Genomic DNA, 209,168 nt, shown 5'->3' on the forward strand with positions numbered 1-209,168 from the left:
TGACCGGCAAATACGACGCCGCGACAATGGAAGTCGTCACCGCCTTCCAGCGCCACTTCCGCCCGGCGCGGCTGGATGGCATCGCCGATCATTCGACGCTGTCGACATTGCAGGCGCTGCTGGCGAGCTTGCCCGTCGAGGGGCCGGCGGTCGCGTCGAAGTGACGGCGTAGCCGTCATTCCGGGGCGCACGAGGTGCGGACCCGAAATCTCGAGGTTCCGGGTTCGATGCTTCGCATCGCCCCGGAACAACGGTGCTAAATTTAGTTACCCATCTCCTTGATCCTTCGCGCGTACAGCCGCCGCAGCGGCTCCAGCTGCGTCGCCTCCGTCGCCGCGCGATAAGCTTCGTGCGCCTCGTCCTTGCGGCCGAGCCGCCGCAGCAGATCGGCGCGCACGGCGGGCAACAGCTCGTAGCCAGCGAGCCCGCCGCGGGCGGTGATCGCATCGACGAGAGCGAGCGCACGTGAAGGACCATCGACCATCGACACCGCCGCGGCATGGTTCAGCTCGATCACCGGTGACGGGTTGATGCGCAGCAGGACCTCATAGAGCCCCGCAATCTGCGGCCAATCGGTCTGCGCAAAGCTGGTCGCGCGAGCATGCAACGCCGCGATCGCGGCCTGCACGGCATAGGGTTGCGGCCGGCCCGGCACGCGCAGCGCGTCATCCACCAACCGCAGCCCTTCATCGATCTGCGCGCGGTCCCACAGCGCGCGATCCTGCTCTTCGAGCAGCACGATATCGCCGGCCGGTGTCTGGCGCCCGGCGCGGCGCGCGTCGTGCAGCAGCATCAAGGCCAGCAGGCCCTTGATGCCGGCGCGATCCGGCATCAACCGGTCCAGCAGGCGGCCGAGCCGGATGGCCTCGGCGGCGAAATCGGGCCGCATCAGGTCCGTACCCGACGTCGCGATGTAGCCTTCGGTGAAGACGAGATAGATCACGGCGAGCACGCCGTCGAGCCGCAGCGCCAGCGCGTCGCGCTCGGGCACTTCGTAAGGAATACCGGCGAGCCGAATCTTCTGCTTGGCGCGAACGAGGCGCTGCGCCATTGCCTCCTCGCTGACGAGAAAGGCGCGCGCGACCTGCGCGGTGGAGAGCCCGCAGACGGTGCGTAGCGTCAGCGCAACCTGGACCTCGGTTGCGAACGCGGGATGGCAGCAGGTGAAGATCAACCTGAGCATGTCGTCGTCGAGCATGGCCGGTGGCTCGTCAGGCGCTTGCGCGTTCAGCTCGAGCTCATGCACCAGCGCTTGCTGCTTGCCGCGAAACACGGCCTGGCGGCGAATGCGGTCGATTGCCTTGTTGCGCGCGACATTGACCAGCCAGGCGCGCGGATTCTCGGGGATCTCGCATGCCCGCCAGCGTTCCAGCGCGACGGCAAAGGCATCCTGGAGCGCATCCTCAGCGAGATCGAAATCGCCGACGAGGCGGATCAGCGTGGCCAGCGCCCGCCCCGCCTCGTCACGAAAGATGGCTTCGATCTCGGAAGGGGTCATGCGATCACCACCTCCAACGTCATTGCCGGGCGTCGCGCCAGCGACGAGCCCGCAATCCATATTCCCGATCGTGGTTATGGATTCCGGGCCTGCGCCTTGCGGCGCATCCCGGAACGACGGGGGTGAGATCATTCACTTGTCATAGACCCAGATCGGCCGCACCTCGATCGACCCGATGCGCGCGGAGGGAATCCGCGCCGCAATCTCGATCGCGGCATTCAAATCCTTGGCTTCGACCAGATAGTAACCGCCGAGCTGCTCGCGCGTCTCCGCGAACGGGCCATCAATCGTCAGCGTTTTGCCATCGCGCACGCGCACGGTCGTTGCCGTCGTCGTCGGCTGCAAGCGGTCGCCGGCCTTGAAGTTGCCGCTCTGGATGATGGACTGCGTGAAGGCCTGATATTCCGCCAGTATCTTCTGGCTGGTCGCCGCATCGTTCTTGGCGTACTCGACCTCGTTCTGGTAGATCATCAGCAGATACTGCATTGCTTCACTCCTGTGGTTCGGCTGTGTTGCCGACATCCAGTCGAACGGGGCACGCACCAAACGACACCTTCAGGATAAATTATTTGAAGCCCGCATGCGCGGCGATATCGGCTTGACGGAACCGTCACAAATGCTCCATGCCTAAACCGTCAGTCGGCCGGACGGCCGCTCCGGCAGGGGCCGAAAGGCCGCCGGGGAGGAAAGTCCGGGCTCCCTTGACATGCGGTGCCGGATAACGTCCGGCGGGGGTAACCCCAGGGAAAGTGCCACAGAGAACGAACCGCCCGCCTTCGCCCCTTCGGGGCTTCGGCGCGGTAAGGGTGAAAAGGTGCGGTAAGAGCGCACCGCGGCTCCGGCAACGGAGCCGGCATGGCAAACCCCACCGGGAGCAAAACCGAATAGGGACGGCGCAGCGGGCTGTTCGCGCAAGCGATAACGCCGCGGGGCGATGTCAGGCCCGCCGTCCGGGTAGGTTGCTCGAGGCCATGTGCAAACATGACCCCAGAGGAATGGCCGTCACGTACCGTTCGCGCAAGCGGGCGGTGCCTTACAGAACCCGGCTTACAGGCCGGCTGATATCTTGCAACGAGGGGTTCGGCGCCAACGCGCCGAGCCCCTCACCATTTTGGCCGTTGTCATTCCGGGGCGTGCGCAGCACGAGCCGAAATCCATGGAGCCGCGGAGTTGATGGATGAATGGATTCCGGGCTTCGCTTCGCGAGCCCCGGAATGACGGCGAGAATTACGCCACGATTTTCTCCAGCACGCCCATCAGCGCCTCCGGCGCACGAATGCGCGATGTAAACGCTGCGGCCGCTTTAGGCCCCGCGCGTGTCCGCCCTCACCAGCGCCGGTGCAAGCGCATTGCCTTCGCGCCGCAGCTTCTTCGGCTCGAAACCGTGCATGCCGAGCTGCCATTGCAGTCCGACGATGGCGCCCTTGGTCGGTTGCAGTAATGCGAGCGACGCGAACAGCGTCACCGGCAGCCACACCGCGAGTTGCAGCCACTCCGGCGGCGCATAGGCGGTCTCAACCGCAAGGATCGCCGGCACCACGAGATGGCCGACCACGACCATCACAAGATAGGCCGGAAAGTCGTCTGCGCGCTGGTGAAACAGCTCCTCGCCGCAATGGTCGCAAGCGTCAGTCACTTTCAGGAAGCGGCCGAACATGTGCCCCTCCCCGCAATTCGGACATTTGCCGGTGAAACCGCGCCACATCGCCTTCGCCAGAGAGACCGTCGCCATGACCACACCTCTTCCCTTTCAACGATCCATACAATAATATGTTGCATCCATACATTCAAAGGATCTGAACCTAAATTGCATGGATTGGACCCCTACAATCTCTGAGCTTTCCGGCCCGCGCTACCAGCGTATTGTCGATGCCATGGAAGCCGACATCGCCGCGGGCCGGCTGGTGCGCGGCCAGCAATTGCCGACACAGCGCGCGCTCGCAAAAGCGCTCGGCATCGACCTCACAACGGTGACGCGCGCCTACACCGAGGCGCGGCGCCGCGGCATCATGGAGGCGCGGGTCGGACAGGGCTCGTTCGTGTCGGAGACCAGCGCGCGCCGCGCGGTCGACCTGCCCCACCCAGTCGCGATCGACCTCTCGATGAACGTGCCGCCACATCCGCTGGAGGCACAGCTCGACGAGCGCATCATCGCCGGAATGGAAGCCATCCGCGCGCAATCGGGCTTGACGGCGCATCTCAACTACCAGCCGCCCGGCGGCAGCGCACATGAGCGCGAGATTGCGGCACGCTGGATGCGCGCCCGCGTTGCGCATGCGCATGCCGACAAGCTCGTGATCTTTCCCGGCGCGCAGACGATCCTGTTCAACCTGCTCAGCCATCTCGCGCGGCCCGGCGACATCGTGCTGACCGAAGCGCTCACCTTTCCGGGCATCAAGGCCGCCGCGGCGCGGCTTGGGATCAAGCTCGTCGGCGTCGCCATGGATGACGGCGGCATCCTGCCCGACGCGCTGGCAGACGCTTGCCGCACCCACAGGCCGAAAGCCGTCTATCTCATTCCGACGCTGCACAATCCGACCACGGCGACGCTCTCCCCCGAGCGGCGCAGCGCGATCGCAAAGATCATCCGCAATGCCGGTACGACACTGATCGAGGACGATGCCTACGGGCTGCTCGACCGTTCGGCATCGCCGATCGCAAGCCTCATTCCGGAGCGGACCTATCTCGCCACCACGCTGTCAAAATGCATCGCGCCGGCCCTCCGCGTCGCCTATCTGCTGACGCCCAACAATGATGCACAGCAGACGATGCGCAGCCATTTGCAGGCCACCGTGCAGATGCCGGCGCCGCTGATGGTGGCGCTGGTGACGCATTGGATCGAGACCGGCATTGCCGATCGCATCATCGCCGCCATCCGCAACGAAGCGGTTGGCCGCCAGCAGCTCGCGCAGCGCGCGCTGAAAGGATTTCAGTTCCTGGCCAGGCCCGCCGCCCATCATCTCTGGCTGAGGCTGCCGGAGGGCCGGTCCGATGTCGCGGGGCATCTCTTGCGGAATGGACTCGCACTGGTCGCCGCCGAAGCCTTCACCGTCGATGGGATGCCGCCGCATGCGGCGCGAGTCTCGCTGGGCGCAGCGCGCAACAGGGCGGAATTGACCGAGGCGCTGCGCATCCTGGTCAGCGCGCTGCACAAGCCGGCCGACACCAGGCAGATCGTCTAGCGAAAACCTATCGATGCTGACGGCGATGGCGCGAGCGAAGCGCAGGCACACCGGGTGACGGATAGGCCTGCGATGCATAGGCGTCGCGCGGGATGCCCTGCTGGCCGAGCGCAGCGCGCGCCGCCGGCGTGAGCTGGCCGCCATTCAGCACGTCGCGGTCGGGATGGGCGGCCTGATAGGCCGCAGGTTCGGAAAGCTGCGCCTGCGCTATTGTCGGCATCAAGGCCGCCGCCGACATCAGCGCGGCCGCAACGGCAATGTTCATGCCGGTCATCGCCATTCTCCATCATCTTGTGCGGGACTGACCGAACGGAGCGCACGATGGCGTCGGACGGGCCGCAGGATTGAAGTACTGAAGTACGACCGTCATGTAGGCGTGTCTTTCGCGAAAGCCCGAAGGCTGCAGATCACGCTTGCGTGCAGCACGGATTGACCGGCACGGCAGCAAGCGTGCTATGGGGCGCTGGTGATCAACAGTTCGGGATCGCCCATTGCGACAAGGATGATCCGTTGGAAACGCTCACCTACGTCCTGTTGTTGTTCGGCGCGCTGGCCGGCGGCTTCGTCTCGGGACTGGCCGGCTTCGGCACGGCGCTGATGGCGCTCGGCATCTGGCTCTACGTCCTGCCGCCATCGCTTGCGGTGCCGTTGGTGCTGATCTGCTCGGTAATCGCCCAGACCTCGACGCTGCCGTCGATGTGGAAGAGTTTTGACCTCTCGCTGGTCTGGCCGTTCCTGATCGGCGGGCTGGTCGGCGTGCCGCTGGGAACGATGATGGTGGCCTCGGCCGATCCAAAAGTTTTCAAGCTGAGCGTCGGTGTGCTGCTTCTGATCTTCTCGAGCGCGCTGTATCTGAACAAGAGGTCGCTCGCGATCGAATTCGGCGGCAGGATCGCAGACGGCGCGATCGGCTTTGCCGGCGGCATTCTTGGCGGCCTCGCGGGATTGTCGGGGCCGCTGCCGATCCTGTGGGCCAACATCCGCGGCTGGAACAAGCACGAGCGGCGCGGCATCTTCCAGCTCTTCAATTTTACGGTGCTCGCGACCGCGCTGGCGTTGCAGACCGCGTCGGGCCTCGTCGCCTTCAAAGTGGTCTGGCTCGCGCTGGTCGCCTTTCCGGGCACGCTGATCGGCGCATGGGCCGGCGCACGCGTCTATCACGCGTTGAGCGACAAGCATTTTGGCGATGTCGTGCTCGGCCTTCTGTTCCTGTCCGGCCTCGGCCTCGTCTGGAACAGTGTTGGCGCGTATTAGCCCCACGGCGCCGCAAATTATCCGGCGCCGCTGGGGAGGTGATTGTCGCTACGCAGGCGCACGCGCGGGAGGTGCGACAGGCTCAGCTTCGATCGGCCCGGGAGCCCCGACCTGCCGGAGCGGCGCCAGGCGCCTTTCGAACTCGCGGCGTAACAACCACAAGCTCAGCGCAGCCTGGAGCGTCGTCGCTGCGATCGACAAGTACCACACGTGCTCCATGCGGAAGCCCGGCCGCGTCGACAGCCAGATCGCCGGCAAGGAATAGGTGAACACGCGCGTCGCCGAGCTCAAGAGCACCGGCTTGGTATTGCCGAGGCCCTGGAACATGCTCGAGCAGGTGAAGATCAGGCCCTGCGCCACCATGTTGAACGAGATGATCCGCAGGAACAGGAAGGCGATCTCCATCGTCTCCCGGTCGTTGGAGAATCCGGCGAGCAGCAACTCCGGCTTCGCTTGCGCAAGGATCATGAAGCCGATCATCACGGCTGTGGTGATTAGCGCCGCCTTGACGAAGGTCTCCCGCACGCGCGCGCCGTTTGCGGCGCCGACGTTCTGGCCGGCGATCGGCCCGGCCGCGAGTGCGACCGCAAGCGCCGGCATCTGGATCAGGCCGAGCACCCGCTGCCCGATGCCGAATCCCGCCTGCGCCGCCGCACCGAAATCGCGCAGCACGTAATAGACCACGGCCATGAAGATGAACATCATCGCGAACTCGCCGCCGGCCGGCAGACCGAGATTGAGAATGCGCTTCAAATGGCGCGGCTGCGGGCGCCACTGCGCCGCGTTGAACGCGACGTAGCGCTCGACCTGGCGGAAGTACGCGAGCAGCATCAGAACGCCGATCGCTACCGCGATCGAGCTCGCCAGCCCGGCGCCGGCAACGCCGAGCGGATAGCCCGTGCCCCAGCCCGCGATCAGCACCGGCGCCAGCGCGATGTTGATGAGCACCGCGAGCGCCTGCACCAGCATGGCGGGACGGACAATGCCGGTCGCGCGCAGCGCAGACGCCATCACCTGAGTGGCAAACTGCAGCGCGAGCGCGGGCATGAACCACAATAGATAGATGGTCCCCGCCTCGATCGTGGCCTGATCCGCGGCGATCGAGCGCATGTAGAGACGCGACAAAGCTGCGCCCGCGGCCAGGGTCAGCAGGCCGAACAGCACCGACAGCGCGATCGCCTGGTTGAAGATCAGATTGGCATCCTGCCGATCCTTGCGTCCCACGGCGTGCGCGATCAGCGCCACCGTGCCGACGCCGAGCACCGCATCAGCGCGTTGACGAGAAATCCGGCATTGCCGGCCGCGGCGACACCCGCGACGGCAGCATCGCCCAATCCCGAGACGAAGTAGAGATCGACCAGCTGGCAGACCATAATCGTGATCATGCCCACCATGATCGGCGGTGCCATGGCCAGGATGTGTCTCACGATGGGGCCGTTCGTCAGGTCCTTCATGTCATTCACCTCCGGCGGCGTGGCGTCGGGACTTCGCCCCGCCGCCGCGCGCCTCATTCCGCTGCTGCGATATGTCCGAGCTCCACCACCTGCCGCTCGAACAGACCACGATAGATGCCCCCTCGGTTGCCCGCGAGCACGGCATGCGTGCCCTGCTCGACGATCTCGCCGCGATCGAACACCAGGATGCGATCGAGGCTCTTCACGGTGGACAGCCGGTGCGCAATCACGATCGAGGTGCGGCCCTTCATCAGCCGCTCCATCGCCTGTTGGATCAGCGCCTCCGACTCCGAATCCAGACTCGAGGTCGCCTCGTCCAGCATCAGCACCGGCGCATCCGCCAGGAAGGCGCGCGCCAGCGCCACGCGCTGCCGCTCGCCGCCCGACAACTTCACGCCGCGCTCGCCGACCAGCGTGCCGTAGCCCTTGGGCAGGCGAAGAATGAACTCGTGCGCGTTCGCAAGCCGCGCCGCCTGCTCGATCGCCTCTAGGCTGGCGCCCGGCCGGCCATAGGCGATGTTTTCGGCGAGCGAGCGGTGGAACAGGATCGGCTCCTGCTGCACGATCGCGATCTGGCTGCGCAGCGATTGCTGCGTGGCGCGCGCGATGTCCTGCCCGTCGATCAGCACGCAGCCACTGGTGACGTCGTAAAGCCGCTGCACCAGCTTGACGAAGGTCGTCTTGCCGGAGCCGGAGCGGCCGACGAGGCCGACACGCTCGCCGGCGCGGATCGTCACCGACAGCCCGTCATAGAGCGGCGCGCGGTGGCCGCCATAATGGAACGTGACGTCGTCGAACACGATCTCGCCGCCCTCGATCGCGATCGGACGCGCATCGGAAGCATCCGCAATGCCGATCGGCTCGTCGTGGATCGCCACCAGCTCGTCCATGTCGTTGACCGAGCGCTGGAGGTTGTTGATGTGCATGCCGACGTCGCGCAAATAGGCGTGGATGACGTAATAGCTCGTCAGCACATACGTGACGTCGCCGGGCGTGGCATGACCTGACATCCACAGCAGCACCGAGCCGCCGATCACGGAGGCGCGCAGGCACAGCAGCAAGGAAAGCTGCGACATCGCCGTGTAATTGTAACGAAACCAGGTCCGCCGCACGCGCACGCGCCAACGGTTGATGACGCGCGCGAGCCGCGCATCCTCGCGCGCTTCGGCACCGAACGACTTCACCACGGCGTTGCAGGTCAGCGCGTCCGCCAGCGTGCCTCCGACCTTGGTGTCCCAGGCATTGGAGACGCGGGCTGCCGGCGCGATGTAGCGGGTCGAGAACACCACCGTGATGGTGACGTAGACGACCGCCCCGAGCGCGATCACCAGGCCGAGCGAGGCCCAGTGCACGCCGAGCAGGACCATCGACCCGATCAGCACGACCAGCGAAGGCAGAAGCGCGAGCAGAATGGTGTCGTTGAGCAGGTCGAGCGCCCACATGCCACGGGTGATCTTGCGCACCGTGGAGCCGGCAAAGGAGTTCGCGTGCCAGTCGGTCGAGAAGCGCTGCACGCGCGTGAACGCGTCCTGCGCGACGTCGGACATGGTCGTCAGCGTGAACGGCACGATCGCCTGGAGGCCGACGAGCCGCAGCACCATCGAGGCTGCGCCCAGCGCCACGATGGCGCCGAACGCCGTGAGCGCCGCGTGGCGCGCGTCCGGGTCGGACGGGCCGCGCGTCAGCGCATCGACCAGATGCCCTGAGAACACCGGCATGAACAGGTCGGCGAGAGTCGCGCCCAAGACGCCGCCGGCCACAACGAGGCCGCGCCCCGGCTGCTTCAGCCAGTGGCGGAACACGAAGGGCAGCACCACGCGAATTGCGGCGGGCTTTTTAGACAGAGCGGTCATGACATCATCCGGCCGCACGCGCGGGCCGGCTCCATCGATGGACACAGACCGGCCGCGAGGGCCGAGACGGCGTCACTCAAAACTGATTTTGACTTGGGAAGCGGAGCGATCGGGGCGCTTGGTCGAAATCTTGGCCCAATCGAAGCTGGCGGAAAGGGCCTCTATGAGGCCGAGCACATACCGAGCCAGAACATCGAGCGCGGGCGTGCGATCTGCGAATGCGTCGAAATCATGCAAATCCCTCCCGGCTCGATTGAATGAGGTGCGCTTTATAGATGTGTCGCAAGCGCTTTGCAACGGGGCTCGCGCGAGATCACGCACGAGTGTTGCAATTTGGTTCGCGACGCCGTCCGCATCGCTGGTTGCGCGCTGCCCACCCCAATCTCCGCCGTCATGCCCGGCTTGACGGGGCATCCAATACGGCGCGGCGAGTGTGGTGCGAGAGCGAGCTCTCCAAGGCCTGCCTCTGGAATACTGGATCGTCCGGTCAGCCGGACGATGACACCGAACACGTGGAGTTGCGTCAATGCGCGTCGCCGCCGGCACCAAACGGCGAAGGCGGCTTCTTCAGCAGCGCGACCAGGACGCTGAGCGCGAGATAGAACAGCGTCAGCACGAAGAAGGCGTCGCCAAAGCTCATCACCACGGCCTGGCGATGAACCAGCTGGGAGAGCTGCTTCATGGCCATCAGCGTGGCATCGCCAAGCCCCTGAAACTTCTGCATGAACATGGTCAGGGTTTCGGTCGCGGTCGCATTACCCCACGTCACGCGCTCCTGGAGGCGGGTGATGTGGAGGTCGGTGCGATCGTTGAGCACGGTGTTGATGACGGCGAGGCCGAGCGCGCCGCCGAGATTGCGCATCAGGTTGAACACGCCGCTCGCGTTCTTCACCTTCTCGGGTGCCAGCGTACCGAGGGCGACGTTGTTGGTCGGCACCATCGCGAACATCATGCCTATGCCGCGCAGGATCTGCGGCACCAGCAGTTCATAGAAATCATAGTCTCGCGTCATCCAGGTCATCTGGTAGGAGCCGAGCGCGAACACGACAAGACCGAACGCGATCATGTAGCGCATGTCGACCTTCGCCATGAGCCGGCCGACCAGCGGCGCGACCAGGAACATGGTGATGCCGGAGACGAACATGGTGTCGCCGATCATCAACGCGCTGTAGCCGCGCACTTCGGCGAGATAGCGCGGATAGATATAGGTCAGGCCATAGAGCCCGATCCCGATGCAGAACTGCAGCGTGCAGCCGACGGCGAAATTGCGGTCCGAGAAGGTGCGCAAGTTCACGATCGGCTCGGCCGCGGTGAAGACGCGCCAGAAGAAGGCGATTCCCGAGATTGCACAGATCCAGGCGCAGATCGCGACCGAGGTGTCCTGCATCCATTCATATTGCGGCCCCTCCTCCAGCACATATTCGAGCGTGCCGAGAAAGCCGGCCATGAACAACAGGCCCCACCAGTCGAAGCGGTCGAGCAGTTCGAGATGAGGCTCGTCGAAATCGACCAGCGCCAGCACGCCGACGGTGATGCCGATGCCAGGCAGAACGTTGATGTAGAACAGCCAATGCCAGGACATCGCGTCGGTGATGTAGCCGCCGACCGTCGGTCCGATCGTGGGTGCGAGGGTCGCAACAAGCCCGATGATGGGGCCGACGATGTGGAATTTCGAGCGCGGAAACACGGTATAGGCCGAGGCGAACACCGTCGGGATCATGCCGGCGCCGAGGAATCCCTGGAGCGCGCGCCAAAGGATCATCTCCTCGATGGTGCTGGCAAAGCCGCAGAGCAGGCTCGAGGCGGTGAAGCCGGCGGCCGAGATCGCGAACAACAGCCGCGTGCCAAAGGCGCGCGACAGGAATCCCGAGAGCGGAATGGCGATGACCTCGGCTATCAGATAGGCGGTCTGGACCCAGGAGACTTCGCTGGAGCTTGCCGACAGTCCGGCCTGGATTTCGCTCAAGGAGGCCGAGACGATCTGGATGTCCAGGATCGACATGAACATCCCGAACACCATGATGATGAAGGCAAACAGCCGCTTCGGCGCGATCCGCTCGGAAGCCGGGGCCGCCATCATGGCAGGTGAAGCGGTGGAGGTGTCGGCCATTTGTCAGCTCTGATAGGAGCAAGCTGCGAGTTGGCGGCACCTCTCCCGCTTGCGGGAGAGGTCGCGCCGAAGGCGCGGGTGAGGGTTCTCTCCTCTAGGGGATTGTCCCATTCTGGAAACACCCTCTCCCCAGCCCTCTCCCGCAAGCGGGAGAGGGAGCGCACCTGCATTCGCGGCTGCAGCGTGATTCATATCACCGCGCCTACTGCGGGTGAACCGCAATGGGATCGTCGAGATCGACCTCGCTGTCGGCATCGGCAGCACCCTTGTTGGTGTCGACGGTCGCGTAGACCGACATGCCGGCGCGGAGCAGGTTCTGCTTCGCCACCGATTTCGGCACGCGGATGCGCACCGGCACGCGCTGCACGATCTTGGTGAAGTTGCCGGTGGCATTGTCAGGCGGCAGCAGCGTGAACACCGAGCCCGCGCCCGCCGCGATGCTGTCGACGACGCCGGAGAACTTGCGCATGCCATAGGCATCGACCTTGATCGTCACCGGCTGGCCGGGGCGGATGCGCTTGAGCTGCGTTTCCTTGAAATTGGCGTCGATATAGACTTCGTCGAGCGGCACGATGTTGCCGAGGCGCTGGCCGACCGCGACGAAGTCGCCCGTATTGACCAGGCGATTCGAGAACGTGCCGTTGACCGGCGCGCGCACCGCGGTGAATCCGAGATCGCGCTCAGCCTTGGCGAGCGTGGTCTTGAGCTCGGCGAGCTGCGCCTGCGCTTCGGCCTGCTGCGCCTTGGCGACGTCGACATTGCTGACCGCGACGTCGTAGGCGGCCTGCGCGGCCTTGACCGCGGCCGCGCCCTGGTCGCGTCCGGCTTCCGAGCTCTCGAAGGTGGCGCGCGAGGCAAAGCCCTTGCTGCTCAGCGCCTGCTGGCGCTCATAGTCGAGATCGGCACGCTTGAGGCCCGCTTCAGCCGAGACGAGCTGCGCCTTTGCTTGCGCGACCTGGCTATCGAGTGCTGCGACCTGGCGGCTGATGCGGTCAATCGTGGCCTGCTGGGTCGCGATCTTGGTCGCGGCGGCATCGACTGCGATCTTGTAGTCGCCGTCGTCGATGCGGAAGACGACGTCGCCCGCGCGCACCGGCGAGTTGTCGCCGGCGAGGACCGCGGAGATGTGGCCGGCGACGCGCGCACCGAGCATGGTGTTGTTGGCGCGGACATAAGCATCGTCGGTGGAGATGTAGAAGCGGCCGACCAAGGTGTAGTAACCGGCATAGCTCGCGACCGCGAGCGCCAGCAGCAAGCCAACGCCCATCAGGACGAATTTGCGCTTGCCGGATTTGGGCGCGGCGGCAGCAGCGCTATGGACAGGGGCAGCCGGGGCCGCCCTGTCAGTCGCGGGCTTCTCGGCCACCTCGACGCTGCGGTGCTCGGTTTCCTCGACCACATGAGAGCGCAATTTCTCAGCCAGGACGGCGGGTTTCTCGCTCGCCGCGTCACCGCTCGCCTGCTCCGGCGTCGTCTCCACCGCTTCCTGGCGAAGGACGCGCGCAGCCTGGTCTCTCGATACGGCCATAAAGGCCTCCCCAAAAGCGCGAGCAGGGGTGGCCGCCACGGCACGCCCCTTTTCGCTCGTCCTGAATACCTTGACCGAACGGTTCGGTCAATCTACATAATATTCCCGGTGTCATCTTAATAGCCGGAATCCTTTATTCGGGTTCATAGCCCCAGACGCGGATCCAAAAACCTTCCGAGACCCTAAACCAATGGTTGTAGCTGCCAGCGAACGTCTTCACATCGTCCCGGAGGAGGACAGCTCCAAGCGACGTCAAATCCTGGACGGTGCTCGCAAAGTGTTCATGGCTCTCGGTTTCGACGGCGCCAGCATGGGCGAGATCGCGCGCGCGGCACAGGTTTCCAAGGGCACGCTCTACGTCTATTTCGCCGACAAATCGGCGCTGTTCGAAGCCATTCTCGAAGAGGAGGCGCTCCAGCACGGCCAGGTCGTGTTCAATTTCGATCCCGCGCGCGATGCCGAGACCACGCTGAAGGATTTCGGCCAGGCCTATATCCATTTACTCTGCCGGCCCGGCGGCGGATCGGCAATCCGCACCGTGATGGCAATCGCCGAGCGCATGCCCGACGTCGGCCGCCGTTACTATGCGCGGGTGCTGGACAAGACCATCCACCGGTTGTCCGATTATCTCAAAGCCCATGTCGCTTCCGGCGATCTCGACATCGACGATTGCGATCTTGCCGCCTCGCAATTCATGGAACTGTGCAAGGCCTCGCTGTTCCTGCCGTTCGTCTTCCAGGCTGCTCCCGCACCGTCGCAAGAGCGCATGACCGAAGTCGTCGACAGCGCGACGCGGATGTTCCTCGCGACGTATCGGGCGAAGTAACCGCGAGCGTGCTACGCGTTGCGCAGGCGCGTCGCGGGCGGTTATATTTGCGTCCATGCCTCGTGATCTTCGCCCCCCTGTCGATATTCTCCACTATGAGATCGTCCAGGAGCAGGCCTCGGCGCTTGGACGAATGGGCCGCGCGCTGGAACAGAGCCTCGCGCGTTTGCGCGAGTTCGACGCCGCCCACGCGGCCTCGGGGATACCGGCCTCACTGCAACCGGCCAGACGTAGGCTGGTGCATGAAGCCGGCCATGCGCTGTGGATGTTCGTAGTGCAACGCGAGGCGTCCGGTCTTCGCGACAGCCGCCACATCATGCGAACCTACAACGTCCCTGGCGAGGTGCAGCGGTGCATGGGGCTCCCACCGTCGAAGCCGGCCTCGAAATGACTTGCTGGCGGGCTACGGCCCCATCGTAGCCACCGGTTTTGCGCAAGCCTCAATCGTCGGCGTACTCGTCTTCTTCGCGCTTGTGCGCGGCGCTCTTGCGGCCGAGCGAACCAGTCACGGAAGGATCGCGTGCATTCGCATAGGGGCTGCGTGACTGCGCACGCGCAGCGACCTCATCGCCGGAGACGGCGGCGGGCTGGCAGATCAGGCGACGGCTGGCGCGGCGCATCAGATCGACGTGGATGTGATCGTAATGATAGACGTTGGAGCCGGGCGCGAGCACCGTCGTGAAATGCGCGCAGGCACCGGACTGCACGTCGCGCAAAAATCCCTGCTCTTCCGGCATGCCGCGCCAGCCTTCCTTCACAGTGACACGGCGGCCGTCGGCGAGCACGAAGGCGGAAATATCGAGCGCATTGCCGAAGGCGTGCTCGGAAATGTGGGCGCGCGAGTTGCCGTTCATGCCGCGGCAGGAATAGGCGGAGATCTGCTTGATCTCGGCGACACGGACCCCGAACCAGCGCATGGCCGAGGGCTGCACGGTGTCGGCGAGCCAGCGGTCGAGCTCGGATACGATCGGACAGGCCAGCGTCGCGGTCGGCTTGATCGCAACGGGACCGACGGCGGTGACGGGATTGCCCTGCGCCGGGCCAAGACGCGGCAGCGGCTGCTGCGCGGGCGGTTGCCCGTAGGGTGCCGCACCGGCCGGCCGCGCCGGATAGCTCGGCGCATTCATGTAGCGCGCGGCCCCCGCGGCATCGGTGCCCTCGGGCGGCAGATCGATCTCGTCTTCCTGCGGCACCACGCCGGGCGCGTTCAGCGACATCGGTCCGGTTGAAGTGCCATAGCCGGAAGGCTGCTGCACCGCGCTCTCCGGATAGTTCGATCGCTGCGGGTGGGAGGGTGCCGGATAATTCTGGCTCTGCGGATAGTTCGACCGCGGCTGCGTGACCGGCCAGCGCGGCTGGTTGCCGATGCTCCCCGGCGGACGCAGCTCCTCGTCGGCAAAGCCATAGCTGTTGGAGGCTTCGCCGATGGCGGCGACCTTCAGCGGAAATTCGGCGCCACATTGGCCAGGGCCGGAGATCGGATCGATGCGGACGATGTCCGCACTCTCCTTGACCGCTCCAGATTTCAGGCACGCCGCTTCCGCCTCGGCCCGCCACGGTTCGCGTTCGGCCTGGAAGAAGCCGCGTCCACAACCCGCAAGCGAAACAAGGACGATGGAGCCGACGAGATACAAACGAACTCCGCGCGTCATGAACGCACGTTCGGTGAATTTACTTAAAGACTCTTCAACGTGTCGTTTCAGCCTTCTTTAACCATGCCGGCCCGCGTGCGCCGAAATGCTGCCAGACTGAGCGACAGGACGACTGACTTTTTCGGAAGGAGACTCTCTGTTAACCATAAAGCTCGCGCAACGCGGCGCGACAGCGGGAGCGATCTCATGACGTTCGCCGGCAGACTGAGCATTATCACCGCGTACCTCGCCATGGCCTTCGTCGGCGCCATCGTGTTCGGCATCATATAGGGCCGCGCTCCATCTCATGGATCGTTACCGACATCAGGCCAAGATGGCCGAATGTGCGCCGGCTCACGCAGGCGACGGCCAGAGGTAGTGATGTCGATCACGGAAGAAGGGACAGCCGGGGCGTAGGGTCGAACTACGCTCAGTCCACCAGCGACACCAGTCCATACGCGGACACGGAGGTTGTCATGAACAAGCTCACCATCGCCGCCACGGCGCTCTTCCTTGCTTCGACCGCCGCGGCGCATGCGGGCAATTCGATCTCGTTCCAGATCGAAGGCCAGCACATCCGCATTGAGACGCCGCGCAATTGTGCCTCACTCAATTGCGTGGCCATCGTGGCGCCGGGCCTGTCGGACAAGCCGATCAAGCTGAACAACATCAACCTCAAGGGCCTGGGCGGCTCCAAGGAGGATGACGTCGACACCACGCCGGCTCCGGCGACCACGAATGCGCAGCCGGCGCCGGCTCCGGTGCAGCAGCAGCCAGTGCCACAGGCGCCGGTCCAGGCGACTGCGCCCGCCGCAACGGACCCGACGGCTCCCGCCGCCGCGTCCGCCGGCCTCGACACCGCGCAGCCTGCACCTGTTGCGGCGCCTGCTCCCGTCGCTGCACCCGCTCCCATCGCTGCTGCTCCCGCGCCGGCCCCGGCTGCGGTTGCCGCGGCGCCCGTGGCGCCACCAAACTCGCCGATCGGCGTGTGGGCGACCGAAGAGAACAAAGGCAATGTCCGTGTCGAACAGTGCGGCGCCAATCTCTGCGGTTATGCCGTGAAGACCAATGAGCGCATCCTGATCAACATGAAGCCCGACGGCTCGAAGTGGAGCGGCCGCATCCACGATCCCAACTCTGGCCGCAATTACGACTCGACCATCGCGATGAAAGGTCCGAATGCAATGCGCGTGCAGGGCTGCGCCTTCGGCGGTATGTTCTGCGGCGGCCAGACCTGGAAGCGCGTGAGCTGACATCGAAGGTGTCGACCAGCGCGCGGCGCGCGCTCACGCCTCGCCGCGCAGCCACGCCTTCACCTTCTGCAACAAGCCGTGCGCAGTTCGTCGACCGAGGCGGCTTGGGCTGGTGTCAGCGTCTGCAAGGCCGCATCGATATGATCGGCCGGCGGCGTCGGCTCGGGCGAAGGCGCAACACCGGCAGCGGCGAGTGCAATCGGACCGATCTGCGCCAGGAACGCGCGCTCATATTCGCGCGACAGCCGCGCGATTGCGTCGTCCAACGTCAGCCAGTCCACCGCCTTGATGTCGTTCATAGGTTTGCGGACTGGTCCGCCATCGGCCTCCATGCGCCAGAAATGCACGACCTTGGTGCGCCCGCCCGATTGATAGCCCAGCGTGCCCAGAAATTCGTGCACCGCGACGTCGTGCCCGGTCTCTTCCAGCACCTCGCGATGCGCGGCCTCCTTTGGCGTCTCGCCGTCGTCGAGCTTACCCTTGGGCAAGACCCATTCGTTGCGCTTGCGCTGGCGCACCACGGCGATCAGCGGCATCGAACCTCGCCGCAGCACAATACCACCCGCCGCCATCACCGGCGCCCGCGCCATCACTCACATCCAGTTGTCCCCGCGGACGATATAGGCGGCGGGCGCGGCGGATTGAAGGCTACTTTCTCTTCAGCAGCGCTTGACCGGCGCGGATGCGCGTGCCCTCCGTGATGCCGTCGCAGAACGTGAAATCGCCGGGCGCCAGGATGATGATGGTCGAGCCGTGCTCGAACCAGCCGAGCTCCTCGCCTTTGATCACGTTGACGTCGCAGGGAAAATTGACGGGGCCATGGGTCTGCGCGTTCAGCACCATGTCGAGAAAGTGCAGGCGGATGCTCGCGACCAGGATGGCGGCGACCGGCACCAGCGTCACCGCCTCGCCGGTCGGCAAATGCGTGCGAATGACCGCGCGCTCGTTCTTGCAGAACAGCCGCTCGACGCGCTTCAGCGCGATGGGGTTGACGTTCCAGACGTCGCCATGGATCAGCGTGACGCGCTCGATATGCGCATCATAAGGCGCGTGGAAACGGTGATACATGCTGGAGGTCAGCCGCAGCGTGACGAAGCTTCCGTTGCGGTGCTGGTCGACCAGGGCGGAATCGCCGACGAGATCGAGCAGCGAATAGGGCGCACCTTTGACCTGAAACAGTTCGGTGTCGGCGATCCGGCCATGGGCGCCGACAATGCCGTCGGAGGGGCTCGCGACCACGGCCGGGTCCGGATCGAACGGCCGCAGATCCGGCTTGAGCTCCCGGGTGAAGCAGTCATGCAGACTCTTGAAACGATCTTTTCGCGCCTCCGACAGATCGAGGTCGGAGAACAGCTTCCACAGCGCGATCGAGAAGTCCCGCACAAACGGGTTCTCGATCTTGGAGAACCAGCCCATGAAGCGGGTCAGGGCCGCGCGCGGGATGCGGTTGGTCAACAGGAAGTTGAGGTCTTCCTGCTGGGTGAAAGAGGCGATGAGGGCTTTGACTGTCATGAATCTGTCAGCTCGCAGGGTTAGCGCTTGTTGTCATGGAAACGACACTCCCGATTCTCTCGATGTCCGTGGCCGCCGCAGCGTCCGCTGCCGCCGCCTTCCCGAAGCTCAAGGCGCGCATCGAGCTCTCCCGCGCCAAGCACCGCTCGCTCTCCGGGCACTCCAAGATGTCGCGCCGCGTGGCGCGGCTGATCCCGTTCTACGAGTTCGGAAACGACGACTACTTCTCCTGCGATGGCGCGCCGGCGAACATCGCGGCTCAGCGCAAGGAGGGCTTCTTCCGCCTCGCCGGCCTCTACGCCGAGCGCTATCCCAGGGGACGCGCGATGACGAAGGAGGCCGCGGAGAGGATCTCCGATCTGAACTTCACCGAGAGCTACCGCGTGCCGTTCCAGTTCTCGCGACTGGTCCGCGAGCATCTGGGCACCTCGACTTTCATGGAAGCCTCGCGCGGCGTCACCGTCACGGATATCGACGGCAACAGCTTCTACGATCTCACCGGCTCCTACGGCGTCAACATCTTCGGCAACGACTTCTACAAGGAGTGCATCGAGGGCGCCGAGAAGCGGGCGCACGCGCTCGGCCCCGTGCTCGGCCCCTACCATCCCGTCATCCTCGACAACGTGCAGCGGCTCTGCCGAATCTCGGGCCTCGACGAGGTCTCGTTCCACATGTCCGGCACCGAAGCCGTGATGCAGGCGGTGCGACTCGCGCGCTACCACACCAAGCGCACGCATCTCGTCCGCTTCGCCGGCGCCTATCACGGCTGGTGGGGCGACGTGCAGCCCGGCGTCGGCAATCCAATTCCCGCGCACGAGACCTACACCCTCGCCGAGATGTCGGAGAGGACCCTGCACGTGCTGCGTACCCGCAAGGACATCGCCTGCGTGCTGGTCAACCCGCTGCAGGGCCTGCATCCGAACGCCAATGCCCCCGGCGATTCCTCGCTGGTCGATTCCTCCCGTGGCGGCAATTTCGACCGCGCGGCGTACACCGAGTGGCTCAAGAAGCTGCGCGAGGTCTGCGACCAACGCGGCATCGTGCTGATCTTCGATGAAGTGTTCGTCGGCTTCCGTCTCGCCGTCGGCGGTGCCCAGGAATATTTCGGCGTGCGCGCCGACATGGTGACTTACGGCAAGAGCCTCGCCGGCGGCCTGCCGGTCGGCGTGGTCTGCGGCAGACGCGAATTGATGCGCCGCTTCCGCGACGACCGTCCCGCCGACGTCTGCTTCGCCCGCGGCACCTTCAACTCGCATCCCTACGTCATGACGGCGATGGACGAGTTCTTGAGCCGCCTCGCCAGCCCCAACTTCCGCGCCGTCTATGACGGGCTGGAGGAAACCTGGAACGGCCGGGTCCAGACGCTCAACCACATGATGAGCGATGCCGACCTGCCGGTGCGGTTCGCCAACTTCTCCTCGATCTGGACGGTGAAATACACCACCCCCTCCCGCTACAACTGGATGCTGCAATATTATCTGCGCGCCGAAGGCCTGGCGCTGAGCTGGGTCGGCACCGGCCGGCTGATCTTCAGTCTCAACTACACCGACGCCGATTTCACCGAGGTCGCCGAACGCTTCGTCCGCGCGGCCCAGAAGATGAAGGCTGACGGTTTCTGGTGGCACGACGGCGCGCTCACCAACAAGAGCATCAAGCGGCAGATCCTGAAAGAGATGCTGGCCAAGCGGTTCGGGCGTTGAGGCCGATTCTTTCCACATAACCACTGTCATTCCGGGGCGATGCGAAGCATCGAACTCCGGTGCGCAATTGCGCACCTGAGAATCTCGAGCTTCCGGGTTCGGTCCTACGGACCGCCCCGGAATGACGGCGCTTGAGGCGCCCCCACACACGTGGATGCCCGGGACGAGCCCGGGCATGACGCCAGCATCAGACATCAGAGTATCGGATATGTGCAGTGCGCTCAGGCGTGCTGCTCTTCGAGCGTCGGCTCACCGATGAGGCCCAGCGTGTGCTCGGGGTTGAGGTGCAGGCCGGGGTCCATCAGCTCGCCGCGCATCAGCGCGAGCGGAGCCTTGCGATAGAGCATCAAATCATGGAACGGATCGGTCAGGATCTTGGTCATCCAGACGAGACCGGTCTCGACGTCGCGGATGAAGAACAGGTGCACGGTACGGAACAACAGACCGCCGCCACCGACCAGGAGCCAGATCTTGGCGACCTGCCGCATGAAGTCGGTCGCGCTCGCCCAGGGCGTGAACAGGCCGAACAGCGTGGGATCGGCGAACAGCACCAGCGGCGAGAGCGCCCAGATCGCCATCAGCACCACCTTGCGCTGAAGGTTGTAGCCGACCTTGATCTCTTCCTTGTGTTCGTGCGTCGCCTGGTTGATGTGGTCGTAACCGCGCGGCTCGAAGAAGAAGTGACCGGCCTGGCGCGAGGTCATCGAGACCAGCCAGCCGACCAGCGCGGACACTACGGGGTCGATGAACAGCCAGACATAGGCAAAGAGAAAGCTCAGCGCGCTGACGAAGTGCAGGCTCTGATTGATGCGGCTGTGGTGATAGTAGCGATGGTCGTCCCAGCGCTGGATGCGCAGCTGCTCGAGATAATTCTTGATCATGCTCTTCCCCAAGATGCTTTCGGGTACGGGATTTAAACGGATTCGATGTAGGCCGTGTGACATCATCATTTTGTCATGTGACGATGTGCAGCGGCGCGATGACGCACGGTTACTCTCCCCCCTCACCCTGAGGCGCTTGCGCAGCAAGCGTCTCGAAGGGCGAGGCCCGTCTGCGGCAGGCGGGCCTTCATGGTTCGAGACGGCGCTTGCGCGCCTCCTCACGAAGAGGGGCAACAGCGATGCTACGCCGCCTTGGCGATGTCGACCTTCCGGAAGCGCACCAGCGAGAAATGGCCGAGCGGCGGAATCAGACGGCGCTCGGCAAGCTCGATGCCGCGGGCGCCGGCCAGCCACCTCGCATAGCGCGACCAGGCGAACTCGGCGGTGCGGAAGCCGAGCGGACGCACCACCGGCTGCAGCTTCTGCTCGATGAAGCGGCGCATGCCGGTATCGGCGCTGACGCGGGTGAGGATGATCAGCTCGCCGCCCGGGCGCAGCACGCGGACGAATTCGTCGAGCGCCTTCTCCGGATTGGGCACTGCGGTGACGACGTATTGCGCCATGACGACGTCGAAGGAATTGTCGGGGAATTCGAGCTTCTCGGCGTCCATCACCGCGAGGCCCTCGACGTTCTTCAGCTTCTGCTCGCTCACGCGGCGGCGCGCCTTGTCGAGCATCGCCTCCGAGATGTCGGTGCCGAAGATGCGCAAGTTCGGCGCGTAGAGCGGCAGCGAGATGCCAGTGCCGACGCCGACCTCGAGCACCCGGCCGCCGATCTTGTTGGTGGCCGCGATCGCCGCCTGCCGGCCCTTGGCGAAGACGCCGCCGAACACGAGGTCGTAGACCGGCGCCCAGCGGTCATAGGCCTGCTCGACCGTGCCGCGGGTGAGGTCGAGCTGCTGGGTGCCATCAAGGTTCATGATCTTAGCCATCGATGAGGTTCTCGCTGTGGTTCAAATGGACGATCAACCGCGCACCGGCCGCTGCGCCATGCGAGGCGAGGCGCGCAAGGTGCGGCTGGGCTGAAGTGAGGTGAGATTGCCGACGAACTGGCGCGCGCTGTTTTCCCAGGAACGCTCCAGCGCGAAGTTGCGGCAGGTCTGGCGCGACATCGTGAGCGCGCGCAGGCACGCGGTGCGCAGATCATGGTCGATCGCGCCGATCTGATGATCGGCGATGACGTCCTTGGGGCCCGTCACCGGGAACGCCGCAACCGGCGTGCCGCAGGCCAGCGCCTCGAGTTGCACCACGCCGAAGGTGTCGGTCAGGCTGGGAAACACGAAGACGTCGGCGGCGGCAAGATGCGCGGTGAGATCCGCCCCCTTCTTCTCGCCGAGAAAGACGGCGCCGGGATATTTCTTTTCCAGCGCAGGCTTCTGCGGGCCGTCGCCGATGACGACCTTGGTGCCGGGCAGGTCGAGCGCGAGGAACGCTTCGAGATTCTTCTCCACCGCGACCCGGCCCATCGTCATGAAGATGGGACGTGGCAGGTCCAGAGCTGCCGGGCTCTCGGGATGGAACAGCTCGGTGTTGACGCCGCGCGTCCAGAAGCCGAGCCGCCTGAAGCCACGTTCGGACAGCTCCTGCCGCAGCGAGGGCGTCGCCACCATGATCATCGCGGCGGCATCGTGGAAGTGGCGCAGCACGGCATAACCGATGCTCGCGGGGATGCCGGTCCGCACCGAAACATATTCGGGAAAGCGCGTCGTATAGGATGTGGTGAAGGCAAGTCGGTTGCGACGGCAATAGGCCCGCGCGGCCCAGCCGATTGGGCCTTCGGTCGCGATGTGCAGCGCCTCGGGAGCGGCCTTCTCGATCCGCCGTGCGATTTCCCTGAAGCTCGGCAACGCGATGCGTAGGCCCGGATAGGTCGGCAGCGGCCATGACGGAAAACCGTCCGGGGTCAGGAAGTCGATCTCGACATCGAGGGCCTTGGCCGCGCTCGCCAGCGAGGTCAGCGTCCGCACCACGCCGTTGACCTGCGGATGCCAGGCGTCGGTCGCGATTAATACCCGCATGGGAAAATCCCGAGAGTTTGATGATTCTCGGTTTCCGACCATCAACGAAGGATATTTCAGGCGTATGACGTCACAGAAGTGTCGGCGCTCTGTTTTGTTCGTTAACGGGCCCGCGCGGCCACGAAACTGTCATGAAACAATTCTTGCCGCCACGAAGCCGTTTTCGGTTTTCCACGCAAATGTCCCGAAATGTTTTGCCGTTAGTGATCACCCCAACGGAGCACCGAAACGGTGCCGCGGTGATCAACAACACCGAGCAAACAGGGGCGATCAATGATCAATCTTGACACGTTCAAGAACTATTCGCGCGCCATTGCGATCAGTGCAGTCGCGATCTCTGCAATCGCGTTCGCAGATACAGCCAACGCTGCGCCGGTGCAGCTCTTCCCCTTCGTCCAACCGCTGCCGCCGATGACGGCGCCGCAGCCGCTCCAGCCGTACCAGCCCTACCAGACGATGCCTTATCAGGCCGCGCCGTCCGAGGATCAGGACGCGGTCGAGATGCCGGCCCGCTTCCGCCGCCAGACCGTTTCCTATGCAACGCGGGAAGCGCCAGGCACCATCATCATCGATACGCCCAACACCTATCTCTACTACGTGCTCGGAGGCGGCCAGGCGCTGCGCTACGGCATCGGCGTCGGCCGTGACGGCTTCACTTGGTCCGGCATCCAATCGGTGAGCCGGAAGGCCGAATGGCCGGCCTGGACTCCGCCGCCGGAAATGATCGCCCGCCAGCCCTATCTGCCGCGCCACATGGCCGGCGGCCCCGGCAATCCATTAGGGGCCCGCGCCATGTATCTCGGCAGCACCATCTACCGCATTCACGGCACCAACGCGCCCGAGACCATTGGCAAGCACGTCTCGTCGGGCTGCATCCGCATGACCAATGACGACGTCACCGACCTCTACGCCCGCGTCAATGTCGGCACCAAGGTGATCGTGCTGCCGATGACGGAGCGGCGAGCCGAGCTTGGAGTTGCGATGCGCTGAGCGACAGGACATTGTGACGCAAACGGCCCCGGAACCCACCGGGGCCGTGTTCGTTTGCCCTCGACATCCCGAAGCGCGCTTGCTGCAGCGCGATTGCATGGAGGCGCAGATGCAAGCACGCACGCAACGTTCGTCAAGCGCATGGCTGCTCGCAATCGGCACGGGGGCATTGACGTTGCTCTTGTCACCGCCTCTCTCGCGCGCGCAGCAGCCGGCGAGCGACGATGCAGCCCAGCAGGCCTTCAACAATTCCTGCCGCACCTGCCACTCCATGAAAGAGGGCGACAATCGCCTGGGTCCCAATCTTAACAAGATCGTCGGACGCAAGGCCGGCGCGCTGCCGAACTACAATTACTCGTCATCGATGAAGGAAGCCGGCTTCATCTGGGACAAAGACAAGCTTACCCGCTTCATGGTCAAGCCGGACGAGGTGGTGCCGGGCAACAAGATGCAGCCCTATGGCGGCATCTCGGCCGAGGAAGCGGCCAAGGTGGTTGCCTATCTGCAGGCGGCTTCGCAGTAACGACCTAGGCTAAGCGGGTCGTTCTTGTTTGATGTCGGTCATCGTGGCCATCCTTCGAGACGCCCGCCTGCGGCGGGCCCTCAGGATGAGGGCGGAGTGTGGCGGCCCGCCGTTCCCTACGAAGCGCTTGCACCGAGGCGAAGATGCCGGTTAGCCTCATCCTGAGGAGCGCGCTTGCGCGCGTCCCCAAGGACGAGGCGTTCACACTGGGCGGTCCGTTACCGCTCACCGCCGCGCCTTCGCTCCGCAATCAATCTCAGCCACGCCGCGGAATGAAACGCGCTCATCAACAGATACATCGGAACCATGCCAACGAGCACGGATCCTTGTCCGGCGGAGCAGAGCATGTCCGCCGCACCGCCGCCAAGCGCGGCCGTCAGCAGGGCCATGATCGCGAAGGTCGGCGTGGCCGCCAGCCCCAACCATCGGGCGAGGTGACGCGCGGCCGCGACACTGTCGCGGTTGACGCTGGCGGCCGCGCTGGCGGAAGCAGTCATTTCCGTTCTCCCGCAGCCTCCTTGCGAAAAGCCTTCTCGCCGGCGGTCGAGATCTCGACCCACTTCTCGTCGGGCGCCGCACCTTCCGTGTAGCTGTCGTGCCAATTCCACCATTTGTAGGTCGGCGTCTGCGGATAGCCTTTCGGCGAATCCTCCCAGACCTCCTGGCGGCCGAGCGGCGTGATGTCGAGATAATTCCAGGTACCGCCCATCTGCTCATCGCCCCGGCTCTTGACGAAATAGGTGCGGAAGACGCGGTCGCCGTCACGGTAGAACACGTTCGTCCCGTGCCATTCGTCAACGCCGAAATCAGCATCGAAGCTGTCGGTGATGGTGACCCAGGGCATGATCCAGCCCATCCGCTGCTTCAGCCGCGCGATATCGGCCTGCGGCGCGCGCGAGGCGAAGACAAGGGTGGTGTCGCGGGCATTGAGGTGCGCGACATGGGCGACCTGGTCGGCGACCATGGAGCAGCCCCGGCACGCATGGTCGGGCCAGCCGAACACCCCCGGCTCGAAGAAGGCGCGGTAGACGATCAATTGCCGCCGGCCCTGGAATAGGTCGACCAGACTGAGCTTGCCGCCGGGGCCCTCGAACGCATAGGTTTTGTCCACCGCCATCCAGGGCATGCGTCGCCGCTCGGCGGCCAGGGCATCGCGGGCACGGGTATGCGCTTTTTCCTTCACGAGCAGTTGCAGACGGGCTGCCTCCCAGTCCTGCGGCGACACCACGGGTGGTGTTTGCATGGCGGAATGTCCGTTCGTCCCTGCGTTCTCAACTGATGTCATCATGGCTCTCCAAACCTCTTGCCTGGGCGATCATTCCGCATTTCGTTATGACAGACGCGGAACCCCTCGCCCTTCACCGCACATCGTCGGTCGTAAACTGTTTCTGGCATCTCGCGGTTGCGGGGTGGGAGTAACAAGTGTGGCGGGATTTGAATGGAATCGCTGATCACGGCCGCGGCGCGCGCGCTCGAGGCGGGCGATCCGCTCGGTGCGCTGAACCGCGTTGCGCTGCGCAACGACGCACCGTCGCTGGCACTGCGCGGCATCGCGATGGCGCAGCTCGGCGATTTCGCCAAGGCCAAGACGCTGCTGCGGAGCGCGGCACGTGCCTTCGGTCCGAGAGAGGCGGTGGCGCGCGCAAGATGCGTCGTTGCCGAGGCCGAGATCGCGCTGGTCTCGCGCGACCTGAGCTGGCCGGCGAAGACGCTCGCAGCGGCGCGCGCGACACTCGCAAGGCACGGCGATCTCGCCAATGCCGCCCATGCCGGTCACATCGAGGCTCGCCGCCTTCTTCTGCTCGGGCGCCTCGACGAGGCCGAACGCACACTGGCGGAGCTCGGCGCGGGCCCTCTTCCGCCGGCATCTCAGGTCGTCCGTGAACTCGTGATCGCCGGCATCGCAATCCGGCGGCTCAAAACCAAAGATGCGCGCGCGGCGCTCGACCGCGCCGCCGACGCGGCACGGTCGGCTGGGATTCCAGCGCTCACGGCCGAAGTCGAAAGCACGAACCTCGTGCTCGACACGCCCGCGGCGCGCCTGATCGCACGCGGCAAGGAGCATCCGTTGTTGCTCGGACAGGTCGAAGCGCTGGCCGCGTCTCAAGCGCTCGTCGTGGACACGTTCCATCACACCGTTCGCAGGGGAGGCATCGTCGTGTCACTGGGAACGCGGCCGGTGCTGTTCGCGCTCGCCCGCCCCCTGGCGCAGGCGTGGCCCGCGGACGTGTCCCGAGAGGCTCTGATGACCGCCGCGTTTCACGCCAGGCACGTCGATGAATCGCATCGCGCCCGGCTGCGGGTCGAGATCGGTCGGCTTCGCGCCAAGCTCAAGCCTCTTGCCGATGTGAGCGCGACCAAACACGGCTTTGCGCTGACACCGCGCAAGACGCGACAGGTTCTGGTGCTGGCGCGGCCGGTCGAGGAGAAGCACGCCGCGGTGCTCGCCTTCCTGTCCGACGGCGAACCCTGGTCGAGCTCGGCGCTCGCGCTGGCGCTCGGAACGAGCGCCCGCACCGTGCAGCGGGCCCTCGACGACCTGGCGCGATCACACAAGGTGCAGTCCTTCGGGCATGGCCGGGCGAAGCGTTGGATGACCCCGCCCATCCCGGGTTTCCCGACAGGCTTGTTACTCCCCACGCCGCTCCTGAAGACGTAGGGTGAGGTCACATCACAGGGATCGAGCACATGAAGCGTACAGCCGCCGAGATCATCGAGGAGTATGGGCCTTTCGCGGGCGTCGAAGCCGTTCATGGTGTCACCTATGACGGCAAACATGTCTGGTTCGCGTCCGGCGACAAGCTGAACGCGGTCGATCCGGCCGACGGCAAGATCGCGCGCTCCATCGATGTCGCCGCGCATGCGGGAACGGCGTTCGACGGCCGGCACCTGTTCCAGATCGCCGAAGATCGCATCCAGAAGATCGACGCCGCCACCGGCAGGGTGCTCAGCACCATTCCGGCGCCCGGCGGCGGTGGGGATTCCGGATTGGCCTGGGCCGAAGGCTCGCTCTGGGTCGGGCAATATCGCGAGCGCAAGATCCATCAGGTCGATCCCGAAACGGGAAAGGTCCTCCGCACCATCGAGAGCAAGCGCTTCGTGACCGGCGTGACCTGGGTCGATGGCGAGCTCTGGCATGGCACCTGGGAGAACGAAGAGAGTGACGTGCGGCGGATCGACCCTGATACGGGCAAGGTGCTCGAGCAGCTCGACCTGCCCGCCGGGACGATGGTCTCAGGTTTGGAGTCGGACGGCGGCGATCGCTTCTTCTGCGGCGGCGGCGGTCGCGGCAATGTGAGGGCGGTCCGCCGTCCCCGACGCAGCTAGCCTCGCGATGACGGTTTGAACGCGCGGCAACGGGGCGTTCGCAAGCCGTTAACCTGTTCGCCCCAATTCCACCCCACCTGTGCGCTCTAGCGCCCTCCTCGCCGGCCCTGTAAAAACCCGTCGGGGCGGCTTGGGGGATTGATGCGACTAACGTTGAATCTGAAGACGATCCTGATCGCCGTCGCAGTGCTCGTGGCGTCGTTCTTGATCAGCCTCAAGGCCATGGACTTGCTGTCGCCGCGCGTGACCAATTCGGCGCCGACGGTTGCGCAACTGCCGCCGCTGCCGCCGGCCTCGAAGAGTTCCATCGTGATCGCGCCGGTCGCGATCGCGCTGTCGGTGATCCGCGAGCAGGCCGAGAGGGCTTCGCCGCGCAATTTCGCAGGGAAGGCCGACAACCCGATCTCGCAGATCCTGGAGAACGCCGACATCGGATGGACGGCGGCGCGCGGACCGATGGCGGCAACAGGCGACAAGGACGTGCTGACGCTGTCGACGCCGCTCACCGGCAGGCTGAACGTGACGGGATCGCTGTCCTCGAAGGCCACCGGTGCGCTTGGCGACGCGCTCGGCAGTGTGCTCGGCGGCGACGCCGCGAAACGGATCGGCGCGGTCAACATCAAGAACCTGAACGCCAGCGCCGAAATCAAGGGTAACGTGGTCATCACCTCGCGCCCCAAGCTCGCGGCCAACTGGTATCTGGAGCCCAATCTCGGCGCCCAGGTCATTCTCGGCGACACCAACGTTGCCGTCGCGGGCGCCAAGGTCAACGTGCCGGCGCAGGTGAAGCCGCTGATCGACAAGAATGTCGGCGAGCAGATCAACGCCGTCTCCGAACGCATCCGCAACGATCCCTCGCTGCGGGAGAATGCCAGGGCGCAATGGGCCAAGGCGTGCCGCTCGATCTCGCTGCAAGGCTCGGGCTCATCGGCCGCACTGCCGCCGCTCTGGCTCGAGATGAAGCCGGTGCGCGCAATCGCGGCGCAGCCGCGCGTCGATGCGCAGGCCGTGACGCTGCTGCTCGGCCTCGAGGCCGAGACACGCGTGACCTCGACGCCGACCAAGCCGGAGTGTCCGTTTCCCGACAAGATCTCGATCGTGCCGCCGACCGGCACGGGCGTGAACATCGGCGTGCCGATCGACGTGCCCTTCACCGAGATCAACAAGCTGATCGCGGCGCAGATGGTCGGCCATACCTATCCCGAGGACGGCTCCGGCCCGGTCGACGTCACCGTCAAGACCGTCAACGTGACCCCCTCGGGCGACCGCCTGCTGATCTCGCTGCTGGTGCGCGCCAAGGAGAAGAAGAGCTGGTTTGGCCTCGGCGCCGAGGCGACCGTGCACATCTGGGGCCGGCCGATGCTCGACCAGGCGCAGCAAACGCTGCGGCTCGCCGACATCCAGCTCGCGGTGGAATCCGAGGCGGCGTTCGGCCTGTTAGGAGCCGCGGCGCGTGCCGTGGTGCCGCAGATGCAGCAGGCCCTGCTGCAGAAGGCGACGCTCGACCTGAAGCCGATCGCCGCCAACGCCCGCGAGAAGATCGCAGTCGCGATCGCCGACTACCAGAAGAGCGAGGATGGCCTCAAGGTCGAGGCCAAGATCGACAGCCTGACGCTTGCCGACATCGCCTTCGATTCCAAGACCCTGCGCGTCGTCGCCGAAGCCGGCGGCTCGCTGAAGGTGGTTGTGACGAAGCTGTCGGGGATGTAGCCCGCCTTTGCTCACCGGGTCCGTGCGCGTCTTCGCTTGCACCGCTGGCATTCTCATCGGAGGATGCTAAGCTGTTCCTCGCAACTCGAACGAGGTGCTGACAGCATCGTAGCTGATAACGCGAGGACGACATGGAAGCCGGCATGGTCACGCCTGCGCCGGCACTGGTACGCTTTTCCGGCATTCAGAAGACCTACGATGGCGAGCACCTCGTGGTGAAGAACCTCGACCTCGAGATCAAGAAGGGCGAGTTCATTACCCTGCTCGGCCCGTCGGGCTCGGGCAAGACGACCACGCTGATGATGCTCGCTGGCTTCGAGGTTCCGACCCATGGCGAGATCTACCTCGCTGACCGGCCGATCAAGAACGTGCCGCCGCATAGGCGCGACATCGGCATAGTATTCCAGAACTATGCCTTGTTTCCGCATCTGACGATTGCGGAGAATATCGCCTTCCCGCTATCCGTTCGCAAAACCAACAAGGCGGAAGCGCAGGAGCGCGTCCGCGCGGCTTTGCGCATGATCAAGATGGAAAGCCTGGCACACCGGCGGCCCGGGCAGTTGTCCGGCGGTCAGCAGCAACGCGTCGCACTGGCCCGTGCGCTGGTCTTCAATCCGCAGCTCGTGCTGATGGACGAGCCGTTGGGCGCGCTGGACAAGCGTCTGCGGGAGCAGATGCAGCTGGAGATCAAGCAACTCCACGAGACAATGGGCATCACGATCGTCTACGTGACCCACGATCAGAGTGAAGCGCTCACGATGTCGGATCGTATCGCCGTATTCAACGACGGCATTGTGCAGCAGATCGATACGCCCGACTCGCTTTACGAGCATCCGGTGAACAGCTTCGTCGCCCACTTCATCGGCGAGAACAATGTGCTGGCCGGCACCGTCGAAACGATCGAAAAGGAATATTGCCGCGTCGCGCTGGCCGGTGGCGGCGCCGTGACCGCGCGGGCGGTCAATGTATCACGCGCAGGCGCATCGACTTCCCTCTCGGTACGGCCGGAGCGGATCTCCATTGTCCCGGATGGCACCTCCAACGACGGACCGAACCGCCTGCCGGCCAAGGTGCAGAGCACCATCTATCTCGGCGATCACGCGCTGGCCGTGCTCGGCGTCGCCGGCAATGCGGAGTTCATGGTCAAGCTTCAGCCCGGAGCGCATCACAGTCTGAGACAAGGCGAAAGCGTGTCGATCACCTTTCGCCCGGAGGACTGCCTGGCCCTCGATCCCGTCTGATTCAACCCTGCAGCCTTCATCCAAAACAAGCGGTCGGGCATCTCAACGCAACTCACATGAAGAAGGAACAAGGACCATGCTGAAGCGCAAGATTGGCAAGATTGTCTTGGGTTTCGCCGCGGCGCTCACCGCCAGCGCCGGGCTGACGACAATGGCGCAGGCGCGTGACCTCACCGTCGTATCGTGGGGTGGCGCCTATCAGGATGCCCAAAAGAAGGTCTATTTCGAGCCTTTCAAGAAGGCGGCCGGGATTGCGATGAACGACGAGTCCTGGGACGGCGGCATCGGGGTGCTGCGCGCCAAGGTGCAGGGGGGCGCCGCCACATGGGATGTGGTCCAGGTCGAGAGCGACGAACTCGCGGTAGGCTGCGAGGAAGGTCTGTTCGAGAAGCTGGATTATTCCAGGATCGGCGGCGAGTCCGCCTATATCCCACCGGCGGTCAATCCCTGCGGCGTCGGCGCGATCCTTTATGATTTCGTTCTCGGCTACGACAAGGACAAGCTGAAGGAGGCGCCGAAGGGCTGGGCCGACTTCTTCGATATCAAGAAATATCCGGGCAAGCGCGCCTTGCGCCAGGGCCCAAAGACGACGCTGGAGATCGCTCTCATGGCCGACGGCGTCGCACCGAAGGACGTCTACAAGGTGCTGGCGACCGACGAGGGCATCGATCGCGCCTTCAAGAAGCTGGACACGATCAAGGGCGACCTCGTCTGGTGGAAAGCCGGCGCCCAGCCGCCGCAATTGCTCGCGTCCGGCGAGGTGGCGATGACCTCGGTCTACAATGGCCGCATCGACACCGCGAACAAGAATGAGAAGAAGAACTTTGGCATCGTATGGGATGGAGCGCTCTTCACTCTCGACAGCTGGGTCATTCTGAAGGCGAGTCCGAACAAGGACGCCGCCTACAAATTCCTGGACTTCGTCGGCAAGGCGGAGAACCAGTCAAAATTGTCGGAGAACATTGCTTACGGCACCTCGAACAAGGACGCAGCCGCGCGGCTACGGCCCGCCGTTCTGAAGGACCTGCCGACGGCGCCTGACAACATCAAGAACGCGGTCGAGATCAACGTTGGCTTCTGGCTCGAGAACATCGACCGCCTGACCGAACGCTTCAACAAATGGGCGGCGAGATAGCGCGCGGCGGCAACCGACTTACGCAACAGGTAGAGGGTGCGTGGCGGACAACTCGCCCGTGGCGCATCTTCGAGATGCCCGCCTACGGCGGGCCCTCAGGATGAGGTCTGAGTCTGTGGCAGCGACCTTTCAGGCACCTATGTCAATAAGCCTCATCCTGAGGAGACCGCGAAGCGGTCGTCTCGACGGACGAGGCGCTTGCACCGGCCGCTCCAAAAGGCCAGATGAGATTGACCTACCCGAATTAGCGAGGGATATCCGTTCAAAGGGGCTCGATCGATGACGGACGCGCTCTCGACCGACGCCAATGCGTCGACCGAGGTGCCGCTCAAGCGCCGGCTGAGGCGTGCCGAGCGGACACGGCAGGTCAAGGCATTTGCGCTGGTGGCACCGCTTCTCGTCTTCCTGCTCTTCACGTTCGCCGGGCCCATCGCCGGCATGTTGTGGCGCTCGGTCGAGGACAGGGAGGTGCGCCAGGTCTTCCCTCACACGGTAGCTGCTCTCGCCAGCTGGGATGGCAGGGACCTGCCGGATGAAAAGGCTTATGCGGCGCTGGCCAGCGACATCCTGGCGGCGCGCGCCTCCGGCACCATCGCCATTGCGGCCAAGCGGCTGAACTACGCATTGAATGGCTTCCGCACGATCCTGACCAGCACGGCACGCAATCTGAAGGCGGTGCCGGAGCCCGGCACGGCCAAGGAGACGCTGGGCAAGATCAATCCGGCCTGGCGCGAACGCGCCACCTGGACGACGATCAAGGACGCCAGCGGTCCGGTGACCGGCTTCTACCTTCTGGCGGCGCTCGACCTGACGCGAAACGCAGACGGCGCGATCGTCGCGGCCGCGCCGGATCAGGCCATCTACCGCGATGTTTTCGCCCGCACCTTCCTCATCAGCATCAGCGTCACGGCGCTCTGCCTGATCCTCGGCTTCCCGGTCGCCTACCTACTGGCGACGCTGCCGCCCGGCCGGTCGAACCTGCTGATGATCTTCGTCCTGCTCCCGTTCTGGACGTCGCTTCTGGTCCGCACCTGCGCCTGGATCGTGCTGTTGCAGAGCAAGGGCGTCGTGAATGACAGCCTGCACTGGCTTGGCATCATCGACGAGCCGTTGCGCTTGATCTACAACCGCTTCGGTGTCTGCGTGGCGATGACCCACGTTCTCCTGCCGTTCATGATTCTGCCGCTGTACAGCAGCATGAAGGCGATCTCGCCTGCTTACATGCGTGCCGCCGCTTCGCTCGGTGCGCCACCGCTGACCGCTTTCCTGCGCATCTACCTGCCGCAGACCCTGCCCGGCATCGGCGCGGGAAGCCTGCTCGTCTTCATCCTGGCGCTCGGCTATTACATCACGCCGGCGCTCGTCGGCGGCGCCGCCGATCAGATGATCAGCTACTTCATCGCGCTCTACACGACCGAGACGGCCAATTGGGGACTTGCCTCGGCGTTGGGCGCGGTGCTGCTGCTGGCCACTCTTCTGCTCGCTCTCGTCTACGGAAAGCTGGTGCATGGGCAGCAGGTTACGGGAGGAATGAAGAATTGAGCGACAATTCCCCCCTCCGCACGCCCAGCCAGCGCATCGCGTGGACCGCGACGATCATTGTCTCCGCGCTGGTGTTCATCTTCCTGATCGCGCCAATCCTGGCATCATGCCGCTGTCCTTCAGCTCAGGCTCCTACTTGACCTATCCGCTGCCCGGCCTCTCCTTGCGCTGGTACGACGATTTCATCAATTCGCCGCGCTGGATGAATTCGCTGAAGAACAGCATGATCATAGGCGTCGCTTCGACCGTGCTGTCCATGGTGCTCGGCACATTGGCCGCCCTGGGACTGGCGCAGTGGAGGAGCCGGTTCAAGCCGCTCGTGCTGGCCTTCGTGCTGTCGCCGGTCGTGGTACCTGGCGTCATCACCGCGGTCGGTCTGTATTTCTTCTTCGCGCCGATCGGACTGACCGGCAGCTATCTCGGCTTGATCCTGGCCCATACGGCGCTGGCGACGCCGTTTGTGGTGATCACTGTCGGCGCGACGCTGCAAAGCTTCGACACCAACCTGGCGCGCGCCGCCGCCTCACTCGGCGCCTCGCCGCTTCAAGCGTTTCGCCGCGTGATCCTGCCGCTGATCCTGCCCGGCCTGGCGTCGGGTGCGCTGTTCGCCTTCGCGACCAGCTTCGATGAGGTGGTGATCGTGCTGTTCATGGCAGGTCCCGAGCAGCGCACCCTGCCGCGCGAGATGTTCGCCGGCATCCGCGAGAACATCAGCCCGACGATCACGGCAGCGGCGGTGGTGCTGACGACGGTATCCGTCGTCCTCCTCGCTACCCTGGAAGGCTTGCGTCGGCGCAACGAACGGCTCAAGAGCAGCAGCGCCTGACCGGCGTCGCCAAGCGATCTCGAAGAACTCCCAATACCCCGCTCAGCCCCCGCCTTTTTGCATTCCGCTACGGCGCTCCTGGCTTAGCCGGCGGCGCCGATTGCGGCTAGAACAGGCGCGCAACAAAACCCAAACAACAACACGCAGGGAGAAAGAACGTGCAAAAACTCATCGCCGCGGTCGCAGCGGGCTTCACGCTTGCCGCAACATGCAGCACCGCACAGGCCCAGATTTCCGACGACACCGTCAAGATCGGCGTGCTCACGGACATGTCGAGCCTCTATGCGGACGCGACCGGCAAGGGCTCGCTCGCCGCGGTCGAGATGGCGGTCGCCGATTACGGCGGCAAGGTTGCGGGCAAGCCGGTTCAGGTCATCGCCGCCGATCACCAGAACAAGCCCGACGTCGGCGTCAACATCGCCCGCAACTGGTACGACAACGACAAGGTCGACGCGATCTTCGACGTGCCGACGTCCTCGGTGGCGCTGCCGGTCTCGGCGCTGACACGCGAGAAGAACAAGATCCACATCAATTCCGGCGGCGGCTCGTCCGACATCACCGGTACCGCCTGCTCGCCCAACACGGTGCACTGGACCTACGACACCTATGCGCTGTCGAACGTCGCCGGCAAGGCAATGGTCAAGCGCGGCGAGGACAGCTGGTTCTTCGTCACCGCCGACTACGCCTTCGGCATGGCGCTCCAGCGCGACGCCGCCAACGTGGTGAAGGAGAGCGGCGGCAAGGTGCTCGGCGAGGTCCGCCATCCGCTCAACTCGTCGGACTTCTCCTCCTTCCTGCTCCAGGCCCAGGCCTCCAAGGCCAAGGTGGTCGCGCTGGCGAATGCCGGCGGCGACACCACCAACGCCTTGAAGCAGGCTTCCGAGTTCGGCCTGACCCAGGGCGGCCAGAAAATGATCGCGCTGTTGCAGGAGATCACCGACACGCATTCGCTCGGCATCAAGGCGACCCAAGGCCTGATCGTCACCGACGCCTTCTACTGGGACATGAACGAGGAGACGCGCGCCTTCTCCAAGCGCTTCAACGAGAAGGTCGGCCACATGCCGACGATGATCCAGGCCGGCCTCTACTCGGCGACCATGCACTATCTGAAGGCGATCGACGCCATCAAGACCGACGAGGCGCCGAAGGTGATGGAGGAGATGCGCAAGACACCGATCAACGACTTCTTCGCCAAAGGTGGCAAGATCCGCATCGACGGCCGCATGGTCCACGACATGTATCTGTTCGAGGTCAAGAAGCCCGAGGAATCCAAGGGCGAGTGGGACCTTTACAAGCTGATCGCCACCGTACCCGGCGACGAGGCCTTCCGTCCGCTCGACAAGGGCGGCTGCCCTCTGGTGAAGGGGCATTGAACTGCGTCGTCATACGCAAGTTCGCCGCAATGACGAAAGACACGACAGCGCGCCCGGGGAAACCGGGCGCGCTTCGTTGAGGGGTTTAGAAGTCCATTACTCCGAGTACTTGAACTCCGGCATGTTCTTCAGCTCGTCCTTGCTGGCGTTGAACACCGCATGATCCGGATACCATTTCGACGCCGACGAGGTCGTGGTCGTCGCGGTCTTGTCGGTGCCGGTCGCCGCGCCAGTCGTCGTGGTCGCAGCCGGCCGGCCGGGCGGGTTGGTGGCTCCCGTGCCGGAGTAGGCGACGGCCTCGTTGACGAACTTCAGCTTCTCATAGGGCACCGCGACCAGATGCTCGCCCATGCCGAGGAAGCCGCCGACGCCGATCACGGCGATCTTGATGTTACCGCTCTTGTCCATCAAGAGGTCGTTGATCGAGCCGATGTTCTCGTTAGCCTCGTTATAGACCTTGACGCCCGACATTTTCGACACGCGCCACTGGTCGGACGCGCTCGTCGTCGTGGCGGTGGCCGCGGCCGGCGCCTTGTCGGTGGTGGCGGGCGGCGTTTGCGCGAACGCAGCGGTCGCGAGCAGTGCTGTGCCGGCAAGACCGGCGACGATCGACTTCATCATGTTGTCCTCTCCTTCGACAGAAACCTCGTGCGGAGAAAACAGCGCTGATCACGCCCAGTTCCGTGCGGGCGGCAATTTCGTCGCGCGATGCGCGAGCCGAAAAGCGCCCAGGGCATGTTCCTGCGTCACCCGGGAACATATTGCAGCGCACGATTCCGCCCACGCGCCCTGGAGAGAAGCACGATCGCGGCGAACAACGCGCCGACCGAACGTCGCTCAGCTCAGCTCTTGTAGTCGATCAGCAGCGCGGAGAAGCGCGCGACGCTCGGCGCGCTGCCCTTGGCACCGTAGGAGGACGACGATTGCGATTGCTGGACCGCCTGTAGCAATTGCTGGAGTTTCCGCGCTCATTCCGGCGGCGTAGCTCAAGCCGCGAGCGGCGGCTGCTTGATGGCGTGCTCATCGAAGATCGCCACCGCCTCGAAGCGGTAGCCGCAGGCGTGGCAATTCCAGAGATAGGAAACGCGGCCTTCGCCCGGCTCGATCCAGTCCGGGAACGGAATCGGCGTGCCGCACTGTGCACAGGGGTTCTGCGTGGGAATGTCGTCGATGCGTGGCGGGGTCATGGACGTCCTCCCGAATGCTGTTTTGAAAGCGATTTTTGGGCGGAGACACGGATGGACAGACCAGCCGTCGCGTAAGGCGCTCCGCCAGCCCCAAGCTTAACGTGAGTTTGAGTCGTAAAAGCGACGGCCCAACGAAAATCGCCGAAGGCGGCGTTTCGCCACATCATCGCCGTGTTCCCACGGCCTAACCCGCACGGGTGCAGGTCCGTTCTGCCAAGGAATATTTCGATGAAAATTTTACGCGTTGCCGCGCTGCTCGCAGCCGCACTGATTTTGCCGCAGGGCGCATTCGCCGGCCAAGCCGAAGACGCCGAGATGGTCGCAGCCCATGCCCGCGCCAACGGCGTGCCGGAGGCGCTGGTCCACCGCGTGATCATGCGCGAGAGCCGCTATCAGCCCGGCCTCGTCGGCCGTGGCGGCACCATCGGGCTGATGCAGATCAAGCTCGCGACCGCCCGCGGCGTCGGCTACACCGGCGATGCCGCAGGCCTGCGCGATCCCAACACCAACCTCACCTATGCGGTTAAATATCTCGCCGGCGCCTATCGCGCTGCCAATGGCGACCATGCCCGAGCCGTGCGTTATTTCGCGGGCGGCTATTACTATGCGGCAAAGCGGCAGCGGCAGGAGGCCGTGCAGGTCGCCACTATCGGCCCGACCAACTTGGGCACGACCAATATGGGCGAGACCAATTTAGGGGAGACTTGGCTCGAGCCGAACGGCAACCCGCAGCCGATGTTGGGCGCCACGTCGCCCAGGAAGCTCGTCCAGCGCGTCCGCAACGCCCGGGCGCAGGTTCCTCGCTAGAGATCGTCATTCCGGGGCGGTCCGCAGGACCGAACCCGGAATCTCGAGATTCTCAGGTGCGCAATTGCGCACCATAGTTCGATGCTTCGCATCACCCCGGAATGACGGCCGTGTGGCTTAACGCGTTGACACCGCCCGTCACTGGCATACATTAGAGCCGTTCCGAGGGGTGCTCCGAGGAGGAGCTGAGATACCGCTAAATGGGCAATACCGCCCAGGACCGCGGTGACCCTTTGAACCTGATCCGGGTCATGCCGGCGAAGGGACAGGGATGTTGCAGACCACCAAGCGACCGGATTCACCGGTATCTATCATCGGCGCAGGCATCGCAGGCGCCTGGCAGGCCTTGCTGTTCGCGCAGGCCGGCCATGCCGTGACGTTACACGAGCGTGGTGACGCCGCCATGACCGATGCCACCAGCCATTGGGCCGGCGGCATGCTCGCGCCCTATTGCGAGGCGGAGGTGGCCGAACCCATGGTCAGCCGCCTCGGCCTGCGCTCCCTCGACATCTGGCGCCGCGAATTGCCGGAAACGCCGTTCAACGGCTCGCTCGTCGTCGCCCATCCCCGCGAGCGCAATGATTTCGAGCGCTTTGCCCGCATGACGGAGGGTCACGAGCGGCTCGATGCGGCCGGCCTTGCCGCGCTGGAGCCGTCGCTGGAGGGCCGCTTCCGCGAAGCCCTGTTCTTCCCGCGCGAGGGCCATGTCGAGCCGCGCCGCGTGCTGCCGAAATTGCACGAGCGCATCCGCGCCGCCGGCGGCACCATCAAGTTCGAAAGCCGCGTCAGCGCCGCCGAGCTCGACGGCATCGTGATCGACTGCCGCGGCCTTTCCGCGCGCGACGAGCAGCCTGAGCTGCGCGGCGTCAAGGGCGAGATGATCCTGATCGAGACCGACGAGGTGCAGCTTGCGCGTCCGGTGCGATTGATCCATCCGCGCTGGCCGCTCTATGTCATCCCGCGCGAGGACAATCTGTTCATGCTGGGCGCGACCTCGATCGAGGCCGAGGACACCGGCGTCAGCGTGCGCTCGGCGCTCGAGCTGTTGGGCGCCGCCTACGCCGTGCACCCCGCCTTCGGCGAAGCCCGCATCGTCGAATTCGGCTCCGGGCTTCGTCCCGCCTATCCCGACAATCTGCCGCGCATCGGGATTCGCGGCGAGAAGATCGCCGTTAATGGCCTCTATCGCCACGGCTTCCTGCTCGCGCCGGCGCTCGCCGAGCTGACACTTGCCTATGTCCAGCGTGGCCAGATCGACAATGAGGTGATGCAGTGCGGGTGATCGTGAACGGTGAGCAACGCGAAGTGAGCTCGGCCAGCGTCGACGCGCTGCTCACCGAGCTCGACTACGAGGGCACCCATTTCGCCATCGCGCTCAATCACGACGTCGTGCCGAAAAGCCGCTGGGCGGAGACGCAGCTGAAAGCCGGCGACGAGATCGAGATCATCACGCCGCGGCAGGGAGGGTGAGGATGATGTACGCGCCACACGCTCCGCTGTCATCGCCCGGCTTGACCGGGCGATCCAGTACGCCGCGGCTTCACGGTCCTAGCCGCGCTGCCGCGGCGTACTGGATCCCCGCCTACGCGGGGATGACATCATCATTCAAGGAGACACCTTTCACATGGTGACCTTCTACGGCAAGACCTTCGCCTCGCGCCTCCTCATCGGCAGCGCGCTCTATCCCTCGCCCGCGATCATGCAGGCCGCGATCCGCGCCTCCGGCGCGAGCATCGTCACCGTCTCGCTGCGCCGCGAATCCGCCGGCGGCAAGACCGGAGACGCGTTCTGGAAGCTGATCCGCGAGCTTGACGTCACGGTGCTGCCGAACACCGCCGGTTGCCGCAGCGTGCGCGAGGCGGTGACGACCGCAAAACTCGCCCGCGAATTGTTCGGCACGTCCTGGATCAAGCTCGAAGTGATCGCCGACAACGACACGCTCCAGCCCGACGTCGTCGGCCTGGTCGAGGCCGCCAGCATCCTGATCAAGGACGGCTTTGAAGTGTTCCCCTATTGCACCGAGGATCTCTCGGTCGCCAACCGCCTGGTCGATGCCGGCTGCAAGGTGGTGATGCCATGGGCAGCCCCCATCGGCTCGGCCCGCGGCATCATCAACCGTGACGCGCTGAAACTGCTGCGCGAGCGCCTGCCCGACATCACGCTGGTCGTCGACGCCGGCTTGGGGGCGCCCTCCCACGCGGCCCACGCACTGGAGCTCGGCTACGATGCCGTGCTGCTCAACACCGCGATCGCAAAGGCCGCCGATCCCGTCGCGATGGCCAACGCCTTCCGTCTCGGCGTCGAGGCCGGCCGCACCGCTTACGAAGCCGGGCTGATGGACGCCCGCGACTTCGCCTCCCCGTCCACCCCTGTCGTTGGGACCCCGTTCTGGCATGCCGTATCCTGATCCTTTCTATCCCGTCGTCGACAGCCTCACATGGGTCGAGCGCCTGACGAAACTCGGCGTCGGCACCATCCAGCTGCGCGCGAAAGAGCTGAACGACGCCGACGCGCTGCAGATCGTCACCGATGCGCTGGCGATCACCAAGGACACGCAGACCAAGCTGGTCGTGAACGACTATTGGCGCGCCGCGGTCGTTGCCGGCGCCAAATATCTGCATCTCGGCCAGGAGGATCTGGCGGATGCCGATCTCAAGGCCATTCGCGAGGCCGGGCTGTCGCTCGGCATCTCCACCCATGACGACGACGAGCTTGCGACCGCGCTCAAAGCCAAACCCGACTACGTCGCGCTCGGCCCGATCTTCTTCACCACGCTGAAATCGATGCGCTTCGAGCCGCAGGGCATTCCAAAAATCACCGAATGGAAAAAGCGCATCGGCGATATCCCGCTGGTCGCGATCGGCGGCATCAAGCTCGAGCACGCTGCGGAGATTTTTGCCGCAGGCGCGGATTCCATCGCTGTGGTTTCCGACGTCACGCAAAATCCCGACCCGGATGCGCGCGTGCGGCAATGGCTCGACCTGACAGTGGAGGCTGCGTGATGATCGCTCCGCTCTCACCACCCGTCATTGCGAGCGAAGCGAAGCAATCCAGGAACTTTCCGCGAAGGCGGTCTGGATTTGCTTCGTCGCAAGGGCTCCTCGCAATGACGGAGCAAGAATTCACCGTAGTCGCGCCAACGCACGCAGAACAGAATTAACCGGAGAATCCCCATGAACATCCGCTCCAACCCCGACAAGACCGTCCCCGCCGTCACCACCGGTCCCCTTCCCTCCTCGCGAAAAATCTTCGCGACGCCCGACGCCGCGCCCGACCTGCGCGTGCCCTTGCGCGAGATCATCCTCTCCGAAGGCGCCGGCGAGCCGAACCTGCCGGTCTACGACACCTCGGGTCCCTACACCGACCCGTCCGTCACCATCGACGTCAACGCCGGCCTTGCGCGCAACCGCAAGCAATGGGTGCTGGAGCGCGGCGGCGTCGAGGAATATGAGGGGCGCCAAATCAAGCCGGAGGACAATGGCAGCGTCTCCACCGACAAGGCCGCGCGCGCTTTCTCGGCCTATCACAAGCCGCTGCGCGGCCTTCCCGGCCACAAGATCACGCAGCTCGAATTCGCCCGCGCCGGCATCATCACCAAGGAGATGATCTACGTCGCGGAGCGCGAAAATCTCGGTCGCAAGCAGCAGCTCGAGCGCGCGGAAGCCGCGCTCGCCGACGGCGAGAGCTTTGGCGCATCGGTGCCCGCCTTCATCACGCCGGAGTTCGTGCGCGACGAAATCGCGCGCGGCCGCGCCATCATCCCCTGCAACATCAACCATTCCGAGCTCGAGCCGATGATCATCGGCCGCAACTTCCTGACCAAGATCAACGCCAATATCGGCAACTCGGCGGTGACCTCTTCGGTCGAGGAAGAGGTCGAGAAGATGGTCTGGGCGATCCGCTGGGGCGCCGACACCGTGATGGACCTCTCCACCGGACGCAACATCCACACCACGCGCGAATGGATCTTGCGCAACTCGCCGGTGCCGATCGGCACCGTGCCGATCTACCAGGCGCTGGAGAAGTGCAACGGCGATCCCGTGAAGCTGACTTGGGAGCTCTACAAGGACACCTTGATCGAGCAGTGCGAGCAGGGCGTCGACTATTTCACCATCCACGCCGGCGTGCGCCTGCAATATATCCATCTCACCGCCAGCCGCGTCACCGGCATCGTCAGCCGCGGCGGTTCGATCATGGCCAAGTGGTGCCTTGCGCATCACAAGGAGAGCTTCCTCTACACGCATTTCGACGAGATCTGCGACCTCATGCGCAAGTATGACGTCTCGTTCTCGCTTGGCGACGGCCTGCGTCCGGGCTCGATCGCGGATGCCAACGATCGCGCGCAGTTTGCCGAGCTGGAGACGCTCGGCGAACTGACGAAGATCGCGTGGGACAAGGGCTGCCAGGTCATGATCGAAGGCCCCGGCCACGTGCCCATGCACAAGATCAAGATCAACATGGACAAGCAGCTCAAGGAGTGCGGCGAGGCGCCGTTCTACACGCTTGGACCGCTGACCACCGACATCGCGCCGGGCTACGACCACATCACCTCAGGCATCGGCGCGGCCATGATCGGCTGGTTCGGCTGCGCCATGCTCTGCTACGTCACGCCGAAGGAGCATCTCGGCCTGCCCGACCGCAACGACGTCAAGACCGGCGTCATCACCTACAAGATCGCCGCCCACGCCGCCGACCTCGCCAAGGGCCACCCCGCCGCGCAACTGCGCGACGACGCGCTCTCCCGCGCGCGATTCGAATTCCGCTGGACCGACCAGTTCAACCTCGGCCTCGATCCGGACACCGCAAAGAGCTTCCACGACGAGACCCTGCCCAAGGAAGCCCACAAGGTCGCCCATTTCTGCTCGATGTGCGGCCCAAAATTCTGCTCGATGAAGATCACCCAGGACGTGCGGGATTACGCGGCGACGCTGAACGATCCGAACTCGGTGGGCATGTCGATGGCCGGCACCGTCGAAGACGGCATGAAGCAGATGAGCGAGAAGTTCAAGGAGATGGGATCGAGCGTATATCTGGATGCGGAGAAGGTGAAGGAGAGTAATCGGGTGTTGTAATTCTCCGCTCGTTATGCGCGGGCTTGCTCGAGCATCCATCAGGAGCGAGAAGCCGGGCGAAAGCTCGGCTTCTTTTTAGAGCGCAGCGTAGCCAGGACGAGCGAAGCGACATCCGAGATTGACAGCGGCCCGGATGTCGCTGACGCTCTGTGCACGCTAAGGTTGGTCGATTTGCCCACCCCTACCCTCCACCGCCTCCCCGACCAGCTCCGCGCGGGCCTCCGCCTCGTCTTCGTCGGCACCGCCGCCTCTGCGCGCTCGGCTGAACTCGGGCACTACTACGCCCATCCCGGCAACCGCTTCTGGCGGGCGATCCATGAAGCGGGGATCACGCCGCGGCGCTATCAACCGAGCGAGTTTGCATCGCTGCTCGCGCTCGGGATCGGCTTCACCGATCTCTCCAAGACGGGCGCCGGGATGGATCACCAGATCGCGACGGAGACGATCGACGTGCCGGGCTTCAGGGCCAAGATGGAGACCTATCGGCCGCGGACGATTGCGTTTACGAGCAAGAAGGCGGCGAGCTTGTTTTATGGCAGGCCGTCAGCTGCGATTGCGCTGGGCCGGCAGGCGCGCGATGCGAGCCTGCCGGAGGTCTTCGTGCTTCCCTCGCCGTCCGGTGCGGCGTCCGGGCATTGGACGATCGAGCCGTGGCGCGAACTGGCGGCGTGGATCGGCTGCGGCTCGTAGCTCGTAGGGTGGGTTAGCCTCGCGGTGGCGCGAAGCGCTGTCCGCGTGGCGTAACCCACCGCTTCTGTTACCGCGGATGCGGACGTGGTGGGTTACGCCTTGCCCGGTCGCGTATCGAGCGACCGCGTTCGTGATCGGCTAACCCACCCTACGCAGCGGGAATGGCGAGACAGCCTGTCGGAATCCGCACCCATCATTCGTCCTCTGACCAATCGCACCCCGGAGCCCCACATGCCGCCCACCATCACCGCCTTCGAAAACTCCCCCGACCGCGGCCGGGGCCAGGCGCGCGACATGCGGGTGCGCTGGGCGCTGGAGGAGGTCGGCCAAACCTTTGACGTTCGCCTTGTGTCATTCGAGGCGATGAAGGCACCGGCGCATCGCGCGCTGCATCCCTTCGGGCAGATCCCGACCTATGAGGACGGCGATCTCGTCCTGTTCGAGTCCGGGGCAATCGTGCTGCAGATCGCCGAGCGCCACGATGGCTTGCTCCCGAAGGATGCGAACGCGAGGAGCCGTGCAATCGCGTGGATGTTTGCCGCACTCAGCACGGTGGAGCCGCCGATCGTCGAGCTCGCCATGGCGATGCTGTTCGAGCGCGACAAGAGCTGGTACGCGGAGCGCCTGCCCATGCTCCAGGACCGCGTCCGTGTCAGGCTCGGCGAATTGTCCCGCCACCTCGGCAGTGCCGACTGGCTCGACGGCGCGTTCAGCGCCGGCGATCTCATGATGGTGACGGTGCTGCGCAGGCTGAACACGTCGGGCCTGCTGGACGAGTATCCTGCCGTTGCCGCCTATGTCGCCCGCGGCGAGGCGCGGCCGGCTTTCAGGCGGGCTTTCGATGCGCAGCTTGCGGTGTTCACCACGACGAACTCGTAGGGTGGGTTAGCTGCGCGGCCAAAGCGAAGCGCAGGCCGCGCGGCGTAACCCACCGCTTCTGTCGCCGCGGAGACGGAGGAGGAGGTGGGTACGCCTTGCGCCGTTCCGTAGTGAAGGACCGCGTTCGTGAGCGGCTAACCCACCCTACACAGCCCTCCTACCGCATCGTGATCGCAAGCCCGCTGAGATCCGCATTCGCCATCAACCCGATCTGCTGGCCGGTCAATTCCAGCACCGCGCCCTTCTGGTTGGTCAGCACGATGGCACGGGCGCCGCGGCCGACGGCAAGGCCGGCACCGGCGGCGCCGTAGACGCCAGCCACATCCGAGGGACGGTTGATGTTGGAGACCCGGCCGCGCAGTACGGTTTTCGAGCCGCCGAACACGAGACCGTAGTCGAGGCCGCCGGTGGAGAGCCCATAGGTGCGGCCGCGGAAGCTGAGCACGCCGCTGCCGCCCGAGCCGCCGATGATCCAGCCCGCCTTGTAGATCGTCAGCGTCACGAAGCCGCTGTCGGCCCGTGCCGCAGTCGCGAGGCCAGCCAGGGCGATGATGGCGACCAGCGCGGCGCGGAAGGTGGATGCGAACTTCATGGGTGTCTCCGGGGGGCTATTTTTAGGGGGGATCGAATCAGACGCGACAAATCTATCCGATCGATCGCGGCGGCAACATGATGGGGGCGGACGTGACGTGCAAGATGCAGCAGCGCATCCAACTGTCATCGCCCGCGCCGGGCGATCCAGTATTCCAGAAGCAGTCATGGTTGAGCCGAGAGGCCCCGGCGTACTCGATACCCCGGTCCCGGCTCCGCCAAGGCTACGCCGGGGCCTCAAGGGTGCTCGGCCGCCGAAGCTTTAGCGAAGGCGGCAAGCCGGAGCATAACGGTGGAGTTTGAAGCTACAGCGCATTGTCGCCATGATGCCATTCTGCCAGTGTTTTGCCCGACGGGTCAACGATTATTTCGGACTTCCCGAACACGTTGACACGTCTCGGCTTTTCTACTGTGCATGGGGTTGTTTTCGCATATTTTGTTTTGAGCGGCCCCGGCCTGCCGCTACGCTCCTGAAACACGAGAACACCGACCGAGGTGATCCATGCCGATCCAGCATTTCGCGCCCCCGCCGCACGTCAAGGCGCCGCCGCTGTCCTTTGCCACGCGCGTCGGCGACCTCCTGTTCGTCTCCGGCATTCCCGGCTTCGATGCCAATGGCGCGCTGCCCGATGGGTTCGAGGCGCAGTTCGCCAACGTCGTCGTCAACATCAGACGCGTGCTCGACGAGGCCGGCGCGACCATCCGCGACCTCGCCAAGGTCAACGTGCTGCTGACCCGCGCTGCGGACGTCGCCGCCATGAACGCGCTCTATGCCGGCGCCTTCGGCCCGCCGCCCTACCCGGCGCGCACAACTTGCGTGGTGCAGGCGCTGCCCGATCCGAAGATGCTGATCGCGATCGAGGCGGTGGCATCGCTGTCGAAGTGAGCCGCACGAAGTGCGTGTGACTTGCCGGGCACGCGGCCAAACCAAATGCCCGGCGCTGTCTGACATGTCCGTGAACGGCCGCTCTCCGGCTTGCCAAGAACCTGCTTTTACCGCACGAATTTTCGCGTCACACACTTCCCCCACAAGGAGATACTTCATGCGTCGCGCACTCGCGCTCTGTGCCGTTGCCGGCATCGCTTCTTCCGTGTTCGCCGTGCCCGCTTCGGCGAAGGCCGGCTATTACGTGATCCGCTGGGACAACACCGGCATCTGCCAGGTCTGGAACGAGGACCTGCAATACAAGCCGTTCCAGTTCGGCGTGTCGACCTACAAGGTCGTCAGCAAGCCGCTGCCGACCTTCCAGGCTGCCTCCGACCTCCAGATCAAGCTGCGCTCGGAGCGCCGCTGCACGCTCTGAAGCTCACGCAACGGACCGGTTTGAAGGGCGGATCGCAGGAGCGATCCGCCCTTTTCTTTTCGGAAGAGGCTCGCGTTTTCCGGGCCAAATTCACGCATTGTCCCGCGTGTCCGCTTTGAACCTGATCGGCCGGCGGACCTACTCACATCTTGCCGGGGCGTATGCCAAAAACGTCCCGCACCGCCCCTCCCCGTCATTGTCGGGAGGCGCATCCATCTTTCATTTTGAGGAGCTGATCATGCATCGTATTTCCGTGCTCTGCGCTGCCGTCGGTCTTGCCGTCACTGCGTTCGTCGCTGCGAGCCCTGCCGAGGCCGGCTATCACCTGATCCGCTGGCAGGACACCGGCTTCTGCCAGATCTGGGACGAGAGCATCCCGACGACGCCCTGGCCTTCCGACTATGCCCGCGTCAGCGCGACCGTACCGACGTTCGGCGATGCGTTGATGGTGAAAGATCAGGCGCTCAGGAACGGCCATTGCACCTGGTAACGATTCGATCGGCCGACGAAGAGCCGGGCAAGGACGCCAGCGTTCTTGCCCGGCCTTTTTTTGCGTGAACGTGAGCTGACCCGCTCTCACGCGTCCTTGTGCGCACCGGGATGAATCAGGATGTCGCGCGCGGCGGCGAGGTCGATGAAGGCTTGCGCGCTGCCGCCATGGTCGGGATGCATGTCCTTGGCGGCGCGACGATAGGCCCGGTTGATGTCCTCGCAAGTGAGCTGCACGGCGAGCGGCAGGCCGAGCACCTTGCGGGCGCGATCCTCGCGCGACAGCTTCTTCGGCATGCCATTGCGGCGACCGAAGCGCGGTGCGGTCAGATCATGAATGACATCGAGGACCACACCGACGCGGCGCTGGGCCGCCAGCGTGACGCTGTGATCGTCATTGTCCACGGCCTGGCGCAGCACCGGCAGCGCCTGCTCCGCCGCCTGGCGCAGCGTGACGTCACTGCTCATCCGCGCGATCTCGGCCACCAAGCGGCCCGCCTCGGCCCAATCGGCAGACTGCGCCGACCGCAGGCGCTCGAGCGCCAGTTTCCAGGATTCAAGCCGTTCCATCATGCGCGCAACGTTTAGCAATCAAGATCAGTATGCCAAGGCCGCCGTTTCCGACCCCTTAATTTCGAGTTAGCTTTTCGTGAAACTTCACAAAGAAATCGGGAGGAAACTGTCATGGCGTTGCTCGCAAACCACATCGCCGTCATCACCGGCGCCGGTTCCGGCATCGGCCGGGCGATTGCGGCCGGCTACGCGCGGGAAGGCGCGCAAGTGGTGCTGCTCGACGTCAATGCCGACACGGTCGCGGAGGCCGCGCAGGAGATCCGCAAAGCCGGCGGCAAGGCCGAGAGCTTTGCGCTGGACGTGACCAGGCGCGAGGATTGCTTCGTGCTGGCACAGCAAGTCGCCGACAAGGTCGGGCAGGTCTCGATCCTCGTCAACAATGCCGGCATCACCCGCCGCAACGCCTTCACCGCGGAGACGGAGACGGTGGCGAAGGATTGGAACGACATTATCTCGCTCAATCTCAACGGCGTCTTCAACATGACGCAGGCGTTCCTCGCGCCCTTGCGCGCGAGCAAAGGCCGCATCGTCAATATCGGCTCGATCCAGTCCTTCGTGCATCTGCGCACGCCGAGCTCGGCGGCCTATACCACCTCGAAACACGGCGTGCTCGGCTTCACCAAGGCGCTCGCGGTCGAGCTCGGCAAGGAAGGCGTGCGCGTCAACGCGATCGGGCCCGGCTTCATCGAGACCAACATCAACGCCAATGTGCGCGCGACCAATCCGACGCTGGTGCAAGCCTTCGTCGATCACACCCCGCTGGCGCGCACCGGCAAGCCCGAGGACATCGTGGGACCGGCAATCTTCTTGGCCTCGGATCTGTCGGCCTTTGTCACGGGAACGATCGTGATGGTGGACGGCGGATATCGGACGGTGTGAACGAGGGACCAAGCTGCATCCATATACGCGCTGTCATCGCCCATCCGCTTTCGCGGATGATGACGCGGTGTGTGACGCGAGATCGACCCGGATCAGCTCCCATCCCGCGCCAATCGCGGCGGCTTCGCGGCATTGGTGAGGTCAATTGGTGCGATCGTCCACGGTTAACCTTTCATTAACCAAACCCGACCACCGTACATCTACGGCTTGGGGGTCGTTTGTTCTCGATCCGCTTCCAATGATGGAAGCGGGCGTTGATCGGGGAGTATGTTGATGACCACGGTTCATGTCGCCGCGTCCCAGCCGGACGCGCAATTCCTTGCACCCAACCAGATCGTTCCGTTGCTGATCGGCGCGACCGTCGACGAAGTCGAGCGCGAGCTCGTGCTCCAGACCCTGGCGCGCTGCGACGGCAACCGCACGCGTGCCTCGCGCGTGCTCGGCCTGTCGGTGCGCACGCTGCGCAACAAGATCCGGCTCTATGCCGCCTCCGGAATCGACGTGCCCGAGGTCGATAGGAAAAAGTAGAAAAAGAAGAAGCACGGCAACAAGGGTTAGCAGACACCCTATTCCTTGTTTTCGCGTCGCGGCAGCATGCCCATGCGCTCGAACTGCCAGCGCATGGCGCGATACCAGAGATAGCCTACTGCGGCGCCGCACAGGGCGAGGATGATCATGTTCACGCTCGAGAACGAGCCGCCCCACCACATCATCCAGGCAGTCCACAGCACCGTGAGGACGATGGCACCTGCTTTCAGAGGAAGAAGGGGGCGGCTCATGATCCTGCTCCGGGCTGTCAAAATCCCGGCGGTCATCATCGCGCAGTAGGATTCTTGCTTCCGTGAGCCAGATCACGGAATGGGCATCCGGAATCCCTATCCGAACCGCAGCCGCGAGCGCTCCTTTGCCTTTTCCGCCTCGACCTCGCGGTCGCGCGCCGGCGCATGGGTGTGCAGCGAGGCCAACAGCCGCCGCGCCGCCTCCGAGACTTCCGCCACCGCGCGCTCGAACACCTCCTCATTGGCCTGCGACGGCTTGTTGAAGCCGGACAGCTTTCGCACGAACTGGAGCGCGCTGGCGTGGATCTCGTCCTCCGTCGCCGGTGGTTCGAAGTTGAACAGCGTCTTGATGTTGCGGCACATGCAGTCTCTCCGGATATATCCCCCAGGACGGTCGGCAACGGCGAAATCCTACATCCTTCCCCGCACTTCTGTTAAGTTCCGCGGCAACGCCGCCGCCCAATACGTGCCGCATGGGGAGAGAAACATGAAGGCTTCTTGCGCGGCCTTGTCGGCCGTTCTGCTTTCCATCTCGACGTCAGCATGGGCAGCCGATTATCCGGCGCCCAACCAGGGCGACTGGATCGCCAGGGATTTCAAGTTCCACACCGGCGAGACCATGCCGGAGCTGAAGCTGCACTACACCACCGTGGGCGAACCGAGCGGCCAGCCCGTGCTGGTGCTGCACGGAACAGGCGGCTCGGGCGCGAGCATGCTGTCGCCCGCCTTTGCCGGCGAGCTGTTCGGCCCAGGGCAACCGCTCGACGCCTCCAAATACTACATCATCATTCCCGACAGCATCGGCCATGGCAAATCATCAAAGCCGTCCGACGGCATGAAGACGAGATTTCCGAAGTACAATTACGACGACATGGTCGAGGCGCAGCATCGCCTGGTGACGGAGGGCCTCGGCATCAAGCATCTGCGGCTCGTCATCGGCAATTCGATGGGCGGCATGCACACTTGGCTGTGGGGCGAAAAATACCCGAGCGCGATGGACGCGCTGATCCCGATGGCCTCGCAGCCGACCGAGATGGCCTCCCGCAACTGGATGCTGCGGCGGATCATGCTCGACACCATCCGCAACGATCCCGATTACAATGGCGGCAATTACACCAGCCAGCCGCGCATGATGAAATACGCCATCACCGCCTATGGCATCGCCAGCATCGGTGGCACGCTGGCCTATCAGCAGCAGGCGCCGACAGCAGCGAAAGCAGACAAGATCGTCGACGATCGGCTCGCGACGCCGATCACTGCGGATGCCAACGACTTCGTTTATCAGTGGGAGTCCTCGCATGACTACAATGCCGGGGAGAAGCTGGAGCAAATCGAAGCCCCGCTGCTTCTGATCAATTCCGCCGACGACGAGCGCAACCCGCCCGAGACTGGCATTACGGACGCTGCGATGAAGCGGGTCAAGAACGGCCGACTCTTCCTGATCCCAGCGAGCACTGAAACGCGCGGCCACGGCACTACCGGCAATGCGAAATTCTACAGCGAGCAGATCCGGCAATTTCTGCAGACGGCGCCGCAGCGGACGATGTAGGAGCGCCACACGCGCCCTCATCTCGCCAGGCATCATAGGCGGCGCCTCGACGCCGCATATGATTTGAACATGCATTGCGCTGACAGCTCGGACTTAATCGCGCCAACGATACGAACCGACGCGCAGGGCAATCGCGCGCCTTTCGCCGGCAGATGCGGTTTAGCGCGATGGATTTCGTTGGCTGGAGGCGCCTGATCGGGTAGCTTGAGGCAAACCAGAAGCGGAGGCATGCCGTTGACCGATCTTTGCGCCGAAGACCTCGCAACCATCTATGCCAAGCCATCGCCGCGCGTCATTGCGAAAGCGCGGCCCGCGATCGATGCGCATGCGAAAAAATTCATCGAGATGTCGCCGTTCTGCGTGCTCGCGACATCGGGAGCGGACGGCAGCGTCGACGCTTCGCCCCGCGGCGGCGGCATCGGCTTCGTCCGCGTTGCCGGTCCCAACCAGCTGTTGATGCCCGACCGCTCCGGCAACAACCGGATCGACAGTTTTCGCAACGTCGTCGAAGGCTCGGGCTTCGTGCACCTGTTGTTCTTCGTACCAGGGATCGACGAGACGCTGCGCGTCGGCGGACGTGGCACGTTGTCGGCCGATCCGGATCTGCTCGCCTCGATGGTGGAATTCGGCAAGCCGCCGCGCGCCGTGCTGAACGTCGCCGTCAGCGAGGTCTATTTCCATTGCGGCAAGGCGCTGATGCGCTCGAAGCTTTGGTCACCGGAGAAGGTGCAGCGCTCGGTGATGCCGAGCATCGTCGAAATCATCCACGAGCAGACCAGCCTCGGTGAGCCGCAGAGTCAGGAGACCGTGGAGGAGCTCTACAAGACGCAGCTGTAGCTGGCGCAACCGGTGTCGTCCCGGCGAAGGCCGGGACGACAGTGGGGAATGCAGCGCGAACGCGCCAGATTAATGCCCCTCGCCTTCGAGCCCGCCGACGTGCTTCTGCGTGTAGAGCTCGATACCAATACGGCCGATCAGGTCGAGCTGGGTTTCGAGGAAATCGATGTGGTGCTCCTCGTCGCTCATCAGCTTCTCGAACAGATCACGCGTGACGTAGTCCTTGACGCCATGGCAGTAGGTCGCTGCTTCCTGGTAGAGCGCCCGGGCGCTCATCTCGGCGGCGAGGTCGCATTCGATGATCTCCTTGACGTTCTGGCCGATGCGCAAGGGATCGAGCACCTGCATGTTCGGAAAGCCGTCGAAGAACAGAATGCGCGCGGTGAGCTTGTCGGCATGCTCCATCTCCTCGATCGACTCCTTGCGCCAGACCTTGGCCATGTCCAGCAGGCCCCAATTGTCGAGGAAACGGTAATGCAGCCAATACTGGTTGATCGCAGTCAGTTCGTGACGCAGTGCCTTATTGAGATATTCGATGACCTTTGCGTCGCCCTGCATGGTTCACTCCAGCTCTTGCAGTCCAAATCGGCCCTAAACCGAATTTAGAATGCTTCTAAATGAGTTTGCGGGCGAGGGCAACCGGCTCGTGGGCACGTAGCCGGAGAAAGGCTCAGCAGACCATATGGAAAGTTTCAGCAGGCTGCGAGCGCGAACTGAGCGGGTTCGACCGTCTCGTCGTTGGCGGCCACAGTGTGGCTGTGCGGACAGCCGGCACAGCAGGATTGGGCACAAGGGCCAAGCGCTTCGTCGATGATGGTTTTGATGGTCCGGGCACAGCGGCCGCATTCGGCGTTACAGCCGAGGCACCCATAAACCTGCTTGGCATGGCGCACGGCGTCGTCGGACTCGGCGACGGCGGCGCGGATGTCGTCATCGCTGAGCACGTTACAAGAACAAACGATCATGGAAGCGGCAGGCCCTTCGGTGATGCGTCATTATCGATATTTAACGGGCCGGCCGGATGCAAAAGGAAAAAGCGGAATTTGAAGCTATTCCAAACTGGCTCGCAAACGGCCTAGAACGGCTCTAAATTACGGCGTTGCGCTGGATCAAGATGCAGCGGACCTAGTCGCCGCCACCGCCTCCGCCGCCATCGCTGCCGCCCCCGCAATCCCCGCCGCTGCCGCCGCCACCGCTGCTGGAACAGTTGCCGCCGTCAGTCGGGCTCCCCGCACTGTCACTGGAAAACCAGCCTCCCAGCGAGAAGCCGTCGCTCGTTCCCGAATAGCCGTCGCCGCTGCTACGGCCTCCGTCGCTAGCGGCTGCTGCGCGGGACCGGCGTCCGCGGTTCTGCAGATATGTGATCCAGCCGTAGCCGATCGCGAAGACGATCCCGGCCGCAATCAATGCATTTGCCAACGCGTTGCTCATCATCGCCCCGGAGCTGCGGTCCATACGAATTGGTCGTACCCGGCAAGGGCGCCGTTCATTGATCATTCAAGCGAAGTATGGAACTCTGCCCCAAAGAGTTCCGCATGATTATGCGAAAGGTCAAGCCAATGAAGAAGTCGCTCCTGGCAGTCGCTGCCATCGTCACTCTGGTCCTGACGGCCGGAGCACCCGCCCATGCGCAACGCGGCGTCGCTGCGGGCGTGGCGGCCGGGATCATCGGCGGCGCCATTGTCGGTGGCGCGCTGGCGTCTCCGTATTATTACGGACCGGGCCCCGGTTATTACGAGCCCGGCTACTATCCGCCCCGCTACTACGCTCCGGGCCCGGGCTATGTCGCCGACGATTATTACGGCGGCGGCTGCGTCTGGCAGAAGCAGCGCTTCTGGGACGGCTACGCTTGGCGCGCCCGCCGCGTCAGGGTCTGCGGCTGAGTCGCCCTGAACCGGTTCACTACGGAGGCGCCGTTCATCTTGGAGCCTGAAAAAGACCGCTTTTTCTCGTCACAGCTCCGTGCGCGTTTACCGTGGATTGACCATTTGCGCGCTTCCTAGCCCAACGGTCAATTCCATAAGAGTGTGCGTGAACCTTTGAAACCCGGGCGCCTCTAACAAGGGGAGCCCATCTCCCAGGAGAGCCCTGAGCATGAAGAAGACTTTAGTTGCCGCCCTCACGGTTGCGACGGTCGCCGGTTCGCTGGTCACCGCCACCCCGCCGGCCAAAGCCGGTGACGGCGTCGGCGCCGGAATCGCGGCCGGCCTGATCGGTGGCGCGATCGTCGGCGGCGCCATCGCGTCGAGCCGTCCCGCCTATGGCGGCCCCGTTTACGTGGCTGAGCCCCCGCCGCCCGCGCCCTGCTACTGGCGTCGTGAGCGATATTGGGACGGCTACGGCTGGGTCGTCCGCCCGGTCCGCGTCTGCTACTGATCCCTTCGCGTGGCGCTCAGACGCGCCGCGATCGAAGCCCGGCCGAGCATCTCGGCCGGGCTTTTTCTTTTGCTGCGCTATCGCGCAGCCTGGATCGAGCGCAGCACCTCTTCGTTCGGCCAGCAATCGACCTTGAGGCCCGCCGACTTCTGATAGGCGCCGAGGGCGGCGCGGGTCTGCATGCCCGCCTTGCCATCGATCTTGTCCTTGTAGAGCCCGATGCGCGTGAGACCGCGCTGCATGGTCTCGACGTCCTTGGTGCGCAACTGCTTCGAAGCCGACCAGGGTGTTGCGAACGGCAGCGGGCTGGTCATGCGGTCACTGAGATGGCCGACGAACAACACGTAGAGATCGGAGAAATTGTACTCCTTGATGACGAAGTAGTTCTTCGTGGTCAGGAACGACGGGCCGTAGATCCCTTCGGGCTGGAGCAACGAGGCCGGCTGCGCCTGCTCGGCCGCGCTGAGTTTCTGCCCGCGCACCGGCACAAAGCCTTCGCGCAGCCACTGGCCGATCGGCTTCGTCACCTCGGGCACGCCGGTGGTGCAATCGACCTTGGCCGGCGCCTGCACCTCGTAGGCCCAGCGCACGCCACTTTGCCAGCCCTTGTTGACGAGCTGCTGCGCAGCGGACGCCAGCGCATCCGGCACCGAATGCCAGATGTCGATGCGGCCGTCGCCGTCGAAATCGACGCCGTGCTTGTAATATTCGGACGGCAGGAACTGAGTGAGGCCGGTCGCACCGGCCCAGGACGAGCGCATGTCGTTGCGCGTCACCACGCCCTCACCGAGGATCTTCAGCGCAAGGATGAACTCGTTGCGGTACTGATCCTTGCGGCGTCCGACATAGGCCTGCGTCGCCAGCACGCGGACGAGATCGTAAGGCAGCGTGTAGCGGCCGTAATCGGTCTCGCGGCCCCAGATCGCGAGCATGACGGTCGCAGGTACACCGGATTTCTTCTCGATCTCGTTCAGCGCGGTGCGATATTTTTGCAGCAGCCGCTGCCCCTCGCCTGCAAGCCGCGCGATCGAGGCTTCCTTGACGTAGTCGGCGGGCACTTGCACGAACTCGGCCTGCGACGGCGCACCGGTGGCGGGCCGACCCGGCAGGATCAGATCGGGCAGCTTGTAGTCGGGCTCGAGCCCGCGCGTCTGTTCCTCGAAGGTCGCGCGCGAGACGCCGGCGGCCTGCGCCTCAGGCCACAGCGAGGCGATGAACTGTGTGAAGGCTGCGTCGGCGGCGCGGGCGGGCGACAGGCCACAAGTGACAGTGATCACCGCAGCGATGAGCGCCCGCCACATCATGCCGGAATCACCGCGTCAGCTTCTTGTACTTCACGCGGTGCGGAATGATGCTGTCCTGGCCGAGCCGGCGCATCTTGTCCTTCTCGTAATCCTGGAAGTTGCCCTCGAACCATTCGACATGGCTGTCGCCCTCGAACGCGAGAATGTGCGTCGCGATGCGGTCGAGGAACCAGCGATCGTGGCTGATGATGACAGCGCAGCCGGCGAAATCCTCCAGCGCCTCTTCGAGCGCGCGTAGCGTATCGACGTCGAGGTCGTTGGTCGGTTCGTCGAGCAGCAGCACGTTGGCGCCGGACTTGAGCATCTTGGCGAGGTGCACGCGATTGCGCTCTCCGCCGGAGAGTGCGCCAACCTTCTTCTGCTGGTCAGCTCCCTTGAAATTGAACGCCGAGCAATAGCCGCGCGAGTTCACTTCCTTCTTGCCGAGCAGGATCAATTCGTTGCCGCCGGAGATCTCCTCCCACACGGTCTTCTTGCCGTCGAGCGCATCGCGCGACTGGTCGACATAGCCAAGATGCACGGTCTCGCCGACCGTGATCGTGCCGGAGTCCGGCTTCTCCTGGCCCGTGATCATCCTGAACAAAGTGGTTTTGCCGGCGCCGTTGGGACCGATGACGCCGACGATGCCACCTGGCGGCAGCTTGAACGTGAGGTCGTCGATCAGGAGACGATCGCCGAAGCCTTTGCTGAGCCCCTCGAAATCGACCACGTTGGCGCCGAGCCGCTCGGCGACCGGGATGATGATCTGTGCGGTCTGGGTCTGCTTCTCGCTCGCCTTCTTGAGCAGCTCCTCATAGCGCTGGTAGCGCGCCTTGGACTTGGCCTGGCGCGCCTTCGGCGAGGAGGCGACCCATTCCTGCTCGCGGGCGAGCGTCTTCTGATGCGCGGCGTCCTCGCGGCCTTCCTGCTCGAGGCGCTTCTGCTTCTGCACCAGCCAGGACGAGTAATTGCCCTCATAGGGAATGCCGCGGCCGCGGTCCAGCTCGAGGATCCAACCGGTCACGTTGTCGAGGAAATAGCGGTCGTGGGTGACGATCAGGATCGCGCCAGGATAATTGCGCAAATGCCCTTCGAGCCATGACACCGACTCGGCATCGAGATGGTTGGTCGGTTCGTCCAGCAGCAACAGCTCGGGCTGGTCGAGCAGCAGCTTGCATAGCGCGACGCGGCGGCGCTCACCGCCGGAGAGTTTCGTCACATCGGCATCGTCGGGCGGACAGCGCAGCGCGTCCATGGCCTGGTCGACTTTGCTGTCGAGATCCCAGAGGCCCTGAGCCTCGATCTCGTCCTGGAGCTTGGTCATCTCGTCCGCGGTCTCGTCCGAATAATTGACCGCGAGTTCGTTGTAGCGGTCGAGAATCGCCTTCTGCTTGGCGACGCCCCGCATGACGTTCTCGCGCACAGAAAGCTTGGGATCGAGCTGCGGCTCCTGCTCGAGATAGCCGACGCGGGCGCCTTCGGCGACCCAGGCCTCACCGGTGTATTCCTTGTCGAGGCCGGCCATGATCTTGAGCAGGGTCGACTTGCCCGAGCCGTTGACGCCGAGCACGCCGATCTTGGCGTCCGGGTAAAAGCTCAGATGAACGTTATCGAGCACCTTCCGGGTCGGGTAGCTCTTGGTCAGGCCCTGCATGAAATAGATGAACTGGCGCGCCATCGGTCCCGTGAAACCTTCGATTTGAGGAAATTTGCTGCCGCCGATGTAGCGATCCCGCCCCCAAAGGGCAATGTTTTCCGTCCGTTCACCACGGTTGAATACGGAACGGACACCATCCGGCCACCGATCCGGACAATTGAAACCATCTTTTAATAAATCAGGCCAAAGCTCGGTGTCGCGCGGAAACAGCGCCACCCGCTCAGAATGAACGGGGAGCACAGCGAGACAGCGTCATGGCCATGATCGAGACCAACTCTCTCCCTGGTCCGGCAGACGTCGGGCAGGTCTCCGGATTCGTTTCGGAGATCCAGAGCTTCTGGAAGCGCTTCTTCGCCACCGCCTTCAACCCGTACCGGCCCGAATTGCACTACATGCGCGGCCCCGGCCCGGCCTGGCGCGCCAAGCACGGCATGGACGCGCCGTTCCGCCTGAAGCCCCGCGACCTCTGAGCCCGTCCCTATCGGATTTTTGAAGACGTGAGCTGCTTGCGCGCAGGCGTGATTGCGCGCAACCATGGCCCGGCTCCGAGGAGGGCGCCCCCGCTCGCGCCGTCACCTCTCGCCATGGATGAATGCTGATGACGCGGCTGCGCTGTGCAATTCTCGACGATTATTTCAACCTCGCCCTCGACGTCGCCGACTGGCCAAAGCTTTCCGACCGCGTCGACGTCACCGTGTTCAGCCACCCATTTGCGTCCGAGCAGGCCGCGGCGAGCGCGCTGGCCGACTTCGAGATCATCTGCGCCATGCGCGAGCGCACGGCATTTCCGAAGAGCCTGCTCGACAAGCTGCCGAAGCTGAAGCTGCTCTTGACCTCTGGCATGCGCAACGCCGCCATCGATATGGAGGCCGCGAAAGCGCGCGGCGTCGCCGTCGGCGGCACGCAATATTCGCGCGATCCGACCGCCCCGCTCGCCATGGGCCTGATCCTGGAACTGACCCGCGGCATCGGCCGCGAGAATGCGCGCATGCATGCCGGCGAGCCCTGGCAGACCTTTGCCGGCATCGAGATCGAGGGACTGACGCTCGGCATCGTCGGGCTCGGCAAGCTCGGCAGCAAGATGGCGGGGATCGCCAAGGCGTTCGGCATGGACGTGATCGCCTGGAGCCCGAACCTGACGCCGGAGAAGTGCAAGGAGGCCGGCGTCGGCTACGCCAGCAAGGATGAGCTGTTCGCGAAAGCGGACATCGTCACGATCCATGTGGTGCTGAGCGAGCGCTCACGCGGGCTGGTTGGAGCTGCGGATCTCGCGCGGATGAAGCCGACCGCCTTCCTCGTCAACACCGCGCGCGGGCCGATCGTGGACGAGCAGGCGCTGCTCGAGGCCTTGCAGCAGAGGAAGATCGCAGGCGCCGGCTTGGACGTGTTCTCGGTCGAGCCGCTGCCGGTCGATCATCCCTTCCGCAAGCTCGACAACCTCGTGCTGACGCCGCATCTCGGCTACGCCACTGCGGACGGCCTGCGCATCCATTACGGCCAGATGGTCGAGGCGATCGACGCCTTCACCAGGGGCGGCGAGCTGCCGCGCAAGCTGGCCTGAAACGCCATGAAATCGGGATAATCATCGTCTCGCTGCCAGCGTTGTTGAGCATGATCTCAGGCCGCCGAGCGCTGGCCGGCGGAAGAGCTTGCGGCGTCGGCAAAGCCATCACGCCAGGACGGGTGTGCCGGCAGCCAAGCCAGTTCGCGCTTGGCCTTGGCGTTGGAGGCGCCGCGCACCTCGGTCATCATCGCCGTCATATGCTCGCCCGCAAGCAGCCGCCCGAGCCATGCGGGCACGTGAAGCGGCGGCTTGGCACCGAGCAATTCGGCGAGCGCCGGCAGCCAGTCCCTGACCAGGGCCGGACGGTCGTCGACGATGTTGTAGATCTCGCCTGCGCGTCCGCGCTCGATGGCGGCGACCGTCGCAGAGGCGGCATCTTCAGTGTGAATGAATGACCAATAGCCACCGCCATCGCCGATCACCGGCACGCGCCGGCGACGAAGCTGCTCTCTCATCTGCGGCGACAGCGTGCCGGTGTCCGGGCCATAGAAGAATCCATAACGCAGCACGATCCCTTCGGGCCTAGTCGATGCCAGCACCGCGCGCTCCAGATACTGGATCGCTTCCAGGGTGCGGCGAAGTTCCTGCGGCGGATGGGGGTCAAGCTGATCCGCTTCCGTCTTGATCGCTCCCCCGTCGCGGCTGAAGGTCCAACCGCAGAAGCTCTGGGCAATGAAGCGCTTGGCGCCGGCCTCGCGCGCGGCCGCGAGCAGAATGTCGGTTCCGCGGGTGCGCAATTCGTTGGTTCTCGCGAACACGCGATCGAAATGCCGCAGATCGGTCGCTGAGGCGAGATCGGTCATCTCATGGATGACCACGTCCGGCCGTGCCGCCTTTACGGCCGCGCGCATGCTCTCCGCATCGAGACCATCAGCAACGACGGATTCGGCACCAAGCTCCTTGAGACGGCCGGCCTTCGCGGCGCTCCGGGTTGAGGCGATGACCGAATAACCGGTGGCGACAAGGAGGGGGACGAGCTTGCGACCTACGGCACCGGTGGCGCCCGCAACAAAGATTCGCATCTTGTGTTTCTCGCATTTTTGCCAACCAGCCGGGACGTAGTTGATCCCGGCTCGGATTCAAGCGAGCGAACGTGCGGACGTGGCGGGAAGGATGCGTCAAATGATTACGGCGCGTGGCCGAAGCGCACGCGCCGTTTCTCGATCGATGTTTGAGCGATCGCCTTAGCGCACGGTGACCGGCGCAGGCAGCGGCGGCACCACCGTCGGCTGCGTGCCCGGGACGGGACCGGCCTGGGCGGACATCGGAGCCGGACCGGCAGCACCCGGAGTCGGCGCAGCGGATGCGGTCGCCGTTCCCGGCGACGGGCCGCCCGGCAGCACCACCACACGGGTGCCGACCTTGACGCGGTCGAACAGGTCGGAGACGTCCTCGTTCAGCATGCCAATGCAACCAGAAGAGACGAACTTGCCGATCGTCGAGGGCTGGTTGGTGCCGTGGATGCGGTAGACGGTCGAGCCGAGATACATCGCGCGGGCGCCGAGCGGATTGCCGGGGCCGCCGGCCATGAAGCGCGGCAGGTAGGGCTGGCGCTCGATCATTTCGGTCGGCGGATGCCAATCCGGCCACTCGGCCTTGCGGGTGATCTTCTGCACGCCGGTCCAGGTGAAGCCGTCGCGGCCGACGCGGACGCCGTAGCGGATCGCGCGGCCGTTGCCGAGCACGTAATAGAGGTAGGTGTGTGGCGTATCGACCACGAGCGTGCCGGCCGGCTCCTTGGTCTGGAACGCGACTTCCTGGCGGCGCAGGTTCTGAGGCAGCTGCGCGGGAGCAGCATCCGGCTGCTCCTCGGGCGGTAGCGACGCGATCGTCATCGGCCGGCCATCGGCGCCGACGGGCGGCTGGCCGGCCTGGACCGTACCGGTCGCGGCGGGACCACCAACGGCCTCCGGCGGACGCAGGCCGTCATTGGCCGGTGCCTGGCCCTGACCCGGACGATTGGCATAGATCACCGGCGGCGGACCGGCGGGCCGGCCGTAGCGGGGATCGTCGGGCGACATCACGGGGCCCTGGGGCGGCGCCGCCGAATAGACCGGCGGACCGCCGGCCGGGCGGCCGTAACGCGGATCATCCGGCGACATCACCGGGCCCTGCGGGGCGGCCGAATAGACCGGAGGCGCGCCGGCCGGACGGCCGTAGCGCGGATCGTCCGCCGGTCCGGGCGGCGGCAGCGAGGCCTGCGGCATCGCGTCGTCGTCTTCGTCCAGGGCGTCGAAGTTCGGCGTGCGATCGCCCGGGCGATATTCAGCCGGAGCGCCATAGCCCGGCGCCTGCTGGACCGGATAGCTCTGAGCTTGAGCGAGCGAGGTTCCCGCCGCAGCGACTGTCGCGGCAGCGCATATCGTCAGAAAGTGTTTGATCATCATCGCTCTTGTATAGTCCCCAAGCCCGATCGGACCGTTAACGGCCAAATGACGGAAGATAGCGGCACATTCAAGACGTATCAGGCTCATTTGCGCCGGATTTGCCGATTTGTGATCCGCAAGACTACCGTTGCCCCGTTGCATCACGGGGGCGGAAATCGTATCGCGCCGTCAATTGCCGCGGTGTTCGGCCTCGAATTTAACGAAGCGATGCCGAGCGTTGCGATATGGTCGAATCAGCCTGATTCGTCACCTTTTTGAGCTCCGATCCCCGCGTGGCGAATGCGGCACTCAGTACCGTCACCGCGTTCAGATGGCTCTTGGGCCCTGGCCATTTGGCCGCCGGGGCGGAAATTCGCAACCGCTCGATGCTTCCCGGCTTTCGCTTCCTGTTTGCCGCGATCCTGCTGTCAACCTCCATCCTGGTGTTCGGCCTAGGGGCCGCCGCGCTGCTGCGGGCGAGCCATGAGCAGTATGTCAGCAGCCCCTCCTGGCGAAACGGCCCGCAGGAGAAGGTGTTTGCGCAGGCGCCAGAGCCGGCTCAGCCCGTGCTCGCGGTCTTACAGGCGGAGCCTGAGATCACCGCCGATCCCGCACCGTCGCTGCGCGACCAGGTGCCGACGATCGCGCTGCCGCTGAGTGAGCCCGAGCCGCTGGCCGCAGCAACGAGCGAGACCGACGTTCAGCCGGAGGTCACTGAAGCCGCGCCTCAGGCCCAGGCTCCGACCGCCGAAGCCCTCAAGGCGGAGACCACACCGGACGCCGCAGCGCCGGTTACCGCCGACACGCTCACCCCTGCCGACACCATGGCATCGGTCCCCGAGACGCAGCCGGCCGCTGCCGTAACAGTCAGCGAGCCACCGGCTGATTCCAGTGTTGCCTTTGATTCCAGTGTTGCCCTGACCTCCTCGGCGCTCGATGTCGCCGCGACCAAGATGGCCGCGCTAGACGCCCCGGCGACGACGGCGGTGAAGGATGCCCCGCCGAAGCCCAAGGCCGAGAGCACAAAGACGGGCGGCAGCGCCTCCGACAGCAAGGCGACCAAGCGCAAGGCGAAGGCCAAGAAGCGGCACCGCGTGGTGCGGCGCCCGCCGCCTCCGCAGTTGCAGCAACAGCTCGATCCGTTCGGACAGCGGCAGACGCTAGGAACAACCGCCACACGCACCCGCCAGTAAGGTCACGCCGGCCCGGTCGCGATCGGCGGGCCGCCGGCCTGGCCCCATTCCGACCACGAGCCGTCATAGAGCGCTGTGTCGGTGATCCCCAAGCGATAGAGCGCGAGTGTCAGCACGCCGGCCGAGACGCCCGAGCCGCAGCTCGTCACGATCGGTGCGTCCAACTTGACGCCGGCGCCGGTGAAGGCGGCGCGGAGCTCGTCAAGCGGCTTCATGGTGCCGGTCTCCGCATCGAACAACAGATTGTAGGGCACGTTGCGGGCGCCGGGAATGTGGCCGGAGCGGATGCCCGGCCGCGGCTCCGGCGCGCGGCCCTCGAAGCGGTCGGCGGCGCGCGCGTCGATCACCTGCTCGGCCCGGCTTTCGACATTGGCGATGAGCTGCTGCATGCTGCGCACGCGCTTTGCATCATAATTCGCCTTGAACGTCGCCGGCTTCGGCTTCACCTCGCCGCTCTCGACCGGGCGGTCCTCAGCGCGCCACTTCTTCAGGCCGCCGTTGAGGATGCGCACATTGCTGTGGCCGTAAGACAGGAACATCCACCACGCGCGCGGCGCCGCGACCCAGCCGCCGGCATCGTAGATCACCACCGTATCGGCATTGGAGATGCCGAGATTGCCGACGTCGCGGCCGAACTGCTCGGCGCTCGGAAACATGTGCGGCAACGGGTTCGAATGATCCGACACCGCATCGACGTCGAAGAACACGGCGCCCGGCAGATGCGCGGCGAGATAGTCGTCCTTCGGCAGCGGCAGCACGCCGGGCAGCTTGAAGCTGGCGTCGAGGACCTTGACGTTGGCATCGTCGATGTGGGCGGCGAGCCATTCGGTGGAGACGAGGGGGTCAGTGGCGGTCATGCGAGGTCCTTCCTTGTGGTCATTCCGGGCGCGCGTCGCGCGAGCGAGGACGATGCAGCGTCTCCGCTGTCATCGCCTGGCTTGCCGCCTTCGCCAAGGCTTCGGCGGGCCGAGCACTCCTGGGCCTCGGCATAGCCTTGGCAGAGCCGGGACCGGGCGATCCAGTACTCCGAGACGGCCGTGATTCAACCGACAGGCCGCGGCGTACTGGATTTCCCGCCTGCGCGGGAATGACGAGTGGAGAAAGCGAGGCCCTCACCCCTTCTTCTTCGACACCCATTGCTCGGTCGGCCCACCGGCATCGCGCCAGGCGGCGTAACCGCCGGCGATGTGGGCGACGGGCTTGAGGCCCATGTCCTGCGCCGTCTTGGCGGCGAGCGCGGAGCGCAAGCCGCCGGCGCAATGGAAGACGAACTTCTTGTCCTCCTGGAAGATCGGTTTTGCGTAGGGGCTCTGCGGATCAATCCAGAATTCAAGCATGCCGCGGGTGCAGGCGTACGCGCCGGGAATGCGGCCGTCGCGCTCGATCTCGCGAGGATCGCGGATGTCGACGATGACGACATCGCCGTTCTTGGAGATCTCGATGGCCTCCTTGGCGGAGAGCGTTTCGATCTCGGCATTGGCCTCGTCGATCAGCGCCTTGATGCCGCGGGTGATGGTCTGGGGCATGTTTGTTCCCTTCTTCTCTTCCGTCATTCCGGGGCGATGCGCAGCATCGAACCCGCAATCTCGATCCTCACACGCCATCTCGAGATTCCGGATCGGCCGCGCTGCGGCCGTCCGGAATGACGGTGGATCGCATCAGTGCGTCAATTCCTTCATCGCACCTTCCAGCCCCTCGATCGTGATCGGATACATGCGATTGGCAAAGATGCGTTTGATGATGGTGGTCGATTCCGAATAGTCCCAATGCTTCTGCTGCACCGGGTTGAGCCACACCGCATGCGGATAGGTGCGGATGATGCGGTCGAGCCAGACCGAGCCGGGCTCCTCGTTGACGTGCTCGACCGAGCCGCCCGGCACCATGATCTCGTAAGGCGACATCGAGGCGTCGCCGACGAACACGACCTTGTAGTCGTGCGGATATTTGTGCAGCACGTCCCAGGTCGGGGTGCGGTCGGTGAAGCGGCGCTTGTTCTGCTTCCACACGCCTTCGTAGAGGCAGTTGTGGAAGTAGAAATATTCCATGTGCTTGAACTCGCTCTTCGCCGCCGAGAACAGCTCCTCGACCTGCTCGATATGCGCATCCATCGAGCCGCCGATGTCGAAGAACACTAAAAGCTTCACCGCATTGCGCCGCTCGGGCCGCATGTGGACGTCGAGATAGCCGTGATTGGCGGTCTCGCGGATCGTGGTGTCGAGATCGAGCTCGTCCGGCGCGCCGGTGCGCGCGAATTTGCGCAGGCGGCGCAGCGCCACCTTGATGTTGCGAATGCCGAGCTCGACGTTGCCGTCGAGATCCTTGAACTCGCGCCTGTCCCACACCTTCACGGCGCGGTTGTTGCGGTTCTTCTCCTGGCCGATGCGCACGCCTTCGGGATTGTAGCCGTGGGCGCCGAACGGCGAAGTGCCGGCGGTACCGATCCATTTGCTGCCGCCCTGGTGCCGGCCCTTCTGCTCCTCGAGGCGCTTCTTCAGCGTCTCCATGAGCTTGTCCCAGCCCATGGCCTCGATCTGCTTCTTCTCTTCCTCGGTGAGATACTTTTCGGCCAGCTTCTTCAGCCATTCCTCGGGGATCTCCGCCCTCTCCATGGCGTCGAGCAGGTTTTCCAGCCCCTTGAACACCGTGCCGAAAACGCGGTCGAACTTGTCGAGATTGCGCTCGTCCTTCACCAGCGAGGCGCGCGACAGATAGTAGAAGTTCTCGATCGTGTAGTCCGCGAGGTCAGCGTCGAGCGCCTCAATCAACGTGAGGTATTCGCGCAGCGTCACAGGGACCTGCGCGTCGCGCAGAGAGGTGAAGAATTGCAGGAACATGGGTGACAGATTGCCCGTCGGGTGCCGAACGTCAAGGGGCGGAGAACGCCGCGGCACGCTGGACCGGGTGGCTTTTTGCTCTAGAATTGCCGGCCATACGGGGCCGTCTTGGGGACGTTTGCAATGGGAATTGTCGCCGCGCTCATCATCGGCGCGATCGCAGGCTGGCTGGCGGGCAAGATTGTCCACGGGGCGGGATTGGGGTTGATCGGCAACATGGTCGTGGGCATCATCGGCGCGCTGGTCGCGAGCTGGGTGCTGCCGCAGCTGCATATTGCGCTCGCCACCGGCACGGTCGGCGCCATCGTGGACGCGACGATCGGGGCAGTGATTGTGCTCGTCATCCTTTCGCTGATAAAACGGGTCTGAAAGCCTGACCGAACCAGGAACGGCCGCTATGTGCGGCCGTTCCTTTGTCGCGGCCGGGGCCGGCGCCCCCCGCTGACAACTACCTAAGGACACCCAATGAAATTTACCGGCACTAAGGACTATGTTGCGACCGACGACCTCAAGGTCGCCGTCAATGCCTCGATCGTGCTGGAGCGCCCGCTGCTCATCAAGGGCGAGCCCGGCACGGGCAAGACGGTGCTGGCGGAGGAAGTTGCGAAGGCGCTGAATGCGCCGCTGCTGACCTGGCACATCAAATCCACCACCAAGGCGCAGCAGGGCCTCTATGAGTACGACGCGGTGTCGCGCCTGCGCGACAGCCAGCTCGGCGACGCGCGCGTCTCCGACATCAGGAACTACATCAAGCGCGGCAAGCTGTGGGAGGCCTTCACCAGCGAGCAGCGCCCGGTGCTGCTGATCGACGAGATCGACAAGGCCGATATCGAATTCCCCAACGACCTGCTGCTCGAGCTCGATCGCATGGAATTCCATGTCTACGAGACCGGCGAGACAATCAAGGCCAAGCAGCGCCCGATCATGATGATCACCTCCAACAACGAGAAGGAGCTGCCGGACGCCTTCCTGCGCCGCTGCTTCTTCCACTACATCAAATTCCCCGACGCCGACACGATGGGCCGCATCGTCGACGTCCATTTCCCCGGCATCAAGAAACGCCTGGTCGAAGAGGCGCTGCGCATCTTCTTCGAGGTGCGCGAGGTGCCCGGCTTGAAGAAGAAGCCATCGACGTCCGAACTGCTCGACTGGCTCAAGCTCTTGCTCAACGAGGACATGAGCGCCGAGCAGCTGCGCGAGCGCGACCCGCGCAAACTGATCCCGCCGCTGCACGGCGCGCTGCTCAAGAACGAGCAGGACGTGCACCTGTTCGAGCGGCTGGCGTTCCTGAGCCGGCGGGAAGTGTAGAGGTTCTCGTGTCCCGGACGCGCCGCAACGCTCCCGGCGATGCGAAGCATCGTTCGGTGCGTTGCTGCGCAGAGCCGGGACCCAGAGGGGACACGGTGCAATACGCAGACATGGGCCCTGGCTCAGCAGCGCATCGCTGAAGAAGCGCTGCGCTGCGTCCGGGGCACGCGCGTACAGTATGACGCACCACTGCCTCCCCATCGTCCTTGCGAGCGCAGCGAAGCAATCCAGAATCTTTCCGTTGAGGCAGTCTGGATTTGCTTCGCTGCGCTCGCAATGACGGAGCAAGCGGCATCGGCGTCGTTCTCCAATTCGCATTTGCGTTGCAGACACACGTCCGCCGCCTCGCGGCGCGTTCGCCCAAGCTTCGCTTCGTCGCTCCACCCTCAAAGCCGAGAGGGCGCAGGGAAGGCCGGATGCCGGCTGGCACCCACGGTCCGCTGTGCGAAGGCACACGCAGAAAAACTGCACAGCGGCATACAGGTGAAGCCGAACACACGGCCTTCCCTGCGCAGTGGTTGGACGGCTTATGCCGCGCTCTCCCGGGAGCCGAATTCCTTCTGGCCTCCCTCACCCCAGCGAAAGTCGCCGACACCGCGCCGGTTGACGCGCATGCCGCATTCGCCAGGGCTTGACCGTAGCAACGACGGCCAGGACCACACGGTTTTGCCGTACGCACGGCCCGCTTTTCGCCGCATGATCCTCCGGCGTTGTCGACGTTGCCGGAAGAATGCTGGCGAGACGAACCTGACAGCGCCGCTCGTCCGCACGCGGCCTCGGGCTCACGGAGAGCAATCCGCCCTGCCCTTGACCTCGCGTGCCGACGCTGCCGCGTCCACCGCAACCCGGCCCGCGTTTCGAACGACAGGCGAGACGCCCCTCATCATCGGGCCGGGCTGTCTCGACTTATGCCGCAATTCCGAATTTCGGTAAAGTGGAATATTTTTGCGGGGAGGGATTGACAGCGCCGCAGGGTGTTTTGCCCGACGTAGCGAGTTGCAACGAACACGTGTCCCGGACGCGCTGCAGCGTGCGACGCTGCTGCGCAGAGCGGGACCCCGGAGCCGCGTTGAGATCGGTGGTGAGATGGGCCCCCGGCTCTGCAACGCACCGCTCCCGGACGATGCTTCGCATCGCCTAGAGAGCGCCGCGCTGCGTCGGGGCACGGGACCTTCCTAGGCGACCGCCGCCTCCGGTATCCGCGCGGCTTCCATCGGCTGCTTGCCGCGGATCAGGTCCGAGGCACGGTCGGCGATCATCATGGTGGAGGCGTTGAGGTTCGCCGAGATCATGCGCGGCATGACCGAGGCATCGATGACGCGCAGGCCTTCGAGACCGTGGACGCGGAGCTGGTCATCGACCACCGCCCAGGTGGAATCCGCCGGACCCATGCGGCAAGTGCAGCCGGGGTGGAAAGTGGTGGTGCCGCGCTGGGTGGCGGCGTGCAAAAATTCCTCGTCGGTGTTGACGTTGGGGCCGGGGAAATCTTCGTAGGCGTAATAAGGCGACAGCGGCGCGGACTTGAGAAGTCTGCGCGCGAGCTTCATGCCGGCGACGATGACGCGGCGGTCGAGCTCGGCGTCAAGATAATTGGTCTGGATGATCGGCGGCGCGAACGGATCACTGGAGCGGATGCGCACATAGCCGCGGCTTTCCGGGCGCTGCTGCCAAGAGGCGACCGTCATGCCGGGCTCGTCCTCGAGCTGGCCCTGCACGCCTTCCTTGTAGGAGGCCGGCGTGAAGGTAAGCTGGAGATCGGAGCTCTCTGCGGTCTCTCCGGAATGCCAGAAGCAATAGACCATGGTCGGCGACAGCGAGAGCAGGCCGCGGCGTGCCGTCGCCCATTTCGCTGCTTCGACCCAGAGCCGCCAGCCGCGGCGAAGCTCGTTGATGGTCTTGATGTCCTTGACGCGCGCGACCGTGCGCGGGGCGTAATGGTCCTGGAGGCCCTCGCCGACGGGGAGCGCGTGGCGCACTTTGATGCCGTGGGCCTGCAACAGATCGGGCGAGCCGATGCCGGAGAGCTGCAGCAGCTGCGGCGAATTATAGGCGCCGCCCGAGAGGATCACTTCCTTGTTGGCGCGCACCTCGACCGGCGTGCCGCCGCGGCCACCCTTCATATACCGCACGCCGACGGCGCGCTTGCCTTCGAAGATAATTTCGGTGGCGTGCGCATGGGTGTGCACATGCACGTTGGGCCGCTTCATCGCGGGCTTGAGGAATGCGGTCGCGGCGGAAACGCGCAAACCCTTGTTGATGGTGCGCTGGCAGTAGGAGACGCCCTCCTGGGTCTTGCCGTTGTAATCGGGATTGCGGGGGATCCCGAGCGACACTGCGCCTTCCATGAAGGCTTCGCAGAGCGGATCGCGCCAATCCATGGTGGTGACGGTGAGACCGCCCTCGCGGCCGCGATAGGTGTCCTCACCCTCGCCGACGCGTTTCTCCAGGCGGCGGAAGTACGGCAGCACGTCGGCATAGCCCCAGCCGCGATTGCCCATTTGCGCCCAGGTGTCGAAATCCATGCGCTGGCCGCGATTGTAGATGTGGCCGTTGATCGAGGACGAGCCGCCGAGCGTCTTGCCGCGCGGCGCGTAGATGCTGCGCCCGCCGGTCCAGGGCCCCGGCTCCTGCTGGTAGGCCCAGTTGATGCTCTTCATGTGGAAGGTCTTGATGAAGCCCGCCGGCAAATGGATGTAGGGATGCCAGTCGGAAGGACCTGCCTCCAGCACGCAGACGCTGGTGTTGGGGTCTTCGCTGAGCCGGCTGGTGAGCACGCAACCGGCGGAACCCGCGCCGACGATTACATAATCAAATCTGTCCATGGTGCCTCAGCCGCCCTAGGGTGTCGTGAAATTGGGTAAAGTGCAGCGGCGCTCGCGATCACTTCTCCGGCGGGGAGAGGTGATCGAGCGCACCGCAAGACCAGTGTACATCATAACTAGCGCGGCTTGTCGTTGAGTTGAAATTCGAGATGCGCCTGTACGGTCGGCCATTCGGCCGCGGTGATGCTGTAGACCACGGTGTCGCGCAAGCTGCCGTTCGGCGCGACCTGATGGCTGCGCAGGATGCCGTCCTGCTTGGCCCCCAGGCGCTCGATGGCGCGGCGGCTCTGGTGGTTGAAGAAATGCGTGCGGAACTCGACCGCGATGCAGTTCAGGGTTTCGAAGGCGTGCCGCAGCAGCAGGAGCTTGCATTGCGTGTTGAGCGGGCCGCGCTGCGCGCTCTTGCCATACCAGGTCGAGCCGATCTCGACGCGGCGGTTGGCGGCGTCGATGTTCATGTAGGTCGTCATGCCGACGATCCTGCCGGCGGCGTCGAACACGGTGAACGGCAGCATCGAGCCCGCGGCCTGCAGCCCCAAGCGGCGGTCGATCTCCTTGCCCATGTTCTCGGGCAGCGGGATCGCGGTGTACCAGAGCTTCGACAGCTCGCCGTCCTTGACGGCCTCGACCAGCCCCTCGAGATGCTGATGCGACAGCGGCTCGAGACGGGCGTGCTGTCCATGCAGGGTGATGGGATCGGGCCAGGGCATTTCTCACTCCACAATGACCGCCGTCATTCCGGGGCGCGACGAAGTCGCGAGCCCGGAATCCATTCAACCACAAACTCTGAGGCCCGATGGATTCCGGGCCTGCGTGCTGGCGCACGCATCCCGGAATGACGACGGATGTATCGGCACAGATACATTCACTTGTTCAAAAAATTCAACGGCAAACCGCCGCGCGGCCAGTCCATGGCGATCAGTTCGCCCTTGCCCGATAGCGTGATGTAGGCGGTCTTCAGCTCGGGGCCGCCGAAGGCGATGTTGGTGGTGACGCGGTCGCCGGTCGGCACCTGCTCCACCAGGGTGCCGTCGGGCGCGATCACCGAGATGCAGCCGGAGACGAGGGTGGCGACGCAGACATTGCCATTGGCTTCCACCGCGAGCGAGTCGAACATCTGGTAGCCGCCCAGGCCGCAGATCGGCTTGCCCCGTTCGCCGCGATAGATCACCTCGCGCGGCTTGAGCGTGCCCGGCGCCGAGAGCTCATAGGCCCAGAGCCGAGCCGTCGGCGTCTCCGCGATGTAGACGGTGTTCTCGTCCGGCGATAGGCCGATGCCGTTGGCCGGCAACACGCCGTGCACGGCTTCCACGATCTCCTTCATGCCGGGCTTGAGGTAATACATGCCGCCGACATCCATTTCGCGCGCGCGGCGCTTGCCGAGATCGGAGAACCACAGGCCGCCCTGCTTGTCGAACACCAGATCATTGGGCCCGCGCAGATCGTGCTCGCCGCATTTGGTCATGACGGTCTCGACCTTGCCGGATTGCAGATCGACGCGCTGGATCGAGCCGCCGAGATAGTCGTCGGGCTGCGGGCCCGGCATGATCATGTTGCGGGTCGGGATCCAGGAGAAGCCGCCATTGTTGCAGATGTAGATCTTGCCGTCGGGACCCAGCGCAGCACCATTTGGGCCGCCCGGCACCTTCGCGACGATCTCCTTGCGGCCATCGGCATGAACGCGGGTCAGGCGCTGGCCGCGGATCTCTACCAGGACGACCGAACCATCCGGCATCACGACCGGCCCTTCTGGAAATTCGAGGTCGGTGGCGAGAACGCGGACGTTGGACATGTTGGGACCCTCCCGGCTGCTTGTTATGACTTGCACGGGATGTCCGGCACGGGCCCCACACGCAAGATTTGCCGGCGGTTATGACAAAGTCACCGGCGCTTGCCAAGCAAGCGGGATGGTATGCCAGCGTTGCGGAAGCCCTACGCCTTCACCGGCACCCAGATCTCGAAGCCGCCATTTCCGGTTGCAGGATCGAACGCCTCATCGTAGCGCTCGAAGGACGGCGCGTCTGCGGCTTTGAGGCCGGATGCCGGCAGCCACTGATTCCAGATCGTGTTGACCGTGCGCCGGATCGAGGCGACGTGGTCGGTGTGGGTGAAGACCGCGTAGCGCTGCTCGGGGATGCGGATGCGGCCGAAGCGACGCGGCAGGTCCGAGAAATCGGCGACCTCGACGCCGGCGATGTAGTCGAAATTGCCGGCATCATCGCCATTGCAGCAAACGCCGTAGGCGACATTACCAACGCGGGCGGGAATGTCGGCGACCTCCTGGTGAAAACGGTGCCACAGGCCGGGGATGATGGCGCCATTGTCGCAGGAGATGCGTTCGGCAGGACCCGCGACCAGGAAGGCCTTTGCGGTCTCGAAACGCGGGGCTTTGAGATGGTCGAGCATGGTGGAGTCCATGAGGATCGGCTCCTGGAGCTTGAGGTGGCTGACGCATGTTGCCGCCCTCACCGCTTCGGGCGTGGTGCCGAACTGGTCGCGGAACGCGCGGGTGAATGCTTCATGCGAGCCGTAATCCGCCTCCAGCGCCAGTGAGAGGATGTCCGGCGCACCGTTGGCAAGACTGCGCGCAGCTTCCGTCAGCCGTCGCGCGCGCACGTAACGCATCACCGGAAGCCCGGTGGCTGCAGCAAACGCACGCACGACGTGGAACCGCGACACGCCGGATATCTCCGCGATCTCGTCGAGCGTCATCGGCTCGGCCAGATGGCTCTCGACATACCAGAGCGCGCGCTGGGCTGGATTCATGGCGATTCAGGCCCTCGTTCGAAACGCGGCGATGATGCGCCGGTCATGCCCGCTTCGCTTGATCGGCGTTGCTGTCCTCGCATGAGGATAGTCCGGGAATGGCCACTGGCAACGCCCTCGCGTTCGTGGCTACACTGCCTGAAACCGCTCACGAGAAAGCACGGAGGAACCGCGTCATGGAAATCACCGATGTGCGGGCGCACCATATCCGCATCCCCTATGACGCCGGTGTCGCCAGCTTCCGCCAGGGCGCTTCCGCAATCACAGCCCTCGACATGGTGCTGGTCGAGGTCACGACCGATGCCGGGCTGACCGGCTGGGGCGATGCCTTCGCCTATGTCTGCCCCCGCACCACGCGCAGCGCCGTCGAGGAGATGATTTCACAGCAGGCGCGCGGGCTGAAGGTGCCTGATGCGGCCGGCATCCCTGGGGTCATGGAGCATATCCAGCGCAATCTGCATCTGTTCGGCCGCTACGGCATCACCATGTTCGCGATCTCCGGGCTCGATATCGCGCTGTGGGACCTTGCCGCGAAGATCGAGGGCGTGCCGGTCCACCGCCTGCTCGGCGAAACCAGACGCACGGCCATCCCGGCCTATGCGAGCCTCTTACGGATCGGATCGCCCGAGGCCATCGCTAGCGAATGCAGGAAGGCGCTGGCGCTCGGCTATGGCGCCATCAAGCTGCACGAGACCACGCTACCCGCCGTGTTCGCCGCACGCGAGGCGATCGGGCCCAGCATTCCGCTGATGGTCGACATGAACTGCCCGCTGACGAGCGAGCAGGCGATTGCGTTCGCGAAATCATGTGCAGACGCAAGACCCATGTTTCTGGAGGAGCCGGTATGGCCGCCGGAGGATTTTGCTGCGCTCGCCGACGTTCGCAGCAAGGGCGGGCTGAATATCGCCGCCGGCGAGAATGCCTGCACGGAATATCAATTCCGCCAGATGATGAATGCGGGCGCGGTGAGCCACGCCCAGCCCTCGGTGATCAAGGTCGGCGGCATCACGGAATTTGTGAAGGTGGCGGCGCTGGCCGATCAGCTCGGCGTCAAGATCGTCCCGCACTCCCCCTATTTCGGTCCGGGCCTGCTCGCGACGCTGCATCTGCTGGCGACGCGCGAGGACGGGCTCGTCGAGATGTTCTATCTGAAACGCGAGGCCTGCCTCTGGGGCGGCCGCGCCGTTGTCGATGCGACCGGTCATGTCGCAGTGCCGAGCGGCCCTGGACTTGGCTACGAGCCGGATCGCGGCGTGATGGAGCGTTATCGCGTCATCTGATCGCCGCGCCTATTTCGCGGCGTCCTTCGCCGCCGGCGCATCCTGCTTCTTCTTCAGATCGTCGGCGGTCTTGGCTTGCGCAGCCTGGAGATCGGCGAGCGTCTTCTGCAAGCCGGCGAGGTTCGTCTTCAACGCGTCGATCTGGCGATTGGCCGCATCCAGCCTCTGCTGATGATCGAGGCTGAGCTTGGTGATGGTCTTCTGGAGGAAGTCGACATTGCTCTGGAGGCAGCTCGTGCGCCGTTCCATGGTCTTCTCGACCGTGCAGATCTCGATGCCGGGCACGTCCTGCGCGTGCAGCGGCAGCGGCGCCAGTGTGGCGAGCAGCAACATTGCGAAACAAACGCCGGCGCTTCGAAGCAGCATGAAGGTTCCTCGTCAAATCGATCACGGCAATGTGCGCCGTTTGCGCGCAGTCGCGTGAGGCTACCACACTCGTACCGCATTCTCGCGTTGAGCTTGCGCCCGTTCCCTCGTACGGGGAACGATGATCGGCACGCGGAAAGAAGTGGGCGTTCTTTCCGCGGCTTTGTTTAGGGGAGATTTTTGGAATGGCAACGCGCGATAGACGTCTGGCGGAATTCGACGGCGCCGGAGAACCACCAGCTGGCCTGCCACTCGAAGTGCTGTGCGAGGATCACAGCGGAACGTATCAGCTGCCGTTCGCCTGCCGCTATGTGGAGGGACGCTGGCAGAACCACGAGGCCGGCATCGCGGTCGAAGCAACCGTCATCGGCTGGCGCCTGCCCCGCATGAAGCAGCGCGGGGCCGCCTGACGGCGATCCGTGTTTCAAAATGCGACGGGGCCGCGCTTCGCCTTAACCTTCGGAACGCGGCCCGAACGAATCACGTCCGAATCGGCCGTAGCGCCCCGTACGCACCTGTTCACGGCTAGATGTCGCGAGCCGGCCGGTTCGCGCGCACAAGATCTGCGCAGGGCAAGATTGGATTTGGGCCGGCTATCGGCGGCAAAAGTTAACCGCGTCAGGGACATGGTGGGGCAAGCCGCGTGCCTGCCGGGCGACGGTCCCCAGCCGCCGGAACAGGCAAGACAGCGCGAGACCTGCCTAATATTCGACCTCGAGCTCCTCGATCTCGGCCGGCTCTGCCCGCGCCGCCGCGATCCATTCCTGCATCTCCGGCATGGCCATGATGGTGTCGGCATAGGCCTTCAGCGGCGTCGCGAGCTTGACGTCATACGTCATGAAGCGCGTCACCACGGGGGCGTACATCGCATCCGCCATGGTGCGCCGCTCGCCGAACAGGAAGGGGCCGCCCGATGTCTCCAGGCAGTCGCGCCAGATGAAGCAGACGCGGTCGACGTCGGCCTGCGCGCGCGACCAGATCTTGAAGCCGGGAAAGTGTCCTTTCAAATTGACCGGCAGCGAGGCCCGCAGCGTGGCGAAGCCGGAATGGATTTCGCCTGAGATCGAGCGGCAATGTGCGCGCTGAATGCGGTCGGCCGGCAACAGCCCGGCGTCCGGCATCACCTCGTTGAGATATTCGGCGATCGCCAGCGTATCCCAGACCACGGCGCCCTCGTGCCGCAAGCACGGCACCAGGATCGATGACGACAGCAGCAGGATTTCCGCGCGCGCGGATGGATCATCCGGCGCGGTGACGATCTCCTCGAAATCGAGCCCGGAAAATTTCGCCAGCAGCCAGCCACGCAGCGACCAGGACGAGTAGTTCTTGCTGCTGATGGTCAGTGTCGCCTTCGCCATTTGGCCCTTCCCTACGCCTGATCTCGACACCCGCCCGGCCCGCGGGCGTGCCCATGAGCCGTGCTTCCTTGAAAATGAAGAGCAAGCGATGTGCCAGTTTTTCGGGCGGTCCAGCTCCCGCTTGGCTTCGATATTGCATAATGGCAAGGGGTCAGGTGGGCGTTTCAGTATGATGTCGATGTATTATCAGGCCTTCCAGAACCATATGGACCTGACCGCGCCATGGCGGGCGGGAGCCTCGTCCGCGCTCAAATTCCTCAACCTGGTGCCGCAGGGCGCGTCGGATCAGGTGATCGGCCGGCTCTCGGCGGCGCTCGAGCTGATCTCGCGCTCCACCCTCACCTATGATCGGCCGGCCTACGGCATCGACAGCGTGATGGTTGGCAATCGGGAAATTCCCGTCACCGAGGAGATCGCCTGCGCGACGCCGTTCGGCTCGCTGCTGCACTTTCGCAAGGACGGCGTGGGCGAGCAGCCGCGCATGCTGCTGGTGGCGCCGATGTCGGGCCACTTCGCGACATTGCTGCGCGGCACTGTGAAGACGCTGCTCCAGGACCACGACGTCTACATCACGGACTGGCACAATCCGCGCAACATTCCGCGCAGCAAAGGCCGCTTCGGGCTCGACGACTATACCGAGCATCTCATCGAATTCCTCGGCCAGCTTGGCCCGCGCCCCCACATGGTGGCGATCTGTCAGCCATCGGTCTCGGCGCTCGCAGCCGCCGCGATCATGTGCGAGGACAACCACCCCTCGCGGCCGGCGACGCTGACGCTGATGGCCGGACCGATCGACACCCGCATCCAGCCGACCAGGGTCAACGAATTCGCCAAGAGCAAGCCGATCGAGTGGTTCGAGCGCAACCTGATCAATTACGTGCCGGTGCAGTGCCGCGGCGCCTTGCGCAAAGTCTATCCCGGATTCGTACAGCTCACCGCCTTCGTCGCGATGAATCTGGAGCGCCACATCAAGCAGCATCTGGACCTCGCCAATCACATCGCCAAGGGCGAGAAGCAGAAGGCCGCCAGCATCAAGACCTTCTATGATGAATACTTCGCCGTGATGGACCTTCCTGCGGAATTCTACATCGAGACCGTGCGCGACGTGTTCCAGGAGCACCTCTTGCCGCAGGGCAAACTGATGCATCGGGGACGCCCGGTGAATACCAAGGCCATCAGCCGCATGGGGCTGATGACGGTCGAGGGCGAGAAGGACGACATCTGCTCGATCGGCCAGACGCTCGCCGCGCAGGAGCTCTGCACCGGCGTACGCGCCTACCGCCGTGTCCACCACATGCAGGCCGGCGTCGGCCATTACGGCGTGTTCTCGGGCAAGCGCTGGAACAATGAGATCTATCCGCTGCTGCGGGATTTCGTGCACGTGAATTCGTGAAGACTCAGACGGACCATTCCTCGCCCCAGACCTGAACGAAATGGCCGGGCGACACTTCGCGATATCGCCGGCGAGACGGCTGGTAATCCGCGCTTCGCGTCACGGATTGCTTTAAGCCTATAATAGTTACGCAGAGGCGAAAAGGGCATTCCGAAAAACCGTCGTGCTGCACGGCAATAGGCGCGTGCAGTTTCGTTTGGCGCATAGACAGGCCGCTACGAGTGGCCGAAGCTCCATCCCGGCCGGAATCCATCAGGAGGCGAGCATGACTGCACTCGAAAAGGGCATTACCGCAAACGGCACGGGCTATGGCGGCAAGAGCTGGAACATCCTTGGTCAGGTCTATTTCCCCAAAGCCGTCACCGACTCCACCTTCGCATTCGAAACCAACAGCGATCCCGGCCAGTTCGTGCCGGTGCACATCCATCCAACCCAGGACGAATTCATCCTGGTGCAGGAAGGCACGCTCGACCTCAAGCTCGACGGCCAATGGGTCAAGGCCCACGCCGGCGATCTCGTGCGCATGCCCCGCGGCATCCCGCACGGCTATTTCAACAAGTCCGACAAGCCCTGCCGCGCGTTGTTCTGGGTCTCGCCGATGCAGAAGCTGGAGGCGCTCTTCAACCAGTTGCACAATCTGACCGACCCTGCCGAAGTGGTGCGTATCTCGGCGCTGCACGAGGTGGATTTCCTGCCGCCCGAGGCCAACGACTAGGCGTCCGCGTCCCATCCACTTTCATCAGCTTGCAGCTCCGGCGGCCGCGCCTTGCGGCCAATCGTTGCCGCTTGCGCGCGAAACACATTGGTTGCGAGTAATCCCATGGTCAGCCCCAAGCATGTCTCCGTGATCGGCGCCGGTGTCTCCGGCCCTGGCCGCCGCAAAGGCGACGGCGTCAACTGCTCGGTGCCGATCGCAACGCCGGGCTTCTATCCGATGGTCACCGACGGCCGCATCAAGGCGGTGTTCGGCACGTTCGATCATTTTGACGGCGACAGCATCGTGATGAGCGGCGGCGAGCGCGTTGCAGCCGATATCACCGTGCTCGCGATCGGCTACAAGCTCGGCGTGCCGTTCCTGCCCGCGGCCTATCAGCAGAAACTGGTCGATGCCGACGGGCAGTACCGGCTCTATCGTTTGATCGCAAACCCCGACCTGCCCGAGCTCGGCTTCGTTGGCTTCAACTCGTCGTTCTGCACCGTACTCTGCGCCGATCTCGCCGCCAACTGGCTGGTGCGCTATGCGGACGGGCAGCTCGCCAAACAACCGACGGCAGCGCAGATGCGCGACAACATCGAGATGATGCTGCACTTCAAGCGTGTCGAACGGCCGGCCGCGGGCGTCTATGGCGGCCTGTGCGTCGCGCCCTATCACTACCGTCATTTCGACGAGCTGATGGCCGACATCGGCGCGAAGAACCAGAAGCGCGGCGGGCTCAAGGGGCGCCTCTCGCCGCCGGATGCGGATGCCTATACCAAGTTCCTGGCGACGGCGCCGGACTATCGCGCGGCGTGAGAGGAAGAATCGGGGCCGAGCGAGATTTGCAGCTCGCCAGCTCGCGCGTCCGATGCTTACGATCTTCCTGGCCAACGAATCGACAGGAACCGGCCATGGAGTTCAGACGTCTTGCCGCCGGAGCGCTTGCGGCGCTCGCCTTCCTTGTCACGGCACCCGCCAGCGGACAGCAGGGCGTGCTCACGTCCCGGCAATCCGAGGCGCTCGCCGCCTACGAGCGGGCGTTGGCCGATTTCAAATCCATCCTGGCCGAGCGGCGGCGCCAGATCGAGGCGAAGCAGCCGCTGCCGAACCTGCCGGGCCAGGCGCTGTACCTGGCGCGCATCGCCGTCATCAGCACCTACAAGGATCTCACCGACGCCATTCCGTCCAGAATCGGAAAGCCCAACAAGCTCGAAATTCCTCCGGCCTATTTCGATGCAGATCTCGAGCCGCTGATCGACGAATATTCGAGGCTGTTCGACATCATGGAGGCACCGCCCGCCGGAGCGCAAAACTCGCCGACGCCGTTCAAGGACGTCGCCGATCTCGCCTTCGCGATCGCGCGCGCCAAGGGGCTTGCACCTGAACACGCGCAAGTCGCGGGGCGCATCAGCCTCGGCCTGTTCTTCGCCGAGACCAACGGCAAGCAGAATGTCCGCAATGCGCGCTCGAACACCTACATGGGCAGCTTCCAGACCGGCCCCTCCGAGGACCGCAACGGCCGCAGGAAATGGGAAGCCCTCAAGGGCGCGATCGCAGCGATCGATCCCGAACTGAGCGCGCGGGACGACAAGGAGGAGGCGCGCGCCCGCGGCACCGATCACCGCTTCAATCACTGGACCAATGTGCGCAACGGCCTGATGAACGCGCATGCCGATCTGTTCCAGGAGATTCCGGGAATCGTGAAGACGCTGCCCGACCCGATCGACCAGATGAAGCTGTTCGAGCTGATCCAGATCGTGCCCACCCCGACCAGATCCGCGCTCAAGTCGGGGGATCTCCTGAATTACCGGGTGTCCAGTCCAACGGTCATGAAGCACCTGCGCAACAACAGCATCTTCGCGTTCGGGCAGGCCGATCGATCGCGAAGCTCGGCCAGCTTCCGCGAGATTCTCGCTGCGATGTGGCTGTTCAATCGGAAGTTCGAGCGGGCCATGGCGAAATATGCCGAGATCAGGGCGCGCTGAGGGTTCGGTTGCAACCGCTACCCAACGTTGTAGTATCTCGATCTCATCGGCGTTCGGACCGATCCATGCGCATTCTCATTCTCGGCGGCAGCCAGTTTCTGGGCCGGGCGATTGCGAACCATGCTTGCGCTGCCGGCCATGACGTGAGCTGCGCGGCCCGCGGTCTTGCCGGCCCAATCGCTCCCGGCGCGCGCCTCATCCGGATCGATCGCGACGTCGCGGAGGGTCTTGCGCCACTGACCGGCGAGACGTTCGATGCAATCGTCGAGGTCTCGCGTCATCCCGGCCAGGTCCGCCGCGGCGTCGCAGCGCTGAAGCGGCCGGGCGTGCATTGGACCTTCGTTTCGACGATCAGCGTCTATGCGGACAATCGCGTACCGGGACAACGCGCCGACAAGGCGCCGCTGCGCGAGCCCATTGCGGCGGAGATCGAGCACACCACCGACGCCATCTATGGCGCGGCCAAGGTCGCCTGCGAACAAGCGGTCGGCAACGATGCCTTCATCTGCCGGGCCGGCCTCATCGCCGGGCCGGAGGACCCGACCGGACGGTTCGCCTATTGGCCGGCACGGCTCGCGCGCGGCGGCGAGGTGCTGGCGCCTGGATCGCCGGAGGACGCTATTCAGTTCATCGACGTGCGCGACCTCGCGCAATGGATCGTACACGCGGCAGAGGTTCGTCTCATCGGCATCTATGACGGGATCGGACCGGTGCGCACGCGCGGCGAATTCCTGGCCGAATGCGCCTCAGCGCTGGACGCGTCCTGCACCTTCACCTGGGTCGATCGCGCCTTTCTGGAAGCGCATGACGTGCGGCGCTGGGCCGGTCCGCGCTCGCTGCCGCTGTGGTTGCCCCTGCCCGACTTCGCCGGCTTCATGACGCGCGACACCTCGCCGGCGCGCGCGGCCGGGTTGACCGCACGGCCGCTCGCCGTCACGGCGCGCGATACGCTTCATTGGCTGCGCGCCAGCAACGGGCCGGTGGTCGGTCTCAGCTCCGATGAGGAAAGTGCGGTGCTTTCAGCGTGGCATGCGCGCGGGACGGCTGCGGCTGCGACCGCGATCTAGCCGGATCGTCTGCAAACCAAAGCTGAGACTATTCCGTCCGGATCGGCGCATCCTTCAAGCCATTGTTGTCATAGGCCTTGCGCACTGTGCCGTTCGTCGTGGCCTCCGTCATGAATTGGTGACGAACGCCAAGGCCTGGCTCTGGCCAAACGGCACGGCGACGGCCGTCACCGTTTGTCATGACAAACCTGTCAAAGGGCATGCCACCGTTTGCAGCGCAAGGCCTTTGACTGCCATGGCTATGGTGTTCCACGGCAGGGCATTTGTTGGTAGCCTGCCGCACCGACAGGCAGCAATCGGGGGCCACCGAATGACGCGCGCGAATCCCGCATCTCCCGCACGACGTAACGAAGGGTGGAGACACGTCGCGCGGGCCTTGGCAACGGCAAGCGCCGTTGTGCTGCTCGCCGGCTGCGAGGACAAGAACACGTTCGTGGCCCCACCGCCGCCCAAGGTGGACGTGGCAACGCCCGTGCAGCGCGCCATAACGCGCTATATCGAGGCGACCGGCAACACCGCGCCGATCAAGAGCGTCGATCTCGTCGCGCGCGTGCAAGGTTTTCTGCAATCGATCGACTATCAAGACGGCACCTTCGTCAAGCAGGGCACCCAGCTCTTCACCATCGAGCCGGAGACCTACAAGCTCAAGCTCGAGCAGGCGCAGGCGGCCGAAGCCGGCGCGCAGGCCTCGCTCCGGCAGGCGGAAGCCGACTACAGGCGGCAGGCCGAGCTGGTGCAGCGCCAAGCGGTCTCGCAGGCGACACTCGACACCTCAACGTCCAACCGCGACAACGCGCAGGCCAGTCTCCAGCAGGCGCAGGCCAACACCCGAATTGCCGAGGTCAATTACGGCTACACCAAGGTGACCGCGCCGTTCGACGGCGTCGTCAGCGCCCACATGGTCTCGATCGGCGAGCTCGTCGGCGTGTCCTCCCCGACCCAGCTCGCGACCATCGTCGCGATGGACCCGATCTACGTGAACTTCACCGTCAACGAGCAGGACGTACTGCGCATCCGCGCCGAGGCGGCTCGCCGGGGACTGACGCCGGCCGACCTCAAGCAGTTTCCGATCCAGCTCGGCCTCCAGACCGAGACCGGCTATCCGCATGAAGGCCATCTCGACTACGTCTCGCCGACCCTCAACCAATCGACGGGCACGCTGGCGGTGCGCGGCCTCGTCCCCAATGACAAGCGGGTGCTGTTGCCCGGCTATTTCGTCCGCGTTCGCGTGCCCTTCGATCAGGAGAAGACCGCGCTGCTCGTTCCCGACACCGCGCTCGGGAGCGACCAGGGTGGCCGCTATCTGCTGGTGGTCAACAGCGACAACGTCGTCGAGCAGCGCAAGGTGCAGATCGGTCCCGTCGACAATGGCCTGCGCGTGATCGAGAGCGGCCTGAAGCCGGAGGACCGCGTGGTCATCGCAGGGCTGCTGCGGGTGATTCCGGGTCAGAAGATCGACCCGCAAACAACGAAGATCGAGCAGCCGCAGGCGTCTGCCAAGTAATATCTGCCAAGTAAGTTCTGCAAGTGAGGGGCCGCCAGCCATGATCTCAAAGTTCTTCATCGAGCGGCCGGTCCTCTCGAACGTCATCGCGCTTCTGATGATCCTGATCGGCGGCGTCGCGCTGTTCAACCTCGCGATCGCGCAATATCCCGACGTGGTGCCGCCGACGGTGCAGGTCACCACCCGCTATCCCGGCGCCAGCGCCAAGACCGTGATCGACACCGTAGCGCTGCCGATCGAGCAGCAGGTCAACGGCGTCGAGGACATGCTGTACATGCAGTCCTACAGCGGCTCCGACGGCACTTATACGCTGACTGTCACATTCAAGATCGGCACTGACCTCAATTTCGCGCAGGTGCTGGTGCAGAACCGCGTCTCCAGCGCGCTGTCGCAACTGCCGCAGGCGGTGCAGAACCAGGGCGTCACCGTGCAGAAGCGGTCGACCTCGATCCTGCTGTTCGTGACCCTGACCTCGCCCGCGACGTACGACAGCCTGTATTTGAGCAACTACGCCACCATCAACATTCGCGACGAGCTCTCGCGCCTGCCCGGCGTCGGCAACGTCACAGTGTTCGGCGCAGGCCAATATTCGATGCGGGTCTGGCTCGATCCGAACAAGCTGCAGGTCCGTGGCCTCGTACCGCAGGACGTCATCCAGGCGATCCAGCAGCAGAGCCAGCAGGTCTCCGCCGGCCAGGTCGGCTCGCCGCCGACGCCGCCGGGCCAGGCGTTCCAATACACGCTCAACGTCAACGGACGGCTGGACGATACCAGCCAGTTCGAGAACATCATCGTCAAGACGGGCAGCAGCGGCGACGTCACGCGCGTCCGCGACGTCGGCTGGGTCGAATTGGGCGCGCAGACTTATAGCCAGATCTTCTCGCTCAACAAGCAGCCGGCAGTCGGCATCGGCGTATTCCAGTCGCCCGGCGCCAACGCGCTCCAGGTCGAGCAGGCGGTCGAGAAGAAGATGGCGGAGCTCGCCAAGCGCTTCCCGGAAGGCATCAAGTACGACACGCCGTTCGACACCACCAAGTTCGTGGAGGCCTCGGTGCACGAGGTCTATATGACGCTGATCGAGGCCGGCTTGCTCGTGCTGGTCGTGATCCTGGTGTTCTTGCAGGATTGGCGCGCGATGCTGGTTCCGGCGACCACCGTGCCGGTGACCATCATCGGCGCATTCGCTGCGATGGCGGCGCTCGGCTTCACCATCAACATGTCGACGCTGTTTGCGATCGTGCTCGCGATCGGCATCGTCGTCGACGACGCCATCGTCGTGGTCGAAGGCGCCGCCCACAACATCGAGCAGGGCATGAACGGCCACGACGCCGCGATCAAGGCGATGGATCAACTGTTCGCGCCGATCGTCGGCATCACCCTGGTGCTGATCTCGGTGTTTCTGCCGGCCTCGTTCCTCGCGGGGCTGACCGGGCGCATCTATTCGCAATTCGCGCTGGTGATCGCTGCGACCGCCCTTCTATCCGCCATCAACGCGGCGACGCTGAAGCCGACGCAGTGTGCGCTCTGGCTGCGGCCGGCGGTGCCGCCGGAACAGCGCAACTTCTTCTACCGCGGCTTCAATGCCGTCTATAACAGGCTCGAACGCGGCTACACCCGCTTGATCGGCTTGCTGGTCAGACACGCCACCGTCTCGGTCGCGGTGGCGCTGGTCCTGATCGGGATCGGCGGCTACGGCCTGTCGCGAGTGCCGACCGGCTTCCTGCCGATCGAGGACCAGGGCTATCTGATCGCGGCCGTGCAGCTGCCCGACGGCGCCGCGCTGGAGCGGACCCAAGCCGTGCTCGACAGAGCCAGCGAGCTGATCAAGGACACGCCCGGCGTCCAGCAGGTCATCACCATCGCCGGCATCTCCGCGCTCGACAACAGCGCCAGCCTCGCCAATGCCGGCGTCGCCTACATCATCCTGAAGGATTGGGAGGCGCGCAAGGGACCCGGAGAGGATTTGCGCTCGCTGGTGTACGGGCTCAACGACAAGCTCGCGACTATCATGGAGGCGCGCACCATCGTCTTGCCGCCGCCGCCGATCCAGGGCATCGGCAACGCCGCCGGCTTCTCGATGCAGGTCGAGCTGCGCGATGGCAATAGCGATTTCGCCAAGCTGCAAGCGATCACCGGAGCGATGGTCAGTAACGGCCAGAGTCAGAGCGCGTTGCAGCGCGTGCAGTCCTCGTTCCGCTCCTCGGTGCCGCAATTCAACGTCGAGATCGACCGCGTCAAGACCCAGACGCTGCATGTGACCACCGATCAGGTGTTCTCGGCGCTATCGGCCTATCTGGGGTCGTCCTACGTCAACCAGTTCAACAAGTTCGGCCGCGTGTTCCAGGTCTACACCCAGGCCGATCCGGCATTCCGTGTCACCGAGCGCGATATCGCCAACATGCAGGTCCGCAACTCGAACGGCGACATGATCCCGATCGGCACCGTCGCCAAGATCACGCCGGCCACCGGCCCGTCGCTGATCAGCCTCTACAATCTCTATCCGTCCTCGACCGTGATCGGCCTGCCGGCGCAGGGCTATTCCTCCGGCCAGTCGCTGAAGCTGATGGGGGAGATCGCGGACAAGACGCTGCCGCCGGGCACCGGCTACGAATGGACCGCGATGTCCTATCAGGAGAAGGCGGTCTCCAACCAGATCTATTGGGTGTTCGGCCTCGCCATGCTGCTGGTCTATCTCGTGCTCGCCGGGCAGTATGAGAGCTGGTACGCGCCGATCTCGGTGATCCTCGCCGTGCCGCTGTCGCTGCTCGGGCCGATGCTGATCCTTTCCGCCCTCAAGATCGACAACAATCTCTATTGCCAGATCGGCCTGATCCTCCTGATCGCGCTCTCGGCCAAGAACGCCATCCTGATCGTCGAGGTCGGGCTCGAACTGCACGGCCGCGACGGCAAGCCGATCCTGGACTCCGCGATCGAGGCCGCGCGCGCCCGCTTCCGTCCGATCCTGATGACGTCGTTCGCCTTCATCCTCGGCGTGGTGCCACTGGTGCTGGCCACCGGCGCCGGCGCCAGCGCGCGCAAGTCCATCGGCGTCACCGTGTTTTCGGGTATGCTGGCCTCGACCTGCCTCGCGGTGTTGTTCGTGCCGGCCTTCTTCGTGGTGGTGCAGCGCTTCGAGAACTGGCGGGCGTAGAAGAAGATGGTGAAGGTGAAAGCGGCGGCGGAAGCGAAGCCTTAAGAGCCGTTGGGGTGCACCGGCGAGGCTCCGGACTCGCTGCAACCTCTCCCGCTTGCGGGAGAGGTCGGCGCGCGGAGCGCGGCGGGTGAGGGCTCTCTCCTCTTGGGGAGTGTCCCGATGAGGAGAAAGCCCTCTCCCCGACCCTTTCGGGAGAGGGAGGGCACCGTCCGCGCGGCTCCAGTCACGCCACTAAGCCTGCTCCGCCGGCGCCTGGCGCGCCTCGCCGCTCGACACCAGCAGCACCGAGGCCTTCGACTGCCTCAGCACGGCGGCGGCGACGCCACCGAAGGAGAGATGATTGGCCTCGATCCGGTCGACGCCCATGACCACGAGGTCGACGTCGGTGGTGTCGATCTCGCGCAGGATCGCCGCCTCCGGCGCCCGGTTCACGCGCAGCGTCGTGGTGATGTCGACGTCGTAGCGGGCGGCGAGATCGCTGGTGTCCTTGAGGATGCCGGTCTCCTGGCTCAATCCGCGGGAGGTGCCCCGCTGCGCGCCCTTGTCGCGCGTCGTCGCCACATAGATCACGCGGAGCGAGCCTGAGCCGGCCTGCGCCAGCGCCACCGCGACCTCGGCGCCGCGCTTGGAGACGCCGCTGCCGGAAACCGGAACGAGGATGTTGAGGGCGTCGGGTATCGGCTGCTTCAGGTGCTTGCCCTTGGCTGCCACGATCGCGAGCGGCCCCTCGAACTCGGCGGCGATGTCCTCGATCTTCCGATTGAAGCGATCCTTGGCGGCAGCGACCTTGTCGATGCCGACGACGAGGAGATCAAAGCCCTTGCGTGCTTCGTCAGCAATGGTTTCGGCCAGCTCCGCGCGCCTGGCCCGGGTAACGACATCGACGCTGCCGGCATTGCCGTCACCACTGGCGGAGACGGTTTCGGCGGCCTTCTTCACCACGGCTTCGTGGCTCTCGTCCTCGCCCTTGTCCTTTTCCTTGGCGCGCTCGCCGATGTGCAGCACGGTGATCGGCAGGCCGCGCATGCCGGCGATCAGGCCCGCGACGTGCGCGGCGAAAGTGGCGTTGACGCTGTCGTCAACGGCGAGCAAGGGACGTTCGAGATTGGCGATGAAGCCGCGTTTCTCGAATTCTTCCCGCTCCAGCCGTTCCCTCTCCTCCTCGTTCATCGGCAGCTTTGCCAGCGCCGCGCGCAGCATCGGCGGCATCGCCATCGTGGTCAGGATCGCCATGGTCACGATCATCGTGAACAGGTTCTGGCTGAGCACGCCGATGGAGAGGCCGATGGTCGCGATGATGACCTCGGTCGAGCCGCGCGCGTTCATGCCGCTGGCGAGCGCCAGCGATTCCCTCGCATTCAGCCCGCCCACGGTGCCGCCGACGAACGCGCCGCCGAACTTGCCGACGCTGGCGATCACGACCAGCAGGCCGGTGAGCATCAGCAGATTGGGGTCGCGAAGGACCGAGAGATCGGCGCTGAGCCCGGCGAGGCCGAAGAACACTGGCATGAAGAAGCTCGAGATCAGGCCGCGAAGGCGCTCGTCGATCTGCCGGGTCAGGATCGGGGACTCCCCGACCAGGATGCCGGCGACGAAGGCACCCAACACGGTGTGCACCCCGATCAGATGCGTGATCATCGCCATGACGCTCATCAACAGCAGGATCACGGTGATGACCGCGGCTGCGCTGACGAGATTGTCGTTGGCCCAACGGATCAGCTGGAACACCAGGCGGCGGCCGATGGTGAAGCTGACGGCCAGGAAGACGAGCGTCCCCAGCACGGCTTTCGCCACGGAGCCGACGTCAAGCGTGCCGTGCGAGGCCAGGCTGAAGATAACGGCGATGATGATCCAGCCGATGGTGTCGTCGATGACGGCGGTCGCGACGATGATCTGCCCGACATTGCGGCGCATGAAATTCATCTCGCGTACGACCACGGCGACGATCTTCACAGACGAGATCGACAGCGCCGTGCCCATGAACAGTGAGGCGACGAGGCGCGCTTGCGGATCGGGCAGCAGCGCATCGGGGAGGAATTCGCCGAGCGCAAAGCCGCAGGCGAAGGGCACGAGGATGCCGGCAATCGAGATCGCGATCGCCGCCCTGCCGACCTTCCGGACCAGCTTGAGGTCGGTCTCCATGCCGGTCAGCAGCAGCAGCAGCAGAATGCCGAACTGGGCGATGCCGTCGATCATCGCCTTCTGTTCGGGCGTCTTGGGAAAAATCGCGGCTTGCGCCTCCGGCCAGATCCAGCCGAACAGCGACGGCCCCAGGATGATACCGGCGAGCAGTTCGCCCATCACCGAGGGCTGGCCGATGCGCTGCATGATCTCGCCGAGACCACGGCCGACTGCGATCAGCAACACGATCTGCGTTACCAGGAGGAATTCGGACGGGCCGGCCGATTTACCGCCCTCGGCACTCGCCGCAATGGTGGTGAGGACAAGCGCCGCGGGGACAAGGCCGACCGGTCGGAGCAGGCTCCACTGCATGCAGGTGTCATTCCCCCTTGATCTGTCCGGCGCGGCGCCGGGGCGACAGGGATAGAACCCGCAGGAGGCGGAGCGGGTTCCGCCGCGCGCGGCGAGGTCAAACCGAAAAGTGCGAAAACAACCCCATGCACAGTAGAGATGAGGTTGAGAAACCTCAGGAAATATCGGCTTTACCGAAACGGCTTGCTCCGTCGGGCAAAACATTGGCAGAATGGCATCGTGGGTGCGTGGGCGGGGTGCCTCCTCATCTTCCGTCGTTGCGAGGAGCTCTTGCGACGAAGCAACTCCAGAGTCCCTCTGCGGCAAGATTCTGGATTGCTTCGCTTCGCTCGCAATGACGATGTGGAGAGAGTCCCCGCCTTACGCCCGTTCGTGCCGCGGACGCAGTGCGTAGCCCAGATGAAGCGCAGCGAAATCCGGGTTCTAGCAGCGCGGTGAAACGCCCCGGATTGCGCTTCGCTCGATCCGGGCTACGGGACGGAGCCACGCGGCGCGAGTCGGCTACCTCACGCCGCCTGCGATGTCCGGATCTCGCGCGGCAGGATCAGCGCGGCGGCGATCGCCAGCAGGCAGAGGGCGGCGAAGGCGTGCAGCATGGTGACGAAGCCGCCCTGCTCGTAGAGCCAGGCGACCAGGCCGACCGAGGCGCCGGCCGCGGTGAAGCCGACGAAATAGCGCACCGCATAGGCGCGCGAGCGCCACTCCTCCGTGGTGTATTTGCCGACCATAGCATCGTTCACCGTGACCTGCCCGAACGCGCCCATGACGATGCCGATCGAGACCACGATCAGCGGCAGATTGGACAGGCTCGCGGCCAGGTACAAAAACGGCGCCAGCATGAAGGACAGCGGCAGCGCCACCGTCTTCAGCGAATAGCGATCGAGCAGCCGCCCGATCGTATACTGCGTCATCGCGCCGAACACGTAGACGCCGGCCGCGATGACACCGAGCAGCGCCGGGCTCTTGGTCAGGTCCGAGAGCCGCTCGGCAAACAGCTTTGGCAGCGCCACCGTGACGGCGTTGAAGGTCGTCGAGATCGCAATCACCACGATCAGCAGCGCCAGGATTACGCGCCACATGTCCTGCTTGGCGACGCGCGCCTGCGCCGCCGCCTGCTTGGCACCCTTGCGGTCCTCATGCACGACCGTCAGCGCAAAGGCGATGCCGATCAAGATGGTGAGGACGCCGGGAACGATGAAGGCGAAGCGCCAGCCGAGATATTGGCCGATCACGCCGGTGACCAGCGCCGAGGAGGCAACGCCGAGATTGCCCCAGACGCCGTTGAGCCCCATCTCGCGGCCGAGCCTATCGGCATAGGACACGATCATCGCGGTGCCGACAGGATGATAGATCGAGGCAAAAATGCCGATCGCGAGCAGTGCCGCGCCGAGCTGCGCCGGGGTGTTCGCGAAGCCGACCGCGATCATGGAGGCGCCGATGCCGACGAAGAAGATCAGCATCATGTGGCGACGGCTCCAGCGGTCGCCAAGCCAGCCGGTGAGCAGCGAGCCTGCGCCGAAGGCGACGAAGCCCGGCGTCGCATAGGGCAGAAGTTCCGAATAGGCCATGCCGAGCGCCGGCCCCATGATGATGACGGCGGCGGCAAAGATCAGCATCGCATAATGGTCGATGAAATGGCCGGCATTGACGAAACTGATGACCCGGCTGGGGTTGTTCATACGAATCCTCTCCTGCACCGAAATCAGTTATATGTCGGGCGAATGATGGGATGCCGCCAATGAGTGTCGTCGAAACGCCAATCCTCCGGGAGGTCCGGGGCAACCACCGCTCGACCGCGGGCGTGCACCTGGTCGCGCGCGACTATCCCAAAGGCTTGCGGCTCGATCCGCACATGCATCGCGAGGCGCAGCTGGTCTATGCCGCCAAGGGCACCATGCAGGTGACGACGCCGGGCGGACGCTGGCTGGTGCCGCCGGACCGCGCGGTCTGGGTCCCGGCCGGGCTCGAGCATGCCATCGACCTGCTCGCCGACATCGAGATGCGCACGCTGTATTTCGACCTGCCCTGGCTCAAGCGCGAGCAGCGTTACGAGGGACTGACCAAGGAATTCGTGGTGCGGGTGTCGCCGCTGCTGCATCAGGCGATCCTGGCGCTGTTCGAGGCCCGCAACACCGAGGCGCGAACCGAGCTGCTGGTTCGCCTCGTGATGCTGGAATTGCACCAGGCCGAGGATTCCGCGACCTTCGTGCCGTTGCCGCGCGAAGTGCGATGCCGCCGCGCCGCGATGATTGTGCTCGACGATCCCACCGGCCTGCACGACATCGACACGCTGGCGCGCGAGGTCGGAACCTCCGCGCGCACGCTGTCGCGGCTGTTCTCGACGGAAACGCAGCTCAGCTTCAAGAGCTGGTGCCAGCGCGCCCGCATCGCCGCGGCGATCCGGCGGCTGTCGACCGATGCCAGCGTGTCGGTGAAGCAGCTCGCGACCCAGCTGGGTTATGCCAGCGTGCCGGCGTTCTCGGCGGCGTTTCGCCAAGTCACGGGACGGACACCGAGGGAGTTTGCAACACACTCCGTGTCGTCGCCCGGCTTGACCGGGCGACCCAGTACGCCGAGGCGGCGCGGCTAGAACCGAGAAGCCGCGGCGTACTGGATGCCGCGGTCAAGCCGGGGCATGACAGCGCGGCTTTGGGGTGAGCACTACCCCCCATACGAAAATCCCACCGGCATGCCGCCATTCCTCGACCGCACGGCCCGTCTAAAGATGCCGCATTCCCCTGCTTGATTGTGATCGGCTTCCGCCTAAATCCCATGTAAGCTCCCGCGTCGCACAAACCTGACACGAAAGCCCCGATGGCCAACGCCTTTTTCTCCGACCTGCTCGCCACCATCTCCGAGCGCGGCCGCACCCTGCTTCGCCGCAGCGACGGCTTGGACACCAGACGCGATGCCGCCGGGCTGATCGCGCTTTGTGACGCGCTGCTCTCGGGCCGCGGCGAAGCCTCGGGCACCGCGATGGCGCGCGAGGTGCTCGACCTCTACCGGGAATTGGATGCGGCCGGACGCCGTGCCTTCTTCGAGGCGCTGGTGCGCGATTTCGGCCCGGATCGGGAACGGCTGTCCCGGGCGATCGAGAAATGGCGCGCCAAGCCCACCGACGAAGACGCGAGCTCGCTGCATTTCGCTTCCGAGCCGCGGCGGCAGGAGCTGATCCGCCGCCTCAACCGCGCGCCGGGCGGCACCGGCGATCTCGTCAGCATGCGCGCCGACCTGCTCGGCATGATGAACGGGCACGCCGATCTCGCCGCGCTCGACCGCGACGTCTCGCATCTTCTCTCTTCGTGGTTCAACAGGGGGTTTCTCGTGCTGCGCAGGATCGACTGGTCGACTCCGGCCAACATCCTCGAAAAGATCATCCGTTACGAAGCCGTGCATGAGATCTCCGATTGGGACGATCTGCGCCGCCGCATCGATCCGGTCGACCGCCGCTGCTACGCCTTCTTTCATCCCGCGATGGTCGACGAACCCCTGATCTTCGTCGAGGTGGCGCTGACCGAGACCATTCCGGGGGCCATCGCGCCATTGCTTGCGGTCGATCGCCAGCACCTGCCGATCGAGCGCGCGCGCACCGCGGTGTTCTATTCGATCTCCAACACCCAGCGCGGACTGGGCGGCATTTCCTTCGGCAGCTTCCTGATCAAGCAGGTGGTGGAGGAGCTGCGCCGCGAGCTGCCGAAGCTCGACACTTTCGTGACGCTGTCGCCGGTGCCGGGCTTCATGCAATGGGTGAAGCAGGACAAGGAGCTGCCGCTATCGGACGAGGACCGTGAGATGTTGAAGCGTCTCGACGATCCCAAATGGTTCGAGAACCCTGAGACGACCACGCTGCTCCGCAGCGTTCTGGAACCGCTCGCGGCACACTATTTCCTGAAGGCGCGCACGCCGAAGGGCAAGCTGATCGATTCCGTCGCCCGCTTCCATCTCGGCAATGGCGCCAGGCTCGAGCGCATCAACTGGTTAGGGGACCTCTCGCCCAAGGGCGTGCGCGAGTCCGCCGGCGTCATGGTCAACTATCTCTACCGCCTCGACGACATCGAGAAGAACCACGAAGCCTACGCCAATGACGGCGAGGTCGTGGCGTCGAGCGCGGTGAAGAAGCTACTGAAGGGCGAAGGACGAAGGCTGCTGGATATGCGCTTGTCGTAAGAGGCTTGAGACGGCACGCCCAAAGACGGTGTCATCGCCCGACTTGATCGGGCGATCCAGTATTCCAAGCGCCGGTGTTGAACAACTCGCTCTCGCCACATCGGCCGCGGCGCACTGGATGCCCGATCGAGCCGGGGCATGACAGCGGATTGTGTAGCGCCGCCGTCGCGCCTCAACCCAACTTACTCCGCCAGCGCCTTCATTTCCTTGTAGAGGTCCGACTTGCCTTCGAAGCCGATGCCGGGGAGGTCGGGCATGGTGATGTGGCCGTTCTCGACGCGGACGCCGTCCGGGAAACCGCCATAAGGCTGGAACAGGTCGGGGTAGCTTTCGTTGCCGCCAAGGCCCAAACCGGCCGCGATGTTGAGCGACATTTGGTGGCCGCCATGCGGGATGCAGCGGCTGGGGGACCAGCCGTAGGTCTTCAGCACCTCCAACGTGCGCTGGTATTCGCACAGGCCATAGGACAGCGCGCAGTCGAATTGCAGCCAATCGCGGTCGGGGCGCATGCCGCCGTAACGGATCAGGTTGCGGGCGTCCTGATGACTGAACAGGTTTTCGCCGGTCGCCATCGGGCCCGGGTAGAACTCGGCGAGCGCGGCTTGCAGCGCGTAGTCGAGGGGATCGCCGACCTCCTCGTACCAGAACAAGGGATAATCGCGCAGCATCTTTGCGTAGGCGATGCCGGTCTCGAGGTTGAAGCGGCCGTTGGCGTCCACGGCGAGCTGCGCGTCCTTGCCGATCTCCTTCAGCACCGCCTCGATGCGGACGCGGTCCTCGTCGATTGCCGCGCCGCCGATCTTCATCTTCACGACGTTGTAGCCGCGATCGAGATAGCCGCGCATCTCGCCACGCAGCATCGAGAGATCCTTGCCGGGATAATAATAGCCGCCGGCGGCATAGACGAAGACGCGTGGATTGGCGGTCACGCCGTGACGCTCGGCAAGCAGGCGAAACAGCGGCTTGCCGGCGATCTTCGCCACCGCGTCCCACACCGCCATGTCGATGGTGCCGACCGCGACCGAGCGCTCGCCATGGCCGCCCGGCTTCTCGTTGGTCATCATCGCAGCCCAGACTTTGTCGGGGTCGAGATTGTCGCCCGCGGCATCGAGCAGCGATTTCGGATCGGCTTCGAGAATGCGCGAGGCAAAGCGCTCGCGGATCAGGCCGCCCTGCCCGTAGCGGCCGTTGGAGTTGAAGCCGTAGCCGACGACGCGTTTTCCCTCGCGCACGACGTCGGTGACGACGGCAACCAAGCTCGTCGTCATCTTGGTAAAATCGATATAGGCATTGCGGATCGGCGAGGAGATCGGCTTTGTGATCTCGCGCACGTCGACGATGCGGACGGACATGGGCTTGGCTTTCGGTGGTTGCTGTCGTCATTGCGAGCGAAGCGAAGCAATCCAGACTGTCTCCACGGGAATAGCCTGGATTTGCTTCGTCGCAAGAGCTCCTCGCAATGACGAGGAGAGAGTGTGCTTACTTCTTATCCCGGAAATACGGCTCCACCGGCCCGTGCACCTTGATGGTCAGCGGGTTGCCATAGCGATCCTTGGCGTTGCCGGCGGCGACGCGGACCCAGCCTTCGCTGATGCAGTATTCCTCGACATTGGTCTTCTCGATGCCCTTGAAGCGGATGCCGACGTCGCGCGCCAGGATGTCCGCGTTATAATAGGGGCTGTTCGGGTCGACCGACAGGCGGTCTGGAAATTCGTCGCTCATGATTGTCTCGCTCACAACAGTGTTTCGATTTGATTCCGCAATCCTTCGGGCCGCGCGGTCGGCGCGTAGCGCGCGACCACCTTGCCGGCACGGTCCACCAGGAATTTGGTGAAATTCCATTTGATGGAGGCGCCGAGAAGTCCGGATTGCTGCCGTTTCAGGTACTCATACAGAGGGTGCGCATTGGCGCCGTTGACGTCGATCTTCTCGAACAGCGGGAAGGTGACATCGTAATGGGTCGAACAGAATGCCTGGATCTCGCTCGCTTGTCCCGGCTCCTGCGCGCCGAACTGGTTACAGGGAAAGCCGAGCACCGAAAAGCCGCGCGGCGACAGATCGCGATAGAGATCCTCCAGACCGCGATATTGCGGCGTGAAGCCGCATTTGCTCGCGGTGTTGACGATCAAGAGCACCTGCCCCTCGAAGCGGCGCATCGGCACCTCCTCGCCGGCAAGCGAGTTGGCCTTGAAGTCATAGATGGCAGTCATCGCTAGCCCACGGGATCGATCGGCGACGGCGGCACGCCGCCGGCCTCGATCGCCTCGCCCGCGAGCAGGCACAGATCCTCGCGGTAGCGGCCGGAGACGATGTGCACGCCGACCGGCGCCTTGCCGACGAGACCGGTGGAGACCACGAGGCCTGGCAGGCCCATGAAGGGAATCGCGATCTGCGGCAGCTGCGCTTCCCAGACGCGCTTGAAGGATTCATCGCCCTTGCGGTCGAGATGATCGGGGAACGGCAGCTCGCCAGAGACCGGCGTCAGCAGCACCGCATATGTTTCGAAGAACAGCATCCATTCGCGGGTCAATGTGGCTCTTCGGGTCAGCGCCTTCGCGTAATTCGCCTGGTCCATCGGTGTGACCCTGCTGCGGTTGCCGCGCAGGCACGCCAGCGCGCCGGGATCGCCCTCGCGCTCGGCCATCTCAAGCTGCGCCTCATAGCCATCGCCGAGCCAGAGCTTGATCTGCCACTCGACCGCTTCGCGCATCGGCGGCGTGTCCTCGATGATGTCGACGGTCCAGCCCGCGCGCTCCAGTCGCTTGCCGGCATCGCTCACCGCGGCCTTCACCTCCGGCGCGGTAGCAAGGCCGCCCGGATTGAGGCAGAGCGCGGCGCGCTTCGGCCTGGCCGGGCCTTCCAGCGGCACCGGCACGAACCAGGGATCACGGATGTCGCGGGCCGACATCGCGGCGAGTGAAATTCGCAAGTCGTTGACGGTGCGCGCCAGGGGGCCGGACACGGCCATGATCTGCGGCCCGATCGGGCGCTCCGGCAGCGCCGGATTGAAAGCGGGAATGCGGCCGAGCGTCGGCCGCAGGCCGTGCACGCCGCAGGCATAGGCGGGATAGCGGATCGAGCCGGCGATGTCGGTGCCGTGAGCGATGTGGCCGATGCCGGCTGCAACCGCCGAGCCGGCGCCGCCGGAGGAGCCGCCCGGAGTGAGCGATGCATCGCGGGGGTTCTTGGTGTCGCCATGGATCAGATTGGTGGTGAACCAGCGATAGGAGAAGGCGGGGCAATTGGTGCGGCCGAGCAGGACGGCGCCCGATTTCCGGAAATTGGCGACCACCGGATTGTCCTCGCGCGCGATCACGTCGCGCTGCAGCTTTAAGCCGTTGGTGGTGGCAAAGCCCTCTTGGTCGACATTGGCCTTGATGGTGACGGGCACACCGGCGAGAACACCGGGGTCCTCGCCCCGCGCAATGGCGGCATCGACCGCGTCAGCCTGCTTGAGCACGTCGTCCGGGCGGTGGTCGATCACCGCATTGAGCGCGGGATTGACGGCGTCCAGGCGGGCGAGACCAGCTTGAGCTGCCTCCCTGGCGGACACCTTTTTGGACTTGACGAGAGTGGCGAGGTCGGCGGCCGACAGGCGCCAGAGATCTTGCATGACATGCTCCGTATGACCGGGGTCTTTTAGCGCCGGGAAGGCGGCAAAGCCATGCGGATTTCGCAGGGATGAAGGCCGGCTGCTAGTGCGGATTGGATTGGCCGACCGGGCTGCTCGCGAGCGCCTAATGCCGCGTCGCGGATTGGTCGGGTATGTCCAGCAGCGCCTCGGTGAAGGGAAACTCCAGCACGATTTCCCCGTCATCGTCGGTCACCTCGATGACGGCCTCGAGCAGGGCCGGCTGGGCGCCCTCCGACTTCACCACCTCCAGGATCATCTGGCGGGCGACCTCCCAGGCGCGATCGGGATTGCGCAGATCCTCGCCGTCGGGATCCACGATCAACTCGTCGCCGATACGGGTGTTGAAGAAATATCTGGGCATTACCGAGTTCCAGTTTGGGTCGCCGGTACCGGATTGAAAGCTGCACTGCACTCACAACCGCTTTATCAGGACAGGGTTCGCGACCGAATGCGCCATGCGCAAGGCAGCGTCATCAGAAGTGATGTTCCCCGACATTTTTCGCGGCGCAACATGGACTTCTCGGGAAAATTTCACTGGCGAACTTTTGCGCCCGCATTACTTTAACCGCGGGCGGATACGTCCGATTTCGCGAAAATGGAGAGCCAAAATGGCCTGGAAAGCCCCGAAAATCGTCGAAGTGCCCTGTGGCATGGAAATCAACATGTATGTGAGCGCCACCCGCAAATAAGCGGTAGGCGATTGCGTTCAGCGCAGGTGGATCTTTCGGTCACAATAGGTTGCCGGAAGACACGATGTGTGTCGGCATTCGGTGTCGACCCGAGATCCACCTCGCAGCGTTCCCTCCAGGAGACGGATCATGCTTCGCGTCGTCGTCCTGGGCGCCGCAGCCGGCGGCGGAGTGCCGCAATGGAATTGCGGCTGCGAGGGCTGCCGAGCAGCCCGTGCCAGCGGCCATGAGCTTCAGCGAACTCAGGCGTCGGTCGCCTTCAGCGGCGACGGCGAGCACTGGTTTCTGATCAACGCCTCCCCCGACCTCCGCCAGCAATTGAACGCCACGCCGCAGCTGCACCCGCGGGCAGGCGCGCTGCGCCATACGCCGATTGCGGGCGTGATCCTCACCAACGGCGAAGTGGACGCGGTCGCAGGCCTACTCTCGATGCGCGAGGGCTCGCCTTTCACGGTCTATGCGCATGAGAAGGTGCTGGCGATCCTGAAAGCCAACAGCATCTTCAACGTGCTGAACGAGAAGAACGTGCGGCGCCAATCGATCGGAATCGGCGAGCCGTTCGAGCCGCGGCTCCCTGACGGCGCGCGCTCGGGAATCGAGGTGCTGCCGTTTGCGGTATCAGGCAAATCGGCCTGGTATCTGGAAGGCAAGGCGCATCCCGGCGGGGCGACCGGCGACGGCGATACGCTGGGCCTCAAGATCACGGACAAGGCAACCGGCAAGTGCTTCTATTTCATCGCTGCCTGCGCCGAGGTGACTGACGCGCTCAAGGGCGAGATCGATGGCGCGGCGCTGGTGTTCTTCGACGGCACGGTATGGCGCGACGACGAGATGATCAGGGCCGGGCTCGGCCACAAGACCGGCAAGAGCATGGGCCATGTCGCGATGTCCGGCGACGACGGCGCGATCGCGCGGCTTGCCGATCTCTCTATCGACAGGAAGATATTTCTGCATATCAATAACTCGAACCCGGCGCTGCTGCCCGCTTCACCCGAGCGGAAAGCCACTGAAGAGGCGGGCTGGCAAATACCCGCTGACGGAACGGAGATCGTGCTGTGAATGCCGCGTCACTGACAGGAATGACCGCGCTCTCGATCGGCAAGGACATCAAGCTCAACTCGGCCGAGGAGCTCGAGGCGACGCTGCGCCATATCGGGGCGACGCGCTATCACAGCCTGCATCCGTTCCATAAGCTCTTGCACGGCGGCAAGCTGAACAAGGGCCAGGTGCAGGCCTGGGCGCTGAACCGCTACTATTACCAGAGCACGATCCCCATCAAGGACGCGGTCGTGATCTCGCGCTTTCGCGACCGTGCCACGCGGCTGGAATGGCGCCACCGCATCGAGGACCATGACGGCGATCTCGGTAGCGAGGGCGGCATCGAGCGCTGGTTGAAGCTGACCGAAGGCCTCGGGCTCGACACGGCTTACGTGGAATCGACGGAAGGCATTTTGCCGGCGACGCGCTTTGCGGTCGAGGCCTATGTCCATTATTGCCGCGAGAAGAGCCCGCTGGAGGCGATCGCCTCCTCGCTCACCGAGCTGTTCGCGCCCAACCTGCACGAAGAGCGCATCTCCGGCATGCTGGAGCACTACGACTTCGTCAATCCCGATATCATGAGCTACTTCAAGCGGCGCCTGGCGCAGGCGCCGCGCGACGCCGGCTTTGCGCTCGACTACGTCAAGGCGCACGCCAAGACGCCGGAGCAGCGCGCGCAGGTCTGCAATGCGCTGATCTTCAAAACCAATGTGCTGTGGGTGCAGCTCGATGCACTCTATCATGCCTATGTCGAGGGCCACATTCCGCCGGGCGCCTTCGTGCCCAAAGCGAGCTGAAGAGGAACTGTAATGGCCGGGCCGCGGAACATCAGCGTCAGCGAGGCAAGCCGCCCCGTGCTGCCGCGGCACGCCAAGCTCAAATATGACGAGACCCGAAAGGTCTGGGTGATCCTAGCACCGGAACGGGTGCTGGCGCCGGACGAGATCGCGGTCGAGGTCTTGCAGCTTTGCGACGGCCAGCGCAATGTCGGCGACGTCGCCGATCGGCTGGCGGCGAAATACGCCGCGCCGCGCGAGGCGATCCTCGCCGACGTCATCGTCATGCTCCAGGATCTCGCCGACAAGGGCTTTCTCACTGAGGCCCGGGAGAAGACGCCATGAGCGATGTGCTCGGCAATTCCATCATCCCGCCAGACGCCAGCGACAGCCTCGCGGTGCTGGAGAAGCAGCGCTCGACGGCGGAGACGTTTGGCATTCCGCTCGCGGTGCTGCTCGAGATCACCCATCGCTGTCCGCTGCAATGCCCCTATTGTTCCAATCCGGTCGAGCTCGACCGCGCGGGCAAGGAGCTGACCACGGATGAGTGGAAGAAGGTGTTGAGCGAGCTCGCCGAGATCGGCGTGCTCCAGGTTCACTTCTCTGGCGGCGAGCCGACGGCGCGGAAGGACCTGGTCGAGCTGGTCAAGCACGCGAGCGACGTCGGGCTCTACACCAACCTGATCACCTCGGCCGTGCTGCTGACGCGCGAGCGGCTGAGCGATCTTGCGGATGCCGGGCTCTGCCATGTGCAGATCAGTTTTCAGGGCGTGGAGGAAGGCCTCGCCGATCGAGTCGCCGGCTACAAGAATGGCCACCGCAAGAAGCTGGAAGTGGCGAAGTGGACGCGTGAGCTCGATTTGCCGCTCACCGTGAACGCGGTCATGCACCGGCAGAACCTGCATCAGCTCCCCGACATCATTCAGATGGCGGTCGATCTCGATGCCGACCGGCTCGAAGTCGCCAACGTACAATATTACGGCTGGGCACTGAAGAATCGCGCCGCCTTGATGCCGACGGTGGGGCAGCTCGAGGAATGCACGGAAACCGTCGAGGAGGCGCGCGAGCGGCTCAAGGGCCGGCTTACGATCGACTACGTCGTTCCCGACTATTACGCGCTACGGCCGAAGAAATGCATGGGCGGCTGGGGCCGGCAGTTCTTCAACATCTCGCCCGCCGGCAAGGTGCTGCCGTGCCACGCCGCCGAGAGCATCACCGGGCTCGAATTCGAATCCGTGCGTTCCAATCACTCGATCGCCTGGATCTGGCAGAACTCCGAGGCCTTCAACCGCTATCGCGGCACTGGCTGGATGAAGGAGCCGTGCAAGAGTTGCGAATTCCGCGAGATCGATTTCGGCGGCTGCCGCTGCCAGGCCTTCGCGCTGACTGGCGATGCCGCCAACACCGACCCGGCCTGCGCGCTGTCGCCGCTGCACGAGACCATCTTCAAGCAGGCCGAGCGCGAGGCCGAGGGCGAGACCAACCGCTTCCTCTATCGCAACTTCGCCGGCGGCACTCTGGAATCCGAGAATGGGACCTGACGCCGACGCGGCCGCATCCGCCAAACGTGCCGATCCCTTTGCGCCGCTGACGTCCGACATGCTCGATGTCGGCGACGGTCACGAGCTCTATGTCGAGAGCGTCGGTCGCGCAGACGGCATTCCCGCGGTCTATCTGCATGGCGGACCCGGCAGCGGCTGCCAGCCCGATCATCGCCGCCTGTTCGATCCCGACCGCTTCTGCGCGGTATTGCATGACCAGCGCGGCTGCGGCCGCAGCCGGCCGAAGGGATCGCGCGAGCACAACACGACGGCGCACCTCACCGCCGACATCGAGAAAATCCGCGAGAAGTTCGGCTTCGACCGCTGGATCGTGGTCGGCGGCTCCTGGGGCGCGACGCTGGCGCTGGCGTATGCAGAGGCGCATCCCGAGCGCGTCTCTGGCATCGCGCTGCGCGCGACGTTCCTCGGCACGCGAGCGGAGGTCGAAGCGGCGTTCACGTCGCGCCTGTCGCAGTTCCATCCCGCGCTCTACGAGGATTTTCTCGGCGTGCTGCCGCTCGAAGAGCGCGCGCGGCCGGTGGAGGCCTATTGGCGCCGCATCCTGGATGCCGACCCAGCCGTGCATGGCCCGGCGGCAAAGGCCTGGCACGATACCGAGCGCGTATTGTCCGAGCACAAGCCCGCGAAGACGCGGCTGGACCTCGCATCGCTGAACGTGTGGCGCACGCTGCCGGCAACGCCGTTCATGGAGGCGCATTATTTCGTCAACGACAGCTTCATGAGCGCGGGCCAGCTGTTGCGGAACGCGGGCCGGCTTGCAGGCCTTCCCGGCATTATCGTGCAGGGCCGCTACGATCTGTTGTGCCCGCCTGAGACATCACACGCGCTCGCGAAAGTGTGGCCCGGTTCCGAGCTTCGCATCGTGGAAGAAGCCGGCCATTCGCTCTATGATGCCGGCGTGAGGGACGCGGTCATGAAGTCGATCGCCGACCTCGCATCGAAGACCGCGCGATAACAGGATAAGAAAAATGCCGCTCGCCGGGAAAGGCATGCTGCTGACGTCGATGAACATCGAGGCGGCCGATGAGGCCGATTTCAACCGCTGGTACGATCGCGAGCATCTGGAAGAGCGCGTCGCGATCGACGGATTCCTCGAGGCGCGGCGCTATGTCGCGCATGCCGCCAATCCCAAATATCTCTGCCTATATACGACCGCCACGCTCGACGTGCTCGACAGCCCGGCCTACCGCGCGCGGCTTGCGAGCCCGACCGACTGGTCGCGGCAGAGCATGGCGCGTTTCAAGGACATGCTCCGCGTCGTCGCGCGCATCACCATCAGCAACGGCACCGGACGCGGCGCCGCGCTCGGCGTGGTGCGGCTGCGGCCGAGGCCCGACAACGCAGCGCCATGGCGTGATGCACTGCAAGACGAGCTGGCGCCGGACGCGCGCGACGGCATCATCTCCATGCACCTCCTGGAGAGCGAGCCCGAATTGTCGGCTGCAACGGCGGAAATTCCAGCGGTACGCCATGAAGGCGCGCGCGACTGGTTCGTGCTGATCGACGGCACCCATGTCGGCGCAGTCTCGGCCGTGATTGCCGAGCGCTTCACCGGCCCCGCCGCGGCACCCTTTCCGCTTCCGATCTCCGTCGGCACCTATTGCTTGATGTGGGACCTCGCGAAGAGTGACATTGCGCGCAGCTAGCGCTCACACGCATTGCAATATGTTGCACCGCACGCACCTCGCGCGCGGCGTTGATGCTGTGCGCGCGTGGCTCCTATGAAAGGCGGTGATCGCGCAAATTTGCCGTTGTACTTCGGAGCCGTTCTAATAAGCTAACCCAATGATGCCATTCAGAAACCAGATCGAGACGCATTAAGCGTCCGCCAAGCTCAAGAAAAGGCCGCGGGGTCTTTGAGCCTGCGCGGACAGGGTAGGAATGAAACCGACCGATATCGCGGCCCCCGACTATTTTCACAAAGTGGTCGATTGCCAATGGGCCTGCCCTGCGCACACCCCGGTTCCCGAATACATCCGACTGATCGCACAAGGCCGCTACAGCGACGCCTACATGATCAATTGGAAATCGAACGTGTTTCCCGGAATTCTGGGACGCACCTGCGACCGTCCATGCGAGCCGGCGTGCCGCCGCGGACGCGTCGAGGAAACTCCGGTCGCGATCTGCCGCCTCAAGCGCGTCGCCGCCGACTTCAAGGACGACATCAAGGCGCGCCTGCCGCGACCCGCGCCGAAGAATGGCAAGCGCGTCGCGCTGGTCGGCGGCGGTCCGGCCTCGCTGACTGTGGCGCGCGATCTTGCGCCGCTCGGCTATCACTGCACCGTGTTCGATGCCGATCCCGAAGCGGGCGGCATGATGCGCACGCAGATCCCGAAATTCCGCCTGCCCAATTCCGTGATCGACGAGGAGACCGGCTACATCCTGGGTCTCGGCGTCGAGTTTAGAGGCGGCCATCGCATCGATAGCATGAAGGCGCTGCTTGCGGAGAAATACGACGCGATCTTCGTCGGCTCCGGCGCGCCGCGCGGCCGCGAGCTCGACATTCCCGGCCGGAAAGAGGCAGCCGCCAACATCCATATCGGAATCGAGTGGCTGGCCTCGGTGTCGTTCGGTCATACCGACAAGGTCGGCAAGCGCGTGATCGTGCTCGGCGGCGGCAATACCGCGATGGATTGCTGCCGCACCGCGCGCCGCCTCGGCGGCGAAGACGTCAAGGTCGTCGTGCGCTCCGGCTTCGAGGAAATGAAGGCCTCGCCCTGGGAAAAGGAGGACGCGCTCCACGAGGACATCCCGATCCTCAACTTCCTCGTTCCCGTCGCCTTCATCCACGACAATGGCAAGCTCACCGGCATCACCTTTCAGAAGGTGAAGGCCGAATACGACGCCAACGGCCGCCGCAACCTCGTTCCGTCGGGTGAGCCCGACCAGACCTTCGAATGCGACGACGTCCTGGTCGCCGTCGGCCAGGAGAACGCCTTTCCCTGGATCGAGCAGGATTGCGGCATCGAGTTCGACAAATGGCACATGCCCAAGGTCGATCCGAAGACCTTCGTCTCGACCAATCCAAAAGTCTTCTTCGGCGGCGATGCGGCGTTCGGCCCGAAGAACATCATCTGGGCGGTCGCGCACGGCCATGATGCCGCGCTGTCGATCCACAAGATGCTCTCGGGCGAGGCTATCGAAGATCGCCCGCTGCCGAAGGTGCACGTCTCCTCGCAGAAGATGGGCATCCACGAATGGAGCTATGACAACGACATCTCCATCGACAAGCGCTTCAAGGTGCCGCATCGCGACAAGGTCGTCGCGCTGAAGGACATCCGTGCCGAGGTCGAGCTCGGCTACGACGTCAAGCTCGCGCTCGGCGAGGCGCATCGCTGCCTGAACTGCGACGTGCAGACCGTGTTCTCGACCTCGCTCTGCATCGAGTGCGATGCCTGCGCCGACATCTGCCCGATGGATTGCATTACCTTCACTGATAACGGCGAGGAAAGCGACCTGCGCCAGCGCCTGAAGGCCCCCGCGCCGCATCCCGACCAGGACCTCTACGTCTCCTCGGATCTCAAGACCGGGCGCGTGATGGTGAAGGACGAGGATGTCTGCCTGCATTGCGGGCTGTGCGCGGAGCGTTGTCCCACCGGCGCCTGGGACATGCAGAAATATTTCATCGAGATGACCCACGCAGGTTCAGCATGCCCGACAAAAAGCCGATCAGCAGCGTAAACGACTTCGTCGTCCGCTTTGCCAACGTCAACGGCTCGGGCTCGGCCAGCGCCAACGAGATGTTCGCGCGCGCGATCCTGCGCCACGGCGTTCCGGTCTCCCCACGCAACATCTTCCCCTCCAACATCCAGGGCCTGCCGACCTGGTACGAGGTGCGGGTGACGGAAGACGGCCATCTCGGCGCCCGCGGCGGCGTCGACATGATGGTGGCGATGAACCCACAGACCTGGGACAAGGACGTCGCGGGCATCGAGCCCGGCGGCTATCTGTTCTATGATTCCACCAAGCCGATGCCGTCGACCAAATTCCGCGACGACATCACCGTGATCGGCGTGCCGCTCACCGCGATCACCAACTCGACCTACACCGATCCGCGCCAGCGCCAGCTGTTCAAGAACATCATCTATCTCGGCGCACTCAGCGCGCTGCTCGACATGGATCCGAAGCTGATCGAGCAGCTGATCGGCGAACAGTACAAGGGCAAGGAGAAGCTCTTGTCCTCCAACGTCCACGCGCTGCATCTCGGCCGCGACTGGGCACTCCAGAACCTGAAATGCCCGATCGGGCTGCGCGTGAAGAAATCGGACAAGGTCGGCGATCGCATCTTCATAGAGGGCAACAGCGCCGCCGCGCTCGGCGCCGTCTATGGTGGCGCCACGGTGTGCGCCTGGTATCCGATCACGCCGTCGTCATCGGTGGCGGAGGCCTTCACCGCCCATTGCAAGAAGTACCGGCATGATCCTGAAACCGGCAAGGCGAAATACGCGATCGTGCAGGGCGAGGACGAGCTGGCTTCGATCGGTATCGTCATTGGCGCCTCCTGGAACGGCGCGCGCGCCTTCACCGCGACCTCGGGCCCCGGCATCTCCTTGATGACCGAGTTCATCGGCCTCTCATATTTCGCCGAGATTCCGGCCGTGATCATGAACATCCAGCGCGCCGGCCCCTCCACGGGCATGCCGACCCGGACCCAGCAATGCGACATCATCGCTTGTGCCTATGCTTCGCATGGTGACACCAAGCATGTGCTGCTATTCCCGGAAGATCCGGCGGAAGCGTTCGAGTTCGCGGCTGCCGCGTTCGACCTCGCCGAGCGGCTCCAGACCACGATCTTCCTGATGCTCGATCTCGACATCGGCATGAACCACCGCCTCTGCCGTCCGCTGAAGTGGGACGATTCAAGGCAATACGACCGCGGCAAGGTGATGACCGCGGAAATGCTGGAGGAAGGCCGCGATTTCGGCCGCTATCTCGACGTCGACGGCGATGGCATCCCCTACCGCACCTATCCCGGCACACATCCGACCAAGGGCTCCTACTTCACCCGCGGCACCTCGCGTGACCGTTATGCGCGCTATTCCGAGGAAGGCACGGTTTATGCCGACAACATGCAGCGCCTGGTCCGCAAGTTCGAGACCGCGCAAGACCTGGTCCCACGGCCACTGCAGGCCAATGCGGAACGGCCGACCAAATACGGCGTGATCTATTTCGGCTCGACCTCGCCGGCGATGGACGAAGCCATCGGGCTGTTGGAAGCGCGCGGGCATCAGCTCGACCGCCTGCGCATCCGCGCCTTCCCGTTCCACTCCAGCGTCGCCAGCTTCCTCGCCGAGCACGACTTCGTCTACGTGGTCGAGCAGAACCGCGACAGCCAGCTGCGCCAGCTCATCGTCAACGAGAACGGCATCGACCCGGTCCGGCTCGTGCCGATCGTGCATTACGACGGCACCCCGATCACCGCCCGCTTTATCGCAAAAGCCATTGGCGACCATCAGGATCACCTCAAGGTGACCCCGCTCCGCAAGGCCGTGTCATGACCTACATTGCTAAGCCGAAATTCCATCATCCCGGATTGAAGCAGAACGAGCTCGGCTACACCCGCCGCGATTACGAAGGCAAGATTTCGACGCTGTGCGCCGGCTGCGGCCACGATTCGATCACCGCATCGATCATCGAGGCCTGCTATGAGCTCTCGATCGAGCCGCATCGGGTCGCAAAAATCTCCGGCATCGGCTGCTCATCGAAGACGCCGGACTATTTCCTCGGCAACTCGCACGGCTTTAACTCCGTGCACGGCCGCATGCCCAGCGTGCTGACCGGCGCCAACCTCGCCAACCGCGATTTGATCTATCTCGGCGTCTCCGGCGACGGCGATTCCGCCTCGATCGGCTTCGGCCAGTTCGCGCATTCGATCCGGCGCGGCGTCAACATGACCTATATCGTCGAGAACAACGGCGTCTATGGCCTGACCAAGGGCCAGTTCTCGGCGACGGCAGACCGTGGCTCGAAATCCAAGAAGGGCGTCACCAACACCGACAACGCCATCGACCTCGTCGCGATTGCGCTGCAACTCGGAGCCACCTTCGTCGCGCGCTCGTTCTCCGGCGACAAGAGCCAGCTCGTGCCGCTGATCGCGGCCGCAATCCGGCACAAGGGCGCCTCCTTCATCGACGTCATCAGCCCCTGCATCGCCTTCAACAATCACGCCGGCTCGACCAAGAGCTTCGACTATGTCCGGGAGCACAACGACGCGGTGAACCGGCTCGACGTGCTGGTCGGCCGCGATCCGATCGCGGTGGACTATGCGCCGGGCACGGTGCAGCTGGTCGAGCAGCATGACGGCACCAAGATCGCCCTGCGCAAGATCGATGCCGATTACGACCCGCACGACCGTCTCGGCGCGATGACGTTCCTGCAGAAGCACGCCGCCAAAGGCCAAATCGTCACCGGCCTGCTCTATGTCGACCCGGACGCAGACGATCTGCACGAGCACCTCAACACCGTCGAGACGCCGCTCAACTCGCTGGAGGCGGATACGCTGTGCCCGGGCTCGGCAGTGCTGGACAAGATCAACGCCAGCCTGCGGTGATCACTTACTCCGCGCCGAGACGGTCGGCCGGACGCGTATCGTGATCTTCTCCGACGCGACGGGGGGCTCGAACGGATAGTGCTTGGCATCGCCGAGCACCAATTGGAGTGTGTGAGTCCCCGGCGGAAGGTCGAGCATGGTTTCGGTCTGCCCTGCGCCGAAATGCAAGTGCGACTTATCCTGCGGGATCGGCTCCTTGGGATCGATGGGATCGTTGACGTCGACCAGCAGATGGTGATGACCGGCGTTTTGGTAGTCGTCGCCGGCATGCGTCACGCCCATGTTGCGCAAGCCGAATCGGACCCAGAATGCACCGCGAATCTTTTGCCCGTCGCGCGGCGTGATGAAGTACAGCTTTGCATCCTTGGGCGCGGCCTTGCCCTGCGCACAGGCTGCGCCCGGGAGCAATGTGATCGCCGCCGCCAGTGCGACACAGGAAATGATCTTCATCAAATTGACTCCAGTACTTACGGACTGAGTGCGACACGGAATCCATGCGTGGGGTAACGGACATTGGTGTCGTAACCATCGCGATTTGACGGCCGCACATACCTTGAGTCGTTCTTCCAAGAGCCCGACCGCAGGACATGAGAGCTACAATCTCCGCTGCTCCACGCCGAGCCGTCGCTCGGCGCGCCCTGATAGGTCCTGTGCCAGCAGTCCTCGACCCACTGATCGATGCCGCCGCCCATGTCATAGAGCCCGAATGGATTCGGCTTGAAGCTGCCGACCTTGGCCGGCTGCTCGGCCGCAAGATCACCGCAATCCTTGCACCCGGCCATGCCCGGCTGAAGCTTGTCGCCCCACCAATATTTCGTCTGCGTTCCGCCGCGCGCCGCATATTCCCATTCGGCTTCGCTCGGAAGCCGGTAGGGCTTCTTCGCCGCCTGCGCAAGCCACGTGACATATTGCTGCGCATCGGTCCAGCTCACATTGCTGACCGGGGCATCGTCCTTGCCGGTGGCCGTGAATCCGCAGGCCTTGGCGGCGGCGCATTCGTTCCACTCCTGCACCGTCACGGGATATTTGCCGATCGAGAACGGCTTGACCGTGACCTGGTGGACAGGCCGTTCGGTCGGATCGTCATTGCTTCCCATCGCGAAGCTGCCGCCGCGAATGGCGATCATCTCGGGTTCGCGCGGCGGCGCCACCGATGGGCTCGGTGCCGGTGACGGCGATGCAGCCAATGACGGAGATGGTTGCGGCGTCTGGGTCGCCGCCTCGCGCGGCAGCGGCTGGGGGATCGGTGACGCCGCCGGAGAAGCGGTTGGCGTGGCGGCCTGCTCGTCGATCCTGCCGGGCTGCGCCAAGAAATACCAGAGCACGCCCGTGGCGATCACCATGACGGTAATGCTCAGGAGGAAGATCAGGACATTCTCGCGCCGGCCTCGCGTCCTGCCGACAGCATCTGCGTCCGGCAGCACGCGATAGACGCGCACCGGATCGGTGATGTTCTTGACCTTGCGGTCCCCAAGCGACTCATAGCCGCACACCACCTTGTGCTTGATCTGCTCGTAGATCGCGCCCGAAATATAGACCTGACCGGGCTCGGCAATGCCCTCAATGCGTGTGGCAATGTTGACGCCATCGCCGTAGACATCGTCCGGCTCTACGATCACGTCGCCGAGATTGACGCCAATTCGGTATTCGAGCCGCGAATGCTTCGGAAGCGAGGCGTTGCGGCCGAGGAGGTTTTGTTGAATGACAATGCTGCATCGAACGGCCTCGACAGGACTGTCGAAAATGGCGATGAAACCATCGCCCGTCGTCTTCACCAGACTTCCGTGGTGCTCGACGATGCTGGGCTGGATGATATCCCGCTCGATCCGCTTGACCCGGGCATGCGTTCCCTCCTCGTCAGCCTGCATCATGCGGCTGTAGGAGGCGATGTCACCGACGATGATCGCCGCGAGACGACGAGGCATGGGGCCGTGCGGGGGCGGCCCATCCTGATTTCCGGATCTGAAGTTGCGAATTTCGCCCATTGCGGGGGGACTCCACAAACTCACAAGGCAGCCCCAGCTTACGACAGCCAAGGCCGTCGTTCTGTGAAGGCTACCACATTGACGAACCGAGACAATGTCGCAGCAATCGCCAGCATCGAGTTCCGAAGGATCGAACCGCAACACCGCTTGAACCTTCTTGATCCCGTCGATGACTAAGACCCGGCGCGAAAGCACAGGATCGAGTTCGCGCCCGGATGGTCCGCACGAGCGACTTGCGCAGCTTGAATGCGGTGCGCCTCGCCTGCGTCTAACAGACAGCAGTTCTGTCCTGCTGCGGTCGAGTTGTCACGCGCTCGAGGCCATCATGAAGTTCTCCATCGTTGCTGCCCTGCCTTTGGCTGCGCTGAGCAGCGTCGCCCGTGCCGACGAGGTCGACGACATCCGTGAGGCCAGCAAGGCCGAAGCCGAAACCTTCAATGCGCGCATGTATGCCGGCGCGCCCGGCAACAAGGCCTATGCCTGCTTCGTGCGGCGCTACGATGCCGAGCACCTGGCGCGGCACCCGAAGCAGAAGGTCGCCGCGATGAAGCTGCTGATCTCCGCGGAGGTCGACAAGGAGGACAAGGAGCTCCACAACTCCTTCCGCCTCGGCTTCAGGTACCGTCACCGCTCCGGCGATTTCGATTCCAGCGGTTCGTGTAACCACGCCGTGTTCACCAAGAGCGGTAACGAGGTGCGCCTCGGCTGCGGCGTCGACTGCGAGGGCGGCGGCATCGGTGTTGCGCTGTCGAAGGATGACAAGTCGGCAATCGTGCGGCTCGAACGGGTGCGAGTCTGGCAGAAGAACAAGCCGGACCACGATGCTGAACAATCGCTGGTGGCCGGCGCGGACGACAGGACTCTCCTGCAAGCGCAAGCGGGAGAAGTTAGAGGGAGCGCCCGGTGCCGCCTTCTGACTCATTCGCATCGCACTTGACCGCAGCGCACTTGACACATCCATAACTCTATGGTTATGAATCCATCATAACTTATGAGTTATGGATCCTCCATGTCCGCCGCTCACGACCTCCTGTTCAGGACGCTGGCCGATCCGACGCGGCGGGCGATCTTCGAGCGGCTGTGCCGCGAGGGCGAGCAGACGGTGGGGGCGCTGACCGCGCGATCCGGGGTGTCCCAGCCGGCGGTCTCGAAACATCTCGGCGCTTTGAAGCAGGCCGGGCTGGTGCGCGACCGCCACGAGGGACGCCAGACCCATTACAGCGCGCGTCCCGGCGCGCTCAATCCGCTGATCGACTGGACCAGCCAGATGGCCGGCTTCTGGCAGAGGCGGCTCGACGCCCTCGACGATCTCCTGAAGAGGATGGACCAATGAACGAAGCCTCAAGCGAAACGCGCTCCGTGGTGATCGAGCGCGAATTTGCCGCCCCGGCGGAGCGAATCTGGCGCGCGCTGACGCAGCCGCATCTGATCGAAGAATGGCTGATGAAGAACGACTTCAAGCCCGTCGTCGGCCACCGCTTCAATCTTCGCGGCGAATGGGGCGGCGTGCTGGATTGCGAGGTGCTCACTATCGAGCCGCAAAAGACGCTCGCCTACACCTGGAATTTTTCGCATCAGGATGCAGCGTTCGACCTGAAAAGCGTCGTGACCTTCACGCTGACGCCGACGGGCGCAGGCACTCATTTGCGTGTCGAGCAGGCGGGCTTCAGCCCGACGCAGAAGCAGGCTTATGGCGGCGCGCATGCCGGCTGGAAGCAGTTCTTTGCCAAGCTGGACGAGCTGCTGGCGCGGGCAGGCTAGCTCCGTCGGCGTCCATCCCGATCCATTTCAAAAGGAGGTCCCAATGAGCACGCATATCTGGATTCGACAGATTCATCGTTGGCTGTCGATGGCTTTCACGCTCGCCGTCATCGCGAACATCATCGCCATGGCCATGCAGGTCCAGGCGCTCTGGATCGGCTTCCTGGCGCTCGTCCCGCTCATTCCGTTGCTTGCGACCGGGCTATATTTGTTTGCGCTGCCCTATGTCAGCCGCAGCAACGCGTGAACGAGGCGAGATGATGAAAAACGTTGGCAGCGCGAAGAAGCACAGCACGGCAGACTCGACTGAAGCTTCACCCTCCAAGCTGATCGACGGCAGGATCAAGGAGCTCGGCGACTGGCGCGGCGAGGTGCTGGGGCGAATTCGCGAGCTCATCAAGGAGGCCGATCCTGATGTCGTCGAGGAGTGGAAGTGGCGCGGCGTTCCCGTGTGGGAGCACGACGGCATCATCTGCACCGGCGAGACCTACAAGGCTGTGGTGAAGATGACGTTCGCCAGGGGCGCGGCGCTGGAGGATCCGGCGGGCCTGTTCAATTCCAGCCTCGACGGAAACGTGCGGCGTGCGATCGATATTCGCCAGGGCGAGAAGCTCAACGAGAAAGCGTTGAAGGCACTGATCCGCGCGGCGGTGGAGCTGAATGCGAGCAAGATGAAGAAGAGACCGATGAAGCGGCCGGCTTAGAATACAACGGTCCATGTTGGTCACTTGAGCAGCCGCGGGCTCGCTTCAACTTCGCCGGCGTCTAGCTGAGTCTCAGCCAATCAGGCGTCGCGCGTACCAAACCGCCTCAGGCCGCAGCAGTGATCGGGCGCGGGCTCACGACATATTCGCGCAGGACCTTGTCGTTGGCATCGACCTCGATCAGTGCGACGTCGTACGTCCAGAGATCGGCCAGGTGCTGGAGCACGCGCTTGGCGTCGGTCTCGTTGAGCTGCGAGCCTTTGATGACGTGGTGATGCAGGATCAGCCGGCGGTCGCCGGAGAGATCGACGTCGACGACCTCGATATTGGCGTCGATGTAGCCGACATCGTGCTGCCGTGCCAGCTCGCGGCGCACGCGGCGGAAGCCGCGCTCATCGTGGATGGCGTCGACCCGGATCCCCGCGCGCTCCTCGGGATCGTCATGCAGGTGGAACATGCGGAAGTGCCGCATCAGCTTCGGGCTCAGGAACTGGCCGACGAAGCTCTCGTCGCGGTAATTGGCCCAGACGTCGCGCAGCACGCCCATCACGTCATTCTTGCCGGCTATATCGGGAAACCATTCGCGATCCTCGTCTTCCGGCCTGGTGACGATGCGCTCGATGTCCTGCATCATGGCGAAGCCGAGCGCATAGGGATTGAAGCCGGAGAAGCGCGGATCATCGAATTCTGGCTGGAACACCACGTTGGTGTGCGACCCCAGGAATTCGAGGAAGTTGCCGTCGGTGATGCGGCCCTGCTCGTGCAACTTGGTCATGATGCGGTAGTGGACGTAGGTCGCCGTCCCCTCGTTCATGACCTTGGTCTGGCTCTGCGGATAGAAATACTGCGCGATGTGGCGGACGATGCGCAGCAATTCGCGCTGCCACGGCGCCAGCCGCGGTGCGCTTTTCTCCAGGAAGTACAGCAAATTCTCCTGCGGCAAGCCGAGCAGCTTGCGGCGGCGTTCGACGCTGAGTGCGGACCGGCTCTTGGCGGCCCCCTTCGGAACCGTGCGCCAGAGATCGTTGAAGACCTCCTCCTCATGCTGACGGCGGCGCCCTGCCCGCTTCTCTTCGGCGCGCAAATCGAGCTTCTTCTTGCCGGGATAGCGGTCGATACCGTGCGACATCAGCGCGTGCGCAGCGTCGAGCGTCCGCTCGACCTCGATGCGGCCGTAGCGCTCCTCGCAGCTCGCGACATAATTCTTGGCGAAGTCGAGATAATCCAGGATGCCGTCGGCGTCGGTCCACTGCTTGAACAGATAATTGTTCTTGAAGAAGTGGTTGTGGCCGAAGGCCGCGTGCGCGATCACCAGCGTCTGCATCGTCGCCGTGTTCTCCTCCATCAGGTAGGAGATGCAGGGCGAGGAGTTGATCACGATCTCGTAGGCGAGCCCCATCAGGCCCTTGCGATAGGAGGCCTCATGAAACGCAAAATGCTTGCCGAACGACCAGTGCTTGTAGAACAACGGCATGCCGACCGACGAATACGCGTCCAGCATCTGCTCGGCGGTGATGACCTCGATCTGGTTCGGATAGACGTCGAGCCCGAGATCCTGCAACGCCACCTCCTCGCAGGCATCGGTGATACGCTGCAAGGTGTGGAAATCCCAATCCGCGCCTTCGAACAAGCGTTCCGTCATGGAGCGGCCTTCTCCTGGCTGGTTTCGCGGCGTTGGAACAGGTCATGGAACACCGGAAAGATCTCGCTGCGCTCCGAGACCTTGCGCATCGAGAGCGGTGCGCCGCTGCTGCGCAGGCGCTCGTAAAGGGTCCAGAGCGAGGAGTCGGAGAGATCGAAGGCACTGCCGCCGGACTCGCCGACCTCGAGATAGGCAAAGAACTGACAGACCGGCAGGATCTTGTCGGTCAGCAGCAGGCCCGTGAGCTCGCCGTCGGAATAGGAATTGTCGCCGTCGGAGGCTTGCGCGGCATAGATGTTCCAGTCCGCCGGATTGAAGCGCTCGCGCACGATCTCGTGCATCGCCTGGAGCGCGCTGGAGACCAGCGTGCCGCCCGAGGCCGGGCCGTAGAAAAAGGTCTGCTCGTCGACCTCCTCGGCGCGGTCGGTGTGGCGGATGAAAACGATCTCGACATGCTTGTAGCGGCGCTTCAGAAACACGTAGAGCAGCATGTAGAAGCGCTTGGCGAGATCCTTCATGTGCTCGGACATCGAGCCCGAGACGTCCATCAGGCAGAACATCACCGCCTGCGCCACCGGCCGCGGCACCGTCTCGAAGCGGCGGTAGCGGATGTCGAGCGGGTCGATGAAGGGGATGCGCTTGGATTTCGCCTTGAGCTTTGCGAGCTTGTCGAGCAACTCGACGCGAACGTCCTCGTCGGTGCAGGCGGCGATCTCGGCCTCCAGCTCCTCGATCTCGCTCTTGCGGGGACGCCGGAGCGCGATGCGGCGGGCGAGCGCGAGCTGAACCGTCCGGCTCACCGAGATGTTGGCCGGCGAGCCCGAGGTGGTGTAGCCGGCGCGCTGGATGCCCTCGCTCTCGGTTTGCGCGATCTTGCGCTTGGCAAGATCGGGCAGTTCGAGGTCGTCGAGGAAAAGGTCGACGAACTCGTCGCGGCTCAGCACGAAGCGGAAGGCGTCCTCGCTGTCGCCCTCGCCTGGACCGGAATCCTTGGCGCTGCCCTGGCCCGAGCGCTGGAGATAGTCGCCCTCGACGAACTTCTTGTTTCCAGGCAGCACCATGTCGCGCGTGCCGCCCTCCCGGCGGAAGCGCGGCTCGTGCATTCCGTCGAGCGGGATCGTGACCTCACCACCCTCCAGGACGTCCTTGATGTCGCGTTCCTGCGAGGTCTTCTTGACGGCGCCCTGCACCAGGGATTTGGCCCGACGCAAGAACCGCTGCCGGTTCTCAAGACTCTTGCCGCCTGGATTCAGGCGCCTGTCAATAATGTGAATGGCCACTTTCCCATCCGCCTCAACCGGCCTGCTTCACGCGCATGTACCATTCGACGAGCCGGCGAACCTGACGCTCGGTGTAGCCGCGCTCCACCATGCGTGCGACGAACTCGCCGTGCTTCTTCTCCGTCTCGCCGTCCTTCTTCGACCCGAAGGAGATGACCGGAAGCAGATCCTCGACCTGGGAGAATATCCGCTTTTCGATCACATCGCGAATCTTCTCGTAGGAGGTCCAGGTCGGGTTCTTGCCGCCGTTCTGGGCCCGCGAGCGTAACGAGAATTTGACGACCTCGTTGCGGAAGTCCTTCGGGTTGGCAATGCCCGCCGGCTTCTCGATTTTGGTCAGTTCCTGGTTCAAAAGCTCGCGATCGAGCAGCTGGCCGGTGTCGGGATCCTTGAAGTCCTGATCCTCGATCCAGGCGTCGGCGTAATCGACGTAGCGGTCGAACAGGTTCTGGCCGTAATCGGAGTAGGATTCGAGATAGGCCTTCTGGATCTCGTTGCCGATGAACTCGGCATAGCGCGGCGCGAGCTCCGCCTTGATGAACTCGAGATAACGTTTCTCGGTTTCCTCCGGAAGCTGCTCGCGGCGGATCGCCTGCTCCAGCGCGTACATCAGGTGCACGGCGTCGGCGGCGACCTCCTGCGGGTCGTGATTGAAGGTCGCAGCCAGGACCTTGAAGGCGAAGCGGGTGGAAACACCGTCCATGCCCTCGTCGACACCGGCGGCGTCGCGATATTCCTGGACGCTGCGCGCCTTCGGATCGGACTCTTTCAGGCTCTCACCGTCATACACCCGCATCTTGCCGAACAGCGTGGAGTTCTCGTGCTTGCGCAGGCGCGACATCACCGAGAACCGCGCCAGCGTCTCCAGTGTCGACGGCGCGCAAGGAGCCGATGCGAGCTCGGAACCCTGGATCAGCTTCTCGTAGATCTTCTGCTCTTCGGTGACCCTGAGGCAGTATGGCACCTTGATGACGCAGATGCGGTCGATGAACGCCTCGTTGTTCTTGTTGGCCTTGAAGCTCGCCCACTCGGCTTCGTTGGAATGTGCGAGGATGATGCCGGTGAAGGGGATCGCACCGATGTTCTCGGTGCCGATATAGTTGCCTTCCTGAGTCGCGGTCAGCAGCGGATGCAGCATCTTGATCGGCGCCTTGAACATCTCGACGAACTCGAGCACGCCCTGGTTGGCGCGATTGAGGCCGCCGGAATAGCTGTAGGCGTCCGGATCGTTCTGCGCGTAGGTCTCGAGCTTGCGGATATCGACCTTGCCGACCAGCGAGGAGATATCCTGGTTGTTCTCGTCACCGGGCTCGGTCTTGGCGATCGCGATCTGGCGCAGCCGCGACGGCTGGATCTTGGCGACGCGGAACTGCGAGATATCGCCGCCGAAGGCTTCCAGCCGCTTGTAGCACCACGGGCTCATCAGGCCGGTGAGGCGCCGGCGCGGAATTCCGTACTTCTCTTCCAGCATCGGCCCGAGCTGATCGGGATCGAACAGGCTGAGTGGGCTCTCGAACACGGGCGAAAGTTCATCGCCGGCCTTCAGCACGTAGATGGGGTGCACTTCCATCAGCGACTTCAACCGCTCGGCGAGCGAGGATTTGCCGCCGCCGACCGGGCCGAGCAGATAAAGGATCTGCTTGCGCTCCTCCAAACCTTGCGCGGCGTGGCGGAAGAAACCGACGATGCGCTCGATGGTTTCTTCCATGCCGTAGAAGCCGGCGAAGGCCGGATAGGTGCGGATCGTGCGGTTCAAAAAAATACGGCCAAGGCGTGGGTCCTTGGCCGTGTCAATCGTCTGGGGTTCGCCGATGGCAGCTAGCAGGCGTTCGGCCGCGTTCGCGTATTTCATGGGATCGCTTCGACACGATTCCAGATATTCCGCCATCGATAAGTCGTGCTGGCTTCTCGCCTCGAACGACCGAGCGAAAGCGTTGAATAGAGAATCGTTGTACATGATCCCTCTCCGCGTGAGTTCCGCTACAAGCTGAAACGAATGCAGTTACCGGACCGTTCCTCAGGCCGTTTCGAATCAGCGTGAGCACATGACGATCATTGGACACCCGGGTGCCGGCTCGACGCAACGCACAACGTAGGCACTCGTTGAGTTACGAACAGGCACATGCCTGTAATTTGAGCGAATCTACATCCATATTGGCTCATTTCCAGAAAATGTCACTTGCTCGCAACATCCGGGCATTACCGGGGAGAAAGCTCATCCGGCGCTGCAGCATAGGGGTCTGCCAGCGGCGATCTTATGACGCTTGTACGGCGAAGCCTTGAGCGCCGCGTTCATCTTCCTGCTGCAATGCGGTGCGCGGACCGGCGGCAGCAATCGGGCAAGCGTGCAGCGACGTATCCAAATCAGTCGAACGGCTCTCCGATCGAAGACGATGCGATTGCCACGCGCGGATTTCTGCGCGCCGCGATCACCAGCCGCAGTGCGTCACGGGTTACGTAACTTCAGGATCGCGGCACGCCGCGATGCTCGTGGCCGGCGCGAATTGCGGAGGTTGGCAAGAGCATGAACTCGTCACGATGTGCTGCATGCTTCCTCAGCACAGCCATTCGCCGTCACGTGACGGACGGATCGGAGTCCGCCGCACTCCATGTCGCCGCCGGCTGCTGCCGCCTGGATCGCCACGATCGCGGCGGAGTTACACCGGAGGGTATGACTCCCATCCCCTTGATTGGTTCCCTCGCGGGCGCATGTAAGCTAGAGGATAGCGCGTCAGGACCGGCGCGGAAACCCTCGCCCGCAGGCTTGGAGATAGATAAACATCATGAATCCCGTCAAAGAACTGGAAAAGCACGGACAAGCCGTCTGGCTCGACTTCCTGGCCCGCGGCTTCATCGCCAAGGGCGACCTGAAGCGACTGATCGACACCGACGGCGTCAAGGGGGTCACCTCCAATCCCTCGATCTTCGAGAAGGCAATCGGCAGCTCGGACGAATACGATGCGCCGATCGGCAAGGCGCTGAAGCGTGGCGACCGCACCGTGGCCGACCTGTTCGAAGCCGTTGCGGTTGAGGACATCCAGAATGCCGCCGACGTGCTGCGCCCGGTCTACGACCGCCTCAAGGGAGGCGACGGCTATGTCAGCCTGGAGGTCTCGCCCTATCTGGCGATGGACACCGCCGGCACGGTCGCCGAGGCGCGGCGGCTCTGGAAGGACGTCAACCGCAAGAATTTGATGGTGAAGGTGCCGGCGACGCCGGAGGGCCTGCCGGCGATCGAACAGCTCATCGGCGACGGCATCAGCATCAACATCACGCTGCTGTTCTCCAGGGACGTCTACCTGAGGGTCGCCGAGGCCTATCTCGCCGGTCTGGAGACATACGTCGCCGGCGGCGGCGACCCGTCGCATGTTGCCAGCGTCGCGAGCTTCTTCGTCAGCCGGATCGACTCGGTGGTCGACAAGCAGCTCGACGAGAAGATCGCCCGCGCCAACGATCCCTCCGAAAAGGAACGGCTCGCCGCGCTCAAGGGCAAGGTCGCGATCGCCAATGCCAAAATCGCCTATCAGGATTTCAAGCGCCTGTTCTCGGGGCCACGCTGGGACAAGCTCGCCGCCAAGGGCGCCAAGCCGCAGCGCATGCTGTGGGCGTCCACCGGCACCAAGAACAAGGATTACAGCGATGTCCTCTATGTCGAGGAACTGATCGGCCCCGACACCATCAACACGGTGCCGCCGGCGACGCTGGACGCGTTCCGCGATCACGGCAAGCCGCGCGACAGCCTGGAAGAGAATGTCGACGACGCCCGCCGCGTGCTCGAGGAGCTGGAGCGCTCCGGCATTTCGCTCGATGCGATCACCGAGGAGCTGGTCAAGGACGGCGTCAAGCAGTTTGCCGATGCCGCCGATAAGCTCTATGGCGCTGTCGCGCACAAGCGGGCCGTGGTGCTCGGCCCCGCGCTCGACCGCCAGCTGCTCTCGCTCGGCGACGGGCTCGGCACGAGCCTGGCCAAGACCACCGAGGAATGGCGCGCATCTGCCAAGATCCGCAGGCTGTGGGCGCGCGACAAGTCGGTCTGGACCGGCACCGACGAGGACAAATGGCTGGGCTGGCTCGACAGCGCGGCAAGAGCCGACATCGCCGACTACGAGGACTATGCCGGCCGCGTGAAGGGGCAGAAATTCTCCGACGCCGTCGTGCTCGGCATGGGTGGTTCGAGCCTCGGGCCGGAGGTGCTGGCCGAAACCTTCGGGAAGAAGCCCGGCTTCCCCAAACTGCATGTGCTGGATTCCACCGACCCGGCCGAAGTGCGGGCGATGGAGGCCAGGATCGACGTCGCCAACACCGTCTTCATCGTCTCCAGCAAGTCCGGCGGCACCACCGAGCCGAACGCGATGAAGGACTATTTCCATGAGCGGGTTGCCAAGGCGGTTGGGCCGAAGGTGAACACCGGCCACCGCTTCATCGCGGTGACCGATCCGGGCTCGTCGCTGGAGAAAGCCGCGAAGAAGCTGAAATACGCCCGCATCTTCCACGGCGAACCCACGATCGGCGGCCGCTATTCGGTGCTCTCGCCGTTCGGCCTGGTGCCGGCGGCAACCGCGGGCATAGACGTCAAGACCTTCATCAAGCATGCACTGGCGATGGCCCGCTCCTGCGGGCCGGACGTGCCGCCATCCGAGAACCCGGGCGTGCAGCTCGGCCTCGCCATGGGCCTCGCCGGCCTCGAAGGCCGCGACAAGGTGACGATCCTGGCATCGAAGAAGATCGCCGATTTCGGCGCCTGGGCCGAGCAGCTGATCGCGGAATCGACCGGGAAGGAGGGCAAGGGCCTGATCCCGATCGAGGGCGAGCCGCTGGGCGAACCCGCGATTTACGGCAACGACCGCTTCTTCATCGACATCCGCATCGAAGGCGAGGCGGACGCCGCCCATGATTCCAAGCTTGCCGCGATCGAGGCCGCCGGCCATCCCGTGGTGCGGATAGTCATGAAGTCGATCGACCATCTCGGCCAGGAGTTCTTCCGCTTCGAGATGGCGACGGCCGTGGCCGGCAGCATTCTCGGCATCAACCCGTTCAACCAGCCGGACGTGGAAGCGGCCAAGATCAAGACCCGCGAGCTCACTTCAGAGTTCGAGAAGACCGGCGCGCTGCCAGCCGAGCAGCCGGTGGTCAGCACCGATGAAGCCGACCTCTACACCGATGAAGCCAACGCCACGGCACTGCGCGCCGCCGGCGCCAATGGCGACCTTACCTCATGGCTGAAGGCGCATCTGTCGCGCTCGGGCCATGGCGACTATGTCGCCCTGCTCGGCTACATCGCGCGCGACAAGACCACCATCGACGCACTTCAGGCCATGCGGCTCGAAGTGCGCGAGAAGCGGCATGTCGCGACCTGCGCCGAATTCGGACCGCGCTTTCTGCACTCCACCGGGCAGGCCTACAAGGGCGGGCCAGATAGCGGCGTGTTCCTCCAGATCACCGCCGACGACGCCAAGGATCTGCCGGTGCCGGGCCAGAAGGCGAGCTTTGGGGTGATCAAGGCGGCGCAGGCGCGCGGCGATTTCGACGTGCTCACCGAGCGCGGCCGGCGCGCGCTGCGCGTCCACCTGAAGGGCGGGCTCAAGAAAGGTCTCGCGGCGCTCAACACGGCGCTTAGCGACGCATTGAATTAAAGGAGCTCTCGCATGCAACTCGGCATGATCGGTCTCGGCCGGATGGGCGGCAACATCGTTCGCCGCCTGATGCGTCACGGCCATCAGGCCGTGGTTTACGACAAGGACGCCAAGGCCGTCGCCGGCCTTGCCGCAGATGGCGCGATCGGCTCCGCGACGCTCGAGGAATTCATCTCGAAACTCGAGCGGCCGCGCGCGGCCTGGGTGATGCTACCTGCGGGACGTATCACCGAGACCACGATCGAGACGATCGCCGGCGTGATGCAGGCGGGCGACGTCATCATCGACGGCGGCAACACCTTCTGGCAGGACGACGTCCGCCGCGGCAAGGCGCTGAAGGAGCGCGGCATCCACTATGTCGACGTCGGCACCTCCGGCGGAGTGTGGGGGCTCGACCGCGGCTATTGCATGATGATCGGCGGCGAGAAGCAGGTGGTGGACCGGCTCGATCCGATCTTCGCCGCGCTCGCGCCCGGCGCCGGCGACATTCCACGCACGCCGGGGCGGGAGGGCCGCGATCCCCGCATCGAGCAGGGCTACATCCATGCCGGCCCCATCGGTGCCGGACATTTCGTCAAGATGATCCATAACGGCATCGAATACGGTCTGATGCAGGCCTATGCCGAAGGTTTTGATATCCTCAAGAACGCCAATATCGAGGCGTTGCCGGCGGACCACCGTTACGATTTAGATCTCGCCGACATTGCCGAGGTGTGGCGGCGCGGCAGCGTGATCCCATCCTGGCTGCTCGACCTCACCTCGACGGCGCTCGCCGACAGCCCGGCGTTGGCGGAATATTCCGGCTTCGTCGAGGATTCCGGCGAAGGACGCTGGACCGTGAATGCGGCGATCGACGAGGCGGTCCCTGCCGAAGTGTTGACCGCGGCCCTCTACACGCGTTTCCGCTCCCGCAAGGAACACACATTCGCCGAGAAAATTCTCTCCGCAATGCGCGCCGGGTTCGGCGGCCACCAGGAGCCGAAGCAGCCCGGCGTGCCGAAGTCAAAATAGTTCGAAGCTGCAGTAAAACGTACTCAAGCGAAGGCCGACAATTCGTGACAAAAGACCCGCAGCCAAAGCGCAAGCCGGAAAATTGCGCCTTCGTCATCTTTGGCGTGACCGGAGACCTGACCCATCGGCTGGTGATGCCATCGCTCTACAATCTCGCCGCCGAAGACCTTTTGCCGGAGAAATTCTGCGTCGTCGGCGTTGGCCGCAAGGCTCAATCGGATGACGAGCTGCGCGACAGCCTGATGAAGGGCCTGCGCGAGTTTGCAACGCGCCCGGTTGACGACGTGATCGCAAAACAGCTGCTGCAATGCGTGACCTTCGTCGAGGCCGATGCGAAGGATCCGCCCTCGTTCGACCGCTTGCGCGAGCATCTCGACACGCTGGAATGCTCGGAAGGCACCGGCGGCAACCGGCTGTTCTATCTCGCCACCCCGCCAGCGGCTTTCGCGCCGACCGCGCGCGAGCTCGGCCGTACCGGCCTGATGAAGCAGAACGGCACCTGGAGGCGCCTCGTGATCGAGAAGCCGTTCGGCACCGACCTCGCCTCGGCGCGCGCGCTGAACGCCGAACTTTTGAAGATCATGGATGAGCACCAGATCTACCGGATCGATCATTACCTCGGCAAGGAGACGGTGCAGAACATCCTGGTGCTGCGCTTTGCCAACGGCATGTTCGAGCCGATCTGGAATCGCAATCATATCGACCACGTTCAGATCACGGTAGAGGAGAAGCTCGGCGTCGGCCATCGCGGCGGCTTCTACGATGCCACCGGTGCGCTCCGCGACATGGTGCCGAACCATCTGTTCCAGCTGATGTCGCTGGTGGCGATGGAGCCGCCGAGCCGGTTCGACGCCCATTCTGTCCGCTCGGAGAAGGCCGAGGTTCTCACCGCGATCCAGCGGCCGAGCCAGCAGGAAGCGCTGAGGAGCTCGGTGCGCGCGCAATATCTCGCCGGCCGCATCGGCGACGAGGAGATTCCGGACTATCGCAAGACGGCAGACGTCAAGCCCGGCAGCACCACTGAGACCTATGTCGCGCTCAAACTGATGATCGACAATTGGCGCTGGGCCGGCGTGCCCTTCTATTTGCGCACCGGCAAGGCGCTGGGCCACAAGCGCACGGAGGTCGCGATCAAGTTCAAGCAGGCGCCGCTGTCGATGTTCTCAGGCACGGCCGTCGATCGCCTGTCGCAAAACTTTCTCACTATCGGCATTGCACCGACCGAGACCATCGAGCTCCAGTTCAACGCCAAGATCCCGGGACCGAGCGTCACCATCGACGGCGTCGAGATGAAGTTCCGCTATGGCGACTATTTCCACGCCGATCCCTCGACCGGCTACGAGACACTGATCTACGACTGCATGATCGGCGACAACATCCTGTTCCAGCGCGCCGACGGCATCGAGGCCGGGTGGGATGCGGTGCAGCCGTTCCTGGACGCCTGGCAAAGCGCGGGCACCAACGGCATCGAGACCTATAAAGCCGGCAGCGACGGCCCGGCCTGCGCGGACGAGCTGCTCCGGCGCGACGGACGAAGCTGGCGGAAGTACTCGTGATGGAAGCGGCCGAGCAGCCGAAACTGATCGTCGCGGCCGACGCCGAGGCGTTGGCGCTTACCGCGGCCGAACGGGTTATGGCGCGGATCGCCGCCAACCCTTCGCGCATCGCAATCTGCCTCACCGGCGGCTCCAGCCCGAGGAAGCTCTATCAATTGCTCGGCAGCGACGCCTGGCGCGAAAGAATTCCGTGGGAGCGCGTGCACTGGTTCATCGGCGACGAGCGTTTCGTGCCGGAAAGCGATCCCCTCAACAACATGGCAGCCGCCCGCGCGAGCTTCCTCGATCGCAGTGCGCCCTCAGGCCATATCCACCCGATCCCGACCACGGCCGAAAATCCTGATCGCGCCGCCGAGGCCTATGCTCGCGAGCTGCAAGCCTTCTATGGCGCTGACCGGCTCGATGCGGCACGGCCGCTGTTCGACATGGTCCTGATGGGCGTAGGCCCGGACGGCCACACCGCTTCGCTGTTTCCCGGCTATCCCGAAGTCGAGGAGACCGAACGCTGGGTCGTCGGGGTGCCCAAGGCCAATGTCGCGCCGTTCGTCCCGCGGGTCTCGCTCACCCTGCCCGTTCTGGCATCCTGCCGCGAAATGCTGTTCGGGATCGCCGGGCACGACAAGCGGCCGATCTTGACGCGCCTCCTCAATGGCGAGACTCTGCCGGCATTGCGCGCGCGTTCGAATGGTGAGACCGTCTGGCTGGTCGACCAGGCCGCGCTTCCGGAGGGAATTCGTGGCGGGCGTTGAAGCACCTTGTGCATTGATCGTGATGGGCGTGTCTGGCTCTGGCAAGAGCACGATTGCGGCGGCACTCGGCGAGCGCCTCGGCTGGCGCTTCGAGGACGGCGACAGCTTTCATCCCGCCAGCAATGTCGAGAAAATGAAGGCGGGCCATCCGCTCACCGACGAAGACCGCTGGCCCTGGCTCAATGCGATCGCCGACGAGATCGCGCGGGTCTGCGGACGCGGCGAGCACGTCATCATCGCCTGCTCGGCGCTGAAACACGCCTATCGTGACGTGCTGCTGCGCGGACGCGACGACGTCCGCTTCGTCTTCCTGAAGGGCACGAAGCAGCTGATCGCCGAGCGGCTCGCCCACCGCAAAGGTCATTTCATGCCGCCCGAGCTGTTGACCAGCCAGTTCAACACGCTGGAACCGCCGGAGGCGGGCGAGCACGTCATCACCGTCTCGATCGACGAATCCGTCGAGGCGATCGTGGACGGCGTGGTGCGGCAATTGAGGTTGGGCGGGGCGAAGCGCTAAGGCCAAGATATCTGAATAAGAAAACCTGAACCTTAAGGTCCTGCCATGACGAAGATCTCACTGGTCGTCTCCGACGTCGACGGCACGCTGCTGACCAAGGACAAGACGCTGACGGAGCGCGCGAGGTCTGTCGTGCAGCGGTTGCACCAGGCAGGCATCGGCTTCACCATCACCTCCAGCCGCCCCGCGATCGGCATGCGCTTCCTGATCGAGCCGTTGGCGCTCTGGCTGCCGGTCGGGCCGTTCAACGGCTCCTCGATCGTCGATCCCGAGATGAGACCGGTCGAGCAGCACCTCATCCCGGCGGGCGCGGCCGAGAGATCGCTGCGGATCCTCCGCGAATACGGCGCCGACGTCTGGCTCTTCACCACCGACAAATGGCTGATCGACAATCGCGAGGGCAGCTATGTCGCGCATGAGCAGCGCACGATCCGCGCCGATCCGACCATCGTGACGGATTTTTCGCCGTACCTTGCGAGCGCCTGCAAGATCGTCGGCGCCAGTGCCGATGCCGCAGGCCTTGAGCGGTGCGAGAAGGCAATGCAGGAGGCGCTCGGCAACGAGGCCACAGCGGTACGCTCGCAAACTTACTATCTCGACATCACCCCGCCCGGCTTCAACAAGGGCACCTTCGTGCAGGCCATGGCCAAGCGCCTTGGCATCTCCACCGACGCGGTCGCCACCATCGGCGATATGCAGAACGACCTCGCGATGTTCCGCGTCAGCGGCATCTCGATCGCCATGGGTAATGCCGCCGACAACGTCAAGGACCACGCCACTCACGTCACTGCGACCAACGAGCAGGACGGTTTTGCCGAGGCGATAGAGATGATCTTGAAGCGGAATGGGGTGGGCTGAGTTTGGCGTCGGCTGGTTTCAGCTGAACCGTAGCGGAAGCAATTAACCTCCTACTCTCGGCAGTCGCCCGCTGCGTCACTACTGCGAGCGCTGCACGGCCGGCTTCTCGCTTTCCTGCCGGGCCGCCGACAGATTATGTGCGGTGTTGATCAGCGCGATGTGGGTCAGCGCCTGCGGGAAGTTGCCGGTCTGGCGCCGTGCCACGAAATCATATTCCTCCGCCAGCAGCCCGACATCGTTCGCAATGCCCACCACGCGATCGAACAACATTTGTGCTTTGTCGAGATCGCCCGACAGCACATGAGCATCGGCCAGCCACAGCGTGCAGGCCAGGAACGCGCCTTCGAGCGGCGGCTGCCCCGCAGGCAGCTCGCGCGGGTCATGCCGCAGCACGAAGCCGTCGCGCATCAGCCATTTCTCGACAGCGGCGATGGTGCCGCGGATCCGGGGATCCGATGGCGGCAGGAACCCGACGGCGGGCAACAGCAGCACGCTGGCATCGAGCAGCTTCGAGCCGTAGGACTCGACGAACGTGTTTTCGTCCGCATCGAAGCCGTGGTTGCAGACGTCACGATGAATGGCCTCGCGCAAGGCCTGCCAGTGCAACAGCGGCGCCTTAAAGCCGAAGGTCTCGGCACTCTTGATGCCGCGATCGAAGGCGACCCAGGTCATGACCTTGGAGAAGACGTAGTGCTTGGGCTGGCCGCGGCGCTCCCAGATGCCGTGATCGGGCCGGTCCCAGACCTCGGCGAGATGATTGAGCACCGCGCATTCCAGCGCCCAGGTCTCCTCGTCGAGCTTGAGCTTGGCCATGCGCGACTGGTGGAAAGCGTCAATCAACTCGCCATAGACGTCGAGCTGAAGCTGCGCATGCGCGGCATTGCCGATGCGCACCGGCTTGGCGCCCTCATAGCCGTCGAGCCAGCCCGCCTCCCACTCCAACAGCCGGCGCTGGCCCCAGATGCCGTACATGATCTGCATGTTCGAGGGCGAGCCGGCGGCGGCGCGCAGGAGCCAGTTGTGCCAGGCCAGGGCTTCCTCGGTGTAGCCCGAGTTCATCAGCGCCAGCAGCGTGAAGGTGGCATCGCGCAGCCAGCAGAAGCGGTAGTCCCAGTTCCTGCTGCCCCCGAGCTTCTCCGGCAATGACGTGGTCGGTGCCGCGACGATGCCGCCGGTCGGGGCGAAGGTCAGCGCCTTCAGCGTGATCAGCGAGCGCATGACGAGATCGTGATAATTGCCATCGCGGGTGCAGTGGCTGCACCAGTCCTGCCAGAACCTTTCGGTCTCCTCGAGCGCGATCTCTGGATCGATCGACTCGACCGGCGGCAGATGCGAGGGTCCGTAGGTCAGCACGAACGGTACGGTCTCGCCGGCCGTCACTTCGAAGTCGGAAACAGTGGTCAGATTCTCGCCGCGGGTCTCAACAGGCGTGCGCAGCACAGTCATATCCTGGCCGGCAATTGCCATCAGGGAATGGTCGATCCGCCGCACCCAGGGAATGTCGGCGCCGAAGCCGAAGCGGATCACGAGGTCCATCCGCATCTTCACCGCACCGTTGATGCCGCGGACCAGCCGCACGATATCAGACGCCTTGCCGCGCGGCGGCATGAAGTCGATCAGGGCGACGGTGCCATTGTCCGTCTCGAACCGGGTTTCGAGGATGAGTGAATCGCCAACATAACGGCGCGACCTAGCCGTGACATCCCCGCTCGGTGCGATCAGCCAGCGGCCGTTCCTGTGGGTGCCGAGGATCGCGGCAAAGCAGGCGTCGGAATCGAAGGCCGGCCAGCACAGCCAGTCGATCGAGCCGTTGCGCCCGACAAGCGCGGCCGTCTCGCAATCGCCGATCAGTGCATAGTCCTCGATCTTCTGAGACAATGTCGTCGAGCCCAGGATTTCAGCTTCCGCCGTTCAATGAACGTTCCCGCGTCGCGGCCTTCAAAGCCGCGAGATCGATCTTGGACGCGATCTTGTCGAGCGTAACAGGGAGCCGCTGGCGCCAGTTCGGATGCTCGTCGATCGTGCCGGGAATGTTCGGCTGGTCGATCACGCCGAGCAGATCCTCCAGCGACACCGCGAGCAGCCGCGACGGCGTGCGCGACAGGAAGGCGAGCACCGAATAGAGGTCGTTGGCATTGATGCCGTTCTGGCGCAAAATCTCGTCGAGCCTGCCGAGCGCATCCCAGCGCGCCTGATCGTTCTCGCCGGGATCGATACCGAGCGAGCGCTTCATCCTGAGATCGCCGAACGAGCGCCAACCGGCATAGGTCGACAGGTCATGGGTGTTCAGCGTGACCAGTGCGTTGGGCCGGTAGTGGTCGACGTTGCGGAAATGGCCGGTATCATCGCGCTCGAACATCATGACGAGGTAGGACCAGATGCCGAAATCCTGCATCATCTCGCGGAAGCCTTCCGGCACGGTGCCGAGGTCCTCGCCGATCACGATGCATTTGTGGGCCGCGCTCTCGCACGCCACCGCCGCCAGCAGCGCCTCGAACGGCATCTGCACATAGGCGCCGTTGTCGGGCTTGAAGCCGCGCGGCACCAGATAAAGCCGCTTCAAACCGAGCACGTGATCGAGCCTGATGGCCCCAGCATGGCGCATCGAGGCGGCGAGCATGTCGGCGAACGGCACGAAGGATTGAGCTTCCAGGCCCCCTGCGTTGAAGCCGGCAAGACCCCAGTCCTGGCCGACGGTATTGAGCACGTCGGGCGGCGCGCCGACGGCGAGATGGCGGGAAATCGCCATCTGCTCGTTCCAGGCATCGAAGCCGTTGGATTGCACGCCGACAGCAACGTCGAGATAGAGTCCGACCCGCATGCCGAGCTGGGTCGCCAGCTCCTTGGCCGCGTGCAACTGGCTGTCAGCCGTCCATTGCACGAATTCGACGAACTCGACGTCGCGCTTGTCGGCCCCATTGCGCAGCTCGGCGCATTGCGCATCATCAGGCTTTTGCCATTCCACCGGCCATTCCCACCATGGCGCGGTGAAGCGATGACGCAGCACCTCGAAGCAGGCAAAGCGGGATAACAGCGGTGCGCGGGCGGCGCGGAAAGCCTCGAACTGCTTGCGGCGCGCTTCGCTCGCGCTCGTCACGAAACTGTTGTAGACAGCGCGCAAGCCCAGCCATTTCAACGCCGCCATGTCCGTATAGGGCACACGGTCGCCTTCGCGCAGCCGCGCTGCAGTCGCGGCGGCATCCGGCACGAGGTCGGCCGAGAATTCCGGGATCGCCTCGACGTCGATATAGAGCGGATTGAGAAACAGCCGACTGTTCGGCGAATAGGGGCTGCAATCGGCCGGGTGGTCGTCGAACAGCACATGCAGCGGATTGAGCCCGATACCGTCGGCTCCCAATTGTTTGGCGAGTCGGACGAGATCGGCCAGGTCGGTAAAATCGCCGATGCCCCAATTGCGGCTGGAGCGGACGCTATAGAGCTGCACGGCAAGCAGCCAACCACGGTCGAAATCGCCGCCGAACGCGCGCTCGGGCGCCACGATCATCGGCACCTCTTCCGTCACGCCTTCCGCGTCGGTCAGAGTCAAACGATGATAGCCGAGCGGCAGGCCGGCAGGCCAGGCGATCACGGGCTCACGCGTCTCGCCTTGCCCGATCATTTTGCCATTTGCCGTCAATTTCCATTGCAATGGTGGCGCACCGACAGCCGCCAATTCCGTTCGCGGATGCCCCAAGGCGCGCACCACGACCGGCCCGCCGACAAAGCGGTAAAGCCGCTTTTCCGGCAGGGCGTCGAGGATCGATTTGAGGGCCATGGGGTCGGTGACCCGCAGCTTTCCCAAGGCATCAACGAATTCAGATTGAACGCCCTTGATTCGGGCTTGAGCTAAAAGATCCATTCGGCACGCAGCTTGCAGGCCACCCACTTGCCGGGGGCATCGATTTTAAGAGGCAGCGGAAGACGTTAGTCGGGCTTAACTCACAAACTGCGCCTGCCGTTCCCAGCGGGAACTAATGACACACAAGCGGCTTTCTATATAGGTCTCAAGCGTAGGTTCCCGACAAGGGAAACGGGCCCCTGCTTTCTTGTCAATGGCATCACCGTGAACAAGACAATTCAAACTGTCGAAAGTGCTGCAGCCGGCAGCGCTTTCCTCATCGAAGACGTCTATCCCTTGATTGATGGCGGCCGCTTTGCCGTGAAGCGGATCGCGGGCGACCGGGTCGAGGTCTGGGCCGACATCTATCGTGACGGTGACGCCGTGATCGGCGCCGCGCTGCTGTGGCGCCGCGAGCAGGACCGCGAATGGCAGCGTGAGCCGATGACCCATCACGGTAATGACCGCTGGTCGGGCGCCTTCGTCCCGACCGGGGCCGGGCAATACATCTACGCCATCGAAGCCTGGACCGACGAGTTCGCCACCTGGTCCCACAGCGTCGCGCGCAAGCAACGCTCCGGTGCGGATGTCACCCTCGACGCCATCGAGGGCGCCGGCCTCTTGACCAAGGCGCATGGCGCGGGGCAAGACGCAGCATTGGTCATCCTCAGACAGTGCGAGGATTTTCTTCAGAGCGGCGACGTCGGCCCGCTGCTCGCAACCGAGCTCGGCGAAGCCATGGCCGAGAGCCAGTCGCGGCCCGACCTCACCCGCTCAGCCTCCTTTCCGCTGATCATCGACCGCGATAGGGCACGCTTTGGCGCCTGGTACCAGATGATGCCGCGCAGCCAGAGCCGGATCCCCGGCCGGCATGGCACGCTGAGAGACTGCATCGCCCGCGTGCCCGACATCGCCGCGATGGGGTTCGACGTGCTCTACTTCACGCCAATCCACCCGATCGGCCACACCCGCCGCAAGGGCCGTAACAATGCGCCAGTGGCGGGTGAAGGCGATCCCGGCTCGCCCTATGCGATCGGCACGATGGAAGGCGGACACGATGCGCTGCATCCCGAGCTCGGCACGATCGAGGATTTCCGCGCACTGGTTGCGACCTGCCTGGAGTACGGCCTCGAGCTCGCGCTCGACTTCGCCGTGCAATGCTCCCCGGACCATCCCTGGCTGACGCAGCATCCGGAATGGTTCAAGTGGCGGCCGGATCGCTCGGTGCGGACGGTGGATGGCGCCTATTCGGATATCGTCATCCCCGATTTTAACTCCGTCGACAGGGCTGGGCTGTGGAACGCGTTTCGCGATGCCATGCTGTTCTGGATCGACCATGGTGTGACCATTTTCGCCATCGACAATCACGACACCGCGCCATTTCCGTTCTGGGAGTGGCTGATCCGCGACATCCGCCGCCGACATCCCGAAGTGATCCTGTTCTCCAAGACCTTCGCCCGACCGAAGCTGATGAAGGGGCTCGCCAAGCTCGGCTTCGCGCAGTCCTTCACCTATTTCCCCTGGCGCACCTCGCGGTGGGAGCTGGAGCAATATCTGGGCGAACTGACCCGTTATCCCGAACGCGACTTCTATCGCCCGAACCTGTTCGTCAACACAGCCGACCTGCTGCCCTTTCACCTCCAGAGCGGCGAAGCCTGGGCATTCAAGTCGCGCCTTGCGCTGGCCGCGACGCTGTCGGGCAGTTACGGCATCTACAGCGGCTTCGAGCTGCTTGAGCACACGGCGATCCCCGGCCGTGAAGAATATCTGGATTCCGAGAAATACCAGATCAAGCAGCGCGACTGGGACACGCCCGGCAACATCAAGCCCTACATCACCGCGCTCAATCGCGTCCGCAACGAGAATGCGGCGCTCCAGCAGACGGCCAATTTGCGCTTCCTCGGCATCGAGGACGGCGAAACCATTGCCTTCGTGAAGGAGGCGGCCGAGCCTGCCAACACCGTCGTTGTCGTGATCGCGCTGTCGCGCCATGTGCGCGAATTCTGGCTGCCGCTCGGTGACGTCACTGTTGACGCCAGCGGGCAGCGACATCATGTTGCGGCACTCGAAAACCTCCTCACCGGCGAACGGTCCGGCATCGAATGGGGCGGGGTCAGGTTGCGTATCGATCCCGAGCGCGATCCCGCGCTCCTGTTCCGCGGCCTGGCGTAAGGGTTCACGCCATGAATGTTCTGTCTTCCGTCGACACCAGGAAAGCCGAGGCTGCCGAGATCGTGGATGAGCTCTGGTACAAGGACGCCATCATCTACCAGCTCCACGTCAAGGCCTTTGCCGACAGCAACAATGACGGTATCGGCGACTTCGCCGGCCTGACCGAGAAGCTGCCCTATCTCCAGGAGCTCGGCGTCACCGCGCTGTGGCTGCTGCCGTTCTACCCCTCGCCCGGCCGCGACGACGGCTACGACATCGCCGATTACGGCGCGGTCAACCCCGATTTCGGGACGATGAAGGATTTCAAGCGCTTCATCCAGGAGGCGCAGAAGCGGGGCCTGCGAGTCATCACCGAGCTCGTCGTCAACCACACCTCGGACCAGCACAAATGGTTCAAGCGCGCGCGCCGCAGCCATCCGGGCTCGAGCGCACGCAACTGGTACGTCTGGAGCGACACCGATCAGAAATACCAGGGCACGCGCATCATTTTCACCGACACGGAGAAGTCGAACTGGACGTGGGATCCCGAGGCTGGCGCCTTCTACTGGCACCGCTTCTTCTCGCACCAGCCGGACCTCAATTTCGACAATCCGCGCGTGGTGAGCGCCATCATCCAGGTGATGAAGCGCTGGTTGGATGCCGGCGTCGACGGCTTCCGATTGGACGCCATTCCCTATCTGTGCGAGCGCGAGGGCACCTCGAACGAGAACCTGCCCGAGACGCATGCGATCATCAAGCGCCTGCGTCAGGAGCTCGACGCCTACTCCAAGGGCAAGCTGCTGCTGGCCGAGGCCAATCAATGGCCGGAAGACGTGCAGGAATATTTCGGCCGTGGCGACGAGTGCCACATGGCCTACCACTTCCCGCTGATGCCGCGCATCTACATGGCGATCGCGCAGGAGGACCGTTTCCCGATCACCGACATCCTGCGCCAGACCCCGGACATCCCGGCGAGCTGCCAATGGGCGCTGTTCCTGCGCAATCATGACGAACTCACGCTAGAGATGGTCACCGACGTCGAGCGCGACTATCTCTGGACCACCTACGCCAATGACCCACGCGCGCGCATCAATGTCGGCATTCGCCGACGTCTTGCGCCGCTGATGGACAATGACCGCCGCAAGATCGAGCTGATGAACTCGCTGCTGCTGTCCTTCCCCGGCACGCCGATCATCTATTACGGCGACGAAATCGGGATGGGCGACAACATCTATCTCGGCGACCGCAACGGCGTCCGCACGCCGATGCAGTGGAGTCCGGACCGGAACGGCGGCTTCTCGCGCTGCGATCCGGCCCGTCTCTATGCGCCGCTGATCATGGACCCGGTCTACGGCTATGAGGCGGTGAATGTGGAGGCGCAGTCGCGCAGCCTGTCTTCACTGCTCAGCGCCACCAAGCGGCTGATCTCGGTGCGCAAGTCGACGCTCGCCTTCGGCCGCGGCACCATGACCTTCATCCGCCCCGCCAACCGCGCCGTGCTGGCCTATGTCCGGCAATATCGCGACGAGGTGATCCTCTGCGTCGCCAATTTGTCGCGCGCCGCGCAGGCAACCGAGCTCGATCTGTCGCCCTGGAAGGACCGCATCCCGCAGGAAATGCTCGGCCGCACGCGCTTTCCTCCGATCGGCGAACTGCCCTACATGATCACGCTGGGGCCCTACGGCTTCTACTGGTTCCAGCTTCAGGAGCGCGACAAGTCCGAGCCGGTGACGCCGCGCGCGGTGCCGGAGTTCGAGACGTTGGTGGTGCCGGTGAACTCGAATTGGGTGTCGCTCGCCCGCGAGCGTGGCGTGTTCGAGCGCGACGTGCTGCCGGGATTCCTCTCGCGGACGCGGTGGTATCCCGAGCACAATGCCAAGCACATCAAGACCGCGCTGACCTCGGCGGTGCCGTTCTGCGACATCGGCGACAACCGGCCCTGGATCGCGTTCTTCGAGACCAAGCAAGGAGACGTGGCGACACGCTACGTGCTGCCGTTGCAGATCGAGTGGGTGCGTTTCGACCGCGAGCGCTTCAATCCGAAGGCGCTCGCCGCCGTGCGCCAGGGCGCGCGCGAAGGCACGCTGCTCGATGTCGCGACCGACCAGATCTTCATCGGCCTGTTCCTGCGCAATTTGTCGCAGAATCTGGTGGTGGAGGAGAACAATCTGCGACTGGAGTTCAAGGCAACCAGCCGGTTTGCCGATTACATCATCAAGGAGCCCGAACGCATCCGCGCGATCGAACAGTCGAACAGCACTTCGCTGGTCGACAACCAATACGTCGCCAAGATCTATCGGCGGCTCGAAAGCGGCGTCAGTCCCGAGATCGAGATCGGCCATTATCTCACGGAGGTCGCACGCTTTGCCAATACGCCGCCGCTGCTGGGCAGCGTCGAGCTGGTCGAGGGCGAGCAGCGCAGCACACTCGGCGTGCTGCATGCCTATGTTGAGAACCAGGGCGATGGCTGGACGATGACAACGGGCTATCTCGATCGCTATATCGACGAGCAGCGCGTATTGCCAGCGGGCGAAACGCTGCGCGAGACCCAGGAGCAGGCGCCTTATCTGCACTTCGTGGCGCAGATCGGCCGGCGGCTCGGCGAGCTGCATGTCGCTCTGGCCGCGGCAACGCCGGACGATCTCGCTCCGGAGCCGATCGGCCCCGCGTACGTCAAGCGCCTCGTATCCGAGCTTAAGACGCGCGCCGAGCAGGTTTTCGAACGGCTGGCCGAAAGCCGCGACGGCCTGCGGGAGGCGGACCGGCCGCTGATCGATCAGCTCACGGAGGCGCGCGCGACCCTGCCCGACCGACTGAATGCGCTATTGCCTTCCGGGATCGGCGGGTTGAACATCCGTCATCATGGCGACTTCCGCCTGGGACAAACTCTGATCGTGAAGGACGATATCTTCATCATCGACTTCGACGGCGATCCGCGTGTTCCATTGGCCGACAAGCGGCGTAAGGCGCCGGCCGCGCGCGACGTCGCGGGCCTGATCCACTCGATTGATGTTTCGGTTAACACGGCTCTCGGTCGCGCGCTCACGGGCGCCTCCGACGAGCAGGGCCGGCTCACGGCCGCGCTCGACGAATGGCGCGAGCGCGCCACCGCAACCTTCCTGTCCGCCTATCGCGAAGCCATGACCGATCGGCGGCTGTGGCCGGACAATCCGCAATCCGCGCAAGGCCTGTTAAGATTCTTCCTGCTTGATCAAGCGTTCGACGAAGTAGAGTACGAGCTGTCCCACCGGCCTGAGGGGCTCCATGCGCCGCTGACCGGACTGCTTCGCATTCTGTCCAGTGCCGAGGGCGAAGCCCATGCCTAAACTGCCTGCCGAGGCCTACGCGATCATCGAGGGCCGCCACTCCGATCCGTTCCACTATCTCGGGCTGCACCCCGAGGGCGGTAGAAGCGTGGTGCGCGCCTTTCTGCCCGAAGCCTCCAATGTCGAGGTGGTCGGCGAGCATGGCGAAGTCGCCCCGCTCGACCGCGTGCACGATTCCGGCCTGTTCATCGGGGCGCTGCCTAACGCCTCGAAACGTTATCAGCTGCGCGCAAAATTCGGCGGCAACGTCGTCGAGTTCGAGGATGCCTACCGCTTTCCGCCGATCCTGACCGATTTCGACCTTTATCTGCTCGGCGAAGGCACCCACCAGCGCCTCTACGACAAGCTCGGCGCCCATCCGTTGCGGCACGAAGGTGTCGATGGCATCGGCTTCGTGGTGCTGGCGCCGAATGCGCGGCGCGTCTCCGTGGTCGGCGATTTCAATTTCTGGGATGGCCGGCGCCATCCCATGCGGGTCCGCGGCAGCGGCTATTGGGAACTATTCATCCCGCATGCGAAGGTTGGTGATCACTACAAGTTCGAAATCATCGGCCCGCACGGCCATCTGCTTCCGCTGAAGTCCGATCCGCTGGCGTTCGCGAGCGAGGTGCGGCCGAAGACCGCCTCCATCGTGTTCGACGAGGCGCATCTGCCGCGGCCACGGCCGGCGCCCGACGGCATCAACGCGCTGTCGGCGCCGATGTCGATCTACGAGGTCCATCTCGGCTCGTGGCGGCGCAAGAACGGCAACGAATGGCTCACCTATCGCGAATTGGCCGAGCAGCTACCGGCCTACGCGCGCGACATGGGCTTCACCCATCTCGAATTCCTGCCTGTCAGCGAGCATCCCTTCGACGGCTCCTGGGGCTACCAACCGACCGGCCTTTATGCGCCGACCAGCCGCTTCGGCACGCCGGAGGATTTTGCCGCGCTGGTCGATGCTTGCCATCGCGAGGGCGTCGGCGTGCTGCTCGACTGGGTACCCGGCCATTTCCCGGACGATCCGCATGGCCTCGGCAGCTTCGACGGCACCGCGCTCTACGAGCACGCCAACCCGCTCCAGGGTCGCCATCTGGATTGGGGCACGCTGATCTACAATTACGGCCGCACCGAAGTGACGAACTTTCTGGTGTCGAACGCGCTGTTCTGGCTGGAGCGCTACGCGATCGACGGGCTGCGCGTCGATGCGGTGGCATCCATGCTCTATCTCGATTACAGCCGGCCGCCCGGCGCGTGGATTCCGAACCAGTACGGCGGTCGGGAGAACATCGAGGCGATCAACTTCTTGCGCCGCTTCAACACGGAGGTGTTCGCCCGCTTCCCGCAGGCGACCACGGCGGCTGAGGAGTCCACCGCCTGGCCTCAGGTCTCGCGCCCGGTCGAATTCGGCGGGCTCGGCTTCGGCTACAAATGGAACATGGGCTGGATGCACGACACGCTGAGCTACATCAGCAAGGATCCGATCTACCGCAAGCACCATCACGGCGAGATCCTGTTCGGCCTGCACTATGCGTTCTCGGAAAATTTCATCCTGCCGCTGTCTCATGACGAGGTCGTGCACGGCAAACGCTCGATTCTCGGCCGCATGCCCGGTGACGAATGGCAGCGCTTTGCGAACTTGCGCGCCTATTACAGCTTCATGTTCGGCCATCCCGGCAAGAAGCTGTTGTTCATGGGCGCGGAGATCGCGCAGATCCGCGAATGGAACCACGACCACTCGCTCGACTGGCACCTGCTCGAATACAAGTACCATTCCGGCATCCAGGCGCTGATCCGCGATCTCAACCGGCTCTATCGCGCGGTGCCGGCGTTGCATCAGATGGATTGCGACCAGGCCGGCTTCGAATGGTTGATCACCGACGATGCCAACCGCAACGTCTTCGCCTGGCTGCGCAAGGGTTTCGACGAGCAGGCGCGATGCCTGGTGATCGTCAACTTCTCGCCGAACGTCTATCAGAATTACCGCGTTCGCGTGCCTTTTGGCGGCAAGTGGAAGGAAGTGCTCAACTCGGATTCCGCCCATTATGGCGGCAGCAATGTCGGCAACATCGGCGAAGTTCACGCCGAGGGCGGCGAGCTTCGCCTCACGATTCCGCCGCTTGCAGCAATCTTCCTCGTTCCGGAAAGCTGACACATGCGCCTGACTGCTGGATCGCCCGCACGCCTCGGCGCAAGCTGGGACGGACGCGGCACCAATTTCGCGCTGTTCTCTGCCAACGCGCAGAAGGTCGAGCTCTGCCTGTTCGACACACAGGGCCGCCGCGAGCTCGAACGCATCGAATTGCCTGAGAGGACCGAAGACGTCTGGCACGGCTATCTCAACGACGTCTCGCCCGGCCAGCTCTACGGCTACCGCGTGCACGGCCCCTACGAGCCCGAGCACGGCCACCGCTTCAACGCCAACAAGCTGCTGCTTGACCCCTATGCCAAGCGGCTTTCAGGACGGCTGGTCTGGAGCGATGCGCATTTCGCCTACCGCACCGGCTCACCACGCGAGGACCTGTCGTTCGACCGGCGCGACAATGCGCGCGGCATGCCGAAGGCCGTCGTCGTCGACGAGACCTTCAACTGGGGCCGGCGTGAGATCCGGCCCAACATCCCCTGGGAAGACACCATCATCTACGAAGCCCACGTCAAGGGCCTGACGCAGAAGCGCGATGACGTGCCGCCGAACCTGCGCGGCACCTATGGCGGTCTGTCATCGCCGGCGATGATCGAGCATCTGAAGAGGCTCGGCGTCACCACGATCGAGCTCCTGCCGGTGCACAGCTTCGTCGACGACCGCATCCTGGTGGAGAAGAAGCTCGCCAATTACTGGGGCTACAACACGCTGTCCTTCTTCGCGCCCGAGCCGCGCTACGCGCAGGACAACGCGCTCGATTCCTTCCGCACAACGGTCGCGCGGCTGCACGACGCCGGCATCGAGGTGATGCTGGACGTTGTCTATAACCACACCGCCGAGGGCAATCACCTCGGGCCGACGCTGTGCTATCGCGGCATCGACAACGCCTCCTATTACTGGCTGAGCCGCGAGAACCCGCGCTATTACGACGACTTCACCGGCTGCGGCTCCTCGGTGAACCTCACCCATCCGCGCGTGCTCCAGATGGTGATGGATTCGCTTCGTTACTGGGTCGAGGTCTGCCATGTCGACGGCTTCCGTTTCGACCTCGCCACCACGTTGGCGCGCGGCCCGAACGGTTTTGATCGCGGCAGCTCGTTCCTGACCGCGGTCCGGCAGGATCCGGTGCTGGCGACCGTCAAGCTCGTCGCCGAACCGTGGGATCTTGGGCTCGGCGGCTACCAGGTCGGCGCCTTCCCCTCGCAATGGTCGGAATGGAACGATCGCTACCGCAGCGCCATGCGCCGCTACTGGAGCGGCGAAGGCAGCCTGATTGGCGATATCTCCAGCCGTATGACGGCGTCATCCGACCTCTTCAACCATGACGGAAGGCGGCCGCGCGCCAGCATCAACCACATCACCGTGCATGACGGCTTCACGCTCGCCGACCTCTTCAGCTACAACGAGAAGCACAACGAGGCCAACGGCGAGGACAATCGCGACGGCTCCAACGACAACCACAGCAACAATTGCGGCGTCGAGGGCCCCACTGACGACCCCCAGATCCTCGGTCTGCGCCGGCAGCTTCGCAAGAACGTGCTGGCCTGCCTGATGCTGGCGCAAGGCGTTCCGCTGATCCTCGCCGGCGACGAGGTCGGCAATTCTCAAACCGGCAACAACAATGCCTATTGCCAGGATAACGAGATCGGCTGGATCAATTGGGACAATCTCGGCAAAGAGGACGACGACATGATCGATTTCGTCGCCCATCTCGCCGACATCCGCCGCCGGTTCTCGCAACTGCGCAGCCATCGCTGGCTCGATGGCCGCCCGAAGGACGGCATCTCCTACGGTGCGCTGTGGCTGACGCCGGCCGGCGACGAGATGACGGAGAACGATTGGAAATTCCCGGAAGGGCGGTTTCTCTCCTATGTGATGGGACCGATGGAACCGGGCAGCGCCGCGATCTTTATCGTTCTGAACGCCGCTCCTGAAGAGATCGCATTCAAATTGCCCAAAATGACCGAATACAAGAGCTGGCAGCAGATCCTCAACACGACCGAGGCCAGGCTGAACTCGATCGACTTTCTGCCCGGAAGCGACAGCAAGGCGCCGCCGCGATCCGTGCTCGCCTTCGCGGGGGCGCTATGAGGCCATCCTTCGGGGCGAGGCCGACCAAGGACGGCGTGTCGTTCCGGCTGTGGGCGCCCGGTGCGCGCCGTGTCGATCTCCTGCTCGACAGAAGACGCGCGATGCAGCGCCGGCAAGATGGCTGGTACGTGGCCGACATTGCCGGCCTGCGCGCCGGTAGCGATTACAGATTCCGGATCGACGACGAGATCGACGTGCCCGATCCGGCCTCGGCATTCCAGCCCGCGGATGTGTTTGGCCCGAGCGAGGTGATCGATCATGACGCCTTCGCCTGGCGCGCGCGCGATTGGCGCGGCCGCCCTTGGGAAGAGACGGTGCTGATCGAGGCCCATGTCGGCACCTTCACGCCGGAGGGCACTTACCGCGCCATGATCGACAAGCTCGATCATCTCACAGCGACCGGCATCACTGCACTGGAATTGATGCCGCTGGCCGATTTCGCCGGCCGCCGCGGCTGGGGCTATGACGGCGTGCTGTGGTATGCGCCCGATAGCGTTTATGGCCGGCCCGAAGACCTGAAGACGCTGATCGACGAGGCACATCTGCGCGGGCTCATGGTGTTCCTCGACGTCGTCTACAATCATTTCGGTCCCGAGGGGAATTACCTGGGCCGCTATGCGCCGACCTTCTTTACCGAGGCACACACGCCCTGGGGCAGCGCGATCGATTATCGCGTGCCGCAGGTGCGCGCATTCGCGGTCGAGAACGCGCTGTCCTGGCTCAGCGACTACCGCTTCGATGGCCTGCGGCTGGATGCCGCCAACCACATCATGGCGGTACCCGGTGAGCAGTCGATGCTGCAAGACCTCAGCGTCGCCGCCGGCGAGCTCGCCAAGGCCACGGGACGGCACATCCATCTCGTGCTGGAGAACGGTGACAACCGCGCGAGCCTGCTCGATGCCGCCCAGGAGCCGCCGAACGGCAAATACCGCGGGCAGTGGAACGACGACTATCACCACGTCTGGCACGTGATGCTGACCGGCGAGCTCGCCGGTTACTATGCCGACTACCAGACCCCGCGCATGGATCTTGCGCGCGCGCTCGCATCGGGCTTCGTCTACCAGGGCGAGATCTCGGAATTCTGGGGCAAGAAGCCGCGCGGCGAGCCGAGCGGCGAACTGCCGCCGGCGACCTTCGTCAATTTTCTCCAGAACCACGACCAGATCGGTAACCGCCCACTCGGCGACCGGCTCGAGAGCCTGGCAGGATCAAAGCAGATCGAAGCCGCGCTCGCGGTGACGCTTCTCGCACCGATGATCCCGATGCTGTTCATGGGCGAGGAATGGGGCTCGACAGCGCCCTTCCCGTTCTTCTGCGATTTTCAGGGCGGCCTTGCCGATGCCGTCCGCAAGGGGCGCAAGCAGGAATATGCCTGGGCCTACGAGAAATACGGCGACGAGGTACCGGATCCGCTCGATCCGGCCACGCTGCAATCGGCCGTGCTCGACTGGACCGGCCGCACCTCCGAACAGAAGGCACGACTCGCGCTGGTGCGCGAGCTGCTCGCCGTCCGCCGCCAGGAGGTCGTGCCCCGTCTGAAAGGAGCAAGTTTCGGCGATGCCGAGGCAGCGGATACGGGCTTGCTCACCGCGCATTGGCGAATGGGCGACGGCAGGACTTTGCGCTTGGCCGCCAATCTCTCGGACAAGGATGTCGCGTATTCCAACCTCAATTCGGGCACGCCGATCTGGGGCGGCGAGGCCGGCGAGCGGCTTCCGCCCTGGTCGGTGGTCTGGCGCCTCGGAGGTTAGCATGCCTCCCGCCATTCCGCTCGCGACTTACCGGCTCCAGCTCACCGCGGATTTCGGCTTCGACAAGGCCGCCGCGGTCGTGCCCTATCTGAAGGCGCTCGGGATCACACATCTCTACGCCTCCCCGGTGATGAAGGCTCGCAAGGGCTCGACCCACGGCTATGACACGGTCGATCACAGCCAGCTCAGCCCCGAACTCGGCGGCGAGACCGGTTTCGCGCGGCTGAGCGAGACATTGACCGAGCACGACCTCGGACTCATCATCGACTTCGTGCCCAATCACGTCGGCGTGCATTTTGCCGACAATCCCTGGTGGCTCGACGTGCTGGAGTGGGGCCAGGCTTCACCGCATGCGGTCTCATTCGACATCGACTGGGATCAACTGGCCTTCCGCGCCCGCGGCGGCGTGCTGCTGCCGATTCTCGGCGCGTCCTATGGCGAGGCGCTCGAGCGTGGCGAGATCGAGCTGCGCTATGATCCCGACCAGGGCAGTCTTTCCGCCTGGTATTTCGAGCACCGCTTACCCGTCGCGCCGGAGCGCTATGGCGAAGTGCTGCGGATGATCGTCAAGGACGCGGATGCGGGGGAAACGGAGCCCGGCAAGCGCCTGCTCGCGCTCGCGGCGCGCTATACCGGACTGCGCCGTCCCAACCGCAAGGAAGCTCCCGCGTTCAAGGCAGAACTCAAGGACATTGCGGGTGCTGCCGACATCATCGCGCGCGGTCTTGCCGCCTATCGCGCTGCCAAGGACCGTCCCGCCCAGACGCTGGCGCTGCATCATCTGCTCGAGCGCCAGCACTACAAGCTCGGGCATTGGCGGCTCGCCTCCAGCGACATCAACTATCGCCGCTTCTTCGACGTCAACGGCCTCGCCGGCTTGCGCGTCGAGGATCCCGGCACGTTTGCCGCCACGCACCGGCTGGTCAAACAGCTCATCGCCGACGGCAGACTGCAAGGCATCCGTCTCGATCACATCGACGGCCTGCGCGATCCCGCGCAATATTGCCAGCGGCTACGCCGGCTGGTCCGCGACGCCCAAGGCAACACAAAGCCATTCTATACAGTGGTCGAGAAGATCCTGTGCGAGCACGAGCGCCTGCCGCACTTCGCCGGGGTCCAGGGCACCACCGGCTATGAATGGATGAACGTCATCACCCAGGTGCTGGTCGACGCCAAGGGGCTGACGGCCTTGGACGAGACCTGGCGGCAGATCAGCAACCGGCCGCCCCGGCTTGCGTCTTACGTCAAGGACGCCAAGCGGCGGGTGCTGGAGACTCTGCTCACCAGTGAGTTCACCGTGCTGACGCGCCTTTTGGCGCGCATCGCCAACGGGCATTACTCGACGCGCGACTTCTCCGCCGACAGCCTGCGCCAGGCGCTCGAGCTCTATGTGCTGCATTTTCCGGTCTACCGCACTTACCTCACGACGAGCGCGCCGACCGCACACGATCGCAAGCTAATCGATGAGACCATCGAACGCGCTCGTGGGGAATGGTTCGCCGCGGATGATGGCATTTTCGACTTCCTGCGCGACGCTCTGACCATGGACCTGCTCAAGCCTGGGCGTCCTCCACACAGCGCGCCGCGCGTGCGCCGCTTCGCGCTGAAGGTGCAGCAATTCACCGGACCGATGATGGCGAAGTCGCTGGAGGACACCGCGTTCTACCAGTTCCACCGGCTGCTCGCGCTGAACGAGGTCGGCGGTGATCCCGCGAGCGTCGGCCTTACTATTCCCGCCTTCCATCAGGCCATGCAGGCCCGTGCCAGGGAATGGCCGCACGGCATGACCGCCACGGCCACCCACGACACCAAGCGCGGCGAGGATGCCCGCGCGCGGATCGCGGCGCTCAGCGAGATTCCCGGCGAATGGACCAGCGCGGTGGCGCGCTGGAAGGTGTTGAACGCGCCGCATCTCACCCACCGAGATAGTTTCCGCGCGCCGTCGGCGACATTCGAGTACATGCTCTACCAGACCCTGCTTGGCGCCTGGCCGCTCCAAGGGCCGGTCGGTCCTGATTTCGTCGAGCGCATCCAAGCCTATGCCCTCAAGGCCGCGCGTGAAGGCAAGGAGGAGACGAGCTGGCTCAATCCGCATGAAGCGTATGAAGACGGCCTCAAGAGCTTCATCGGCAAGATCCTCGACCCCGCTCAATCCGCAGAATTCCTGGAGGCTCTGCAGACCCTGGCCCGTCGCGTCGCACTGCTCGGCATGTTGAACTCGCTGAGCCAGCTCACGCTCAAGGCGACGCTGCCGGGCGTGCCAGACTTCTACCAAGGCACCGAATTCTGGGACCTGTCGCTGGTCGACCCCGACAACCGGCGGCCGGTGGACTTTGCCGCGCGCCGCAGGGCGCTGACGTCATTGGAAGCTCCGGACTGGAGCGACCTGATCAAGGCCTGGCCGGACGGCCGGCTCAAGCTGGCCTGGACCCGTCATCTCCTCAAGCTGCGCAACCGGCTCGCCGACATCTTCGTCCAGGGTAACTATCAGCCACTCGAGGTTCGCGGCGGGCATGCTGAGCACGTTATCGCCTTCGCCCGCCGTCACGGCCGGGCGGCCGCGATCGTCGCGGTCGGGCGTCACTTCGCGCCGTTCACGCAAGGAGGTCGGGAATGGCCGGCGCTGGAAGGCTTCGATGCAACCGTCGATATCACCGGCTACGCCGCCGCGGGCCTTGCAGGCGATGAACTGCCGCTCGCGCAGGCCCTGCGCGATCTTCCCGGGACCGTCATCGAGGCGCGCACCGCCAGTGCAGCGAAGCCGATGCGGCAGCGCGTGCGCGCCTGAGACTACTTTCCGTCCTTGGTCAGCAGCAACTGTCCGCGCTTCCTGATCGCGCCCTGGGCCATCTCGGCAAAGCGTTGCAATAGCCAGGGCAGCACCACCTCGACCCGGACGTGATCTTCGGCAACGTCGACCTGGCCGGTCGCGATCTGCCCGAGCGCGCGGATGCGGAAATTCATGCAGTCGCCGCTCCAACGCTCCTCCTCGACCTGCATCACGGGAATGCTTGCCGCGGCGCGGCCAAGCCCCGTCTTGAGCCGGCGTACCGCCTCGTCGCGGCCGAGACGATGCGGAATTGAGACGACGAGCGGTTCTGCCATGGCCGTGACCCTGCTGCTGATCCCTCACCTCATCATGCCGCATGGAAAGGCAAAAGTTCCAAACATGCTGAAGCCGGAACCCGCATTGCGAAGCCGGAACTTTAAAACCTGCGGCAAGTTGCCCTCGGATAACGGGACAGGTCAGACGACCCTTTCAAGAAAGGGCTGGAGGAGATTCGCATGTCTATCGGCACGATCATTCTGATCATCTTGGTCATCGCCCTGCTCGGCGGCTTCAGCGGCATCGGCGGCGGACCGTTCTACGGCACCGGCTATTACGGCGGCGGCGGCCTCGGACTCGTCATCATCATCCTGCTGATCCTGCTCCTGATGGGACGCATATAGCCGAAGGCGGATCGTGTAGGGTGGGCAGGCTCTGTTTTGCCCACCCTACGACGCGCGGTAGCACAAATCTACTTCACCTTTCCCGCCAGCTTCTTGATCGCCGCCTTGATCGATGCGGCGGCATCATCGTAGCCCTCCCACGCTTTCGATCGCGCCAGCAGGCCCGGCACCGTGCGCATCGTATATCGCTTCGGATCGAGGTCGCTCTTCACCTGCGCCCAAGTCACGGGCATCGACACTGTGGCACCGGTTCGCGCGCGCGGCGACAGCGGGGCAACCGCAGTCGACATGCGGTCGTTGCGCAAATAGTCCAGGAAGATCTTTCCCTTGCGCAGCTTCTTCGACATGTTGAGCAGATAGCGTTCGGGATCGTCATCGGCCATCCACTGGCAGACGCCTTGCGCAAACGCCTTGGCCTCGTTCCAGCTCACCTTGTCGCGCGCGCCGTGGAGCAGCGGCACCACCACGTGGAGGCCCTTGCCGCCTGTGGTCTTGCAGAAGCTGTCCATGCCGATATCGCTCAGCCGCTGCCGCATCTCCTTGGCCGCCTCGACGACGTCGGCGAATTCGACGTCGGGCGCCGGATCGAGATCGAATACCAGCCGGCCCGGCGTGTCATAGGCATAGGGCGCGCAATTCCAGGGATGCAGCTCGACGCCGCCGATCTGCGCCACCGCCGCGAGCCCTTCGATCCGATCGATCTGCAAATACGGCTTGCGGTCGCCGGAGACTCTTGCGAGCTCCAGAAGGTTCGACGTCCCCTGCATGGCATGGCGCTGGAAGAAGCACTCGCCCTTGATGCCGTCAGGCGCGCGGATCAGCGAGCATGGCCGGCCCTTGAGGTGCACGATCATCCATTCGCCGACGGCTTCGAGATAGCGCGCGAGGTCCAGCTTGGTCACGGCATCGCCATGTCCGTCCTCGGGCCAGAGCTCCTTGTCCGGCTTTGAGATGACGACGCCCATGACCTCGGCGTTGCTGCCGCCCAGGGCCGACTGCGCACCTGGCCGCGCTTTTGCGCGCTTCGCTCCTCTGGCCGACGGTTCGGCGAGCTCGGTATCGACCGGCGTCTCCGCCTCAACCTCCTTGGCCGGCTTGTCCTGCCGCAGTCCCTTGAACGCGGCCTGACGGATATTGCCGTCGGCGGTGAAGCCGGCGAACTCGATCTCGGCGACGAGCTCCGGCTTCAGCCAGTGCACCTCGCGGGTCTTCTTCGGCGCGTTCTTGCCGCCGAAGGGGCTTTGCTTGGCCTCCATGGCCTTCAGTGAAGGCATGAGGCGCTTGACCTTGTCGGCGCCAAAGCCGGTGCCGACCATGCCGACAAAGGCGAGGTGATCGCCGCGCTGCACACCCGCCATTAGCGAGCGGAACTTGCCGTTCGTGGTCTTGTAGCCGCCGATCACCACCTCGTGGCCGGCGCGACATTTCGACTTGACCCAGCTCTCGGTGCGGCCGGAGCGATACGGGGCATCTAGCTTCTTCGACACCACACCCTCGAGCTCGAGCTTGCAGGCCGATTGCAGCACGGCATCGCCCCCGCTCTCGAAATGCTCGACATACCGGATCTGGCTCGTTTTCCGCTTGCGTGATTCCAGAAGCTCCTTCAGCCGCGCCTTGCGCTCGCCAAGCGGCAGCCGACGGTAATCCTCGCCCTCGGCGAAGAGGAGATCGAAGGCAAAGAAGATCAACTCGTCGGTCTTGCCGTCCGACAACGCAGCCTGAAGCGAGGAGAAGTTCGGCGCGCCGTTGTGGTCGAGCGCGACGATCTCGCCGTCGATCAGCACGTCCGGCAGCGCCCCCGCTTCCTCGGCAATGGAGGCGAATTTGCCGGTCCAGTCGAGACCCTTCCGCGTCTTGAGCGTCGCCTCGCCGTCCTCGACTCGGAGCTGGACGCGATAGCCATCGAACTTGATCTCGTGGCACCAGCCACCATCGGCCGGCGGCCGCTCGACCAGCGTGCAGAGCTGCGGCGCCACGAAGTCCGGCATCTCCGAGACCTTCTTGGCGCTCGCTGCTGTCGCGGCAGTCTTCTTCGCCGTCGGTCTAGCCTTCAACGCCGTGCGCGGCGCGGGCTTCACTGTGCGCCCTTTCGTCTCCTCGGCGCGGTTGGACTGCCAGACTGCGTCGGCCTTGCCCTTCGGCCCCTTGGCCAGCATGAAGGGCTTGGGCGCGCGGCCCTTTCCTTCAGCGATTTGTTCCATCGCGCGGCCAGAAGCAACGGACTTGTCTTGCTCGAGGATGTCGTTGTCGTTGCCCTCGCGCGCATATTCGTCACGATGCTTGATGAGCAGCCAGTTTGTCCGCTTACCGCCGGTGCGGTCATTGCGCATGCGCACCAGCACCCAGCTTCCCTGCAGCTTCTCGCCATGGAGGGTGAACTTGAGATCGCCTTTCTTGAAGCCGGCTTCCGGATCTTCTGATTCCCAATAGCCTCGATCCCACAGCATCACGGTGCCGCCACCATACTGGCCTTCGGGGATCGTGCCTTCGAAATCACCATAGTCGAGCGGATGGTCCTCGACCTCGACCGCCAGCCGCTTGTCATGTGGATCGAGCGAGGGCCCCTTCGTCACGGCCCAGGACTTGAAGACACCGTCGAACTCGAGTCGGAGGTCGTAGTGCAGCCGGCTCGCATCGTGCTTCTGGATCACGAAGCGCCGCTGCTTCGACGGCGCCACGGCGGTCTTGCCCGATGGCTCGGGCGTTTTCTCGAAGTCACGCTTCTGTCGGTAAGTGGAGAGTTTTTGCAGCACGACCGGTCCCGCTTCTCTTTCGGCATCAAGCCTATCACGGCCAAAGTCCCACCCGGAACCAAAACCCCATGGCCGGGTTGGGGTTCCAAAACGCCTTGAAAACGCTGGAGAATGGAATGGCCCCGCGTGCCTATTGGAAGGGAACGTTGAAGCTCTCGCTGGTCAGCTGCCCCGTCGTGCTCTACCCCGCCGCAACCGCCGCCGAGAAGACGCGGTTTCATCTCATCAACCGCGAGACCGGGAACCGGCTCAAGCAGCAGATGATCGATTCCGAGACCGGCGACGTGGTCGAGAGCGACCAGAAGGGCCGCGGCTACGAGCTGCGCAAGGGCAAGTACGTCGAGATCGAGCCTGAGGAGCTCGAAGCGGTGCAGATCGAGAGCAACCACACCATCGACATCGAGAGCTTCGTGCCGCGCGAGGAGATCGACAAGCGTTACCTTAACCACCCCTATTACATCGCGCCGGACGGCAAGGCCGCGGCCGACGCCTTCGCCGTGATCCGCGACGCGATGAAGGATCAGGACCGCGTGGCACTCGCAAAAATCGTGCTCACCAATCGCGAGCACGTGATGGCGATCGAGCCTCTCGGCAAAGGCCTGCTCGGCACCACGCTGCGCTATCCGTACGAGCTGCGCGACGAGGACCAGTTCTTCGATGACATCAAGAGCCCGAAGATCACCAAGGACATGGTCGAACTCGCCGGTCACATCCTGCACAGCAAGGCCGCGCATTTCGACCCCAGCGAATTCAAGGACGAGTACGAGAACGCGCTGAAGGCGCTGGTCAAGCGCAAGGCCAGCGGCAAGAAGATCGAGCTGCCGGAGCCCGAGGAGCGGCCGAGCAACGTCGTCAGCCTCATGGACGCGCTGAAGCAGAGCCTGAAGGGGCGCGGAGGCGGGAAAACATCGGCGAAGTCCCACGCGCGCCGGTCGACCGGGCGCCATCGCAGCGCGAAAAAAGCGCACCGGTCGACGGCAAGGCATCGCAAGGCGGGTTGACTGTCATTCCGGCGCGACGCAGAACATCGATACCGGAATGACGGCTGGTCTAATCGCCCGCCTTCAGCCTGTATCCGATTCCCGTCTCGGTCAGCACATGGTGCGGCCGTTCCGGGTCGGCTTCGATCTTCTGGCGGAGCTGGCGGACATAGACGCGCAGATATTGCGCGTCGGTCAGCTCGTCCCAGAGCTCCCTCAGCAGGAAGCGGTGGGTGAGCACCTTGCCGGCGTGCTGCACCAGCACGCGAAGCAGATCGTATTCCTTCGGTGACAGCTTCACCTCGCGCTCGCCGACCTTGACGATGCGGCGGACGAGGTCGACGGAGAGATCGCCGGTGCGAAATACAGGGCGCTCGCCTTTGATTTGAAGCTGGTGGCGCAGCGCGGCACGCAAGCGGGCCAGAAGCTCTTCCATGCCGAACGGCTTGGTCAGGTAATCGTCGGCGCCGACATCGAGCGCCTGCACTTTGCCCGCCTCGTCGCCGCGGCTCGACAGCACCACGATCGGCACCCCCTCGTTGCGGGCGCGGATGGTGCGCAGTAGTTCGTGTCCCTGCACGTCGGGCAGGCCGAGATCGAGGATGATCAGCGCCGGCTCCTCGGCAAGCTTGTCCAGCGCGGTCTTGCCGTTCGACGCCTCCAGGATTTCATAGCCCTGCGTCGTCAGCCCCATCCGCAGCAGTTTACGGATCGGCGGCTCGTCGTCGATGACCAGGACCTTGATCGGGGCAGCACTCATGCGGCGGTATCCAATGCGTGGGTCTGCACTGGGACGGGCAGACGGATGGTGAGAATCGCGCCGCTCCGGTCGCTGCGGTTGGCGGCCGAGATCGTGCCCCGCATCGCCTCGACGAAACCGCGCGAGATGGCGAGGCCGAGCCCGGTGCCGGGCCGGACATGATCACCCTTCTGCACGCGATAGAACTTGTCGAACACGCTCTCGAGCTCGTCGGGTGGGATGCCGCCGCCCTCATCGGCGATATCGAGAACGACGTGATCCCGCTCGCGCTGACTGCGGATCGCAATCGTGGTGTCTGGCGCCGAATATTTTGCGGCGTTGTCGAGCAGGTTGAACAGCACTTGCTCGAACAGCACGGCATCGAGCTCGAGCATCGGCAGATCGGCCGCCAGCACAAGCTCGACCTTGTGAGCAGCGAGGATCTTGGCCGCTCGCCGCAGCGCGCTACCGACGATCTCGCCGAGATCGTGCAGCGCCGTATTGGGCACGATGGCGCCGGATTCGAGCTTGGTCATGTCGAGCAGATTGGCAATGAAGCGGTTGAGCCGTTCGGACTCGTCGATCACGGTCGCGAGCAGGTCGCGCTTCTCGGTGTCAGAGAGCGCGCCGTCGAGGTCGCGCATGGTGGAGGCCGCCCCGAGGACCGAGGCCAGCGGCGTCTTCAAATCGTGCGAGATCGAGGTCAGGAGCGCCGAACGCAGCCGTTCGGATTCGACGGTGCGCTTGACGCGATCCATGGCCTCGACCAGCAGCACGCGTTCGATTGCGAGCGCGCCCTGATCGACCAGCGCATCGAGCAGCCGGCGCTGGTCCGGGGTCAATAGCGGGCCGGTGCGGTCGTTGTCGATGCCGATGACGCCGATCGGACCACGGCCTGTGCGCATCGGCAGGAACAGCCGTTTCGCACCCGGCAGGGTGTCCGAGCCGCGACCTGCGGGGCGGTCGTTGCTCCAGGCCCAATTGGCGGCGGCGAGGTCGGCCTGATCAAGCTCATCCTCCGGCGGATAACCGGATTTCACCGTGAGCAAGCCCTCTTCCGGCAGCAGCAACACGACGCGGACCTTCAGCATCAGCGCGATCTGATATGCGGTTGCCCACAACACATCGTCGAGCGTGGCAGTGCCGGCGAGCTTGCGGCTGAAGGCATGGAGCTGCTCGGTCATCCGGATCCGGCCGATCGCGGTGTCGGCCTGGATGCGCACACGCGCCGCAACATTGGAGACGATCATCGCCACCACCATGAACAGCACGAAGGCGGCAACGTTGGTCGGATCGGTGATCGTGAAGGTATAGATCGGCGGCAGGAAGAAGAAATTGTAGCACAGCGAGGCCGCGACGGTCGCGAGCAGCGACGGCCACAGGCCATAGCGGACCGCGACCGCGACCACCGCCGTCAGCAGCACGAGGTCGACATTCTCGATGCCGAATCGGGGCTGGATCAGCTCCGCGGCGCCGAGCCCGATCAGCACGATCCCGAGCGCCTTGAGATAGGGCAGCGGATTGAACGGCTCCACGCGCGCAGCGGTCTGTACCGCGGTCTTGGGCACGGCCTCGCCGGGCAGCTCGTCACCGGCGATGACGTGGACGGTGATGTTGCCGGCGCGGCGCACCAGGTCATGCACGACCGAGCCGCGCGTTATCTCGAACCAGCGCGAGCGGGTCGACTTGCCGATCACGATCTGGGTGACGTTGTTGGCTTGCGCGAAGTTCACGACGTCATCGGCGATGCGGCGGCCCACAGCGGGAATCGTCAGCGCCTCGCCGCCGAGCGATTCGGCAAGCCGCAGCGTATCGGCGAGCCGGTCGCGCTCCTCGTCGGAAAGCTGGAGCGAGCGGCGCGTCTCGATCGAGAGCGCGGTGAACGGGGCATGCAGCCGATCGGCCAGCCGCTTGGTATAGCGCACCAGCCCGGCCGCGCGCGGATCCTCGCTGACGCAGACGAGGATACGATCGCCCGCAGCCCAGGGGCCGGCGATGGCGTTCGCCTGCATGTGGGTGAGGAGCTGCTCGTCGACCCGCTCGGCCGTGCGCCGCAGCGCGAGCTCGCGCAGAGCGGTCAGGTTGCCCGGCGAGAAATAATGCTCCAGCGCCCGCTCGGCTTGCCTCGGCACATAGACCTTGCCCTCGTTCAGCCGCTGGATCAGGTCGTCGGGCGTGAGGTCGATCAGCTCGATCGCATCGGCGCGATCGAACACCGAATCCGGCACCGTCTCGCGCACCCGCACATGGGTGATCTGGGCGACGACGTCGTTCAGGCTCTCGATGTGCTGGATGTTGACGGCGGTATAGACGTCGATGCCGTGGGAGAGCAGTTCCTCGACATCGAGATAGCGCTTGGGGTGCCGGCTGCCAACCGCGTTGGTGTGGGCGAGCTCGTCGACCAGCGCAATTTGCGGCCGCCGCGCGATCACGGCATCGAGGTCCATCTCCTCGACGATCTGGCCGCGGTAGTCGATCCTCTTGCGGGGGACCATTTCGAGCCCGCGCACCAGCGCCTCGGTTTCAGCCCGGCCGTGGGTCTCGACGAAGCCGACCACGACGTCGATGCCGGCTTTGCGCTTGGCGTGGGCGCTTTGCAGCATCTCGTAGGTCTTGCCGACGCCCGGGGCGGCGCCCACGAAGATCTTCAGCTTGCCGCTCGCGCTTTCTGCCCGACGCGCGGTTTCCAGCAGCGCATCAGGCGACGGACGTTGTTCGGGATCGCGGCGCGGTTGAACCATCAGGCCAATATAATCATCCCGGCGTGCTGAGCCTATACTACTTCGCGGCGCGGTCGAGCGCGAGATTCAGCGCCAGCACGTTGACGCGGGGCTCGCCGATCAGGCCTAGCAAACGGCCTTCGGTATTGGCAGTCACGAGCTGCCTGACCTGGTCCTGCGGCACATTCCGTGCCTTCGCCACGCGCGGCACCTGGAATTGCGCCGCTTCCGGCGAGATGTCGGGATCAAGGCCGCTAGCTGACGTCGTCACCAGATCGATCGGTACCGGCGCGGACGGATTTTCCACCTTCAGCTTGTCCACATCTTCCTTCAGCCGGTTGGCCAGCGCCTTGCTGGTGGGGCCGAGATCGGAGCCGCCCGAATTGGCAGCGTTGTAGGGCGCCGGCACAGTTTTGGTCGAATCATTGGGATCGGGCGCCAGCGTCGCCGAGGGACGACCGTGGAAATATTTGTCGTCGTTGAACTCCTGCCCGATCAGAGCGGATCCGACCACCCTGCCGTCCCTTTCGATTAGGCTGCCCTGCGCCTGCACCGGAAACAACGTGCCGGCGATGGCAGTCATTGCGAGCGGATAGGCAAGGCCCGTGATGGCGGTGAGCACCAGCAAGAGCACGATAGCGGGGCGAATTTCTCTGAGCATGTGTTTCTCCTAATTGTTTCGTCATTGCGAGAAGCGAAGCGACGAAGCAATCCAGGCTTTCGACCGTGGAAGCATCTCTGGATTTGCTTCGCTCGCAATGACGGTGTTAAGCCAAATGCAAGGCGGTGACGATGAGGTCGATAGCCTTGATGCCGATGAAGGGAATAACGATGCCGCCGAGGCCGTAGATCAAGAGGTTGCGGCGGAGCAGCGCGCCGGCACCGACAGCGCGGTAGGCGACGCCCTTCAGCGCCAGTGGAATCAACGCCACGATAATGAGGGCGTTGAAGATGATCGCCGACAGGATGGCGCTCTGCGGGCTCGCCAGGCTCATGACGTTGAGCACGTTGAGTTGGGGGTAAAACGCCAGGAACATCGCCGGGATGATCGCAAAATACTTGGCGACATCGTTGGCGATGGAGAACGTGGTCAGCGCACCGCGCGTCATCAAGAGCTGCTTGCCGATCTCGACCACCTCGATCAGCTTGGTCGGGTTGGAGTCGAGATCGACCATGTTGCCGGCCTCACGCGCGGCCTGAGTGCCGGTGTTCATGGCGACACCGACGTCGGCCTGCGCGAGCGCCGGCGCATCGTTGGTGCCGTCGCCGCACATGGCGACCAGCTTGCCCTTGGCCTGCTCATCGCGAATCAGCCGGAGCTTGTCCTCGGGGGTTGCCTGCGCCAGGAAGTCGTCGACGCCCGCTTCCGCCGCGATCGCGGCCGCCGTCATCGGGTTGTCGCCTGTAATCATGATGGTGCGGATGCCCATGCGGCGCAGCTCGGCGAAGCGTTCGCGGATGCTGCCCTTGACGATGTCCTTGAGCTGGATGACGCCGAGCAGCTTGCCGTCTCTGGCGACCGCGAGCGGCGTGCCGCCGGCCTTCGAGATATCATCGGCAATGGTCTGGATCTCGCGACCGAGATCCGACAGGGCGGCCGGTTGGGTTGCCCGCGCCACGTTGCCGGAGGCAACCGCCAGCGGCGCGCCGCCGCCGACATAGTTCAGCATGGCGTCGACAGCGCCCTTGCGCACCGACGCGCCACCGGCATCGACGCCGCTCATGCGGGTCTGCGCCGTGAATGGGATGAAGGTCGCGCCAAGCTCGGCCATGTCCCGGCCGCGAATGCCATATTTCTCCTTCGCCAGCACCACGATGGACCGGCCTTCCGGAGTCTCGTCCGCGAGCGAGGCCAACTGAGCTGCATCCGCCAGCTCCTGCTCGGTCACTCCGCGCACGGGACGGAAGGCGGTCGCCTGCCGGTTGCCGAGCGTGATGGTGCCGGTCTTGTCCAGCAGCAGTGTGTCGACGTCACCGGCCGCCTCGACCGCGCGGCCGGACATCGCCAGCACGTTGAAGCGTACCAGACGGTCCATGCCGGCGATGCCGATCGCCGACAACAGCGCGCCGATGGTGGTCGGGATCAGCGTCACGAACAGCGCGACCAGCACGATCACCGAGATCGAGCCGCCGGCATAGGCCGCATAGCTGGGGATGGTGACGGTGGCGAACACGAAGATGATAGTGAGACCGGCGAGCAGGATGTTGAGCGCGATCTCATTCGGGGTCTTCTGCCGCTCGGCGCCCTCGACCAGCTTGATCATGCGATCGATGAAGGTCGAGCCCTGGGCTGCCGTGATGCGGACGCGGATCCAGTCCGACAGCACCTGCGTGCCACCCGTGACCGCAGAGCGGTCACCGCCGGATTCGCGGATCACGGGCGCGGACTCGCCGGTGATGGCGGCCTCGTTGACGGAGGCGACGCCCTCGATCACCTCGCCGTCGGAAGGGATGGTGTCGCCGGCCTCGACCAGCACGATGTCGCCTACTTTCAGGCTCGTGCCCGGCACGAGCTTGAAATTCTCGCCAGCACCAGTGAGGAGCTTGGCCTGGCTTTCCGTGCGGGTCTTGCGCAGCGATTCGGCCTGCGCCTTGCCACGGCCTTCGGCCACGGCTTCGGCGAAATTGGCGAACAGCACCGTGAACCAGAGCCAGACGATGATCTGGAAGGTGAAGCCGAGGTTCGCGCCACCAATGACGAGGTCGCGCAGGAAGATCACAGTCGTGAGCACTGCAACGACCTCGACAACGAACATGACGGGATTCTTCACCATCAGACGCGGATCGAGCTTGGCGAAGGAGGCGCGGATCGCGGGCATCACGATTCTGGGATCGAGCATTGCCGACATCGGCGCGCGTTTTTGCAGTTTCATCGTATCCATGGAGGTCACTCCAACAATCAGAACAGGTTGCCGGCGTTCATCGCCAGATGTTCGACGATCGGGCCGAGCGCGAGCGCCGGGAAGAAGGTCAGGCCGCCCATGATCAGGATGACGCAGACCACGAGGCCGACGAACAGGCCTCCGGTGGTCGGGAACGTGCCCACGGACGCCGGGATCGATTTCTTCTCCGCAAGCGAGCCCGCGATCGCCATGGCCGGGATGATCATGAAGAAGCGGCCGACGAACATCGCGCTTGCCAGCGTCAGGTTGTAGAACAAGGTGTTGCCGGTGAGCCCGGCAAAGGCCGAGCCGTTGTTGCCGGCCGCCGATGTGAAGGCGTAGAGCACTTCGGTGAAGCCGTGCGGGCCGGCATTCGCCATGGAGGCGACTGCCGCCGGATAGACCACGCCGACGGCGGTCCAGCCGAGGATCATCAGCGGCAGCACCAGGATGGCCAGCATAGCCATCTTGACCTCACGCGCCTCGATTTTCTTGCCGACATATTCCGGGGTGCGGCCAACCATAAGGCCCGCGACGAAGATCGCGAGGATGACGAACAGCAGCATGCCGTACATGCCGGCGCCAACGCCGCCGACGATGATTTCGCCGAGCTCCATGTTGATCAGCGGGATCATGCCGCCGAGCGCGGTAAAACTGTCATGCATCGCGTTGACTGCGCCGCACGAAGCGGCCGTGGTGACGACGGCAAATAGCGAGGATGCGATGATGCCGAACCGGACCTCCTTGCCCTCCATATTGCCGCCGGTCAAACCCAGCGCATGGAGCGTCGCGGTGCCGTTTGCCTCCGCCCAATAGGCGATGGCGACGCCGGCCAGAAACAGCACGCCCATCACAGAGAGGATCGCCCAGCCCTGGCGCTGGTCGCCGACCATGCGGCCAAATACGTTGGTGAGCGCGGCGCCGAGCGCAAAGATCGAGAGCATCTGCACGAAGTTCGACAGCGCGGTCGGGTTCTCGAAGGGATGAGCGGCGTTGGCGTTGAAGAAGCCGCCACCGTTGGTGCCGAGCATCTTGATCGCGACCTGGGAAGCGACCGGGCCGACCGCGATGGTCTGCTTGGCGCCTTCGAGCGTCGTCGCCTCGATATACGGCCCGAGCGTCTGCGGCATGCCCTGCCAGACCAGGAACAGCGCATAGACGACGCAGATCGGCAGCAGCACATAGAGCGTACACCGGGTGACGTCGACCCAGAAATTGCCGACCGTGCGCATCGAGGCGCGCGAGAAGCCGCGGATCAGAGCCATCGCCAGCGCGATGCCGGTCGCGGCCGACAGGAAGTTCTGGTGCGTCAGGCCGAGCATCTGCACGAGATAGGACAGCGTGCTCTCGCCGCCGTAGTTCTGCCAGTTGGTGTTGGTGATAAAGGAGACCGCGGTGTTGAAGGAGAGATCCTCGGCGACCGCGCCCTGCCCGGCCGGATTGAACGGCAGCACGGCCTGAAGCCGCATCACGCCGTAGATGACGAGGAAACCGGCGATATGGAACAGCAGCATGGCGACCGTATAGGTCAGCCAATGCTGCTCGCGCTTCTCGTCGACGCCGGAGATCCAGTAGATGCCGGCCTCGATCGGACGCAGCACCGGCGACAGCAAGGTGCGCTCGCCGTTGAACACGCGCGTCATGTACCCGCCGAGCGGTTTTGCGAGCGCAACGATAATGGCGCAAAACAGAATGATCTGGAGCCAACCGATCATAGTCATGGAATCAACCCTTCAGGCATGGCGCCGGCGCAGCAGAGGCAGAAGCACCGTCAGCAGGCTGGCGACGAGCATGGCATCCGCCAGCAACAATTCGAGAATCAGCAGCACGGCTCAGAACCGCTCGGGCCGCAGCAGCGCATAGGTGAGATAGGCCAGGAGGCCGAACGAAACGGTACCGGCGAGGGCATAATCGAAGATCATGATCCGCTCCGTCACAGCCGTTCGCAGGTATAGGTGTAGCCGATCGCGAACGCGAACAGGCCGAAGGCCAGCGCCAGCATCAGAATGTCCATCATGGAGATACTCCTCGTTGCGCCCTGATGTCAGGCGCAACCGCTTCTCGGGGATCCGACGAGGCTCGAAGGAAACGCAGGCGCATTTCCGCGGAGCACCGGCCCGGACTTTGACCGCGCTGAAGTGACACCACGGGCATAGGTTTTCGAGATGAGGGCTATGACGAAGTTATAGGAATCTCATAAAGGCTGGTGGCGGGGGCTAGCGACACACGCTTGTCGTCCTGTCGAAAGCCGATGTGGCAGGTCCGCCGCATCGCCTATGACGACGGCGAGTGGCATTGTGCGCTGTCGCGCGAGCGTGAGCTACCGGACTGCTGGACGCCGCAGTCGAGACGCCACGATCGGCGCGGCGCCCGCCCCGAACAAGTAGCATGCAACTACTGAAGGGAAATCTCGAGCAGGCGGTCACCGCGACCGTCCTGAGGCGCGCAGCGCGGCCGCGATGCCCGGTTGAGGCCGCATATCCCGCGGAAAAGACTCGGCCGATCTGGCGCAATTTCACGGAACCGTGTAGAGCGGTTTTATGAGCACAAGCAGCGTCAACGTGGTCGCCCACCCCTTGGTCCAGCACAAGCTCTCCTTGATGCGCGAGAAGGACCGCTCGACCAAGAGCTTTCGCGAGATCCTGAACGAGATCGGGATGCTGCTCGGCTACGAGGTGACGCGCGACCTGCCGCTGGAGCTGGTGGACATCGAGACGCCGATCGCCCCGATGCAGGCGCCGAAGATCGCCGGCAAGAAGCTCACCCTGGCGCCGATCCTGCGCGCGGGCGTTGGCTTCCTCGACGGCATGCTGGCGCTGATGCCCTCGGCGCGCATCGCTCATATCGGGCTGTACCGCGACCCCGAGACGTTGCAAGCCGTGGAATATTACTTCAAGGCGCCGCAGGACCTGTCCGATCGCACCGTGATTCTGATGGACCCGATGCTGGCCACCGGCAATTCGGCCTGCGCCGGCGCGTCCCTGCTCAAGGCGCGCGGTGCCCGCGACATCCGCTTCGTCTGCCTCTTGGCCGCGCCCGAGGGCATCGCGCAGTTCCAGAGCGAGCATCCCGACGTGCCGGTCTGGACCGCCGCGATCGACGAGCGGCTCAACGACCACGGCTACATCGTGCCGGGCCTGGGCGACGCCGGCGATCGGATGTTCGGCACCAAGTAGACAGCTTTGCACGATCGGGTTACTCCGATCGCCATGCTGATCGACAGATATTCGCTGCAAGCGCTGATCCCGACCGAGGCGGCCAGTCGCGTCCTCGTGTTCGATGGCACGCCGATCTCGCGTGCGGAGCTCTCAAGAAGGATCGAGCAGACCGCCGCCTGGCTCGCCGCGCAGGGCATCGGGAGGGGCGACGTCGTCGCGGTCTGGCTGGTCAACCGGATCGAATGGCTCGCGCTGCTGTTCGCCGCCGCCCGCCTGGGCGCGGTCGTCGCTGCCGTCAATACGCGCTATCGCAGTGCGGAGGTCGCGCATCTGCTCCGCCTGTCCGGTGCCAAGCTCATGGTGATCGAGGCCGCGTTTCGCTCGATCGATTTTGCCGCCATTCTCGCCGATGTCGCCAAGGACGAGGTGCCCGGGCTGCAACAGCTTGCCGTCGTGGGCAAGACCGCGATCCCCGCGCAATGGCCGAGTGTGCGGTTCGACGCCTTCGACAGGTCCTATCCGCCTGCCCCGCCGGCTCAGGAGGACGTCGATCTGCCCGTCCTGCTGTACACGACGTCGGGCACGACCAAGGGCCCGAAGCTCGTCGCCCATTCGCAGCGGACGCTGGCCACGCATGCCGCGTCCGTCGCCAAGGCGCTGCAGCTTGATCCGCAGCGCCATTCGCTGCTGGCGATGCTGCCGTTATGCGGCACTTTTGGCATGACGAGCCTGCTCGGTTTCATCGCAGCGGGCGCGACCATCCATGTACTCGATGCTTTCGAGGCGGCGCCGGCCGTGCGAATCCCGGGGGAGTGCAGGATCACGCATTCATTCGGCTCGGACGAGATGTTCCGCCGCATCCTCGCGCTCACCGATGCACCACGACCGTTTCCGCATCTCGAAATCTGCGGCTTCGCCGCATTCCAGCCCGGCTGGCGCGAGCTGGCCGCGGAGGCCGAGATGCGCGGCATGCCGCTGTTCGGCTTGTACGGTTCGAGCGAGGTGCAGGCGCTGTTCTCGATCGGCCGCGGCAGCGATGCCTTCGCCGATCGCATCGAAGGCGGCGGCTGGCCGATGTCACCGGACGCAAAAATCCGCATCCGCGATGTCGAGACCGGCGAGCTTGCGGCCCAGGGCGTCTCCGGCGAGATCGAGATCAGCGCGCCGTCGTGCTTCCTCGGCTACTTCAACAATCCCGAGGCGACGCGGGAACCGATCACCGCCGATGGCTTCTTCCGCACCGGCGACATCGGCCGGCTGCGCGGTGATGGTTCGTTCGTCTACGAGACCCGTGCCGGCGATGCGATGCGGCTCGGCGGCTTCCTGGTCGCGCCCGGCGAGATCGAAGACGAGCTCAAATCGTGCGCCGGTGTCGCCGACGCCCAGGTGGTCGCGATCGACCTGAAGGGACAGGCCCGCTGCGTCGCCTTCGTGATCCCAGCTGGAGAGCCGCCGCGACAGGAAGCGCTGATCGCCCATCTGCGCGAGCGGCTCGCCGGCTACAAGGTGCCGGCGCGGGTCTATATCGTGGATGCCTTCCCCGTCACCGACAGCGCCAATGGCGTCAAGATTCAGCGCGCCCGGCTTCGTGCCATGGCCATGGAACGGATCGCCGCCGAATAGGAACGGCCTTTTGAGTTTGCGCCGGAAGAGTCGCTCAGTAAGACTTGGCGAGGCCAAGCACCTTTTCCGCGATGAAGCTGAGCGCGAGCTGCGGACTGACCGGCGCGATGCGCGGGATCAGGATCTCGCGCAAATAGCGCTCGACGTGGAATTCCTTGGCATAGCCGAAGCCGCCATGGGTCATCACCGCCTGCTCGCAAGCCGAGAAGCCTGCCTCGCCGGCGAGATACTTTGCCGCATTGGCGGCAGCGCCGCAGGGCATGCGCTTGTCGTATTGCCAGGCCGCCGACATCACCATCAGCCAGGCCGCCTCGAGCTCGACCCAGTTCACCGCCAGCGGATGCTGGATGCCCTGGTTCTTGCCGATGGGCCGGTTGAACACCACACGCGTCTTGGCGTATTCGGTCGCACGCGATAGCGCGAGCTTGCCGAGACCGACCGCTTCCGCCGCGATCAGGATACGCTCCGGGTTCATGCCTTCGAGGATGTACTCGAAGCCTTTGCCTTCCTCGCCGATCCGATCCTCCATCGGAATTTCAAAGTCCTCGAAGAACAGCTCGTTGGAATCGACGATCTTGCGGCCCATCTTCTCGATCTCGTGGACCTTGATCTTGTTGCGGTCGAAATCGGTGTAGAACAGGCTGAGGCCGTGGGTCGGCGAGCGCACCTCTTCCAGCGGCGTGGTGCGCGCCAGCAGCAGGATCTTGTGCGCGACCTGCGCGGTCGAGATCCACACCTTCTGGCCGTTGACGATGTAGCGGTCGTTCTTGGCGACCGCGCGGGTCTTGAGTTGAGTGGTGTTGAGACCGGTGTTGGGCTCGGTCACTGCGAAACAGGCTTTCTCGCGACCCTCGACCATCGGCGGCAGCATGCGCTTGCGCTGCTCCTCGGTGCCGAACACGACGACGGGATTGAGTCCGAACACGTTGATATGCACCGCGGACGCGCCGGACATGCCGGCACCGGATTCCGCGATGGTGCGCATCATGATCGCGGCTTCGGTAATGCCTAGCCCGGAGCCGCCATACTCCTCCGGCACGCAGATGCCGAGCCAGCCGGCATCTGCCAGCGCCTTGTGAAAGTCGTGCGGGAAGCCGCCGTCGTGATCCTTCTTCAGCCAATAGGCGTCGGGAAAGCCTTCGCAGATCTTGGCGATGGCGTCGCGAATGGCTTCCTGCTGATCGGTGAGCGCGAAATCCATGTTCTTGATCTCCGTGCTAGGAGCCGCGGCGACTCACGTGCCCGATCTTTGAGCCCACCCAACCGGCGATGGAAGATTGCCGCACCGGACCTTCCCTCGCTTGCGTTCTTTAGCTCGAAAATCTCAGTACAGATACGTGAATTTGCCTGCCAAGTGCGTGTACCATGCATAGGGTCATGCGGCGCGACGGTGCGAGCGCGTCGTTATTTCGCAAGGAGGGAAACCGCGATGGCCGGGCTTTATTTCGAGGACTTCTCCGTAGGCCAAGAGTTCAGGCATCCGCTGACCCGGACCGTCACGGAGATGGACAACACCCTGTTCAGCCTGCTGACGCTCAATCCGCAGCCGCTGCACATCGATGCGCATTTCGCCGAGAAGACCGAGTTCGGCCAGCGCATTTTCAACAGTCTTTACACCCTCGGTATCATGATCGGCATGACGGTCTATGATACGACTCTCGGGACCACCGTTGCCAATCTCGGCATGACCGACGTCACTTTTCCAAAGCCGGTCTTCCACGGCGACACGTTGCGGGCGACGACGAAGGTGCTTTCGTTGCGGGAATCGAAATCGCGCCCGAGGGCGGGCATCGTCGAGTTCGAGCACCACGCCCTCAACCAGAACGACGAGATCGTCGGCAAATGCCGGCGCATGGCGATGATGCACAAGAGGCCGGTCTGATGCGTTCGATGCTGTTCGTGCCGGGTGATTCCCCGCGCAAATTCGAGAAAGCGAGCGAAGGCAAGGCCGACGCGCTGATCATAGATCTCGAGGATTCCGTCGTCGCCGAGAAGAAGGAGGAGTCGCGCGGGTTGACGCTGGCGATGCTGAAGGGCTCTCGCGGCCCGCACCAGCTCTATGTCCGTGTCAACGCGCTCGACACCGGAATGACGCTCGCCGATCTCGCCACGGTGATGCCGGGCAAGCCCGACGGCATCGTGCTGCCGAAATCGCAAGGCGGCGACGATGTGCGGCAGGTGGCGACCTGGCTCGAAGCGTTCGAGGCGGCGGCCGGCATCGCGGTCGGCGCGACGCGCATCGTCTGCGTCGCGGCGGAGACCGCCGGCTCCATCTTCGGGCTTGGCAGCTACAAAGGCTGCTCCCCTCGCCTCGCTGGACTGATGTGGGGTGCCGAAGACCTCTCGGCTTCGCTCGGCGCCACCGAGAAAGCCTCGGGCGGCGTGTTCCACAGCCCCTATCGGCTCGCGCGCGATCTCTGCCTGATGGCGGCGGCCGCGGCCGAGGTTGCGCCGATCGACACCGTCTATACCGACATCGACAATCTCGCCGGCCTCGACGCCGAGACGCGCGCGGCACGACGCGACGGTTTTTCAGCCAAGGCGCTGATCCATCCCAAGCATGTCGATGTCGTCAACGCGGCCTTCGAGCCGACGGAGGCCGAACGTATATGGGCGGAGAAGGTAATCGCGGCATTCGCGAGCAATCCCAATGCCGGCACGCTGCGGCTCGACGGCCAGATGATCGACAAGCCGCATCTTCGCGCCGCGAAGAAGATCCTGGGCCAACCCTAGATCGCCGTCACTTCGGCTGGCCGCGCGGGCGACCTTCAACCTGCCGAAGGTGTGTCGGTTGAAGCCGCGCCTCAGTCGAACCCCTGAACGGGCGGAGCCGAGGTCTGGGCCGGCACGGCAGGCGCGGCTTGAGCCGGCGGGGTCGGGTTGCCGGCAGCGCTCGTCTGGCCATTGGCAGCCATCGCCTCGCGCGTGCGCGGTGGGACGCGGGTCGCGGCCGCGCGACGTGGCGGCTGCCGGTGTCTTGCCGACGGCGAACCTCTCAGGCCCCAGGACCGGGCGATCGAAGGTCCGGCGGTATAACCAACCAGCGCTCCGGCGACGGCGCCGACCGGACCCAGTACGACCGCACCGGATAGGGCGCCGAGCGCTGCATCGCCCGCGCGCTCCTGCGCAACTGCGCTCGCCGGCACAAAAATCAGCATTGCAATAGCGGTGATCACGGCTTTGTTCATCGGAGCGCCTCCCTCGCGACAGACCACTCCTGCTCAAATATGGCCGTACCAAGTTCGCTTGCCGGCCAACCAAGGGCAATCGATGGAACTCGGCGTTAGCAGCTCTTGTGCCGTCAACCGGGGCTCCACGCGGGCCACTCAGCGCAACTGCTAGACGATCCTGATCGACATGTCCGGCAGACCCTCGAGCTTGCACACGAGCACGTCGCCTTTCACCACCGGGCCGACATTCTCCGGCGTGCCGGAATAGATGATGTCGCCGGCCTTCAGCTCGAACGCTTCCGACAGTTTTGCGATCTGCTCGGCGACACTCCAGATCATCTTGCTGAGATCGGAGTTCTGCCGGACGGTGCCGTTGACTGCCAGCGAGATCGCACCCTTCTCGAAATGGCCGGTCTTGCTTGCCGGGTGAATCGGACCGAGCACGGCCGCATGATCAAAGCTCTTGCCGATCTCCCAGGGCTTCTTCTCCGCGGCCATGCCGTTCTGAAGATCGCGCCGGGTCATGTCGAGCCCGAGCGCATAGCCATAGACATGGTCGAGCGCCTTCTCGACCGGAATGTTGGTGCCGCCGGATTTCAGCGCCGCAACCAGCTCGACCTCGTGATGATAGTTCTTGGTCAGCGACGGATAGGGATGATCGGCGACCTCGCCGATCGCGACGTTCTGAATCGCGTCGGTCGGCTTCTGGAAGAAGAACGGCGGCTCGCGGTTCGGATCCGAGCCGCGCTCGATCGCGTGCGCCGCATAATTGCGGCCGATGCAGTAGATGCGGCGCACCTGGAACACCTGGGTCTCGCCGACGATCGGGATCGTCACCATCGGCACCGGAAAGATCGGCTTGGGTCCGCCCTGCGCGGCGGCCGATGCGACCTCGGTCATCGAAACGGCGGTAGCCGCCGCAGCGGTTGCGAGCAAATCACGTCGCGTGGGTGAGGTCATCTCGGGTGCTCCCTTTGCCTTTGCTTGGGCAGCGTCATGCGCGCCGATCCGGCTGATAGTCGATATTCGGTGTGCCAGCAACATGGATCGGCGCGGCTTGCTGGATACCGCGCGGTGCGAACCCGCTAACGGACGAAACGGTTGCCAGCGGCGGCACTGCTTGTTTCGGGCGCGGGGGCGACTTTCACGACTGCCGTTAGCGGGGTCCCATTGCGCAGCAGGACGAGTTTGACCTCCTCGCCGATGCGCGCAAGGCCGATCGTGTTGCGGAGTTGGGCGGCGGTGCGGATCGGGCGGTCGTCGGCCCTGGTGATGATATCGCCCTTGCGCAGGCCTGCCTGTTGCGCCGGCGAATCCGCCGCAATCTCCGCGATGACGGCACCTTCGTTGAATCCCTTGTTGACTGATGGATGCAGGTCCTTCAGCGAAATGCCGATCCGGCCGCGCTCGACGCGGCCCTTGGCGACGATCTGCTCCATCACCTTCCGCGCCATGTTGACCGGAATTGCAAAGCCGATGCCGACATTGCCCCCGGCCGGCGAGATGATGGCCGAGTTGATGCCCACCAGTTCTCCGCGCAGGCTGACCAGCGCCCCGCCGGAATTGCCCGGATTGATCGCAGCATCGGTCTGGATAAAGTCCTCATAACCCTGCTTGCCGAGTCCGGCCCGGCCCAGCGCGCTGACGAGGCCGGACGTCACGGTCTGGCCGAGGCCGAACGGGTTGCCGATCGCAAGCACGAAATCGCCGACTTCGAGCGCGTCGCTGTCGCCGAAGGAAAGCGCCTTGAGCCCGGCCGGGTTCTGGATCTGGAGCACCGCAACGTCCGTCGGCGGATCGCGGCCGATGACCTTCGCGGAGAACTGCCGGCCATCCTTGGTGGTGATCTGAACGGCGGAGGTGCCTTCGACCACGTGATTGTTGGTGAGTACGTAACCGCGCTGGGCATCGACGATGACCCCCGAGCCGGTCGCGTTGACCTCCTTCTCGATCTGCCGGGGGACGTCGAAGAACTCGCGGAAGAGCGGGTCGCGATAGAGCGGATTGTCCTCGCGCACGCGGCCATGCACGGAGATGTTGACCACGGCCGGCGTCACCTGACGCACCAGCGGCGCCAGGGTCGGCACCGAGCCGCCCGTCTTCAGGTCCGGAATTTGGCCAGCGGCGGGCTGCGATGCTGTGAGCGTCAGCAACAGCAACGCCAGCGAAAGCAAACGCACAGCATTCATCTTCGTCACCTGCCGCCTAGCCCAGGATTTGAATGAAAGAACTTTGTGGCCTCAGTCACGCGGCGCGGCGATGAGACCGTGCATGGCCAGATAAGGAACGGCGAAGGCCGCCGAGGCCTGACCGATCAGCACGAGCGTCAGAACAGTGTGCGTGAGCATCATGCGGCTTGCCTCTCGGCGGCGGCCCAGGGCCGCCGCAACCGCATCGGGACGCCGCCCCCGCGCGGCGGGTCATCATTGTCATTGTCGCCGTCGAGCCGGCGCAACGCCGTCAGAATATCGGCGAGCCGTACGGTGTGGCTCATGCCTGGTATCTCGCGCAGAGCGGGACAGGATTCGACCGCGTACATGTCCGAGGCCCAGGATGACAGGATGATCCGCTTCTCCGGCGTGGAGAGTTCCTCGGCATTCAGGACGTCGGCAGGCGAGTCGTAATGGGCAGCGGGATGAAACAGCGGGTTGAGAGTGCCGGCATTGGTGTTCACGTTGGTCATCGGTCCTCCCCTCATGCTCCTTTCCAAGGGACGGGTTTGTTGACGATGGACGGCGGCGCCGACCGCCGCCGTCCGTGATTGATGCTAATGAGTGTTGATCGCGATGCGCTTGACGCCTTCGCGTGCTTTTTCCGACTTTGGCAGCGACACGGTCAGGACGCCATTCTTGAATGACGCCTCGGCCTTGTCCTCCTCGACGCCCTCCAGCGGGATCTGCCGCTCGAAAGCACCGTAATAGCGCTCGGTAAAGTATCTGCCTTCGCCGTTGCGCTCGGCTTTTTTCTCGCCGCGGAGCGTCAGGACGCCATTGGCGATCTCGACCTGGACGTCCTTCTCCTCCAGTCCGGGAAGTTCGGCCGAAACGGTTAGCGTCTTGTCGGTCTCGCTGAGTTCGACCTTTGGCCAGCCGAAACGGCCCTCCATCAGCGGCGACAGGCTGGTCCCGCCGAAGCCGCGGAAGACATCGTCGAACAGACGGTTCATCTCGCGATGAAGCGTCAGGAACGGATCGAAGTTATCGCGCGCAGGCGCGAGCTCCTGGTTCCTCGACCAGGGAATGAGATCACGAAAAGCCATGGTTCTCTCCTCCATGCATCGGGGAGCGCGGCGCGCATCCTAGCGCCGCGTTCCGCCGTTCGCTCGATCGAATGCTTAGGCTGCTTTCTTCTGCTCGATCTGCGATGCCGCAGGTGTACCGCCGTTGATCGCGATCCGGCGCGGCTTCATGGCTTCCGGAACCTCGCGGACGAGGTCGATGATCAGGAGCCCGTCCTGGAAGGAGGCCTGCTTCACTTGGACATAGTCGGCGAGGTTGAACACGCGGCGGAAAGGACGCGCGGCGATGCCCTGATACAGGTACTCGCGCGGAGCGCCCTCGGGCTTTCTGCCTTCGATCGTGAGCGCGTTCTGTTCGGCCGTCACCGTGATGTCGTTGGCGCCGAAGCCCGCGACGGCAAGGCTGATCCGGTAATGATCTTCGCCGGAACGCTCGATGTTGTAGGGGGGATAATTGTCCTCCGTCGCCTGGCGCAGTGTGCTGTCGACAAGGTCGGCCAGGTGATCGAAGCCGATGGTGGAGCGCCACAGGGGCGCGAAGTCGAAACTGGTCCTCATACCAAGTCCTCCAAAGAGCAAGATGGATACGAAGGAGCGCAAGGCGGGGATTTCAGACGGACCTAAAAAGACCAGCCCGGCGCCCGTGCCGGACCCGATTCTGGCATCCGGCACACCGCTCTCGCGGCGAAAAACGACTTAGAAAAACCGACATCAATTTCAAGGGGGCCGCCACAAATTTTTTGTGCCCCACCCTGGTTGATGCTCGGCTGACGGCCCGCCCCTCCCTGCCCGAGGCCACCGGCGGCAGGCGGCCCGGAAGCCCCCGGGATCGATCGCAGGGTAAAATAGAGATAAATTGACGAACTTGGCAAAGACCAGGGTTGCCTCTCATGCATCCGGACCGGCAACGCATGACGAAGCACCGGGCCGCATACGACAGCCGGGAATCCCGAAAGCACCCAACCGGTGGCGCAGCGGCATGCGCGCTGACGATTGCGCTGCTCGTGGCCGCAACGATGTGCGTGGCGCGCGCCGGCGACGGGCCCGTCGTGGCGGCGGACTTGAAGGCGATCGGAACGGTCGATACGCGCTTTCAGTCCTACAACATCGAGATGGTCGAGGTGACCGGCGGACGGTTCTGGAAGCCCTATCCGCGAACGGCACGGGCCTTCGACCAGCGGGATCGTTACAGCGCAAGACCGCCGATCGATCTGACCAATGCACGCCTGCGCCTGCTCGCCGCCGCCTTGTCGCCGGCCTATCTGCGCGTGAGCGGCACCTGGGCCAATGCGACGTTCTTGGCCGACGCGCCGGGAAAGCCGCCGCCGGGGTTCAATTCCGTACTCAGCCACCACCAGTGGCGCGGCGTCGTCGAGTTCGCGCGCGCGGTCGATGCCGAGATCGTCACCTCGTTTGCGATCAGTCCCGGCAGCCGCGATGCCGATGGGGTGTGGAAACCGGATCAGGCGCAGCAGCTCATCGACACCACGCGCGCGCTGGGCGGCCGCATCGCCGCCGCCGAATTCATGAACGAGCCGACGCTCGCAGCGACCAACGGCGCACCGGCCGGCTATGACGCGACCGCCTATGGGCGCGACTTCAAGATCTTCCGCGATTGGGTGCGGCGCGACTCGCCCGAGACCTTGATCCTCGGTCCAGGCTCCGTTGGCGACGCGCCATCGCCATCCGGGGTGGGCATCACCACGCGCGATCTGCTCGCTGCATCCGGTTCGGGCGTCGACCGCTTCTCCTATCACCACTACAACACGATCTCGCCGCGCTGCGGCGGGCACGATGATCCGGCGCAGGCGCTCTCGGAAGGATGGCTTGCACGCACGGATGCAACACGCGCGACCTACCAGGCGCTGCGCGACACATTCGAGCCGGGCAAGCCGATCTGGCTGACTGAGACGGCTGATGCGGCCTGCGGCGGCAGCCGATGGGACCGGACCTTTCTCGACACGTTCCGCTATCTCGACCAGCTCGGACGCCTGGCGAAGGCCGGCGTCCAGGTGGTGATGCACAACACCCTCGCTGCCAGCGACTACGGTCTGCTCGACGAAGCCACGTTCCGGCCACGGCCGAGTTACTGGGCTGCGCTGCTCTGGCGCCGGCTGATGGGACAGATCGTGCTCGATGCAGACAGGGCCGCTTCACCAGATCTTCATCTCTACGCCCATTGCCATCCGACCATGGCAGGTGCGGTGTCGCTGCTCGCAATCAACACGTCGCGCCGCGCATCGCGCCCGCTGACGCTCTCGGACTCAGCCGAACGGTACGCACTGCATGCGGCGCGGTTGCAAGGCACGATTGTGCAGCTGAACGACAAGACGCTCGCGCTGACTGCCGATGGCAGATTGCCCCGGCTTGAGGCGCACGCAACACCGGCAGGAGCAATCCGGCTCGCGCCGGCGACCATCACCTTCCTGGTGTTTCCGAACGCGGCAAATCCCGCCTGCTCGCCGCGACGATGAGGCGGCCGAGCCGGCCGCCATAGTGCCCGATGGTCGCGCCGCCGATCAGCCGCGCCGTGAAGCCGACCGCATAGGTCGAGAACACCGCGAGCGTGCCAACATGCGTCGTCGTCGAGTTCTCCGCTGGCGCAGAGACCCTGTCGCTGCCGTGCCCTGCCCGTCGATTCCGGTGCTCATCATCGCCAAATCGCGCTGGAATGAGCACCGATGCTCCAAACTCATGTCCTGCACGGACCCTGACTGCCAAATCCGGCCTCGCATTCGCCATTGACAAATTCATTCGCTATTATCTAACTTGCAGCCACAAGACCAGCCGCGCCAAGCGGCCAATAAGCGAGGGAACGACGATGAGAGGGCTTTTGGCTTACGCCATGCTCGCGGCCATGACGTCTGCTGCTACTGCACAAGTCTCGGACGACGCGGTCCGGATCGGCGTGCTGACGGACCTGTCGAGCTGGGGCCGCGACAACAGCGGACCTGGCTCGGTCGAAGCCGCCAAGATGGCGGTGGAGGAATTCGGGCCGACCGTGCTCGGCAAGCCGATCGAGATCATCAGCGCCGACCACCAGATGAAGACCGACGTCGGCGTGCAGATCGTGCGCGGCTGGTTCGACAACGGCAAGGTCGACGCCGTCGTCGACATCCCCAATTCCGGCATCGCCATCGCCGTTCACAACATGGTGCGCGAACGCAATAAGATCGCCCTGCTCTCGGGCCCCGGCGCGAGCTCGCTGACCGACGAGCTGTGCAGCCCCAACACCGTGCATTTCACCTACGACACCTACGCGCTGTCGAAGGTGACGGCTTCCGCCGTGATCAAGGAAGGCGGCAAGTCCTGGTATTTCATCACCGCCGACTACGCTTTCGGCCAGCAGCTCGAGAAGGACGCAACCCGCTTCATCAACGAGATGGGCGGCAAGGTGCTCGGCGGCGTCAAGCACCCGACCAATACGGCCGACTTCTCCTCCTTCGCGCTCCAGGCCCAGAGCTCGAAGTCCGACGTGGTCGCGTTCGCCAATGCCGGCCAGGATACCGACAACGCCATCAAGCAGTCGGGCGAATTCGGGCTGGTGCAGGGCGGCCAGAAGCTGGTCGGCCTGTTGATGTTCGACACCGACGTGCACGCGATCGGCCTCAAGGCCGCGCAGGGCACCTATATGACCACGGCCTCATACTGGGCCATGGACGAGGCGACCCGGGCCTGGTCGAAGAAGTTCTACGAGCGCACCAAGGTGATGCCGACCATGATCCAGACCGGCGTCTACGGCTCGGTGTTGCATTATCTCAAAGCCATCAAAGCCGCCGGAACAGACGATTCCGCCAAGGTCATGGCCAAGATGCGCGAGCTGCCGATCGAGGATACATTCGTCCATGGCGGACGCTTGCGCGAGGACGGTCGCGTCATCCGCGACATGTATCTCGCCAAGGTGAAGTCGCCCGAGCAGTCCAAAGAGCCGTGGGATTATCTGGACATCGTCAAGACTGTGAAGGGCGAGGACGCCTTTCGCCCGGTCTCCGAGTCCAAATGTCCGCTCCTGAAGAAGTGAGATCCAGATGACCGGCAGCGACCAAAGCACAATTGAGACTTACGAGTGCGATGTGCTCGTGGCCGGATCGGGCGCCTCCGGCATGTCGGCGGCAATCACCGCGCGTTATCGCGGCCTCGACGTGCTCATTGTCGAGAAGGAGCCGCGCTTCGGCGGCACCACCGCCCGCTCCGGCGGCTGGCTCTGGATTCCCGGCACCTCGCTCGCCAGGGCTTACGGCATCGAGGAGACGCCGGAGCAGGCCCGCACCTATCTCCGCCACGAAGCCGGCAACAATTACGACGCCGCGCGGGTCGATGCATTCCTCAGCGCCGGCCCCGAAGCGGTCGATTTCTTCACCACCAAGACCGCGCTGCGCTTCGACATGCCGCTGGTGTTTCCCGACTACCATGCCGAGGCGCCCGGCGGTGCGCAGGGCGGCCGCTCCATGGTAACGCGCCCATTCGACGGCCGCGAGCTCGGCGACCTCATCAAGACCCTCGGCATGCCCCTGCCCGAACTGACCGTGTTCGGCATGATGCTCGGCTCCGGCAAGGAGATCATCCACTTCATGCGCGTGACGAAGTCGCTGACCTCGGCGGCCTATGTCGCCAAGCGCCTGTCACGTCATCTCATGGACGTGCTGCGCTACGGCCGCGGCATGACGCTCACCAACGGCAATGCGCTCGCAGGACGGCTGGCGAAATCCGCGCTCGACCTGAAGATTCCGATGTGGCTGTCCTCGCCGGTGCGCGAGCTCTCGGTCGAGAACGGTACCGTGACCGGCGCAATCGTTTCGCGCGAGGGACGCGATGTGCGCGTCCGCGCGCGCCAGGGCGTCGTGCTCGCCTGCGGTGGCTTTCCCCACGATGTCGAGCGGCGCAGAAAGCTGTTTCCACATGCGCCGACGGGCAATGAGCACCATTCGCCGGGACCGACCGGCAACATTGGTGACGGCCTGCGCCTTGCGGAAAGTGCCGGCGGGCATGTCGAGGATCGCCTGCCGAACGCGGCCGCCTGGGTGCCGGTGTCGCTGACCACGCGCAAGGACGGCTCGAAGGGCGTGATGCCGCATTTCATCGACCGCGCCAAGCCCGGCGTGATCGCGGTGATGCGCGACGGCAAGCGCTTTACCAACGAGGGCAATTCCTATCACGACTTCGTCCAGGCCATGGTGAAGGCGGCCAAGCCCGGCGAAGAGATCGCGGCGTTTCTGGTCTGCGATCACAAAACGCTGCGCAAATACGGCCTCGGCTGCGTGCCGCCCTTCCCGATGCCGCTCGGCCATCACCTCAAGACCGGTTACCTCATGCGTGGCGACACGCTGGAAGCGCTCGCGGCGAAGGCCGGGATCGATGCCAAGGCGTTCACCGAGACCGTCAAGCAATTCAATGCGACCGCGCCACAGGGCCAGGATGCCGCCTTCGGCAAGGGCTCGAAGGCTTATAATCGCTACCAGGGCGATGCGCTGCACGGCCCGAATCCCTGCGTCGCGCCGATCGAGCACGGCCCGTTTTACGCCATCAAGATGGTGATCGGCGATCTCGGCACCTATGCCGGCATTGTCACCGACGAGAACGCGCGCGCGCTCGACGCCGAAGGTCGGGTGATTCCGGGGCTCTATGCCGCCGGCAACGACATGGCGAGCATCATGGGCGGCAACTATCCCGGCGCCGGCATCACGCTTGGGCCGGCGCTGACCTTCGGCTACATTGCCGGACGACACCTTGCCGACAGCGCCGCCAAGCGCAAGGCGGCGTAAGCGGACGCACGTCAGGAGGCGCATGAAGAGGGCAAGCCGCGGCATCCAGTCGATCGAGGTCGGCGGAGAACTGCTCCGCGCGCTCGCAAGCAGCGGCGAGCCGATGATGCTGCGCGATCTCGCCCGCGAAGCCGGCATGACGCCGGCCAAGGCGCATCCCTATCTCGCCAGCTTCTCGCGCATCGGATTGATCGAGCAGGACGAGACCACCGGCCGCTACGAGATCGGCGCGCTGGCGCTGGAGCTCGGCCTGATCAGCCTGCGCCGCCTCTCCGGTGTGCGCATCGCACGTCCCAGGATCGCTAGCCTTGCAAGCCAGATCGGCCACGCGGTCTCGCTCGCGGTCTGGGGCACGCACGGTCCCACCGTGGTGCAACTGGAAGAGCCGGCCCAGCCCGTCCACATCGTGATGCGGGCCGGCTCGGTGATGGCGCTGCTGGAGACCGCGACCGGCCGGGCCTTCGCCGCCTTCCTACCGGAGAACACGATCAATGCCGCGCTCGAAAGCGGCCTCGACCGCCACGGGGTCGGCTACAATCCCAAGCGCGCGGTGAAAGGCGCGAAGATCGCCGAGATGCTCACGGAGGTTCGCAAGCATGGCCTCGCCCGCGCGCTCGGCGATCCTCTGCCCGGCGTCAATGCGTTCGCAGCACCGGTCTTCGATCATTCCGGCCACGTCGCGCTGGTCATCACCGCGATGGGCCCGGAGGGCACCTTTGATGCGCGCTGGGACAGCCCGATCGGGCATGCGCTGCGCGACTGCGCCGGCGGCATCTCGAAGCGGCTCGGACACAGGATGACGGTTGCGGCGGAGTAAGAGGCAAACCGCCGCCTCACAACTGCTGTCATGCCCCGCGAAGGGGGGATGGATTCACGGGCCGGGCGATGACAGCGCATGTGGGCCGACTTTCCAGCCCTACTTCTCCTTCACCGGCACCGTGTAGTTCAGGATCAGCCGGCCGCCATCCGGATAGATCGTCTGCCCGGTGATGTAGGAGGCATCGTCACTGGCCAGGAACGCCACGACCGAGGCGACCTCGCTCGGCTCGCCGCCGCGGCCCGCGGGCGTGCGCGATAGCACGGTCTTGCGCGCATCCTCGGACGTATAAATCGCCGAAGCCACCATGTCGGTCAGGATCGTGCCGGGCCCGACCGCGACGACGCGGATGTTGTGCGGGGCGAGCGCGACGGCGGCGACGGAGGTGAGCTGCTTCATGCCGCCCTTGGAGATGGCGTAGGTCGCGAGCGTCGGAATTGCCAGCAGCGCGTTCACCGAGGACATGTTGATGATGACCCCGCCGCCGCCCTGCGCGATCATCTGCTTCGCCGCCGCCTGCACGCCGAAGAACGCGCCTTTCAGATTGATGGCGATGACGTCGTCGAAATCCTGCTCGGAGATATCGAGAAGGTCCTGATTGCGGGCCACGCCGGCATTGTTGACCATGATGTCGAGCCGGCCGAATTCCTTGGCAGCAGTTGCGACAAGATGATCCACGTCCGCGCGCGCGGCGACATTGGCGACCACGGTGCGCAAGGCATCCGGCCGTCCGAGCTCGGCCGCCGTGGCGGCCAAGCCGTCGGCATCGACATCCGAGATGACGACCTTGACGCCGTCGTCCAGGAATCTCTTCGCGCAAGCCTTGCCAATGCCGCGCGCCGCGCCGGTGATGGCGGCGACCTTGCCGGTTAGCTTCATGGGTTCACTCCAGGACTTGTGACGATCTCACGGACGCGTTCACGCAAAGACGCGCGGGCGCAGTCCGGCATGAAACCAGGTGATCATGGAATAGATGTCATAGACCGGCAACCCGACCTCGGCCTGGAGCGCTGCGGCGTAAGGCGGCATGTTGGTGCATTCGAGCACGATGGCGCCGACCTCCGGATTCTTCGCGACGAGCTGCTTGCCGGCCTCGACCACGTCGCGCTCGGCTTGCGCCACGTCCATATCGTCCTTCTCGGCCTTGATCAGGACGCGAAAAAACTCCTTGCCGTTTTCGGTGCCGACCAGCGGCGTATCGAGCGGCACGCCGGCACCTTCGAGATGGGCGGGCGAGAGCGTCGAGCCCGACACCGTGACGAGGCCGACGCGCTTGCCGGGCGGCAAGGTCGCCTGCACCCACGGCACCTGCATCAGCGACGAGGTCGCAACCGGCACGCCGACGGCGGCCGCGATCTCCTTCTGGAACAACGAGAGGAAGCCGCAATTGGTGGTGATGGCTTCGGCCCCGAGCCGCACCAGGTCTTTCGCGGCATCGATGAAATCGGGCAGCAGGCCGGCTGCGCCCTTCAGCACCACTTTCTCCGGCGAAGCGCCACTCACCACGCGGTAAAGCACGGGGAACGGCCAGGTCGTGCCGTTACCCATGTCGCCGGGGATGCGCGGAAAGCGCGCTTCCAGCATCAAAATACCGAGCGGCGCGCCATAGATGACCTTGCCGCCACGGGCAATGCGGGAGGACGAATCGGCTGGAGGATTCATGTTGCGATCTCAGAGGAAACGATCGGGTGCGAACGGCGCCAGCGGAATCTCAGGCTGCTTGCCGCTGAGGAGCTGCGCGACCAGACGGCCGGTACGCGCCGAGCCGACCAGGCCGATGTGGCCATGGCCGAAGGCATAGACGATATCGCGCGAGGCCCGCGCATGGCCGATGCAGGGTCGTCCATCCGGCATGCTCGGACGATGACCGAACCAGGTCTTGACGCGCGAGGCTGGCATGTCCTTCGGCAGCTTGGGGAACATGCTGATGAGGTGGTTGCGCAGGATTTCGGCTCGCTTCCAGTTTGGCGCGGCTTCGAGGCCGGCGATCTCGACCGTGCCGGCAGCGCGCAGGCCGCTGTCGGTCCAGTTCACCACCATCTTGGCATCGGACGCCATCATCGAGCTGCGCGGCCCCGATTCCGGGTTCTCGATCATGACATGATAGCCGCGTTCGGTCTCGAGCGGCAGCGGATCGCCGACGGACGCAGTAAGTTGCTTCGAGCGGGCGCCCGCCGCCACCACTGCGGCATCGCAAGCGATCTCGCCGGTTTCGGTAACGACGGCGACGAGCTTGTCGCCGGAGAGTTTTAGCCCTGTCGCCTTGGCGCGCACGTGCTTCGCACCGCTGGCGAGCGCGTGATTGGCGAGCGCTGCGACATAAGCGCCGGGATTGCGGCAGCGGCCGGCCTCCTCCACCACCACGCCAAAGGTGTAGCGCGGATGCAGGTCCGGCTCGCGCTGGCGCATCTCGTCGGCGTTGAGCTCGAGCCATTCAACACCGACGCGCTTGCGCAGGCGCCAGCCGAGATCACTGTCGAAATTGCCGCGCGACGGGAACACGTGCATCACGCCGTTGCGCTCGATCAATTCAGGCACGCCCGCTTCTTCCGCGAGCTTTTTGTGCAAGAACGGTGCGTCCTTCAAGAGGTCGCGCAGCGCAAAGGCGGTCTTCTCGACCCGCGTCTCGGTCCAGCCCGAGAGCAGATATTTGATCAGCCAGGGCAGCGCTTTCGGCAGATAAGACCAGCGGATCGCGAGCGGCCCGAGCGGATCCATCAGATAACCCGGTACCTTCTTCCAGACGCCCGGCTCGGCCGGCGGGATCACCGAATGCGACGAGAGCCAGCCGGCATTGCCATAGCTCGCCGCCTGCTCGCCACCGGGCTCGCCCGGATCGATCAGCGTGACGCGATGGCCCTCGCGCAGCGCCTCGATGGCGCTAATCACGCCGATCGCGCCGGCACCGATGATGGCGACGTGGCGGCCGGTCGCCATCGCCTAAGCCTTCGCCGCGGGCACAAAGTCCTTGCCGACTGAGATCGCGCGCGGATCGATGATGCAGTGGAGGATCGACGGCTTGCCCGAGGCGAGCGCGCGCTCGAACGCCGGTGCGAACTGCTCGGTGCGCTCGACGCGCTCGCCATGGCCGCCGAACGCTTTCGCGTACATCGCGAAATCAGGGTTCTTGAGCTGGGTGCCGACGACGCGGCCGGGATAATCCCGCTCCTGATGCATGCGGATGGTGCCGTATTGCGAATTGTCGACGATGATGACGATCAGCGGTGCGTCATACTGCACGGCGGTGGCGAACTCTTGGCCGTTCATCAGGAAGCAGCCGTCGCCGGCAAAGGCGACGACGACGCGGTCCGGATATTGCCGCTTGGCCAGCACGCCCGCCGGCACGCCATAGCCCATCGAACCCGAGGTCGGCGCGAGCTGCGCGGCAAAGCTGTGGAAGCGGTGGTGGCGATGGATCCAGCCGGCATAATTGCCGGCGCCGTTGCAGACGATCGCGTCCTTGGGCAGGCGGTCGCGCAGCCAGGTCATGACCTGGCCGTACTGGAACGTGCCCGGCAGCTCGCGCGCCTTCTCGGTCCAGGCGAGATAATCGGCATGCGCCTTCGCCGCTTCGCCCTTCCAGGCCACCGTTCCGGCGGGCTTCAGCGTCTCGACGGCCGCCGCGAACGCGGCGGGCGTCGCCTGGATCGCCAGCGCCGGCTGATAGACGCGGCCGAGCTCCTCGGAGCCCGGATGCACGTGGATCAGCTTCTGCTGCGGAACCGGAATGCCGAGCAGCGTGTAAGACGAGGACGGCATCTCCGACATGCGGCCGCCGATGAGCAGAATGACGTCGGCGCCCTCGATGCGCGCCTTCAGCCCCGGGCTCGGCCCGATGCCGAGATCGCCGGCGTAATGCGAATGGTCGGCGTCGATCAGCGAAGCCCGGCGGAACGAGGTCGCGACCGGCAGGTCGAAGCGCTCGGCAAAGCGGGCGATGCTCCTGGTCGCCTCATCCGTCCAGCGCGAGCCGCCGAGAATGACGAGCGGCGCCTTGGCGCCCGCAAGCAACGCGTCGAGCTTCTCGATGTCGGCCGGCGCGGGCCAGCTCACCGCCGGCTCGATGCGCATGGCGTCGGCAACCGCTGCGGTCTCGGTCAGCATGTTCTCCGGCAGCGCGATCACGACGGGACCAGGGCGGCCCTGCATGGCGACACGGAAGGCGCGCGCGACCAGCTCCGGAATGCGGTCGGGGCGATCGATCTCGACGGCCCATTTCGCCATGGTGCCGAACACGGCCTTGTAGTCCAGCTCCTGGAACGCCTCGCGCTCGCGCATGCCGCTATCGACCTGGCCGACGAACAGGATCATCGGCGTCGAATCCTGCATCGCGATGTGGACGCCGTGGCTGGCATTGGTCGCGCCGGGCCCGCGCGTGACGAAGCAGATTCCGGGGCGGCCGGTGAGCTTACCATAGGCCTCCGCCATCATCGCAGCGCCGCCTTCGGCGCGGCAGATCACGACATCGATCGGGCTGTCGTGCAGCGCATCGAGGGCCGCCAGATAGCTCTCACCCGGCACGCAGGTGACGCGCTCGACGCCCTGGGCGACGAGCTGATCGATCAGGATCTGGCCCCCGGTGCGGGTGTTGCGAATGGTCATGACGGCTCCCTCAAGGCTTTGACGACGCGCCCAGCGCCTCGCCAATTGTGTGCGGAATTGGCGTAGGACAGGCCGACAGGACGTGCAAGATCGAAAGGCTTCTCGCCGCCTGCGCAGGCGTCATGCCCGCCCTTGCCGTTTGCACGATCGGGCTTTGAGGTCACGTCTGCGCCCGGCGTCCGCCATGGGCCACAACGATGATGGCGAGCGTCGACGTCTTCGTCTACGATCCGGCCGAAACCAACGTGTCTGGAGACCGAATGCAAACCATCGGCCTGATCGGGGGCATGAGCTGGGAGAGCACCGCGCTCTATTACAGGCTCATCAATGAGCGGGTCCGCGACCGCATGGGCAAGCTGCATTCGGCGCCGCTGCTGCTGTATTCCTACGATTTTCAGCAGATCAAGGAGATGCAGTACGGCGGCCGCTGGAGCGAGGCCGCCGCCAGCCTGGCGGAAGTCGCGCGGCGTCTCGAAAGCGCCGGGGCGCGAGCGATCGTGTTGTGCACGAACACGATGCACAAACTGGCGCCCGACATCAGCTCCAGCGTGACCGTTCCGTTGATTCACATTGGCGATGCGACAGCGGAGCGGATACGGGCGAAAGGATACCGCCGGGTCGGGCTGCTCGGCACCAAGTTCACGATGGAGCAAGACTTTTACATCGACCGGCTGCGCGCGCATGATCTCGACGTCCTGGTTCCTCCCCCTGAGGCGCGCGCCGATGTGAACCGGATCATTTACGATGAGCTGTGTCTTGGAACTGTCACCGCTCCCTCGCGCCGGCGCTATCAGGACGTGATGGCTGCGCTCGTCCGCGCCGGCGGGGAGTGCATCATCCTCGGCTGCACCGAGATCACGATGCTGGTCGGCCTTGACGATACCTCGGTCGAGACGTTCGACACGACGGCCATTCATGCCGAGACGGCAGCCGACTTCGCGATCGGGTGAATTTGTATCAAATCCCGGCGACGGCAGCATGCCATCAGCAGGCGGTGCTGGGGTGCTCTCCTCTCTCCACGTCATTGCGAGCGCAGCGAAGCAATCCAGAATCCCTCCGCGAAAAGACTCGGGATTGCTTCGCGGAGCCTGTCCTCGGGCCGCGCTTCGCGCGGACCCGTTGGCTCGCAATGATGGTGTGGATAAACGCCTCCCTAACGGATGAGAAGCGAGCCTCTACCGATGCTGGATCGCGCGGATTGCGCCGCGGAGTTCGGCCAGGCCGCGCAGGCGGCCGATCGCGGTGTAGCCGGGATTGGTGCGCTTGGTAGTGGCGAGATCGTCGAGCATGCGGTGGCCGTGATCGGGACGGAACACGATTCTCTTGTTGGGCGAACGCTGCGCGTTCTCCCTTAACAGCGCCTTGAGCACGGCGATCATGTCGACGTCGCCGTCGAGATGATCGGACTCGTAGAATGAAAGACCATCAGCCTCGCGCTTTGTTGCGCGCAGATGGGCAAAGGCGATGCGAGAGCCAAAGCGCTCCGCCATCGCAGGCAGATCGTTCTCAGACCGAACGCCGAGCGATCCCGTGCACAGGCAGATGCCGTTGGCCTTGGACGGCACGGCGTCGAACAGCGCCTGGTAGTCCTCGGCCGTCGAGGCAACGCGCGGCAGGCCGAACAGCGGGCGCGGCGGATCATCCGGATGCAGCGTCAGCGATACACCGAGCTGCTCGGCGACCGGCGCGACACGGCCCAGGAATTCGGCAAGATGCCGCCGCAGGATCTTTGGCGTGATGTCGCGATACGTCTCGAGCCGATCGCGGAATTGCGGGATGGTCATGGGCTCGGTGGTCGAGCCCGGCAGCGCGCTGGCAATGACCATCACGAGATAGTCGATGTCGGCCTGGCTCATCTTGTCGAACAGCTGTTTCGCGCGGGCCTGCTGCTCCGGCGAATATTCCTGAAGCGCAGCAGGACGCTTGAGGATATGCAGCTCGAAGGCGGCAAAGCGGTCTTGGTCAAAGCGCATGGCGCGGGCGCCGTTCGGCAGCTCCCATTCCAGATCGGTGCGGCACCAGTCGACGACAGGCATGAAATTGTAGCAGATGATCTTGATCCCAGAAGCGGCCACCGCTTCGAGACTCGCGATCCACGCCTCGATCGATTTGGTCGCCTTAGCCCCGAGGCGCTTGACGTCGTCGGGGATCGGAATTGATTCCACCACCGACCAGGTCAGTTGCGAGCGGCCGGGCTGCCCGTTCTCAATGAAATTCTTGCGCTCTTCGACCGCCTTGCGCGTCCAGGCCTCGCCGATCGGCACCTGATGCAGCGCCGAGACAATGTCCGTCGCACCGGCCTGCCTGACATCGTCGAGCGAGACCGGATCGTCCGGCCCGTACCAGCGCCATCCCTCCAGCATCATGCGTTGTCTCCGATCAATTCGCGGTCAGCACGACCTTGACACTCTGCGAGCGGTCGAGTGCCAGCCTGAGCGCATCGGGCGCGGTCGATAGCGGCCGCTCCGCGGTGACCAACGCCAGCACGTCGACGCTGCCGTCCGCAATCAGTTCCACCGCCGTCATGAACTCGAAGCCAAAACGGAACGAGCCGCGCAGGTCGATCTCCTTCGCCATCACCGCGTTCGACGGTGTCGGGATCTGCCCGCCCGGCAGATTGCCGATCTGCACCACGATGCCGCCGCGCCTGACGATGCCGATCGCGCTGGCAAGCCCCGCGGCCGTTCCGGAGACCTCGAAGGCGACATCATAGGAACGCGAAGCCGCCTGCGCCTTCAGACCCTCTTCGCCGCCCGAAACGTTCTCGACATGCGAGGCGCCGAGCCGGCTTGCGAAGGCCAGCGGCGCCGGGGCGATGTCGGCCACCGTGACATCAGTCATACCGGCGCGGCGCGCGGCCAGCATGGTCAGAAGCCCGATCGGGCCGGCGCCGAAGATGATGCCGCGCTTGCCCTCGATGTTACCGGCGCGCGCGACCGCGTGCAGGCAGACCGCGAGCGGTTCGGCCAGCGCTGCGGCCTGATAGGAGACGTGGTCCGGTATCTTCACGCACTGCGCGGGAATCGCGTCGAAATAATTGGCGAAGCCGCCCTGCATGTGCGGCGTCTTCGAGGCCGAGCCCATGAAGTAGATGTTCTCGCAGAGATTCGGCCGCCCCTCGCGGCAGGCGACGCAATGGCCGCACCAGCGCGACGGATTGACGGCGACGCGGTCACCGATCTTCAGGTTCGCTGCGGCGCCGGCGATCTCCACGACCTCACCGGAGATCTCGTGGCCGAGCACCAGTGGCGACTTCACGACGAAATCGCCGGTGCGGGCGTGGCGGAAATAGTGCATGTCCGAGCCGCAGATGCCGCCGGCGCCGAACCGGACGCGCACCATGCCGTCGCTGAGCTTGTCGAGCGGATGCTCGATCATGCGCAGGTCTTCGGGCCCGAACAGGGTTGCGGCAAGAGCAGTGGAAGTCATTTGGAAAGTCCCATGTATTTTGGCAGCCAGAGGGTCAGCTCGGGAATGTAGGTGATCGCGATCAGCGCGAGCATCAGCGGCACCAGCCAGGGCAGGATCGCCACCGTCGTACGCTCGACCGAGAGTTTTGCCACGCGGGCGAGCACGAACAGCACCATGCCGAGCGGCGGGTGCAGCAGTCCGATCATCAGGTTCAGCGTCATGATCAGACCGAAATGGATCGGATCGATGCCGAGCTTGAGCACGATCGGCAGCAGGATCGGCACCAAAATAGTGATCGCCGCCGTGGTGTCGATGAAGCAGCCGACGAACAGGATCAGGACGTTGGCGAGCGCCAGGAACACCCATTTGTTGTGGGTGATGCTGAGCATCCAGTCCGACAACATCTGGGCCGCCTGCGACACCGTCAGCAGCCAGGCGAAGATCGAGGCCGCCGTGACGATGAACAGCACCGAGGCCGTGGTCTCGATAGTGTCGAAGGTCGCCTTGGCGACGGTCTGGAACGTCATGGTGCGATAGCGCACGAGGCCGAGGAACAGCGACCAGATCACCGCGGCGACGGCGGCTTCCGTCGGCGTGAACCAGCCGAGGGTCATGCCACCGATCAGGATCACCGGGGCCATCAGCGCCATCACCGCGGAGAAGTCGAAATACCAGTCGATCACCAGCAGCGCGCCAAGCCCAATCACCACCGCCATGTTGGTCGACATGCCGGCGAGCGTCATCAGCCAGATCGCAAGCGGGAACGACAGCACGATGACGATCTCGAGCCCGGCCGAGCCGAGCTGCGGCCAGGAGAACGGCGTATCGCTGCCCCATTTGTTCTTGTGCGCGAAGTAGGTGACGGTGGCCATCATGAACAGGGTCAGGACGACGCCGGGAATGACGCCGCCGAGGAACAGCGCGCCGATCGAGACGTTCGCCATCATGCCGTAAATCACGAAGGGCAGCGACGGCGGGATGATGGGGCCGAGCGTCGCCGAGGCCGCGGTGACGCCGACCGAAAACTCGGTGGAGTAGCCGTGGTCCTTCATCGCCTTGATCTCGATGGTACCGAGACCGGCGGCATCGGCTATCGCGGTGCCGGACATGCCGGAGAAGATCACCGAGCCGATAATGTTGACGTGGCCGAGGCCGCCGCGCATCCAGCCAACGAGCGCAACCGCGAATTTGTAGATGCGCCCCGTAACGCCGGCGATGTTCATGAGGTTGCCGGCCAGGATGAAGAACGGCACGGCGAGCAGCGGAAAGCTCTCGACGCCGGCGATCATGCGTTGCGCCAGCGTGACGTCGGGCGTCACGCCGCTGACCAGGATGTAGAGCAGCGACGACGCGGCCATGGCGATCGCCACGGGAACGCCGAGCAGCATCAGGACGAGAAAGCCCCCGAGCAACAGCAGCATGGTCTATCCTTCCGATCCGTCATAGGCACCGGGACGTTCGAGGACCGAGTAGCCCTGTCGCCAGTTCTGCATTGCCACCTGCACCGAGCGTGCGAACATCAGCACGAAGCCGAGCAGCACAGCATAATATACGTAGTCCTTGGGAAGATTGATCGTGGTCATCTGCTCGTCGCCGATGATCTGGATGTAGACCCAGACCAGCTTGATGGCATAGCCGAAGAAGACGATCCGGATCAGGTCGATCACCGTCGACAGCGCGCGCGCCACGGGTTGCGGCAGATAGCGGTAGACGAGATCGACCTGGATGTGGCGCGACAGCCGCACGCACATCGAGGAGCCGATGAAGACCACGCCGATCAGGCAGTAGGTCGCGATCTCTTCGGTCCAGGCATAGCTGTCGTTGAGCACGTAACGGGTGAAGAACTGGAGGAAGACGGCAAGCGCCATCACCCAGAAGATCGCGAGCGCCAGCCAGTCCTCGAGCGCGTAGATGCCGAGATCGACCTTCGGCGTCGCCTCTTCCTCGAAAGTATGGGCGATCTCGTCCGCGGTGATCTGCCGGTGGATTTCGGCGGTCGACATGGGTTGCTCCTCGATAGACCTCAACGTCGTTCCGGGGCGACGCGTCAGCGTCGAACCCGGAACCTCGAGATTCCGGGTTCTCGCTCGCGAGCCCCGGAATGACAGCCACTGCTATTTGACTTCCTGGATTTTTTCCCAGTCGGCCTTGCGGTAACCAAAAGTCTCGAACGCAACGTTCTTCAGCACGGCGTCGCGGAACTCGTTCTTGTCGACTTCGGTCACGCTCAAGCCCTTCTCTTTGAAGAAGGCGACGAGCTTGGCCTCGTTCTGCTTGATCTCCTCGGTGGCCCTGGCGGCCGCCTCCTGCGCGACGTCGGTGAAGATCTTCTTGTCGTCGTCGCTGAGCTTCTTCCACAGCGCGCCCGCAATCACGGTGTTGAGGTGGTCGACGATGTGGCCGGTCAGCACGATGTGCTTCTGCACCTCGTAGAACTTCTTGGCCTCGATCGTGGTCAGCGGATTCTCCTGCGCCTCGACGGTGCCGTTCTGGAGCGCGAGATAGACTTCGGCGAACGCGATCGGCGCGGTGTTGGCGCCGCAGGCGCGCGGCATTGCGAGATAGGCCGGCACGTCGGGCACGCGCATCTTCAGGCCCTTCATATCGGCGCAGGTCTTGATCGGCTTGTTCGACGAGGTCTGGCGCACGCCGTAATAAGTCACCGCGACGATGTGATGGCCGCTCTTGTCCTCGTAGCCCTTGGCGAGCTCCTTGAAGATGTCGCTCTTGGTATAGGCGAGAAGATGGTCGGCGTTGCGGAAAGTGTAGGGATAGTAGGTCACGCCGATCGGCGGGAAGCTCTTGGCCGCAAAGCTGGAGCCGGAGATGATGATGTCGACCGAACCGAGCGAGAGCCCCTGGTTGATGTCGGCTTCCTTGCCGAGCTGTGAGGCCGGATAGACCTCGATCTGATAGCGGCCATTGGTGCGCTTGCCGATCTCCTGCGCGGCCCAAACCGATGCGGTGTGGAACGGCTCCGAGGTCTCGTAGACATGGGCCCATTTGAGCTTGGTCTGCGCCATGCCTGCATTGGTCGCAGCCAGCAGCGCGGCGGCGGAGAGCGCCGCGGCAATCGTCATCTTCTTCAACATCGACTTTTCCTCCATCGTTCAAGTCTGCTTCTTGTTCGCCCGCCCCAAAGCGGAAGCGAGCCGCCCAATCTCATCGCCGTCGTGCGCTGCTGCTCGCAGCCCGCTTCTTCGGCGCATGTTTCGGTTTTGACGGTTTTGCCCCGGCTCGCTCCGTGCGGCTGGGTCCGGACGAGGATCCCACCGCGTTCTCGGCGCCAAAATTCTGCGCGAAGCGTTCCTGGGAGCGCGCCAGATGATTGCGCATGGCATCGCGCGCGGCCTGCGGATCATGCGCCGCGATTGCATCGCGCACCGCGCGATGTTCGTCGAGCGCCGCCCGCCACGTGCCCGGACTCTCGAAATAATGCGCAAGCTGGGCGAAATAGGGATTGAGGCGCTGATCGAACAGCTCGCCGACCACGCGCACCAGAACGGCGTTGCCGAGGCTCCCGGCGATCGCGATGTGAAACGCGCGATCATGGACCATCGAGGCTTCGCCGGGATGCTCGACCTTCTCCATCGCGACAAGAGACGCATCGATGCGGGCGATGTCGTCCTTGGTCGCCACGCGCGCGGCCTCTTCGGCGACGGCGCTTTCCAGGAATTCGCGGGCGCGCAGCAGCTCAAACGGGCCCTCGATGACGGATGCGGGTGCCGGTGCCGCAACGGCGGCGGGCTCGATCACGTAGATGCCGGACCCGACCCGGATGCGGAGGCGGCCTTCGACCTCGAGCGCGATCAAAGCTTCGCGCACCGTCGGCCGCGATACCTTGAGCTGTTCGGCGAGTTCGCGCTCGGTCGGCAAGCGGCTGCCGACGGCGTACTCGCCGCTGTCGATCAGGCTTCGCAATTGATCGGCGACCTGGCGATAGAGCCGTCTCGCCTCCACAGCTTCCAGCGGCACGCTGGTCCTCCCGAACGGGTCGCGAGGCACCTCGTGTACCCGCGGCCGGCCAATTTTGGAAAATTGGTCTTACCAATTGACCGGAGCATTGACCGAGGACAGGCGCCATGTCAAGCAGCGGCAAAGCAAAGGGGAGACGTCCATGCGCCTTCGTTCAACGCGCCTTGGCCGCACCAATCTCGAGCGGCTGCCGCCCGGCATCCGCCGCCCGGCCTATGACCGTTCCCGCGTCACGCCGGGCGTCGTGCATCTGGGCTTGGGAGCGTTTCACCGTGCACACCAGGCCGTCGTCATCGACGACTGCCTTGCCGCAGGCAGCGCGTCCTGGGGTATCGTCGGCGCGAGCCTGCGCAGCCCGGACACGCGCGACGCCCTTGCCCCACAGGACCACCTCTACACACTTGCCATACGATCGGCCGAAGGCACCGAGCACCGCGTCATCGGCGCGCTGCTCGACAGCGTCGTCGCTCGCGAGGATCCGGCACGGCTGGTCGGGCGCATGGTCGATCCCGCCATTCGCATCGTGTCCCTGACCGTCACCGAGAAGGGCTATTGCCACACGCCGCAAACCGGCGATCTGGACGAGCGGAATCCCGACATCGTGCACGATCTCAACAATTTCGGCGCACCGCGCTCGGCGCCGGGCTTCATTGTGGCTGCGCTGGCGCGCCGCCGGGCGCAGGGTCTTCCACCCTTCACCGTGCTGTGCTGCGACAACCTCGCCGCCAACGGCCACACCGTGCAGCGGATCGTGACGCAGTTCGCCGCGCTGCGGTCGAAAGAGCTCGGCAAGTGGATCGCGGATGCAGTCGCTTTCCCCTGCACGATGATCGACCGCATCGTGCCGGAAACCACAGACGCCGACCGGGATGCGGTGTCATCCGCGCTGGGCTTTTACGACGCATGGCCCCTGATGACCGAGCCGTTCACGCAATGGGTGGTCGAGGACCGCTTCACCGCGGGCCGGCCCGATCTCGCCGCCGCAGGCGTCGAGCTCGTCAGCGACGTCAAGCCGTTCGAGCTGATGAAGCTGCGGCTGCTCAACGCCAGCCATTCGGCGCTGGCCTATCTCGGCTATCTCTCAGGCTACGAGACCATCGCCGACACCATGCAGGACCCGCATTTCGCCCGTCTTGCCGCGCAGGTGATGGAAGAGGCCGCGGTGACGCTGACAATGCATTCAGGCACGGACCTCGCCGCCTATCGCGCCTCGCTGCTCAAGCGCTTCGCAAATCCTGCACTTCACCACCGCACCTGGCAGATTGCGATGGACGGCTCGCAAAAGCTCCCACACCGCCTGCTCGGCGCGATGCAGGATCGCCTGCGCAAGGATTTGCCGATCGCAACCCATGCGCTCGCGGTGGCCGGCTGGATGCGCTACGTCACCGGCCTCGACGAGCAGGGCCGCGCGATTGACGTGCGCGATCCGCTCGCCGGCGAATTCGCCGCACTGGCGCGCGAGGCAGGTCCCATCGCGGAACGGCTCGCGCCCGCAATGCTCGGGGTCGCCAAGGTGTTCGGACCTTTTGGCGCAGAGCCGCGCCTGCGCGAGGCCGTGACTTCGGCGCTCGGCCGTCTCTACCAGGATGGCGCACGGCGGGCGGTGGCGGCGCACGTTTGGGCGTGACCACAACGCGCGCAGCATCTTGAATGCTGCACCGCGGTCAACGCCGACGGAAGTCGCGCTTGATTTTTGCCTGCCATTGCCGCACCCGGGAGGCATGGCAAAAGACAGCAAGGTCATCGCTGCGAACGCGGCCTTCTACGCCGCCTTTTCGGCCGGCAATTTCAACGAAATGGAGCGGATGTGGGCGGATGATGACGCCATTTCCTGCATTCATCCCGGCTGGCCGGCCATTATCGGGCGGGCCACCGTGATCGGAAGCTGGCGCGACATCCTGCAGAATCCGCAGCGGCCGCAGATCGTCTGCGCCGAACCGCAGGCCATCGTCGACGGCGACAGCGCGCGCGTGCTCTGCATCGAGATCGTCGACGGCACCGCTTTGGCGGCGGCGAACCATTTCCGCCGCGTCGGCGACGGCTGGCTCCTGGTGCATCACCAATCGAGCCCGATCGCGCAGATTGTCGAGCAGGCCGAAGAGGATAGCCCGAGCCACCGCGTCCACTGAAGACGATGATCACGCAGGCGTGATCTACTGTGCATGGGGTTGTTTTGCGAGTTTTTTGTTTAGCACCTCATCCAAGCCTCGACAGATCGTCCAGCACGACCCGCGCAGCGCTGAAATCATCGTCCCCGAAGAACATGCTGCGCGTGATCAGAACCGGTATGCCGGCTCGTGAGGCCGCGATCAGGCCATTCGCGGAGTCTTCGATCGCCACACAATCGTGCGCAGTCAGCTTCAGCCGTGCCAGGACCTCGAGATAGACGTCCGGTGCAGGCTTCTTGTGCCGCACGTCGTCGCCGGCAACGATCGCGTCGAAAACCCTTGCCCAGCCCGGCCCCAACGCCTGCGAGAGCAGTGCGTCGATATTGCCGTGAGAAGTGGTGGTCGCGATCGCGAGCCGCTGGCCGCGCGCCCTCGCGGCGGCGAGCAGCTCCGCCACGCCCGGCCGCAACGGACAGCAGCCGGTCTCGACCAGCTCGGCATAATGGGCGGTCTTGATGCGATGAAGCTCCGCGATGTCCTCGTCCGCCAATGGCTGGGCGATCCGCAGCCTTGCATGGTAGGCGCGCATACGTTCCTTGCCCCCGGTCACCAGCAGCAGGTCCTTGTAGACGGCGCGGTCCCATTCCCAGCCGAGCCCGTGGCGCAAGAAGGCATGATTGAACGCCTGCCGGTGCAGCTCCTCCGTTTCGGCGAGCGTCCCGTCGACATCGAAGATGAGCGCGGCGGCGCGCCGGATCAGGTCGGCAGCATTGCATGCTACCGGCGTGGCGGATGCTTCTGCCTGCATGATCGATGATTTCTCCTATCGCCCAGGTGACCATCGCCCGCGGCCGCAGGTGAGACAAATTGCAATATCTTTTGCCGGCCCCAAAAATCTCTTATGAGCAGAGGGGCGCAGGTAGCGCGACGGGAACCCCGACCAGCACGGCAGAGGCATGCGGCTCTTCATCCTTGGCATCGGCTATAGCGCCAGGCACTTCGTCCGCAGGTTCGGCGGCGCCTTCTCGCACCTCGCCGGTACCGTGCGCAATCCCGGGCAGCGGGATGATCTCACCAACATCGAGGTGCAAGCCTTTTCCGGGAGTGATCTGGATCGCACCACGGTCGAACGCATCAGCGACGCCGACGTCCTTCTCATATCGATCCCGCCCGGCCGCTCCGGCGATCCCACTGTCACCGGCCTTGCGGACGTAGTGGCGGCAGGTCGCCGCAAGGTCGTCTATCTCTCGACCATCGGCGTGTATGGCGATCACGGCGGCGGATGGGTCGACGAGAGCACCCCGCCACAGGCGATGTTCGAACGCACGCGGATGCGGCTCGCGGCGGAGCAAGCCTGGACGGAGGCAACAGGCGGCGCTGCCGCGATCCTCAGGCTTGCGGGCATCTATGGTCCCGGCCGCAATGCGCTCCTGACCCTGCGTGCGGGAACGGCCCGGCGCATCATCAAGCCGGGACAGGTCTTCAACCGCATCCACGTCGACGACATCGCGAGCGCCATCATGGCCGCTGTCCGTCACCCGAACGGCGGCACCTGGAACGTGTGCGACGACGAGCCCGCGCCGCCGCAGGACGTGATCGCCTACGCCGCGCAGGTGATGGGCGTTGCACCGCCGCCAGAAGAAGCGTTCGCGACAGCCGAGATGTCGGCGATGGCCCGCAGCTTCTACGCCAGCAGCGCCCGGGTCTCCAACGCGAAACTTAAGCGCGAGCTCGGCGTCACGCTTGCTCACCCGACCTACCGGCACGGCCTCGATGCGCTGTGGCGCGCCGGTGAAGGACGATAGGTTCCGGCATCTCCGGCGCGTCCCAGACATGTTCTGCCCGCGCTTGACTCCGCTCGGTCGCGGACGTGTGATCTCGGCATTCGCGAGCCACTGCATAACGAGCTCGCGCCTTTGGGAGGACGCAATGAACAAGACGATCGCCATGATCGCGGCGGCGGCTGCCGCCATCGCGTTCGGTACGGCCAGTGCCGCGCCGCTGCCGGAAGCCAATCCCGACGATGTCGGCTTCTCCAAACAGGGCCTTGCACGCCTCGACAGTTTCTTCGCGCGCGAGATCGCCGCCAAGCGCGTACCCGGCGCGGTCGTCGCGGTGGCGCGAGACGGCAAGCTCGTGCACTACAAAGCTTACGGCATGCTTGATCCAGACAAGAGCACGCCGATGCCTGTCGACGCGATCTTCGCGCTGGCCTCGATGACCAAGCCGATGGCAGCGGTCGCCGGCCTGACGCTGATGGAAAAAGGCCAGTTGCCGCTTCAGGCCAAGCTGTCCGACTACTATCCGGGCTTTGCCGACATGAAGGTCGGCGTGCACCAGGCGGACGGATCGCTCAAGCTCGAGCCGCAGGCCTCGCCGATCTTCATCCATGATCTCTACCGGCATACGTCCGGGCTGATGTATGGCGGCCGCCCCGACAGCTCCAGTCCGGTGGCGCGGCAATATCCCGATGGCATAGCGCCTGCGATCGAAGGCGACACCCAGGCCTTCATCGATCGCATCACAAAACTGCCGCTGGCGCATCAGCCCTCGACTGAGTTCGAATACGGTTTTTCGATCGACGTGCTTGGTGCTGTGGTCGAGAAGGTGAGCGAGCAGAAGCTCGGTGATTATCTCGCTGCCAACGTCTGGCAGCCGCTCGCCATGAAGGACGCGACCTTCCACCCGACGGACGCACAGCGCCCTCGCCTCGCCCGCCCGTTCGCCAATGATCCGCTGACCGGCAAGCCCCAGGCGATCAAGCTTTTGGACACGCCGACTAAATTCGACTGTGGCGGTGCCTGCGCGTTCGCGACGATCGGCGACTACGTCCGTTTCGGGCAGATGCTGCTCAACGGTGGCGAGCTCGATGGCCAGCGCATTCTCTCCCCCAAGACCGTGCATCACATGACGGCCAACCATCTCGGTCCCGAGATCAAGAACAACGTGGCGAACATCGAGCCGCATCGCGGCGGCTTCGGCTTTGGCCTTTCGGTTGCGGTCCGCACCAGCGAGGGGCTGTCGTCGGTCCCCGGCAATCCCGGCGAGTTCACCTGGAATGGCGCCTTCGGGACGCAGTTCTTCTGCGATCCCAAGGAGCGTCTCGTCGTCGTCGTCGGAACGGCGGCGCCGGGCGAGCTCAGGAAATATTATCGCGAACAGGTCCAGGACATCGTTTACGGCGCGATGGTGAAGTGAGATCGGCACGCGGAAATTTAAATGGCGGCCGAACGGGCCGCCCTTTAGCATCTAACGTCAGCTCGGGACTCCGTACGTCTTGCGCTCATCGCGACACATGATCGCCCCTCTCGGTTGAGCCGGGATATGGGGCGATAGAAGCTGCCCGCCGGGCGAGCGCCTCCGGATTTCGCTTTTCGCACCATCCGTCTATCGGTGCCCCCTTGTATGCATTATCCCAGTTGCCATCCCCACGCACTTCGCTTTACATGCCCGCAATTCCCCCTCCGGACGGAGGAGGGGACAAAACTGCACGACTGCCAAGGGACGAAATATGGCGCGTAACATCCTGATTCTCGGAGCTTCTTACGGCTCCCTGCTGGGCACGAAGCTCTTGATGGCTGGGCATAACGTGACCCTGGTGTGCCGCGCCAAGACCGCGGAGCTGATCAATCGGGACGGTACCGAGGTGCGCATCAAGTTGCGCGACGAGGCGGTGCACCGGGCGATCTTCTCGCGCGACTTGCCCGGCAAGCTCGACGCGGTGACGCCGGCCAATGTCGACCTCTCGCGCTACGACCTGGTCGGCCTCGCCATGCAGGAGCCGCAATACACCAACCACACGGTGCGCGTTCTCATGGTCAAGATCGCCGCGGCGAAGCTGCCGTGCCTGTCGATCATGAACATGCCGCCGCTACCCTATCTGAAGCGGATTCCGGCCCTCGCAGACATGGATCTCGAGGAGGCCTACACCAATGCGCAGGTGTGGGAGCGCTTCGAGCCGGGGCTGGTGACGCTGTGCTCGCCCGACCCGCAGGCATTCCGTCCGCCGGAAGAGGCGGCGAACGTGCTCCATGTCGGCCTGCCCACGAACTTCAAGGCATCGGTATTCGCAGACGAGAAGCACAACAAGCTGCTGCGCGAGCTCGAAGCCGACATCGACGCGGTGACACTCGACGGCCAGGACGTGCCGGTGAAGCTGAAGGTGTTCGACTCGTTGTTCGTGCCGCTGGCGAAATGGTCGATGCTGCTGACTGGCAATTACCGCTGCATCACGCCGAATGAGCCGCAGTCGATCCGCGATGCCGTCCATGGCGACCTCGCGCGCTCGCAGACGATCTACGATCATGTCGATGCCATCGCCCGCCGCCTCGGCGCCGACCCGCAGGACCAGGTGCCGTTCGCCAAATATGCCAAGGCCGCCGAAAGCCTGCTCAAGCCGTCGTCGGCCGCCCGCGCGGTCGCGAGCGGCGCGCCCTTCATCGAGCGCGTCGACTTGCTGGTGAAGCTGATCTCGCATCAGCTCGGTGTGCCCAATGCCGAGATCGACCGCACGGTCGACACCGTGGACCAGAAGCTCAACGAGAAGATCGTGCAGGGCGGATCCGGCGCGCAGTAGGGGCGCCGCTTCCAGCGACATCGGCGCTCAGGCGCTGCGAGCGAATCGAATCCAGATCAGGCCGGTCACCGCGACCAGCGCGACCGCGCCGGTGCGCGTGACCAGGTCGGGATGCCCAAGACGACGGGCGCCACGGCCGAGCGTTGCACCAAACGTCACCCACGCTGCGCCCGCCGTGGCGATCTGAACCAGCATCACTGCAGGTTCGGCGTACGACCTGTTCCCGGTGTTGCGCAAACTCAACGATAGTCGTCGCATCTCGATTGGTCACGCGGTCCGGTCGCCTTCACATCGCGCCGACGCGCAGGCCGCTGATATCACGACTGCGTGAGACGACGGCATGCCGCCCGTCATATCCCGGCGCTCCGCGAGCAAAGCGAGCCGATTCGACGCGAATGAGCTCTCCTTTACGTGCTGGCCCTTCATTCGCGCAGACGTTGCATGCACGTGGGACAGGTTCGGCTTATTGCCCAGCCGACAGAGAGATGAGCAACATATCTTTCTAGGTCAAGTGTCTACAATCTGTTTGCCGGTCTGTTGTCCGGCCCAAACGCAATGCACGGCTGAGAGAACCAGAACAAGAACAACAACAATGGATCAGGCGATGCTGAGCGTCGTCCGCGCGGTCGAGGCAGGCGCGACGACGATGAAGGGCGTGATCGACGCAACCGGACTGTCCCGTCTCAAGATCGAGCGGGCGTTGACCGCACTGGAGAAGCAGAAGCTGCTGGTGCGCGACGGCCAGGGCTTTCGCGCGACCGGCCTGCCGAAGGCGGCCCGCCCTGCCCGGCAATGCGGATCGTGCAACGCCTGCTGCGATATCCTCGAAGTCGCCGGCGTCGACAAGCCGGTGAACCAGCTCTGCAAATATTGGCAGGCCGGCACCGGATGCACCATCTACGATCGCCGCCCGCAAATGTGCCGGTCGTTCGTCTGTGCCTGGCTGCAGGGCCATCTCGACGACGACTGGTTTCCGGCGAAGTCGGGCATCGTGGTGCATTTCAGCCAGGACGCCGTCAACGTCACGGTGGACGACGATTGTCCCGACCGCTGGCGCGAGGAGCCGTATTTCAGCAAGCTTGTCGAATGGTCGCTGAACGGCGTCAGGCGAATCGGAAACCGCGGCTATGCGACCCTCGTCGTGTCCGGCACAGAGCGGTTCCTGCTGCTCGGACGCACCATTGTTCCGGAGCCGACGCTGTTCGGCACTGCGTTCGTGCCGCTCACCGCCGACACTTTCCGGTTCTGGCGGGCGACGTCGCCCGAGCATTTGCAGCGGCTGCATGAGCGCATCGCCGAGATCGAACGGATCAGGCAGGAATTCGGCTCCTGCGCCATTCCCGAGAACGAGGACGACAATCCGCATCCGCCATATCGGCCCGCGCTTTTACGGTTGTCGCATCGCGCCTGAACTCCGCCGTGGGCAACGCGGCCTGATTCGCGCGGTAGCGCTCGACGCGCCCCGGCGGGGTTGATAAGCCCCTGTCCGCGAATGACGGGACTTGAGTCGGGGACATGACAGTTGCGATCGAGATGGGGCAGACCACGGCAGGCGCCGCGGCGGCCATGGACCTCGAGGACCTGCTGGCGACCCGGCTCCTGGTGCAAGGCAATTCGGGCTCCGGCAAATCACATCTGTTGCGGCGGCTCTTGGAACAGAGCGCGCCCTGGGTGCAGCAGGCCATCATCGATCCCGAGGGCGACTTCGTCACGCTGGCCGATCGCTTCGGCCATCTGGTGATCGAGGCCGAGGATCACACCGAGCGCGGCCTTCAGGTCGCCGGCGAGCGCGCGCGGTTGCATCGTGTCTCCACCGTGCTCAATCTCGAGGGGCTCGATGCCGAGAACCAGATGCGGCGCGCCGCGGCGTTCCTCGGCGGGCTGTTCGACGTCAATCGTGACCATTGGTACCCGATGCTGGTGGTTGTCGACGAGGCACAGCTGTTTGCGCCGGCGGTTGCGGGCGAGGTCTCGGACGAAGCGCGCAAACTGTCGCTCGGCGCGATGACCAATCTGATGTGCCGCGGCCGCAAGCGCGGGCTCGCCGGCATCATCGCGACCCAGCGGCTGGCGAAGCTTGCCAAGAACGTCGCGGCGGAAGCCTCCAACTTCCTGATGGGACGGACCTTCCTCGACATCGACATGGCGCGCGCCGCCGACCTGCTCGGCATGGAGCGGCGGCAGGCCGAAACCTTTCGCGATCTCGAACGTGGCCAGTTCATGGCGCTGGGGCCTGCGCTATCGCGCCGTCCCCTGCGTTTGAACATCGGCCCGACCACTACCTGCCCGCGCAATTCCACGCCGCGGCTGATGCCGCTGCCGGAAGCGACGCTGGAAGACGCGCGCGCCGTGATCCTGGCCGCGCCGCCGCCCGACGCCAGCCGGCCGCAGCGCCGGCCCGCGCCGGATCTGCTCGAGCAGCTCCGCGCCGCGAAAGCGGCAGCTACGCCGGAATCGCATGCGGAACCGATCGCGCTGCCGGTCAGCGCTGAAGAGCTCGCTGAACGGCGCGAGCGCGTGGATCGTACCCTTCGTGCCGTGCTCGCCGGGCCCGATGCCGGCTTCCGCGCCATCGGCGTGCTCTATCAGGAATTCGTGGTCCGCTGCCGCATCGAGGGGCTCGGCGCGGCGGTGCCTGATCTCAACGAATTCCGCCGCATGCTGACGCACGCGCGCGCCGGGCTCGGCACCGATTTGGCTGAGGACGACGCCTGGCAGGACGTGTCGCTGCGCGCCTCGATCCTGCCCGACGACATGCAGGGCGTGTTCATGATGATCGCGAGGGCGGCGAAGGAAGGCTGGCCGTGTCCCGGCGATGCCGCGATCGCGCGCGCCTATGGCTCGCATTCACTGCGCCGCGCGCAGCGCCTGCTTAGCTATATGGAGGAGCAAGGCCTGATCGTCTGCCAGCTCGACGGTGCCGGACGCCGGATCGTGACGCTGGTGGAGCTCGCCTGGGCGACGGCGCCGGGCGATCCCAATGGCGATGATATGCCAGCGGAGCCGGCGCAAAGCGCGGCCGCGCTCTAAGCCTGGATTCAGCGTCTCATCACCGACGCCGCCTCGGCCGCATCGAAGCCGCGCCCCGCATTGCTCCCGTTCTCCGCGAACATGCGGCGATAGAGCAAAGCGGAGACGAGCCAGGCGACCGCGAACAGCGCGATCACGACGAAGCCGAAATTCGCCAGCGATTCGTTAAGACCATCGACCACCGCCCACACGCCGCCGGCCAAGCCGAGACGATCGCTGATCAGGCCAAGCGCTTCGATGCCGCCGATCAACAGTGCGATCGCGACCGAGGCCCCCGTGATCGTAAGATTGTACCAGAGCTTGCGTAAGGGATCGACGAAGGCCCAGCGATAGGCACTCACCATCAACGCGGAGTCAGCAGTGTCGACCAGCGCCATGCCCGCGGCGAACAGCGCCGGGAACACCAGGACATCGGCGAGCGAGGTACCACGCGCGGCTTCGCTGGCGGAAATGCTGAGCAGGCCGATCTCGGTCGCGGTATCGAAGCCGAGGCCGAACAGGAAACCGAGCGGATACATGTGCCAGGGTTTCGTCACCAGGCGGAACATCGGGCCAAGCAGCCGCGCCAGGATGCCGCGATTGGCGAGCAGCGCATCGAGGCCCGCGGCGTCGTGAACGCCCTGCTCGCGCGCCCTGCGAAACGTCCGCCACAAGCCTGCGAAGATCGCGAGATTGATGGCCGCGATCATGAGCAGGAACAGCGCCGAGACCGACGTGCCAATCAGGCCGCCGATCTCCTTGAGCAGGCTGTCGCCGCCGAGGCTCACCACGCCGAGCGCGAGCAACATGGTCGCGACCACCACGACGGTGGAATGGCCCAGCGCGAAATAGAGGCCGACGCTGCGCGGCCCGCCGCCCACCTGCATCAGCTTGCGCACGACGTTATCAATGGCGGCGATGTGGTCGGCATCGACGGCGTGGCGGAGCCCGAAGACCCAGGCCAGCAGCGCGGTCGCCATCACCGTCGGCCGGTCGCCGAACAGCGCGAAGGCCCAGGTCCACGCGGCGATGTTGGCGGCGATGAGCCCGCTGAACAGCAGCGCAGCTCCGGGCTCGACCGCCCGCAAAGACCATCTCGTCACGACAACCATTCCGTCCGTTGCACGCCCCGTCGCGCCACCGGTATGATCTTTTCACAAGATGATCACACTGACCAGTGCAATCCCCGAGGGACAACACGGTTCTGCAGCAGCGCATGCAGCCATCCTTCGAGACCCCCGCTCGCGCGGGCCCTCGAGGATGACGTCTTGTTTTGCGACCAAGCCCTGGGCCCTCATGGTGAGGAGCCCGCCATAGCGGCCGTCTCGAACCATGAGATCGGCTCGCTCTACGCCGCCTCGGAACCGCCTAGATAGGCGTCGCGGATGCGGGGATCGTCTTTCAGTGTCCGCGCCGGGCCGGAGAGCACGATCTTGCCGGTCTGGAGCACATAGGCTTCATGAGCGATCTCGAGCGCAAGGCTGGCATTCTGTTCGACCATGAACACTGAGACGCCGTCCTGGTTGATGGTACGGATCAGCTCGAGCACGCGATCGACATAGAGCGGCGACAGGCCCATGGTCGGCTCGTCCATCACGATCATGCGGGGACGGCTCATCAGCGCCCGCGCCATCGCCACCATCTGCTGCTCGCCGCCGGAGAGCGAGCCGGCGCGCTGCGACAGCCGCTGGCCGAGCTTCGGGAACAGCATGAGCATCCTGTCGAGATCCTGGGCCACGACATCGCGGTCGTTGCGCACGAATGCGCCCATCAGGATGTTCTCGCGCACGCTCATGTCCGCGAACAGCCGCCGCGCCTCCGGCACCGAGGCGATGCCGCGACGGACGATCTGCGGCGTGGTCAGCCCGATGAGCGAGGCACCGTCGAACGTCACATCACCGGAGCGCGGCTTCACCAAGCCCAGAATGATCTTCATCGTCGTCGACTTGCCGCTGGCATTGCCGCCGAGCAGGCAGACGATGTGACCGCGCGCGACCGATATCGAGAGGTCGAAATGCACCTGGGCCTGGCCGTAGAAGGTGTTGACATCGGACAATGCCAGCAACGGCTCCGTCGAGGAGTTCGTCATGCCGCGCTCTCCTGCTCCGCCTTTCCGGAGAGACCATGGCCGAGATAGGCCTCGATCACCTTGGGATCGCTCCGCACCTGTTCGCCCGGGCCTTCCGCGATCTTCTTGCCCTCGTCCATGACAATGACGCGGTCCGACAGGCGCATCACCATTTCCAGCTTGTGCTCGATCAGGAGGATGGTCAGCCCCTCCGCCTTGAGCTCGGCGACGAGGGCCTGCATCTCCGCAGTTTCAGTTGGGTTCATGCCGGCGGTCGGCTCGTCCAGTAGCAGTAGGCGCGGCTTCAGCGCCAGCGCACGCGCGATCTCGATACGGCGGCGGTTGGCGTAAGAGAGGCTATAGGCCGGCTGTTCGATCCGCGGCAGCAGCCGTTCGCCGAAGCGGGCGAGAATGGTCTTCACCTCTTCGCGCAGCCGCTCCTCCTCCGCTTTGACGGTTGCGGGCCGCAGCAGCGCAAGGCCCAGCTCCAGCAGCGGACCGATCACCGGCACGGCCGGCTTCACCGCACGCAGCCGCGTATGCGCGCCGATCAAGACGTTGTCCATCACGCTGAGATTGCCGAAGACGCGACCGAGTTGGAACGTGCGCGCGATGCCCTGGCCGGCGAGCCGCTCCGGCGACAGGCCGGTGATGCCCTGCCCTGCGAAGCTGACAGTACCGGCGTCGGGCCGATCGAGACCGGTCACGAGATTGAACAGCGTCGTCTTGCCGGCGCCGTTCGGGCCGATGATGCTGATCAGCTCGCCTCTGGCGAGATCGAGATCGATGGCATCGACTGCGGTGAGACCCCCGAAGCGACGCGTCAGGCCGCGCAGGGACAACATGGGCAGGTGCTGCTCCGCCATCAGATCGTCCCCAGCAGGCCCTGCGGCCTGAACCGCACGAGCAGCAGCAGCACGATGCCGTAGATCAGGATTCGATACTCCGCCGCGATCCGGAAGACCTCGGGCAGGCCGACCAGCGCCACCGATCCGAGAATTGCGCCGACGACATTGCCGAGGCCGCCGAGGATCACGACGGTTAGCGCCAGAATGGATTGCTGCGTGTTGAAGGTCTCGTGGTTGATGTAGGAATAGAGATGCGCGGCGATGCCGCCGCTGACGCCGGCAGCGAAGCCGCCGAAGATGAAGGCGAGCGATTTGTAGCGGTTGAGGCTGAGGCCATAGGCGCGCGCGGCGATGTCGTCATCGCGGATGGCACGAAAACTGCGGCCGAGATGCGAGGTCAGCAGACGCCCCTGCAGCAGCGCCAGCACGACCATCACCGCAAGGCTGAACCAATAGACCGACGATGGGCTGATCAGGTCGTAGCCGAACAGCGATAGCGGCGGAATGCCGGAGATGCCGATCGGGCCGCGCGTGACGCTCTCCCAGTTTAGGATCACCAGCGACACGATCTCGCCGATGGCGAGCGTTGCGATCGACACGTAGTGCCCGCGCAGGCGGAACGACGGCGAGATCAGGAGCGTACCGAGCGCAGCGCTCATCAGGCCACCACCGATGATGGCGAGGCCGACCGGCACAGAGAAGGTCAGCGACAGCAGCGCGGCGGTGTAGGCGCCGATCGCCAGCAGCGCGGCATGGCCGAGCGAGACCTGGCCCACAGTCCCCGCAACCAGCGTCAGGCTGAGCGCGAGCATGCCGAGCAGCCAGGCATTGATCAGCGTCTGGAGCACGTAGAACGACACCGGGAACAGCGGCAGGATCGCGAACCCACCGATTGCAAGCGCCAAGGCCCAGCGCGGAATGCGCACAGGACGGCTCGGCGCGATGAAGGTGCCGGTGAGCGGCTCCGGCGGCGCCTGCCGCGCACTCGCGAACAGCCCGTTCGGCCGCAGCACGAGCACGACGACCAACAACAGGAATGCGAACAGATTGCGATAGCTGGTACCGAACACGGCAACGCCGTAGCTCTCGACCAATCCCAGCAGCAGGCTACCGACCACCGCGCCTGGCACGTTGCCGGCGCCGCCGACGACTTCCGCGACCACGCCCTTGAGCGTGGCCTGAAGGCTCATCGCGGTGTCGATCTGATTGTAGTACATGCCGACCAGCATGCCGGAGACCCCGCCGAGCGCCGCTGCAATGCCGAATACGGCCTGATTGACGCGGTTGACGTCGACGCCCATCTGCATGGCGGCGTCACGGTCCTGCGCGGTGGCGCGCACCGCCCAGCCGAGCTTGGTGTAGCGCAGAAACACGAACAGCAGCAGCGCGCTGGTGATGCCAACGCCGGCGATGAGCAGATCAAGCGGTCCGATCGTGCCGTTGCCGACCTGGAAGCGGACGTCCGGCAGCTGGCTCGGGAGCGCACGCGGATTGGGCGAGAAGGTCAGCATCACCAGCTGATCGAGCACGAAGCTGATGCCGATCGTCGCCAACAGCGGCGCGATACGCACCGAGTTCTGCAGCGGACGGAGGCCGAACCGCTCGATGATCAACCCGACGATCGCGGCAGCGACCGCAACCACGATGATGGTGAGCGGCAGCGGAGTATGCAGCTGCACCACCGCGACCCAGCCGATATAGGCGCCGACGAGATAGATCGAGCCTTGCGCAAAGTTGATCAGCCGGCTGACGCCGAAGATCAGCGCGAGCCCGACCGCAACGAGGGCGTAGACATTGCCGACGATCAGCCCGTTGATCGTGTAGTCGAGCCAGGAAGCCACGCAGCATTTCCAATCAGAGGAAGGGGACCGGAGCGATCGCTCCGGTCATCATTATCAGGCCCGTTTGCCGTCCCAGAGTGCGAACTTGCCGTTACGCACGACCAGCTCGGCATTCATGGCGCCCTTGACGCGGCGGCTCTCGACGTCGAACGTCGCCGAGCCGAAGATGACGCTGGAGACGTCTCTCACCTTGGCGAAAGCATCGCGGATGGCGCGGCGATCGGTGCCGCCGATCCTGAGGACGGCAGCGGCCATGTTCATCGCGTCATAGGAATAGGCGTTGAAGGCGTCGGGCTCCTGCCCGTTGTACTTGGCCTTGAAGCCCGCGATGAATTTCTTCACCTCGGGCCGCGGGTCTTCCGGGAAATAGCGCGTGCCGAGGTGGACGTCCTCGACTGCCTCGCCGCCGAGCTCCAGGAATTTCGGCGAGTAGACCGAGCTCGCCGCGCAGATGGTCTGCTTCAGGCCGACCTGGCGCGCCTGACGCGCAATCAGCGCGCCGTCGGAATAATAGGAGATCAGGATCAGCCCGTCGGGATTGGCGTCGCGCACGCGCACCAGGGTGGAGCGGAAATCGCGCTCCTCCGCGATGTAGCCTTCAGTAACCGCGATTTCGGCGCCGTATTCCTTGGCCGCCTTGACGAAATGGTCGCGGCTGGTGCGGCCCCAATCGGTGTTGAGGTGCAGCACCGCCAGCTTCTTCAAGCCGAGCCGCTTCACGGCATAGGATGCCAGCAGCGGCTGCTCGTCGGCCTGGCTTACGGACGTGCTCCACATGAAGTCGCCGCCCTTGGTGAAATCGGGATGCGAGTTGGTGAAGCCGAACTGCACCAGACCGCCGCGCTGATAGATCGGCGAGGCCGCCATCGAGGCTGGGCTCGAGAAATCGCCGAGCTCCATGACGATGCGGGAATCGGAGACGAACTTCTGCGCGATCGCCACCGACTGGCGCGGATCGCTCTGGCTATCCTCGAACTGGTAGGCGAGCTTACGGCCGTTGATGCCGCCGGCGGCGTGGATCTCGTCGAGCGCGAGATCAAAGCCCTGCCTCCACTGCGCGCCGTATTGGGCGTTAGGCCCCGTCAGGGGCCCGCTGACGCCGAGCAGGATCGGCTCGGACGACTGGGCGAATGCGCTGCGCGAGATGGCGGCTCCCGCCATCATGACGGCAAGCGAGCCCTTAACCAGGGACCGACGATCGATGTTGCTCATGCACGGCTCCATCCATTCAGGTGTTACGAACAAGCGGCAATTTACGTGCCAGTGACACTGCTTATTTAGTGGGCTCGCCGAGCGACAGCATCAGCCGGTTCGCCCAGTTGAAGAACGACGCGCCGTTGATGACATCGACGATCTCGGCATCGTCGAGACCGGCGCGGCGCAGCTCCTCAACGTTGTCGGGGCCGAACGCGATCGGCGTTGCGCTCAGCGCCACCGACGCTTTGACTACGGCATTCCAGCGCTCGCCGAGATCGGCCTTAACCCCTTCGTCGAGCAGGCGCTGCACGTCGTCGCGGCGCTTGGAATAGGTGCTGGCAAACCGCGCATGCACGGAGGCGCAATAGACGCAGCCGTTATAGCGCGACGTCGCAGCCGCCGCGAGCTCGCGCTCGGCGCGCGGCAGGCCGTCGGCGACATTGTAGAAAATGTCCTTGTCGGTCTTGGTGCGGGCTTCGAGCACCTCAGGGTCGCGCACCAGCAGGCGAAAATATTCCGACTTGGCGCGGGCGCGATCGACGAGGCCAGCGAAATGCCGCTCGGTCAGCTCGCCCTCGGGCAGCGGATCGATCCACGACACCCAGCCGAGCTCGTCCTGGGTGAAGACGACGGGCGGATTGACATTGTTTGCAGCGCTCATGTGCAGTCTCCTTACGCTCCCGCCGCGGTAGGCCCGAGCGAAGCGCCGAGTACGCGCAGGCCGGTGACGACGCGCACCTGGAACGACAGGAAGGCAACAAGCTGAGAGAAGGTCACGATGCCGGTGTTCGACCAGCCGGCGACGAGCAGCGCCTTCATGTCGGCGGAGGCGGCATCGCGGGGATGGAACACCAACAGATGCGCATGCTCCAGCGCCGCAACGAGCCGGGCGCCAAGGACGGGCTTGCTTTCCGCGCTCACGCGGTAGATCAAGCCGGCCGTGTTCTCGACTGACAATGGTCCTGCTGGATACGCGCCATACGGGCCTGAGGTCTTGCCGCGTTCGATCTCGGCCTTGATCGCTTCGAGCAAAGGCGCGCCATCCGCATTCGCCGCAAGCTTCTCGCGATAGAAGGCTGCGACGGGGGACTCGCCATGAAGTCCGGTGACGAAGGCCGCGACCGCGGCACGCTCGGCAAGCGAGAACGCGCTCGCATCGATCGGCTCGAACAGGGCGAGATAGCTCTTCTGCGCGTTCTCGCGGGCCTGAAGGCGGCGTGCGCGGATGGCATCCAGAGCCGATCCCGGTTCGATGCCGGCGAGTGTGTCGATGATATCTTGCGTTCCCATCATTCAGCCTTGCGAGGTAATTCCCGTTGATTCCGATCAGCCCGCCAAGGCCACAGCGGGCGCTGCTCGGGTCCAGCCCAGTGCCGGCGCGACTTTTTCCGCGACCAGCTCGATCGAGCGCAGGATATAGGGATGCGGCGCATCGACCGAATGCGCCTGGAACACCAGATCGGTCACCCGTTCCAGCGTGGCATCGCTGCGCAGCGAGGCGATGACGTCGTCGGCTGCGCCGACATGGGTGTCGAACGCGGTGATCATCTCCTCCAGAGTTTCGCCGGGCCTGGCGTGGCCGCCCTTGAGGAATTGCGGCAGCGCGCGCCGCAACCCGATATCGGCCAGGCGCATCGCCTCAGCCCGGTCGTCGGCGACGAAGACGCTGCGCGAGGCTATGATGCGCGGCTCGCATCCTGGCGGCAGCGCTTCGAGATAGGCATCGATGATGGGATTCTGGATCTCGGCCAGCGTGGCCTTCGGCGCCTCCCTGGTCCGCGGCTGGGTGCGCGACAGCAATAGGCCATCGCCCGCCTTGCCTGCCCGGGCGCCGCCCGCGACCGAGAATGTGGCCTGCCAGATGCGCTTGTCCAATTCCGGCCGTTGCGGATAGAGCGTGTCCCCGCCATCAAGAGGTTTGCCGACCAACGCCGCGCGGACGACCTCCAGATTGCGGGCAAAGATCTCGTTGCGCTGCGCATTGTCGAGACCGAAGGCCGCGAAGGCCGACGGGTTGCCGCCGGTGCCGACGCCGAGCTCGAAACGGCCATTGCAGAGGAGATCGAGCACCGCGGCATCCTCCGCCACCCGCACCGCATTCTCCAGCGGCAGCGTCACGATGCCGGTGCCGAGACGGATGCGCGAGGTCTGCGCGGCGACGTAGCCGAGGAAGGCGAAGGGCGACGGCAGGCCGCCTTCGCGCTCGTGAAAATGATGCTGGGCAATCCAGGCGGAATCGAGCCCCGCCTTTTCCGCGTGCACGATCTGCTCGGCCGCATGGCGATATCGCTCGGCCGGCGGAGCCTCATCAAGCAGCCGCGTGAAAAATCCCAGTCGTTTCAGGTTTGCAAAGCGTTTCATACGACCCCTGTCGGGCGAGGATGGCCACGAGCCGATGATGTCGGTTGCCGCAGCTCCAGACAAGCGGGCATTGCGCAGGGCTGCCCGCCGGGATCACCGCTGTGCTGGACCATGGCTGAGCAGGTTGCCTACCAGCTCGGCAGCACCGCGCCCTTGAACTTGGTCAGGACGAACTCCTTGACCTCCGGCGTGTGGTAGCTGTCGACGAGGGTCTTGACCCAGGGCTTGTCCTTGTCCGCGCTGCGGACGGCGATCAGGTTGACATAGGGCCCCTTCGGGTCCTCGCGCAGGATCGGATCCTTGACGGGATCGAGGCCCGCCTGAGTTGCATAATTGGTGTTGATCGCAGCGGCGTCGACGTCGTCGAGTGCGCGCGGCGCCTGCGCTGCATCGACCTCGATGAATTTCAGCTTCTTGGGATTCTCGGTGATATCGAGCACGGTCGGCTTGAAGCCGGTGCCCTCCTTCAGCTTGATCACGCCCTTGTCGCGCAGCAGCAGCAGCACGCGACCACCATTGGTTGGATCGTTCGGAATCGAGATCTTGCCGCCGTCGGGAATATCGGAGAAGGCCTTGTGCTTCTTCGAGTACACGCCGATCGGGAAGTTCACGGTGAGCGCGACGGCCTCGATCTTGTAGCCGCGGTCGGCCTTCTGGTTGTCGAGGTAGGGCTGGTTCTGGAATGAATTGGCCTGGATCTCGCCGGCATCGAGCGCCGCGTTCGGCACGACATAGTCGGAGAACTCGATCAACTGGATGTCGAGGCCCTGCTTGGCGGCGATCGGCTTTACCGCTTCCAAGATCTGCGCGTGCGGTCCCGGCGTCACGCCGATCTTGACGGTCTCGGCGGCAGCCGCCGCCGACCAGGCCGCGAGCAAGGTCGAGAGGATCAGGGGCAGGCGAAACGACATCTTGGTCTCCATGGTCTTGCGGCAACGATTAGAACCGTATTCGCTTCTCCGCCGCGCGAAATCAATGAAATTGAAATCCATATTGGCCGGCCGTGGCGGGCGCACTTTCTCCATTCGGAACCAAACAGGAAACGAAATCACGGCGGCGACGGCACCTTCCACAGTCGGGAGGCGCGTCACGGCAAAGCGGCATCCGGCGAACGGTGGCGCTGCGCAAGGGCGTGAACGCCAAGACCCCAACGCTGCCTGAGCGCGACGTGGTCGCCTCGTCTCCGCACCACTGCGACATCTTCGACTCCACCGCGCTCACCTCCTGAGCTAGACTGCGTCACGGCTGGTGACGACTTTATTGGGAAGAGTGGGGAGCATCCGATGAACGAGAATCAAATCCGCAATCTGATCGCGGAGGTGAAGCAAGGCACGCTGTCGCGACGCTCGTTCATCCAAAGGGTAGCCGCGATCGGAATCACGGCGCCGATCGCGAGCCAGATCCTGGTCTGGCACGATGTGGCGATGGCGGATGCCACGCTGCCGTACAAGCCGGCCAAGGCGGGCGGCGGCGGCCCGCTCAAGCTCCTGCTCTGGCAGGCTCCCACTTTGCTCAATCCGCATTTCGCGAGCGGCACCAAGGACCAGATCGCCTCGCGCGTCTTCTTTGAGCCGCTCGCCGGCTGGGACAAGGACGGCAATCTCATACCCTGCCTTGCCGCGGAGGTTCCGACCAAGGCGAACGGCGGCCTCGCGGCGGATGGCATGAGCGTGATCTGGAAGCTCAAGCAGGGCGTCAAATGGCATGATGACAAGCCCTTCACCGCTGACGACGTCGTCTTCACCTGGCAGTACGCCGCGGATCTCGCAACCGCCGCCTACACCACGGGCTCCTACAAGGACATCAAGGTCGAGAAGATCGACGACCACGCGGTCAAGGTGACCTTCAAGGCGCCGACGCCGTTCTGGGCCGATCCGTTCGTCGGCTCGGTCGGTCAGATCCTGCCAAAGCATCATTTCGGCGACTATGCCGGCGCCAAGTCGCGCGAAGCGCCCGGCAATCTGAAGCCGGTCGGCACAGGGCCCTACAAATTCGTGGAGTTCAAGCCGGGCGACATGATCCGCGCCGAACGCAATCCCGACTATCACGTCAAGAACCAGCCGCATTTCGACACGCTCGAGGTCAAGGGCGGCGGCGACGCGGTGTCCGCGGCACGCGCGGTGCTGCAGACCGGCGAATACGACTATGCCTGGAACATGCAGGTGGAGGAGGAGGTGCTCAAGCGCATGGAGGCGAGCGGCAAAGGCAGGGTCGACGTCACCGTGTCCGGCAATGTCGAGTTCATCATCCTCAACACGACCGACCCGTGGACCGAGGTCGACGGCGAGCGCTCCAGCGTCAAGACCAAGCACCCGACGCTGTCCGATCCGGCCGTGCGCCGCGCGATCAACTTGCTGATCGACCGCGAGTCGATCCAGAAATTCATCTACGGCCGCGGCGGCATCGCGACCGCGAGCTTCGTCAACCAGCCTCCGCAGTTCAAGTCCAGCAAGCTCAAATACGAGTTCGACATCGACAAGGCGAACAAGATCTTGGACGAGGCCGGTTGGAAGAAGGGCGCGGACGGCATCCGCGAGAAGGACGGCAAGAAGCTCAAATACGTCTTCCAAACCTCGACCAACGCCCCGCGCCAGAAGACCCAGGCCATCATCAAGCAGGCCTGCCAGAAGGCCGGCATCGAGATCGAGCTCAAATCGGTCACCGCATCGGTGTTCTTTTCCTCCGACGGCGGCAACCCCGACACCTACTCGAAATTCTATGCCGACATGGAGATGTACAACACGACGCAGCCGCAGCCCGATCCGGAGCGGTTCTTGAACCAGTGCGTCTCCTGGGAGATCGCCAGCAAGGACAACAAATGGCTTGGCCGCAACAACTCGCGCTATTCCGATCCGGAGGCCGACAAGGCCTATAAGGCCGCGCAGAACGAGCTCGATCCGGTCAAGCGCGCCGCGCTGCTGATCAAGGTCGACGAGATCTTCTGTGAAGCCAACGTGTTCCTGCCGCTGCTCTCGCGCAACATCGTCAACGCCGGCGTCACCAACCTCATGGTCGACATCTCGGGGTGGGACACCATAACGTGGAATCTGGGGGCGTGGTATCGCAGCTGACGGGGCCCGGGTGAGCGCAAGCAACATCGTCGTCGCTCACCCGCGTGTCCCGAACAAGCTGCAACGCTTTGAGCATTGTAGCGCAGAGCTGCGGCCGAGAAGACGGACAGTACGATGCGGCAAGATGGGCCCAGGCTCTGCCGCGCATCGCTGAAGTGGCGCTGCGTCCGGGGCACGAGAGGAGAGCAGCCATGCTCTCTCAATGTCGTCATTGCGATGATTGACGTCGCCGGTCAGATAAACGGCTTGCCGCCCGTGACGGCCAGGGTCGCCCCCGATGTGTAGCTCGAGAGCGGATCGGCGAGCATGACATAGGCGGTGGCGAGCTCGGCCGGCTGGCCGGCGCGCTGCATTGGAACCTGCTTGCCGAAGTTCTTGACCCTATCCTCCGGCATCGTCGAGGGAATGAGCGGCGTCCAGATCGGACCCGGGGCGACGGCGTTGACCCGAATGCCCTTCTCCGCCAGCATCTGGGCAAGTCCGCCGGTGAAATTCTGGATGGCTCCCTTGGTGGTGGCATAGGCGAGCAGGCTGGGGTTCGGCATGTCGGAGTTCACCGAGGCCGTGTTCACGATCGCGGCGCCCGGGCGCATATGCGGGACCGCGGCTTTGGTCAGATAGAACATCGCGTGGATGTTGGTCTCGAAGGTCCGCTGCCATTCCTCGTCGCTGATGTCGGCGATGTCCTTGAACGTGGCCTGATGAGCGGCATTGTTGACGAGGATGTCCAGGCCGCCGAGTTCCTCGATGGTCCGCCGAACGATCGTACGACAATGCTCGGGATTGCGGATGTCACCGGGTATCAGAACGGCTTTGCGTCCCTCCCGCTCCACCAGCGCCTTGACCTCGGCGGCATCCTCGTCCTCATTCAGATAGGAGATGACGATGTCGGCGCCTTCCCTCGCATAGGCGATCGCGACCGCGCGGCCGATGCCGCTGTCACCCCCGGTAATGATCGCCTTCTTTCCAGCCAGGCGCCCGGCGCCCCTGTAACTCTCCTCGCCGTGATCCGGCCTGGGATTCATCGCTCGGGTCGAACCGGGCATGGGTTGCTGCTGCGCAGGAAAAGGCGGCTTTGGATAATCGGTCATGCGACGGCTCCGGAAGTTTGCTCCGCTAACGGAGAGCGGTGGGAAGCGTTCCTCGCCGCTCGGGGATCTCGTCTCTCGGTTCGCCGACACGTTTTTGCCGATCTCGCGGCGCCTTTCAGGCCGAGCTTTTGCTTCGTCGCTCCACGCTCTCAAAGCCAAGAGGGCCCAAGGCGGGGCGACACATACGCCGATCCCGAATTTCGATAAAGCGAAGTATCTATGTAGGAAGGGGTTCGACGGGTGGGCGGGTGTTTTGCCCGACGGCAGAGAAGCAGCCCCCCAGCAATTCGGCTTCACGATCATCGTTGCCGCCTTGCATTGGATACGAGCCGTGATGGATTTTGTAAGGGCTCCACCCCATCCGACCCGCCCCGAGCTCTCGCGCATCTTCGCGAAGCCCGACATCGTCCTTCCACTGTGTGCTTCAAGTCACAGCAGAATCACCCGCGTTCGCCTACAAAAACCAAGCATGGCCGCAAACAAGGTAACGGCGGTACGCACGAGCTGGGAGGCGATCAACAGCTACGGACTTCTGAAGCCGCCAGGGTGAAGAACCCGGCGGCTTTTTTCTATCGCAAGGAGACGAGCGGCCGGAGCCAAGCGCCTTGCTGGCAATATCGGCATCCAGCGCCAGCGGCGATCGTCGCTATGACGGTCCCGAGCCCTTCCTCTGTTCGCGTTCTTCTTCGATCTGCCGCTCCGCTTCGAGCCAGAAGTCCAGTTCGCGGTTGGCCGGACGGCCGGCCTGCTCCCAGAGCTCGTAGGCGCGTGCCCGCACCTTGCCGCGCCGCATCATGCGCAGGAGCTTTTGCGTCAGCTCGTCGGCAAAGCTCCGGAATCGCCCGACAGTGGTTTCGTCTTTGGCAAGCGCCGCGGCTCGCGTTGCGAGCTCAATCTGGTGCTCTATCTTTTGCTGCTCGTCCACGGTGGCCACCACGCCCTGCGAACCGGTCTGCGGCGCAGCCCGTGCTGCTCAGAGCCTCAATTCATTTTTGAGAGCTCCGTTCCGCGCAGCTCAGACGCAGCTAGGACCAGCACTTCGAGCTGAGGAGACTGTCGCTGTTTTAGTGCCACGTCGTGTCCGCTTCCACGATGACCACTCTTATCTCGGGATCTTCGGCCGTGTTGCAGGTGCACGGCATCCCCTCACCGCACCGGCAGCCGCCCAGCTTGTCACTCCAGGCCCGGAGCGGATGGTTTGAGCAGACCCATCCCAGACCGAAGCAGAATGGGCATTTCTTGCGGGTCACAGCGTATCCGGCGTCCGCGTGGTGTTCGACTTGTCCTCGTTGCGCAGCTCCTGCTCGGCCGCGTGCCAAAACTCGTCCTCACGGCCTTCGGGCTTGCCAGCTTGCTCCCAGAGTCGGTGCGCGCGCTCTCTGATCTCCTGCTCGGTCGGCTCAGGCATGGGATCTCCTGCTATGAAGCACGGCCCCATCCTTGGGGGGTATGGGGGCTTGGAGGCGGGGCCGTGCAGACCAGCAATCGGCGGCGACGCTGGTCCGCGGATTCAAGCCGCGATCATGCGCAAGAGTTCCTTTCCTCGCGCGAGCTTCGCTGCGCGATGCGGCCGCTGCCGGAGATCGATGCGCTTTGAAGGTCAGTGGTCGCGGCAGCGGGATCCGCCGCCCCATTCCAAAACCGGAAAATCAGCAGTAATTCGAGAAACTTGCCTGAATTGCGGTCAGCATTACGCGGGCGCGACCCAAATTCGGGTGCATCTTTCGGGAAGATGCCCCAAGCCTTGGCCGCGACGCATGCGAGGACAAGGACATATTGCTCTCCTGAGCCGTCCGGACTTTGCGCGTTGTTGCATCAGCCGGCTCAATGTGTCGCGAGGCCAACAAGCACCTACGGCATCTGATTGCAGGTAAGCTCCGCGGCAAGCAAACCAAAAAAAGCCCCGGCGGTTTCCCGCCGGGGCTCTCTGTCAGGTCGTTAGACCGAACTTACCAGTTGCGCTGAGCGCGGAGGAGCAGGGTAACGGTGTCCTGATCCTTCAGCTCGTAGAACGCGGTCGGCTTTGCGGTAGTACCGGAGGGGGTAAGGCCAACCACGCCAGAATACTTCTGGTCGAGGTGGGTCCAGGTGAGGTCAGCCGAGAACGTCAGGTTCTTGACCGGAGTCCACCGGGTGATCACACCGACCTGGCCGATGGCGAAGTCGGGGTTACAACCGGTCACACCCGCGAGGCCACCGAACACGCCGCCAGCGCCGCCAACGCCGCAGATCGCGGTCTTGGCAAGCGAGCCGAACTGCGCCTGAGCGTAAGCACCGTAGATTGCGGTGTTCCAGTAGGGATCCCAGTTGTGAGTGTAAGCGCCGCGGAAGCCCCAGGTCTTAACGGTCTCCTGCTGGCTACCAGTGACGAACACGGTGTCCGGAGCACTGGCAAAGCCGATGCTCTGGTAGGCGATGCCCGAGCTGCCGAACATCGAGTAGCTGCTGCCCGCCAGATTCTGGAAGTTGTAGCGGGTCGCGCCGTCGGTGTAGACGCCCGAAATGTTGATCACGTCACCCGCACCGGTCGGGATGTTCTTGATCGACAGAGCGAGCTGAACCGCCCAACCCCATTTGTCGTCGGGGTGGCCAGTTGGCTCGGTCGCGCCGTAATAGGCAACGTGGTTGTCATGCGCAGCCACCGACGCCTGGAAGAGACCCCAGGCCTGGTCGACACGCACCATACCGACGAGGTTCGGCGAACGCGTACCGCCGATGGCGTTGGTGCCATACGCGCCACCAATGATGCCGCCCGCCGTCGCGCCGGTCATGTTGAGGTTGCCGGCATCATAGTAGGCCGCCCTATCTTCCGCCGAGAACGATGCCGTCACGCCCTGACCGAAGTCAGCGGTGTAGGTGAACTGGTTGACACCAGTGACCGTGCCGCTGCCGCCGACGAGACCGTCATAGTTGTTGCCGGGATAGTTGGTCCAGGGCGCGTCGAACTGCGACACGGCCTTACCCATCGTGAAGCCGGCGAACTGGATGAAGGCGTAGTACACGCCGAGCGAACCGCCCGAGGTACCGCCGTCGGTCGGGTTGATCGTCGAACCAACCAGCGCCGGGGTCGCACCAGAGGTGTTGAGGCCCAGCGTGCTGCTGTAGACGGTCGCGCCGGTCGCACTGCCGCTGCCAGCATAGTTACCCGTCGTCCACGAGAAGACGCCATCGAAGAAGGTGCGGACAACGCCGTACTCGGTCGCGGTGCGCGTGTCGATGTTCAGATCTTCACGAGCGCGCATCGTGTAGTAGTTCGTCAGACGGTTGCGCGAACCGTTGTTCGAGCTGAACTGACCATTATAGACCGAGTTGGTGTTCAGCGCGACTTCAGCGCGCAGGTAACCACCCAGCTTGATGCAGGTGTCAGTGCCCGGAATGTAGTAGAATCCGGCACCATACAGGGAGCAGATCTTCACGTATTCGACCGCTTTGGCCTTCACGGGGAGATCGGCTGCCTGCGCTCCGCCAACGGCGATCAGACCCGCCGCTGAACCGAGCAAAAGGCTCTTAACCAACTTCATGTTAAACCTCCAAGTTTGCTCTATAGGGAAGGTTCCGGATCCGCTGGGTGACGACACCCTAAGGTTGGTTCCCTTGTCCCTTAACTCACCGCTTAGTCGCTTCGCGCCTTCGGACACACCCGCTGAACGCGAGGGACTTAAGCGATCCGATAACTCGGAGAGCTGAGGTCCATAAAATTCAGTAAGTTACTGGATTGCCATAGCTATTTGGATGCCTATAACTACAAGGCACCGTACAAAATGGCACTTCTAATGGCTGGACTAACGCGGACGTCTACGGGGACCTACGTGGCCCGAAAGGTGATACCGAAGGACATCCGATCGGAGTACGCGGCTAGGTACGGCAACGCTTGGGAAGAAAAGTTCCGGCTCGACAAAGGAGCATCGGATTACGAGGCGCGAGCGCGCTTCGGTGAGTGGTTGGCCGACATTGAGACGCGCATCGGCCGCCTCAGAGCTGCCAAGACGAAAGGTCCCCAGCCCCTTACTCGACAGAACGCCTACGCGCTGGCTGGCAGGTGGTATGCTTGGTTCCTCGCGCAACATGAACGGGACCTTCGCACGCCAGCTCATTGGAGAGCGCTGACCGACACCTTAATCTGGGACGTGATACGCCCGCATGCACCGGATGATTTCGAACAGCGCCCGAAGGACGATCCACATTGGGATTGGCAGGCCGATCCGCAGGTCAGGGATGAGGTCCGGCCCGCCATCGCTGCTGAAGCCCAGACTGCTGCTTTCCTTTTAGAACAGGGCCTGAGCTTGACCCCAGATGCCACCAATCTCTTCCTAGACGCTGTCAGCGACAACCTCTTGCCCGCCTTACAGCGATTGGAAGCACTTTCGCGTGGCGACTACTCGCCGGATGTCAATCGGCAGGTGTTCCCCGAGTTTGAAGAGGTCAGCGGAAGTGCCCCCGTGAAAGCCATAGAGCTGTTCGAGGCTTGGACGAAAGCTGTGCAGCCAGCGGAAGGAACGGTCTACCGATGGACCACCGTGTTCAAGGAAGCTGACCGACATTTCCCCGATGTCAGGAACATCAGCTTCGAAAAGGCCAAGGCGTGGATGAATGGGCTGGTCAATGAAGAGCGGTCGGCGGCAACTGTTGCAGCCGCATGGCGCACCGCCCTCAAGACAGTCTTCGGTTGGGGAGTGGCGGAAAAAATCATCGACAATAATCCATTTCCAGAGGTGCGCATCAGCGTGCCTCGGAAGAACGTCGAACGCGAAACGAAAGCCTTTGATGATGCCGAGATCAAGACCATCTTGGCAGCAGCCCTGCGATGTGACGACACCAAGTCGTATCGAGAGCGCGCATTTCGATGGGTGCCATGGATTTGCGCTTATACCGGCGCCCGCGCTGGCGAGATTACGCAGCTCCGAGCGGCCGACATTCAGCAGCGAAACGGAGCGCACTTTGCAAGGCTGACACCATCCGCAGGCAAGATCAAAACGCGGAAGGCCCGGACTGTGCCGCTGCACGAACATCTTCTCGCTCAAGGATTTCTCGACTTCGTTGAGCGCGCCCAAGGACGACCACTGTTTTACCCCACTAAGCGGCGTCCGATCCGAGAGGCTGAAGATGGACCTCGACAGAGCCCCGCTGAGCGCATGAGGTCTCAGGTTGGCACTTGGGTACGCTCTCTCGGCATAACCGACCCTGAGATAAGCCCCAATCACGCTTGGCGTCACACGTTCAAGGCCATGGCAGCACGCGTCGGCATTGACGAACGGTACAGCGACGCCATCACGGGGCATTCGCCTGCTACTACGGGACGAGCGTACACGAAACCGCTTCCTGAGGACCTTGCAGAAGCCCTGAAGAAGTTCCCTCGATACAGGGTCGATTGAAAGCACCGAAAGGAGCCAATTCGCCCCACACTGTGGCTGCTCCGACCACATCGGCACACGAGGAGCCAAGAGGGCGCCATGGTGGACCGGGTAGGTGTTTCTCCCCCGGCCCGCAGAAACCTCGGGAAACGTAGGGGCTTTGTGTGGGTGCCGGGTAGACCGGGTGGCCGGGCGAACTTCTCCTTACATCAGAGCGACCACGGGTCCTTTTGGGCTCCTTGAGGCCTTGGAGGCAGAGTGTAGCGGCGCGCCTTCTTGCCGCCGCCTATCGACTTGCGTGTGTGCGTAACGCCAGCGGCTGCAAGTGCGGAGCCAACTTCCTTGGCGTTCTTCGCCTGCGCGCCGTAGCCGTCCTTCCCCAACAGTCGCTGGAGTGCGTCATACGAGGTATCCCTCCGGCGTCGGCCGCCTTGTTTAGTTTGAGAGGCGGCCCGAGGATTTGACCTTAAGTCTAGCTTTAAGGTCACGGTGCGAATGCAGGTGAAT

187 protein-coding genes, 1 other RNA gene, 5 pseudogenes and 1 riboswitch (1 of these 194 cut by a window edge) are annotated in these 209,168 nt (G+C 64.4%); of the genes and pseudogenes, 98 read left to right on the forward strand and 95 right to left on the reverse strand.

All coding sequences use genetic code 11. The annotated features are described in order from the left end of the window. Positions 1-164: the end of an N-acetylmuramoyl-L-alanine amidase gene (locus tag IVA98_RS23860; protein ID WP_247355671.1), read on the forward strand. Its footprint begins 700 nt before the window's first position; only the last 164 of its 864 coding nucleotides appear in the window; the start codon falls outside the window, past its left edge; its stop codon occupies positions 162-164. 98 nt (positions 165-262) lie between these two features. On the opposite strand, the gene IVA98_RS23865 is transcribed toward IVA98_RS23860, so the two are convergent. Both IVA98_RS23865 and IVA98_RS23870 read right to left on the reverse strand, forming a co-directional pair. Beyond that, a complete protein-coding gene (locus IVA98_RS23865; protein WP_247355673.1) occupies positions 263-1,498 on the reverse strand; it encodes an RNA polymerase sigma factor in 1,236 nt (411 codons plus the stop codon). A gap of 132 nt (positions 1,499-1,630) precedes the next feature. Continuing rightward, on the reverse strand, positions 1,631-1,984 hold the full coding sequence (locus IVA98_RS23870; RefSeq protein WP_247306756.1) for a YciI family protein: 354 nt from the start codon (positions 1,982-1,984) through the stop codon (positions 1,631-1,633). A 149-nt stretch (positions 1,985-2,133) separates the two neighbouring features. On the opposite strand from IVA98_RS23870, the gene rnpB reads away from it, so the two are divergent. After that, positions 2,134-2,564: RNase P RNA component class A (rnpB, locus tag IVA98_RS23875), an RNA gene on the forward strand. Positions 2,565-2,801: 237 nt separating this feature from the next. Here rnpB and IVA98_RS23880 read toward each other — a convergent pair. Next, the gene (locus IVA98_RS23880; protein ID WP_247306758.1) at positions 2,802-3,230 is read right to left on the reverse strand and encodes a DUF983 domain-containing protein; all 429 of its coding nucleotides are present in this window, start codon (positions 3,228-3,230) and stop codon (positions 2,802-2,804) included. Positions 3,231-3,309: 79 nt separating this feature from the next. Between IVA98_RS23880 and IVA98_RS23885 the strand changes: the two genes are divergently transcribed. Further along, the gene (locus IVA98_RS23885; protein WP_247355636.1) at positions 3,310-4,680 is read left to right on the forward strand and encodes an aminotransferase-like domain-containing protein; all 1,371 of its coding nucleotides are present in this window, start codon (positions 3,310-3,312) and stop codon (positions 4,678-4,680) included. Between the two features lie 7 nt (positions 4,681-4,687). On the opposite strand, the gene IVA98_RS23890 is transcribed toward IVA98_RS23885, so the two are convergent. After that, positions 4,688-4,954, reverse strand: a complete 267-nt coding sequence (locus IVA98_RS23890) for a hypothetical protein (protein WP_247306762.1) — start codon at positions 4,952-4,954, stop codon at positions 4,688-4,690. Between the two features lie 236 nt (positions 4,955-5,190). Between IVA98_RS23890 and IVA98_RS23895 the strand changes: the two genes are divergently transcribed. Further along, on the forward strand, positions 5,191-5,934 hold the full coding sequence (locus IVA98_RS23895; protein WP_247306835.1) for a sulfite exporter TauE/SafE family protein: 744 nt from the start codon (positions 5,191-5,193) through the stop codon (positions 5,932-5,934). 48 nt (positions 5,935-5,982) lie between these two features. On the opposite strand, the pseudogene IVA98_RS23900 reads toward IVA98_RS23895, so the two are convergent. From IVA98_RS23900 to IVA98_RS23920, 5 genes and pseudogenes are all read right to left on the reverse strand, one after another. Further along, positions 5,983-7,388: pseudogene (locus tag IVA98_RS23900) on the reverse strand (MATE family efflux transporter). 53 nt (positions 7,389-7,441) lie between these two features. Then, on the reverse strand, positions 7,442-9,241 hold the full coding sequence (locus tag IVA98_RS23905) for an ABC transporter ATP-binding protein (protein WP_247306766.1): 1,800 nt from the start codon (positions 9,239-9,241) through the stop codon (positions 7,442-7,444). A gap of 72 nt (positions 9,242-9,313) precedes the next feature. Continuing rightward, positions 9,314-9,478, reverse strand: a complete 165-nt coding sequence (locus IVA98_RS23910) for a hypothetical protein (protein ID WP_247306768.1) — start codon at positions 9,476-9,478, stop codon at positions 9,314-9,316. Between the two features lie 286 nt (positions 9,479-9,764). Beyond that, positions 9,765-11,351 carry a DHA2 family efflux MFS transporter permease subunit gene (locus IVA98_RS23915; RefSeq protein WP_247306770.1) on the reverse strand — a complete coding sequence of 529 codons (1,587 nt, stop codon included), beginning with the start codon at positions 11,349-11,351 and terminating at the stop codon, positions 9,765-9,767. A gap of 202 nt (positions 11,352-11,553) precedes the next feature. Next, on the reverse strand, positions 11,554-12,879 hold the full coding sequence (locus IVA98_RS23920; RefSeq protein WP_247306772.1) for an HlyD family secretion protein: 1,326 nt from the start codon (positions 12,877-12,879) through the stop codon (positions 11,554-11,556). 190 nt (positions 12,880-13,069) lie between these two features. Here IVA98_RS23920 and IVA98_RS23925 point away from each other — a divergent pair, with 190 nt between their 5' ends. Together IVA98_RS23925 and IVA98_RS23930 are read left to right on the forward strand one after the other, a co-directional pair. Next, a complete protein-coding gene (locus IVA98_RS23925; protein ID WP_247278449.1) occupies positions 13,070-13,705 on the forward strand; it encodes a TetR/AcrR family transcriptional regulator in 636 nt (211 codons plus the stop codon). 55 nt (positions 13,706-13,760) lie between these two features. Continuing rightward, positions 13,761-14,096, forward strand: coding sequence for a DUF6665 family protein (locus tag IVA98_RS23930; RefSeq protein WP_247306774.1), 336 nt, complete (start codon positions 13,761-13,763; stop codon positions 14,094-14,096). Between the two features lie 49 nt (positions 14,097-14,145). On the opposite strand, the gene IVA98_RS23935 is transcribed toward IVA98_RS23930, so the two are convergent. Then, a complete protein-coding gene (locus IVA98_RS23935) occupies positions 14,146-15,357 on the reverse strand; it encodes an extensin-like domain-containing protein (protein ID WP_247355637.1) in 1,212 nt (403 codons plus the stop codon). Positions 15,358-15,812: 455 nt separating this feature from the next. Between IVA98_RS23935 and IVA98_RS23940 the strand changes: the two genes are divergently transcribed. Next, entirely contained in the window at positions 15,813-16,589 is a 777-nt protein-coding gene (locus tag IVA98_RS23940) for a DUF2147 domain-containing protein (RefSeq protein ID WP_247306781.1), read from the forward strand. Between the two features lie 33 nt (positions 16,590-16,622). Here IVA98_RS23940 and IVA98_RS23945 read toward each other — a convergent pair. Next, a pseudogene (locus IVA98_RS23945) lies at positions 16,623-17,179 on the reverse strand (NUDIX hydrolase). A gap of 58 nt (positions 17,180-17,237) precedes the next feature. After that, positions 17,238-18,101, reverse strand: coding sequence for an archaetidylserine decarboxylase (asd, locus tag IVA98_RS23950; protein WP_247306785.1), 864 nt, complete (start codon positions 18,099-18,101; stop codon positions 17,238-17,240). Between the two features lie 35 nt (positions 18,102-18,136). Here asd and IVA98_RS23955 point away from each other — a divergent pair, with 35 nt between their 5' ends. Further along, complete coding sequence (locus IVA98_RS23955; protein ID WP_247306803.1) at positions 18,137-19,801, forward strand: aminotransferase class III-fold pyridoxal phosphate-dependent enzyme; 1,665 nt, start codon at positions 18,137-18,139, stop codon at positions 19,799-19,801. 221 nt (positions 19,802-20,022) lie between these two features. Here the strand turns inward: IVA98_RS23955 and IVA98_RS23960 are convergent, their stop codons facing one another. The 3 genes from IVA98_RS23960 to IVA98_RS23970 all read right to left on the reverse strand — a co-directional run bounded on the left by IVA98_RS23960 (position 20,023) and on the right by IVA98_RS23970 (position 22,700). Next, positions 20,023-20,682, reverse strand: coding sequence for a hypothetical protein (locus IVA98_RS23960; protein ID WP_247306805.1), 660 nt, complete (start codon positions 20,680-20,682; stop codon positions 20,023-20,025). Positions 20,683-20,924: 242 nt separating this feature from the next. Beyond that, complete coding sequence (locus tag IVA98_RS23965; protein ID WP_247296116.1) at positions 20,925-21,614, reverse strand: class I SAM-dependent methyltransferase; 690 nt, start codon at positions 21,612-21,614, stop codon at positions 20,925-20,927. A 33-nt stretch (positions 21,615-21,647) separates the two neighbouring features. Beyond that, positions 21,648-22,700, reverse strand: a complete 1,053-nt coding sequence (locus IVA98_RS23970; protein WP_247355638.1) for a glycosyltransferase family 4 protein — start codon at positions 22,698-22,700, stop codon at positions 21,648-21,650. A gap of 273 nt (positions 22,701-22,973) precedes the next feature. Here IVA98_RS23970 and IVA98_RS23975 point away from each other — a divergent pair, with 273 nt between their 5' ends. Both IVA98_RS23975 and IVA98_RS23980 read left to right on the forward strand, forming a co-directional pair. Further along, positions 22,974-23,690 (forward strand): L,D-transpeptidase, encoded by a 717-nt coding sequence (locus tag IVA98_RS23975; protein ID WP_247296110.1) that lies wholly within the window; start codon positions 22,974-22,976, stop codon positions 23,688-23,690. A 109-nt stretch (positions 23,691-23,799) separates the two neighbouring features. Further along, positions 23,800-24,213 carry a c-type cytochrome gene (locus tag IVA98_RS23980; protein WP_247296108.1) on the forward strand — a complete coding sequence of 138 codons (414 nt, stop codon included), beginning with the start codon at positions 23,800-23,802 and terminating at the stop codon, positions 24,211-24,213. A 218-nt stretch (positions 24,214-24,431) separates the two neighbouring features. Here IVA98_RS23980 and IVA98_RS23985 read toward each other — a convergent pair whose 3' ends face one another. After that, positions 24,432-24,710, reverse strand: coding sequence for a hypothetical protein (locus tag IVA98_RS23985; RefSeq protein ID WP_247296106.1), 279 nt, complete (start codon positions 24,708-24,710; stop codon positions 24,432-24,434). Then, positions 24,707-25,501 (reverse strand): DUF899 domain-containing protein, encoded by a 795-nt coding sequence (locus tag IVA98_RS23990; RefSeq protein ID WP_247296104.1) that lies wholly within the window; start codon positions 25,499-25,501, stop codon positions 24,707-24,709. The genes IVA98_RS23985 and IVA98_RS23990 overlap by 4 nt, the downstream gene beginning before the upstream one ends. A gap of 150 nt (positions 25,502-25,651) precedes the next feature. Here IVA98_RS23990 and IVA98_RS23995 point away from each other — a divergent pair, with 150 nt between their 5' ends. The 8 genes and pseudogenes from IVA98_RS23995 to IVA98_RS24030 all read left to right on the forward strand — a co-directional run bounded on the left by IVA98_RS23995 (position 25,652) and on the right by IVA98_RS24030 (position 35,367). Further along, positions 25,652-26,872 carry a helix-turn-helix domain-containing protein gene (locus IVA98_RS23995; RefSeq protein ID WP_247355639.1) on the forward strand — a complete coding sequence of 407 codons (1,221 nt, stop codon included), beginning with the start codon at positions 25,652-25,654 and terminating at the stop codon, positions 26,870-26,872. Positions 26,873-26,901: 29 nt separating this feature from the next. Further along, positions 26,902-27,540, forward strand: coding sequence for a Vgb family protein (locus IVA98_RS24000; RefSeq protein ID WP_247296100.1), 639 nt, complete (start codon positions 26,902-26,904; stop codon positions 27,538-27,540). A 141-nt stretch (positions 27,541-27,681) separates the two neighbouring features. Continuing rightward, positions 27,682-29,250 (forward strand): DUF4403 family protein, encoded by a 1,569-nt coding sequence (locus tag IVA98_RS24005; RefSeq protein ID WP_247355640.1) that lies wholly within the window; start codon positions 27,682-27,684, stop codon positions 29,248-29,250. 131 nt (positions 29,251-29,381) lie between these two features. Further along, positions 29,382-30,491 carry an ABC transporter ATP-binding protein gene (locus IVA98_RS24010; protein ID WP_247296096.1) on the forward strand — a complete coding sequence of 370 codons (1,110 nt, stop codon included), beginning with the start codon at positions 29,382-29,384 and terminating at the stop codon, positions 30,489-30,491. A 76-nt stretch (positions 30,492-30,567) separates the two neighbouring features. Further along, positions 30,568-31,626, forward strand: coding sequence for an ABC transporter substrate-binding protein (locus IVA98_RS24015; RefSeq protein WP_247296094.1), 1,059 nt, complete (start codon positions 30,568-30,570; stop codon positions 31,624-31,626). A 279-nt stretch (positions 31,627-31,905) separates the two neighbouring features. Beyond that, positions 31,906-33,168 carry an ABC transporter permease gene (locus tag IVA98_RS24020; protein WP_247296092.1) on the forward strand — a complete coding sequence of 421 codons (1,263 nt, stop codon included), beginning with the start codon at positions 31,906-31,908 and terminating at the stop codon, positions 33,166-33,168. Further along, positions 33,165-33,994: pseudogene (locus IVA98_RS24025) on the forward strand (ABC transporter permease). Before IVA98_RS24020 ends, IVA98_RS24025 begins: the two are co-directional and overlap by 4 nt. 158 nt (positions 33,995-34,152) lie before the next feature. Further along, positions 34,153-35,367 carry an ABC transporter substrate-binding protein gene (locus tag IVA98_RS24030; RefSeq protein ID WP_247296086.1) on the forward strand — a complete coding sequence of 405 codons (1,215 nt, stop codon included), beginning with the start codon at positions 34,153-34,155 and terminating at the stop codon, positions 35,365-35,367. 96 nt (positions 35,368-35,463) lie between these two features. Here IVA98_RS24030 and IVA98_RS24035 read toward each other — a convergent pair whose 3' ends face one another. Then, positions 35,464-35,988: a PRC-barrel domain-containing protein gene (locus IVA98_RS24035; RefSeq protein ID WP_247296084.1), complete on the reverse strand. Its 525-nt coding sequence runs from the start codon at positions 35,986-35,988 to the stop codon at positions 35,464-35,466. Between the two features lie 365 nt (positions 35,989-36,353). Beyond that, entirely contained in the window at positions 36,354-36,554 is a 201-nt protein-coding gene (locus IVA98_RS24040; RefSeq protein WP_247296082.1) for a hypothetical protein, read from the reverse strand. Between the two features lie 228 nt (positions 36,555-36,782). Between IVA98_RS24040 and IVA98_RS24045 the strand changes: the two genes are divergently transcribed. The 8 genes from IVA98_RS24045 to IVA98_RS24080 all read left to right on the forward strand — a co-directional run bounded on the left by IVA98_RS24045 (position 36,783) and on the right by IVA98_RS24080 (position 44,002). Continuing rightward, positions 36,783-37,361 (forward strand): lytic transglycosylase domain-containing protein, encoded by a 579-nt coding sequence (locus IVA98_RS24045; protein ID WP_247355641.1) that lies wholly within the window; start codon positions 36,783-36,785, stop codon positions 37,359-37,361. A gap of 155 nt (positions 37,362-37,516) precedes the next feature. Continuing rightward, positions 37,517-37,645, forward strand: a riboswitch (TPP riboswitch). Further along, positions 37,633-38,643, forward strand: coding sequence for an FAD-dependent oxidoreductase (locus IVA98_RS24050; protein ID WP_247296078.1), 1,011 nt, complete (start codon positions 37,633-37,635; stop codon positions 38,641-38,643). (Overlaps the previous riboswitch by 13 nt.) Beyond that, complete coding sequence (gene thiS, locus IVA98_RS24055; RefSeq protein ID WP_247296076.1) at positions 38,634-38,831, forward strand: sulfur carrier protein ThiS; 198 nt, start codon at positions 38,634-38,636, stop codon at positions 38,829-38,831. The genes IVA98_RS24050 and thiS overlap by 10 nt, the downstream gene beginning before the upstream one ends. Before the next feature lie 154 nt (positions 38,832-38,985). Further along, the gene (locus IVA98_RS24060; RefSeq protein WP_247296074.1) at positions 38,986-39,768 is read left to right on the forward strand and encodes a thiazole synthase; all 783 of its coding nucleotides are present in this window, start codon (positions 38,986-38,988) and stop codon (positions 39,766-39,768) included. Further along, positions 39,755-40,363 (forward strand): thiamine phosphate synthase, encoded by a 609-nt coding sequence (locus IVA98_RS24065; RefSeq protein ID WP_247296072.1) that lies wholly within the window; start codon positions 39,755-39,757, stop codon positions 40,361-40,363. Before IVA98_RS24060 ends, IVA98_RS24065 begins: the two co-directional genes overlap by 14 nt. Before the next feature lie 171 nt (positions 40,364-40,534). Continuing rightward, positions 40,535-42,433: a phosphomethylpyrimidine synthase ThiC gene (gene thiC / locus IVA98_RS24070; RefSeq protein WP_247296070.1), complete on the forward strand. Its 1,899-nt coding sequence runs from the start codon at positions 40,535-40,537 to the stop codon at positions 42,431-42,433. A 171-nt stretch (positions 42,434-42,604) separates the two neighbouring features. Then, the gene (locus tag IVA98_RS24075; protein ID WP_247355642.1) at positions 42,605-43,123 is read left to right on the forward strand and encodes a mismatch-specific DNA-glycosylase; all 519 of its coding nucleotides are present in this window, start codon (positions 42,605-42,607) and stop codon (positions 43,121-43,123) included. 231 nt (positions 43,124-43,354) lie between these two features. Next, positions 43,355-44,002 carry a glutathione S-transferase family protein gene (locus tag IVA98_RS24080; protein ID WP_247296067.1) on the forward strand — a complete coding sequence of 216 codons (648 nt, stop codon included), beginning with the start codon at positions 43,355-43,357 and terminating at the stop codon, positions 44,000-44,002. Positions 44,003-44,159: 157 nt separating this feature from the next. Here IVA98_RS24080 and IVA98_RS24085 read toward each other — a convergent pair whose 3' ends face one another. Continuing rightward, complete coding sequence (locus IVA98_RS24085; protein WP_247296066.1) at positions 44,160-44,594, reverse strand: hypothetical protein; 435 nt, start codon at positions 44,592-44,594, stop codon at positions 44,160-44,162. Positions 44,595-45,095: 501 nt separating this feature from the next. Here IVA98_RS24085 and IVA98_RS24090 point away from each other — a divergent pair. From IVA98_RS24090 to IVA98_RS24100, 3 genes are all read left to right on the forward strand, one after another. After that, the gene (locus IVA98_RS24090; RefSeq protein ID WP_247296064.1) at positions 45,096-45,479 is read left to right on the forward strand and encodes a RidA family protein; all 384 of its coding nucleotides are present in this window, start codon (positions 45,096-45,098) and stop codon (positions 45,477-45,479) included. Between the two features lie 157 nt (positions 45,480-45,636). Next, on the forward strand, positions 45,637-45,897 hold the full coding sequence (locus tag IVA98_RS24095; RefSeq protein WP_247278415.1) for a hypothetical protein: 261 nt from the start codon (positions 45,637-45,639) through the stop codon (positions 45,895-45,897). A gap of 238 nt (positions 45,898-46,135) precedes the next feature. Next, complete coding sequence (locus IVA98_RS24100; RefSeq protein WP_247296061.1) at positions 46,136-46,387, forward strand: hypothetical protein; 252 nt, start codon at positions 46,136-46,138, stop codon at positions 46,385-46,387. An 86-nt stretch (positions 46,388-46,473) separates the two neighbouring features. Here IVA98_RS24100 and IVA98_RS24105 read toward each other — a convergent pair whose 3' ends face one another. Further along, positions 46,474-46,959 (reverse strand): J domain-containing protein, encoded by a 486-nt coding sequence (locus IVA98_RS24105; protein ID WP_247296059.1) that lies wholly within the window; start codon positions 46,957-46,959, stop codon positions 46,474-46,476. 111 nt (positions 46,960-47,070) lie between these two features. Here IVA98_RS24105 and IVA98_RS24110 point away from each other — a divergent pair, with 111 nt between their 5' ends. Next, entirely contained in the window at positions 47,071-47,838 is a 768-nt protein-coding gene (locus tag IVA98_RS24110; RefSeq protein WP_247296057.1) for an SDR family NAD(P)-dependent oxidoreductase, read from the forward strand. A gap of 273 nt (positions 47,839-48,111) precedes the next feature. Further along, positions 48,112-48,366: a helix-turn-helix domain-containing protein gene (locus IVA98_RS24115; RefSeq protein WP_247355643.1), complete on the forward strand. Its 255-nt coding sequence runs from the start codon at positions 48,112-48,114 to the stop codon at positions 48,364-48,366. A gap of 38 nt (positions 48,367-48,404) precedes the next feature. Here the strand turns inward: IVA98_RS24115 and IVA98_RS24120 are convergent, their stop codons facing one another. After that, positions 48,405-48,617 (reverse strand): hypothetical protein, encoded by a 213-nt coding sequence (locus IVA98_RS24120; RefSeq protein WP_247333904.1) that lies wholly within the window; start codon positions 48,615-48,617, stop codon positions 48,405-48,407. 96 nt (positions 48,618-48,713) lie between these two features. Then, positions 48,714-48,980 (reverse strand): DUF2277 domain-containing protein, encoded by a 267-nt coding sequence (locus IVA98_RS24125; RefSeq protein ID WP_247278408.1) that lies wholly within the window; start codon positions 48,978-48,980, stop codon positions 48,714-48,716. 124 nt (positions 48,981-49,104) lie between these two features. Here IVA98_RS24125 and IVA98_RS24130 point away from each other — a divergent pair, with 124 nt between their 5' ends. Next, positions 49,105-50,166 carry an alpha/beta fold hydrolase gene (locus IVA98_RS24130; RefSeq protein ID WP_247296051.1) on the forward strand — a complete coding sequence of 354 codons (1,062 nt, stop codon included), beginning with the start codon at positions 49,105-49,107 and terminating at the stop codon, positions 50,164-50,166. Positions 50,167-50,400: 234 nt separating this feature from the next. Continuing rightward, a complete protein-coding gene (locus IVA98_RS24135; RefSeq protein WP_247296132.1) occupies positions 50,401-51,003 on the forward strand; it encodes an MSMEG_1061 family FMN-dependent PPOX-type flavoprotein in 603 nt (200 codons plus the stop codon). Between the two features lie 69 nt (positions 51,004-51,072). On the opposite strand, the gene bfr is transcribed toward IVA98_RS24135, so the two are convergent. The 3 genes from bfr to IVA98_RS24150 form a co-directional block, all read right to left on the reverse strand. After that, a complete protein-coding gene (gene bfr / locus IVA98_RS24140) occupies positions 51,073-51,561 on the reverse strand; it encodes a bacterioferritin (protein ID WP_247278406.1) in 489 nt (162 codons plus the stop codon). Between the two features lie 134 nt (positions 51,562-51,695). Continuing rightward, positions 51,696-51,968, reverse strand: a complete 273-nt coding sequence (locus IVA98_RS24145) for a (2Fe-2S)-binding protein (RefSeq protein ID WP_247278405.1) — start codon at positions 51,966-51,968, stop codon at positions 51,696-51,698. A gap of 160 nt (positions 51,969-52,128) precedes the next feature. Next, on the reverse strand, positions 52,129-52,437 hold the full coding sequence (locus tag IVA98_RS24150; protein WP_247296129.1) for a hypothetical protein: 309 nt from the start codon (positions 52,435-52,437) through the stop codon (positions 52,129-52,131). A gap of 125 nt (positions 52,438-52,562) precedes the next feature. Here IVA98_RS24150 and IVA98_RS24155 point away from each other — a divergent pair, with 125 nt between their 5' ends. After that, complete coding sequence (locus tag IVA98_RS24155) at positions 52,563-52,886, forward strand: hypothetical protein (protein ID WP_247296126.1); 324 nt, start codon at positions 52,563-52,565, stop codon at positions 52,884-52,886. A 211-nt stretch (positions 52,887-53,097) separates the two neighbouring features. Continuing rightward, positions 53,098-53,379, forward strand: coding sequence for a hypothetical protein (locus IVA98_RS24160; protein WP_247296048.1), 282 nt, complete (start codon positions 53,098-53,100; stop codon positions 53,377-53,379). Positions 53,380-53,456: 77 nt separating this feature from the next. Here the strand turns inward: IVA98_RS24160 and IVA98_RS24165 are convergent, their stop codons facing one another. Together IVA98_RS24165 and ettA are read right to left on the reverse strand one after the other, a co-directional pair. Continuing rightward, entirely contained in the window at positions 53,457-54,683 is a 1,227-nt protein-coding gene (locus IVA98_RS24165) for a lytic murein transglycosylase (RefSeq protein WP_247355644.1), read from the reverse strand. A 7-nt stretch (positions 54,684-54,690) separates the two neighbouring features. Then, positions 54,691-56,340 carry an energy-dependent translational throttle protein EttA gene (gene ettA / locus IVA98_RS24170; RefSeq protein WP_247296044.1) on the reverse strand — a complete coding sequence of 550 codons (1,650 nt, stop codon included), beginning with the start codon at positions 56,338-56,340 and terminating at the stop codon, positions 54,691-54,693. Positions 56,341-56,573: 233 nt separating this feature from the next. Between ettA and IVA98_RS24175 the strand changes: the two genes are divergently transcribed. Next, positions 56,574-56,789 carry a hypothetical protein gene (locus IVA98_RS24175; protein ID WP_247296042.1) on the forward strand — a complete coding sequence of 72 codons (216 nt, stop codon included), beginning with the start codon at positions 56,574-56,576 and terminating at the stop codon, positions 56,787-56,789. A 128-nt stretch (positions 56,790-56,917) separates the two neighbouring features. Beyond that, complete coding sequence (locus IVA98_RS24180) at positions 56,918-57,880, forward strand: D-2-hydroxyacid dehydrogenase family protein (RefSeq protein WP_247296041.1); 963 nt, start codon at positions 56,918-56,920, stop codon at positions 57,878-57,880. Positions 57,881-57,936: 56 nt separating this feature from the next. On the opposite strand, the gene IVA98_RS24185 is transcribed toward IVA98_RS24180, so the two are convergent. Together IVA98_RS24185 and IVA98_RS24190 are read right to left on the reverse strand one after the other, a co-directional pair. Then, the gene (locus IVA98_RS24185) at positions 57,937-58,905 is read right to left on the reverse strand and encodes an NAD-dependent epimerase/dehydratase family protein (RefSeq protein ID WP_247296039.1); all 969 of its coding nucleotides are present in this window, start codon (positions 58,903-58,905) and stop codon (positions 57,937-57,939) included. Positions 58,906-59,067: 162 nt separating this feature from the next. Beyond that, on the reverse strand, positions 59,068-60,267 hold the full coding sequence (locus IVA98_RS24190; protein ID WP_247355646.1) for a L,D-transpeptidase family protein: 1,200 nt from the start codon (positions 60,265-60,267) through the stop codon (positions 59,068-59,070). 368 nt (positions 60,268-60,635) lie between these two features. Here IVA98_RS24190 and IVA98_RS24195 point away from each other — a divergent pair, with 368 nt between their 5' ends. Beyond that, positions 60,636-61,442, forward strand: coding sequence for a hypothetical protein (locus IVA98_RS24195; RefSeq protein WP_247296036.1), 807 nt, complete (start codon positions 60,636-60,638; stop codon positions 61,440-61,442). A gap of 2 nt (positions 61,443-61,444) precedes the next feature. Here the strand turns inward: IVA98_RS24195 and sseA are convergent, their stop codons facing one another. The 3 genes from sseA to IVA98_RS24210 form a co-directional block, all read right to left on the reverse strand. Then, positions 61,445-62,299, reverse strand: coding sequence for a 3-mercaptopyruvate sulfurtransferase (gene sseA / locus IVA98_RS24200; RefSeq protein ID WP_247296034.1), 855 nt, complete (start codon positions 62,297-62,299; stop codon positions 61,445-61,447). A 255-nt stretch (positions 62,300-62,554) separates the two neighbouring features. Beyond that, the gene (locus tag IVA98_RS24205; protein ID WP_247296032.1) at positions 62,555-62,968 is read right to left on the reverse strand and encodes a rhodanese-like domain-containing protein; all 414 of its coding nucleotides are present in this window, start codon (positions 62,966-62,968) and stop codon (positions 62,555-62,557) included. A 132-nt stretch (positions 62,969-63,100) separates the two neighbouring features. Continuing rightward, the gene (locus IVA98_RS24210; RefSeq protein ID WP_247296030.1) at positions 63,101-64,276 is read right to left on the reverse strand and encodes a vWA domain-containing protein; all 1,176 of its coding nucleotides are present in this window, start codon (positions 64,274-64,276) and stop codon (positions 63,101-63,103) included. 123 nt (positions 64,277-64,399) lie between these two features. On the opposite strand from IVA98_RS24210, the gene IVA98_RS24215 reads away from it, so the two are divergent. Next, the gene (locus IVA98_RS24215) at positions 64,400-64,645 is read left to right on the forward strand and encodes a GlsB/YeaQ/YmgE family stress response membrane protein (RefSeq protein ID WP_247296028.1); all 246 of its coding nucleotides are present in this window, start codon (positions 64,400-64,402) and stop codon (positions 64,643-64,645) included. A gap of 96 nt (positions 64,646-64,741) precedes the next feature. Beyond that, the gene (locus IVA98_RS24220) at positions 64,742-65,584 is read left to right on the forward strand and encodes an AAA family ATPase (RefSeq protein ID WP_247333898.1); all 843 of its coding nucleotides are present in this window, start codon (positions 64,742-64,744) and stop codon (positions 65,582-65,584) included. A gap of 1,175 nt (positions 65,585-66,759) precedes the next feature. On the opposite strand, the gene IVA98_RS24225 is transcribed toward IVA98_RS24220, so the two are convergent. The 4 genes from IVA98_RS24225 to IVA98_RS24240 form a co-directional block, all read right to left on the reverse strand. Continuing rightward, on the reverse strand, positions 66,760-68,406 hold the full coding sequence (locus IVA98_RS24225) for a GMC family oxidoreductase (protein ID WP_247296025.1): 1,647 nt from the start codon (positions 68,404-68,406) through the stop codon (positions 66,760-66,762). Positions 68,407-68,522: 116 nt separating this feature from the next. Next, positions 68,523-69,116, reverse strand: coding sequence for a GNAT family N-acetyltransferase (locus tag IVA98_RS24230; protein WP_247355647.1), 594 nt, complete (start codon positions 69,114-69,116; stop codon positions 68,523-68,525). Positions 69,117-69,271: 155 nt separating this feature from the next. Further along, entirely contained in the window at positions 69,272-70,198 is a 927-nt protein-coding gene (locus IVA98_RS24235; protein WP_247296021.1) for an SMP-30/gluconolactonase/LRE family protein, read from the reverse strand. A gap of 140 nt (positions 70,199-70,338) precedes the next feature. Then, positions 70,339-71,172 (reverse strand): AraC family transcriptional regulator, encoded by an 834-nt coding sequence (locus IVA98_RS24240; protein WP_247296019.1) that lies wholly within the window; start codon positions 71,170-71,172, stop codon positions 70,339-70,341. A 176-nt stretch (positions 71,173-71,348) separates the two neighbouring features. Between IVA98_RS24240 and IVA98_RS24245 the strand changes: the two genes are divergently transcribed. Next, positions 71,349-72,452 carry a mandelate racemase/muconate lactonizing enzyme family protein gene (locus IVA98_RS24245; protein ID WP_247296018.1) on the forward strand — a complete coding sequence of 368 codons (1,104 nt, stop codon included), beginning with the start codon at positions 71,349-71,351 and terminating at the stop codon, positions 72,450-72,452. 9 nt (positions 72,453-72,461) lie between these two features. Here IVA98_RS24245 and IVA98_RS24250 read toward each other — a convergent pair whose 3' ends face one another. Next, a complete protein-coding gene (locus IVA98_RS24250; protein ID WP_247296016.1) occupies positions 72,462-72,818 on the reverse strand; it encodes a hypothetical protein in 357 nt (118 codons plus the stop codon). A gap of 185 nt (positions 72,819-73,003) precedes the next feature. On the opposite strand from IVA98_RS24250, the gene IVA98_RS24255 reads away from it, so the two are divergent. After that, positions 73,004-73,228, forward strand: a complete 225-nt coding sequence (locus IVA98_RS24255; RefSeq protein WP_247278387.1) for a hypothetical protein — start codon at positions 73,004-73,006, stop codon at positions 73,226-73,228. Between the two features lie 291 nt (positions 73,229-73,519). On the opposite strand, the gene IVA98_RS24260 is transcribed toward IVA98_RS24255, so the two are convergent. Then, positions 73,520-74,176, reverse strand: coding sequence for a glutathione S-transferase family protein (locus tag IVA98_RS24260; protein ID WP_247296013.1), 657 nt, complete (start codon positions 74,174-74,176; stop codon positions 73,520-73,522). Positions 74,177-74,345: 169 nt separating this feature from the next. On the opposite strand from IVA98_RS24260, the gene IVA98_RS24265 reads away from it, so the two are divergent. The 5 genes and pseudogenes from IVA98_RS24265 to IVA98_RS24285 all read left to right on the forward strand — a co-directional run bounded on the left by IVA98_RS24265 (position 74,346) and on the right by IVA98_RS24285 (position 79,318). Beyond that, the gene (locus IVA98_RS24265) at positions 74,346-75,569 is read left to right on the forward strand and encodes a polyhydroxyalkanoate depolymerase (RefSeq protein ID WP_247296011.1); all 1,224 of its coding nucleotides are present in this window, start codon (positions 74,346-74,348) and stop codon (positions 75,567-75,569) included. Between the two features lie 265 nt (positions 75,570-75,834). Further along, positions 75,835-76,284 carry a cupin domain-containing protein gene (locus IVA98_RS24270; RefSeq protein WP_024339447.1) on the forward strand — a complete coding sequence of 150 codons (450 nt, stop codon included), beginning with the start codon at positions 75,835-75,837 and terminating at the stop codon, positions 76,282-76,284. A gap of 153 nt (positions 76,285-76,437) precedes the next feature. Next, positions 76,438-77,082, forward strand: a pseudogene (locus IVA98_RS24275) (monooxygenase); the annotation flags it as partial. A gap of 95 nt (positions 77,083-77,177) precedes the next feature. Next, positions 77,178-78,251, forward strand: coding sequence for a hypothetical protein (locus IVA98_RS24280; RefSeq protein ID WP_247296008.1), 1,074 nt, complete (start codon positions 77,178-77,180; stop codon positions 78,249-78,251). A gap of 65 nt (positions 78,252-78,316) precedes the next feature. Next, positions 78,317-79,318: an NAD-dependent epimerase/dehydratase family protein gene (locus IVA98_RS24285; RefSeq protein WP_247296005.1), complete on the forward strand. Its 1,002-nt coding sequence runs from the start codon at positions 78,317-78,319 to the stop codon at positions 79,316-79,318. 28 nt (positions 79,319-79,346) lie between these two features. Here IVA98_RS24285 and IVA98_RS24290 read toward each other — a convergent pair. Beyond that, positions 79,347-79,495: pseudogene (locus IVA98_RS24290) on the reverse strand (amino acid ABC transporter substrate-binding protein); the annotation flags it as partial. A gap of 133 nt (positions 79,496-79,628) precedes the next feature. On the opposite strand from IVA98_RS24290, the gene IVA98_RS24295 reads away from it, so the two are divergent. Further along, on the forward strand, positions 79,629-80,822 hold the full coding sequence (locus IVA98_RS24295) for an efflux RND transporter periplasmic adaptor subunit (protein ID WP_247296003.1): 1,194 nt from the start codon (positions 79,629-79,631) through the stop codon (positions 80,820-80,822). 40 nt (positions 80,823-80,862) lie between these two features. Continuing rightward, entirely contained in the window at positions 80,863-83,973 is a 3,111-nt protein-coding gene (locus IVA98_RS24300; RefSeq protein WP_247355648.1) for an efflux RND transporter permease subunit, read from the forward strand. A gap of 234 nt (positions 83,974-84,207) precedes the next feature. Here IVA98_RS24300 and IVA98_RS24305 read toward each other — a convergent pair whose 3' ends face one another. Together IVA98_RS24305 and IVA98_RS24310 are read right to left on the reverse strand one after the other, a co-directional pair. Continuing rightward, a complete protein-coding gene (locus IVA98_RS24305) occupies positions 84,208-86,469 on the reverse strand; it encodes a cation:proton antiporter domain-containing protein (protein WP_247295999.1) in 2,262 nt (753 codons plus the stop codon). Positions 86,470-86,975: 506 nt separating this feature from the next. Next, on the reverse strand, positions 86,976-88,148 hold the full coding sequence (locus IVA98_RS24310; protein ID WP_247295997.1) for an MFS transporter: 1,173 nt from the start codon (positions 88,146-88,148) through the stop codon (positions 86,976-86,978). Between the two features lie 59 nt (positions 88,149-88,207). Here IVA98_RS24310 and IVA98_RS24315 point away from each other — a divergent pair, with 59 nt between their 5' ends. Together IVA98_RS24315 and IVA98_RS24320 are read left to right on the forward strand one after the other, a co-directional pair. After that, a complete protein-coding gene (locus IVA98_RS24315) occupies positions 88,208-89,059 on the forward strand; it encodes an AraC family transcriptional regulator (protein WP_247295996.1) in 852 nt (283 codons plus the stop codon). A 224-nt stretch (positions 89,060-89,283) separates the two neighbouring features. Then, positions 89,284-90,636, forward strand: a complete 1,353-nt coding sequence (locus tag IVA98_RS24320; RefSeq protein WP_247295994.1) for a malonyl-CoA decarboxylase — start codon at positions 89,284-89,286, stop codon at positions 90,634-90,636. Positions 90,637-90,818: 182 nt separating this feature from the next. Here the strand turns inward: IVA98_RS24320 and tarD are convergent, their stop codons facing one another. The 5 genes from tarD to IVA98_RS24345 form a co-directional block, all read right to left on the reverse strand. Then, entirely contained in the window at positions 90,819-91,988 is a 1,170-nt protein-coding gene (tarD, locus tag IVA98_RS24325; protein WP_247295992.1) for a mandelate racemase/muconate lactonizing enzyme family protein, read from the reverse strand. 127 nt (positions 91,989-92,115) lie between these two features. After that, positions 92,116-92,358 (reverse strand): DUF3297 family protein, encoded by a 243-nt coding sequence (locus IVA98_RS24330; RefSeq protein WP_212431912.1) that lies wholly within the window; start codon positions 92,356-92,358, stop codon positions 92,116-92,118. Between the two features lie 11 nt (positions 92,359-92,369). Further along, a complete protein-coding gene (locus IVA98_RS24335; RefSeq protein WP_247295990.1) occupies positions 92,370-92,846 on the reverse strand; it encodes a glutathione peroxidase in 477 nt (158 codons plus the stop codon). 2 nt (positions 92,847-92,848) lie between these two features. After that, a complete protein-coding gene (locus tag IVA98_RS24340) occupies positions 92,849-94,249 on the reverse strand; it encodes an amidase family protein (protein ID WP_247295988.1) in 1,401 nt (466 codons plus the stop codon). Positions 94,250-94,373: 124 nt separating this feature from the next. Then, entirely contained in the window at positions 94,374-94,631 is a 258-nt protein-coding gene (locus IVA98_RS24345; protein WP_028177529.1) for a DUF6894 family protein, read from the reverse strand. Between the two features lie 247 nt (positions 94,632-94,878). Here IVA98_RS24345 and pqqA point away from each other — a divergent pair, with 247 nt between their 5' ends. From pqqA to IVA98_RS24395, 10 genes are all read left to right on the forward strand, one after another. Next, on the forward strand, positions 94,879-94,959 hold the full coding sequence (gene pqqA / locus IVA98_RS24350) for a pyrroloquinoline quinone precursor peptide PqqA (protein WP_007595659.1): 81 nt from the start codon (positions 94,879-94,881) through the stop codon (positions 94,957-94,959). A 129-nt stretch (positions 94,960-95,088) separates the two neighbouring features. Continuing rightward, entirely contained in the window at positions 95,089-96,018 is a 930-nt protein-coding gene (gene pqqB / locus IVA98_RS24355) for a pyrroloquinoline quinone biosynthesis protein PqqB (RefSeq protein ID WP_247295987.1), read from the forward strand. Beyond that, positions 96,015-96,794: a pyrroloquinoline-quinone synthase PqqC gene (gene pqqC, locus IVA98_RS24360; RefSeq protein ID WP_247295985.1), complete on the forward strand. Its 780-nt coding sequence runs from the start codon at positions 96,015-96,017 to the stop codon at positions 96,792-96,794. Before pqqB ends, pqqC begins: the two co-directional genes overlap by 4 nt. A gap of 12 nt (positions 96,795-96,806) precedes the next feature. Further along, positions 96,807-97,118, forward strand: coding sequence for a pyrroloquinoline quinone biosynthesis peptide chaperone PqqD (gene pqqD, locus IVA98_RS24365; protein WP_247295983.1), 312 nt, complete (start codon positions 96,807-96,809; stop codon positions 97,116-97,118). Continuing rightward, the gene (pqqE, locus tag IVA98_RS24370) at positions 97,115-98,314 is read left to right on the forward strand and encodes a pyrroloquinoline quinone biosynthesis protein PqqE (RefSeq protein WP_247295981.1); all 1,200 of its coding nucleotides are present in this window, start codon (positions 97,115-97,117) and stop codon (positions 98,312-98,314) included. The genes pqqD and pqqE overlap by 4 nt, the downstream gene beginning before the upstream one ends. Beyond that, entirely contained in the window at positions 98,304-99,290 is a 987-nt protein-coding gene (pip, locus tag IVA98_RS24375; protein WP_247295979.1) for a prolyl aminopeptidase, read from the forward strand. Before pqqE ends, pip begins: the two co-directional genes overlap by 11 nt. Positions 99,291-99,303: 13 nt before the next feature. Further along, positions 99,304-99,981: a DUF4286 family protein gene (locus IVA98_RS24380; RefSeq protein WP_247355649.1), complete on the forward strand. Its 678-nt coding sequence runs from the start codon at positions 99,304-99,306 to the stop codon at positions 99,979-99,981. 235 nt (positions 99,982-100,216) lie between these two features. Next, positions 100,217-102,016, forward strand: coding sequence for an FAD-dependent oxidoreductase (locus tag IVA98_RS24385; protein WP_247295975.1), 1,800 nt, complete (start codon positions 100,217-100,219; stop codon positions 102,014-102,016). After that, entirely contained in the window at positions 101,986-103,833 is a 1,848-nt protein-coding gene (locus IVA98_RS24390; RefSeq protein WP_247295973.1) for a 2-oxoacid:acceptor oxidoreductase subunit alpha, read from the forward strand. Before IVA98_RS24385 ends, IVA98_RS24390 begins: the two co-directional genes overlap by 31 nt. Next, entirely contained in the window at positions 103,830-104,885 is a 1,056-nt protein-coding gene (locus IVA98_RS24395; RefSeq protein WP_247295971.1) for a 2-oxoacid:ferredoxin oxidoreductase subunit beta, read from the forward strand. Before IVA98_RS24390 ends, IVA98_RS24395 begins: the two co-directional genes overlap by 4 nt. Here the strand turns inward: IVA98_RS24395 and IVA98_RS24400 are convergent, their stop codons facing one another. Then, positions 104,886-105,335, reverse strand: a complete 450-nt coding sequence (locus tag IVA98_RS24400) for a DUF4399 domain-containing protein (RefSeq protein ID WP_247295969.1) — start codon at positions 105,333-105,335, stop codon at positions 104,886-104,888. It abuts the gene before it with no gap. Positions 105,336-105,352: 17 nt separating this feature from the next. Further along, positions 105,353-106,870, reverse strand: coding sequence for an SUMF1/EgtB/PvdO family nonheme iron enzyme (locus IVA98_RS24405; protein ID WP_247295967.1), 1,518 nt, complete (start codon positions 106,868-106,870; stop codon positions 105,353-105,355). A 325-nt stretch (positions 106,871-107,195) separates the two neighbouring features. Here IVA98_RS24405 and IVA98_RS24410 point away from each other — a divergent pair, with 325 nt between their 5' ends. From IVA98_RS24410 to IVA98_RS24430, 5 genes are all read left to right on the forward strand, one after another. Continuing rightward, positions 107,196-107,807, forward strand: a complete 612-nt coding sequence (locus tag IVA98_RS24410; protein ID WP_247295965.1) for a hypothetical protein — start codon at positions 107,196-107,198, stop codon at positions 107,805-107,807. Positions 107,808-107,879: 72 nt separating this feature from the next. Then, positions 107,880-108,203 (forward strand): ArsR/SmtB family transcription factor, encoded by a 324-nt coding sequence (locus IVA98_RS24415; protein ID WP_247295962.1) that lies wholly within the window; start codon positions 107,880-107,882, stop codon positions 108,201-108,203. Next, the gene (locus IVA98_RS24420; protein WP_247295960.1) at positions 108,200-108,631 is read left to right on the forward strand and encodes an SRPBCC family protein; all 432 of its coding nucleotides are present in this window, start codon (positions 108,200-108,202) and stop codon (positions 108,629-108,631) included. Before IVA98_RS24415 ends, IVA98_RS24420 begins: the two co-directional genes overlap by 4 nt. Before the next feature lie 43 nt (positions 108,632-108,674). Next, on the forward strand, positions 108,675-108,878 hold the full coding sequence (locus tag IVA98_RS24425) for a hypothetical protein (protein WP_247355650.1): 204 nt from the start codon (positions 108,675-108,677) through the stop codon (positions 108,876-108,878). Between the two features lie 13 nt (positions 108,879-108,891). Continuing rightward, the gene (locus IVA98_RS24430) at positions 108,892-109,335 is read left to right on the forward strand and encodes a DUF1801 domain-containing protein (protein WP_247296123.1); all 444 of its coding nucleotides are present in this window, start codon (positions 108,892-108,894) and stop codon (positions 109,333-109,335) included. A gap of 106 nt (positions 109,336-109,441) precedes the next feature. Here the strand turns inward: IVA98_RS24430 and IVA98_RS24435 are convergent, their stop codons facing one another. Genes IVA98_RS24435 through IVA98_RS24445 form a run of 3 tightly spaced genes read right to left on the reverse strand, consistent with a single transcriptional unit; the run spans position 109,442 to position 114,214 of the window. Then, positions 109,442-110,977 (reverse strand): SpoVR family protein, encoded by a 1,536-nt coding sequence (locus tag IVA98_RS24435; RefSeq protein WP_247295956.1) that lies wholly within the window; start codon positions 110,975-110,977, stop codon positions 109,442-109,444. Continuing rightward, complete coding sequence (locus tag IVA98_RS24440; protein ID WP_247296121.1) at positions 110,974-112,251, reverse strand: YeaH/YhbH family protein; 1,278 nt, start codon at positions 112,249-112,251, stop codon at positions 110,974-110,976. Before IVA98_RS24440 ends, IVA98_RS24435 begins: the two co-directional genes overlap by 4 nt. A 19-nt stretch (positions 112,252-112,270) precedes the next feature. Continuing rightward, the gene (locus IVA98_RS24445) at positions 112,271-114,214 is read right to left on the reverse strand and encodes a PrkA family serine protein kinase (RefSeq protein WP_247278348.1); all 1,944 of its coding nucleotides are present in this window, start codon (positions 114,212-114,214) and stop codon (positions 112,271-112,273) included. Positions 114,215-115,040: 826 nt separating this feature from the next. Here IVA98_RS24445 and IVA98_RS24450 point away from each other — a divergent pair. From IVA98_RS24450 to IVA98_RS24475, 6 genes are read left to right on the forward strand one after another with little or no spacing between them, the layout of a single operon-like run. After that, positions 115,041-117,890, forward strand: coding sequence for a bifunctional transaldolase/phosoglucose isomerase (locus IVA98_RS24450; protein WP_247295954.1), 2,850 nt, complete (start codon positions 115,041-115,043; stop codon positions 117,888-117,890). A gap of 12 nt (positions 117,891-117,902) precedes the next feature. Continuing rightward, entirely contained in the window at positions 117,903-118,901 is a 999-nt protein-coding gene (gene gnd, locus IVA98_RS24455; RefSeq protein ID WP_247295953.1) for a phosphogluconate dehydrogenase (NAD(+)-dependent, decarboxylating), read from the forward strand. Between the two features lie 44 nt (positions 118,902-118,945). Then, a complete protein-coding gene (gene zwf / locus IVA98_RS24460) occupies positions 118,946-120,457 on the forward strand; it encodes a glucose-6-phosphate dehydrogenase (RefSeq protein WP_247295951.1) in 1,512 nt (503 codons plus the stop codon). After that, entirely contained in the window at positions 120,457-121,206 is a 750-nt protein-coding gene (gene pgl / locus IVA98_RS24465) for a 6-phosphogluconolactonase (RefSeq protein ID WP_247296120.1), read from the forward strand. Before zwf ends, pgl begins: the two co-directional genes overlap by 1 nt. Continuing rightward, positions 121,193-121,723 (forward strand): gluconokinase, encoded by a 531-nt coding sequence (locus tag IVA98_RS24470; protein WP_247295949.1) that lies wholly within the window; start codon positions 121,193-121,195, stop codon positions 121,721-121,723. The genes pgl and IVA98_RS24470 overlap by 14 nt, the downstream gene beginning before the upstream one ends. Positions 121,724-121,768: 45 nt before the next feature. Continuing rightward, positions 121,769-122,581, forward strand: coding sequence for an HAD family hydrolase (locus IVA98_RS24475; protein WP_247355651.1), 813 nt, complete (start codon positions 121,769-121,771; stop codon positions 122,579-122,581). Between the two features lie 78 nt (positions 122,582-122,659). On the opposite strand, the gene IVA98_RS24480 is transcribed toward IVA98_RS24475, so the two are convergent. Next, positions 122,660-124,459 (reverse strand): glycoside hydrolase family 15 protein, encoded by a 1,800-nt coding sequence (locus IVA98_RS24480; RefSeq protein WP_247355652.1) that lies wholly within the window; start codon positions 124,457-124,459, stop codon positions 122,660-122,662. Between the two features lie 19 nt (positions 124,460-124,478). Next, positions 124,479-126,440, reverse strand: a complete 1,962-nt coding sequence (gene malQ, locus IVA98_RS24485) for a 4-alpha-glucanotransferase (protein WP_247295943.1) — start codon at positions 126,438-126,440, stop codon at positions 124,479-124,481. A 204-nt stretch (positions 126,441-126,644) separates the two neighbouring features. Between malQ and IVA98_RS24490 the strand changes: the two genes are divergently transcribed. From IVA98_RS24490 to treY, 6 genes are read left to right on the forward strand one after another with little or no spacing between them, the layout of a single operon-like run. After that, a complete protein-coding gene (locus IVA98_RS24490; RefSeq protein WP_247295942.1) occupies positions 126,645-128,591 on the forward strand; it encodes a maltotransferase domain-containing protein in 1,947 nt (648 codons plus the stop codon). Positions 128,592-128,602: 11 nt separating this feature from the next. Then, positions 128,603-131,896 carry a maltose alpha-D-glucosyltransferase gene (gene treS, locus IVA98_RS24495; protein ID WP_247355653.1) on the forward strand — a complete coding sequence of 1,098 codons (3,294 nt, stop codon included), beginning with the start codon at positions 128,603-128,605 and terminating at the stop codon, positions 131,894-131,896. Continuing rightward, positions 131,889-134,027, forward strand: coding sequence for a 1,4-alpha-glucan branching protein GlgB (glgB, locus tag IVA98_RS24500; RefSeq protein ID WP_247295936.1), 2,139 nt, complete (start codon positions 131,889-131,891; stop codon positions 134,025-134,027). The genes treS and glgB overlap by 8 nt, the downstream gene beginning before the upstream one ends. Before the next feature lie 3 nt (positions 134,028-134,030). Continuing rightward, a complete protein-coding gene (gene glgX, locus IVA98_RS24505) occupies positions 134,031-136,109 on the forward strand; it encodes a glycogen debranching protein GlgX (RefSeq protein WP_247355654.1) in 2,079 nt (692 codons plus the stop codon). Beyond that, positions 136,106-137,860, forward strand: coding sequence for a malto-oligosyltrehalose trehalohydrolase (treZ, locus tag IVA98_RS24510; RefSeq protein WP_247355655.1), 1,755 nt, complete (start codon positions 136,106-136,108; stop codon positions 137,858-137,860). Before glgX ends, treZ begins: the two co-directional genes overlap by 4 nt. 1 nt (position 137,861) lies before the next feature. Beyond that, positions 137,862-140,648: a malto-oligosyltrehalose synthase gene (gene treY / locus IVA98_RS24515; RefSeq protein WP_247355656.1), complete on the forward strand. Its 2,787-nt coding sequence runs from the start codon at positions 137,862-137,864 to the stop codon at positions 140,646-140,648. A gap of 2 nt (positions 140,649-140,650) precedes the next feature. On the opposite strand, the gene IVA98_RS24520 is transcribed toward treY, so the two are convergent. Beyond that, positions 140,651-140,965: a polyhydroxyalkanoic acid system family protein gene (locus tag IVA98_RS24520; RefSeq protein ID WP_247295929.1), complete on the reverse strand. Its 315-nt coding sequence runs from the start codon at positions 140,963-140,965 to the stop codon at positions 140,651-140,653. A 180-nt stretch (positions 140,966-141,145) separates the two neighbouring features. Between IVA98_RS24520 and IVA98_RS24525 the strand changes: the two genes are divergently transcribed. After that, the gene (locus IVA98_RS24525; RefSeq protein ID WP_084298933.1) at positions 141,146-141,310 is read left to right on the forward strand and encodes a DUF3309 family protein; all 165 of its coding nucleotides are present in this window, start codon (positions 141,146-141,148) and stop codon (positions 141,308-141,310) included. Positions 141,311-141,378: 68 nt separating this feature from the next. Here IVA98_RS24525 and ligD read toward each other — a convergent pair whose 3' ends face one another. Next, complete coding sequence (gene ligD, locus IVA98_RS24530; protein WP_247355657.1) at positions 141,379-144,063, reverse strand: DNA ligase D; 2,685 nt, start codon at positions 144,061-144,063, stop codon at positions 141,379-141,381. A 116-nt stretch (positions 144,064-144,179) separates the two neighbouring features. Here ligD and ku point away from each other — a divergent pair, with 116 nt between their 5' ends. Next, positions 144,180-145,064 carry a non-homologous end joining protein Ku gene (ku, locus tag IVA98_RS24535; protein WP_247295925.1) on the forward strand — a complete coding sequence of 295 codons (885 nt, stop codon included), beginning with the start codon at positions 144,180-144,182 and terminating at the stop codon, positions 145,062-145,064. 49 nt (positions 145,065-145,113) lie between these two features. On the opposite strand, the gene IVA98_RS24540 is transcribed toward ku, so the two are convergent. The 6 genes from IVA98_RS24540 to IVA98_RS24565 all read right to left on the reverse strand — a co-directional run bounded on the left by IVA98_RS24540 (position 145,114) and on the right by IVA98_RS24565 (position 153,306). After that, entirely contained in the window at positions 145,114-145,803 is a 690-nt protein-coding gene (locus IVA98_RS24540) for a response regulator (RefSeq protein ID WP_247295923.1), read from the reverse strand. Next, entirely contained in the window at positions 145,800-148,523 is a 2,724-nt protein-coding gene (locus IVA98_RS24545) for a DUF4118 domain-containing protein (RefSeq protein ID WP_247295920.1), read from the reverse strand. The genes IVA98_RS24540 and IVA98_RS24545 overlap by 4 nt, the downstream gene beginning before the upstream one ends. A gap of 37 nt (positions 148,524-148,560) precedes the next feature. After that, positions 148,561-149,163, reverse strand: a complete 603-nt coding sequence (locus IVA98_RS24550) for a K(+)-transporting ATPase subunit C (protein WP_247355658.1) — start codon at positions 149,161-149,163, stop codon at positions 148,561-148,563. A gap of 106 nt (positions 149,164-149,269) precedes the next feature. Continuing rightward, positions 149,270-151,384 (reverse strand): potassium-transporting ATPase subunit KdpB, encoded by a 2,115-nt coding sequence (gene kdpB / locus IVA98_RS24555; protein ID WP_247295915.1) that lies wholly within the window; start codon positions 151,382-151,384, stop codon positions 149,270-149,272. Between the two features lie 17 nt (positions 151,385-151,401). Next, positions 151,402-153,105 (reverse strand): potassium-transporting ATPase subunit KdpA, encoded by a 1,704-nt coding sequence (kdpA, locus tag IVA98_RS24560; protein WP_247355659.1) that lies wholly within the window; start codon positions 153,103-153,105, stop codon positions 151,402-151,404. Positions 153,106-153,216: 111 nt separating this feature from the next. Beyond that, positions 153,217-153,306, reverse strand: coding sequence for a K(+)-transporting ATPase subunit F (locus tag IVA98_RS24565; protein ID WP_247295912.1), 90 nt, complete (start codon positions 153,304-153,306; stop codon positions 153,217-153,219). A gap of 618 nt (positions 153,307-153,924) precedes the next feature. On the opposite strand from IVA98_RS24565, the gene upp reads away from it, so the two are divergent. After that, on the forward strand, positions 153,925-154,560 hold the full coding sequence (gene upp / locus IVA98_RS24570; protein ID WP_130216606.1) for a uracil phosphoribosyltransferase: 636 nt from the start codon (positions 153,925-153,927) through the stop codon (positions 154,558-154,560). A 33-nt stretch (positions 154,561-154,593) separates the two neighbouring features. Further along, positions 154,594-156,165 (forward strand): AMP-binding protein, encoded by a 1,572-nt coding sequence (locus tag IVA98_RS24575; protein WP_247295910.1) that lies wholly within the window; start codon positions 154,594-154,596, stop codon positions 156,163-156,165. 34 nt (positions 156,166-156,199) lie between these two features. Here IVA98_RS24575 and IVA98_RS24580 read toward each other — a convergent pair whose 3' ends face one another. Then, complete coding sequence (locus tag IVA98_RS24580) at positions 156,200-157,366, reverse strand: acyl-CoA dehydrogenase family protein (RefSeq protein WP_247295908.1); 1,167 nt, start codon at positions 157,364-157,366, stop codon at positions 156,200-156,202. A 228-nt stretch (positions 157,367-157,594) separates the two neighbouring features. Between IVA98_RS24580 and IVA98_RS24585 the strand changes: the two genes are divergently transcribed. After that, positions 157,595-158,047, forward strand: coding sequence for a MaoC family dehydratase (locus tag IVA98_RS24585; protein WP_209959275.1), 453 nt, complete (start codon positions 157,595-157,597; stop codon positions 158,045-158,047). After that, positions 158,047-158,898, forward strand: coding sequence for an HpcH/HpaI aldolase/citrate lyase family protein (locus IVA98_RS24590; RefSeq protein WP_247295906.1), 852 nt, complete (start codon positions 158,047-158,049; stop codon positions 158,896-158,898). Before IVA98_RS24585 ends, IVA98_RS24590 begins: the two co-directional genes overlap by 1 nt. Positions 158,899-158,969: 71 nt before the next feature. On the opposite strand, the gene IVA98_RS24595 is transcribed toward IVA98_RS24590, so the two are convergent. From IVA98_RS24595 to IVA98_RS24620, 6 genes are all read right to left on the reverse strand, one after another. Next, positions 158,970-159,353, reverse strand: coding sequence for a hypothetical protein (locus IVA98_RS24595; RefSeq protein WP_247295904.1), 384 nt, complete (start codon positions 159,351-159,353; stop codon positions 158,970-158,972). A 150-nt stretch (positions 159,354-159,503) separates the two neighbouring features. Continuing rightward, positions 159,504-160,295 carry a fumarylacetoacetate hydrolase family protein gene (locus tag IVA98_RS24600; protein WP_247295902.1) on the reverse strand — a complete coding sequence of 264 codons (792 nt, stop codon included), beginning with the start codon at positions 160,293-160,295 and terminating at the stop codon, positions 159,504-159,506. Between the two features lie 125 nt (positions 160,296-160,420). Then, positions 160,421-161,524, reverse strand: coding sequence for a trypsin-like peptidase domain-containing protein (locus tag IVA98_RS24605; protein ID WP_247355660.1), 1,104 nt, complete (start codon positions 161,522-161,524; stop codon positions 160,421-160,423). Between the two features lie 158 nt (positions 161,525-161,682). After that, on the reverse strand, positions 161,683-162,018 hold the full coding sequence (locus tag IVA98_RS24610) for a hypothetical protein (protein ID WP_247295898.1): 336 nt from the start codon (positions 162,016-162,018) through the stop codon (positions 161,683-161,685). Positions 162,019-162,102: 84 nt separating this feature from the next. Continuing rightward, on the reverse strand, positions 162,103-162,594 hold the full coding sequence (locus tag IVA98_RS24615; RefSeq protein WP_247278318.1) for an Hsp20/alpha crystallin family protein: 492 nt from the start codon (positions 162,592-162,594) through the stop codon (positions 162,103-162,105). 75 nt (positions 162,595-162,669) lie between these two features. Beyond that, entirely contained in the window at positions 162,670-163,131 is a 462-nt protein-coding gene (locus IVA98_RS24620) for an Hsp20 family protein (RefSeq protein ID WP_247278317.1), read from the reverse strand. Positions 163,132-163,484: 353 nt separating this feature from the next. On the opposite strand from IVA98_RS24620, the gene IVA98_RS24625 reads away from it, so the two are divergent. Continuing rightward, entirely contained in the window at positions 163,485-165,047 is a 1,563-nt protein-coding gene (locus IVA98_RS24625) for a glycosyl hydrolase family 79 N-terminal domain-containing protein (RefSeq protein WP_247295896.1), read from the forward strand. On the opposite strand, the gene IVA98_RS24630 is transcribed toward IVA98_RS24625, so the two are convergent. Beyond that, positions 164,992-165,252, reverse strand: a complete 261-nt coding sequence (locus IVA98_RS24630; RefSeq protein WP_247296134.1) for a hypothetical protein — start codon at positions 165,250-165,252, stop codon at positions 164,992-164,994. The two genes, IVA98_RS24625 and IVA98_RS24630, sit on opposite strands and share 56 nt — an antisense overlap. A gap of 142 nt (positions 165,253-165,394) precedes the next feature. On the opposite strand from IVA98_RS24630, the gene IVA98_RS24635 reads away from it, so the two are divergent. From IVA98_RS24635 to IVA98_RS24645, 3 genes are read left to right on the forward strand one after another with little or no spacing between them, the layout of a single operon-like run. Beyond that, entirely contained in the window at positions 165,395-166,594 is a 1,200-nt protein-coding gene (locus tag IVA98_RS24635; RefSeq protein ID WP_247295894.1) for an ABC transporter substrate-binding protein, read from the forward strand. Between the two features lie 7 nt (positions 166,595-166,601). Continuing rightward, a complete protein-coding gene (locus IVA98_RS24640; RefSeq protein WP_247295892.1) occupies positions 166,602-168,335 on the forward strand; it encodes an FAD-dependent oxidoreductase in 1,734 nt (577 codons plus the stop codon). Between the two features lie 22 nt (positions 168,336-168,357). Next, positions 168,358-169,152 carry an IclR family transcriptional regulator gene (locus IVA98_RS24645; protein ID WP_247295890.1) on the forward strand — a complete coding sequence of 265 codons (795 nt, stop codon included), beginning with the start codon at positions 168,358-168,360 and terminating at the stop codon, positions 169,150-169,152. Between the two features lie 99 nt (positions 169,153-169,251). Here IVA98_RS24645 and IVA98_RS24650 read toward each other — a convergent pair whose 3' ends face one another. Genes IVA98_RS24650 through IVA98_RS24665 form a run of 4 tightly spaced genes read right to left on the reverse strand, consistent with a single transcriptional unit; the run spans position 169,252 to position 173,754 of the window. Next, a complete protein-coding gene (locus IVA98_RS24650) occupies positions 169,252-170,031 on the reverse strand; it encodes an SDR family NAD(P)-dependent oxidoreductase (RefSeq protein WP_247295889.1) in 780 nt (259 codons plus the stop codon). 39 nt (positions 170,032-170,070) lie between these two features. After that, positions 170,071-170,814, reverse strand: coding sequence for an aspartate/glutamate racemase family protein (locus IVA98_RS24655; RefSeq protein WP_247295887.1), 744 nt, complete (start codon positions 170,812-170,814; stop codon positions 170,071-170,073). A 9-nt stretch (positions 170,815-170,823) separates the two neighbouring features. Beyond that, on the reverse strand, positions 170,824-172,089 hold the full coding sequence (locus IVA98_RS24660) for an NAD(P)/FAD-dependent oxidoreductase (RefSeq protein WP_247295884.1): 1,266 nt from the start codon (positions 172,087-172,089) through the stop codon (positions 170,824-170,826). A gap of 3 nt (positions 172,090-172,092) precedes the next feature. Next, complete coding sequence (locus IVA98_RS24665) at positions 172,093-173,754, reverse strand: thiamine pyrophosphate-binding protein (protein WP_247355661.1); 1,662 nt, start codon at positions 173,752-173,754, stop codon at positions 172,093-172,095. A 260-nt stretch (positions 173,755-174,014) separates the two neighbouring features. On the opposite strand from IVA98_RS24665, the gene IVA98_RS24670 reads away from it, so the two are divergent. Beyond that, positions 174,015-174,704 carry an aspartate/glutamate racemase family protein gene (locus tag IVA98_RS24670; RefSeq protein ID WP_247296118.1) on the forward strand — a complete coding sequence of 230 codons (690 nt, stop codon included), beginning with the start codon at positions 174,015-174,017 and terminating at the stop codon, positions 174,702-174,704. 225 nt (positions 174,705-174,929) lie between these two features. Here IVA98_RS24670 and uxuA read toward each other — a convergent pair whose 3' ends face one another. From uxuA to IVA98_RS24700, 6 genes are all read right to left on the reverse strand, one after another. Continuing rightward, the gene (gene uxuA, locus IVA98_RS24675; protein WP_247307063.1) at positions 174,930-176,117 is read right to left on the reverse strand and encodes a mannonate dehydratase; all 1,188 of its coding nucleotides are present in this window, start codon (positions 176,115-176,117) and stop codon (positions 174,930-174,932) included. A 16-nt stretch (positions 176,118-176,133) separates the two neighbouring features. Next, positions 176,134-177,183 (reverse strand): L-idonate 5-dehydrogenase, encoded by a 1,050-nt coding sequence (locus IVA98_RS24680; RefSeq protein ID WP_247307054.1) that lies wholly within the window; start codon positions 177,181-177,183, stop codon positions 176,134-176,136. After that, positions 177,180-178,586 (reverse strand): TRAP transporter large permease, encoded by a 1,407-nt coding sequence (locus IVA98_RS24685; protein ID WP_247307052.1) that lies wholly within the window; start codon positions 178,584-178,586, stop codon positions 177,180-177,182. Before IVA98_RS24685 ends, IVA98_RS24680 begins: the two co-directional genes overlap by 4 nt. Before the next feature lie 3 nt (positions 178,587-178,589). Continuing rightward, a complete protein-coding gene (locus tag IVA98_RS24690; RefSeq protein ID WP_247278304.1) occupies positions 178,590-179,168 on the reverse strand; it encodes a TRAP transporter small permease in 579 nt (192 codons plus the stop codon). 111 nt (positions 179,169-179,279) lie between these two features. Beyond that, positions 179,280-180,257, reverse strand: coding sequence for a sialic acid TRAP transporter substrate-binding protein SiaP (locus IVA98_RS24695; protein WP_247307050.1), 978 nt, complete (start codon positions 180,255-180,257; stop codon positions 179,280-179,282). 70 nt (positions 180,258-180,327) lie between these two features. Then, a complete protein-coding gene (locus tag IVA98_RS24700) occupies positions 180,328-181,140 on the reverse strand; it encodes a FadR/GntR family transcriptional regulator (RefSeq protein WP_247355662.1) in 813 nt (270 codons plus the stop codon). 142 nt (positions 181,141-181,282) lie between these two features. Here IVA98_RS24700 and IVA98_RS24705 point away from each other — a divergent pair, with 142 nt between their 5' ends. Next, entirely contained in the window at positions 181,283-182,767 is a 1,485-nt protein-coding gene (locus IVA98_RS24705; protein ID WP_247307045.1) for a mannitol dehydrogenase family protein, read from the forward strand. Between the two features lie 94 nt (positions 182,768-182,861). After that, positions 182,862-183,269 carry a nuclear transport factor 2 family protein gene (locus IVA98_RS24710; RefSeq protein ID WP_247307062.1) on the forward strand — a complete coding sequence of 136 codons (408 nt, stop codon included), beginning with the start codon at positions 182,862-182,864 and terminating at the stop codon, positions 183,267-183,269. Between the two features lie 67 nt (positions 183,270-183,336). On the opposite strand, the gene IVA98_RS24715 is transcribed toward IVA98_RS24710, so the two are convergent. After that, positions 183,337-184,056: an HAD family hydrolase gene (locus IVA98_RS24715; protein WP_247355663.1), complete on the reverse strand. Its 720-nt coding sequence runs from the start codon at positions 184,054-184,056 to the stop codon at positions 183,337-183,339. Positions 184,057-184,204: 148 nt separating this feature from the next. On the opposite strand from IVA98_RS24715, the gene IVA98_RS24720 reads away from it, so the two are divergent. The 3 genes from IVA98_RS24720 to IVA98_RS24730 all read left to right on the forward strand — a co-directional run bounded on the left by IVA98_RS24720 (position 184,205) and on the right by IVA98_RS24730 (position 187,824). Next, positions 184,205-185,053, forward strand: a complete 849-nt coding sequence (locus IVA98_RS24720) for an SDR family oxidoreductase (RefSeq protein WP_247355664.1) — start codon at positions 184,205-184,207, stop codon at positions 185,051-185,053. Positions 185,054-185,177: 124 nt separating this feature from the next. After that, positions 185,178-186,446 carry a serine hydrolase domain-containing protein gene (locus tag IVA98_RS24725; protein WP_247307035.1) on the forward strand — a complete coding sequence of 423 codons (1,269 nt, stop codon included), beginning with the start codon at positions 185,178-185,180 and terminating at the stop codon, positions 186,444-186,446. Positions 186,447-186,759: 313 nt separating this feature from the next. After that, entirely contained in the window at positions 186,760-187,824 is a 1,065-nt protein-coding gene (locus tag IVA98_RS24730) for a ketopantoate reductase family protein (RefSeq protein WP_247307032.1), read from the forward strand. 27 nt (positions 187,825-187,851) lie between these two features. On the opposite strand, the gene IVA98_RS24735 is transcribed toward IVA98_RS24730, so the two are convergent. Then, a complete protein-coding gene (locus IVA98_RS24735; protein WP_247307029.1) occupies positions 187,852-188,022 on the reverse strand; it encodes a hypothetical protein in 171 nt (56 codons plus the stop codon). Positions 188,023-188,416: 394 nt separating this feature from the next. Here IVA98_RS24735 and IVA98_RS24740 point away from each other — a divergent pair, with 394 nt between their 5' ends. Further along, positions 188,417-189,235 carry a YkgJ family cysteine cluster protein gene (locus IVA98_RS24740; RefSeq protein WP_247307025.1) on the forward strand — a complete coding sequence of 273 codons (819 nt, stop codon included), beginning with the start codon at positions 188,417-188,419 and terminating at the stop codon, positions 189,233-189,235. A 104-nt stretch (positions 189,236-189,339) separates the two neighbouring features. Beyond that, complete coding sequence (locus IVA98_RS24745) at positions 189,340-190,854, forward strand: helicase HerA domain-containing protein (RefSeq protein ID WP_247355665.1); 1,515 nt, start codon at positions 189,340-189,342, stop codon at positions 190,852-190,854. An 8-nt stretch (positions 190,855-190,862) separates the two neighbouring features. Here IVA98_RS24745 and IVA98_RS24750 read toward each other — a convergent pair whose 3' ends face one another. The 9 genes from IVA98_RS24750 to IVA98_RS24790 all read right to left on the reverse strand — a co-directional run bounded on the left by IVA98_RS24750 (position 190,863) and on the right by IVA98_RS24790 (position 200,071). Beyond that, positions 190,863-191,945, reverse strand: coding sequence for a HoxN/HupN/NixA family nickel/cobalt transporter (locus IVA98_RS24750; protein ID WP_247307020.1), 1,083 nt, complete (start codon positions 191,943-191,945; stop codon positions 190,863-190,865). Between the two features lie 236 nt (positions 191,946-192,181). Next, positions 192,182-192,922: an ABC transporter ATP-binding protein gene (locus IVA98_RS24755; RefSeq protein ID WP_247307018.1), complete on the reverse strand. Its 741-nt coding sequence runs from the start codon at positions 192,920-192,922 to the stop codon at positions 192,182-192,184. After that, the gene (locus tag IVA98_RS24760; protein ID WP_247307014.1) at positions 192,919-193,767 is read right to left on the reverse strand and encodes an ABC transporter ATP-binding protein; all 849 of its coding nucleotides are present in this window, start codon (positions 193,765-193,767) and stop codon (positions 192,919-192,921) included. The genes IVA98_RS24755 and IVA98_RS24760 overlap by 4 nt, the downstream gene beginning before the upstream one ends. Beyond that, the gene (locus IVA98_RS24765) at positions 193,767-195,590 is read right to left on the reverse strand and encodes an ABC transporter permease (protein WP_247306996.1); all 1,824 of its coding nucleotides are present in this window, start codon (positions 195,588-195,590) and stop codon (positions 193,767-193,769) included. The genes IVA98_RS24760 and IVA98_RS24765 overlap by 1 nt, the downstream gene beginning before the upstream one ends. A 54-nt stretch (positions 195,591-195,644) precedes the next feature. After that, positions 195,645-196,802 carry an ABC transporter substrate-binding protein gene (locus IVA98_RS24770; protein ID WP_247306992.1) on the reverse strand — a complete coding sequence of 386 codons (1,158 nt, stop codon included), beginning with the start codon at positions 196,800-196,802 and terminating at the stop codon, positions 195,645-195,647. A gap of 61 nt (positions 196,803-196,863) precedes the next feature. Then, a complete protein-coding gene (locus IVA98_RS24775) occupies positions 196,864-197,448 on the reverse strand; it encodes an alkylhydroperoxidase domain protein (protein WP_247306989.1) in 585 nt (194 codons plus the stop codon). 11 nt (positions 197,449-197,459) lie between these two features. After that, a complete protein-coding gene (locus IVA98_RS24780) occupies positions 197,460-198,077 on the reverse strand; it encodes a CMD domain protein (protein ID WP_247307061.1) in 618 nt (205 codons plus the stop codon). 36 nt (positions 198,078-198,113) lie between these two features. Beyond that, the gene (locus tag IVA98_RS24785; protein ID WP_247306987.1) at positions 198,114-199,148 is read right to left on the reverse strand and encodes a putative FMN-dependent luciferase-like monooxygenase; all 1,035 of its coding nucleotides are present in this window, start codon (positions 199,146-199,148) and stop codon (positions 198,114-198,116) included. 128 nt (positions 199,149-199,276) lie between these two features. After that, entirely contained in the window at positions 199,277-200,071 is a 795-nt protein-coding gene (locus IVA98_RS24790) for a MetQ/NlpA family ABC transporter substrate-binding protein (RefSeq protein WP_247307059.1), read from the reverse strand. A 360-nt stretch (positions 200,072-200,431) separates the two neighbouring features. On the opposite strand from IVA98_RS24790, the gene IVA98_RS24795 reads away from it, so the two are divergent. Continuing rightward, on the forward strand, positions 200,432-202,219 hold the full coding sequence (locus IVA98_RS24795) for a peptide ABC transporter substrate-binding protein (protein WP_247355666.1): 1,788 nt from the start codon (positions 200,432-200,434) through the stop codon (positions 202,217-202,219). A 233-nt stretch (positions 202,220-202,452) separates the two neighbouring features. Here the strand turns inward: IVA98_RS24795 and IVA98_RS24800 are convergent, their stop codons facing one another. The 4 genes from IVA98_RS24800 to IVA98_RS24815 form a co-directional block, all read right to left on the reverse strand. Next, the gene (locus tag IVA98_RS24800; RefSeq protein WP_247307058.1) at positions 202,453-203,310 is read right to left on the reverse strand and encodes an SDR family oxidoreductase; all 858 of its coding nucleotides are present in this window, start codon (positions 203,308-203,310) and stop codon (positions 202,453-202,455) included. Between the two features lie 646 nt (positions 203,311-203,956). Further along, positions 203,957-204,244, reverse strand: coding sequence for a DUF2934 domain-containing protein (locus IVA98_RS37295; protein ID WP_247278283.1), 288 nt, complete (start codon positions 204,242-204,244; stop codon positions 203,957-203,959). 312 nt (positions 204,245-204,556) lie between these two features. Beyond that, positions 204,557-204,718 carry a DUF2934 domain-containing protein gene (locus tag IVA98_RS24810; protein WP_247278282.1) on the reverse strand — a complete coding sequence of 54 codons (162 nt, stop codon included), beginning with the start codon at positions 204,716-204,718 and terminating at the stop codon, positions 204,557-204,559. A gap of 541 nt (positions 204,719-205,259) precedes the next feature. Then, entirely contained in the window at positions 205,260-206,831 is a 1,572-nt protein-coding gene (locus tag IVA98_RS24815) for a porin (protein ID WP_247306981.1), read from the reverse strand. A 288-nt stretch (positions 206,832-207,119) separates the two neighbouring features. Between IVA98_RS24815 and IVA98_RS37300 the strand changes: the two genes are divergently transcribed. Further along, complete coding sequence (locus tag IVA98_RS37300) at positions 207,120-208,682, forward strand: tyrosine-type recombinase/integrase (RefSeq protein ID WP_247355667.1); 1,563 nt, start codon at positions 207,120-207,122, stop codon at positions 208,680-208,682. Positions 208,683-209,168: the final 486 nt, after the last annotated feature.

Source organism: Bradyrhizobium sp. 160, assembly GCF_023073735.1.
Taxonomy (GTDB): domain Bacteria; phylum Pseudomonadota; class Alphaproteobacteria; order Rhizobiales; family Xanthobacteraceae; genus Bradyrhizobium.

Coding starts and splice junctions, on each gene's coding strand:
- IVA98_RS23865 (WP_247355673.1), bottom strand. CDS start 1,498: ATGACCCCTTCCGAGATCGAAGCCATCTTTCGTGACGAGGCGGGGCGG.
- IVA98_RS23870 (WP_247306756.1), bottom strand. CDS start 1,984: ATGCAGTATCTGCTGATGATCTACCAGAACGAGGTCGAGTACGCCAAG.
- IVA98_RS23880 (WP_247306758.1), bottom strand. CDS start 3,230: ATGGCGACGGTCTCTCTGGCGAAGGCGATGTGGCGCGGTTTCACCGGC.
- IVA98_RS23885 (WP_247355636.1), top strand. CDS start 3,310: ATGGATTGGACCCCTACAATCTCTGAGCTTTCCGGCCCGCGCTACCAG.
- IVA98_RS23890 (WP_247306762.1), bottom strand. CDS start 4,954: ATGACCGGCATGAACATTGCCGTTGCGGCCGCGCTGATGTCGGCGGCG.
- IVA98_RS23905 (WP_247306766.1), bottom strand. CDS start 9,241: ATGACCGCTCTGTCTAAAAAGCCCGCCGCAATTCGCGTGGTGCTGCCC.
- IVA98_RS23915 (WP_247306770.1), bottom strand. CDS start 11,351: ATGGCCGACACCTCCACCGCTTCACCTGCCATGATGGCGGCCCCGGCT.
- IVA98_RS23920 (WP_247306772.1), bottom strand. CDS start 12,879: ATGGCCGTATCGAGAGACCAGGCTGCGCGCGTCCTTCGCCAGGAAGCG.
- IVA98_RS23925 (WP_247278449.1), top strand. CDS start 13,070: ATGGTTGTAGCTGCCAGCGAACGTCTTCACATCGTCCCGGAGGAGGAC.
- IVA98_RS23930 (WP_247306774.1), top strand. CDS start 13,761: ATGCCTCGTGATCTTCGCCCCCCTGTCGATATTCTCCACTATGAGATC.
- IVA98_RS23935 (WP_247355637.1), bottom strand. CDS start 15,357: ATGACGCGCGGAGTTCGTTTGTATCTCGTCGGCTCCATCGTCCTTGTT.
- IVA98_RS23940 (WP_247306781.1), top strand. CDS start 15,813: ATGAACAAGCTCACCATCGCCGCCACGGCGCTCTTCCTTGCTTCGACC.
- asd (WP_247306785.1), bottom strand. CDS start 18,101: ATGACAGTCAAAGCCCTCATCGCCTCTTTCACCCAGCAGGAAGACCTC.
- IVA98_RS23955 (WP_247306803.1), top strand. CDS start 18,137: ATGGAAACGACACTCCCGATTCTCTCGATGTCCGTGGCCGCCGCAGCG.
- IVA98_RS23960 (WP_247306805.1), bottom strand. CDS start 20,682: ATGATCAAGAATTATCTCGAGCAGCTGCGCATCCAGCGCTGGGACGAC.
- IVA98_RS23965 (WP_247296116.1), bottom strand. CDS start 21,614: ATGGCTAAGATCATGAACCTTGATGGCACCCAGCAGCTCGACCTCACC.
- IVA98_RS23970 (WP_247355638.1), bottom strand. CDS start 22,700: ATGCGGGTATTAATCGCGACCGACGCCTGGCATCCGCAGGTCAACGGC.
- IVA98_RS23975 (WP_247296110.1), top strand. CDS start 22,974: ATGATCAATCTTGACACGTTCAAGAACTATTCGCGCGCCATTGCGATC.
- IVA98_RS23980 (WP_247296108.1), top strand. CDS start 23,800: ATGCAAGCACGCACGCAACGTTCGTCAAGCGCATGGCTGCTCGCAATC.
- IVA98_RS23985 (WP_247296106.1), bottom strand. CDS start 24,710: ATGACTGCTTCCGCCAGCGCGGCCGCCAGCGTCAACCGCGACAGTGTC.
- IVA98_RS23990 (WP_247296104.1), bottom strand. CDS start 25,501: ATGATGACATCAGTTGAGAACGCAGGGACGAACGGACATTCCGCCATG.
- IVA98_RS23995 (WP_247355639.1), top strand. CDS start 25,652: ATGGAATCGCTGATCACGGCCGCGGCGCGCGCGCTCGAGGCGGGCGAT.
- IVA98_RS24000 (WP_247296100.1), top strand. CDS start 26,902: ATGAAGCGTACAGCCGCCGAGATCATCGAGGAGTATGGGCCTTTCGCG.
- IVA98_RS24005 (WP_247355640.1), top strand. CDS start 27,682: ATGCGACTAACGTTGAATCTGAAGACGATCCTGATCGCCGTCGCAGTG.
- IVA98_RS24010 (WP_247296096.1), top strand. CDS start 29,382: ATGGAAGCCGGCATGGTCACGCCTGCGCCGGCACTGGTACGCTTTTCC.
- IVA98_RS24015 (WP_247296094.1), top strand. CDS start 30,568: ATGCTGAAGCGCAAGATTGGCAAGATTGTCTTGGGTTTCGCCGCGGCG.
- IVA98_RS24020 (WP_247296092.1), top strand. CDS start 31,906: ATGACGGACGCGCTCTCGACCGACGCCAATGCGTCGACCGAGGTGCCG.
- IVA98_RS24035 (WP_247296084.1), bottom strand. CDS start 35,988: ATGATGAAGTCGATCGTCGCCGGTCTTGCCGGCACAGCACTGCTCGCG.
- IVA98_RS24040 (WP_247296082.1), bottom strand. CDS start 36,554: ATGACCCCGCCACGCATCGACGACATTCCCACGCAGAACCCCTGTGCA.
- IVA98_RS24045 (WP_247355641.1), top strand. CDS start 36,783: ATGAAAATTTTACGCGTTGCCGCGCTGCTCGCAGCCGCACTGATTTTG.
- IVA98_RS24050 (WP_247296078.1), top strand. CDS start 37,633: ATGTTGCAGACCACCAAGCGACCGGATTCACCGGTATCTATCATCGGC.
- IVA98_RS24060 (WP_247296074.1), top strand. CDS start 38,986: ATGGTGACCTTCTACGGCAAGACCTTCGCCTCGCGCCTCCTCATCGGC.
- IVA98_RS24065 (WP_247296072.1), top strand. CDS start 39,755: ATGCCGTATCCTGATCCTTTCTATCCCGTCGTCGACAGCCTCACATGG.
- thiC (WP_247296070.1), top strand. CDS start 40,535: ATGAACATCCGCTCCAACCCCGACAAGACCGTCCCCGCCGTCACCACC.
- IVA98_RS24080 (WP_247296067.1), top strand. CDS start 43,355: ATGCCGCCCACCATCACCGCCTTCGAAAACTCCCCCGACCGCGGCCGG.
- IVA98_RS24085 (WP_247296066.1), bottom strand. CDS start 44,594: ATGAAGTTCGCATCCACCTTCCGCGCCGCGCTGGTCGCCATCATCGCC.
- IVA98_RS24090 (WP_247296064.1), top strand. CDS start 45,096: ATGCCGATCCAGCATTTCGCGCCCCCGCCGCACGTCAAGGCGCCGCCG.
- IVA98_RS24095 (WP_247278415.1), top strand. CDS start 45,637: ATGCGTCGCGCACTCGCGCTCTGTGCCGTTGCCGGCATCGCTTCTTCC.
- IVA98_RS24100 (WP_247296061.1), top strand. CDS start 46,136: ATGCATCGTATTTCCGTGCTCTGCGCTGCCGTCGGTCTTGCCGTCACT.
- IVA98_RS24105 (WP_247296059.1), bottom strand. CDS start 46,959: ATGATGGAACGGCTTGAATCCTGGAAACTGGCGCTCGAGCGCCTGCGG.
- IVA98_RS24110 (WP_247296057.1), top strand. CDS start 47,071: ATGGCGTTGCTCGCAAACCACATCGCCGTCATCACCGGCGCCGGTTCC.
- IVA98_RS24115 (WP_247355643.1), top strand. CDS start 48,112: ATGACCACGGTTCATGTCGCCGCGTCCCAGCCGGACGCGCAATTCCTT.
- IVA98_RS24120 (WP_247333904.1), bottom strand. CDS start 48,617: ATGAGCCGCCCCCTTCTTCCTCTGAAAGCAGGTGCCATCGTCCTCACG.
- IVA98_RS24125 (WP_247278408.1), bottom strand. CDS start 48,980: ATGTGCCGCAACATCAAGACGCTGTTCAACTTCGAACCACCGGCGACG.
- IVA98_RS24130 (WP_247296051.1), top strand. CDS start 49,105: ATGAAGGCTTCTTGCGCGGCCTTGTCGGCCGTTCTGCTTTCCATCTCG.
- bfr (WP_247278406.1), bottom strand. CDS start 51,561: ATGCAGGGCGACGCAAAGGTCATCGAATATCTCAATAAGGCACTGCGT.
- IVA98_RS24145 (WP_247278405.1), bottom strand. CDS start 51,968: ATGATCGTTTGTTCTTGTAACGTGCTCAGCGATGACGACATCCGCGCC.
- IVA98_RS24150 (WP_247296129.1), bottom strand. CDS start 52,437: ATGATGAGCAACGCGTTGGCAAATGCATTGATTGCGGCCGGGATCGTC.
- IVA98_RS24155 (WP_247296126.1), top strand. CDS start 52,563: ATGAAGAAGTCGCTCCTGGCAGTCGCTGCCATCGTCACTCTGGTCCTG.
- IVA98_RS24160 (WP_247296048.1), top strand. CDS start 53,098: ATGAAGAAGACTTTAGTTGCCGCCCTCACGGTTGCGACGGTCGCCGGT.
- IVA98_RS24165 (WP_247355644.1), bottom strand. CDS start 54,683: ATGATGTGGCGGGCGCTCATCGCTGCGGTGATCACTGTCACTTGTGGC.
- ettA (WP_247296044.1), bottom strand. CDS start 56,340: ATGGCGCGCCAGTTCATCTATTTCATGCAGGGCCTGACCAAGAGCTAC.
- IVA98_RS24175 (WP_247296042.1), top strand. CDS start 56,574: ATGGCCATGATCGAGACCAACTCTCTCCCTGGTCCGGCAGACGTCGGG.
- IVA98_RS24180 (WP_247296041.1), top strand. CDS start 56,918: ATGACGCGGCTGCGCTGTGCAATTCTCGACGATTATTTCAACCTCGCC.
- IVA98_RS24185 (WP_247296039.1), bottom strand. CDS start 58,905: ATGCGAATCTTTGTTGCGGGCGCCACCGGTGCCGTAGGTCGCAAGCTC.
- IVA98_RS24190 (WP_247355646.1), bottom strand. CDS start 60,267: ATGATCAAACACTTTCTGACGATATGCGCTGCCGCGACAGTCGCTGCG.
- IVA98_RS24195 (WP_247296036.1), top strand. CDS start 60,636: ATGCTTCCCGGCTTTCGCTTCCTGTTTGCCGCGATCCTGCTGTCAACC.
- sseA (WP_247296034.1), bottom strand. CDS start 62,299: ATGACCGCCACTGACCCCCTCGTCTCCACCGAATGGCTCGCCGCCCAC.
- IVA98_RS24205 (WP_247296032.1), bottom strand. CDS start 62,968: ATGCCCCAGACCATCACCCGCGGCATCAAGGCGCTGATCGACGAGGCC.
- IVA98_RS24210 (WP_247296030.1), bottom strand. CDS start 64,276: ATGTTCCTGCAATTCTTCACCTCTCTGCGCGACGCGCAGGTCCCTGTG.
- IVA98_RS24215 (WP_247296028.1), top strand. CDS start 64,400: ATGGGAATTGTCGCCGCGCTCATCATCGGCGCGATCGCAGGCTGGCTG.
- IVA98_RS24220 (WP_247333898.1), top strand. CDS start 64,742: ATGAAATTTACCGGCACTAAGGACTATGTTGCGACCGACGACCTCAAG.
- IVA98_RS24225 (WP_247296025.1), bottom strand. CDS start 68,406: ATGGACAGATTTGATTATGTAATCGTCGGCGCGGGTTCCGCCGGTTGC.
- IVA98_RS24230 (WP_247355647.1), bottom strand. CDS start 69,116: ATGCCCTGGCCCGATCCCATCACCCTGCATGGACAGCACGCCCGTCTC.
- IVA98_RS24235 (WP_247296021.1), bottom strand. CDS start 70,198: ATGTCCAACGTCCGCGTTCTCGCCACCGACCTCGAATTTCCAGAAGGG.
- IVA98_RS24240 (WP_247296019.1), bottom strand. CDS start 71,172: ATGAATCCAGCCCAGCGCGCGCTCTGGTATGTCGAGAGCCATCTGGCC.
- IVA98_RS24245 (WP_247296018.1), top strand. CDS start 71,349: ATGGAAATCACCGATGTGCGGGCGCACCATATCCGCATCCCCTATGAC.
- IVA98_RS24250 (WP_247296016.1), bottom strand. CDS start 72,818: ATGCTGCTTCGAAGCGCCGGCGTTTGTTTCGCAATGTTGCTGCTCGCC.
- IVA98_RS24255 (WP_247278387.1), top strand. CDS start 73,004: ATGGCAACGCGCGATAGACGTCTGGCGGAATTCGACGGCGCCGGAGAA.
- IVA98_RS24260 (WP_247296013.1), bottom strand. CDS start 74,176: ATGGCGAAGGCGACACTGACCATCAGCAGCAAGAACTACTCGTCCTGG.
- IVA98_RS24265 (WP_247296011.1), top strand. CDS start 74,346: ATGATGTCGATGTATTATCAGGCCTTCCAGAACCATATGGACCTGACC.
- IVA98_RS24270 (WP_024339447.1), top strand. CDS start 75,835: ATGACTGCACTCGAAAAGGGCATTACCGCAAACGGCACGGGCTATGGC.
- IVA98_RS24280 (WP_247296008.1), top strand. CDS start 77,178: ATGGAGTTCAGACGTCTTGCCGCCGGAGCGCTTGCGGCGCTCGCCTTC.
- IVA98_RS24285 (WP_247296005.1), top strand. CDS start 78,317: ATGCGCATTCTCATTCTCGGCGGCAGCCAGTTTCTGGGCCGGGCGATT.
- IVA98_RS24295 (WP_247296003.1), top strand. CDS start 79,629: ATGACGCGCGCGAATCCCGCATCTCCCGCACGACGTAACGAAGGGTGG.
- IVA98_RS24300 (WP_247355648.1), top strand. CDS start 80,863: ATGATCTCAAAGTTCTTCATCGAGCGGCCGGTCCTCTCGAACGTCATC.
- IVA98_RS24305 (WP_247295999.1), bottom strand. CDS start 86,469: ATGCAGTGGAGCCTGCTCCGACCGGTCGGCCTTGTCCCCGCGGCGCTT.
- IVA98_RS24310 (WP_247295997.1), bottom strand. CDS start 88,148: ATGAACAACCCCAGCCGGGTCATCAGTTTCGTCAATGCCGGCCATTTC.
- IVA98_RS24315 (WP_247295996.1), top strand. CDS start 88,208: ATGAGTGTCGTCGAAACGCCAATCCTCCGGGAGGTCCGGGGCAACCAC.
- IVA98_RS24320 (WP_247295994.1), top strand. CDS start 89,284: ATGGCCAACGCCTTTTTCTCCGACCTGCTCGCCACCATCTCCGAGCGC.
- tarD (WP_247295992.1), bottom strand. CDS start 91,988: ATGTCCGTCCGCATCGTCGACGTGCGCGAGATCACAAAGCCGATCTCC.
- IVA98_RS24330 (WP_212431912.1), bottom strand. CDS start 92,358: ATGAGCGACGAATTTCCAGACCGCCTGTCGGTCGACCCGAACAGCCCC.
- IVA98_RS24335 (WP_247295990.1), bottom strand. CDS start 92,846: ATGACTGCCATCTATGACTTCAAGGCCAACTCGCTTGCCGGCGAGGAG.
- IVA98_RS24340 (WP_247295988.1), bottom strand. CDS start 94,249: ATGCAAGATCTCTGGCGCCTGTCGGCCGCCGACCTCGCCACTCTCGTC.
- IVA98_RS24345 (WP_028177529.1), bottom strand. CDS start 94,631: ATGCCCAGATATTTCTTCAACACCCGTATCGGCGACGAGTTGATCGTG.
- pqqA (WP_007595659.1), top strand. CDS start 94,879: ATGGCCTGGAAAGCCCCGAAAATCGTCGAAGTGCCCTGTGGCATGGAA.
- pqqB (WP_247295987.1), top strand. CDS start 95,089: ATGCTTCGCGTCGTCGTCCTGGGCGCCGCAGCCGGCGGCGGAGTGCCG.
- pqqD (WP_247295983.1), top strand. CDS start 96,807: ATGGCCGGGCCGCGGAACATCAGCGTCAGCGAGGCAAGCCGCCCCGTG.
- pqqE (WP_247295981.1), top strand. CDS start 97,115: ATGAGCGATGTGCTCGGCAATTCCATCATCCCGCCAGACGCCAGCGAC.
- pip (WP_247295979.1), top strand. CDS start 98,304: ATGGGACCTGACGCCGACGCGGCCGCATCCGCCAAACGTGCCGATCCC.
- IVA98_RS24380 (WP_247355649.1), top strand. CDS start 99,304: ATGCCGCTCGCCGGGAAAGGCATGCTGCTGACGTCGATGAACATCGAG.
- IVA98_RS24385 (WP_247295975.1), top strand. CDS start 100,217: ATGAAACCGACCGATATCGCGGCCCCCGACTATTTTCACAAAGTGGTC.
- IVA98_RS24390 (WP_247295973.1), top strand. CDS start 101,986: ATGCCCGACAAAAAGCCGATCAGCAGCGTAAACGACTTCGTCGTCCGC.
- IVA98_RS24395 (WP_247295971.1), top strand. CDS start 103,830: ATGACCTACATTGCTAAGCCGAAATTCCATCATCCCGGATTGAAGCAG.
- IVA98_RS24400 (WP_247295969.1), bottom strand. CDS start 105,335: ATGAAGATCATTTCCTGTGTCGCACTGGCGGCGGCGATCACATTGCTC.
- IVA98_RS24405 (WP_247295967.1), bottom strand. CDS start 106,870: ATGGGCGAAATTCGCAACTTCAGATCCGGAAATCAGGATGGGCCGCCC.
- IVA98_RS24410 (WP_247295965.1), top strand. CDS start 107,196: ATGAAGTTCTCCATCGTTGCTGCCCTGCCTTTGGCTGCGCTGAGCAGC.
- IVA98_RS24415 (WP_247295962.1), top strand. CDS start 107,880: ATGTCCGCCGCTCACGACCTCCTGTTCAGGACGCTGGCCGATCCGACG.
- IVA98_RS24420 (WP_247295960.1), top strand. CDS start 108,200: ATGAACGAAGCCTCAAGCGAAACGCGCTCCGTGGTGATCGAGCGCGAA.
- IVA98_RS24425 (WP_247355650.1), top strand. CDS start 108,675: ATGAGCACGCATATCTGGATTCGACAGATTCATCGTTGGCTGTCGATG.
- IVA98_RS24430 (WP_247296123.1), top strand. CDS start 108,892: ATGAAAAACGTTGGCAGCGCGAAGAAGCACAGCACGGCAGACTCGACT.
- IVA98_RS24435 (WP_247295956.1), bottom strand. CDS start 110,977: ATGACGGAACGCTTGTTCGAAGGCGCGGATTGGGATTTCCACACCTTG.
- IVA98_RS24445 (WP_247278348.1), bottom strand. CDS start 114,214: ATGTACAACGATTCTCTATTCAACGCTTTCGCTCGGTCGTTCGAGGCG.
- IVA98_RS24450 (WP_247295954.1), top strand. CDS start 115,041: ATGAATCCCGTCAAAGAACTGGAAAAGCACGGACAAGCCGTCTGGCTC.
- gnd (WP_247295953.1), top strand. CDS start 117,903: ATGCAACTCGGCATGATCGGTCTCGGCCGGATGGGCGGCAACATCGTT.
- pgl (WP_247296120.1), top strand. CDS start 120,457: ATGGAAGCGGCCGAGCAGCCGAAACTGATCGTCGCGGCCGACGCCGAG.
- IVA98_RS24475 (WP_247355651.1), top strand. CDS start 121,769: ATGACGAAGATCTCACTGGTCGTCTCCGACGTCGACGGCACGCTGCTG.
- malQ (WP_247295943.1), bottom strand. CDS start 126,440: ATGGATCTTTTAGCTCAAGCCCGAATCAAGGGCGTTCAATCTGAATTC.
- treS (WP_247355653.1), top strand. CDS start 128,603: ATGAATGTTCTGTCTTCCGTCGACACCAGGAAAGCCGAGGCTGCCGAG.
- glgB (WP_247295936.1), top strand. CDS start 131,889: ATGCCTAAACTGCCTGCCGAGGCCTACGCGATCATCGAGGGCCGCCAC.
- glgX (WP_247355654.1), top strand. CDS start 134,031: ATGCGCCTGACTGCTGGATCGCCCGCACGCCTCGGCGCAAGCTGGGAC.
- treZ (WP_247355655.1), top strand. CDS start 136,106: ATGAGGCCATCCTTCGGGGCGAGGCCGACCAAGGACGGCGTGTCGTTC.
- treY (WP_247355656.1), top strand. CDS start 137,862: ATGCCTCCCGCCATTCCGCTCGCGACTTACCGGCTCCAGCTCACCGCG.
- IVA98_RS24520 (WP_247295929.1), bottom strand. CDS start 140,965: ATGGCAGAACCGCTCGTCGTCTCAATTCCGCATCGTCTCGGCCGCGAC.
- IVA98_RS24525 (WP_084298933.1), top strand. CDS start 141,146: ATGTCTATCGGCACGATCATTCTGATCATCTTGGTCATCGCCCTGCTC.
- ku (WP_247295925.1), top strand. CDS start 144,180: ATGGCCCCGCGTGCCTATTGGAAGGGAACGTTGAAGCTCTCGCTGGTC.
- IVA98_RS24540 (WP_247295923.1), bottom strand. CDS start 145,803: ATGAGTGCTGCCCCGATCAAGGTCCTGGTCATCGACGACGAGCCGCCG.
- IVA98_RS24545 (WP_247295920.1), bottom strand. CDS start 148,523: ATGGTTCAACCGCGCCGCGATCCCGAACAACGTCCGTCGCCTGATGCG.
- IVA98_RS24550 (WP_247355658.1), bottom strand. CDS start 149,163: ATGCTCAGAGAAATTCGCCCCGCTATCGTGCTCTTGCTGGTGCTCACC.
- kdpB (WP_247295915.1), bottom strand. CDS start 151,384: ATGGATACGATGAAACTGCAAAAACGCGCGCCGATGTCGGCAATGCTC.
- kdpA (WP_247355659.1), bottom strand. CDS start 153,105: ATGACTATGATCGGTTGGCTCCAGATCATTCTGTTTTGCGCCATTATC.
- IVA98_RS24565 (WP_247295912.1), bottom strand. CDS start 153,306: ATGATCTTCGATTATGCCCTCGCCGGTACCGTTTCGTTCGGCCTCCTG.
- upp (WP_130216606.1), top strand. CDS start 153,925: ATGAGCACAAGCAGCGTCAACGTGGTCGCCCACCCCTTGGTCCAGCAC.
- IVA98_RS24575 (WP_247295910.1), top strand. CDS start 154,594: ATGCTGATCGACAGATATTCGCTGCAAGCGCTGATCCCGACCGAGGCG.
- IVA98_RS24580 (WP_247295908.1), bottom strand. CDS start 157,366: ATGGATTTCGCGCTCACCGATCAGCAGGAAGCCATTCGCGACGCCATC.
- IVA98_RS24585 (WP_209959275.1), top strand. CDS start 157,595: ATGGCCGGGCTTTATTTCGAGGACTTCTCCGTAGGCCAAGAGTTCAGG.
- IVA98_RS24590 (WP_247295906.1), top strand. CDS start 158,047: ATGCGTTCGATGCTGTTCGTGCCGGGTGATTCCCCGCGCAAATTCGAG.
- IVA98_RS24595 (WP_247295904.1), bottom strand. CDS start 159,353: ATGAACAAAGCCGTGATCACCGCTATTGCAATGCTGATTTTTGTGCCG.
- IVA98_RS24600 (WP_247295902.1), bottom strand. CDS start 160,295: ATGACCTCACCCACGCGACGTGATTTGCTCGCAACCGCTGCGGCGGCT.
- IVA98_RS24605 (WP_247355660.1), bottom strand. CDS start 161,524: ATGAATGCTGTGCGTTTGCTTTCGCTGGCGTTGCTGTTGCTGACGCTC.
- IVA98_RS24610 (WP_247295898.1), bottom strand. CDS start 162,018: ATGACCAACGTGAACACCAATGCCGGCACTCTCAACCCGCTGTTTCAT.
- IVA98_RS24615 (WP_247278318.1), bottom strand. CDS start 162,594: ATGGCTTTTCGTGATCTCATTCCCTGGTCGAGGAACCAGGAGCTCGCG.
- IVA98_RS24620 (WP_247278317.1), bottom strand. CDS start 163,131: ATGAGGACCAGTTTCGACTTCGCGCCCCTGTGGCGCTCCACCATCGGC.
- IVA98_RS24625 (WP_247295896.1), top strand. CDS start 163,485: ATGACGAAGCACCGGGCCGCATACGACAGCCGGGAATCCCGAAAGCAC.
- IVA98_RS24635 (WP_247295894.1), top strand. CDS start 165,395: ATGAGAGGGCTTTTGGCTTACGCCATGCTCGCGGCCATGACGTCTGCT.
- IVA98_RS24640 (WP_247295892.1), top strand. CDS start 166,602: ATGACCGGCAGCGACCAAAGCACAATTGAGACTTACGAGTGCGATGTG.
- IVA98_RS24645 (WP_247295890.1), top strand. CDS start 168,358: ATGAAGAGGGCAAGCCGCGGCATCCAGTCGATCGAGGTCGGCGGAGAA.
- IVA98_RS24650 (WP_247295889.1), bottom strand. CDS start 170,031: ATGAAGCTAACCGGCAAGGTCGCCGCCATCACCGGCGCGGCGCGCGGC.
- IVA98_RS24655 (WP_247295887.1), bottom strand. CDS start 170,814: ATGAATCCTCCAGCCGATTCGTCCTCCCGCATTGCCCGTGGCGGCAAG.
- IVA98_RS24660 (WP_247295884.1), bottom strand. CDS start 172,089: ATGGCGACCGGCCGCCACGTCGCCATCATCGGTGCCGGCGCGATCGGC.
- IVA98_RS24665 (WP_247355661.1), bottom strand. CDS start 173,754: ATGACCATTCGCAACACCCGCACCGGGGGCCAGATCCTGATCGATCAG.
- IVA98_RS24670 (WP_247296118.1), top strand. CDS start 174,015: ATGCAAACCATCGGCCTGATCGGGGGCATGAGCTGGGAGAGCACCGCG.
- uxuA (WP_247307063.1), bottom strand. CDS start 176,117: ATGCTGGAGGGATGGCGCTGGTACGGGCCGGACGATCCGGTCTCGCTC.
- IVA98_RS24680 (WP_247307054.1), bottom strand. CDS start 177,183: ATGACTTCCACTGCTCTTGCCGCAACCCTGTTCGGGCCCGAAGACCTG.
- IVA98_RS24685 (WP_247307052.1), bottom strand. CDS start 178,586: ATGCTGCTGTTGCTCGGGGGCTTTCTCGTCCTGATGCTGCTCGGCGTT.
- IVA98_RS24690 (WP_247278304.1), bottom strand. CDS start 179,168: ATGTCGACCGCCGAAATCCACCGGCAGATCACCGCGGACGAGATCGCC.
- IVA98_RS24695 (WP_247307050.1), bottom strand. CDS start 180,257: ATGTTGAAGAAGATGACGATTGCCGCGGCGCTCTCCGCCGCCGCGCTG.
- IVA98_RS24705 (WP_247307045.1), top strand. CDS start 181,283: ATGCGCCTTCGTTCAACGCGCCTTGGCCGCACCAATCTCGAGCGGCTG.
- IVA98_RS24710 (WP_247307062.1), top strand. CDS start 182,862: ATGGCAAAAGACAGCAAGGTCATCGCTGCGAACGCGGCCTTCTACGCC.
- IVA98_RS24715 (WP_247355663.1), bottom strand. CDS start 184,056: ATGCAGGCAGAAGCATCCGCCACGCCGGTAGCATGCAATGCTGCCGAC.
- IVA98_RS24720 (WP_247355664.1), top strand. CDS start 184,205: ATGCGGCTCTTCATCCTTGGCATCGGCTATAGCGCCAGGCACTTCGTC.
- IVA98_RS24725 (WP_247307035.1), top strand. CDS start 185,178: ATGAACAAGACGATCGCCATGATCGCGGCGGCGGCTGCCGCCATCGCG.
- IVA98_RS24730 (WP_247307032.1), top strand. CDS start 186,760: ATGGCGCGTAACATCCTGATTCTCGGAGCTTCTTACGGCTCCCTGCTG.
- IVA98_RS24740 (WP_247307025.1), top strand. CDS start 188,417: ATGGATCAGGCGATGCTGAGCGTCGTCCGCGCGGTCGAGGCAGGCGCG.
- IVA98_RS24745 (WP_247355665.1), top strand. CDS start 189,340: ATGACAGTTGCGATCGAGATGGGGCAGACCACGGCAGGCGCCGCGGCG.
- IVA98_RS24750 (WP_247307020.1), bottom strand. CDS start 191,945: ATGGTTGTCGTGACGAGATGGTCTTTGCGGGCGGTCGAGCCCGGAGCT.
- IVA98_RS24755 (WP_247307018.1), bottom strand. CDS start 192,922: ATGACGAACTCCTCGACGGAGCCGTTGCTGGCATTGTCCGATGTCAAC.
- IVA98_RS24760 (WP_247307014.1), bottom strand. CDS start 193,767: ATGGCGGAGCAGCACCTGCCCATGTTGTCCCTGCGCGGCCTGACGCGT.
- IVA98_RS24770 (WP_247306992.1), bottom strand. CDS start 196,802: ATGAGCAACATCGATCGTCGGTCCCTGGTTAAGGGCTCGCTTGCCGTC.
- IVA98_RS24775 (WP_247306989.1), bottom strand. CDS start 197,448: ATGAGCGCTGCAAACAATGTCAATCCGCCCGTCGTCTTCACCCAGGAC.
- IVA98_RS24780 (WP_247307061.1), bottom strand. CDS start 198,077: ATGGGAACGCAAGATATCATCGACACACTCGCCGGCATCGAACCGGGA.
- IVA98_RS24785 (WP_247306987.1), bottom strand. CDS start 199,148: ATGAAACGCTTTGCAAACCTGAAACGACTGGGATTTTTCACGCGGCTG.
- IVA98_RS24790 (WP_247307059.1), bottom strand. CDS start 200,071: ATGGAGACCAAGATGTCGTTTCGCCTGCCCCTGATCCTCTCGACCTTG.
- IVA98_RS24795 (WP_247355666.1), top strand. CDS start 200,432: ATGAACGAGAATCAAATCCGCAATCTGATCGCGGAGGTGAAGCAAGGC.
- IVA98_RS24800 (WP_247307058.1), bottom strand. CDS start 203,310: ATGACCGATTATCCAAAGCCGCCTTTTCCTGCGCAGCAGCAACCCATG.
- IVA98_RS24810 (WP_247278282.1), bottom strand. CDS start 204,718: ATGCCTGAGCCGACCGAGCAGGAGATCAGAGAGCGCGCGCACCGACTC.
- IVA98_RS24815 (WP_247306981.1), bottom strand. CDS start 206,831: ATGAAGTTGGTTAAGAGCCTTTTGCTCGGTTCAGCGGCGGGTCTGATC.